The organism is Rhodococcus sp. NPDC056516 (assembly GCF_042794655.1).
Taxonomy (GTDB): Bacteria; Actinomycetota; Actinomycetes; order Mycobacteriales; family Mycobacteriaceae; genus Rhodococcus_F.
The window spans coordinates 424,464-651,742 of sequence record NZ_JBHTTG010000004.1 but is presented as its reverse complement, the minus strand read 5'-3'; the positions used below and the strand labels follow the sequence as shown (position 1 = coordinate 651,742).

212 protein-coding genes, 6 tRNA genes, 1 other RNA gene and 1 pseudogene (1 of these 220 only partly in view) are annotated in these 227,279 nt (G+C 62.1%); 85 read left to right on the top strand and 135 right to left on the bottom strand.

Features of this window, described 5'->3' with window-relative positions:
• Window positions 1-112 precede the first annotated feature (112 nt).
• From ACFQ6Y_RS15920 to ACFQ6Y_RS15885, 8 genes are all read right to left on the bottom strand, one after another.
• Entirely contained in the window at window positions 113-310 is a 198-nt protein-coding gene (locus tag ACFQ6Y_RS15920; protein ID WP_003946112.1) for a hypothetical protein, read from the bottom strand.
• A gap of 152 nt (window positions 311-462) precedes the next feature.
• Window positions 463-885, bottom strand: coding sequence for a DUF2752 domain-containing protein (locus ACFQ6Y_RS15915; RefSeq protein ID WP_378537140.1), 423 nt, complete (start codon window positions 883-885; stop codon window positions 463-465).
• 30 nt (window positions 886-915) lie between these two features.
• Window positions 916-1,485, bottom strand: coding sequence for an RDD family protein (locus ACFQ6Y_RS15910; RefSeq protein ID WP_378540415.1), 570 nt, complete (start codon window positions 1,483-1,485; stop codon window positions 916-918).
• 120 nt (window positions 1,486-1,605) lie between these two features.
• Window positions 1,606-1,678, bottom strand: a tRNA-Thr gene (locus ACFQ6Y_RS15905).
• Window positions 1,679-1,708: 30 nt separating this feature from the next.
• Entirely contained in the window at window positions 1,709-2,938 is a 1,230-nt protein-coding gene (locus tag ACFQ6Y_RS15900) for a DNA polymerase III subunit delta' (RefSeq protein ID WP_378445759.1), read from the bottom strand.
• Between the two features lie 33 nt (window positions 2,939-2,971).
• Window positions 2,972-5,908, bottom strand: coding sequence for a type I DNA topoisomerase (gene topA / locus ACFQ6Y_RS15895; protein ID WP_378634308.1), 2,937 nt, complete (start codon window positions 5,906-5,908; stop codon window positions 2,972-2,974).
• A 192-nt stretch (window positions 5,909-6,100) separates the two neighbouring features.
• On the bottom strand, window positions 6,101-6,685 hold the full coding sequence (locus ACFQ6Y_RS15890) for a hypothetical protein (protein WP_317553427.1): 585 nt from the start codon (window positions 6,683-6,685) through the stop codon (window positions 6,101-6,103).
• A 185-nt stretch (window positions 6,686-6,870) separates the two neighbouring features.
• Window positions 6,871-7,074: a cold-shock protein gene (locus ACFQ6Y_RS15885; protein WP_003946117.1), complete on the bottom strand. Its 204-nt coding sequence runs from the start codon at window positions 7,072-7,074 to the stop codon at window positions 6,871-6,873.
• A gap of 456 nt (window positions 7,075-7,530) precedes the next feature.
• Here ACFQ6Y_RS15885 and ACFQ6Y_RS15880 point away from each other — a divergent pair, with 456 nt between their 5' ends.
• Window positions 7,531-9,819, top strand: a complete 2,289-nt coding sequence (locus ACFQ6Y_RS15880) for a DEAD/DEAH box helicase (protein ID WP_378634375.1) — start codon at window positions 7,531-7,533, stop codon at window positions 9,817-9,819.
• Here ACFQ6Y_RS15880 and ACFQ6Y_RS15875 read toward each other — a convergent pair.
• From ACFQ6Y_RS15875 to ssd, 7 genes are all read right to left on the bottom strand, one after another.
• Window positions 9,812-10,162: an Rv3654c family TadE-like protein gene (locus tag ACFQ6Y_RS15875; RefSeq protein ID WP_378634304.1), complete on the bottom strand. Its 351-nt coding sequence runs from the start codon at window positions 10,160-10,162 to the stop codon at window positions 9,812-9,814. The two genes, ACFQ6Y_RS15880 and ACFQ6Y_RS15875, sit on opposite strands and share 8 nt — an antisense overlap.
• Window positions 10,159-10,518: a TadE family type IV pilus minor pilin gene (locus tag ACFQ6Y_RS15870; RefSeq protein ID WP_378634299.1), complete on the bottom strand. Its 360-nt coding sequence runs from the start codon at window positions 10,516-10,518 to the stop codon at window positions 10,159-10,161. Before ACFQ6Y_RS15870 ends, ACFQ6Y_RS15875 begins: the two co-directional genes overlap by 4 nt.
• On the bottom strand, window positions 10,518-10,721 hold the full coding sequence (locus ACFQ6Y_RS15865) for a DUF4244 domain-containing protein (RefSeq protein ID WP_378540425.1): 204 nt from the start codon (window positions 10,719-10,721) through the stop codon (window positions 10,518-10,520). The genes ACFQ6Y_RS15870 and ACFQ6Y_RS15865 overlap by 1 nt, the downstream gene beginning before the upstream one ends.
• 65 nt (window positions 10,722-10,786) lie before the next feature.
• The gene (locus ACFQ6Y_RS15860; RefSeq protein ID WP_378634295.1) at window positions 10,787-11,371 is read right to left on the bottom strand and encodes a type II secretion system F family protein; all 585 of its coding nucleotides are present in this window, start codon (window positions 11,369-11,371) and stop codon (window positions 10,787-10,789) included.
• Window positions 11,368-12,156, bottom strand: coding sequence for a type II secretion system F family protein (locus ACFQ6Y_RS15855; RefSeq protein ID WP_378634291.1), 789 nt, complete (start codon window positions 12,154-12,156; stop codon window positions 11,368-11,370). Before ACFQ6Y_RS15855 ends, ACFQ6Y_RS15860 begins: the two co-directional genes overlap by 4 nt.
• Window positions 12,153-13,334, bottom strand: a complete 1,182-nt coding sequence (locus ACFQ6Y_RS15850; RefSeq protein WP_378634286.1) for a TadA family conjugal transfer-associated ATPase — start codon at window positions 13,332-13,334, stop codon at window positions 12,153-12,155. Before ACFQ6Y_RS15850 ends, ACFQ6Y_RS15855 begins: the two co-directional genes overlap by 4 nt.
• The gene (ssd, locus tag ACFQ6Y_RS15845; protein ID WP_378540433.1) at window positions 13,331-14,425 is read right to left on the bottom strand and encodes a septum site-determining protein Ssd; all 1,095 of its coding nucleotides are present in this window, start codon (window positions 14,423-14,425) and stop codon (window positions 13,331-13,333) included. Before ssd ends, ACFQ6Y_RS15850 begins: the two co-directional genes overlap by 4 nt.
• Before the next feature lie 312 nt (window positions 14,426-14,737).
• Between ssd and ACFQ6Y_RS15840 the strand changes: the two genes are divergently transcribed.
• Entirely contained in the window at window positions 14,738-15,556 is an 819-nt protein-coding gene (locus ACFQ6Y_RS15840; RefSeq protein WP_378540435.1) for an HAD-IB family hydrolase, read from the top strand.
• A gap of 391 nt (window positions 15,557-15,947) precedes the next feature.
• Here the strand turns inward: ACFQ6Y_RS15840 and ACFQ6Y_RS15835 are convergent, their stop codons facing one another.
• From ACFQ6Y_RS15835 to ACFQ6Y_RS15815, 5 genes are all read right to left on the bottom strand, one after another.
• Window positions 15,948-16,697: an oxidoreductase gene (locus tag ACFQ6Y_RS15835; protein WP_378537110.1), complete on the bottom strand. Its 750-nt coding sequence runs from the start codon at window positions 16,695-16,697 to the stop codon at window positions 15,948-15,950.
• Window positions 16,698-16,753: 56 nt separating this feature from the next.
• The gene (locus ACFQ6Y_RS15830; RefSeq protein ID WP_378634282.1) at window positions 16,754-18,478 is read right to left on the bottom strand and encodes a dipeptide ABC transporter ATP-binding protein; all 1,725 of its coding nucleotides are present in this window, start codon (window positions 18,476-18,478) and stop codon (window positions 16,754-16,756) included.
• A 5-nt stretch (window positions 18,479-18,483) separates the two neighbouring features.
• Complete coding sequence (locus ACFQ6Y_RS15825) at window positions 18,484-19,440, bottom strand: ABC transporter permease (RefSeq protein ID WP_003946092.1); 957 nt, start codon at window positions 19,438-19,440, stop codon at window positions 18,484-18,486.
• Window positions 19,433-20,359, bottom strand: coding sequence for an ABC transporter permease (locus ACFQ6Y_RS15820; protein WP_378634278.1), 927 nt, complete (start codon window positions 20,357-20,359; stop codon window positions 19,433-19,435). The genes ACFQ6Y_RS15825 and ACFQ6Y_RS15820 overlap by 8 nt, the downstream gene beginning before the upstream one ends.
• Before the next feature lie 125 nt (window positions 20,360-20,484).
• Window positions 20,485-22,101, bottom strand: coding sequence for an ABC transporter substrate-binding protein (locus tag ACFQ6Y_RS15815; RefSeq protein WP_378445749.1), 1,617 nt, complete (start codon window positions 22,099-22,101; stop codon window positions 20,485-20,487).
• A gap of 364 nt (window positions 22,102-22,465) precedes the next feature.
• Here ACFQ6Y_RS15815 and acs point away from each other — a divergent pair, with 364 nt between their 5' ends.
• On the top strand, window positions 22,466-24,397 hold the full coding sequence (gene acs / locus ACFQ6Y_RS15810; RefSeq protein ID WP_378634273.1) for an acetate--CoA ligase: 1,932 nt from the start codon (window positions 22,466-22,468) through the stop codon (window positions 24,395-24,397).
• Window positions 24,398-24,434: 37 nt separating this feature from the next.
• On the opposite strand, the gene ACFQ6Y_RS15805 is transcribed toward acs, so the two are convergent.
• Window positions 24,435-24,794, bottom strand: a complete 360-nt coding sequence (locus tag ACFQ6Y_RS15805) for a MarR family winged helix-turn-helix transcriptional regulator (RefSeq protein WP_378634371.1) — start codon at window positions 24,792-24,794, stop codon at window positions 24,435-24,437.
• A 173-nt stretch (window positions 24,795-24,967) separates the two neighbouring features.
• Here ACFQ6Y_RS15805 and ACFQ6Y_RS15800 point away from each other — a divergent pair, with 173 nt between their 5' ends.
• The 5 genes from ACFQ6Y_RS15800 (at window position 24,968) to ACFQ6Y_RS15780 (ending at window position 30,728) form a co-directional block, all read left to right on the top strand.
• Entirely contained in the window at window positions 24,968-26,047 is a 1,080-nt protein-coding gene (locus tag ACFQ6Y_RS15800; RefSeq protein WP_378634270.1) for a substrate-binding domain-containing protein, read from the top strand.
• Between the two features lie 109 nt (window positions 26,048-26,156).
• Window positions 26,157-26,777 carry an AmiS/UreI family transporter gene (locus ACFQ6Y_RS15795; RefSeq protein ID WP_378445745.1) on the top strand — a complete coding sequence of 207 codons (621 nt, stop codon included), beginning with the start codon at window positions 26,157-26,159 and terminating at the stop codon, window positions 26,775-26,777.
• 26 nt (window positions 26,778-26,803) lie between these two features.
• On the top strand, window positions 26,804-27,841 hold the full coding sequence (locus ACFQ6Y_RS15790; protein ID WP_230816507.1) for an aliphatic amidase: 1,038 nt from the start codon (window positions 26,804-26,806) through the stop codon (window positions 27,839-27,841).
• Between the two features lie 10 nt (window positions 27,842-27,851).
• Window positions 27,852-28,910 (top strand): AAA family ATPase, encoded by a 1,059-nt coding sequence (locus tag ACFQ6Y_RS15785; RefSeq protein WP_378634264.1) that lies wholly within the window; start codon window positions 27,852-27,854, stop codon window positions 28,908-28,910.
• A gap of 135 nt (window positions 28,911-29,045) precedes the next feature.
• Window positions 29,046-30,728, top strand: coding sequence for a purine-cytosine permease family protein (locus tag ACFQ6Y_RS15780; protein WP_378634261.1), 1,683 nt, complete (start codon window positions 29,046-29,048; stop codon window positions 30,726-30,728).
• A 55-nt stretch (window positions 30,729-30,783) separates the two neighbouring features.
• On the opposite strand, the gene ACFQ6Y_RS15775 is transcribed toward ACFQ6Y_RS15780, so the two are convergent.
• Window positions 30,784-32,175, bottom strand: coding sequence for an MFS transporter (locus ACFQ6Y_RS15775; RefSeq protein ID WP_378634256.1), 1,392 nt, complete (start codon window positions 32,173-32,175; stop codon window positions 30,784-30,786).
• Window positions 32,176-32,349: 174 nt separating this feature from the next.
• On the opposite strand from ACFQ6Y_RS15775, the gene nhaA reads away from it, so the two are divergent.
• Genes nhaA through ACFQ6Y_RS15760 form a run of 3 tightly spaced genes read left to right on the top strand, consistent with a single transcriptional unit; the run spans window position 32,350 to window position 35,144 of the window.
• The gene (gene nhaA / locus ACFQ6Y_RS15770; RefSeq protein WP_378540447.1) at window positions 32,350-33,684 is read left to right on the top strand and encodes a Na+/H+ antiporter NhaA; all 1,335 of its coding nucleotides are present in this window, start codon (window positions 32,350-32,352) and stop codon (window positions 33,682-33,684) included.
• Complete coding sequence (locus ACFQ6Y_RS15765; RefSeq protein ID WP_230816512.1) at window positions 33,681-34,190, top strand: phage holin family protein; 510 nt, start codon at window positions 33,681-33,683, stop codon at window positions 34,188-34,190. The genes nhaA and ACFQ6Y_RS15765 overlap by 4 nt, the downstream gene beginning before the upstream one ends.
• A gap of 15 nt (window positions 34,191-34,205) precedes the next feature.
• Window positions 34,206-35,144 carry an alpha/beta fold hydrolase gene (locus tag ACFQ6Y_RS15760; protein WP_378445740.1) on the top strand — a complete coding sequence of 313 codons (939 nt, stop codon included), beginning with the start codon at window positions 34,206-34,208 and terminating at the stop codon, window positions 35,142-35,144.
• Between the two features lie 3 nt (window positions 35,145-35,147).
• Here ACFQ6Y_RS15760 and ACFQ6Y_RS15755 read toward each other — a convergent pair whose 3' ends face one another.
• From ACFQ6Y_RS15755 to nth, 4 genes are read right to left on the bottom strand one after another with little or no spacing between them, the layout of a single operon-like run.
• Complete coding sequence (locus tag ACFQ6Y_RS15755) at window positions 35,148-36,338, bottom strand: MarP family serine protease (RefSeq protein WP_283306660.1); 1,191 nt, start codon at window positions 36,336-36,338, stop codon at window positions 35,148-35,150.
• Window positions 36,335-37,054 carry an NUDIX hydrolase gene (locus ACFQ6Y_RS15750; protein WP_378634247.1) on the bottom strand — a complete coding sequence of 240 codons (720 nt, stop codon included), beginning with the start codon at window positions 37,052-37,054 and terminating at the stop codon, window positions 36,335-36,337. The genes ACFQ6Y_RS15755 and ACFQ6Y_RS15750 overlap by 4 nt, the downstream gene beginning before the upstream one ends.
• Window positions 37,051-37,704, bottom strand: a complete 654-nt coding sequence (locus ACFQ6Y_RS15745) for a TlpA family protein disulfide reductase (RefSeq protein WP_378634242.1) — start codon at window positions 37,702-37,704, stop codon at window positions 37,051-37,053. Before ACFQ6Y_RS15745 ends, ACFQ6Y_RS15750 begins: the two co-directional genes overlap by 4 nt.
• Before the next feature lie 6 nt (window positions 37,705-37,710).
• A complete protein-coding gene (gene nth / locus ACFQ6Y_RS15740; protein ID WP_378634235.1) occupies window positions 37,711-38,496 on the bottom strand; it encodes an endonuclease III in 786 nt (261 codons plus the stop codon).
• Between the two features lie 80 nt (window positions 38,497-38,576).
• Between nth and ACFQ6Y_RS15735 the strand changes: the two genes are divergently transcribed.
• The 6 genes from ACFQ6Y_RS15735 to ACFQ6Y_RS15710 all read left to right on the top strand — a co-directional run bounded on the left by ACFQ6Y_RS15735 (window position 38,577) and on the right by ACFQ6Y_RS15710 (window position 43,323).
• Window positions 38,577-38,849 (top strand): hypothetical protein, encoded by a 273-nt coding sequence (locus tag ACFQ6Y_RS15735; protein ID WP_019746620.1) that lies wholly within the window; start codon window positions 38,577-38,579, stop codon window positions 38,847-38,849.
• A gap of 255 nt (window positions 38,850-39,104) precedes the next feature.
• A complete protein-coding gene (locus ACFQ6Y_RS15730; protein WP_003943506.1) occupies window positions 39,105-39,779 on the top strand; it encodes a Crp/Fnr family transcriptional regulator in 675 nt (224 codons plus the stop codon).
• A gap of 129 nt (window positions 39,780-39,908) precedes the next feature.
• Window positions 39,909-40,379: a DUF1348 family protein gene (locus tag ACFQ6Y_RS15725; protein WP_378634230.1), complete on the top strand. Its 471-nt coding sequence runs from the start codon at window positions 39,909-39,911 to the stop codon at window positions 40,377-40,379.
• Window positions 40,380-40,394: 15 nt separating this feature from the next.
• Complete coding sequence (locus tag ACFQ6Y_RS15720) at window positions 40,395-40,955, top strand: TetR/AcrR family transcriptional regulator (RefSeq protein WP_378634226.1); 561 nt, start codon at window positions 40,395-40,397, stop codon at window positions 40,953-40,955.
• A gap of 98 nt (window positions 40,956-41,053) precedes the next feature.
• Window positions 41,054-42,346 carry a carboxylesterase family protein gene (locus tag ACFQ6Y_RS15715; RefSeq protein WP_378634223.1) on the top strand — a complete coding sequence of 431 codons (1,293 nt, stop codon included), beginning with the start codon at window positions 41,054-41,056 and terminating at the stop codon, window positions 42,344-42,346.
• Window positions 42,347-42,396: 50 nt separating this feature from the next.
• Complete coding sequence (locus tag ACFQ6Y_RS15710) at window positions 42,397-43,323, top strand: LysR substrate-binding domain-containing protein (RefSeq protein ID WP_230816521.1); 927 nt, start codon at window positions 42,397-42,399, stop codon at window positions 43,321-43,323.
• Window positions 43,324-43,380: 57 nt separating this feature from the next.
• Here the strand turns inward: ACFQ6Y_RS15710 and ACFQ6Y_RS15705 are convergent, their stop codons facing one another.
• The 9 genes from ACFQ6Y_RS15705 to ACFQ6Y_RS15665 all read right to left on the bottom strand — a co-directional run bounded on the left by ACFQ6Y_RS15705 (window position 43,381) and on the right by ACFQ6Y_RS15665 (window position 50,705).
• The gene (locus tag ACFQ6Y_RS15705; protein ID WP_378634220.1) at window positions 43,381-44,739 is read right to left on the bottom strand and encodes an MFS transporter; all 1,359 of its coding nucleotides are present in this window, start codon (window positions 44,737-44,739) and stop codon (window positions 43,381-43,383) included.
• Window positions 44,740-44,923: 184 nt separating this feature from the next.
• Entirely contained in the window at window positions 44,924-45,919 is a 996-nt protein-coding gene (locus ACFQ6Y_RS15700; protein ID WP_378634215.1) for an amidohydrolase family protein, read from the bottom strand.
• A 3-nt stretch (window positions 45,920-45,922) separates the two neighbouring features.
• Window positions 45,923-46,444: a 3-hydroxyanthranilate 3,4-dioxygenase gene (locus ACFQ6Y_RS15695; RefSeq protein ID WP_378634210.1), complete on the bottom strand. Its 522-nt coding sequence runs from the start codon at window positions 46,442-46,444 to the stop codon at window positions 45,923-45,925.
• The gene (locus ACFQ6Y_RS15690; RefSeq protein WP_138871577.1) at window positions 46,441-46,893 is read right to left on the bottom strand and encodes a RidA family protein; all 453 of its coding nucleotides are present in this window, start codon (window positions 46,891-46,893) and stop codon (window positions 46,441-46,443) included. The genes ACFQ6Y_RS15695 and ACFQ6Y_RS15690 overlap by 4 nt, the downstream gene beginning before the upstream one ends.
• Entirely contained in the window at window positions 46,890-47,663 is a 774-nt protein-coding gene (locus ACFQ6Y_RS15685; protein ID WP_378445731.1) for a 2-keto-4-pentenoate hydratase, read from the bottom strand. The genes ACFQ6Y_RS15690 and ACFQ6Y_RS15685 overlap by 4 nt, the downstream gene beginning before the upstream one ends.
• A 42-nt stretch (window positions 47,664-47,705) precedes the next feature.
• Window positions 47,706-49,181, bottom strand: coding sequence for a 2-hydroxymuconic semialdehyde dehydrogenase (locus ACFQ6Y_RS15680; RefSeq protein ID WP_378634188.1), 1,476 nt, complete (start codon window positions 49,179-49,181; stop codon window positions 47,706-47,708).
• 98 nt (window positions 49,182-49,279) lie between these two features.
• Window positions 49,280-50,065 carry an MBL fold metallo-hydrolase gene (locus tag ACFQ6Y_RS15675; protein WP_378634184.1) on the bottom strand — a complete coding sequence of 262 codons (786 nt, stop codon included), beginning with the start codon at window positions 50,063-50,065 and terminating at the stop codon, window positions 49,280-49,282.
• A complete protein-coding gene (locus ACFQ6Y_RS15670) occupies window positions 50,065-50,535 on the bottom strand; it encodes a RidA family protein (RefSeq protein WP_378634180.1) in 471 nt (156 codons plus the stop codon). Before ACFQ6Y_RS15670 ends, ACFQ6Y_RS15675 begins: the two co-directional genes overlap by 1 nt.
• Window positions 50,536-50,540: 5 nt before the next feature.
• Window positions 50,541-50,705: a hypothetical protein gene (locus tag ACFQ6Y_RS15665; protein ID WP_003943454.1), complete on the bottom strand. Its 165-nt coding sequence runs from the start codon at window positions 50,703-50,705 to the stop codon at window positions 50,541-50,543.
• 53 nt (window positions 50,706-50,758) lie between these two features.
• On the opposite strand from ACFQ6Y_RS15665, the gene ACFQ6Y_RS15660 reads away from it, so the two are divergent.
• Window positions 50,759-51,772 carry an ArsA family ATPase gene (locus tag ACFQ6Y_RS15660; RefSeq protein WP_378634176.1) on the top strand — a complete coding sequence of 338 codons (1,014 nt, stop codon included), beginning with the start codon at window positions 50,759-50,761 and terminating at the stop codon, window positions 51,770-51,772.
• Window positions 51,772-52,950: an ArsA family ATPase gene (locus ACFQ6Y_RS15655; RefSeq protein ID WP_378634170.1), complete on the top strand. Its 1,179-nt coding sequence runs from the start codon at window positions 51,772-51,774 to the stop codon at window positions 52,948-52,950. The genes ACFQ6Y_RS15660 and ACFQ6Y_RS15655 overlap by 1 nt, the downstream gene beginning before the upstream one ends.
• A gap of 17 nt (window positions 52,951-52,967) precedes the next feature.
• Here ACFQ6Y_RS15655 and ACFQ6Y_RS15650 read toward each other — a convergent pair whose 3' ends face one another.
• A complete protein-coding gene (locus tag ACFQ6Y_RS15650; protein WP_007732375.1) occupies window positions 52,968-53,291 on the bottom strand; it encodes a WhiB family transcriptional regulator in 324 nt (107 codons plus the stop codon).
• Between the two features lie 291 nt (window positions 53,292-53,582).
• Between ACFQ6Y_RS15650 and ACFQ6Y_RS15645 the strand changes: the two genes are divergently transcribed.
• A complete protein-coding gene (locus tag ACFQ6Y_RS15645; protein WP_378445777.1) occupies window positions 53,583-55,943 on the top strand; it encodes a penicillin-binding protein in 2,361 nt (786 codons plus the stop codon).
• A 77-nt stretch (window positions 55,944-56,020) separates the two neighbouring features.
• Here the strand turns inward: ACFQ6Y_RS15645 and ACFQ6Y_RS15640 are convergent, their stop codons facing one another.
• Window positions 56,021-56,497, bottom strand: a complete 477-nt coding sequence (locus ACFQ6Y_RS15640) for a GatB/YqeY domain-containing protein (protein WP_230816530.1) — start codon at window positions 56,495-56,497, stop codon at window positions 56,021-56,023.
• A 132-nt stretch (window positions 56,498-56,629) separates the two neighbouring features.
• Here ACFQ6Y_RS15640 and ACFQ6Y_RS15635 point away from each other — a divergent pair, with 132 nt between their 5' ends.
• The 4 genes and pseudogenes from ACFQ6Y_RS15635 to ACFQ6Y_RS15620 all read left to right on the top strand — a co-directional run bounded on the left by ACFQ6Y_RS15635 (window position 56,630) and on the right by ACFQ6Y_RS15620 (window position 58,554).
• Window positions 56,630-57,598: a metallophosphoesterase gene (locus ACFQ6Y_RS15635; RefSeq protein WP_378634165.1), complete on the top strand. Its 969-nt coding sequence runs from the start codon at window positions 56,630-56,632 to the stop codon at window positions 57,596-57,598.
• Between the two features lie 54 nt (window positions 57,599-57,652).
• Window positions 57,653-57,726: transfer RNA gene (locus ACFQ6Y_RS15630), tRNA-Pro, on the top strand.
• Window positions 57,727-57,800: 74 nt separating this feature from the next.
• Window positions 57,801-58,124 (top strand): hypothetical protein, encoded by a 324-nt coding sequence (locus ACFQ6Y_RS15625; protein ID WP_378634162.1) that lies wholly within the window; start codon window positions 57,801-57,803, stop codon window positions 58,122-58,124.
• 76 nt (window positions 58,125-58,200) lie between these two features.
• Window positions 58,201-58,554, top strand: a pseudogene (locus ACFQ6Y_RS15620) (VOC family protein).
• Between the two features lies 1 nt (window position 58,555).
• Here the strand turns inward: ACFQ6Y_RS15620 and ACFQ6Y_RS15615 are convergent.
• The gene (locus ACFQ6Y_RS15615; RefSeq protein WP_378634159.1) at window positions 58,556-60,112 is read right to left on the bottom strand and encodes an acyl-CoA synthetase; all 1,557 of its coding nucleotides are present in this window, start codon (window positions 60,110-60,112) and stop codon (window positions 58,556-58,558) included.
• Between the two features lie 189 nt (window positions 60,113-60,301).
• Between ACFQ6Y_RS15615 and ACFQ6Y_RS15610 the strand changes: the two genes are divergently transcribed.
• Window positions 60,302-61,333: an ABC transporter substrate-binding protein gene (locus ACFQ6Y_RS15610; RefSeq protein ID WP_378537068.1), complete on the top strand. Its 1,032-nt coding sequence runs from the start codon at window positions 60,302-60,304 to the stop codon at window positions 61,331-61,333.
• Window positions 61,334-61,390: 57 nt separating this feature from the next.
• Here the strand turns inward: ACFQ6Y_RS15610 and ACFQ6Y_RS15605 are convergent, their stop codons facing one another.
• On the bottom strand, window positions 61,391-61,867 hold the full coding sequence (locus ACFQ6Y_RS15605; RefSeq protein ID WP_378540474.1) for a MarR family winged helix-turn-helix transcriptional regulator: 477 nt from the start codon (window positions 61,865-61,867) through the stop codon (window positions 61,391-61,393).
• Between the two features lie 120 nt (window positions 61,868-61,987).
• Between ACFQ6Y_RS15605 and ACFQ6Y_RS15600 the strand changes: the two genes are divergently transcribed.
• On the top strand, window positions 61,988-63,604 hold the full coding sequence (locus ACFQ6Y_RS15600; RefSeq protein WP_378634155.1) for a DHA2 family efflux MFS transporter permease subunit: 1,617 nt from the start codon (window positions 61,988-61,990) through the stop codon (window positions 63,602-63,604).
• A gap of 29 nt (window positions 63,605-63,633) precedes the next feature.
• Window positions 63,634-64,347, top strand: a complete 714-nt coding sequence (locus ACFQ6Y_RS15595; protein WP_378634151.1) for a DUF6891 domain-containing protein — start codon at window positions 63,634-63,636, stop codon at window positions 64,345-64,347.
• Between the two features lie 5 nt (window positions 64,348-64,352).
• Here ACFQ6Y_RS15595 and ACFQ6Y_RS15590 read toward each other — a convergent pair whose 3' ends face one another.
• The 3 genes from ACFQ6Y_RS15590 to ACFQ6Y_RS15580 form a co-directional block, all read right to left on the bottom strand.
• Window positions 64,353-66,119, bottom strand: coding sequence for a cholesterol oxidase substrate-binding domain-containing protein (locus ACFQ6Y_RS15590; protein WP_378634146.1), 1,767 nt, complete (start codon window positions 66,117-66,119; stop codon window positions 64,353-64,355).
• A gap of 96 nt (window positions 66,120-66,215) precedes the next feature.
• Complete coding sequence (locus ACFQ6Y_RS15585; RefSeq protein WP_047270024.1) at window positions 66,216-67,019, bottom strand: metal-dependent hydrolase; 804 nt, start codon at window positions 67,017-67,019, stop codon at window positions 66,216-66,218.
• Between the two features lie 220 nt (window positions 67,020-67,239).
• Window positions 67,240-67,704: a light harvesting protein subunit alpha gene (locus ACFQ6Y_RS15580; protein WP_378634141.1), complete on the bottom strand. Its 465-nt coding sequence runs from the start codon at window positions 67,702-67,704 to the stop codon at window positions 67,240-67,242.
• A gap of 167 nt (window positions 67,705-67,871) precedes the next feature.
• Here ACFQ6Y_RS15580 and ACFQ6Y_RS15575 point away from each other — a divergent pair, with 167 nt between their 5' ends.
• Together ACFQ6Y_RS15575 and ACFQ6Y_RS15570 are read left to right on the top strand one after the other, a co-directional pair.
• The gene (locus ACFQ6Y_RS15575) at window positions 67,872-68,576 is read left to right on the top strand and encodes a response regulator transcription factor (RefSeq protein ID WP_042922831.1); all 705 of its coding nucleotides are present in this window, start codon (window positions 67,872-67,874) and stop codon (window positions 68,574-68,576) included.
• A complete protein-coding gene (locus ACFQ6Y_RS15570; RefSeq protein WP_378634138.1) occupies window positions 68,573-69,952 on the top strand; it encodes a sensor histidine kinase in 1,380 nt (459 codons plus the stop codon). The genes ACFQ6Y_RS15575 and ACFQ6Y_RS15570 overlap by 4 nt, the downstream gene beginning before the upstream one ends.
• Here ACFQ6Y_RS15570 and ACFQ6Y_RS15565 read toward each other — a convergent pair.
• From ACFQ6Y_RS15565 to ACFQ6Y_RS15525, 9 genes are all read right to left on the bottom strand, one after another.
• Window positions 69,849-70,838: an LLM class F420-dependent oxidoreductase gene (locus ACFQ6Y_RS15565; protein ID WP_378634135.1), complete on the bottom strand. Its 990-nt coding sequence runs from the start codon at window positions 70,836-70,838 to the stop codon at window positions 69,849-69,851. The two genes, ACFQ6Y_RS15570 and ACFQ6Y_RS15565, sit on opposite strands and share 104 nt — an antisense overlap.
• Before the next feature lie 6 nt (window positions 70,839-70,844).
• Window positions 70,845-71,531 (bottom strand): HAD family hydrolase, encoded by a 687-nt coding sequence (locus tag ACFQ6Y_RS15560; RefSeq protein WP_378634131.1) that lies wholly within the window; start codon window positions 71,529-71,531, stop codon window positions 70,845-70,847.
• 269 nt (window positions 71,532-71,800) lie between these two features.
• Entirely contained in the window at window positions 71,801-73,252 is a 1,452-nt protein-coding gene (locus ACFQ6Y_RS15555) for a catalase (RefSeq protein WP_003943483.1), read from the bottom strand.
• 31 nt (window positions 73,253-73,283) lie between these two features.
• On the bottom strand, window positions 73,284-73,838 hold the full coding sequence (locus ACFQ6Y_RS15550) for a Fur family transcriptional regulator (RefSeq protein ID WP_378634127.1): 555 nt from the start codon (window positions 73,836-73,838) through the stop codon (window positions 73,284-73,286).
• 357 nt (window positions 73,839-74,195) lie between these two features.
• Window positions 74,196-75,341, bottom strand: coding sequence for a hypothetical protein (locus ACFQ6Y_RS15545; RefSeq protein WP_378634121.1), 1,146 nt, complete (start codon window positions 75,339-75,341; stop codon window positions 74,196-74,198).
• A gap of 661 nt (window positions 75,342-76,002) precedes the next feature.
• Entirely contained in the window at window positions 76,003-76,650 is a 648-nt protein-coding gene (locus tag ACFQ6Y_RS15540) for a hypothetical protein (RefSeq protein ID WP_378634117.1), read from the bottom strand.
• Entirely contained in the window at window positions 76,634-78,349 is a 1,716-nt protein-coding gene (locus ACFQ6Y_RS15535; RefSeq protein WP_378634113.1) for a GMC oxidoreductase, read from the bottom strand. Before ACFQ6Y_RS15535 ends, ACFQ6Y_RS15540 begins: the two co-directional genes overlap by 17 nt.
• A complete protein-coding gene (locus ACFQ6Y_RS15530; RefSeq protein ID WP_378634108.1) occupies window positions 78,346-79,830 on the bottom strand; it encodes a flavin-containing monooxygenase in 1,485 nt (494 codons plus the stop codon). Before ACFQ6Y_RS15530 ends, ACFQ6Y_RS15535 begins: the two co-directional genes overlap by 4 nt.
• On the bottom strand, window positions 79,827-80,351 hold the full coding sequence (locus tag ACFQ6Y_RS15525; RefSeq protein WP_223304522.1) for a TetR/AcrR family transcriptional regulator: 525 nt from the start codon (window positions 80,349-80,351) through the stop codon (window positions 79,827-79,829). The genes ACFQ6Y_RS15530 and ACFQ6Y_RS15525 overlap by 4 nt, the downstream gene beginning before the upstream one ends.
• Before the next feature lie 192 nt (window positions 80,352-80,543).
• Between ACFQ6Y_RS15525 and ACFQ6Y_RS15520 the strand changes: the two genes are divergently transcribed.
• From ACFQ6Y_RS15520 to ACFQ6Y_RS15500, 5 genes are all read left to right on the top strand, one after another.
• Entirely contained in the window at window positions 80,544-81,248 is a 705-nt protein-coding gene (locus tag ACFQ6Y_RS15520; RefSeq protein ID WP_378634104.1) for a LuxR C-terminal-related transcriptional regulator, read from the top strand.
• Between the two features lie 167 nt (window positions 81,249-81,415).
• Window positions 81,416-81,682, top strand: a complete 267-nt coding sequence (locus ACFQ6Y_RS15515) for a response regulator transcription factor (protein WP_378537032.1) — start codon at window positions 81,416-81,418, stop codon at window positions 81,680-81,682.
• A 191-nt stretch (window positions 81,683-81,873) separates the two neighbouring features.
• Entirely contained in the window at window positions 81,874-82,917 is a 1,044-nt protein-coding gene (locus ACFQ6Y_RS15510; RefSeq protein ID WP_378634101.1) for a sensor histidine kinase, read from the top strand.
• Window positions 82,914-83,960 (top strand): hypothetical protein, encoded by a 1,047-nt coding sequence (locus ACFQ6Y_RS15505; RefSeq protein ID WP_378634099.1) that lies wholly within the window; start codon window positions 82,914-82,916, stop codon window positions 83,958-83,960. The genes ACFQ6Y_RS15510 and ACFQ6Y_RS15505 overlap by 4 nt, the downstream gene beginning before the upstream one ends.
• 112 nt (window positions 83,961-84,072) lie before the next feature.
• The gene (locus ACFQ6Y_RS15500) at window positions 84,073-84,378 is read left to right on the top strand and encodes a hypothetical protein (RefSeq protein WP_378634096.1); all 306 of its coding nucleotides are present in this window, start codon (window positions 84,073-84,075) and stop codon (window positions 84,376-84,378) included.
• 6 nt (window positions 84,379-84,384) lie between these two features.
• On the opposite strand, the gene ACFQ6Y_RS15495 is transcribed toward ACFQ6Y_RS15500, so the two are convergent.
• From ACFQ6Y_RS15495 to ACFQ6Y_RS15485, 3 genes are read right to left on the bottom strand one after another with little or no spacing between them, the layout of a single operon-like run.
• A complete protein-coding gene (locus ACFQ6Y_RS15495) occupies window positions 84,385-85,296 on the bottom strand; it encodes a hydroxymethylglutaryl-CoA lyase (RefSeq protein WP_378634093.1) in 912 nt (303 codons plus the stop codon).
• Window position 85,297: 1 nt separating this feature from the next.
• Window positions 85,298-86,512, bottom strand: coding sequence for a CaiB/BaiF CoA transferase family protein (locus ACFQ6Y_RS15490; protein WP_378634090.1), 1,215 nt, complete (start codon window positions 86,510-86,512; stop codon window positions 85,298-85,300).
• A 36-nt stretch (window positions 86,513-86,548) separates the two neighbouring features.
• Complete coding sequence (locus tag ACFQ6Y_RS15485; protein WP_378634087.1) at window positions 86,549-88,315, bottom strand: multicopper oxidase family protein; 1,767 nt, start codon at window positions 88,313-88,315, stop codon at window positions 86,549-86,551.
• 272 nt (window positions 88,316-88,587) lie between these two features.
• Between ACFQ6Y_RS15485 and ACFQ6Y_RS15480 the strand changes: the two genes are divergently transcribed.
• Complete coding sequence (locus ACFQ6Y_RS15480; RefSeq protein ID WP_378634084.1) at window positions 88,588-89,886, top strand: DUF222 domain-containing protein; 1,299 nt, start codon at window positions 88,588-88,590, stop codon at window positions 89,884-89,886.
• An 89-nt stretch (window positions 89,887-89,975) separates the two neighbouring features.
• On the opposite strand, the gene ACFQ6Y_RS15475 is transcribed toward ACFQ6Y_RS15480, so the two are convergent.
• Both ACFQ6Y_RS15475 and ACFQ6Y_RS15470 read right to left on the bottom strand, forming a co-directional pair.
• Window positions 89,976-90,908 carry an oxygenase MpaB family protein gene (locus ACFQ6Y_RS15475; RefSeq protein WP_378634081.1) on the bottom strand — a complete coding sequence of 311 codons (933 nt, stop codon included), beginning with the start codon at window positions 90,906-90,908 and terminating at the stop codon, window positions 89,976-89,978.
• A gap of 1 nt (window position 90,909) precedes the next feature.
• On the bottom strand, window positions 90,910-92,697 hold the full coding sequence (locus ACFQ6Y_RS15470) for an acyl-CoA dehydrogenase (RefSeq protein WP_378634366.1): 1,788 nt from the start codon (window positions 92,695-92,697) through the stop codon (window positions 90,910-90,912).
• Between the two features lie 138 nt (window positions 92,698-92,835).
• Here ACFQ6Y_RS15470 and ACFQ6Y_RS15465 point away from each other — a divergent pair, with 138 nt between their 5' ends.
• On the top strand, window positions 92,836-93,477 hold the full coding sequence (locus ACFQ6Y_RS15465; RefSeq protein ID WP_378445687.1) for a TetR/AcrR family transcriptional regulator: 642 nt from the start codon (window positions 92,836-92,838) through the stop codon (window positions 93,475-93,477).
• 169 nt (window positions 93,478-93,646) lie between these two features.
• Here ACFQ6Y_RS15465 and ACFQ6Y_RS15460 read toward each other — a convergent pair whose 3' ends face one another.
• From ACFQ6Y_RS15460 to ACFQ6Y_RS15445, 4 genes are read right to left on the bottom strand one after another with little or no spacing between them, the layout of a single operon-like run.
• Complete coding sequence (locus ACFQ6Y_RS15460; protein WP_378537010.1) at window positions 93,647-94,681, bottom strand: aspartate-semialdehyde dehydrogenase; 1,035 nt, start codon at window positions 94,679-94,681, stop codon at window positions 93,647-93,649.
• A 6-nt stretch (window positions 94,682-94,687) separates the two neighbouring features.
• Window positions 94,688-95,953, bottom strand: coding sequence for an aspartate kinase (locus ACFQ6Y_RS15455; RefSeq protein WP_378537006.1), 1,266 nt, complete (start codon window positions 95,951-95,953; stop codon window positions 94,688-94,690).
• A gap of 49 nt (window positions 95,954-96,002) precedes the next feature.
• Complete coding sequence (locus ACFQ6Y_RS15450; protein ID WP_378634078.1) at window positions 96,003-96,956, bottom strand: hypothetical protein; 954 nt, start codon at window positions 96,954-96,956, stop codon at window positions 96,003-96,005.
• Window positions 96,956-97,321: a hypothetical protein gene (locus ACFQ6Y_RS15445; RefSeq protein ID WP_003943492.1), complete on the bottom strand. Its 366-nt coding sequence runs from the start codon at window positions 97,319-97,321 to the stop codon at window positions 96,956-96,958. Before ACFQ6Y_RS15445 ends, ACFQ6Y_RS15450 begins: the two co-directional genes overlap by 1 nt.
• 270 nt (window positions 97,322-97,591) lie before the next feature.
• On the opposite strand from ACFQ6Y_RS15445, the gene leuA reads away from it, so the two are divergent.
• A complete protein-coding gene (gene leuA / locus ACFQ6Y_RS15440; RefSeq protein ID WP_003943488.1) occupies window positions 97,592-99,400 on the top strand; it encodes a 2-isopropylmalate synthase in 1,809 nt (602 codons plus the stop codon).
• 240 nt (window positions 99,401-99,640) lie between these two features.
• A complete protein-coding gene (locus ACFQ6Y_RS15435; RefSeq protein WP_003943489.1) occupies window positions 99,641-100,018 on the top strand; it encodes an SHOCT domain-containing protein in 378 nt (125 codons plus the stop codon).
• Between the two features lie 124 nt (window positions 100,019-100,142).
• Here the strand turns inward: ACFQ6Y_RS15435 and ACFQ6Y_RS15430 are convergent, their stop codons facing one another.
• Window positions 100,143-101,036, bottom strand: coding sequence for a LysR family transcriptional regulator (locus ACFQ6Y_RS15430; RefSeq protein WP_378542873.1), 894 nt, complete (start codon window positions 101,034-101,036; stop codon window positions 100,143-100,145).
• Window positions 101,037-101,126: 90 nt separating this feature from the next.
• Between ACFQ6Y_RS15430 and ACFQ6Y_RS15425 the strand changes: the two genes are divergently transcribed.
• From ACFQ6Y_RS15425 to ACFQ6Y_RS15410, 4 genes are read left to right on the top strand one after another with little or no spacing between them, the layout of a single operon-like run.
• The gene (locus tag ACFQ6Y_RS15425) at window positions 101,127-102,068 is read left to right on the top strand and encodes an EamA family transporter (RefSeq protein WP_378536993.1); all 942 of its coding nucleotides are present in this window, start codon (window positions 101,127-101,129) and stop codon (window positions 102,066-102,068) included.
• Between the two features lie 25 nt (window positions 102,069-102,093).
• The gene (locus ACFQ6Y_RS15420) at window positions 102,094-103,347 is read left to right on the top strand and encodes a MurT ligase domain-containing protein (protein ID WP_021332917.1); all 1,254 of its coding nucleotides are present in this window, start codon (window positions 102,094-102,096) and stop codon (window positions 103,345-103,347) included.
• Window positions 103,340-104,053 (top strand): type 1 glutamine amidotransferase, encoded by a 714-nt coding sequence (locus tag ACFQ6Y_RS15415; RefSeq protein WP_019746560.1) that lies wholly within the window; start codon window positions 103,340-103,342, stop codon window positions 104,051-104,053. Before ACFQ6Y_RS15420 ends, ACFQ6Y_RS15415 begins: the two co-directional genes overlap by 8 nt.
• 59 nt (window positions 104,054-104,112) lie before the next feature.
• On the top strand, window positions 104,113-105,813 hold the full coding sequence (locus tag ACFQ6Y_RS15410) for a VWA domain-containing protein (protein ID WP_378634075.1): 1,701 nt from the start codon (window positions 104,113-104,115) through the stop codon (window positions 105,811-105,813).
• 4 nt (window positions 105,814-105,817) lie between these two features.
• Here ACFQ6Y_RS15410 and ACFQ6Y_RS15405 read toward each other — a convergent pair whose 3' ends face one another.
• From ACFQ6Y_RS15405 to ACFQ6Y_RS15355, 11 genes are all read right to left on the bottom strand, one after another.
• Window positions 105,818-106,981, bottom strand: a complete 1,164-nt coding sequence (locus ACFQ6Y_RS15405) for a low temperature requirement protein A (RefSeq protein WP_378536983.1) — start codon at window positions 106,979-106,981, stop codon at window positions 105,818-105,820.
• A gap of 66 nt (window positions 106,982-107,047) precedes the next feature.
• A complete protein-coding gene (locus ACFQ6Y_RS15400) occupies window positions 107,048-108,175 on the bottom strand; it encodes an acyl-CoA dehydrogenase family protein (protein ID WP_378634072.1) in 1,128 nt (375 codons plus the stop codon).
• A 1-nt stretch (window position 108,176) separates the two neighbouring features.
• Window positions 108,177-109,382 (bottom strand): acyl-CoA dehydrogenase family protein, encoded by a 1,206-nt coding sequence (locus ACFQ6Y_RS15395; protein WP_378634069.1) that lies wholly within the window; start codon window positions 109,380-109,382, stop codon window positions 108,177-108,179.
• Between the two features lie 17 nt (window positions 109,383-109,399).
• Window positions 109,400-111,610 carry an acyl-CoA dehydrogenase gene (locus tag ACFQ6Y_RS15390; protein WP_378634066.1) on the bottom strand — a complete coding sequence of 737 codons (2,211 nt, stop codon included), beginning with the start codon at window positions 111,608-111,610 and terminating at the stop codon, window positions 109,400-109,402.
• Window positions 111,611-111,637: 27 nt separating this feature from the next.
• Window positions 111,638-112,768 (bottom strand): steroid 3-ketoacyl-CoA thiolase, encoded by a 1,131-nt coding sequence (locus ACFQ6Y_RS15385; protein WP_378634063.1) that lies wholly within the window; start codon window positions 112,766-112,768, stop codon window positions 111,638-111,640.
• Complete coding sequence (locus tag ACFQ6Y_RS15380; protein WP_378634060.1) at window positions 112,765-113,601, bottom strand: SDR family NAD(P)-dependent oxidoreductase; 837 nt, start codon at window positions 113,599-113,601, stop codon at window positions 112,765-112,767. The genes ACFQ6Y_RS15385 and ACFQ6Y_RS15380 overlap by 4 nt, the downstream gene beginning before the upstream one ends.
• 1 nt (window position 113,602) lies before the next feature.
• Entirely contained in the window at window positions 113,603-114,811 is a 1,209-nt protein-coding gene (locus tag ACFQ6Y_RS15375) for a DegT/DnrJ/EryC1/StrS family aminotransferase (protein WP_378634057.1), read from the bottom strand.
• A 34-nt stretch (window positions 114,812-114,845) separates the two neighbouring features.
• A complete protein-coding gene (locus ACFQ6Y_RS15370; protein ID WP_230816589.1) occupies window positions 114,846-116,027 on the bottom strand; it encodes a lipid-transfer protein in 1,182 nt (393 codons plus the stop codon).
• Complete coding sequence (locus tag ACFQ6Y_RS15365) at window positions 116,024-116,437, bottom strand: acyl dehydratase (RefSeq protein WP_378634054.1); 414 nt, start codon at window positions 116,435-116,437, stop codon at window positions 116,024-116,026. Before ACFQ6Y_RS15365 ends, ACFQ6Y_RS15370 begins: the two co-directional genes overlap by 4 nt.
• Window positions 116,434-116,862 carry a Zn-ribbon domain-containing OB-fold protein gene (locus tag ACFQ6Y_RS15360; protein WP_378634051.1) on the bottom strand — a complete coding sequence of 143 codons (429 nt, stop codon included), beginning with the start codon at window positions 116,860-116,862 and terminating at the stop codon, window positions 116,434-116,436. Before ACFQ6Y_RS15360 ends, ACFQ6Y_RS15365 begins: the two co-directional genes overlap by 4 nt.
• Entirely contained in the window at window positions 116,859-117,437 is a 579-nt protein-coding gene (locus ACFQ6Y_RS15355) for a MaoC family dehydratase N-terminal domain-containing protein (RefSeq protein WP_378634048.1), read from the bottom strand. The genes ACFQ6Y_RS15360 and ACFQ6Y_RS15355 overlap by 4 nt, the downstream gene beginning before the upstream one ends.
• A gap of 199 nt (window positions 117,438-117,636) precedes the next feature.
• On the opposite strand from ACFQ6Y_RS15355, the gene ACFQ6Y_RS15350 reads away from it, so the two are divergent.
• Entirely contained in the window at window positions 117,637-118,215 is a 579-nt protein-coding gene (locus tag ACFQ6Y_RS15350; RefSeq protein ID WP_378634046.1) for a TetR/AcrR family transcriptional regulator, read from the top strand.
• Here ACFQ6Y_RS15350 and ACFQ6Y_RS15345 read toward each other — a convergent pair.
• The 4 genes from ACFQ6Y_RS15345 to ACFQ6Y_RS15330 form a co-directional block, all read right to left on the bottom strand.
• The gene (locus ACFQ6Y_RS15345; RefSeq protein WP_378634043.1) at window positions 118,202-119,674 is read right to left on the bottom strand and encodes an MFS transporter; all 1,473 of its coding nucleotides are present in this window, start codon (window positions 119,672-119,674) and stop codon (window positions 118,202-118,204) included. The genes ACFQ6Y_RS15350 and ACFQ6Y_RS15345 overlap by 14 nt on opposite strands.
• 86 nt (window positions 119,675-119,760) lie before the next feature.
• On the bottom strand, window positions 119,761-120,330 hold the full coding sequence (locus tag ACFQ6Y_RS15340; RefSeq protein ID WP_378536944.1) for a TetR/AcrR family transcriptional regulator: 570 nt from the start codon (window positions 120,328-120,330) through the stop codon (window positions 119,761-119,763).
• Complete coding sequence (gene recR, locus ACFQ6Y_RS15335; protein ID WP_003943917.1) at window positions 120,330-120,950, bottom strand: recombination mediator RecR; 621 nt, start codon at window positions 120,948-120,950, stop codon at window positions 120,330-120,332. The genes ACFQ6Y_RS15340 and recR overlap by 1 nt, the downstream gene beginning before the upstream one ends.
• A gap of 12 nt (window positions 120,951-120,962) precedes the next feature.
• Window positions 120,963-121,301: a YbaB/EbfC family nucleoid-associated protein gene (locus tag ACFQ6Y_RS15330; protein ID WP_003943929.1), complete on the bottom strand. Its 339-nt coding sequence runs from the start codon at window positions 121,299-121,301 to the stop codon at window positions 120,963-120,965.
• 109 nt (window positions 121,302-121,410) lie between these two features.
• Here ACFQ6Y_RS15330 and ACFQ6Y_RS15325 point away from each other — a divergent pair, with 109 nt between their 5' ends.
• The 3 genes from ACFQ6Y_RS15325 to ACFQ6Y_RS15315 all read left to right on the top strand — a co-directional run bounded on the left by ACFQ6Y_RS15325 (window position 121,411) and on the right by ACFQ6Y_RS15315 (window position 124,115).
• Window positions 121,411-122,211 (top strand): Rv3717 family N-acetylmuramoyl-L-alanine amidase, encoded by an 801-nt coding sequence (locus ACFQ6Y_RS15325; protein WP_378634040.1) that lies wholly within the window; start codon window positions 121,411-121,413, stop codon window positions 122,209-122,211.
• Between the two features lie 84 nt (window positions 122,212-122,295).
• A complete protein-coding gene (locus tag ACFQ6Y_RS15320) occupies window positions 122,296-122,592 on the top strand; it encodes a hypothetical protein (RefSeq protein ID WP_378634037.1) in 297 nt (98 codons plus the stop codon).
• On the top strand, window positions 122,592-124,115 hold the full coding sequence (locus ACFQ6Y_RS15315; protein ID WP_378634034.1) for an alpha/beta hydrolase: 1,524 nt from the start codon (window positions 122,592-122,594) through the stop codon (window positions 124,113-124,115). Before ACFQ6Y_RS15320 ends, ACFQ6Y_RS15315 begins: the two co-directional genes overlap by 1 nt.
• A gap of 55 nt (window positions 124,116-124,170) precedes the next feature.
• On the opposite strand, the gene ACFQ6Y_RS15310 is transcribed toward ACFQ6Y_RS15315, so the two are convergent.
• Window positions 124,171-124,605 carry an SRPBCC family protein gene (locus ACFQ6Y_RS15310; protein WP_378445664.1) on the bottom strand — a complete coding sequence of 145 codons (435 nt, stop codon included), beginning with the start codon at window positions 124,603-124,605 and terminating at the stop codon, window positions 124,171-124,173.
• Between the two features lie 336 nt (window positions 124,606-124,941).
• Between ACFQ6Y_RS15310 and ACFQ6Y_RS15305 the strand changes: the two genes are divergently transcribed.
• Both ACFQ6Y_RS15305 and ACFQ6Y_RS15300 read left to right on the top strand, forming a co-directional pair.
• Window positions 124,942-126,369 (top strand): FAD-binding protein, encoded by a 1,428-nt coding sequence (locus tag ACFQ6Y_RS15305; RefSeq protein ID WP_378445774.1) that lies wholly within the window; start codon window positions 124,942-124,944, stop codon window positions 126,367-126,369.
• Complete coding sequence (locus ACFQ6Y_RS15300) at window positions 126,366-127,667, top strand: class I SAM-dependent methyltransferase (RefSeq protein WP_230816598.1); 1,302 nt, start codon at window positions 126,366-126,368, stop codon at window positions 127,665-127,667. The genes ACFQ6Y_RS15305 and ACFQ6Y_RS15300 overlap by 4 nt, the downstream gene beginning before the upstream one ends.
• Before the next feature lie 21 nt (window positions 127,668-127,688).
• On the opposite strand, the gene ACFQ6Y_RS15295 is transcribed toward ACFQ6Y_RS15300, so the two are convergent.
• The 7 genes from ACFQ6Y_RS15295 to ACFQ6Y_RS15265 all read right to left on the bottom strand — a co-directional run bounded on the left by ACFQ6Y_RS15295 (window position 127,689) and on the right by ACFQ6Y_RS15265 (window position 145,005).
• Complete coding sequence (locus tag ACFQ6Y_RS15295) at window positions 127,689-128,741, bottom strand: hypothetical protein (RefSeq protein ID WP_378634031.1); 1,053 nt, start codon at window positions 128,739-128,741, stop codon at window positions 127,689-127,691.
• A gap of 108 nt (window positions 128,742-128,849) precedes the next feature.
• Window positions 128,850-130,991, bottom strand: coding sequence for a 3-hydroxyacyl-CoA dehydrogenase NAD-binding domain-containing protein (locus ACFQ6Y_RS15290; protein ID WP_317826579.1), 2,142 nt, complete (start codon window positions 130,989-130,991; stop codon window positions 128,850-128,852).
• 45 nt (window positions 130,992-131,036) lie between these two features.
• Complete coding sequence (locus ACFQ6Y_RS15285; RefSeq protein WP_003943886.1) at window positions 131,037-132,251, bottom strand: acetyl-CoA C-acetyltransferase; 1,215 nt, start codon at window positions 132,249-132,251, stop codon at window positions 131,037-131,039.
• A gap of 222 nt (window positions 132,252-132,473) precedes the next feature.
• Entirely contained in the window at window positions 132,474-134,306 is a 1,833-nt protein-coding gene (locus ACFQ6Y_RS15280) for a multicopper oxidase domain-containing protein (protein ID WP_378634027.1), read from the bottom strand.
• Between the two features lie 87 nt (window positions 134,307-134,393).
• Window positions 134,394-135,950: a hypothetical protein gene (locus tag ACFQ6Y_RS15275; RefSeq protein WP_378634024.1), complete on the bottom strand. Its 1,557-nt coding sequence runs from the start codon at window positions 135,948-135,950 to the stop codon at window positions 134,394-134,396.
• Window positions 135,947-142,072: an SDR family NAD(P)-dependent oxidoreductase gene (locus ACFQ6Y_RS15270; RefSeq protein WP_378634021.1), complete on the bottom strand. Its 6,126-nt coding sequence runs from the start codon at window positions 142,070-142,072 to the stop codon at window positions 135,947-135,949. The genes ACFQ6Y_RS15275 and ACFQ6Y_RS15270 overlap by 4 nt, the downstream gene beginning before the upstream one ends.
• Window positions 142,073-142,749: 677 nt before the next feature.
• Window positions 142,750-145,005 (bottom strand): DNA polymerase III subunit gamma and tau, encoded by a 2,256-nt coding sequence (locus ACFQ6Y_RS15265; protein WP_378536913.1) that lies wholly within the window; start codon window positions 145,003-145,005, stop codon window positions 142,750-142,752.
• 162 nt (window positions 145,006-145,167) lie between these two features.
• Between ACFQ6Y_RS15265 and ACFQ6Y_RS15260 the strand changes: the two genes are divergently transcribed.
• Window positions 145,168-146,481: an ammonium transporter gene (locus tag ACFQ6Y_RS15260; RefSeq protein WP_060939276.1), complete on the top strand. Its 1,314-nt coding sequence runs from the start codon at window positions 145,168-145,170 to the stop codon at window positions 146,479-146,481.
• Window positions 146,482-146,487: 6 nt separating this feature from the next.
• Here the strand turns inward: ACFQ6Y_RS15260 and ACFQ6Y_RS15255 are convergent, their stop codons facing one another.
• From ACFQ6Y_RS15255 to ACFQ6Y_RS15225, 7 genes are all read right to left on the bottom strand, one after another.
• Window positions 146,488-146,859: a carboxymuconolactone decarboxylase family protein gene (locus tag ACFQ6Y_RS15255; protein ID WP_003943892.1), complete on the bottom strand. Its 372-nt coding sequence runs from the start codon at window positions 146,857-146,859 to the stop codon at window positions 146,488-146,490.
• Between the two features lie 8 nt (window positions 146,860-146,867).
• Window positions 146,868-148,457, bottom strand: coding sequence for a long-chain fatty acid--CoA ligase (locus ACFQ6Y_RS15250; protein WP_378634018.1), 1,590 nt, complete (start codon window positions 148,455-148,457; stop codon window positions 146,868-146,870).
• Window positions 148,450-149,073, bottom strand: coding sequence for an RBBP9/YdeN family alpha/beta hydrolase (locus ACFQ6Y_RS15245; protein WP_378536904.1), 624 nt, complete (start codon window positions 149,071-149,073; stop codon window positions 148,450-148,452). The genes ACFQ6Y_RS15250 and ACFQ6Y_RS15245 overlap by 8 nt, the downstream gene beginning before the upstream one ends.
• On the bottom strand, window positions 149,073-150,434 hold the full coding sequence (locus ACFQ6Y_RS15240; protein WP_378540567.1) for an MFS transporter: 1,362 nt from the start codon (window positions 150,432-150,434) through the stop codon (window positions 149,073-149,075). Before ACFQ6Y_RS15240 ends, ACFQ6Y_RS15245 begins: the two co-directional genes overlap by 1 nt.
• A gap of 94 nt (window positions 150,435-150,528) precedes the next feature.
• Window positions 150,529-151,581 (bottom strand): 3-keto-5-aminohexanoate cleavage protein, encoded by a 1,053-nt coding sequence (locus ACFQ6Y_RS15235; RefSeq protein ID WP_378536898.1) that lies wholly within the window; start codon window positions 151,579-151,581, stop codon window positions 150,529-150,531.
• Window positions 151,582-151,632: 51 nt separating this feature from the next.
• A complete protein-coding gene (locus ACFQ6Y_RS15230; RefSeq protein ID WP_378536895.1) occupies window positions 151,633-152,532 on the bottom strand; it encodes a TauD/TfdA dioxygenase family protein in 900 nt (299 codons plus the stop codon).
• Between the two features lie 30 nt (window positions 152,533-152,562).
• Window positions 152,563-153,537 carry a quinone oxidoreductase family protein gene (locus ACFQ6Y_RS15225; RefSeq protein WP_378536892.1) on the bottom strand — a complete coding sequence of 325 codons (975 nt, stop codon included), beginning with the start codon at window positions 153,535-153,537 and terminating at the stop codon, window positions 152,563-152,565.
• 201 nt (window positions 153,538-153,738) lie between these two features.
• Between ACFQ6Y_RS15225 and ACFQ6Y_RS15220 the strand changes: the two genes are divergently transcribed.
• Window positions 153,739-154,743 (top strand): AraC family transcriptional regulator, encoded by a 1,005-nt coding sequence (locus ACFQ6Y_RS15220; RefSeq protein ID WP_378536889.1) that lies wholly within the window; start codon window positions 153,739-153,741, stop codon window positions 154,741-154,743.
• Here ACFQ6Y_RS15220 and ACFQ6Y_RS15215 read toward each other — a convergent pair.
• Complete coding sequence (locus ACFQ6Y_RS15215) at window positions 154,736-155,761, bottom strand: YeiH family protein (protein WP_378537166.1); 1,026 nt, start codon at window positions 155,759-155,761, stop codon at window positions 154,736-154,738. The genes ACFQ6Y_RS15220 and ACFQ6Y_RS15215 overlap by 8 nt on opposite strands.
• A 122-nt stretch (window positions 155,762-155,883) precedes the next feature.
• On the opposite strand from ACFQ6Y_RS15215, the gene ACFQ6Y_RS15210 reads away from it, so the two are divergent.
• On the top strand, window positions 155,884-156,792 hold the full coding sequence (locus ACFQ6Y_RS15210) for a LysR family transcriptional regulator (protein ID WP_378634015.1): 909 nt from the start codon (window positions 155,884-155,886) through the stop codon (window positions 156,790-156,792).
• 7 nt (window positions 156,793-156,799) lie between these two features.
• Here ACFQ6Y_RS15210 and ACFQ6Y_RS15205 read toward each other — a convergent pair whose 3' ends face one another.
• The 4 genes from ACFQ6Y_RS15205 to ffs form a co-directional block, all read right to left on the bottom strand.
• Entirely contained in the window at window positions 156,800-157,381 is a 582-nt protein-coding gene (locus ACFQ6Y_RS15205) for an HhH-GPD-type base excision DNA repair protein (RefSeq protein ID WP_378536882.1), read from the bottom strand.
• 18 nt (window positions 157,382-157,399) lie between these two features.
• Window positions 157,400-158,755, bottom strand: coding sequence for a glycosyltransferase 87 family protein (locus ACFQ6Y_RS15200; RefSeq protein ID WP_378634012.1), 1,356 nt, complete (start codon window positions 158,753-158,755; stop codon window positions 157,400-157,402).
• 98 nt (window positions 158,756-158,853) lie between these two features.
• Window positions 158,854-160,146, bottom strand: a complete 1,293-nt coding sequence (locus ACFQ6Y_RS15195; protein WP_378536874.1) for an aminotransferase class I/II-fold pyridoxal phosphate-dependent enzyme — start codon at window positions 160,144-160,146, stop codon at window positions 158,854-158,856.
• Window positions 160,147-160,188: 42 nt separating this feature from the next.
• Window positions 160,189-160,288: signal recognition particle sRNA small type (gene ffs / locus ACFQ6Y_RS15190), an RNA gene on the bottom strand.
• A gap of 136 nt (window positions 160,289-160,424) precedes the next feature.
• Here ffs and ACFQ6Y_RS15185 point away from each other — a divergent pair.
• A tRNA-Ser gene (locus ACFQ6Y_RS15185) sits at window positions 160,425-160,512 on the top strand.
• Between the two features lie 57 nt (window positions 160,513-160,569).
• Here the strand turns inward: ACFQ6Y_RS15185 and ACFQ6Y_RS15180 are convergent.
• The 4 genes from ACFQ6Y_RS15180 to ACFQ6Y_RS15165 are packed head-to-tail and all read right to left on the bottom strand — an operon-like array spanning window position 160,570 to window position 163,621.
• Complete coding sequence (locus ACFQ6Y_RS15180; RefSeq protein ID WP_378634009.1) at window positions 160,570-161,001, bottom strand: YbaB/EbfC family nucleoid-associated protein; 432 nt, start codon at window positions 160,999-161,001, stop codon at window positions 160,570-160,572.
• Complete coding sequence (locus ACFQ6Y_RS15175) at window positions 160,998-161,567, bottom strand: hypothetical protein (protein WP_378540583.1); 570 nt, start codon at window positions 161,565-161,567, stop codon at window positions 160,998-161,000. Before ACFQ6Y_RS15175 ends, ACFQ6Y_RS15180 begins: the two co-directional genes overlap by 4 nt.
• Window positions 161,564-163,312, bottom strand: coding sequence for an alpha/beta hydrolase (locus ACFQ6Y_RS15170; protein WP_378634006.1), 1,749 nt, complete (start codon window positions 163,310-163,312; stop codon window positions 161,564-161,566). The genes ACFQ6Y_RS15175 and ACFQ6Y_RS15170 overlap by 4 nt, the downstream gene beginning before the upstream one ends.
• Window positions 163,313-163,621, bottom strand: a complete 309-nt coding sequence (locus tag ACFQ6Y_RS15165) for a hypothetical protein (RefSeq protein ID WP_378536862.1) — start codon at window positions 163,619-163,621, stop codon at window positions 163,313-163,315.
• Between the two features lie 140 nt (window positions 163,622-163,761).
• Here ACFQ6Y_RS15165 and ACFQ6Y_RS15160 point away from each other — a divergent pair, with 140 nt between their 5' ends.
• Window positions 163,762-164,580, top strand: coding sequence for a pentapeptide repeat-containing protein (locus ACFQ6Y_RS15160; protein WP_378634003.1), 819 nt, complete (start codon window positions 163,762-163,764; stop codon window positions 164,578-164,580).
• 22 nt (window positions 164,581-164,602) lie between these two features.
• Here ACFQ6Y_RS15160 and ACFQ6Y_RS15155 read toward each other — a convergent pair whose 3' ends face one another.
• Window positions 164,603-164,911 (bottom strand): DUF6191 domain-containing protein, encoded by a 309-nt coding sequence (locus ACFQ6Y_RS15155; protein WP_007731580.1) that lies wholly within the window; start codon window positions 164,909-164,911, stop codon window positions 164,603-164,605.
• Between the two features lie 133 nt (window positions 164,912-165,044).
• Here ACFQ6Y_RS15155 and ACFQ6Y_RS15150 point away from each other — a divergent pair, with 133 nt between their 5' ends.
• Entirely contained in the window at window positions 165,045-165,716 is a 672-nt protein-coding gene (locus ACFQ6Y_RS15150) for a response regulator transcription factor (RefSeq protein WP_378634000.1), read from the top strand.
• Window positions 165,717-165,755: 39 nt separating this feature from the next.
• Window positions 165,756-166,535: a helix-turn-helix domain-containing protein gene (locus ACFQ6Y_RS15145; RefSeq protein ID WP_378633997.1), complete on the top strand. Its 780-nt coding sequence runs from the start codon at window positions 165,756-165,758 to the stop codon at window positions 166,533-166,535.
• A gap of 23 nt (window positions 166,536-166,558) precedes the next feature.
• Here ACFQ6Y_RS15145 and ACFQ6Y_RS15140 read toward each other — a convergent pair whose 3' ends face one another.
• Both ACFQ6Y_RS15140 and argE read right to left on the bottom strand, forming a co-directional pair.
• Window positions 166,559-167,848, bottom strand: coding sequence for an MFS transporter (locus ACFQ6Y_RS15140; protein WP_378633995.1), 1,290 nt, complete (start codon window positions 167,846-167,848; stop codon window positions 166,559-166,561).
• Between the two features lie 27 nt (window positions 167,849-167,875).
• Complete coding sequence (gene argE / locus ACFQ6Y_RS15135; protein WP_378633991.1) at window positions 167,876-169,063, bottom strand: acetylornithine deacetylase; 1,188 nt, start codon at window positions 169,061-169,063, stop codon at window positions 167,876-167,878.
• Between the two features lie 111 nt (window positions 169,064-169,174).
• Here argE and ACFQ6Y_RS15130 point away from each other — a divergent pair, with 111 nt between their 5' ends.
• The 5 genes from ACFQ6Y_RS15130 (at window position 169,175) to ACFQ6Y_RS15110 (ending at window position 173,409) form a co-directional block, all read left to right on the top strand.
• Entirely contained in the window at window positions 169,175-170,242 is a 1,068-nt protein-coding gene (locus ACFQ6Y_RS15130; protein WP_378540601.1) for an Lrp/AsnC family transcriptional regulator, read from the top strand.
• Between the two features lie 51 nt (window positions 170,243-170,293).
• Window positions 170,294-170,854, top strand: coding sequence for a TIGR03086 family metal-binding protein (locus tag ACFQ6Y_RS15125; RefSeq protein ID WP_378633988.1), 561 nt, complete (start codon window positions 170,294-170,296; stop codon window positions 170,852-170,854).
• Between the two features lie 51 nt (window positions 170,855-170,905).
• Complete coding sequence (locus ACFQ6Y_RS15120; RefSeq protein WP_378445644.1) at window positions 170,906-171,514, top strand: TetR/AcrR family transcriptional regulator; 609 nt, start codon at window positions 170,906-170,908, stop codon at window positions 171,512-171,514.
• A 1-nt stretch (window position 171,515) separates the two neighbouring features.
• The gene (gene gluQRS, locus ACFQ6Y_RS15115; protein WP_378633985.1) at window positions 171,516-172,412 is read left to right on the top strand and encodes a tRNA glutamyl-Q(34) synthetase GluQRS; all 897 of its coding nucleotides are present in this window, start codon (window positions 171,516-171,518) and stop codon (window positions 172,410-172,412) included.
• A 256-nt stretch (window positions 172,413-172,668) separates the two neighbouring features.
• Complete coding sequence (locus tag ACFQ6Y_RS15110; RefSeq protein WP_378633982.1) at window positions 172,669-173,409, top strand: EAL domain-containing protein; 741 nt, start codon at window positions 172,669-172,671, stop codon at window positions 173,407-173,409.
• A 28-nt stretch (window positions 173,410-173,437) separates the two neighbouring features.
• Here ACFQ6Y_RS15110 and ACFQ6Y_RS15105 read toward each other — a convergent pair whose 3' ends face one another.
• The gene (locus tag ACFQ6Y_RS15105) at window positions 173,438-174,091 is read right to left on the bottom strand and encodes a DUF4190 domain-containing protein (protein WP_378633979.1); all 654 of its coding nucleotides are present in this window, start codon (window positions 174,089-174,091) and stop codon (window positions 173,438-173,440) included.
• Between the two features lie 130 nt (window positions 174,092-174,221).
• On the opposite strand from ACFQ6Y_RS15105, the gene ACFQ6Y_RS15100 reads away from it, so the two are divergent.
• From ACFQ6Y_RS15100 to ACFQ6Y_RS15090, 3 genes are all read left to right on the top strand, one after another.
• Window positions 174,222-174,938, top strand: a complete 717-nt coding sequence (locus tag ACFQ6Y_RS15100) for an RDD family protein (RefSeq protein ID WP_378536844.1) — start codon at window positions 174,222-174,224, stop codon at window positions 174,936-174,938.
• A gap of 8 nt (window positions 174,939-174,946) precedes the next feature.
• Window positions 174,947-175,912 (top strand): hypothetical protein, encoded by a 966-nt coding sequence (locus ACFQ6Y_RS15095; RefSeq protein ID WP_378633976.1) that lies wholly within the window; start codon window positions 174,947-174,949, stop codon window positions 175,910-175,912.
• 117 nt (window positions 175,913-176,029) lie between these two features.
• Window positions 176,030-176,764 (top strand): queuosine precursor transporter, encoded by a 735-nt coding sequence (locus ACFQ6Y_RS15090; RefSeq protein WP_030535741.1) that lies wholly within the window; start codon window positions 176,030-176,032, stop codon window positions 176,762-176,764.
• On the opposite strand, the gene tgt is transcribed toward ACFQ6Y_RS15090, so the two are convergent.
• From tgt to ACFQ6Y_RS15060, 6 genes are all read right to left on the bottom strand, one after another.
• Window positions 176,755-178,044 carry a tRNA guanosine(34) transglycosylase Tgt gene (gene tgt, locus ACFQ6Y_RS15085; RefSeq protein WP_378633973.1) on the bottom strand — a complete coding sequence of 430 codons (1,290 nt, stop codon included), beginning with the start codon at window positions 178,042-178,044 and terminating at the stop codon, window positions 176,755-176,757. The genes ACFQ6Y_RS15090 and tgt overlap by 10 nt on opposite strands.
• A gap of 54 nt (window positions 178,045-178,098) precedes the next feature.
• The gene (locus ACFQ6Y_RS15080; protein WP_378633970.1) at window positions 178,099-178,767 is read right to left on the bottom strand and encodes a GPP34 family phosphoprotein; all 669 of its coding nucleotides are present in this window, start codon (window positions 178,765-178,767) and stop codon (window positions 178,099-178,101) included.
• A 22-nt stretch (window positions 178,768-178,789) separates the two neighbouring features.
• Entirely contained in the window at window positions 178,790-180,721 is a 1,932-nt protein-coding gene (locus tag ACFQ6Y_RS15075; RefSeq protein WP_378633967.1) for an ABC transporter ATP-binding protein, read from the bottom strand.
• On the bottom strand, window positions 180,718-182,451 hold the full coding sequence (locus tag ACFQ6Y_RS15070; protein WP_003943950.1) for an ABC transporter ATP-binding protein: 1,734 nt from the start codon (window positions 182,449-182,451) through the stop codon (window positions 180,718-180,720). The genes ACFQ6Y_RS15075 and ACFQ6Y_RS15070 overlap by 4 nt, the downstream gene beginning before the upstream one ends.
• 115 nt (window positions 182,452-182,566) lie before the next feature.
• Window positions 182,567-184,921: an MMPL family transporter gene (locus ACFQ6Y_RS15065; protein WP_378633964.1), complete on the bottom strand. Its 2,355-nt coding sequence runs from the start codon at window positions 184,919-184,921 to the stop codon at window positions 182,567-182,569.
• A 55-nt stretch (window positions 184,922-184,976) separates the two neighbouring features.
• Entirely contained in the window at window positions 184,977-185,588 is a 612-nt protein-coding gene (locus ACFQ6Y_RS15060; protein ID WP_378540621.1) for a TetR/AcrR family transcriptional regulator, read from the bottom strand.
• Window positions 185,589-185,844: 256 nt separating this feature from the next.
• Here ACFQ6Y_RS15060 and ACFQ6Y_RS15055 point away from each other — a divergent pair, with 256 nt between their 5' ends.
• Window positions 185,845-186,957: a GGDEF domain-containing protein gene (locus ACFQ6Y_RS15055; protein ID WP_378540623.1), complete on the top strand. Its 1,113-nt coding sequence runs from the start codon at window positions 185,845-185,847 to the stop codon at window positions 186,955-186,957.
• A gap of 12 nt (window positions 186,958-186,969) precedes the next feature.
• Here ACFQ6Y_RS15055 and ACFQ6Y_RS15050 read toward each other — a convergent pair whose 3' ends face one another.
• Entirely contained in the window at window positions 186,970-187,425 is a 456-nt protein-coding gene (locus ACFQ6Y_RS15050; protein ID WP_003943908.1) for an Rrf2 family transcriptional regulator, read from the bottom strand.
• A 128-nt stretch (window positions 187,426-187,553) separates the two neighbouring features.
• Here ACFQ6Y_RS15050 and ACFQ6Y_RS15045 point away from each other — a divergent pair, with 128 nt between their 5' ends.
• Window positions 187,554-188,495, top strand: coding sequence for a sterol desaturase family protein (locus tag ACFQ6Y_RS15045; protein ID WP_378633961.1), 942 nt, complete (start codon window positions 187,554-187,556; stop codon window positions 188,493-188,495).
• Here the strand turns inward: ACFQ6Y_RS15045 and ACFQ6Y_RS15040 are convergent.
• The 3 genes from ACFQ6Y_RS15040 to ACFQ6Y_RS15030 form a co-directional block, all read right to left on the bottom strand.
• Window positions 188,461-188,799: a DUF202 domain-containing protein gene (locus ACFQ6Y_RS15040; protein ID WP_378633957.1), complete on the bottom strand. Its 339-nt coding sequence runs from the start codon at window positions 188,797-188,799 to the stop codon at window positions 188,461-188,463. The genes ACFQ6Y_RS15045 and ACFQ6Y_RS15040 overlap by 35 nt on opposite strands.
• 1 nt (window position 188,800) lies before the next feature.
• Window positions 188,801-189,151 carry a YidH family protein gene (locus ACFQ6Y_RS15035; RefSeq protein ID WP_378633954.1) on the bottom strand — a complete coding sequence of 117 codons (351 nt, stop codon included), beginning with the start codon at window positions 189,149-189,151 and terminating at the stop codon, window positions 188,801-188,803.
• Window positions 189,152-189,274: 123 nt separating this feature from the next.
• Window positions 189,275-189,958: a YceI family protein gene (locus ACFQ6Y_RS15030; protein WP_378633949.1), complete on the bottom strand. Its 684-nt coding sequence runs from the start codon at window positions 189,956-189,958 to the stop codon at window positions 189,275-189,277.
• Between the two features lie 247 nt (window positions 189,959-190,205).
• Here ACFQ6Y_RS15030 and ACFQ6Y_RS15025 point away from each other — a divergent pair, with 247 nt between their 5' ends.
• Complete coding sequence (locus tag ACFQ6Y_RS15025; protein ID WP_378540635.1) at window positions 190,206-190,379, top strand: hypothetical protein; 174 nt, start codon at window positions 190,206-190,208, stop codon at window positions 190,377-190,379.
• Between the two features lie 5 nt (window positions 190,380-190,384).
• Here the strand turns inward: ACFQ6Y_RS15025 and ACFQ6Y_RS15020 are convergent, their stop codons facing one another.
• The 3 genes from ACFQ6Y_RS15020 to ACFQ6Y_RS15010 all read right to left on the bottom strand — a co-directional run bounded on the left by ACFQ6Y_RS15020 (window position 190,385) and on the right by ACFQ6Y_RS15010 (window position 193,032).
• Window positions 190,385-191,044, bottom strand: a complete 660-nt coding sequence (locus ACFQ6Y_RS15020; protein WP_378633945.1) for a TetR family transcriptional regulator — start codon at window positions 191,042-191,044, stop codon at window positions 190,385-190,387.
• Between the two features lie 144 nt (window positions 191,045-191,188).
• Entirely contained in the window at window positions 191,189-192,100 is a 912-nt protein-coding gene (locus ACFQ6Y_RS15015; protein ID WP_378633941.1) for an SDR family NAD(P)-dependent oxidoreductase, read from the bottom strand.
• An 83-nt stretch (window positions 192,101-192,183) separates the two neighbouring features.
• Window positions 192,184-193,032, bottom strand: a complete 849-nt coding sequence (locus tag ACFQ6Y_RS15010; protein WP_378633933.1) for a MaoC/PaaZ C-terminal domain-containing protein — start codon at window positions 193,030-193,032, stop codon at window positions 192,184-192,186.
• A gap of 416 nt (window positions 193,033-193,448) precedes the next feature.
• Here ACFQ6Y_RS15010 and ACFQ6Y_RS15005 point away from each other — a divergent pair, with 416 nt between their 5' ends.
• The 10 genes from ACFQ6Y_RS15005 to ACFQ6Y_RS14960 all read left to right on the top strand — a co-directional run bounded on the left by ACFQ6Y_RS15005 (window position 193,449) and on the right by ACFQ6Y_RS14960 (window position 204,067).
• Window positions 193,449-193,862 (top strand): Zn-ribbon domain-containing OB-fold protein, encoded by a 414-nt coding sequence (locus ACFQ6Y_RS15005; protein ID WP_378540643.1) that lies wholly within the window; start codon window positions 193,449-193,451, stop codon window positions 193,860-193,862.
• Window positions 193,859-195,016, top strand: a complete 1,158-nt coding sequence (locus ACFQ6Y_RS15000; RefSeq protein WP_378633929.1) for a thiolase — start codon at window positions 193,859-193,861, stop codon at window positions 195,014-195,016. Before ACFQ6Y_RS15005 ends, ACFQ6Y_RS15000 begins: the two co-directional genes overlap by 4 nt.
• A gap of 97 nt (window positions 195,017-195,113) precedes the next feature.
• Window positions 195,114-196,397: a cytochrome P450 gene (locus ACFQ6Y_RS14995; RefSeq protein WP_378633924.1), complete on the top strand. Its 1,284-nt coding sequence runs from the start codon at window positions 195,114-195,116 to the stop codon at window positions 196,395-196,397.
• A 30-nt stretch (window positions 196,398-196,427) separates the two neighbouring features.
• On the top strand, window positions 196,428-196,622 hold the full coding sequence (locus ACFQ6Y_RS14990; RefSeq protein WP_378633920.1) for a ferredoxin: 195 nt from the start codon (window positions 196,428-196,430) through the stop codon (window positions 196,620-196,622).
• A 2-nt stretch (window positions 196,623-196,624) separates the two neighbouring features.
• Entirely contained in the window at window positions 196,625-197,863 is a 1,239-nt protein-coding gene (locus ACFQ6Y_RS14985; protein WP_378633915.1) for an NAD(P)/FAD-dependent oxidoreductase, read from the top strand.
• Window positions 197,860-198,963, top strand: a complete 1,104-nt coding sequence (locus tag ACFQ6Y_RS14980) for an NAD(P)-dependent alcohol dehydrogenase (protein ID WP_378633913.1) — start codon at window positions 197,860-197,862, stop codon at window positions 198,961-198,963. Before ACFQ6Y_RS14985 ends, ACFQ6Y_RS14980 begins: the two co-directional genes overlap by 4 nt.
• A 19-nt stretch (window positions 198,964-198,982) precedes the next feature.
• The gene (locus ACFQ6Y_RS14975) at window positions 198,983-200,416 is read left to right on the top strand and encodes an aldehyde dehydrogenase family protein (RefSeq protein WP_378633910.1); all 1,434 of its coding nucleotides are present in this window, start codon (window positions 198,983-198,985) and stop codon (window positions 200,414-200,416) included.
• Between the two features lie 218 nt (window positions 200,417-200,634).
• Window positions 200,635-202,200, top strand: a complete 1,566-nt coding sequence (locus ACFQ6Y_RS14970; protein WP_378633905.1) for an AMP-binding protein — start codon at window positions 200,635-200,637, stop codon at window positions 202,198-202,200.
• A gap of 725 nt (window positions 202,201-202,925) precedes the next feature.
• Window positions 202,926-203,198, top strand: a complete 273-nt coding sequence (locus tag ACFQ6Y_RS14965) for a hypothetical protein (protein WP_378633886.1) — start codon at window positions 202,926-202,928, stop codon at window positions 203,196-203,198.
• A 482-nt stretch (window positions 203,199-203,680) separates the two neighbouring features.
• Window positions 203,681-204,067 (top strand): hypothetical protein, encoded by a 387-nt coding sequence (locus ACFQ6Y_RS14960; RefSeq protein ID WP_378633881.1) that lies wholly within the window; start codon window positions 203,681-203,683, stop codon window positions 204,065-204,067.
• 89 nt (window positions 204,068-204,156) lie between these two features.
• On the opposite strand, the gene ACFQ6Y_RS14955 is transcribed toward ACFQ6Y_RS14960, so the two are convergent.
• The 4 genes from ACFQ6Y_RS14955 to ACFQ6Y_RS14940 all read right to left on the bottom strand — a co-directional run bounded on the left by ACFQ6Y_RS14955 (window position 204,157) and on the right by ACFQ6Y_RS14940 (window position 205,635).
• Window positions 204,157-204,247 (bottom strand) — tRNA-Ser (locus ACFQ6Y_RS14955).
• 56 nt (window positions 204,248-204,303) lie between these two features.
• Window positions 204,304-204,495 (bottom strand): CsbD family protein, encoded by a 192-nt coding sequence (locus ACFQ6Y_RS14950; protein ID WP_003943869.1) that lies wholly within the window; start codon window positions 204,493-204,495, stop codon window positions 204,304-204,306.
• 138 nt (window positions 204,496-204,633) lie between these two features.
• The gene (locus tag ACFQ6Y_RS14945; protein ID WP_378536714.1) at window positions 204,634-205,095 is read right to left on the bottom strand and encodes a nucleoside deaminase; all 462 of its coding nucleotides are present in this window, start codon (window positions 205,093-205,095) and stop codon (window positions 204,634-204,636) included.
• Complete coding sequence (locus ACFQ6Y_RS14940) at window positions 205,096-205,635, bottom strand: tRNA adenosine deaminase-associated protein (RefSeq protein WP_003943823.1); 540 nt, start codon at window positions 205,633-205,635, stop codon at window positions 205,096-205,098.
• A gap of 48 nt (window positions 205,636-205,683) precedes the next feature.
• Here ACFQ6Y_RS14940 and ACFQ6Y_RS14935 point away from each other — a divergent pair, with 48 nt between their 5' ends.
• A complete protein-coding gene (locus tag ACFQ6Y_RS14935) occupies window positions 205,684-206,658 on the top strand; it encodes a prephenate dehydrogenase (RefSeq protein ID WP_378634361.1) in 975 nt (324 codons plus the stop codon).
• A 26-nt stretch (window positions 206,659-206,684) separates the two neighbouring features.
• Here ACFQ6Y_RS14935 and ACFQ6Y_RS14930 read toward each other — a convergent pair whose 3' ends face one another.
• Window positions 206,685-207,272, bottom strand: a complete 588-nt coding sequence (locus tag ACFQ6Y_RS14930; protein ID WP_378536711.1) for a putative glycolipid-binding domain-containing protein — start codon at window positions 207,270-207,272, stop codon at window positions 206,685-206,687.
• A 238-nt stretch (window positions 207,273-207,510) separates the two neighbouring features.
• On the opposite strand from ACFQ6Y_RS14930, the gene ACFQ6Y_RS14925 reads away from it, so the two are divergent.
• From ACFQ6Y_RS14925 to ACFQ6Y_RS14905, 5 genes are all read left to right on the top strand, one after another.
• On the top strand, window positions 207,511-208,656 hold the full coding sequence (locus ACFQ6Y_RS14925; protein ID WP_030535749.1) for a DNA cytosine methyltransferase: 1,146 nt from the start codon (window positions 207,511-207,513) through the stop codon (window positions 208,654-208,656).
• A complete protein-coding gene (locus ACFQ6Y_RS14920; RefSeq protein WP_378536708.1) occupies window positions 208,653-209,528 on the top strand; it encodes a hypothetical protein in 876 nt (291 codons plus the stop codon). The genes ACFQ6Y_RS14925 and ACFQ6Y_RS14920 overlap by 4 nt, the downstream gene beginning before the upstream one ends.
• A 10-nt stretch (window positions 209,529-209,538) precedes the next feature.
• Window positions 209,539-209,943 carry a very short patch repair endonuclease gene (locus tag ACFQ6Y_RS14915; protein ID WP_019746481.1) on the top strand — a complete coding sequence of 135 codons (405 nt, stop codon included), beginning with the start codon at window positions 209,539-209,541 and terminating at the stop codon, window positions 209,941-209,943.
• A 10-nt stretch (window positions 209,944-209,953) separates the two neighbouring features.
• Entirely contained in the window at window positions 209,954-210,643 is a 690-nt protein-coding gene (locus tag ACFQ6Y_RS14910; RefSeq protein WP_378633877.1) for a DUF998 domain-containing protein, read from the top strand.
• A gap of 79 nt (window positions 210,644-210,722) precedes the next feature.
• Window positions 210,723-211,967, top strand: a complete 1,245-nt coding sequence (locus ACFQ6Y_RS14905) for an alpha/beta hydrolase family protein (RefSeq protein WP_378633873.1) — start codon at window positions 210,723-210,725, stop codon at window positions 211,965-211,967.
• A gap of 1 nt (window position 211,968) precedes the next feature.
• Here the strand turns inward: ACFQ6Y_RS14905 and ACFQ6Y_RS14900 are convergent, their stop codons facing one another.
• From ACFQ6Y_RS14900 to ACFQ6Y_RS14845, 12 genes are all read right to left on the bottom strand, one after another.
• Window positions 211,969-213,147: a cation:proton antiporter gene (locus tag ACFQ6Y_RS14900; RefSeq protein WP_378540668.1), complete on the bottom strand. Its 1,179-nt coding sequence runs from the start codon at window positions 213,145-213,147 to the stop codon at window positions 211,969-211,971.
• Window positions 213,148-213,181: 34 nt separating this feature from the next.
• Window positions 213,182-213,811 (bottom strand): pyridoxamine 5'-phosphate oxidase family protein, encoded by a 630-nt coding sequence (locus ACFQ6Y_RS14895; protein ID WP_378633868.1) that lies wholly within the window; start codon window positions 213,809-213,811, stop codon window positions 213,182-213,184.
• Window positions 213,808-214,623, bottom strand: coding sequence for an ABC transporter ATP-binding protein (locus tag ACFQ6Y_RS14890; RefSeq protein ID WP_378633864.1), 816 nt, complete (start codon window positions 214,621-214,623; stop codon window positions 213,808-213,810). Before ACFQ6Y_RS14890 ends, ACFQ6Y_RS14895 begins: the two co-directional genes overlap by 4 nt.
• Complete coding sequence (locus ACFQ6Y_RS14885; protein WP_378536696.1) at window positions 214,620-215,672, bottom strand: FecCD family ABC transporter permease; 1,053 nt, start codon at window positions 215,670-215,672, stop codon at window positions 214,620-214,622. The genes ACFQ6Y_RS14890 and ACFQ6Y_RS14885 overlap by 4 nt, the downstream gene beginning before the upstream one ends.
• The gene (locus ACFQ6Y_RS14880) at window positions 215,669-216,712 is read right to left on the bottom strand and encodes a FecCD family ABC transporter permease (protein WP_378633859.1); all 1,044 of its coding nucleotides are present in this window, start codon (window positions 216,710-216,712) and stop codon (window positions 215,669-215,671) included. The genes ACFQ6Y_RS14885 and ACFQ6Y_RS14880 overlap by 4 nt, the downstream gene beginning before the upstream one ends.
• Window positions 216,709-217,743 carry an iron-siderophore ABC transporter substrate-binding protein gene (locus ACFQ6Y_RS14875; protein ID WP_378633854.1) on the bottom strand — a complete coding sequence of 345 codons (1,035 nt, stop codon included), beginning with the start codon at window positions 217,741-217,743 and terminating at the stop codon, window positions 216,709-216,711. Before ACFQ6Y_RS14875 ends, ACFQ6Y_RS14880 begins: the two co-directional genes overlap by 4 nt.
• 156 nt (window positions 217,744-217,899) lie before the next feature.
• Entirely contained in the window at window positions 217,900-218,676 is a 777-nt protein-coding gene (locus tag ACFQ6Y_RS14870) for a helix-turn-helix domain-containing protein (RefSeq protein WP_378536689.1), read from the bottom strand.
• Window positions 218,677-218,958: 282 nt separating this feature from the next.
• Window positions 218,959-219,594, bottom strand: a complete 636-nt coding sequence (locus ACFQ6Y_RS14865; RefSeq protein WP_378633850.1) for a hypothetical protein — start codon at window positions 219,592-219,594, stop codon at window positions 218,959-218,961.
• A 396-nt stretch (window positions 219,595-219,990) separates the two neighbouring features.
• Window positions 219,991-220,728: a hypothetical protein gene (locus ACFQ6Y_RS14860; RefSeq protein ID WP_378633847.1), complete on the bottom strand. Its 738-nt coding sequence runs from the start codon at window positions 220,726-220,728 to the stop codon at window positions 219,991-219,993.
• 1,462 nt (window positions 220,729-222,190) lie between these two features.
• A tRNA-Arg gene (locus tag ACFQ6Y_RS14855) sits at window positions 222,191-222,263 on the bottom strand.
• 82 nt (window positions 222,264-222,345) lie between these two features.
• Window positions 222,346-222,437 (bottom strand) — tRNA-Ser (locus ACFQ6Y_RS14850).
• Window positions 222,438-222,533: 96 nt separating this feature from the next.
• The gene (locus tag ACFQ6Y_RS14845) at window positions 222,534-223,253 is read right to left on the bottom strand and encodes a dienelactone hydrolase family protein (RefSeq protein WP_378540676.1); all 720 of its coding nucleotides are present in this window, start codon (window positions 223,251-223,253) and stop codon (window positions 222,534-222,536) included.
• Between the two features lie 61 nt (window positions 223,254-223,314).
• On the opposite strand from ACFQ6Y_RS14845, the gene hisC reads away from it, so the two are divergent.
• From hisC to ACFQ6Y_RS14830, 3 genes are all read left to right on the top strand, one after another.
• The gene (hisC, locus tag ACFQ6Y_RS14840; RefSeq protein ID WP_378633843.1) at window positions 223,315-224,391 is read left to right on the top strand and encodes a histidinol-phosphate transaminase; all 1,077 of its coding nucleotides are present in this window, start codon (window positions 223,315-223,317) and stop codon (window positions 224,389-224,391) included.
• 100 nt (window positions 224,392-224,491) lie between these two features.
• Complete coding sequence (locus tag ACFQ6Y_RS14835; RefSeq protein ID WP_378633838.1) at window positions 224,492-226,186, top strand: bifunctional metallophosphatase/5'-nucleotidase; 1,695 nt, start codon at window positions 224,492-224,494, stop codon at window positions 226,184-226,186.
• A 37-nt stretch (window positions 226,187-226,223) separates the two neighbouring features.
• Window positions 226,224-227,093: an MYG1 family protein gene (locus tag ACFQ6Y_RS14830; RefSeq protein ID WP_378633834.1), complete on the top strand. Its 870-nt coding sequence runs from the start codon at window positions 226,224-226,226 to the stop codon at window positions 227,091-227,093.
• A 20-nt stretch (window positions 227,094-227,113) separates the two neighbouring features.
• Here the strand turns inward: ACFQ6Y_RS14830 and ACFQ6Y_RS14825 are convergent, their stop codons facing one another.
• Window positions 227,114-227,279, bottom strand: the 3' portion of a protein-coding gene (locus ACFQ6Y_RS14825; protein WP_378633830.1) for an alpha/beta hydrolase. Its footprint extends 845 nt past the window's final position; only the last 166 of its 1,011 coding nucleotides appear in the window; its start codon lies off the right edge, out of view; its stop codon occupies window positions 227,114-227,116.

Sequence of the window (227,279 nt, the reverse complement as noted above, 5' to 3'; positions counted from 1 at the left end):
ACTCACCCTCGCAGGTGGGAGTCGGTGTCCGTGTCGCTCTGACCTGGACAAAGTTACGCGAAGATCAACACAACACCAAATCGCCAGGTCAGAGCGCTGCGGTCGGTAAACTTCACGGAACCCAGTACCTCTCGGCCAGTTCTTCGACGATCGGATCGCCTTCTTCGGCCTGTTCCAAGGCTTCGAGGTCGTCGTTGATCGAAACCAACCGGGGATCGTCACCCTCAGCTTCCTGAATCGGGTGCCGACCGTCCTCGGCGAGTTGCCGCAGCAGCTTCTCCTTGACGCGAGCTTTCAACGAATCAGCCATACCGCCAGCATGTTCCCCACCGGCTCAGTTGTCGAGACCTACTCGTCGTCCTTCTTGCCGAAGACACGTCGTGCCGTCGGAATCAGAATGATCAGCGCGCCGAGCAGAACGATGAGCGAAAAAACCTGCATTGCCATGTCGACCTCTTACCGTCACGCCGGCGCGAGCCAGCTCCCCCATGGGGTGTTTCGAACAACCGTAAATGCAACGAGAACTCCGAGCACCACGATCGTCACGGTCGGCCGAAGCACGATCATGCGATCCCGCGTGCCTTTCCAGCGGCGCACCGTCCAACCGATCCACGCGATCACCAATACCGCGACAAACGGCACGATCAAGATATTGCTGGACACTGCGGCACCAAGATCCAGATTAGTCAGGTCGTTGACCGCACGAAGGCCACCACACGCCGGGCACCACAATCCCGTCAACGCGTACATCGGACAAACGCCGTAACTACCCGCGCTGTGGGGATCGCGGAAATGGAGAACCGCGGCGGCTGTCACGGCCACGGCAGCGACACCGACGGGTGCGGCCAGCGCGCGTCGTCGACTTGCCACCGCTTCCAACTCCATGGCACCCACTGTAAGAGACCCCGGCAGCGACTAGCTCGCGCGAACGACTACCGATCGAACCACCATGTCGTGCCAGCACTGGTGCTTCGAGTCCCAGAGCGGCCAGAGATAGTTGAGGAAGCAGGCGCCACCCAGGATCGCCATCAAGATCCAACGAAGCAGCGCCACCACCGGTCCGAGAGGCACACCGTCGGACTCCCGAATCACAGAAATCCCCAGCCACTTCTTGCCGAGCGTCTGTCCGGTGTTCCCTTGTCTGAAGACGAGGTTCCACACCTCGATCAAGAAGATGGCCAGTATGCCGACGACCATGACGATCACGCCGACCGGATTACCGCCTTCAGCGCTCACGCTGCCGTCGTCGTATGTGGTCACTTCGGATCCGGAGAACGCGATCACCGCCCCGATGATCGCGAGGATGACGCCCGGAAGCGGAACGACAAAGCCGTCGAGGATTGACGCGAGAACACGAGAGATCCACGTTGCGTACGGATAGGCGGGCGTCGGTGACTGATAACCCTGCGGCGGCATGGGCGGCATCTGCCCGTACGGCGGCGGATTCTGCGGTGGTTGGCCCGATCCCCAGTTCTGATCCGACATCGAAGTCTCCCCTGCTCAGGCACGTGTTCGCCAGAATCAGGATAAACCGCACATACGTAAGAATTGGGGACAAACGACAAGAGCCCCACATCCGGATTCCGGGTGTGGGGCTCTTGGCCGAGCTGCCTGAGAGAATCGAACTCTCGACCTTTTCATTACGAGTGAAATGCTCTACCGACTGAGCTAAGGCAGCGTGCCTTTCGGCGGTGGCGAGTCTATCTGGTCAACCCCCGGATCGCGAAAACGGGGGTCTGAAAGCGGCTCCGATGGAGGCAACCATCGCGTCGAGCGCCCACTGCAACTTGACGTTGAAGTCGACAGCCTCACGGCATTCGAGCACGGCTTCGATGCACTTCAGCAACCCCTCCGGGGACGTTCGGGCAGCCAACTCGGCGGCCTGACGAGCCATGTCGGGATGGGTCGCCGTCGACGTCGACCCCAGTGAACAGGAAAGTGCGTCCCGGTACATGCCGGCCAGGTCGATCAGGGTCCGGTCGAGGAGATCGCGGCGGGCCCGCGTGTCACGCGATTTCTGACGCGCTTCGAGGTCTTTGATCAGACCAGCCGATCCGCGCAGAGTCCCGGCCGTTCCCTTGCCGGTACCACCGCCGCCCAGCGAGACCTTGAGCTCTTCGAGTTCCTGTTCCTTGAGTTCGGCGTAGAACGCCTTGGTGTCGGCCTCGATCGACTTCACCAGGTTCTCGGCGGCCTTGTAGGCCGTCGACGCACCGATCGCGTCGGCAGCTAGCCGCAACGAACGCTGACGCTCGTCCCGCGCACTCTCGTCGGTAGCAAGACGCCGAGCCCGACCGACATGTCCGCCGCTGATCGATGCCGCGATTCTCGCCCGCTCCGGATCCAGGCCGTCGCGGTCGATCAGCACCTGAGCGATCGATTCGACGGACGGCGTCACCAACGGCATGTGCCGGCACCGCGAGCGCAAGGTGACAGACATGTCTTCCGGATCGGTCGTCGGCGCACAGAGCAGGATGACCGTGCGGTCCGGTGGCTCCTCGACAACCTTCAGGAGTGCGTTGGCCGCGCCTTCGGTCAAACGATCAGCATCCTCGACCACGATGACCTGCCACCGCCCCGTCGTCGGCCGACGCGAAGCGATGTTGACTATCTCGCGCATGCCTTTGACGCTGATGCTCAGGCCGTCGGGGATGATCCGTCGTACGTCACCGTGGGTTCCACCCATCGTCGTCGTACACGCATGGCACTCACCGCACCCTGGTGCACCCTCGGAGGTGCATTGCAGGGCCGCGGCGAAGCAGAGAGCAGCAACCGAACGACCTGAGCCAGGTGGCCCGGTGAACAGCCACGCGTGAGTCATTTCCGAGCCGCTGGAATCGCCGCGAGCCGACAGTGCAGCATCACGCAGACTTTTCTCGACGTCGTGCTGACCCACCAGCCGACCGAACACACCTCGTTCGGCCACTTCAGTACTCATGCAAAAACCCTAACCGTCGCCACCGACGAAGCCCTACGAGTCCTTCTTCGCCGGAGCCTTCTTGGCAGCTGCCTTCTTTGCCGGAGCTTTTTTCGCGGCAGTCTTCTTGGCAGCGGCCTTCTTAGCCGGAGCCTTCTTGGCAGCCGCCTTCTTTTTGACCGGGCCACGCGCACGACGATCAGCCAGCAACTCCGACGCACGAGCATCGGAAATGGATTCGACGTCGTCGTCCTTGCGAAGGCTGGCGTTGGTCTCACCGTCGGTGACGTAGGGACCGAAACGGCCGTCCTTGATCACCATCGGCTTCTCGCTAACCGGATCGACACCCAACTCACGCAGCGGAGGCGTTGCCGACGCCTGACGCCCACGACGCTTCGGCTCGGCGTAGATCTTGAGTGCCTCGTCGAGCGTGACGGTGAACATCTGCTCTTCGTTGGCGAGCGAGCGTGAGTCCGTGCCCTTCTTCAGGTACGGACCGTAACGGCCGTTCTGCGCAGTGATCTCTTCCTTCGATTCGGGGTCGACACCCACGACGCGCGGAAGCGACAGCAGACGAAGCGCATCTTCCAACGTGATCGTCGCCAAGTCCATGGACTTGAGCAGCGATCCCGTCCGCGGCTTGGGGCCCGCGACCTTCTTGGCAGCCTTCTTCGCCGGCGCCTTCTTGGCCGCGGTCTTCTTCACCGCAGTCTTGGTACTGCCCGAGCTGATTTCTTCCGGCTCGGGAGCGGAGACGGGAACGATGTCCGGTTCCGGCTCGGCCGGCGGTTCGGGCAGGATCTCGGTCACGTAGGGACCGAAGCGGCCTTCCTTCGCGACGATCTCGTGGCCCGTCAGTGGGTCGACGCCCAGCTTGCGGCCCTCTTGAGGCGTCGAGAACAGCTTCTCGGCGTACTCGGGGGTGAGCTCGTCCGGCGGCAGGTCATCGGGAAGATTGGCCCGCTGCGAGATCAGATCGCCTTCGGGATCGTCCGGATTCTGAACCATGCGCTCGAGGTACGGGCCGAACCGGCCGACACGCACGTGAACCTCGCGGCCCTCGGCGTCGTCGAAGAGACGGATGGAGTTGACCTCGCGGGCGTCGATCTCCTCGAGGTTGACGCCGACCATCTTCTTCAGCCCACCCTCGCGGGCGACCGAACCTTCTGCGCCTGTCTCGCCGCCGAAGTAGAAGCTGCTCAGCCAGTTGCCGCGCTGCTCACGGCCGCCGGCGATCGCGTCGAGATCGTCTTCCATTCCTGCCGTGAAATCGAAGTCGACCAGTCGGCCGAAGTGCACCTCGAGCAGTCCGATGACGGCAAACGCCACCCAGGACGGCACCAGTGCGCTGCCACGTTTGTAGACGTATCCGCGATCGAGAATGGTCTTGATGATCGACGAGTAGGTCGAAGGACGGCCGATGCCGAGTTCTTCGAGCGTCTTGATCAGGCTGGCTTCTGTGTAGCGGGCGGGCGGGTTGGTGCTGTGCCCGTCGGGATCGAGCTTGGTTGCCGTGACTTCCTGACCCTTGACCAGTACCGGAAGCCTGGATTCGGCGTCGTCGGACTGACCGCCGGCCTCTTCGTCGACACTTTCGACGTAAGCCTTGAGGAAGCCGGCGAACACGATGGTGCGACCTGAAGCGGAGAACGTGCAGTCCTCGCCGGTGCCTGCCGTGCCGGAGATGCGAAGCGTGAGCGTCGTACCGCGGGCGTCGGCCATCTGCGAGGCGACGGTGCGCTGCCAGATGAGTTCGTACAGCTTGAACTCGTCGGAGTCGAGCTTGGAGTGCAACTGACCCGGGGTCTGGAACACGTCACCAGCGGGGCGGATCGCCTCGTGAGCTTCCTGCGCGTTCTTGACCTTGCGGGTGTACTGGCGCGGGGTCGGATGAACGTATTCAGGACCGTACAACTCGGTGGCCTGCGCTCGAGCGGCAGCGATCGCCGACTCCGAGAGCGTCGTCGAGTCGGTACGCATGTAAGTGATGTAGCCGTTTTCGTACAGCCGCTGCGCGATACGCATGGCGCGCTCGGACGTGAAACGAAGCTTGCGTCCGGCTTCCTGCTGAAGCGTCGACGTCATGAACGGCGGGTACGGCTTGCGGGTGTACGGCTTGTCCTCGGCGGACGACACCGTGAGGTCGACGCCCTGCAACGCTTCTGCGAGACGACGCGCATAGGCCTCGTCGAGCACGGTGACCGCGCTGCCCTTGAGCTTTCCGTCTGCTCCGAAATCGCGGCCGGAAGCGACACGCGAACCGTCGACGGAGACGAGGCGCGCGCCGAAACTGCGCGGACTGGCCTCTGCACCGGCGTCGAGCGTCGCGGAAATGTCCCAGTACGACGCCGACTTGAACGCCATGCGCTCGCGTTCGCGCTGGACGATGACGCGAGTGGCCACCGACTGGACGCGGCCGGCCGAGAGCTTCGGCATGACCTTCTTCCAGAGAACCGGGCTGACCTCGTAACCGTAGAGACGGTCGAGGATGCGGCGGGTTTCCTGAGCATCGACGAGGTCGGTGTCGAGTTCGCGGGTGTCTTCGGCGGCAGCACGGATTGCCGGCTCGGTGATCTCGTGGAAGACCATTCGACGAACCGGAATCTTGGGCTTGAGAGTCTCGAGGAGATGCCAGGCGATTGCCTCGCCCTCGCGGTCGGGGTCAGTTGCGAGGAAGAGCTCGTCGGCGTCCTTCAACAGAGACTTGAGTTCGGCGACCTTGCCCTTCTTTTCCGGGCTCACGACATAGAGCGGCTCGAAGTCGTGATCGACGTTGACGCCGAGACGGGCCCAGGACTCGCCCTTGTACTTGGCCGGAACGTCTGCTGCGCCGCGCGGCAGGTCGCGAATGTGACCGACCGATGCCTCTACGACGTAGTCCTTACCGAGGTAGGGAGCGATTTTGCGCGCCTTGGTCGGTGACTCGACGATCACGAGGCGACGAGGGTTACCGGACGCTCCCTGACCGCTGCCGTTGTCCGCTTTAGCCACCTGCTGCCCGAGCCTTCCTTTGGACGTTCACTGCCGTCGGCAGTTCTTCAGAACTAGACGTGTGGAGCAAGTTATACCCCGTGTCTCTCTTTACAGAGTGACATACCCGCAAGACATTCGTGCAGATCAGTACAGTATGGGCTCCGTCGGACACGCGGCATCGACACCGTCGGACATGCGGCATCGGTACCGTCAGACGTGCGGCCAGGCGACCGAAGTGTCGACGTGTTTCGGCGCCTCACCGAGGTATTCGACGAGCTTTGTCAGTCTCTTCTTTCCCGACACGCGGAGTCCCGGACCCGGTGTCCGGTTACCCAGTTGAGTCGGCGCGATACCTACTCGCATCAAAGCCTGGGCGAGCGGAGCATGAGTTTCCTTGGCATGGGGGTCGAGGCCGAACACGAATCGTTCACCGCCTTCTTCGAGACGGCCGGCGGCGACGGCCCAGACTCGGAGTTGGCGAGAATTAGGAACCCACCCGACCGGCACCGCCTTCACTGCACCCTTGGTCCACTGCACGGACAGAGGAAGCAGTGCGGGCGTCGACTGAGTACGCACGAGTGGACTGCCCTCGTCACTGCGCGTCACCTCGGCCCCGAGTCCACACTGCGCGATCAACTCGGCCACGGCCTGCGCTCTCCAGTCCCGATCCACGACGATCGAGATCCGGGCTCGATCCTCCGAGGTCACGACCTGACCCGGTCCGGCCAGCATTCCGGCAAGGTCCGTCACGGCAGGTGGAATCGACTCGGCAGAGAAAAAGGACAGTTGGCTCACAGAGTGAAACGTAAGCCACGAAGGTAGTGACGGCATAGACGACCGGCCGTGGTCGAACAGCTGCGTGTATTCACTCCGGATGGAGAAGACTCTTGCTTGCACCGAAAAGATTTGTCCCCCACCGCACAGATGCGATGGGGGACAAATACTGTCCGAACTATTCGCTCAGCAAGTGAGCGGAAAAATCAGACCGCGCGAACGCCGGTAGCCTGGGGACCCTTGGTGCCCTGGCCGACCTCGAACTCCACACGCTGGTTCTCCTCGAGGGTACGGAAGCCGTTGCCCTGAATTTCGGAGTAGTGAACGAAGACGTCTGCGGAACCGTCTTCGGGAGCGATGAAGCCGAAGCCCTTTTCAGCGTTGAACCACTTCACAGTGCCCTGTGCCATGCTTTTCCTTCTCTTTCTAACACCGGATTCGGTGAACAGCCCTTACAGTCCACCGGGCCGGTTCCGACCGCTGTACGTCTTTATTTCCCCCTCAGGAAAGGCAGAGCACCGCGCCCGCAACAACGATCCTGCGAGCGTGCACTTTCTCAAGCCTACGAACACAGAAGCTGCGACCGATTGTCAGTCAACCATGTTCTCCGCGTGCACAACAGTCGAAAACGGAACTAAAAACGTTAAAAGTTCGCTACGAGAAAAACAGCCCGCGACCGTGGTTTCCCGCGTGCGCGCCGACCACCCGGTTTCACCAAGACCGTTGACGGTTGCGTATCATCAAAACTGCAGGTAGCGACAGTTTCCGATTGCCGCCACGCCCCTACGCCGAGCCCGGAGAGTCACGTGAACGCACCTTCCCCGATCCCCGCCCCGGGAGGGAAGCCTGGCGAGACCTACGGGCAGATGCTGCTCGATCGCGTCGTCGCCGGGGTCAGTGGAAGCGAAAAACCACTGATGTTCACCGCGCAGCTACCGGCTCGCGTAGCCGAGTTCACCGAATGGCCGGAGTGGGTGCACCCCAGCGTCGTACGCGCGCTCGCCGAACACAGCGTTCGGTCCCCGTGGATCCACCAGAGCGAGGCTGCCGGCCTCGCATACGACGGAAAACACGTGGTCGTGGCCACCGGTACCGCGTCGGGTAAGTCTCTGGCATACCAACTCCCGGTGCTGACGGCCATGGCAACCGACCCGCTCGCAACAGCCCTCTACCTCTCGCCCACCAAAGCGCTGGGCTCCGATCAACTGCGAGCGGTGCTGTCCCTCACCGACTTCGACGTGGAACTTCGCAGCACCAACGCCAGTGCGTACGACGGCGACACCTCGCAAGAACTCCGCACCTGGGCGCGCGAGAACTCACGCTGGCTCTTCACCAACCCCGACATGATCCACATTTCACTGCTCCGGACCCATCAACGATGGGCGCACTTCTTCCGCAACCTGAAATACGTGATCATCGACGAATGCCACTCCTACAGGGGAGTCTTCGGATCGAACGTCGCGCTCGTGATCCGGCGACTGCGAAGGATTGCGGCCCGTTACGGCGCCGAACCCACCTTCATCCTGGCCAGCGCAACCACCGCAGATCCCGGCGCGGCAGCCTCGCGGCTGATCGGCGCCCACTGCACCGAGGTCACGGAAGACGGATCGCCGCACGGCCCACGTACCGTCGCGCTGTGGGAACCGCCGCTGCTCGAAGCATTGACCGGCGAAAACGGTAGCCCGGTACGACGTCCCGCGGGTGCGGAAGCTGCGCGGATCATGGCCGACCTCATGATCGAGGGCGCCCGCACTCTCACCTTCGTTCGCTCCCGCCGCGGCGCCGAGCTGACCGCGATGGCCACCAAACGTCTACTCGCCGAGGTGGACCCGGACCTCGCCGAGCGAGTCGCGTCGTATCGCGCCGGATATCTGGCCGAGGACCGACGCGAACTGGAAGCTGCACTCGCCGACGGCACACTGCTGGGCGCAGCCACCACCAACGCACTGGAACTCGGCGTCGACATCGCCGGCCTCGACGCCGTTGTCGTGGCAGGCTTCCCGGGCACCGTCGCGTCGTTCTGGCAGCAGGCCGGTCGCTCCGGGCGACGCGGTGAGGGTTCACTCGTCGTGTTGATCGCCCGCGACGATCCACTCGACACCTACCTCGTTCATCATCCGTCGGCGGTACTGGACAAACCTGTCGAGGCGACGGTGACAGATCCCGGAAATCCGTACGTTCTAGGACCACAACTTCTCTGCGCTGCAATGGAACTCCCACTTTCCGACGCCGAGGTGGACGCATTCGGGGCTCTCGAAGTTCTGACCAGACTGTCGGAGGAAGGCAAGATCCGGCGCCGAAAGCACGGATGGTTCGTCACCGCTGATTCGAACCCCCACGGCTCTTTGGACATTCGCGGCGGCATCGGAACGCAGGTGGCCATTGTCGACGGTGAATCCGGCCGAATGCTCGGCACTGTCGACGCGGGCCGCGCTCCGGCCACAGTTCATCCCGGCGCCGTCCACATCCATCAAGGCGAGACCTACGTCGTCGACGAACTGGACCTCGACGTCGGACTCGCACTGGTTCACACCGAGAATCCTGACTGGACTACCTCGGCTCGCGAAACCACCGAAATCACGATCACCGAACAACTCGAGCACAAGAACTACGGCGACATCGCCGTCGCTCTCGTCCAGGTCGAGGTGACACATCAAGTCGTCGGGTACCTACGACGGTTGACTTCGGGTGAAGTCCTCGACTCGATCGAACTCGACATGCCCGCACACACTTTGCCCACCAGGGCAGTGATGTACACGGTCACGCCCGAACTCCTCGAATCCATCGGGGTGCCGCCCGAACGGTTCCCCGGATCACTGCATGCCGCCGAACATGCAGCGATCGGACTTCTGCCGCTGGTGGCGATCTGCGACCGCGGAGACATCGGCGGAGTATCGACTGCGATGCACGCGGACACCGGACTCCCGACGGTCTTCGTCTACGACGGTCACGCCGGCGGCGCCGGGTTCGCCGACCGGGGGCACAGCGAACTGTCACGGTGGCTCACCGCGACGCGCGACGCCATACTCTCCTGCGAGTGCACTCACGGATGCCCGTCCTGCGTCTATTCACCCAAGTGCGGCAACGGAAACGACCCACTCGACAAGGACGGCGCGGTGAAGGTTCTGACCGCCGTCATCGACACGATCAGCTGACCGGACCCGCACGAGCGTAGGCCTGCGCATCACCGATCCCGAAGCCCGACAACAACACCGGTGCGCGTATCTCGACGACTACATCCCACCCCTGGACATCGCACCCCTCGAGCACCGTACGCATCCGCTCCGCGATCACCGCGGACATTTCACACGCCGCCTCGTCACCGCCGTCCAAGGCGCCCGCACCGCCGAGGGCCGAAAGATCAGCCGCCGACTGCGCCGTGTGCCGGGCCACCACCGCGGACCCGACATGCAGTATCCCGCCGGTCACCATCACGATCGCTGCCAGAACGCAGCATGCCAGAACCGTGGCAACACCTTCGTCGTCACGTAGGTTCACCCCTCTTCCACCCCCGGTTCCACTGCTGCCACCGCCTCGGAAGAGATGTCGACCAACGGCAGCAGCGTACTTTCGGCGCTGACAACGGCAACGGCAAAGCCGTCCACGATCTCCACCGAGATCGACGCATCTTGGGGTGCGATCCGGCGGGCCGTGGTGATCGCAGACTCACGATCACCACGTGCCACCAGACGTGCGGCCTCACGAGCGGCGTCGACACACCGAACCTGCATCGACACCGCGAGGACTCCGCCGATACACAGCACGACCACCGTGACGATCGAAGCCAGAGCAATCGCGGCCTCGACCGTCACGGCGCCGTCGTCGGCTTGCCGAATACCTCTCGTGGACAACATCACACAGCTGTCTTGAGCGCCTTGTCGATGATGCCTGTCAGCGCGGAGACAATGGAGTCGCCGGTGACAACCGTGTACAGGACGGCACCGAATGCGGCGGCCGCAATCGTGCCGATCGCATACTCCGCAGTCGACATACCGTCGTCCTCCGTTACCAACAGCGCAAATCTAGCCGACACCGACCTCAACGTCTTCGAAATCATTTCTCCCCCTTCAATCGAAACCTGTGGCAGTACTTCTGCCGCAGGAGCTTTCACTCGGATCCGGCTCACAGCAGGCCGTTACCGAGCACAGTCGCGGCAAGCCCGATCACCACCGGGACGATGCCCAAGGCGATGAACGCCGGCAGGAAACACAGCCCGAGTGGACCGCTGATCAGCACTCCCGCGCGTTCGGCTGCGGCAGCCGCCCGATCCTCCGCCTCACCGCGACTACGCTCGGCGAGTTCGGTCATGGACGAGGACAACGACGAACCCGAACGCGCCGAACGCCGGGCCATCCTGGCCAGGGCTTCGGTATCCGGATCGAGAGCGGCCTCGCTCCACGCGGCGTCGGGATCAGCACCGAGCGCAAGAAGGTCGGCGACGCGACGAAGCGAATCTGCCATCGGTTTCGGCGCGGTCGACGCCATCGCTGTGATCGCGGCGGAGACGGGAAGCCCCGCTCGTAGGCAGGCCCCGAGAAGGTCGAGACTTGCGGCAACTGCGAGTGGATCCGGCTTGTCCGGGACTGAAACCGAATTTTCTGTTGTTGTGTCCGCGAAGAGAATTTCTGCCGCCCTGGCCGAAGCACCGCGCCGAGCGGGAATGATCGCGAGCGCCAACGCCATCATCGCCACGGATGCCCAACTCACGACGTGACCTTCGCGGTTATCCGGTCGGTCCAGAGCAGACCAGCTGAGACACAAGCGGTTCCGATCACCAGGAGCACGCCGCCGAGCCCACCTCCGAACAGCACGCGCAGCGGCGAAGCACCCATCAATTGCCCGAGACCGATCCCCAACAGCGGGAGAAAGGCCAAGACCGCAGCGGTCGCCCGCGCGCCCGCCAACCCGGCCTCGGTGCGTTGACGAAAGCGTCTACGTCCCAACATGTCCGTCCGGACGGCGCCGAGTAGTTCCGCCAGAGCCAGCCCGTGTTGGTCTGCGACCCGCCAGACGGATCCGACGCGGGAGAACTCACGCTCGATGCCGGAATCCGGTACCACGAAGGCCGCTGCGGCAGAACCGCCGAGACGCGCCCTCGCCCCAGCGGACCGGAACACCGCGCTCACTTCGCCGGTACATTCCTCGCCTGCAACAGAACTGGCCGCTGCAGGATGTGCGCCGACGCTCAACTCTGCGATCAGCACCTCCAAACCGGCGAGCAGCATCTTCTGTGAGAGGTCTCGGTTTTCGGCCGCCTTCGCGCGTCGGCCACGAAAGATCAGGGTCCCGGCGAGGACGACCGCCGCGCACCCGGCCGGAAGACCTCCGAGAACCCACGCGGCCGAGATCGCGAGAAATGCGGCGACGAACTCCCATGGAATCTGCCGGGAGGGCTTGTGGATACTCGGGTTGTACGTTGCGAGCCGAGCTCGTGAATCCCTCACCGGCGCAATCGAGACCGCCAACGCGAACATCAAGAGCGAGACTGTCACGTCCCGACCTCCCGATTGCGAAGCCGGAACATCCGCTCGACCTGCTCACGACCCGAACCGCCGTCCGGCCACGCCTGCGTGATTCGCACGTATCCGTCCGCACCGCGGTCGATGACACCGATCTGTTCGAGACGTCTCGATCCGTCGGCCAACCTGTGCACGTGCAGGATCACTTGAACCGCCGCGGCAAGTTGACTGTGCAGCGCGTGGCGATCCATACCGCCGAGTGCAGCCAACGCCTCGAGCCTGGCCGGCACCTCTTCGGGCGAATTGGCGTGGACGGTGCCGGCCCCGCCGTCGTGGCCGGTGTTCATCGCCGTGAGCAGATCCGTCACCTCTGCGCCGCGAACCTCACCGACGACGATGCGATCGGGACGCATCCGCAGAGCCTGCCGAACCAGGTCACGCACTGTCACCTCTCCGACGCCCTCCACGTTGGGAGCTCTGGCCACGAGGCGGACGACGTGCGGATGCGGCGGCGCGAGTTCGGCCGCGTCCTCGACGCAGACGATTCGCTCGCGCGGGTCGACGGCACCGAGCATCGCGGACAACAACGTAGTCTTTCCCGCGCTGGTTCCGCCGATCACAAGGAAAGCCAAGCGAGAAGAGATGATGCGATTCAGGAGTTCGCGCGCATCCGGTTCCACGGCGCCGTGAGCGCACAGCGCGTCGAGGCCCTGTGTCGCCGGCCGCAGCACTCGCAGTGACACGCAGGTTCCGCCCTGGGCAACCGGTGCCAGTACGGCGTGCAGCCGCACCCCGAAGTGCCCGTCGCCGACGCCCCGCAGGCGCCCGTCGACCCACGGTTGGGCGTCGTCAAGGCGTCGACCTGCCGACAGCGCCAACCGTTGCGCCAGTCGACGCACAGCTGCCTCGTCGGTGAACCGCACCGCTGACCTTTCGAGGCCGACCCCGCGGTCCACCCAGACCTGATCCGGCGCGGTCACCAGTACGTCGGCGACACCGGGTTCGTGAAGCAGGGGTTCGAGCGGCCCGGCGCCCGTCAGTTCCGTCTGGAGCACCCTGACGACCTCCAACAGGTCGGTGTCCGCCAGAACGCCGGAGGACTCGGCTCGTACGGCATCGGCAACGGTGGCTGCCGTCGGTTCGGCGACCGACGACGCCGTCAGTCGCTCGCGAACGCGGTCGAGCAGTTCGGCCGTGACCAACGCACTCATGCTGCAGCCCTGCGCGGGCGTGCGCCGGATTCGACGGCGTCGAGTACCGCTGTTGCCGCCAGACTCAACGGACAACCGCGGGTCAATTCGAGGCCACCGCGCTCGAGCATCGGCGCCAGCGAACGGTGGCCACGCATGACGGCTGTCAGGGGCAGGCCGAGCATGTCCGCCACATCGGCGCCGCGTAGCCCTCCCGGCGCCGGCCCACGCACGACGAGTCCGACGTTGGAGTTGTGTCGCATCACCCAGGCCCCGACCTTCTCGGCAGCGACACACGCGGCCACGGTGGCAGGAACCACGACGAGGACAAAATCCGAGATCTCCAGGACAGCCTGGCCGACTTCGCTGGGGTGACGCGGCAGGTCGCAGACCACGAGTCCACCGGATCTGCGACCTGCGTCCAGCACAGCACGAACAGCGGTGACCGTCGGACCGTCGATCTCACGCCGACTGCTCGCCAGAACCCTCAAGAACTTTCCCTTTGCCGGCAACGCATCACGCAGCGCGTCCGGCGCCAACCGTCCGCCCTCGACGGTCAGTGCACCCCAGCGCAATCCGGGGGCCGTCTCGATACCCAACAGGACGTCGGCGCCGGAACCGAGTGCGTCGACGTCCACCAGCAGCGTCGGGACGTGACGCGCCGCCGACGTCAACGCGACGGCCGCCGCTGTTGCCGAAGCTCCGCCGCCGCCACAACCACCCACCACACTCACGACGGTGCCGTCACCCCCTACGTCGACGTGGTCGGCCAGAACTGCGACCAACGCGTTCTCCTCTTCGGGCAGAGACAGGACGCTGTCGGCTCCGATCGCTGTGGCGCTCTTCCAATCGTCGACGGTCGGTGTGCCGTCGCATACGAGGAACACTCGCGTTCGCTTGGGGGAACGAGCCAGCGCATCTCGCGCAGCCGACGCGTCCAATACGATCGCCGAAGCGCGGTTCCACTGTTGCCGGGACACGGGATGCTCGGCCTCGTCCACACGGCGGTCCACCGCGGCAGCGACGCGTCGCACGCTCGCGAGGACCTTCGCGTCGTCGACGAGAACCAGAATGCAAGCGCCGGTTTCCCGAGAATTGATCGTCGTGTTCATGACTGCAGAGCCTGAACGACAACGGGCACCGGAAACAGTGCGGTGAACGACCCTGTGGACAACTACGAAGTTGTGGAGAAACGGGCCGCAGACAGAGGACGACCCCCGCCAATGGGGGGAGGAGGCGGGGGCCGTCTGAGTTCAGCCCCGGGGGGTCGGGCTGAACTAGTTCGAACGAATCGAACAGCAACGATCTTACACCCGACATCGGCGAGAAACGCAAGCCTGAGCTGCACTGAACTGCTGTTTTTCGCCGAAAGAGGATGCTTGCCGAGGAGCACACGAACTGCCTGTCGGACTATCCTCATTCCTGTGACCGACAAGCCTGCGAACGGACTGAATACCGGGCGGACAGCCGCTTTCTTCGATTTGGACAAAACGATCATCGCGAAGTCGAGCACCCTGGCGTTCAGCAAGCCATTCTTCGCCCAGGGTCTGATCAATCGACGCTCGGTTCTCAAGAGCAGCTATGCACAATTCCTGTTCCTACTGTCCGGCGCCGATCACGATCAGATGGAGCGCATGCGCGAGCACCTGACGGCGATGTGTGCGGGTTGGGACGTGGAGCAGGTGAAGGCCATCGTCGCGGAGACTCTGCACGACATCGTCGACCCACTCGTCTTCGCCGAGGCGGCCGATCTGATCGCAGATCACAAGCTGCGCGGACACGACGTCATCGTGGTGTCGGCTTCGGGTGAGGAGATCGTCGCACCGATCGCCCGCGCCCTCGGCGCCACCCATTCCGTCGCGACGTCGATGAGGGAAGAAGACGGCCACTACACCGGCGAGGTCGACTTCTACTGCTACGGTCCGGGCAAGGTCGAGGCGATGGAAAAACTTGCCGCGGAGTACGGCTACGACCTCGCCGCCAGTTACGCCTACTCCGACTCGGTGACCGATTTGCCCATGCTCGCGGCGGTCGGACATCCCACCGCGGTCAACCCCGATCGTGCATTGCGCAAGGAAGCAGCCGTAAACGGTTGGCCCATACTGACTTTCTCGAATCCGGTCTCACTTCGTGCGCGATTGTCGGCCCAATCCACGACGACGGTGGCCACTACTGCCGCGGTGGGAATCGCAGCTGTGGTGGCCGGTGCCATGACCTTCGGGCTACTACGCCGGAAACGCTGAAATCCAAGGCCCACAAACAAAAATTGGTACTTGCTGTGAGCCCGGACACAGGGTACAAAGGAGTTACGGAAGAACGGAAGGCCAGGAACGGTTCGGAAGAGAAGGACCGTTTCCCCAACTGAAATTCCTAGCACGGGCACTAGGGCACCCACGCGGAGCACAAGCCACTATAAGGGCAGAAGCGTTGTGGGCCTGCGAGATTCGTTCAATTTGAGCGAGGACCCCGCACAGGTTGCGGGGACGACCTCGGAAAGTGCGATCCCTCGCCGAGGCCACCCACACAACCCACCGAGCACGCTTGGTAACGAGTAGTCCGTGCTGACGGGCGGCGAAGTCGATTTATCGGCAGCGCCGCCCGTTCGTTATGTTCCGACAGGGGCAATTGTCCGGACTACCCGGTAGCTGCGTCTGCAATCGAAGTCGCTTCTCGCGCACCGGCTTCGAGCGCACCGCAGCACAGGATCACCCAGCTGCCGACGCCCGCCGGATTTCCCGAAGCGAATCCCGCCGCGCCGTCCGTGTACGCCTGCGGCCGCCGAAGCCAACTGACCTCGGGGACCCCGAGATTGTGCGGATCCAACCCCGACGAGACCGCAACCAGACGCGAGGCCGCGCGGGCGACGATGCCGTCAGCCGTGCCGAACGGGCTCAGCGCCAAGAGTTCTCCGTGTACGACGGCTGCCAGAACCGGTGCCGGTGCAGTGGTTCCGCCGGTGACGAGTTGGGCGAGAGCGTCCAAGCGCTCCCCCACGCCGCGGTCCGACCGTGGCCGTCCCAGTTGATCCGCGTCCTCGACGAGGTCTGCCGCGGCCAACAGGTGCAGCCGGGCCAAAGCCTGCAGTGGGGCGCGTTTCCACGTCGACTCCATGAGCGGAAGGCTGTCTCCGTCCAGAGCCTGAGCCACTCGCAGAGCACCCGCGAGAATCGGATCACCGGCCATGCCCTCGGCCGGCAATTCGGTGGTGCCGCCGGCCAGCGAAGCGGAGGCTCGCGCAGCGCGAACCGCGGCTTCGGCGGCAGTGGTGGGCCAACCGCGACGGTTGGTCTTGTGCCGATGAACCTCACCCAGAGCGTCGCGCGCATGATCGGCGGCGGCGCGTACGCCTGGAAGATCGACGAGGGGCTGCAAGGGGTCCGTCACGATCAACGACGGTACCCTTGCAGCCCCTCTGCGGACTTGCCTACCTACCTGTTGCGTCAGCTTCCCAGCTTGATGGAGCCACCGGGAATCGCGTCGAGCAACTTGCGTGTGTAGTCCTGCTGCGGATTGCCGAACACGTCGTCGATCGGCGCCGATTCGACGATCGAGCCACGCGACATCACCAACACGTTGTCCGCGATCTGACGAACCACGGCCAGGTCGTGCGTGATGAAGAGGTACGTCAACCCGAACTCTGCCTGCAGGTCATTCAGCAGGGTCAAGATCTGATCCTGAACGAGCACGTCGAGAGCGGAGACCGCCTCGTCGCAGATGACGACCTCCGGCTGCAGAGCCAGCGCGCGCGCAATTGCGACACGCTGACGCTGTCCGCCGGAGAGCTCGTTCGGGAAGCGTCGCATGACCGACTGGGGCAGACCGACCTTGTCGAGAAGTTCGCGAACGCGAGCCTCACGTTCGGCTTTGGTCCCGACCTTGTGGGTACGCAGCGGCTCCTCGATCGTGCGGTAGATCGAGTACATCGGGTCGAGCGTGCCGTAGGGGTTCTGGAAGATCGGCTGGACTCGGCGACGGAACGCAAAGGTTTCCTTCGCGCCGAGTTTCGCCACGTCCTGACCGTCGAAGACCACGTTTCCTGCCGTGGGCTCGAGCAGGCCGAGGACCATCTGCGCGACCGTCGACTTACCGGAACCCGATTCACCGACGATCGCCGTTGTGGTTCCGCGGCGGACCTTGAAGGACACGTCGTTCACGGCTGTGAAGTCGGTGGTCTTGCGGAAACCCTTGCGCAGCTTGAACACCTTGGTCAGATGATCGACGACAAGAACGTCGTCGGTCGCCTTGCCGAAGGACTCTGTTGTACTTTCCTCGGCCTTGACCGCTTCCGCGACCTCTTCCGCCTGTTCCCGAATCTCGGCGCGCGCTACCGAAGAGCTGAGTCGCTTCGACGCCAACGACGGCGCAGCAGCGACCAGCTTCTGTGTGTACGGATGCTGCGGGCGCTTCAGAATCTCCAGTGCCGGACCGGATTCGACGATGCGCCCCTTGCTCATCACGATCAGGTGCTCGGCGCGCTCGGCGGCCAATCCCAGATCGTGGGTGATGAGCAGAACTGCGGTGCCGAGTTCCGTAGTCAGACCGTCGAGGTGGTCGAGGATCTGACGTTGGACGGTGACGTCGAGCGCCGACGTCGGCTCGTCCGCGATCAGGAGCTTCGGACGGGCGGACAACCCGATCGCAATGAGTGCGCGCTGACGCATACCGCCCGAGAACTCGTGCGGGTACTGTCCCAACCTGCTCTCGGCTTCGGCGAGGCCGGCCTCCTCGAGCAATTCGGCGGCCCGAACCTTGGCCGCTTTGCCCTTGGCGATCCCGTTGGCGGCCAGTGCTTCCTCGATCTGGAAGCCCACTTTCCACACCGGATTCAGATTCGACATCGGGTCCTGCGGAACCAACCCGATCTGGCTGCCCCGGATGTGGACGAAGTCCTTCTCCGAAAGCTTCGAGATGTCCTTGCCGTCGAAGATGATCTCGCCTGCCGTCACCTTGCCGGTGCCGGGAAGCAGATTGATGATCGAGTGGGCGGTGGTGGACTTACCCGAGCCCGATTCGCCGACGATGGCGACCGTCTGACCCGGATAGACCGTCAGGCTGACGCCTCGAACTGCCGGAACGGGACCCGAATTAGACTGGAACGACACCTCGAGATCACGAATCTCGAGCAACGGAGTTTCCTCCGAGGTGAGAGTTTCCTTGGTGGTCATCGTGCTCACCGCTTCCGAGACTTGGGATCGAGGGCGTCGCGCAGCGCGTCACCCATCATGATGAATCCGAGGACGGTGATCGCCAAAGCCGTTGCCGGGTAGAACAGAATGGTCGATCCTTGACGCAGCGTCACCTGAGCGTTGCTGATGTCGCCGCCCCACGAAACCTCGGTGGACGGAAGACCGATACCGAGGAAGGACAACGTCGCCTCGGCAACGATGTACGTACCGAGCGAGATGGTGGCGACAACGATGATGGGCGCCAACGAGTTCGGGATGACGTGGCGGATCAGTGTCTTGAGCTTCGAGACACCCAACGCTTCCGAAGCCATGACGTAATCGTTGTTCTTCGCCGAGATCACCGCGCCACGGGCAATTCGTGCCATCTGCGGCCAACCGAAGAGTGCCAGGACGCCGACGACGGTCCAGATGGTGCGATCGGTGAACAGCTGCATCAGAACGATGGCAGCGAGGATCAGCGGGATACCGAAGAAGATGTCGGCGACGCGGGAGAGAATCGAATCGGTCCAGCCGCCGTAGAACCCGGAAAGCGCGCCGAAGATCACTCCGATCACCAGCACCGACGCAGTGACGCCGACGCCCACGAGTACGGACGCGCGAGCACCGTAGATGGTGCGCGAGTAGACGTCACAACCCTGGCGGTCGAACCCGAACCAGTGGCCGGAGGTCGGTCCCTGCATGCTGTAGGTGAGGTCGCAGAATCGCGGATCGGTACTCGTGAACAAGCCCGGAAACGCTGCGATGACGATGACCGCGAGGATGATGATCGTCGAGATGATGAACAGGGGACGCTTGCGCAGATCGCGCCACGCGTCGGTCCACATGCTCGTCGGCGCCTGGTCGAGTTTGACGGCGTCCGTCTCCCCCGGTGCCGCAACTTCGGGCGGTGCCACGAAATGACTTTGCCGGACGGCGCGTCCGGTCTTCACGGTCTCAGACATAGCGGATCCTCGGATCGAGCGCGGCGTACAAGAGGTCGACGAGCAGATTTGCGATCAGGTAGATCACGATGAGAATGGTGACGAACGAAACCACCGTCGGCGCTTCACCTCTGGTGACAGCCTGGTAGATCGTGCCGCCGACGCCGTTGATGTTGAAGATGCCCTCGGTGACGATGGCGCCGCCCATCAACGTTGCGAGGTCGGCACCCAGGAACGTGGCCACGGGGATCAGCGAGTTGCGCAACACGTGCACGCGCACCACTCGTCCGCGGGAGAGTCCCTTGGCGGTGGCGGTGCGCACGTAGTCGGCACTCAAGTTCTCCGCCACGGACGTTCGGGTCAGTCGCAGTACGTAAGCGAACGAGACCGAACCCAGAACCAGGGCGGGGAGCAGGAGATTCTTGAAGCTGGTGTTGCCACCGACCGTCGGCGGGACGATGCCCCATTTGACGCCGATGAAGAACTGAGCCAGGAAGCCGATCACGAAGATCGGGATGGCGATGAGAACGAGGCTGAACAGCAGGACGGTGCTGTCGAAGAATCCGCCCTTACGCAGGCCGGCGATGAGGCCGAAGCCGACACCGAAGACCGTCTCGACGATCAGTGCCATGAAGGCAAGTTTCATCGTGATCGGAAATGCCTGTGCCAGAACTTCACTGACAGGTCGTCCGGAGAACGACGTGCCGAAGTCCAGCGTGAAGATGCCCTTCAGGTACAGCAGGTACTGCTGATAGAAGGGGAGATCGAGGTGGTAGCGCTCCCGAAGCTGTGCTGCCACAGCCGGACTGAGCGCCTTGTCGCCCGCCAACGCGGCAATCGGATCACCGGGAAGCAGGAAGACCATGGCGTAGATCAGAAGAGTGGCCCCGAGAAAAACCGGGATCATTTGAAGCACTCGGCGACCGATGTACCAGAGCATCGGATCACCTCCTTGTCGATGATCGTGTACGTCAGCGGACAGTCCGGTGTGAACACGAGTTCGGGACGGCAGGCAGGGCGCCTGCCGCCCCGAACTCACGTTTCAGATGCGGATCGTTCTACGCGTCAGTTCTTTTCGATGTCTTCGTAGACCGGAATGCCATTCCAGCTGATGGTCACGTTGGAGACGTTCTCCGACCATCCACTGGCTGCGTTGCGGTACCACGTCGGAATTGCAGGCAGGTCCTTGAGCAGCACTTCCTGAGCCTGATCGAGCAGTTCCTGAGCCTTCGCCTTGTCCGTCTGGCCGGCCGATTCGCGCAGGAGGCGGTCGAACTCGGGGTTGGAGTACTCACCGTCGTTTGAGCTGCCGCCGGTCTGGTAGTTCTGCGCCAGGAAGCCGTACTGCTGCGGGTAGTCGCCCTGCCAGCCGGAGCGGAACGCGCTCTGGATGGTGCGGTCGGTGGCTTCGGTGCGGATCTGCGCAAAGGTGGCGTACTGCTTGCCCTTTGCATCGATGCCGAGCGTGTTGCGGATGCTGTTCGCCGTGGCGTCGACCCATTCCTGGTGTCCGCCGTCCGAGTTGTATCCGATCTCGAAGCTGCCGGACCACGGCGCGATGGCGTCAGCCTTGGCCCAAGCGGCCTTGGCTGCCTCGGGGTCGAACTTCAGGTTGCCGTTACCGGTCAGCGAGTCGTTCCAACCCTCGATTGCGGGGCTGGTGAAGTCGAGAGCAGGCGTCCTGGTCTTGTTGAAGATCTGCTGCGTGATCTGATCGCGGTTGATTGCCATCGAGATCGCCTGACGGCGGAGCATGCCCTCTTCACCGCTGAAGTGCGCCAGGCGCCCCGGGATCGTGAACGTCTCGATGGTTGCCGACGGCTGGTTGACCGTGCGACCGGCAAGATCCGACTCGAAGGTCGTGACCGCGCTCGGCGGGACCTGGTCGAGGACGTCGACGTTGTTGGCGAGAAGATCGGTGTACGCCGTGTCGAGGCTGTTGTACATGATGAAGTCGACGCCGGCGTTCTTCGGCTTGCGGTTGCCGTTGTAGTCCGGGTTCACGACCGTGTCGATGCGGACGTTGTGCTGCCACGCGCCGGTTCCGTCGAGCTTGTACGGGCCGTTGCCGACCGGGTTCTCGCCGAATGCGGTCATGTCCTTGAACGCGACCTCGGGCAGCGGGTAGTACGCCGTGAAACCGAGGCGGTCGGGGAACGCCGACTCGGGCTGCTTGAGTTCGATGGTGAAGGTGGAGTCGTCCACAACCTTCAGACCCGACATCGTCTGAGCCGTCGGAACCTCGGCGGCAACTTCGTCGTAGCCCTTGATCGGATCGAAGAACGATGCCTGGATCTGCGCGTTGGTGGAGAGGGCTCCGAAGTTCCACGCGTCGACGAACGACTTCGCGGTGACGGGGGTGCCGTCCGTGAAGGTCCAACCATCCTTGAGCTTGACGGTGAAGTTCTGACCGTCGGTGCTCTCGATGGACTCGGCGACCTCGTTCTCCGTGCCGCCGTCGGCGGTGTACGAAACGAGACCGGCGAACAGGGAGTCGAGGACGCGGCCGCCCTGGTTCTCACTCGTGTTCGTGGGGATGAGCGGGTTCTGGGGCTCGCCCGCCCAGGCGTTGACGACGCCGCTGGACGATCCGCCCGACGAATCGCCGGACGAACATGCCGTGATCAGCACTGCCGTCATTCCGAGCGCGACCGCGCCGGTCGCTATGCGTGAGATACGCAAAGGAATTCCTTCCACATCTAAGTGACCCCGAGCATGCTCGCGGCCTGCCGACAGCCGTAACTGCCGGCGTCGTGTCGCCTACAACTGAAAGTGAACGTGACTTCGAGTTGCGGTCGAATAATGGTTTGACAATAGACACATCGAACCCGAAGCGCGCACCGCACCCATTGTTGGAAAATTGGGGGTAATTGAATTCGCACACATTCGTTCGTCGGCAGATGCGACCACCCGTCGCATCGTTTCGACCGATCGTCGCAGGACAACGGGTTGCAACGTGATGCAACGGTGCGTTTGCGCGAGCTTGTGACTACCCTCACACGGAGTCAGAAAAGTGTCGATCAAAGTGGAAAGAAGGCCGTCAGCCATGACAAGCGCAGCCGAAACAGACGTCCCCCAGGCATATCCGCCGAGCGCAGAGTTCGCTGCGGCCGCCAACGCGGGACCGGAGTTGCAGGCTGCCGCAGATACCGACCGCCTCGCTTTCTGGGCGAATCAGGCTGAGCGCCTTCACTGGCACGAGAAATGGACCGACGTCCTCGACTGGACCGACGCCCCCGTCGCCAAGTGGTTCGTCGGCGGAAAACTCAACGTCGCCTACAACTGCGTCGACCGCCACGTCCTCGCCGGCAACGGCGACCGCGTCGCCATCCACTTCGAAGGCGAACCGGGCGATTCGCGCGATCTGACCTACAACGACCTCCTCGCCGAAGTCAGCCGCGCCGCAAACACTTTCACCGACCTCGGCCTCGTCGCCGGTGACCGCGTCGCGATCTACATGCCGATGATCCCCGAAGCGATCGTCACCATGCTCGCCTGCGCCCGCCTCGGCCTGACCCACTCCGTCGTCTTCGCCGGATTCTCCGCCACCGCCCTGCGCTCACGCATCGACGACGCCCAGGCCAAGCTCGTCGTCACCGTCGACGGTCAGTGGCGACGCGGCGCAGCAGCACCCATCAAAACAGCGGTCGACGAATCCGTCGCCGGCGCCGAATCCGTCCAGAACGTGTTGGTGGTCAACCGAACCGGCATCGACGTCGACTGGACCGACGGCCGTGACCTGTGGTGGCACGAGACCGTCGCGCAGGCCTCACCCGAACATCAGGCGCAGGCTTTCGACGCCGAACATCCCCTGTTCATCCTCTACACCTCCGGCACCACCGGTAAGCCCAAGGGCATCATCCACACCTCCGGCGGCTACCTCACCCAGGCGTCTTACACCCACCACAACGTCTTCGATCACAAAGCCGGACAAGACGTTTACTGGTGCACCGCAGACATCGGCTGGGTCACCGGACACTCCTACATCGTCTACGGCCCCCTCTCCAACGGCGTCACCCAGGTCGTCTACGAAGGCACCCCCAACTCCCCCGACGAGCACCGCCACTTCAACATCATCGAGAAGTACGGCGTCTCCATCTACTACACCGCACCCACCCTCGTGCGCACCTTCATGAAGTGGGGCCGCGAGATCCCCGACGCCCACGACCTGTCGTCCATCCGCCTCCTCGGCTCCGTCGGCGAGCCCATCAACCCTGAAGCGTGGCGCTGGTTCCGCGAGGTCATCGGCGGCAACAAAGCGCCCATCGTCGACACCTGGTGGCAGACCGAGACCGGCGCGATCATGATCTCCCCGCTGCCCGGTATCACCGCCACCAAGCCCGGATCCGCCATGGCGCCGCTCCCCGGCATCTCAGCCAAGATCGTCGACGACGACGCCAAGCCCCTCGGTCCCGGCGGCAACGGCTACCTCGTCCTCGACGAGCCGTGGCCGGCGATGCTGCGCGGCATCTGGGGCGACATGGACCGTTACCGCGACACCTACTGGTCCCGCTATGCCGAAGAAGGCTGGTACTTCGCCGGTGACGGCGCCAAGTACGACGACGACGGCGCACTCTGGGTCCTCGGCCGCGTCGACGACGTCATGAACGTTTCCGGGCACCGCATCTCCACCTCCGAAGTGGAATCGGCACTGGTCAACCACCACGGTGTCGCAGAAGCCGCCGTGGTCGGCGCCGCAGACGAGACCACCGGACAGGGCATCGTCGCCTTCGTCATCCTGCGCGAAGGCGTCGAGAACACCGGCGACATCCTGATCGCCGAGCTCAAGGCTCAGGTCTCCACCGACATCAGCCCCATCGCCAAGCCCCGTCAGATCACGATCGTGCCGGAACTGCCCAAAACGCGATCCGGCAAGATCATGCGCCGCCTCCTGCGTGACGTCGCCGAAGGCCGAGACCTCGGAGACACCTCAACCCTGGTCGACCCCAAGGTATTCGACGCGATACGCGGCAAGTAGGGCCTTCGGCCCCCGTGCGCCTTTTTGGTAGTGGGAACTACCAAAAAGGCGCACAGGGGCGGAGCCCCTCTCGCAACTTCTCTTCCTCTTTCGACGTCAGCCAGGACTCCTCGGCCACGCGAATATCTGCAGCAACCCGCTTGTGCAAGGACTTTCCGCGCGCGGAGAGAAACACGCGCACCTTCCGGCGGTCGTCCTCACCGACTTCGCGATAGATGAGCGCAAGCGAGACCAGCTTGTCCGCGACTCGCGTCAGCGTCGGAGCCGGCGTTCCCGTTCGATCGCGCAGCTCAGCCATCGTCAGCCCCTCGGTCGACGCCAAGGCTTCGAGCGTCATCCAGTGATCGAGAGTGAGATTCTCTGCCGCCAGCGCCTTCTCCGCCGCTGCCGCGGCCATTCGAGCTGCTCGGACCAGCGCGGTCGTCAGCGACGCATCAAGAATTCCGGAGTCACTTTTTCTCACTGATCGCTCCCCCGCTGTTGCGTAGTTCACACTTCTCGGGCAATACTTTCAAATGAAATGATAGTAACCCAGGCCAGGCCGCTGACTCCCGATTCCGGCGGCGGCGCATGAGCGCTACCGGCGCGCTCGAACGCGCGCGCAGCGCGGTGTGGCGCCTGGGCATGGTGGTTCCCCTCCAGGGGCCGGCCGGACTGTTCGGCCCCTCCTGCGAAGCAATCAGCGAATTGGCCGCCCGCGACCTCAACAACTCCGGTGGCGTACTGGGACGCGAAGTCCAGATCGAAGTGATCGACGGCGGCGCTTCACCGAGCGCCGTCGCCGCCCGCGTGCAACAGCTACTCGACGCCGGCGACATCGACGCCGTCAGCGGCTGGCACATCTCCTCGGTGCGCCACGCGCTTGCGCCCGTGGTCGCCGACCGCATCCCGTACTCGTACACCTCGCTCTACGAGGGCGGCGAGGTCAGGTCCGGCATCTACTGCTCGGGTGAGACACCACGGCAGCAGATCGCGCCGGCGCTGAAGTGGCTGCGCGACAACGTCGGAGCACGTAAGTGGTTTGTCGTGGGCGACGACTACATCTGGCCGCACAGCTCACTCGGGGCAGTCCGACAGTTCGCGACCGAACTCGACCTCACCCTGGTCGGTGGTTCGTTCGTCGACCTGGGGCGCGGCAACATGAAACAGCTGGTCGAGACCGTCTCGAACTCCGGGTGCGACGGCGTGATCATGCTCCTCGTCGGCCAGGACGCCGTCGACTTCAACCGCGCCTTCGCTCGCCGCGGCCTCGACGAATCGATGATCCGATTCAGCCCGTTGATGGAAGAGAACATGCTGCTCGCGAGCGGACCGAGGGCAACCCGAAACCTGTTTGCCTCCGCCGCATACTTCCGTTCGATGGTCGACGGCAACTCCATGGACCTGCTCGGACGCTACGTCGCACTGCACGGCGCACACGCCCCAGCGCTGAACAATGCTGCCGAGTCGTGTTACGAAGGGATACATACCCTTTCGGCCCTGGTTCGACGCGCCGACAGCACACATCCGCACGACCTGGACGCCGTCGTCGAAGGCGCCGCGTACGACGGACCTCGCGGAACCGTCGAGTTTCGTGATCGTGTTGCACGGCAGAAGATTCAGCTTGCCGTCGCCGACGGACTCGACTTCTCGATCATCGCCACCCTCTGAAATCTTTCCCTGAGATTCACCTCTTGACTTCTGTGGCGCGCATCACTTAGTTTCATTTGGAATCATTTCATTTGAAAGTAACCCGTCCCGAAGTAACCGGAGGTGCCCGATGGGCAGTGTTGGTTTGCTTTACGTGGGAGCCGTCCTCTTCGTCAACGGACTGATGCTGCTCGGCACAGTTCCCGTTCGATCCGCCTCGGTCCTCAACCTCTTCGTCGGCGCTCTTCAGTGCGTCGTCCCCACCGTCATGTTGATTCAGGCACAGGGAGATTCGAGTGCCGTCCTGGCGGCCTCGGGGCTCTACCTGTTCGGATTCACCTACCTCTACGTGGGCATCAGCAATCTCGCCGGCTTCGAACCAGAAGGAATCGGATGGTTCTCGCTGTTCGTCGCGTGCGCCGCACTGGTGTATTCCTTCCTCTCGTTCACGGTGAGCAACGACCCGGTATTCGGCGTCATCTGGCTCGCGTGGGCAGCACTCTGGACGCTGTTCTTCCTGGTGCTCGGCTTGGGCCGGGAAAATCTCGGCCGCTTCACCGGTTGGGCAGCAGTCCTTCTGAGCCAGCCCACCTGCACGGTTCCCGCCTTCCTGATCCTGACCGACAACTTCCACACCACGCCTGCCGTCGCGGCCGGCTGGGCCGGAGCACTTCTGGTTCTCCTGGGTCTGGCCAAGATCCTCGCCGCCCCCAAAGCCGCAGTACCCCAATCCCGTCCAGTCTTCAACTGATCCACACAACCAAGGAGTGAAAGACAATGCGACACGGTGACATCTCCTCGAGCAACGACACAGTCGGCGTAGCAGTGGTCAACTACAAGATGCCCCGCCTGCACGATCGCGCGGGCGTCCTCGAGAACGCGCGCAAGATCGCCGACATGATGATCGGCATGAAGACCGGTCTCCCCGGAATGGATCTCGTGGTCTTCCCCGAATACTCCACGCAGGGAATCATGTACGACGAAGAGGAGATGTACGCGACAGCGGCCACCATCCCCGGTGACGAGACCGCGATCTTCTCCGCTGCATGCCGCGAAGCCGACACGTGGGGAATCTTCTCCATCACCGGCGAACAGCACGAAGATCACCCGAACAAGCCGCCGTACAACACGTTGATCCTCATCGACAACAAGGGCGAGATCGTTCAGAAGTACCGAAAGATCCTGCCCTGGTGCCCCATCGAAGGGTGGTACCCCGGTGACACCACCTACGTTTCCGAGGGACCCAAGGGGCTGAAGATTTCGCTGATCATCTGCGACGACGGTAACTACCCGGAGATCTGGCGCGACTGCGCGATGAAGGGCGCCGAACTGATCGTCCGCTGCCAGGGATACATGTACCCCGCCAAGGACCAGCAGGTGATGATGTCCAAGGCGATGGCCTGGGCCAACAATTGTTATGTGGCAGTTGCCAATGCGGCCGGATTCGACGGCGTCTACTCCTACTTCGGGCACTCGGCGATCATCGGATTCGACGGTCGAACGTTGGGCGAAACCGGCGAGGAAGAATACGGAATCCAGTACGCGCAACTGTCCGTCTCGGCAATTCGTGATGCGCGCGAGAACGATCAGTCCCAGAACCACATCTTCAAGCTCCTCCACCGCGGCTACTCCGGCGTCCATGCAGCCGGTGACGGCGACAAGGGCGTCGCGGACTGCCCGTTCGAGTTCTACAAGCTGTGGGTCACCGACGCCCAGAAGGCTCAGGAACGCGTCGAGGCCATCACCCGAGACACAGTGGGTGTAGCGGATTGCCGCGTCGGAAACCTGCCGGTCGAGAAGACAATCGAAGCGTAAGGATCTCGCCGTGCCGTACATCACCGACATGCTCCATGACCGGAACAGTGCAGCAGCAGCACCACCGGCCGAGGAACGAACCGAACCCGCACCGGTAGGAGCCTTCGACGCCCACAAGCTCTCGAAGGCCCTCGGTTCCAAGATCGTTGGGCAACAGGCCGCCGTCGACGCTGTGGTTCGCGCAATTTCGATCGCGCATGTCGGTGCCACGGATCCGACGCGGCCGCTCGCCAACATCCTTCTGGTCGGCCCCACCGGCGTCGGCAAGACGGAGTTGGTGCGGCGCGTGGCCGCGGAACTACGTTCAGGACCCGACGATCTGTGCCGCATCGACATGAATGCTCTAGCACAAGAGCACTATGCGGCATCGTTCTCCGGCGCTCCGCCTGGATATGCCGGAAGCAAGGAGTCCTTCACACTGTTCGACAAGAACACCGTCGAGGGCGATCCGTACACCCCCGGAATCGTTCTGTTCGACGAAGTGGAGAAGGCCGACCCCACCGTGCTGCGTGCGCTCCTGCAGGTCCTCGACAACGGCGAGCTCCGGTTGGCGAACGGTCAGCAGAAGATCTCGTTCCGCAACAGCTACGTGTTCCTGACGTCGAATCTCGGTTCGGCTGCGGTGGCGGAACATCGACGGTCCCGGCTACGCCAGATCGCCGATCGCGTCCGGATCGATCGACCCCGCCACGGTCACCACCTGGTGCAGCGCGCGTTGGAGAAGTTCTTCGACCCCGAGTTCTTCAACCGCATCGACGAAACCGTGATCCTCGACGAGTTCGACGAACGGACGGCGGAGCAGGTCACTCGGCTCGAAATCGGACTGATCACAGCTCGGTTGGCCAGGAGAGGCGTCGACGTGGAGGTGGACGACAGCGCCGTCGCACTCCTGCAGCGACGCGGATTCGATCCGGTGTACGGAGCGCGTGGGCTGCGCCGGACCATCCGGAACCTCCTGGCTGACCCGGTGGCCGGTGCCGTTCTCGACCTGCGACCGGTCGGGACGCAGCCACTCGCCTTGCAGGCCCGGGCAGTTGCTGATCAGATACAGGTAAAGAAAGTTTCATGAGTGCTCGCTCACGTTGCGGATCGAATCCGCAACGTGGGCGACACATTTCAAACATGTCCGCGTAACGCCACCTCCCTAGGTTGGGTGCCTGCACCACAAAGTGCACATGCACAGGCACCCAGGGGAAGTGACGTCATGACAGCAGTGAACGAGCAGGTGTCCGCAGTCGCGCCGGACAGCGCGAATCCCGGCCAGAACACCGCGCTGAAGGAGACGCTGGAGGACTACACCCTCCGTTTTGCGCCACGCAGCTACCGCAAATGGGGAACCGGAGTCGTCGCGACGTCCGCACTCGGCGGAATCGCATATCTCGCAGACTTCTCGATCGGCGCCAACATCGGCATCTCGTACGGCACCGGTAACGCGCTTCTGGGCATCGCAGTGTTTGCCGTCGTCATCATGGCCACGGGCTTCCCACTCGCCTACTACGCTGCGCGATACAACATCGACCTCGATTTGATCACGCGCGGAAGCGGTTTCGGATACTACGGCTCGGTTGTCACCAACGTCATCTTCGCGACGTTCACGTTCATCTTCTTCGCCCTCGAGGGTTCCATCATGGCCCAGGGTTTGAAACTGGGGCTCGGAATCCCACTCTCGATCGGGTACGCGGTCTCGACGCTGATGGTCATCCCACTGGTCATCTACGGAATGAAGGCTCTGGCGAAGCTCCAGGTGTGGACGACGCCCTTGTGGCTCGTCATGATGGTTCTGCCGTTTCTGTATCTGCTGTTCAAACACCCTGATTCAGTGAGCGCATTCTTCGCCTTCGGCGGTGAGGACGGCGCAAACGGCAAGGGCGTCAACTTCGGTTCGGTGATGTTGGCCGCGGGCGTCTGCCTGTCACTGATCGCGCAGATCGCCGAGCAGATCGACTACTTGCGGTTCATGCCGCCCAAGACGCCGGAGAACACCCGCCGTTGGTGGGCTGCAGTCATTCTCGCCGGCCCCGGCTGGGTCATCTTCGGTGCGTTCAAGCAGATCGTCGGACTGTTCCTCGCCGTGTACATCATCGCGAACGTCGTCGACGGATCATCGATCGCCAACCAGCCCGTGCACCAGTTCCTCGAGATCTACCAGGACATGATGCCGCACTGGCTCGCGATGACGCTGGCCGTGATCCTCGTGGTCATCAGCCAGATCAAGATCAACGTCACCAACGCGTACTCCGGGTCACTGGCCTGGACCAACTCGTTCACCCGGGTCACCAAGACCTACCCGGGGCGCATGGTCTTCGTTTTGGTCAACCTGGCGATCGCACTGATCTTGATGGAAGCCAACATGTTCGACTTCCTCAACACGATCCTCGGGTTCTACGCCAACTGCGGTATCGCATGGGTCGTGGTCGTCGCCTCGGACATCGCGATCAACAAGTACTGGTTGAAGCTCTCCCCGAAGGTCCCCGAGTTCCGACGCGGGATGCTCTACGACGTCAATCCCGTCGGCTTCGTGTCGATGCTGCTGGCTGCGGGAGTGTCGATCCTGGTGTTCTTCGGCGCTTTCGGTTCGGCGATCAAGCCGTTCTCCCCGATCGTCGCCATCGTCATCGCACTGGTGATGCCGCCGGTCCTGGCCGTCGCCACCAAGGGCAAGTACTACCTACGCCGCACTGACGACGGCATCGATCTGCCGATGTTCGACGAGTACGGAAACCCTTCCGGCGAAACGCTTTTGTGCTGCGTCAGCGGAATCGAGTTCGAGCGTCCCGACATGCTCGCGTCGAACGTTCCCGGTCCGCACGGTGAAAAGCAGTACATCAGTTCCTTGGCATTGAGCACCGACAAGACCGGTGAGCACGTCCTGCCTGCTCAGCCCTGACAACTGCTGTGCGCCTTTATTAACCGCCGGGGGTTAATAAAGGCGCACAGCAGGGTTATGCCCCTACATCATCCAGCGACTCACCCTTCGTCTCACGCATGACCAGCAGCGCGACAAACGTCAGTGTCGCCGCTACGAGGAGGTAGATGCCGACCCAACCGACGCCGTAGTTCTTCGCGAGGTAGACGGCGATGAACGGCGCCACCGCTGCGCCCAGAATACTGGCCGTGTTGTACGCGATTCCCGAGCCCGTGTAGCGGACGTTGGTCGGGAAGAGTTCCGGGAGAACGGCACTCATCGGGCCGAAGGTCAGGCCCATGAGCAGCATGCCCACGATGAGGAACGCCAACATGCGTCCGTCGTTCATTCCGTCCGGTTCGAGGAAGACCCCGAAGGTCAAGCCGAACACCATGATAAGGCCAGTGATGATCAGCAACGTGATCCGGCGCCCGTAACGGTCGGCGAGCCAACCCGAGACCGGCACGGCGGCAGCGAAGAACACGACTGCGATCAGCTGCAGGACAAGGAAATCGGTGTATTTGAAGCCCGCACCGGTTCCGCCGTCGGCCGCCGTCTTGCCGGTTCCGTGACTGAGCACCCAGGTGGTCATGATGTAGAAGAGCGTGTACGTCGCGAGCATCACGAACGTACCGATGATCAGCTGGCGCCAGCTGGTCTTGAACACCTCGGCGACCGGGGTCTTGACCTTCTCGCCGCGCTCGACCGCACGCGCGAACACCGGGGTTTCTTCGAGCTTGAGCCGCACGTACAGGCCGATCATCACCATGATTGCGCTGAGCAGGAACGGAATTCGCCAACCCCAGCTCAGGAACGCACCCTCGAGGTCCGGGCTGGAATTGTCGTGGTTCATGAACAGCGTGATGATCAGGAACAGGCCGTTGGCCATGAAGAAGCCGATGGGGGCACCGAGTTGTGGCCACATCGCCGCCCAGGCCCGCTTGCCTTCCTTGGCTGTCTCGGTAGCGAGCAGGGCAGCACCCGACCATTCACCGCCGAGTCCGAGACCTTGGCAGAAACGCATGAGCGCCAACAACGCCGGGGCCAGCAGACCGATCTGGTGATAGGTGGGCAGCAGACCGATGAGGAAGGTCGCGATGCCCATCGTCAGCAGCGAGCCGACCAGCGTTGCCTTGCGTCCGACGCGGTCACCGAAGTGCCCGAAGAGAATCGAACCGAGGGGACGGGCGACAAACGCGAGTCCGAACGTCGCCAACGACGCGAGAAGCGCGGTGGTGTCGTTGCCCTTCGGGAAGAACAGGTGCGGGAACACCGATACTGCCGCGGTTGCATAGATGTAGAAGTCGTAGAACTCGATGGACGTACCCACCATGCTGGCAACCACGATTCGGCTGCGTGGCACTCCGGCAACGGTATCTACTCCACCGTCCTCGGGCTTGGGTGGGTTCTCACTGACTGACGTGCTCAAAGCATGCTCCTGCGCCGATTTTCGGAAGATGTCCAATTGGTGGGATGCTGTCCCAATCAGTAGGAATTGAACACCCGCGGGGTTTTCCTGCGCAAATCCGACTCCGCGAATTCGGCTCAGCGGGCAATCCGCGATAAAATTCCGTAAAGGTGAGCCGGGAAGTCTGGTCGGCACGTGCATTCGATGCGTCACAACGTCGAGCACGTTCATGTCTGTTGCAACCGAATTCGGTTGCACGAACAAAGGTCGTCCCCACGCGTGATCTCCACTCTGCGTTCCGAACTGTCCCGCTATCTCCGCACCGAAACGGTGGGCGGATCGATACTCCTGATCGCCGCTGCCGTCGCTCTGATCTGGGTGAACTCACCTTTCGGTGAGAGCTACATCGCACTACGCGACTTCCAGATCGGCCCGTCCGCACTCCATCTCGACCTCAGCCTGGGCACGTGGGCGCAAGACGGACTGCTCGCCGTCTTCTTCTTCGTCGCCGGCCTCGAGCTCAAACGCGAACTGGTGGTCGGCGAACTCGCGGACCGTAAAGCCGCGATGCTGCCGATCATCGCGGCGTGCGGCGGCGTCCTGGTCCCCGCGATCATCGCGGCGTCCATCGGCTTCGGCACGCCCGGCATGGACAAGGGCTGGGCCATTCCCGTCGCGACGGACATCGCTTTTGCCCTCGGCGTGCTCGCGCTCACCGGCTCGAAGATCCCGGCGAGCGCCCGAGTTTTCCTGCTCAGCCTGGCCGTCGTCGACGATCTGCTCGCCATCATCCTCATCGCCGTGCTGTTCACCGGTTCCCTCGCGATGCTGTGGCTGCTGACCGCGGCCGCCGCCCTGGCTGCCTACGCCTACGCCCAACACAAACGCATCACGACGCCGTTCCTCTACGTCCCGCTGGCACTACTGACCTGGTACGCGATGCACGAAGCGGGGATCCACGCCACACTCGCCGGCGTCGCGCTCGGCCTACTCACCCGGGTCAGGCGTGATCCGGACGAGGAGTACGCGCCGGGCAGCCGTCTCGAGCACCGCATTCAGCCGTACTCCGCAGGCTTCTGCGTTCCCGTCTTCGCACTGTTCGCCTCCGGTGTTCCGATCAACGCCGCGGTACTCGGCGACATTTTCACCGACCCAGTCGGGCAATCGGTTGTCGTCGGTCTGCTGGTCGGCAAAACCGTCGGAATCTTCGGGATTTCCCTGCTCGCGATCAAATTGGGGATCGCAACCAAACCCAAGACACTGGAATTGAGAGACATGTTTGCCCTCTCAGTTCTCGGTGGCATCGGGTTCACCGTTAGCCTGCTTGTAGCAGACCTCGCATTGGACGGGGTCGGCGATGGCAGCGAGGCCGAGATAGCGAAGGCCGCAGTTCTCGTGACATCGTTGGTGGCATCGCTGATCGGATCAGCGCTGCTGTGGCGACGTGGACGGGTTCATGCGGCTCGAGACGACGCTTCCACCGCCATTGCCACGGACGCGAGAGAACTACCTGGAGAGGTCGACAAGTGAGCTTGACCAACGGAGAGAGCCAGCGCTTCACCGGAGATGGAGTACCGAACACGGTCTCTTCCATCCCTCTCACCGATGTGGACGCCCGCACGCCGGGCGAGGCCACCATCGGGGCCCTCGTCAAGGATGCGACCGCACAGGTCTCCACCCTCGTGCGCGCCGAGGTTGAACTCGCCAAGGCCGAGGTCACGGGCGAGGTCAAGAAGGGCCTGCAGGGCAGTGTCTTCTTCATCCTGGCCTTCACAGTTCTTCTATTCAGCTCGTTCTTCTTCTTTTTCTTCCTGGCCGAGATGCTCGACACCTGGGTGCCGCGCTGGCTGGCGTTCCTCATCGTCTTCCTGATCATGGTGGTGACCACCGCGATTCTGGCGCTGCTCGGCTATCTACGCGTGCGCAAGCTGCGGGCTCCGGAGAAGACGATCGAATCGCTCAAGCAGGCCAGGAACGTCATCCCCGGCAGCCATGACGACGCAAAGCCGTCCGTCGATTTCAACGCGCGCCGGTAGCGAGTCTGATCAAAAGTGGCAGCCCCAGATCCATCCACCGTCAGGTTCGACGGCCCCTGGATTCACCGGGACATTCACGCCAACGGCATCCGGTTTCACGTCGTCGAGGTAGGCGACGCGGAGCCGGATGCTCCGTTGGTGGTCCTGTTGCACGGATTCGCCGATTTCTGGTGGTCCTGGCGCCATCAGCTGACGGCGCTGTCCGAGCAGGGCTTCCGCGTCGTCGCGATGGATCTTCGTGGGTACGGCGATTCCGACAAGCCCCCTCGCGGCTACGACGGTTGGACGCTCGCCGGTGACGTAGCCGGCCTCATTCGTGCGATGGGTTACGGCAAGGCCACGTTGATCGGTCATGCCGACGGAGGTCTGGTGTGCTGGGCGACCGCCCTCCTGCATCCACGCCTGGTGCGGTCGATCGCGCTTGTCTCGTCACCACACCCGATGGCGCTCAAGCAAGCCGTCGTCCGCGACCCTTATCAGCGCCGGGCACTGTTGCCTTCGTTCCTGGCCTACCAGGTACCGCTGCGCCCGGAGCGACGGCTGACGGCCGACAAGGGCGCCGAGGTGGAGCGCCTCGTTCGTTCGAGGTCCGGCCCCACCTGGCCGCAACAACCCGAGTTCGCGGACGTCATGAGCAAGATGCGATCCGCGATCCGGATCCCGGGTGTCGCGCATTCCACGTTGGAGTACCAGCGCTGGGCCTTCCGCAGCCAGCTCCGCCCCGAAGGGCGTCGCTTCATGAAGTTGATGGATCAGGTTCTTCGCATCCCGATCCTCCAGATCCACGGCGAACTGGACCCGTACGTCCTGACGCGCACCGTGCGTCGCGACAGGCACTGGGCACCCACCGAGAAACTTCACACCATCGCAGGCGTCGGCCATTACGCACATCAGGAAGCCCCGGAGCGCGTCAACAGCACGCTCCTGCACTTCCTGACCGACGAGCCTTCCTGACCGCTACAGAATGCAGGCGCCGGTCGGCACGGGCGTCGAGGCCGACGCGGCCGCGTTCAACTGACGCGAGACTTCCTGCGCGGTGAGGACGAATCCGGTGTCGCTGTCGTCGACGGCAGCGCCGAACACGACGCCGAGGACCCGTCCCTGATCGTCGACCATCGGTCCACCCGAGTTGCCCTGCCTGATGGATCCGCGAACGGTGTAGACCTCGCGCTGGGTGGTTCCGGCCTTGTAGATGTCCGGCCCGTTCAGGTTCAGAACCTCACGAACGCGGGCTGCGCTGGCCGTGTACGGACCACCGCCGGGATAGCCGAGCACCAACGCGTTGTCACCGGTCTGAGCCTGCTCCGGAGCAAACGGCAGCACCGGCGCGTCCAATCCGGGAACCGCCAGAATCGCGATGTCGACGGCGGAGTCGAAGAGAACCACCTGCGCGGGCAGTGCGCCCTCCATGGTGTCCACCGTGATGCTCTCGGTTCCGGCGACCACGTGTGCGTTGGTCATGACGCGTTCGGGAGCGACGATGAATCCGGATCCCTCCAGCGCGCGCTGGCAACTCGGTGCGACACCGTTGATGCGGAGGACGCTCGGACGCAACTGCGCCGCCAACGGACTGGCCAGAACGCTCGCGTCGGGTGCTTCGACCTCGGTGATGGGTGTGCGCCCGAACGGGCCGATGACATCCGGCAGACCGGAGGTGTCGAGCAATGCCGAAAACTCGGTCGGGATGCGACGCAGCCACTGCGGCGCCACTTCGTCGACACTGGCGAGTACATCCGAACCACGAACAGCGGCGGCAATGTTCGGCTGCGACGAAGAAGTGAGCGGAATCGCAAGCAACCATGCCGCGACCACGACGGCCACCGCCTGTAGACCCGCGCCGATGACGCTGTCGACGGATCGCGCAGTCGGACTGTGCATTCCGCTGCGCGCTGCGCGTCCGAGCACCATGCCGGCGACCTCGCCGATGATGACCAACACCACGATCAGCGAGATGCCCGCGAGGATGCGAAGTTTGCCTTCGGTGACGTGCACGAGCAGGTGCGGCGCCAACAGAATTCCGGCCACGGCACCGAGGATCACGCCGACAAACGCCAGCGCCGACGCCACCGCACCCTGACGCCATCCGGACGTGGCCGCGATGAGAGCGACCAGAACGATGGCGATGTCCACCCAACGGGAACCTGTCATCGCGGTACCGCCGAATCCTCGACACCTTCACCGAACTCGGACAGCGCTGTGTCCAGGTCTCTCACGTCCTCGTAGTTCCACGGAATCTCCCAGCCGGACACCGTGAACAGCGCCGCGAGGATTCCTGCTGTGAACCCCCAGACCAGCATGCCCTCGGCGCGGAACGCCGGGCCCTGGTATCCGAGGGGATGGCGAACCTGAAACCGGTTGTCCGGGTCGAGCAACGTACGCAGTGGCACCCTGGCCACCCGTCCGACCTCGCCCTCGTCCTGAATGCCCACCGTCGTCGGCTGCTCCCAGTAGCCGAGCACCGGCGTCACGTCGAAACCTGACGGCGGGATGAAGATCTCCGGCAGCACGGTGAGCGGCTGAACACCGCTCGGATCGAGTCCGGTCTCCTCCTGCGCTTCACGCAGCGCGGTGCCGATGGGACCATCGTCGCCCGGGTCGGCTGCGCCGCCGGGGAACGCGACCTGTCCGCTGTGCTGACGCATCGTCGACGCCCGCTGGGTCAGCAAGACGTCTGCGCCATCAGGCAAGCCGCCGACGGCCAGAGGATCGGCCTCACGCGGGCCGCCGAAGAGCACCAGCACCGCGGCCGGACGCGTCACGGTGCCTCGCGGCGCACGACGCTCGAGGACCGGGTTGATCCGGTGGGGATCGGTGGGCTGTGTGCCGGCGACAGCACGCAACCACTCGGGAACCGGTGTGCTCATACGACGACTCCCAGATATTGCGCCGCAGCGGCGGCGATTTCGTCCGCACTGCGGAAAGGTTGTGGCAAGACCTTGGCGACTGTTCCATCCGCGCGCACGAGCACCGACACCGGCAGCACCGGCGGTGCGCCCACCGCGATCCGCACCTTGCCGTCACCGTCCTGGACGCCGGGCAAACGCACGGAGTAGTCGATGAGTCGCGTCAAAGCGTTCTCCTGATTCGGATCGGAATGCACCGTCAGAACGTTGATGCTGCCGTCGGCGCGCTCCGCGAATTCCTGAAGGTACGGAAGCTCTTCGGCGCACGGCGCACACCAGTACGCCCACAGGTTGAGCAGAGTCGGCTTTCCGCCCACCGCTGCGGCAAGGTCGACGGGCGCTCCGTCGGAGACGCAGTCGAGGGTGATTCCGGCGAGAGCCGAGTCGGCAGGCGCTTCGCCGGTCGGAGTCGGGCAGGGGGCCAGAGCCGCCTGGCTACGGAGTTGATCGAGCGATTCCGACGAGGGCGTGAACGTCGGCGGCTGATACGCCGACGAGGACGGACCCGTCGACGTAGGCGTCGTGTCGTCTCCCCCGCGGGGCCAGATCGCCACGACGAGAGCGGCGACGACCACGAGCGCAGCGAGAGACCATCTTCCGGCACTTGTCATCGGCGATCACAACCCTGCCAGGGCGAGCAGGTGGTCGGTCTCGGGGCCTTTCACCAGGGCGCCGGCCTCGGTTTTGTCGGTCGGGCCGAGCCCGTACGACGGGCAGTCCTTGGCCAGAACACACACACCGCACGCGGGCTTGCGCGCGTGACAGACCCGTCGGCCGTGAAAGATCACGCGATGTGAAAGCAGCGTCCATTCCTTACGTTCGATCAGTGCCCCGACGGCGTGTTCCACTTTGACGGCGTCTTCTTCCTCGGTCCATTTCCACCGCCGCACGAGCCGACCGAAGTGGGTGTCGACGGTGATTCCCGGAATGTCGAAGGCATTGCCCAGCACGACGTTCGCGGTCTTGCGTCCGATGCCGGGGAGTTTCACCAGATCTTCGAGCTTGTTCGGGACCTGACCGTCGTAGCGTTCGAGTAGCGCCTGACCTAGTCCGATCAACGACGTCGTCTTGTTCCGGTAGAAGCCGGTGGAGCGGATGTACTCCTCGAGTTCGGTCCGATCGGCTTCCGCGTATGCCTTGGCGTCGGGATAACGCGCGAACAGTGCAGGCGTGACCATGTTGACGCGGACGTCGGTGCACTGCGCCGACAGGATTGTCGCTACTGCCAACTCCAACGGTGTCGTGAAGTCGAGTTCGCAATACACGTGCGGAAATGCCACGGCGAGCTCACGATTCATCCGACGCGCCCGGCGCACCAATCCGAGGTGTGATTCTTCTTTCCGCGCACCCCCCGAACGCGGTTTCTTCCGCTGCTCTGAACTGCCTGTCGGGGTGGTCTGCACTCAGACAACTGTACGGATACGACATGAGTGGAGACTCCGTCGTGTCGATTCTGAGACCTTCGACGTGTTTACTTCCCCCTATGCAAGGACTCGCAGTAATTCTCTTTCCGCTACTGCTGATGCTCTTTGCCCTGGCGATGGAACGAGTCGAAGGGCGATTGCGTCGGCTCTCGGTTCAAGAGCACGAAGTAGAAGACTTCCTCGATCAGGCAAGTCACGACGACGTCGCCCGCCTGGCAAGCGATGGGTTTCCTCATGCTTTCGCTCGCTTCCACCGGAAGCGGAAGGGCCGTCAGTCGGAGGCTCCCGAAAGCGCCAGCCTGGGCGAAATCCGGACACAACGGGCAAGTTGACGGCCATACAAAGTAGTCATCACGGCGGATTCCGGAAGAATTTTCGGCTCTTACGTGGCATCAATCACTCGTCGCGAGCTATCGGGACGTAGACTTCGATGCCGTACCTGTTGCATTGAACACAGATTGCATTGGACACAGTGTCTCACTCATGAGGGCTGAGCCTGTGTACGACGGTTTGTGCGCAGCGCGGGTACAAAGATAGATAGCGCAAAAATGACACCACAAACGAACAAATCCCAACAAGGAGCGCACGTGGACGACGTCCTGGCAAGAGCCGGCATCTTCCAAGGAGTCGAGCCCTCAGCGGTAGCGGCGCTGACAAAGCAGCTGCAGCCCGTCGACTTCCCCCGTGGACATGTCATCTTCAACGAAGGTGAGCCCGGTGACCGCCTGTACATCATCGTGTCCGGCAAGGTGAAGATCGGTCGACGCTCACCCGACGGTCGCGAGAACCTGCTGACGATCATGGGCCCGTCCGACATGTTCGGCGAACTGTCCATCTTCGACCCCGGCCCCCGCACCTCGACGGCAACGACCGTCACCGAGGTTCGCGCCGTGAGCATGGACCGCGACGCTCTCAAGGCATGGATCCAGCAGCGCCCCGAGATCGCCGAGCAGCTGCTGCGCGTTCTCGCCCGCCGACTGCGTCGTACCAACAACACCCTGGCCGACCTGATCTTCACGGACGTTCCCGGCCGTGTCGCCAAGGCGCTCCTGCAGCTCGCGCAGCGCTTCGGCACTCAGGAAGGTGGCGCCCTGCGCGTCACCCACGACCTCACGCAGGAAGAGATCGCCCAGCTCGTCGGCGCTTCCCGCGAGACCGTCAACAAGGCACTCGCCGATTTCGCACACCGCGGATGGCTTCGCCTCGAAGGCAAGAGCGTCCTGATCTCGGATTCCGAGCGTCTGGCCCGTCGCGCACGCTAGTTCTTCCTGTTCTACTTTTTCGGCCGCTCCCACTTCGACGGGGGCGGCCGAAGTCGTTCCCTGGACTCCTGTTGTACCTATCGGTAAAGTCTGTACCGATAGGTACACTTCTAACCGAGAGGCCGCACCATGACCGTCCGAGCACCCATTCCGCCCTTCACCCACCAAACCGCCACCCAGAAGGTTCGACTTGCCGAGGACGGATGGAACTCGCGCGATCCACAGAAGGTATCGCTGGCTTACACGCCGGACAGTTGGTGGCGTAATCGGTCGACATTCGTCACCGGCCGATCCGAAATCGTCGAACTTCTGACCGAGAAGTGGACCCGCGAGCTGGACTACCGGTTGATCAAAGAGTTGTGGGCGCACAGCGGCGACCGCATCGCCGTGCGATTCGCGTACGAGTGGCACGATCACGACGGGCAGTGGTTCCGCTCCTACGGCAACGAGAACTGGGAATTCGACGCCGACGGCCTCATGCATCACCGTCATGCCAGCATCAACGACGTCCCCATCGAAGAGTCGGAGCGAAAGTTCTTCTGGGATTCGACCGGACCACGCCCGCACGCTCATCCGGGCCTGAGCGAGCTGGGTCTGTGATGAAAGAATGAGCACATGGCCAGACAGGTAGCTGAACGCTCCGACACGATCCCCGCGCTCGCGAACGTGTTCCGAACCTACGGGTTCGACGGAGCGAGCCTGGCCGTCATCACCGAACACACCGGATTGGGCAAAGGCAGTCTCTACAACTTCTTTCCGCGGGGAAAGGAAGAGATGGCCGAGGCGGTGCTCGACGAGATCGACGGATGGTTTCGCACCGAGGTCTTCGAACCGCTTCGAGCAGAGTCGGTTCCACCGAGGCAGCGCATCCAGAGCATGTTCGCCACCGTGAGCGACTACTTTCGATCAGGACAACGCATTTGCCTGTTCGGCGCATTTGCACTCGGTGAAGAACGAAACCGCTTCGGCGCCAGGGTGCGAACCTACTTCGACGAATGGACCGTCGCTCTCGAAGCGGCACTCGCCGGCACCGAAAATTCCACCGACCTTGCCGAAGAAGCCGTGGCCGGGATCCAAGGCGCGATAGTGATGTCGCGAGCACTGGGCGACGACGCCGTGTACACACGAGTGACGACGCGACTCGAAGATCGACTGGTCCAAGCCCTCTCGCCGTAACGCATACCGCACGACCACAAAGGCATTTGTGCCGCAGAATCGAGCTGGCATGCTCGAAAATGCACTCTCGAATCGACAGCACAAGAAGAAAGGAACCCATGCCCTCGTCCGAGACGGTGATCGCATCCACAACTTCGGGGAAGGTCCGCGGCCGAAAGCGCGACGGCTCCTACTACTTCGGTGCGATTCCCTACGCCCGCGCACAGCGTTTCGAGAAACCGCGGCCAGTGGAACCGTTCTCCGACGTCTTCGACGCCACGGCTCTCGGAACAGTATTCCCCCAACCACCTTCACGTCTCGAACGGATCATGGGACCGCCGCTCCCCGAGCCGGAGCAGAGCGAGGACAGCTTCACCGTCACCGTCACAACCCCCTCGCTGACCGGTCGCCGCCCAGTTCTGGTCTGGCTGCACGGCGGCGGCTACTCCAGTGGCGGCGGCTCCCTCCCTTGGTACGACGGCCACGCTTTGTCAGCCGAAGGCGACGTCGTCGTGGTGTCGGTCAACTATCGCGTCGGCGTGCTCGGATACCTTCTCCTCGACGGCGTCAGTGAAGGCAATCTCGGAGTCCACGATCAGATCGCGGCCCTCGACTGGGTGCGCGAGAACATCGAGGGATTCGGCGGCAACCCCGATTCGGTCACCGTATTCGGCCAGTCTGCCGGCGCTCATTCCATTGTGAATCTGTTGAGCAGTAACTACTCTCGAACTCTGTTCCATCGAGCAATTCTGCAGAGCACCCCCCGACCGGACCTCAACTTCACGCAGGCTGCGGCAATCGAGAACGGCGAGACGTTTGCCCGACTGCTCGACGGAGATCCTCGAACCGCGCCGCTCCCCCGTGTGCTCGACGCATTCCGCGGCACGGCAATCGAGTTCAGCCAACGGTCCCCCAATGTCGTTCAACCGCCATTTGCGCCGATTTCCGGGCTTGAACCGGTGACCCGAACTTTCGAGGCAGCGCCGGACGTCATCGTGGGCTACACCCGCGACGAGGGATCCGCGTTCCTGCGCGACGTGGTGGGCGCACCCGATCCCGAACGTGTCGCCGAAGAAGCACTGACACAGAACATGTTTGCCGAACCAGCGATGGCGCTGGCCGACGCCTTCACCGAAGCCGGTGCGTCGGTGTACACGTATCGCTTCGACTGGACACCGTCCGACGACGTCTTCGGAGCCACCCACTGCATCGAACTGCCCTTCGTGTTGGGAACCGAGCAGTCCTGGCAGAGCTCGCCGATGCTGGGCAGCAGCGACTGGCCGAGCATCGACGCACTGGGCCGTCGTGTGCGCAGGCACTGGACGTCGTTTGCGCACACGGGAAGTCCGGACAGCAGCGAATCGTGGGAGAAGTACACAACGGCCCAACCGATCGGAATCACCTTCTCCTGAGCAACTTCGGGCGCCTACCCACCAGGAGAAATCCCGACTAGGATTGCTCCATGGACATGCCCAAGCTCCTCGACGGGCGACTCAAACTCCGCCATCTCCTGCTCGTCGACGCATTGAGCCGTCAGGGCAGCGTGGTCGGTGCCGCTGCCGCACTTCACATCACGCAACCCGTCGCGACCCGCAGTCTGCACGACATCGAGTCCATTCTCGGTGTCTCGCTCTTCGACCGCGGTCCGCGCGGAATCACCCCGACCATTTTCGGTGAGGCATTCACCACTCATGCTCGGGCCGTGATCGCGCAGCTGACCGAAGCAGGGCGGCACGTCGTCGAGCTTGCCGACGCCAATCGCGGAACCGTCATCGTGGGAACACATCTCGCCGGATCCAACGTGCTGCTTCCGGGCGCCATCGCGCGACTGAAGGTCCAGCACCCCCTGCTTACCGTCATCGTTCGCGAAGGCACACCCGAGCAGCTGCTCACCGATCTGGAGGCGGGTCGGATCGACCTGATCGTCGGCCGACTCACCTCACCTACCGACGACACCGCGATCAGGCGAAACCTCTACGCGGAGTCGGTTGAACTCGTCACCCGCGTGGATCATCCACTCGCTCATCGCGAGGACATCCAACTCGAAGAACTGCGTGGCTTCCCCTGGATCCTGCCCGGTGTCGAGACAGTGCTCCGCCGCGAACTCGAGGAGTTCTTCGCCCGCAACGGCCTGCCGTTGCCTGAAAATCGCGTCGAGGCAACCTCTTTCCTCACGGTGCGTCAGCTGCTGGTCGAGACCGACATGATCGCGGTACTACCGAGTCTCATCCCCCGCGACGACGCACGTTTGACCACCCTGTCCATCACTCTCGATCCGATCGGGCACAGCGTCGGCATCACCTCGTCGGCGACTCGAACGTCGAGCCCGTCCGCGCAGGCGTTGATCGCGACGCTGAAGTCCTTTGCAGACGAGCTCATGCGACCGTGAAACGCAGATCGGCCCGCTCCCTCGCAGGGAGCGGGCCGATTCGGAACAATCTCGCACTCAGGCGTTTTCGGAGACCCGAATCTCTTCGTTCTCCAGACCCCGCGACGAATCGGGGACAAGCTTGAACAGTGCGATGGCGCCGACCAGGCTGATCGTGCATATCGAGGCGAGGTACCAGGTGACGCCCACCGAAGACCCGGTGGCGTCCAGCAGTGCGGTGGCGATCATCGGCGCCAGTCCACCTCCGAGAATCGCACCACTCTGAAGGATCAGAGACGAACCGGAGTAGCGGACCTTGGCCGGGAACGTGTCGGCGATGATACTGCCCTGAACGCAATGGGTGACCGGCACGATCAGACCCATACCCAGGAACGCGATGACAGCGATCACTTTGTTCTCGGTGTTCAGTAGCGGGAAGAACACGATGCACCACAACAGGATTGCGGCCGATCCGCCGATGAACATGTGTCGACGCCCGTACTTGTCGGCGATCTTGGTCCAGAACGGTATGGAGAGGAACCAGAGGACAGCCGCCGCAGTCACGCTGAGCACGAGGAACTGCTTGTCGTAGCCCAGATGTTGAGTTCCGTACGACAGAGTGAACACCATGAAGGCGTACGCCACGGCGGAGTTCGCCAAGCACGCGGCCAGCGTCAGCGACAGACGCGGGAAGCCGACCTTGAGCGATTCACGCAGCGGGAAGCTGACTATTTCGCCCTTCTCCATGATCCCGGCGAATGACGGTGACTCGGTGACGCGCAAGCGAATCACCAGACCGATCGCCACCAGAACGAAGCTGAGCAGGAACGGGATTCGCCATCCCCACGAGGCAAACGCGGAGTCCGACATCACGGCATTGGTCGTGAGGAAGATGCCGTTGGCCAGAACAAGTCCGGCCGGTGTGCCCATCTGCGGGAAACCTGCGTACAGATTCTTCTGCCCGGCCGGTGCATGCTCCATCGACATGAGCGTCGCGCCGGCGCCTTCACCACCCAGACCGATGCCCTGAACGACGCGCATGGCCACCAGAAGGACAGGCGCCCAGAATCCGATGGAGTCGTAGTTCGGGATGAGGCCGATGAGCGTCGAACCGACGCCCATCATCACCAGGGAGACCACAAGTGTGGCCTTGCGCCCGATCCGGTCGCCGAAGTGCCCGAACACGAGTCCGCCCACCGGCCGCGCGATGAATCCGACGGCGAAGGTGCTGAAGGCAGCCAGCGTGCCGGCAGTGGGGCTCAGGCTCGGGAAGAATTGTTTGTTGAAGATCAGCGCGGCAGCTGTGCCGTAGAGGAAGAAGTCGTACCATTCGAGAGTTGTGCCGGCCAGAGTTGCCATGGCAACTCGGCTACGGGCAGCTTTCTCCGGCAACGGCTTTCCGTCACTCGTTGTGCTGTTGGATATCTTGTCTGACATCGCGGAACCTATCGATTGGATGGGGCAGGCGGACGATGAAATCTGTAGTCACCGACCCCGTCTTCGGGATTGTCGGCATCACGAGCGTCGTCGATCGTTGTGTTTGGAATTGTGCTCGCTCGAGACATGACTCACAAATGCCGAATTCACCGTCCGCCATACCGGAAAGGGTATAGCCGGGGTCTCAGACGAGACCCAGGAAACGTTCGGCATTCCCCCGCGAGATCAGTTGGCGCGCAGCGTCGTCCAAGAACTCACTCTTGCGAACCACCTCACCGACCGGACGCTCCCCCAAGGGATACGGGTAATCACTACCCACCATCACGCGGTCCACCCCCACCGTGTCCACCAGCAGTCGCAGCGCACGCTCGTCGAAGACGACGGAATCCACGTAGAACCTTCCCAGGTAGTGCGAAGGCGGGAACTGCGACGTACCGATGATGTCGTTGCGGCCGTGCCAGGCGTTTTCCATCCGGCCCAACCAGAACGCGAAAGATCCACCACCGTGCGCAAATCCGATCTTGAGACGATCGTCGATCTTGTCGAACACCCCACCGAGAATCAGCGCGAGTATCGACAGGTGCGTTTCGGCCGGCATAGCAGTGAGCCACTGCGCCATCCAGCGATCGAGGCGCGGAGAGTTGGCCATGTCCCACGGGTGCACGAATACCGGCACGTCCAGCGACGCGCAGTGCTGCAGGAACGTCACCACGCCCTCGCTGTCGAGGTCCAGATCGCCGACATGATTGCCGATCTCGACACCGCGGTGCCCGTTCGCGATGCACCGCTCGAGCTCACGGCACGCTGCGTCGGTGTCTTGCAGAGGCACCTGGCAGAACGGAATCAACCGATCCTTCGCCGGCTCCACGATCTCGAGTGCGAGGTCGTTGAAAATCCGTGCAATGCGACTTGCCTGCTCACCGCTCCGGCCGTAGTTGAAGAACGCCGGAGTGGGCGAGACGACCTGCGTCTGCACGCCGTCGGCATCCATGTCCCGAAGCCGCACCTCGGCGTCCCAGGCATCGGACTGGATGCGGCGGAACTCCTTGGTGCCCATCATGATCATGGCTTCGGTTTCCGACTCGACCTTCAGCCACGGTGCCTGCGGTCCCGCGTCTTCGGTCAGATCCGGCCACCCGTTGGGCACGTAGTGGGTGTGGATGTCGATCAGGTTGCTCATCGCTCAGCCCTTGCCGGGATGGAGCGTGCCGCACTTGTCACACGTGCGGGCTTTTTCGCTCTCGTAGAACTTGACGAACACCGGCGGCAGGTCGGCCACGATGTCACGCACCTGAAGTTCGACCTCGTGAATCTTGTGATCGCATTCGAGGCAGTACCACTGGAACTTCTCGAGCGTGCCTTCCTTGCGGACTCGTTCGATGACCAGGCCGATCGAACCCGCGGTGGGACGCTGCGGCGAATGCGGAATGTCTCCCGGCAGCAACCAGGTTTCACCCTCACGAATGTCGACGCGCTGAGGACCGTCCTCGGTCATGACGTTGACGTGGATGTCGCCTTCGAGCTGGTAGAACCACTCCTCGTACGGATCGAGGTGGTAGTCGGTCCGCTGGTTGGGGCCGCCGACGACCTGCACGATGAAGTCGTCTCCCAGCGCCATCGTCTGATTGTTGACGGGCGGCTGCAGGAGGTGGCGGTTGTCGTCGATCCACTTCTTGAAGTCGATGACGGGAGGAATCGTGGTCATGATGCATTCTCCGTATCTTCGGACGCTGAGCGCTTGGCGGCGGGCACGTACGCCACACCGGAAATTTCGATGAGCAGGTGCGGGTGGGGCAGTTGGTGGACAGCCACAGTCGTTCTCGTCGGACCGTTTTCGTCGAACAGTTCGGCATACACCTCGTTGTATCCACCGAAGTCGTTCATCGACACCAGGTACGAGGTGACCTGAACCAGATCACTCAGTTCTCCGCCCACTTCGGCAAGGATCGCCGCGATGTTCTCGATGACGGCACGGGTCTGCGCCCGAATGTCGAGCGCCGTGGTCCCCATCTCGTCGACCTCGACGCCGACAAACGTGTTGTCGGGCCGACGCGAACTGGTGCCGGAGACGTAGACGAAGTCGCCAACCACCTTGACGTGCGGGAACTTTCCGCGCGGCTTCGCCAGCTTCTCGATGACCTGCGCCCCACTCATCGCTTCACACCTTTCACCGTGACGGTTCCGAGGCCGTCGATGCTGCACTGCGCGACGCCCTCGTCGAGTCGCACAGCTGCTGTGGCGGCGCCGGCCAGAATTACCTGCCCAGCGCGCAACGGAATTCGGCGTCGGCGAGCGATGTCGAGCAGTGCGTGCAGAGCTCGCACCGGGTCGCCGAGAATGGCTGCTGTGGTACCGACTACCGTCTCGCCGCCGACTTCCATACGCACGGAACGGTCCTCGACGTTCTGCAGCGGCAGCCAACGCCCGATCACGTACCCGGCGGCGCTGGTGTTGTCAGCGACGACGTCGGTGTAGGTGAAGCGGAAGTCGCGGTAGCGCGAGTCGATGATCTCCATTGCGGGAGCAAGTGCGTCGACGCAGGTTTCGATGTCGACGTTCGGATCGTCGAGATCGACGTCCTTCGACAGGCGGTATGCCACTTCGGGTTCGATCTTGGGATGAATGAACGTCGTCAGGTCGACTTCGCCGCCGTTGCTCACGCACATCGCGTCGGTCAACTGACCGACGATCACCTCGGAGACACCCATCTGCGCCATCTTCGCTTTGCTGGTGAAGCCGAGCTTGATGCCCACGATCGATTCACCACGGCTGGTGCGTCGTTCGAGGAGTTCGTTCTGGATCCGGTAGGCCTCGTCGATGTCGATGGTGTGATCGTCGGCGAGGCTGGGGGTGTCGGTGCGACTCTGCGCAGCGTCGTCGAGGCGACGGGCGAGCGCGGATACGGTGTCTTCTGGGGCTGTCATCACGCCTCGCTCATTTCTGGAGAACTTTTGCGGTTTCGATGTTCACAGTTGCACACACACGTTTGTCGGTTCGGTGTAGAAGTGCAGTGAGGACTCGCCGCCCTCACGTCCGATGCCGGACAGGCCCATGCCGCCGAAGGGAGATCGCAGCTCACGGGTGAACCACGTGTTGACCCAGGAGATTCCGACGTTCATCTTCTGCGCGACGCGGTGTCCGCGGCGCAAGTCGTTGGTCCACACGGAGGCAGCCAGGCCGTACTCGGTGTCGTTTGCCAGGGCGATCGCTTCGGCTTCGGTGTCGAACGGAATCAGTGCTGCGACGGGTCCGAAGATCTCCTCTCGCACCGCGCGATCCTTGTTGGTCAAGCCCGTCCACAGGGTGGGTTCGATCCAGGATCCGCCCGACAGTTCCTGTCCGAGATCCGGAATACCGCCGCCGGTCAGCACTTTCGCGCCTTCCTGGTCGGCGATCTCGAAGTAGTCGAGTACCTTCTTCCGGTGCGCCTGCGAGATGAGCGGACCGGTCGTCGTCGCAGCGAGCGTCGGGTCGCCCAGACGCAATCCTGCTGCCCGCTCGACGAGTCCACCGGCAATGTCGTCGAAAATGCTGCGGTGCACGTACACCCGCTCGGTGCACAGGCAGACCTGGCCGGTGTTCGTGAACACCGACTTGGTCAGACCCGTCAGCGCTTCGTCGATGTCGACGTCGCCGAACACGATCGCGGCATTCTTGCCACCGAGTTCGAACGAGACCGGACGGACCCGCGGGGCAACGGTTTTCATGACATGGGAACCGGTTGCCGAAGATCCGGTGAAGGTGACGCCGTCGATACCGGGGTGCGTGGTGAGGAACTCGCCGGCCGAGTTCGCGCCGAATCCATGGACGACGTTGTAGACGCCGGCAGGCAGGCCGACCTCTTCGAGCACCTCCGCCAGCAACGACGCAGTCGCCGGGGTCTCCTCGGAAGGCTTGACCACCACGGAGTTTCCGCACGCGAGCGCGGGCGCAACCTTCCAGGTCAGGAGAAGCAGCGGCAGGTTCCACGGAACGATGACGGCGACCACGCCGAGCGGCTTGCGGATCGCGTAGTTCAGCGCCTGCTTGCCACCCGCGAGATCGGTGACAAACGATTCCTGTCCCGCCGCGGCGACGATGTCGGCGAAGGTGCGGAAGTTCGTCAGGGCACGCGCGACGTCGAGTTCGCGTGCCTGCGTGATCGGCTTGCCGGTGTCCGCCATTTCTGCGGCGACGAACTCTTCGAATCGTTCCTCTATCCGGTCGGCAGCGCGTCGCAGCAGAGCCGTCCGCTCTCGAACCGGCGTATCGGCCCAACCGTTGTCCAGAGCGCGTCTGGCAGAGGTCACGGCCCGATCGACCAGGGCCTTGTCAGCCTCGTGGACCCGGGCGAGAACACGGCCCGTTGCTGGGTCGACCTGATCGAAGCTCGACGACTCGTCGGGTTCGACATAGGAGCCGTCCACATAATTGCGGATCCATCCGTCGCATTGTGAGGTCATGGACTAACTATTGGCCCGTGACCCATATCAAACAAATGCAAAAACTGCCGCCAGCTATACCTCGATCGGCATAGGTGGCGGCAGTTCGGCTACACAACTCAGCGACGCAGATACGCCAACTGCACGTTGACGGATTTTTCCGCCACCGGCCACAGTTTCGGGTCCACGTCGGAGTAGACGTGTTCGACAACCTCGCGAACCGTCGCCGACTCCCCCAACGTCGACAGAGCAGTCCTCACCTGATCCAGACGCTCCTCGCGGTGAGCCAGGTACTGCTGCGAAATCGCCTGCAGATCGGGCAGGTCAGGACCGTGCCCGGGCAGAACCGTCAATCCTTCGCCGAGCGCGGCCAGCGACCGCAGCGAGGTGAGGTAATCCCCCAGATCGCCGTCGGAATCGTCGAGAACTGCCGTGCCACGGCCGAGAATGGTGTCGCCCGTCAGCACGCTCGCATCGTTCTCGACGACGATCGACACCGAGTCAGCGGTGTGCCCCGGAGTCGCGAGGATCCGCAACTTCAGGCCCGCAACCTCGATCACTTCACCGTCGACAAGCGCCGAAGCGCCCCCACGCAGAAATGTGGGGTCGACGGAACGCACTGGAGCCGAAGTCAATTCGTGGAAACGGTCGACCCCGCCGGTGTGGTCGTAGTGCCGGTGCGTGATCAAGGTCAGCGCTACCGGACCCACACCAGCGACCCGTTGCAGGTGTTCCTCGTCGTTGTCGCCTGGATCGACGACAACACACTCGACGCTGCCGGGAGCATGCAGAATCCAGGTGTTCGTACCGTCCAGCGTCATCATGCCCGGATTGTTCTCGAGCAAGACCGAAGCGATGTCGGTGACGCGGCGAAGCTGCGCGTAGGCGGGATGGACCGTCGACATCAGCGAACTTCGACGATCAGTTCCACCTCGACGGGTGAGCCGAGGGGAAGTTCTGCCACTCCGACAGCCGAACGAGCGTGGATGCCGGCGTCGCCGAGCACCTCGCCGAGAAATTCGGATGCGCCGTTGATCACGCCGGGCTGACCGGTGAATCCTTCGGCGGATGCCACGAAGCCGACGACCTTCACGACGCGGACGACGTTGTCGATGCCGACCAGCGCGTCGATGGCAGCGAGGGCGTTGAGCGCGCAGGTACGTGCCGCGGCCTTGGCCTCCTCATCCGACACGCCCGCGCCGAGCTTGCCGGTCAGCGCCAACTTTCCGTCGACGAACGGGAGCTGACCCGACGTGTACACATGGTTGCCACTGCGAACCGCGGGAACGTACGCAGCGACGGGTGCCGCGACGGCGGGAAGTGCGATGCCCAGTTCGGCGAGACGCTCCGACCAGGTCTGTGTTGCCTCTGCCATGTGATTCAGCCCTTCGGACGCTTCATGTACGCGACGTGCTGCTCGCCCGACGCGCTCGGCAGGACTGCGACGAGTTCCCAGCCGTCGACACCCCAGTTGTCGAGAATTGCCTTCGGATTGTGGACCAGCAACGGAGTCACGGTGTATTCCCAGGAAGTTATTTCGCTCATGCGCTGAGCCTATCCCGCGTACATCTTCGGCCCCAGACTTATAGGCTCGCGGTGTGGTTGCATCCCAAGATGAGCTGAGCAGGACCTGGCCCGAGTCTGCGACGAAGGCCCGCCTGCACTTTGTGTCAGGTAAAGGCGGTACCGGTAAGTCCACGGTTGCCGCCGCGTTGGCGCTCGCGTTGGCCGAAGGCGGCAAGCGCGTTCTCCTCGTGGAGGTCGAGGGCCGTCAGGGAATCGCGCAACTCTTCGACGTACCGCCGCTTCCGCCGCAGGAGACCAAGGTCGCGGCCGCCGAAGGTGGCGGTGAAGTGATGGCTCTCGCCGTCGATATCGAGACCGCGTTCCTCGAATACCTCGAGATGTTCTACAACCTCGGCTTCGCCGGCCGGGCAATGCGTAAGTTCGGCGCCATCGAATTCGCCACGACCATCGCTCCCGGTCTTCGCGACGTTCTGCTCACCGGCAAGATCAAGGAGTGCGTCATCCGCACCGATCGGACCGGCAAACGCGTGTACGACGCCGTTGTCGTCGACGCTCCCCCGACGGGACGCATCGGCAGCTTCCTCGACGTCACCAAGGCGATGGCCGATCTCGCCAAGGGCGGCCCTGTCCACTCACAGAGTGAAGGCGTCGTTCGCCTGCTGCACTCGCCGGAAACCGTCGTACATCTGGTTGCGCTGCTCGAAGCGCTGCCCGTTCAGGAAACTGCCGACGCTGCCGCAGAACTTGCGCGCAACGACCTCAACCTCGGTGCCATCATCGTCAATCGCGCCAGCCCGAGGTTCTTGCCCGAAGATCAACTCGCTGGTGCCGCGGCCGGCAATATCGACGCCGCTTCGATCCGGTCGACTCTCTCCGACGTCGGCATCGATCTGTCCGACGACGACTTCGCGGGCCTGCTCACCGAGACGATCGAACATGCTTCGGTGCTCGAAGCTCAAGAATCCAGTGCGCAGAAGCTCCGCGAGATCGACGGCGCGCGGGTGCAACTTCCCGCACTCGCCGACGGCGTTGATCTCGGTGGGCTCTACGAGCTGGCCGAATACCTCACGGAACAGGGCGTGTGATGACCGAGACCACCGAGAACGTGACGGTCGGCAGTTCCAGGACCGGCCGACGCGCAGCTCCTGCCCTCGATATTTCGGCGATCATCAAGGACCCGACGGCCCGGATCGTGGTGTGTTGCGGCGCGGGTGGCGTCGGCAAGACCACGACGGCTGCGTCGCTGGCGTTGCGGGCAGCCGAAGAGGGCCGACGCGTAGTCGTCCTCACCATCGATCCGGCCCGTCGCCTCGCGCAGGCCTTGGGTGTGGCCGAACTCGACAACACTCCGCAGCCGGTGAAGCTGGGTCCCGAGGCCACGGGTGAACTGCACGCGATGATGCTGAACATGCGTCGGACTTTCGACGAGATGGTCATCGAGCATTCGAGCCCTGAGAAGGCCGAGCAGATCCTGGCGAATCCCTTTTACCAAACCGTTGCCACATCGTTCTCCGGAACGCAGGAGTACATGGCGATGGAGAAGTTGGGGCAGTTGGCGTCGAACGCCGCGTGGGATCTGGTGATCGTCGATACCCCACCGTCACGCAATGCCCTCGACTTCCTCGACGCTCCGCAGAGGCTCGGCACGTTCCTCGACGGACGGATGATCCGGTTGCTCTCCGCACCGGGCCGAGGCCTGACCCGGCTCGTGGCCGGCGCGATGGGGTTGGCACTGAAGGGTGTCTCGACCATCGTGGGAAGCCAAATGTTGTCGGATGCATCGGCATTCGTGCAGTCACTCGACTCGATGTTCGGCGGTTTCCGCGAACGCGCGACGAAGACCTACGAGTTGCTACGTCAGCCGGGGACTCACTTCCTGGTGATCGCAGCGGCCGAACCCGACGCTCTCCGTGAAGCGGCATTCTTTGTCGATCGTCTTGCCGGCGACTCGATGCCGTTGGCCGGATTGGTTCTCAACCGCACGCACCCGACATTGACGGCCTTGCCTGCCGATCATGCGGTGACTGCCGCCGACAAACTGGAAGCGAAGGAAAGTGCGACCGAGGCCGAGGCCCTCACCGCAGCTGTTCTCCGTATCCATGCCCATCGGGCAGTGATCGCGAAGCGAGAAATCGCCTTGCTGAGCCGATTCACCGCAGCCCACCCGAGGGTGCCGCTGATCGGTGTTCCGTCGCTACCGTTCGAGGTCTCGGACCTCGAGGCGCTGCGTGCGGTGGGAGATCAGCTCACTCGTAAGGGCTGATCCCCCGATCGGCCGGGTCAGACTGCTGAGTGATGCTGGCGCTGATCTTCGAAGAACTCGGACCAGGAATCGACGTCGGGGTGCTGCTTGAGCAGTGCGCGGCGCTGACGTTCCGTCATTCCGCCCCACACACCGAACTCGACACGATTGTCGAGAGCGTCGGCTCCGCACTGCATGAGTACCGGGCAGTGACGGCAGATTGTGGCCGCCTTGCGCTGCGCGGCGCCACGAACAAAAAGTTGGTCGGGGTCGACCTCGCGGCATCGTGCCTGAGTTACCCAGGCAATTCGTGCCTCGGCCTGCTCGATGTCCAAACGGCTACTCGGGGTGGCTGTGTACATTCTGGGTCCCCTCTACAAAGTCTGACCGTCGCCATGGGGCGAGCAGCGCACCATCTCAGCAGTCCCGCGGTAGCACGTGAAAGCTGAGACACATTCGTGATCGAGTGTTACGTCGATCACACTGATCACAATTTAGGTAAAGAACGGCCCTAACGCAAGACGGTCGGGGGCATTTTTTGGTACGGCAGTACAAAGCGCGTGTTCAGAAGGTTTTGAACACCCGCAAAACACTGAAACCGGTTCCAATGGGTGGGCACACGTACTCTGTAGATCGTGTCGATTGCAAAAACAGTGGCGAAGCTCGCCGGAAGCTCCGCATTGGCGGGTGTCCTGGTCGCAGGGGTGATGTTCCCAGTGGCGGGCGGATTCGGATTCGCGTCCAACCGCGCTGCCGATACCGTCGACAACGTCTCGGCCGAACTGGTCGAAGGCACGGTCCCCGCGGTGTCCACCATGGTCGATTCCGCCGGCAACCCCATTGCCTGGCTCTACGACCAACGACGCTTCGAAGTCCCGAGCGAGAAGATCTCCAACAACATGAAGTTGGCGATCGTCTCCATCGAGGACCGACGGTTCCCCGACCACAAGGGCGTCGACTGGCAGGGAACGCTGCGCGCCTTCCTCACCAACACGACAACCGGTGAAGTGCAGCAGGGCGCGTCGACGCTCGATCAGCAGTATGTGAAGAACTACCAGCTGTTGGTCGTCGCCAAGACGGATGCCGAGCGTCGCGCTGCCATCGAGACCACCCCGGCCCGAAAGATCCGCGAGATCCGGATGGCACTGACACTGGACAAGGAACTCACGAAAGACGAGATCCTCACCCGGTACCTGAACCTCGTCCCGTTCGGCAACGGATCCTTCGGCATTCAGGACGCGGCTCAGACCTACTTCGGCGTCGATGCAGCAGATCTGAGCGTTCCGCAGTCGGCAATGCTTGCCGGCATGGTTCAGTCCAGCTCCGCACTGAACCCCTACACGAACGTCGAAGGCGTCACCGAGCGTCGTAACACCGTGCTCGACACCATGATCACGAACATTCCGGATCGCGCCGACGAGTTCCGGGCCGCGAAGGAAGAACCCCTCGGCGTCCTGGAAACTCCCAACAACTTGCCGCGCGGCTGCATCGCCGCGGGCGATCGTGGTTTCTTCTGCGACTACGCACTGAAGTACCTCTCGGACGCCGGGATCACCCGTGACCAGATCAACGACGGTGGTTACCTCATCAAGACCACTCTCGACCCGCAGGTGCAGGCATCGACCAAGGCCGGCCTGAATGCGAACGCGAGCGCCAACCTCGACGGCATCGCCAACGTCATGAACGTGATCAGGCCCGGTCAGGATTCACACAAGGTCATCGCGATGGCCAGCAGTCGCACGTACGGACTCAACGCGGACGCCGACGAAACCGTCCAGGCGCAGCCGTACTCACTGGCCGGCGACGGTGCGGGCTCCGTCTTCAAGATCTTCACGACGGCTGCGGCGATGGAGAAGGGTCTCGGTATCAACGCGACCCTCGACGTACCCAAGCGCTTCGAAGCCAAGGGCATGGGTAGCGGCGGCGCCGCAGGTTGCCCGGTTTCGACGTACTGCGTGGAGAACGCGGGCAACTACCCGCCGACGCTGTCCGTGACCGACGCGCTGGCTCAGTCCCCCAACACCGCTTTCGTCAAGCTCATCGAGGCAACCGGTGTCACGCCGACGGTCGACATGGCTGTCCGTCTCGGCATGCGCTCGTACGCCGATCCCAACACCTCGGGCTTCGACGAGCGCAGCATGGCCGACTTCCAGAAGGAACAGAACCTCGGTTCGTTCACCCTCGGCCCCACCTGGATCAACCCGCTCGAACTCTCCAACGTCGCAGCCACTCTCGCCTCGCACGGCAAGTGGTGCCCGCCGAGTCCCATCGATTCGGTCTTCGACCGCTACGGCAAGCCGGTGGCCGTCACCGAGCAGGGCTGTGAGCAGGTTGTCGAGCCCGGCTTGGCAGACACCCTCGCCAACGCCATGAGCCGTGACGACGTCGGCGCCGGTACGTCTGCCGGTGCCGCGAGCAGCGCCGGATGGAGCCTGCCGATGTCGGGCAAGACGGGTACCACCGAGACCCACAAGTCCTCGGCGTTCCTCGGCTTCACCAACAACCTCGCTGCTGCGGTCTACATCTTCGGCGACTCCCCCACCCCCGGCGAGATCTGCTCGAGCCCGCTGCGCCCCTGCTACAGCGGCAACTTGTACGGCGGTACCGAACCGGCGAGATCCTGGTTCGCGGCAATGAACCCGGTCGCCAACAACTTCGGGCCCACCTCGCTGCCCCCGATCGACGAGAAGTACGCACGGGGATCACAGAACGGCCAGGTTCCCGAGGTTGTCGGCCTGAGCCAGTCGGCAGCGACGTCCCGGCTTCAGGCGTCCGGCTTCACCGTCAATTCCGTGACGACGGCATCCGGAGCGCGCGCGGGAACGGTCACCGGAGTTTCGCCGTCCGGGTCCGCGATCCCGGGTTCGACCGTCACGATCTACATCAGCGACGGTTCCGTGAGGGCTCCGGCTGCGCCCGCATCCCCCGCGGCCCCGGCACCGGGCGCAACTCCCCCGGATGCGACTCCGCCCGGAGGTGAACCCGCACCGCCTGCGGGGACCCCGCCGAACTGACGGCCCTGAAACAAGAACGGCCGCGATCTCCGAGTGATTCGGAGATCGCGGCCGTTTTCGGTTCTGGAAGCGCGCTTCTACAGGCGGGACTTCACTGCTGCAGAGATACGTGCGCCGTCGGCCTTGCCCTTGGCCAGAGCGTTGGCGGCCTTGATGACCTGGCCCATCTGACGCATCCCGGGACGCTCACCGAGCTCCTCGGAAACCTGAGCAAGGGCGGTGTCGACGACGTCGACAAGCTCGGCGTCGGTCAACGGCGTCGGCAGGTACTCGTCGATGATCTGAGCTTCTGCGCGCTCTTTCGCGGCAAGCTCACCGCGACCGTTCTCGGTGTAGATCTCGGCCGATTCGCCGCGCTTCTTCGATTCCTTTGCAAGGACTTTGATGATTTCTTCGTCGGTGAGGACGCGAGCTTCCTTACCGGCTACCTCTTCGGTCTGGACGGCTGCCATGAGCATCCGAAGGGTGGCTGTACGTAGCGGATCCTTCGCCTTCATGGATGCAACCATGTCGGTTCGGAGGGTGGCTTTGAGCGATGGTGTCGTGTCGGACATGGTGGAAACGCTACGCGCTCGGCGTTTCGAGCGTGCCGATAGTTACCTCCGCCCGGACACAATTCTCTGTGAAATAGCTGTAAAAGGCGGCGAGAGCGACGCAGAAGAAGGTCACACCCGTATCCTTGAGGGGTGTCTGACCAGTTCCGCACCAACCTGACCCGCGCCGCACTTGGTGCCGCGGGCGCCGCTGCACTCGGGATCGGGTACGCATCCGGCATCGAACGCAATGCATTTGCACTGCGTGAGGTGACGATGCCAGTCCTGGCGCCCGGTTCGTCGTCGCTGCGGGTCCTCCATCTCAGCGACTTGCACATGATGCCGAACCAACGGTTGAAACAGAATTGGTTGCGTGAGCTCGAAGGCCTCGACCCTGACCTCGTGGTCAACACCGGCGACAACTTGTCGCACCAGCGCAGCGTTCCAGCAGTGGTCCAGGCGCTCGGAGATCTGTTGGCTCGACCGGGTCTGTTCGTCTTCGGCAGCAACGACTACTTCGCTCCGAAACCGAAGAATCCGCTGAGCTACATCTTCAACAAGGACAAGCGCGTCACCGGGGATCCTCTCCCCTGGGGCGACCTGCGGGCCGCGTTCACCGAACGCGGATGGCTCGACATGACCCACGTGCGCCGCGAACTCGAAGTGGCCGGTATTCGCATTGCTGCCGCCGGCGTCGATGATCCGCACCTGAAGCGCGATCGCTACGACACCGTCGCCGGAACACCGAATCCCGTCGCCCAGCTCAAGCTCGGCCTGACGCACTCGCCCGAACCGCGAGTTCTGGACCGGTTCGCCGACGACGGCTACGACCTCGTGCTCGCCGGCCACACGCACGGTGGTCAGCTGTGCCTTCCGTTCTACGGCGCGCTGGTCACCAACTGCCAGATCGACCGATCCCGGGTCAAGGGACCGTCGAAGTGGGGCGCACACACCCAGCTGCACGTCTCAGCGGGCATCGGCACTTCGCCGTGGGCTCCGGCACGCTTCTGCTGCCGTCCCGAGGCAACTCTGCTGACTCTGGTTCCGGCTACCAGGCGCGAACCGGAGCATGTCTCCGCGCACAGTTCCGCAGAGTCTCCAGCGTCGGTTCTACGCAACTGACCTGCGGATTTAATGTCAGTCGACTCGGTAATGTAAGCTAACCGAGGTTCGACACGGGGTGTGGCGCAGCTTGGTAGCGCGCTTCGTTCGGGACGAAGAGGTCGTGGGTTCAAATCCCGCCACCCCGACAGTGAAGAACAGAAATTGAGGCCCTTCCGCTTACGCGGGAGGGCCTCAATTTCGTTGACGATAAGGTGAAGCCGTGGCATCCGAACCAGACTTCGCGCACAACGACATGGCGAGCCGTAGCCGACGTGAGAAAGCTGTCGGTCTTGCCAAGTTCGCCTGGGACCGCGATATCAGCAGTGCAGAGTTGCTCGACATGCCCGACGATCGGCTGCGCAAACTCGCGCGGGCGGCCGGCGCCAATCCGCCGAGCACGCGGGAGACTTGGGCTATCGCCGCCGGACTGCTCGACGAGAAATCCGTGTGGTCAGCCGCTAACCCAGACCGTCCCGAGGCTCAGCGTGAGCATCCGGACGAGAAGATCATGTGGGTGAAGAAGCCGATCGAGCCCTGGCTGTGACAGCCGAATTGAGCGCAGTTGTGACAGCCGAATTGAGCGCAGTTGTGACAGCCGAATTCAGTGGAGCTGTGAACCGGTGATCGGGCAGGTCGACGAAGTAGTTGTGGATTGCTCCGCACCAGCTCAGTTGGCGGAATTCTGGGCCGGCGTCCTCGGTGGACAGCCGGTAGAGCGGAGCGAGGAGTGGGCGTTTGTCGACCCGCCCGGATGAACTCGCCTCGCCTTCCAACGCGTACCGGAATCAAAGCTGACGAAGAATCGCCTGCACATCGACGTCAGCGTGGATGACGTCGTCGCCGCAACCGAGGCTGCCGAGCGCCTCGGCGCAACTCGGGTCGGCAATGTTCAGGAAGACCCGGCCGGTACCTTTCAGGTGCTGCTGGATCCCGAGGGAAACGAGTGGTGCGTCGTCCGAGGTATCGGAAGTTGATTCACACTCCCGCTACGGTTTCGCGAGCCCAACGATAGTCGGCCTTCCCGCTGGGTGAGCGGAGGATGCTTGGTACGAGCACGATCGACCGGGGAATCTTGTACCCGGCGACGTGGGTGCGGCAATGCTCCGACAACGATTCCGTCGCAACATCTTCGAACCCCGGTCGAACCTGCACCACCGCGGCGACCTTCTCACCGAATCGAATGTCGGGCGCACCCGCCACCAAAGCGTCGAAAACTGCCGGGTGTGTTTTGAGTGCCTGCTCGACTTCTTCGGGATAAACCTTCTCGCCTCCGGAGTTGATGCACATCGAACCGCGCCCGAGCAGCACGATGGTTCCGTCGGCTTCCATCGTGCCCATGTCCCCGAGTACCGCCAGACGCACCCCGTCGACGACGGGAAAAGTTGCAGCAGTCTTCGCGGGGTCGTCGAAGTAGGCCACGGGAACATGGCCGGCCCTGGCGATGAATCCGACTGTGTTCGAGCCGGGTTCGATGCGACGGAATTCGTCGTCGACAAGAATCATGTTGGGGTTGGATCGAATTCGCTTGGAACCGTCCTCACCGAATTCGACGACGCCGTCGTTGCCGGATTCCGAAGCACCGAATGCATCCTTGATCACCAGCCCCGGCAATCGGGTCGTCAGTTCCGCCTTGAGGTTCGGCGAGAACAATGCGCCACCCGAGCCGATCAGTTGGAGAGTCGAAAGGTCGTAGCGCCCTTCGCTTGCGGCGATGGCGTCGGCAATCGGTCGAGCAATCGCGTCGCCGACGACGGTGATTCCGGTGATCTTCTCGGCCTCGACCAGTCGCAGCACTTCCATCGGATCGAAGCTGCGGGTCAGCACACGGGGAGCTCCCATGAGAAATGCCGTGAGCAGTGAATAGATCGCGGCTCCATGCATGAGCGGCGGGATGAGTAGCAGCACAGTCGGATCGGTGTTGGCTACGGCCGCGTCCACAACCTCTTCGAGGCTTCGACGCGGCGGCCCGCTGAGGTTCGCTCCGGACAGCGCGGCGAAGAAGAAGTCTTCGTGCCGCCACACCACACCCTTGGGCATTCCGGTTGTACCGCCGGTGTAGATGATGAAATGGTCGTCGTTGCTGCGAGGGCCGAAGTCGCGGGTATCGGACTGCGCCGCAAGGGCGTTCTCGTAGTCGTCGCCGACGATCAGCACGTGGGTGATCTCCGGACACTGCGGAACCACGGCCAGTGCCGTCGGCGCGAATTCTGCCTCGACCAGCAGTGCCACCATCTGGGAGTTGGTGTAGATGTACGAGAGTTCGGCATCCGTGTAGCGAAAGTTGACGTTGATCGGTACCGCTCTGATCTTCAAGCAGGCAAGGAGCGTTTCGACGTACTCGACGCAGTTCCGCATGTGAATACCGACATGCTGGCCCGGTTCGACGCCCACCGACTGCAGATGATGAGCGAGTCGGTTCGATCGCAGTTCGAGTTCGGCGTAGCTCAACCGCACGTCTTCCAGAATCAAGGGAACCCGATCGGGGATCGCATCGGCAACGGCCTCGAACAGATCGGCAATGTTCAGGGTCATCGAAATCCTCACTACACGCGTCTTCGCTTACCAGTACAGGTCTTTCGCGAAGCTAACACGTTGGTCACGCCCTGTTGTCCGAATTGCGTAGAGGTCCCGCTGAGCGAGACCTGACGCGCCCTTCACCTGGTATCGACGGTGCGGATACCTCCCTGACCAAGCCATATGGACAGAAGGTAGGGTAGCCTAATGCATTCACGCACCACTCTCCGGAGCCGCACGTCGGTCCGGGTCGCCATGGTTGCCCTGGCGACTGTTTTTGCCGCTACGGCCTGCGGCTCGTCCGACGCCGGCGGCAACGCAAACGGCAACACCGATGTCGCGACCGGCGGCAAGCTGTTCAGCACCGCCGACACGGAAACCGCGAAGCTCGGCAGCGATGCCGCGCCCGGCGAGTTCCCACGCACCATCACCCATGCTCTGGGCGAGACCACCCTCGAAGCCAAGCCGACCCGCGTCGTCGTGCTCGACAGCGGCGAACTCGACGAGGTTCTTTCTCTCGGGATCACCCCGGTCGGCATCGCCAGCCCGGAAAGTGCCGCCGGTCAGCCGTCGTACCTGGCCGACAAGCTCGTCGGCGTCCCCGACGTCGGCACCACCAACAATCTCAACCTCGAGGCGATCACCGCACTGCAGCCCGATCTGATCCTCGGCAGCAAGTTGCGCCAGGACAAGCTTTACCCGCAGCTCGCGGCAATCGCGCCGACGGTCTTCAGCATCCGCCCCGGCTTCCCATGGAAGGAGAACTTCCTCCTTGCCGGTGACGCACTCGGCGAAGAGACCAAGGCTGAGCAGGTTCTCAACGACTACCAAGAGCACGCCGACAAGGTCCGTGAGTCGATCGACGGCTCCCCGACAATTTCACTGGTTCGCTTCATGTCCGGGAAGCTGCGCCTGTACGGCAATCTGTCGTTCATCGGCGTCATCTTGAAGGACGTCGGTCTGCCCCGCCCGGCGATCCAGGACATCGACGAACTGGCCGTCGAGGTCAGCCCGGAAACGATCACCGAGGCGGAGGGTGACCGAATCTTCTACTCCAGCTACGGAAATCCCGCCGACACCGGCCAGACCACGGTTGTTGCCGGACCGCTGTGGGCCAGCATGGACGCAGTCAAGGAAGGACGCGCCACCGAGGTGAGCGACGAGACCTGGTTCCTGGGCCTCGGCCCGACAGGTGCCGGCCTGGTTCTCGACGATCTGCAGGCCAAGCTCGGCAAGTAGCCGTCACCTAAGCTAAGACCGCCGCTCGACTCTCCGGAGTCGAGCGGCGTTTTTTGTTCAGCGGTTGTCCTGCTCGAGGTGCTCGTTCATCGTGGAATGCAGGTCGACGAGAAATTCCTCGAATCGACTGAGCAGTTCGGGCGGGTACTTCGCCATCATGGCGTCGAGTCGCACAGCAAGGGGCCCGAAGAACTCGTCCGCCAGATCCTGCACATGCGCACTGCTGTGCAGCGTGACCACGCGGCGGTCTGCATTCTCGCGGGTCCGGACGATATGCCCTGCCTTTTCCAGGCGATTGAGCAACGCGGTGGTTGCGCCCGACGTCAGTGAGATCCGCTCGCCGAGGCGGGCAGGCGAGAGCGGCGCACCTTTCTCCTCAGCCGCCGTGATTTCCATCAGTGCGGTTGCGTCGGTGGAATGCAGGCCGAGCCACGACGCGAATCGATGACTGAATTCGGTGAACGTCCCACCGTACGTACGGAATTCGTCCATCAGCCGCTCCCGCTCCACGGAGATGTCGCGCGGTGCCTCCACCTCGGTGATCCCACCTTTCCTGTGCCAGACGGCGGCCGGTCGAGCCCAGCGCGCACGTTGACAACTTACCGCCTCAAATATACCTTCATAGTGAAGTTACTTCACAATGGAGGTTTATTCGTGAACATCTCACCCACCACCCGAAAGTGGCTGGGCCTGATCGCCATCGCACTCGGCGTGGCACTGATCGTCGTCGACACCACCATCGTCAACGTCATAGTCCCCTCGATCATCGAGGATCTCGGGATCAATTCCGTTCAGGCTCAATGGATCCAAGAGTCCTACGCAATCGTGTTCGCGGCGCTGCTGCTTCTGGTCGGCAGAGTTGCCGACCTGGTCGGCGCCCGTCGCATCTTCATCGCCGGAGTCGTCGTGTTCGGCGCAACGAGCCTGCTGGCCGGACTGGCGCCGAACGGCGGTCTGCTCATCCTGGCACGATTCCTGCAGGGCGCCGGCGCGGCCATGATCCTGCCCACGTCGCTGTCGCTTCTGAACGCGATGTTCACCGGCAAAGCTCGCGGCCAGGCCTTCGCGGTCTGGGGCTCCACCATCGGCGCTGCATCCGCCCTCGGCCCACTGCTCGGCGGCTGGCTTGCCGAACATGCCTCATGGCGTTGGGCATTCGGGATCAACATTCCGCTTGCTGCGCTCATTCTCATCGGCGCAGTGCTGTTCATCGCCCCCTCGCCGCGCACCGCTGGGCGCATCGACGCCACCGGAGCAGCGCTGTCCATCGCCGGCCTAGGCCTGCTGGCCTTCGGCCTCGTCGAGGGACGAACGTACGGGTGGCTGACCACAAAGGAACCCTTCGATCTGTTCGGTCTGTCATGGTCCAGCGGACCATCACTGGTTCTAGTGGCGCTGGTTCTCGCCGTCATCTCGCTCGCTGCGTTCGCCTACCGTCAAACCATGCTCACCCGCAGTGACGATCCGTCGCGGGCGCTGATGGACGTGCGGTTGTTCTCCATCTCGTCGTTCCGCAACGGCAACATCGCGACGCTGATCATCGGACTCGGTGAGTTCGGAATCGTTGCGGTGCTTCCTCTCTGGCTCCAGTTCACGCTCGGATACAGCGCACTCCAGGCCGGACTCGCGCTGGTTCCCATCGCCATCGGCAGCTTTGTCGCCAGTGGTGCGAGCTTCGGGCTGGCATCGAAGGTCTCGCCGTTGGGCTTGGTCCGTATCGGCCTGGCTCTCGAAGCTCTCGGTCTCGCCGGTCTCGGATTCATCGCTGCAACAGACAGCCCCTGGTGGACTATCGCCGCAGTGCTGTTCTTCTACGGCATCGGTGTCGGTTTCGCGACGGCGCAGGTTACCAACGTCGTGCTCGAAGAGATTCCCGAGCAGAGCGCGGGTCAAGGCTCCGGCATTCAGAGTGCGTTCCGCCAACTCGGATCGGCACTGGGCATCGCCGTCCTCACCACGGTGTTCTTCAGCACTCTCAATTCGACGCTGAACAACGACCTCACCGAATCCGGTGTCGACCAAGCTCAGGCTGATCAGCTGACGCGGGCAGTCACCGACAGCGCAGGCGCCGCCATCGACTCACTGGCCGGCTCACCGAGCACTGCTTTCGTTGCCGATGCCGCCCAGTCTGCGATGACTCACGGCATCACACTCGGCGGATACCTTGCGGCCGGATTTGTCGTGGTGGGCCTGATCGCCACGGCGCTCATCCCGAACAAGCCCGCCCCGTCGACCGAGGAGGAAACGAAAGCAGCAGCCGACGTCGCCTGACGGTCGGATCGGTGCAGTACGGTGCCGGTATGCGATTGCCCTGGTCACGGTCAGCACAGTCACGGTCAGCGCCGGTGCTCAGTGAGGCTGACATCGTCGCCGTCCGTGAGCAAGCACGCGAACTGGTACTCCCAGGTTTCGCGACGTTCGAAGAAATCTGCGAAGCCGCCCGAGACTGTGTCGAGGGCGGCTTCGAGAACGACGAACTCGGCAGACAGATCGACGCGGGAGTGCGTGCAGTCTGGGACCACAGACTCGTGGAGCAGACGCAGTGGACGGCTCCCGGCGACTTCGAGCGCGTATCCGCAGCCTTCGCCGAACTCGAGCGCAACGGCATCGTGGCCCGGATGAACTTCACCTGCTGCATGCAGTGCGGCACTACCGAAATCGACGACGAACGCACGCCGTCCGAACCCGACGAGAACGGGTATCCCTTTGCTCAGTGGGCGTACACGTTCTTCCACATGCAAGATGCGGAGCGTCTCGGCGACGAGCCGTCCGATCTCTACTTGTCCTACAGTGCGTTTCGTCCGGCCCATGATCTCGATCCCGCGCTGATCGCCGCTGCCTTCGGCGGCGACGAAACCGCCAAGGCACACATGATTGCGCACACCGATCAGACCGTCGGGCGCCAGGTAGCCGACGCACTCCGAGCCCAGGGACTGAGCGTCGACTGGAACGGTGACAACAATCAGCGTATCCGCGTCACCGACGTACGTTGGCGCAAACGGCTCCCGCAGTAAAAGATTCAGCTGGGTGGCAATACGCGGTCGAGGAACGTATTGCTGAATACACGGTGCGGGTCGTGTTCGTCGAGAGTAGCGAGAGCGAAGTCCCAATTCCCGTCGCCACCGGCACGGAAGGTGGCAGGCACTGTGCTGGTGAGGAATTCGTCGTCCTGGTACGCCGCATGATCGGTGAATGCCCATCCCTTGGACCACTCCGGACGGAAAGTCGCGTAATCGCCGGAGTAGTTCGCGACCATCCACCGTTCCATCTCACGAAGGAACGCGGGCAATCCTGCCGTGCCAGGAATCGAGACCACGTTCATCCAGATGGCAGTGTCCCAGTCCTGACGATCCGCCCGCGGCCGCACCGCCGACAGATCCGGCACGCCGGCACTGTCGACAAGGACTTCACCATTGTCGTCGACCCCGCAGAGACGCACTTCGAACGGCATGTTGACGGGATACCGCCCCAGCGACGCGTAGTGCGTCATTCGTTCGTTCAGCCAACTCGTCATCTCGTGCACGACACGGCCGATGTTGGACCGCTTGGTGATCACTGCGCCACCACCGGCTACGACGCGCAACGTTGTGTGCCGCAGGTAGAACAGAACATCTTTCGACCATCCCCACAGATCGTCGGTGTCGGTCAGCACCAATCCTGCTGCTACGGCTCCGAACTGGGAGGCACCGAACAGTGGTGTCGCAGCTTGAAGACCCTGCGCCACCATCCCCAACGGGGTGGTGACTTCTTCGGGAATCGCGTCGGAGAAGAAGTAGTTGTACGGCCCGCTCACTTCTCGGGACTCCGGCGGTTTGACCGGGGTCGGCGTCCAGACCTTGAGCCACGGTGTTTCGGTGAACGGGAACCAGATCGCTTCCACCCGTCCGGATTTCTCGACGAAACTCTCGTAGGTACGCCCTGGCGAACCGGGAGCAGCAAAGAGCTCTTGCCACGGAATGTCGGTGAAACTCTGGCACCGCAGCCGATAATTCTCCCCGGCTTGCAGCGTCACGGAGGTGACGAAGGTTCGGCCCAGGTGGGTCAGGAAAGCCGTGCTCTCGTCATCTGATCGGTGAAAAGTCTTCAGTGCGTAGCGATTACTGCCTTCGTCCCACGCCACCACTGTGATCTCGGTGATCAGGTTGCTCAGCGATCCGTACGACTGACCAGGGGTGATCGTCTCCCCCGCCGCCGGATAGGTTGCCCCGTGGGCACCGATCGCCAGCGCTCCGGCGATGGACAGCTCACCGATCGCCGGAGAGTTGGCCCAGCCGAGCCCTTCTCGCTCGAGCGCTGTCAGAATCGCTTCGATGCTGGCCCCAGCATCCGCCGTGGCTGTTGCGGGTGTGCCGTGCTGCACCACAACCGAAGTCAAGTTCGTCATCGTGTCGACCAGCAGAACTCGATCCGAAGGTGCGCCGGGCACCACCGTCAACGGACTCCACCCGTGCATCGTTCCGCGCGCACGCACCGTGTAACCGTTGTCGAACGCCCAGTTCGCGAGGGTGACGACGTCGTCGCTGTGACGCGCCGTCGCCGTCCACACACTGTCGAGCATGATTTCCCGCGACCAATTGGCGTATGCCTGCTGTGACAACGGAATGTCCGACGGAAATCCGGGCGGAGGGGCGATGGTCGATGCCGAACCCCAGGGAACCGCCCCCGCCGGCGCCCAGGAAAGACCCGTCAGCGCGGCAGCACCGGCACTTGCTGCGAGAAATCCGCGCCGGCTCACACCGCCTTCTCCGGAGCTGTGCTCTGCCTTGCGTTCTGCTTGATGCACCACTGCTCACTCCGTCAGCCGACTCGGTTCATGTCAGGACGAACGTAGAACAAATATGATTACGATGCCAGTGGTTCCGTAATAAAAGTTTTCCGACGCTTACTGCACCATCGGAGCGAACACGGCGTAGATCGCTTCCGGGGCGCCGTCGAACGCACTGATGATCAACCAGGCGGTCAGAACCGTCAGAGCCGGCCCGATCAGAACCTTCTCGAGGTTCCCACCTGCGCGGATGGACAGAAATGACGGCAGCCGTTGCTCCCACCATCGCTTGCCGCCGAGCGGGATCAGGGGTGCAAGAAACGGCACTCCCTCCTTGGTGATCGCATCGCCGAGACAGTGCGTGGCGCAGCCCAAGGCCACCGCAACACCTAGCCCCGTGGATCCAGCCTCACTCGGATACCACTGCCAGGTGAGGGCAGAGAGCACCAACGCAACGGCGGAGACCGCGAGCCAACCCTTCTCCTTGGCCAATTCACCCGCCAATCCACGGATGGCCAACCCGAGGCAGAAGAACAGGGTGATGATGATGGCTGGCTTCCCGAACTGAACAACCAGCGCCGAGACCCCGGCACCCAACCCGGCGGCGAACAGCGCGGTGTGCGTGAGCGTCCGATGCCCACCACGACGCTTGCCGTCCTTCTTGCCTTTGGTGATGCGGTAGAAGGTCACCGAAATTGCGTCGATGCCTTTGGCCAGAGCCTTGCTGAGCGGACCGAATGATCGCGAAACCGTCGACTGACCGGTATCGAGGTCGGGAAGCAAGGCGGCTCCGGCACACACTCCGGCAAAGGTCAAAGTTTCCGCAGTGGATGTGGGCCCTCCCCAGTCGAGAGGCAACAACTCCGCAACCACCAACCCCACAGCAGCACCGGACATCGCGTGGGTGGGGCCCATGACCATGAAACACAACACCTTTCGAAACGCGCCCCGCATCAGGCCGTACCGCACCCTCTGCAAGACACCACACACATGACGCCGTCGGCGACGGCCCCGGCATGCTCGCCGAGACCGCCCCGAACGTAGCAAGTGCTACCGACAGGCTTGACCAACCTCCAGACCCAGTTGAGTACGGCCGTACCGTTCCAGGTCAAAGCGGTTCATGCGGAGCTTTTTTCGCTCGTCAGCCCGCGGCAACCGTGCATGACAGGGCAACGCCCTCCTCCAGCGGAGCGACGCCTGCCATGTCGAGCACCTCTGCCGGAACACCTTCGGTCGTCGGAGCCCACTCGACGGTCGGCAACGCCGGCACCCCTTCACGCGCAACGAATGTCGCAGCTTCGCTCGGCACTTCGATAGTGACTCCGGCCGTACCGGCCTCCTCCGCGCGCACGACCTTCCCCTCGTCGATGAGCTTCTGCAGCTCCTCGTCGGAAATCGGCGCCGCGACACCACACGCTACTTCGGGAGCCACACCCAACTCGGACGGAGCGGTCGCGATCGACCGCACCGCCACCGGCGACCCGTCGGAAATCGGATTGGAAGCCCAGGCGATTCCCGGCGCCACTGCCATACCGAGGACCGCCACGGACGCCACCACCACACCGGTCCGGCGGGCCCGCTTGCCGTTCACTTTCAATCGCGTCATCGTAGTTCTCCTTGATCGAACGTTCTCGAGTTCTCGGCGCGGTCGCATCCGAGAAACCCGAGGTTATGAAGCCAACACTGCAGATCTGTTGTCGGTTTCTTAGGAGTTGATGAGAATGCGACGGCCCTCGCTCCGAGCGAGGCCCCAGGCCTTGATCCGATGGCACCATGGCTGGGGTGAGTACACGCGAGCGCATCCTGATCGTTGACGACGACGCGAAGGTTCTGAATTCGCTCGAACGTGGACTCCGATTGTCGGGCTTCGACACGGCAACTGCCGTCGACGGACGATCGGCCTTGTCATCGGTGAACAAGCAATGCCCGGCCGCGCTCGTTCTCGACGTCAACATGCCCGGCCTCGACGGCGTCGGGGTGGTGACCGCCCTGCGCGCGATCGGCAACGAGGTTCCGATCTGCGTACTCAGCGCCCGAAGTTCCGTGGGTGATCGCATCGCGGGGCTGGAGGCGGGCGCCGACGACTACCTCACCAAGCCCTTCGAGTTGGCCGAGCTCGTCGCCAGACTCCGCGCATTACTTCGACGCACGACGCGAGCCACCCCGTCGGTCGACCATCCGATCACGGTGGGACCGCTGACGGTCGATCTCCGTGGCCATCGAGCGCACATCGACGGTAGACGAATCGAACTCACCAAAAGAGAATTCGACCTGTTGTCGGTACTCGCCGAGCACGCCGGTGTCGTACTCAGTCGCGCACAACTCCTGCGACTCGTCTGGGGTTACGACTTCGCTGCCGACACCAATGTCGTCGACGTCTTTGTCACCTATCTACGCAAGAAACTCGAAGTCGACGGGACTCCCCGCGTGATCCACACAGTGCGTGGGGTGGGCTTCGTCCTGAGGGCCGAACGATGAAGCGGCCGCTGTCACTTCAGACTCGCGTAGCCATCGCCTCGGGCCTGGCCGCCGGAATCGTGATTGCCGCGATCGGAATTGCGTTCGCGGTCTTTCTGCGTGTCAACGGATCCGAACAACTCGAACGCACTCTCGATTCCGTCACCCTGGGCGTCGCGGCGAGTGCGCCGAGCCCACTATTCATCGAAACACCAACTGCAACAACAGAACCATCCGTGGTCAGCCCCGGATTCAACGCCGCGACCGTCAGCGCCTTGGCTACCACCGATGTTCGCAGTCGTGATGTTCTGGTGCCCGGCGACAGCGGCGCCGCACTGGCCGTCAGCATCCCCGAAGACCCACTGACCCAGGCAATCCGTGAGCAGCAGTTCCAAGTGGCCGCTGCAGCAGTGGTCGCCATTCTTGCCGCGGCCGGGCTCGGTTGGTTCCTCACGGGCCGTGCCGTCCGCCCCCTACAGCAATTGACCGAGACCACCAGTTCGATCGGCAACAACCTCGACGTCGAAGGACTCTCGCGCCGGGCACCGTCGGTGCGTGGAACGCGCGAAGCCGAAGAACTGTCCGAAGCAATCCACAGCATGCTAAGTCGCATCGAAAGCGATCGAAGCCGCACCGAAGAGGCGTTGGAGTCGGCACGCGATTTTGCTCGCGTCTCCGCCCACGAACTACGCACACCTCTCACGTCGATGCGTACCGATCTGGAAGTTCTCGCAACACTGGATCTCACGGAAAGCCAACGCCGCGAACTGTCCAGCGAGTTGTTGGAGGCGCAGCGCCAGATCGAGCGCACCCTGACCGATCTCGAGACGCTCGCCCTGGGTGAAGTGGCCGATCCCGAGGACTGTGCAGACGTCGATCTCGTGGAGGTTGCCGATCGTGCCGTCGCTGACGCCCGCCGTCTGCACCCTCAGGTCGACGTTCGTTTGAAAGCACCGGAAGAACTTTCGGTTCAGGCCTTTCCCGCGGGTATCCGTCTGGTGCTGACCAACGCCGTCACCAATTCCGTTCGGCACGGCAACGCCGACGAAGTCGAGATCACCGTCCGATCAGGGGCTGCGACCGGTTCGGCGACGGTATTCGTCGACGACAACGGCACCGTGATCGCGCCTTCAGAACGCGAAGCGATGTTCGAAAGATTTGTTCGTGGTACCGGTGCGGGCGACGCCGGAAGCGGTTTGGGGTTGGCCCTCGTCGCGCAGCAGGCGAAGCTGCACGGCGGTAGCGCACGACTCGACAAGAGCCCACTCGGCGGAACTCGATTGATCGTCTCGATCAACCCAATTCGACGTGCAGAGCCTCGAGCAGCGGCTTGGCCGCCTCGTCGAAGAATCGGTCTTGGGTATCTCCACCGATCTGTACCAGTGCCACATCGGTGAATCCGGCGTCCGTGTATGCCTTGACCGCCTCGACGATCACATCGAGATCGGGACCACACGGAATGCTTTCAGCTACATCCTCTTTACGCACGAACTGAGTTGCGCCCGAGAAGCTCGCCGGCGTCGGCAGTTCGGAGTTCACGGACCACCCTCCACCGAACCACCGGAACTGCTGATGAGCTCGGGCGATTGCCGTGTCGCGGTCAGGATCCCACGAGATCGGAATCTGACCGATGGTCCGGCCTGCGGGAGCCAAGCCGTATGCCCGGCCGTGCACATGCTTCCACATGTGTACCAGTTCCGAATCCGGTTGCACGGCAATCAGATCGTCGGCCATCGGACCGAAACGCTCGACGGACTTGTCACCGGACATGGCCAGTGCCAGGGGAACCGGATTCTCCGGGAGATCCCAGATCCTGGCGGACTGGACGTCGAAGTACTCCCCCTTCCAGCTCACCAGGTCTCCTGCGAGCAGTGCGCGAATGATGCTCACCGCCTCCTGCAGCATGTCCTGGCGGGTGTCGATGGACGGCCAACCCTCGCCGACCACATGCTCGTTCAGGCTCTCGCCACTTCCCAATCCCAGGGTGAAGCGCCCGTCCGCGAGGATCTGGATCGTCGCGGCTTTCTGAGCGACGACGGCAGGGTGGTACCTCACGGTCGGACAAGTCACGTACGTCATCAAGCCGACTCGCTCGGTGGCGTGGGCGACTGCTCCCAGCACCGACCAGGCGTAGGGCGCATGCCCCTGCTCGGTCAGCCACGGCGAGTAGTGATCACTCATCACTTCGAAGTCGAAGCCGACTTCTTCGGCCCGAACTGCGTGGCGAACCAGTTCTTTCGGGCCGGCCTGTTCGGTCATCAACGTGTAGCCGAATCGTGCCATCACTGATCAACTCCTGGTATCGAGGCCTGAAACGAGTTCGGAGACCACACTGCCGTCGAGGTGGTCGAGAAGATCGCGAGCGTCGTCGTACACGGCAGCAGCACCCGCGCCTTCGAGTTCGTCGGTCGACATGCCGCCGCTGCGCACTCCCACAGCCACAACGCCCGCCCATGTCGCCGCCTTCATGTCCCAGGTGGCGTCTCCGACCATGACCGCATCTCCCGCGTCGACACCTGCCTTCGCGAGCGCGACCTCGATCAGGTCCGGATCAGGCTTGGCCACGTCGACGGATTCCGAAGAGGTGGCGGCGTAAATCATTTCGTCGATGTCGAGCGTCCGGCGCAGCAACTCCAGTTCGTCGTCCGGCGCCGAAGTTGCGAGCACGACGTGCAGTCCGAGCGAGTGAACTCGGCGGATCAACTCTCGTGCTCCCGGCAGTACCCGGAGGCGGTCAGCCGACTGCCGGTAGTACTTGGTGTGAAGCTCCTTGGCCCGTGGCCCGCACCCGTCGATGTCTTCGCCGAGCAACGTCTCCAGTAGTTGGTCTCCGTCCATGCCGATGCTGCGATGCACCCGCCACGCGTCAACCGGGCGACCTACCTCGAAGAACGCTCGCGACCATGCTTCTACGTGCAGATAGTTGGAATCGACGAGCGTTCCGTCGATGTCGAAGAGAACCGCACCTATTGCCATGGGAATTGACTGCCCAACACCTCGGTTCGCGAAACTTGTGCCCCGAGCATTCTCCGCTCGAGAAGCGGATCATGGAGGGTGCGAACAGCAGAAGTGCACGTCGAACAGGGGTGTCGTCATGGAGTCAGTCGTTGTATTCCTTCTCGCATGCTTCGTCTACTGGTTCGCGCTGCTGTAGTTGGGCAGACAAAAACGGACCGCTGCCGGGAATCGATTTCCCTTGCAGCGGCCCGCATTCGGTACACCTATTCGATTGTCAGGTCAGCGGATCACTGACCTGCGCGTACGCCTTCTTCGACGCGCTTACCCAAATCTGCGTCGACGTTCTTCCAGTACTCGAAGACACGCAGCAGAACTTCCTCGCTGACGCCGGCAAGGGCGTGGCCGACGATGTTGCTCACCAGGCGCTCACGAGCTGCGTCGTCGAGAACTTCACGGACCAGCGTTCCGGCCTGCGTGAAGTCGCCGTCCTCGGCGTGCTCGATGTATCCGGCGCGCACAGCCTTGCCGTCGAACGCCCACAGGCCTTCGTCACCGGCAACCGACGGATCGGCATGCGGTCCGCCGTACGAGTTCGGTGCGTACACCGGCGTCGACGGGGAATTGAAGCTGTAACGCATGGCGCCCTCCTTGGAGTAGGAGTTCACCTCGTTCTTCGGGGCGTTGACGGGCAGGTCGGCGTAGTTGGTGCCGATGCGGTAACGATGTGCGTCGGCGTAGGAGAAGACGCGGCCGAGAAGCATCTTGTCCGGGCTGAATCCGATGCCGGGCACCACGTTCGACGGCTCGAACGAAGCCTGCTCGATCTGCGCGAAGAAGTTCTCCGGGTTGCGGTTCAGCGTCCACTTGCCGACCTCGATCAGCGGGTAGTCCTTCTGGGACCAAACCTTGGTGAGGTCGAACGGGTTGAAGCGGTAGCCCTCGGCCTCGTCGACCGGCATGATCTGAACCTTGAGTGTCCAGCTCGGGAAATTACCGGCCTCGATGGCGTTGTACAGATCCGCGCGGTGGTAGTCAGGATCGCTACCGGCGAGGCTGTCTGCTTCTGCCTGCGTCAGGAACTCGATGCCCTGATCGGTCTTGAAGTGGTACTTCACCCAGAAGCGTTCACCCGCAGCGTTGACCCACTGGTAGGTGTGCGATCCGAAGCCGTCCATGTTGCGCCAGGTCTTCGGGATACCGCGGTCACCCATCAACCAGGTCACCTGGTGAGCGGTCTCGGGGCGCAGAGTCCAGAAGTCCCACTGCATGTCGTGGTCACGAAGACCGGAACCCGGGAGTCGCTTCTGCGAACGAATGAAGTCGGGGAACTTGATGGCGTCCTTGATGAAGAACACCGGAGTGTTGTTGCCGACGAGGTCGTAGTTTCCCTCTTCGGTGTAGAACTTCATCGCGAAACCGCGCGGATCGCGCCAGGTGTCGGGGCTGCCCTGCTCACCGGCGACGGTGGAGAAGCGGACGAGCGACTCGGTCTTCTTACCCGGCTGCAGGAACGCGGCTTTGGTGTACTTGCTGACGTCGTGTGTGATGACGAGTTCACCGAAAGCGCCGCCGCCCTTGGCGTGGACGATGCGCTCCGGGACACGCTCGCGGTTGAACTGCGCGAGCTTCTCGATCAGGTAGTGGTCGTGAAGGAGCACCGGCCCCTGAATACCCGCGGTCAGCGATTCGTCATCACTTGCGACCGCGATACCGAAATTGTTGGTGGTGGGCTTGGTCATGGCGAAGCCTCCTAGCGTTGTGGGCTGGGCGTCAGAGGAGCGGGGCTGCATCCGAGCCGAACGCATGGGCTGCATGCGAGGTGGCTGACTCGGAGGTTCTGGACGCATCAATTCGATTCTGCGAGACCGCGTCCGACTCGGTGTCGGATTCGGCAGAATTCTTCAGGCAATCTTGGCAACGGCCCCAGAACACGACCTCGGCTTCGTCGATTTCGAAGCCGTGATTGTCGGAAGGTTCGAGGCAGGGAGCTTGGCCGACAACACAATCGACGTCGACGACCTTGCCGCAGCCGCGACAGACGAGGTGATGGTGGTTGTCACCAGTCCTCGTCTCGAACCGTGCGGGTGAACCCGCCGGCTCGATGCGTCGCAGCAATCCTGCGTTCACGCATGCCTTCAGCACGTCGTAAACGGCCTGTGTGGATACCGATCCGAGCTGCTGCCGCACGAGTGCTGCAACAGAATCGGCGTCTGAATGCGGTTGGGCTGTAACCGCATCCAGCACGGCGAGGCGCGGAGCAGTGACCCTCAACCCGACGGCGCGCAGTTGCGCTCGGGGGTCGAAGTCATGCTCTCCGTCTCGCATGTTTCCCAGTATGCCGCTTTTCTGGAATTAGTCAAGAAAAGGATTACCTAAGTTGAATCGAGACCGGCGTCACACCCAGTGGTCAGTCAAGGACCCACCGACCGAGGGCCCAATGGCCCGAAACGAGAGGGATTGATTCGAGGCCTGCGCCTGATCTGCCGATCAATACGCATCTGGGGCATGTGCACTCCTCGCAGACATTCCAATCGATGCGCCGTGACTTGGAGGACGATTCTCAGCCCTCCCCGGTCGCCGCGGTCGCACGCGAGCATCGTGGCTTCACAGTTCCGGTGCATGACGACCTGGAAAACCGGAACGCGTCCGGATCGGCGGCAGTCTGCTGAGTCCCTCACGTGTTCAGATCCAGTCGATAAATGCATACTTTCCATCGAAGTTATCCGCAATCGGATTCAAGTTATCAGGATTGGACGCGTCCAAAGAATATCGACTTCCTCCGGATCGAGCTCCAGAAACTGTGATTACACCAGCTTTAAGATCTGGAGAAACTACTGCATTGGAGATACTTCCGGAATCCATCAGCGGAGTTAGTCGCACTGGATTAAGTTCAGCACAGAGCGTGGCGGCAACAAGTGTCAGATTGCTACTTAGGCGTAGCTCCTCAGGAATATCACCCCATTTGATTTCTTCAGCAGCTTGACGCCCTTCGTCATCATCCGTCAACGGGGTGTCAGAAGTCCACAAAGCAATCGAGTCTTGCTTGCCTTCCCCGCCGGTGAAATGCACCAGAAAGCGCGTTGAATCAATCTTCCAGATTGGCTTGCAGGGAAGTCCATCCGGCATCGAAAGGAATACCGGATGATTTTGGTATCCCATTGAATTTTCAGAAACCTTTCCTACTACACCCTTCGTTTTCAAATCAACCGAAATCCAGGCATTATTGACACCATCCCAAAAGACGAGATTGTCCGACGCGTCAAACATCGGCACACTATGGTCAATCTTCGCCGCAAAGTTACCAGCCCCAGCCAGCCATCGAGATACGTCGGTAACCACTCCCGTGGCGGCATCCACGAAGCCGACGTGAGGCTCCTTCGTTTCCTTCTCTTTGAACTCGACGGCAATGAGACTGTAACCTGCATCGAAATACTTCCGCCCACGCTGGTCGTACCCGCAAGATCGGGGTGTTTCAAAATCTGGAGGAAGGTCGAACTGACGCGCGATATCACCCTTCCCGGTTTTCGGATCGACAACAGTAAGCGTGACGCTTTTCGACTCTTTTGCGATGTAACCCTGCGGCTGACTTTTTCCGTCTTTCAGACAAGTGACCAGCAACGGCCCGGACATGCTGCTCATATCAGGGACTCCCGCCACCAAAGCCGAGGATCGAGAGGTGGACGTTGCGGATATCGTGGTAGGTGATGACCCGGTCGCTTCGTTCTCGCGACCTACGCCATCCTCGCCCGGTACCTCACCAGAAGAACATCCAGCCGACACTAGCGCAATGGCGATCGCCAAAATTCCAAGTTTGATCGAATTCTTCACGATAATCCTATTCGGTGGGATAATTACGGGCCAGAGTGCAAGCAAATCCGATTCTTCAATCAGCTTCAAAGCTGAAGATGATCGGTTAGTTTTTTCGCAATCCTGGTGCAGCACCTTTGTTTTACTACCGAACTTTACGAATTTCTGGCATCGCTGTCTGTACTCTGTTCGAATGAAATAGAAAGATCATGTCCACGGTGACGTGCGCGCTTCGGTGGGCTGCGCGGTCCGAGGTAGACCTGCGTGGTGCAGCTTTTCATGACGTGGACAGACTGCGAAATCGGATGAAGATGTTGGCCACAATAGATCGATGATGACGGTTGGAATTTGACGAAGCACATGGTCAAGTTCTTCGTTGACATCGTCGACGACGACGACGGCGATGCCGTTCCGGGTCAGTCGAACTACGTCCTGACTGTCATTCGGGGACGGTTCTTATGTTCCGGCGATCCCCGGGAACAAATCCGGTCGAACCACCGTTGAACACCCTGTCGGCGTCCGAACAAGCCCCGGGCCCCACCCCTTTTGTCGCTGCGAGCGACCACCCGCCGAGAGGCGCCTGTGGGACGTCGACACCTAACCTTCAACACCACACGACCAAAGGCCGCCCGGTCACTGACAGGGGCGGCCTTGGTCGCTTTTCCGCGGGTCAAACCAACTACTACCTGTGCTTGGCTGCTCCCGTAGTCATCTTTCCGCCCAGAATCACGACGCCGTGATGGGTGCCCGCAGCCAACCAGCTCGGCAGTGTCGGCCCCTCCGACTCGACGCTCACACGCGCGTATCGGAACGATCCGGTCAGCCTCGCCGAGGCAATCGCCACACCGCCGCCGGATTCCGGCTGTGCAAACCCCAACGCCCCGGCAATCGGCAGACGCGGCCCGAGCATCCGCGTATCCGAACGCACCCGCCAGCCGTCGCCGGTTGCAGTGAATTTCCGCTGCACGTCTCCGTCGAACTCGGCCAGAACCTTGGGCAGTTGCCAGTGGACCCGTCCGCCGTGCACCGACGGTTCCGAATCCACCGCGATGAAAGGGACCGCCATACGCGGCATCGGCCCGATCCGTTTTCCCGGCGCATGCAAGACGGGGCTGGCGAGGATCTCGCGATACGGACCGACCGGAGAATCGAGGTAGTCCACCATCATGGCTACCGTCATCGGGATCGTTCGACCGTCCGGCCCGAGCTCGCGTGCCGCCGACGTACTGCGGTGCCACCACAGTGTCGCGCGAACGCGAGCCGGCCACGGCGGCGGATCACTCACCGGCCAGTCGACGCGGTCACTTGTCGATTCAGGCACGCTCCACATCGGACACCTTCTCAGCTCGAATGGTCAGGGGAAGCCGCAAAGCGCCTGGTGCATGCGTCGGCACCACCGGATCGGACGGCAAAGTCGGATCGATACGTACGTATGGCTCGCCGGTCTCCGGGCGGGCGTCCGCGCCACCTTTGTTCGGCCACATCGCGCACGCTCGTTCCGCCTGCGCCGTGATGGTCAGGGAAGGATTCACTCCGAGATTCGCGCTCACCACCGAACCGTCCATGACGTGCAGTCCCTCGTGACCGTATGCCCGCAGATACGGGTCCACGACGCCACTGGACGCGTCGTCACCGATCGCGCAGCCGCCCAGAAAGTGCGCCGTCATCGGGATGTTCACGATCTCGGCGATGGAACCGCCCGGATCGCCGTCGATCTTCGCGGCTACCTTACGAATAGCTGTATGGCCCTGCGGAATCCACTGAGGAGGCGGATCACCCGGCCCCGGCCTGCTGGTGAGTGAGCGTCCGAATCGTTTGGTGTTCTTGGAGAGTTCGAGGGAGTTGTCGTCGGTCTGCATCACCAGCGCGATGACGGTTCGCTCGGACCAGTTCCGCACGGACAACGATCGCAAGAACGCACCTGGATGCCGGGCCGCGACCGCCAGGGTCTTCAGCACCCGGGGAGTTCGCCCACCCCCGTCACTCAGGACGGTCTGCAGAAGCCCTATTGCATTGCTGCCCTTGCCGTATCGCACCGGCTCGATGTGCGTGTGATCGTCCGGGTGAAATGACGAGGTGATCGCGACACCTTGCGTGAAGTTCCGTCGACGCGACTTCGACGTCGCGGCCAGCACGGCCTCCGAATTGGTACGTACGACGGTGCCCAGAGTGTCCGACAGGCCCGGCAGAGCATCGGATTCCTTCATACCGAGCAGCAGTCTCGCCGTTCCGTACGTTCCGGCGGCAACCACCACCTGGTCGGCGGTGAACCGAACTTCTCGCCGGCGGACGCCATCCGTCCGCCTCGCGAGCAGGTGGTAACCACCGCTTGCCGCCGGCCGCAGGTCGGTGACGGTCGTGAGCGGATGCACTCTGGCGCCCGCTTGCTCGGCAAGATGGAGGTAGTTCTTGACCAGCGTGTTCTTAGCCCCGACACGGCACCCGGTCATGCATCCCCCGCATTCGGTGCATCCGGTGCGCTCGGGTCCTTTCCCGCCGAAGAACGGGTCCGGCACGGAAACTCCTGCCTCCCCGAAGAAAACACCGACGGGTGTGGACGTGAAGGTCTCCCCCACACCCATTTCTTCCGCTACCTCCTTCATCACCGCGTCGGCGGGAGTGAAGGACGGATTGGTGCGAACACCCAACATCCGCTTGGCCTGGTCGTAGTACGGCGCCAGCTCGTCGTGCCAGTCCGTGATGTGCGCCCACTGACGGTCTTCGAAGAACCGTTTGGGTGGCTGATACAACGTGTTGGCGTAGTTCAACGATCCTCCGCCAACCCCGGATCCCGCCATCACCAGCACATCCGGAAGCAGATGGATACGCTGCACGCCGTAGCACCCAATCCACGGTGCCCACAGATACTTTCGCAGTCGCCAACTGGTTTCTGGTAGCTCGTCGTCGGAAAACCGTCGACCGGCTTCGAGCACCCCGACGCGGTATCCCTTCTCCGTCAGGCGAAGAGCGGCGACACTGCCACCGAATCCCGATCCGACCACCACCACGTCGTAGTGCGTCGTGGTCATGCCTCTACGCTCTCGATCTTGCGAGCCGAGTAGTTCTCACGATCGAAATGCTCCAGCAGCGACCGGAATTTGAAAGTGAACGTCGGCCACTGCACCGAGTTGCGTCCCTCCGGATCGATGTACCAGCTCGAGCATCCACCCTTGTTCCACACCGTGTGCTTCAACTCGTGCTGAATTCCCTTGTTGTAGTGCACCTGTACCGACTCGTTGACATCGAGAGCGTCCAGTCGCTCACGCTTCATGGTGTTCAAGGCGTCGTTGACGTACTCGGCCTGGGACTCGAGCATGTAGACGATCGAACTGTGACCGAGGTTGGTGTTCGGACCGTACATGAGGAACAGATTCGGGAACCCGCTCACTGCAGTGCCTTTGTACGCATTGGGGCTACCGTTCCAATGCGCGGCCAGCGTCTCTCCCTGCTTTCCTGTGATCAGATGCGCTACAGGCGGTTCCGTCGGAGTGAACCCCGTGGCAAAGATGATGGTGTCAACCTTGTGCTCGACGCCGCGTCCGTCGACCACTCCGTTTTCGGTGACCGAGACGAGCCCACTGTCGACCAGACTCACGTCCGCGCGGTCGAGTGTGCGCAACCAGTCGTTGGACAGGAGCATCCGCTTGCAGCCGATCGTGAAATCGGGAGTCAGTTTCCGGCGCAACTCCGGATCTTTGACCTGTCGGCGCAGATGAAGACGCGCGGCCACCTCAAAGGCCGGCAGCACCCACGTCGCGTGGGACATCGCGGCACCGAGTAGCTCACGGAAGCCGTAAACCGCTCCGCGAACGACCTTCTGCGTAGCGGGGATCCGCGAATACAGGCCTTTCTGCGCGGCAGGCAGGGTGCGATCCATCCGCGGAATCACCCAGGCCGGAGTTCTCTGGAACACGGTGACATGGGCAGCAGGGTCGGCAATTTCGGGAACGAACTGAACCGCCGACGCTCCCGTTCCGATCACGGCTACGCGCTCACCACGCAGTTCGTGTTCGTGGTTCCACGTCGCCGAATGGAAAGTGGTCCCGGAGAATTGGTCGAGACCGGGGAAATCCGGGATCTTGGGCGTCGACAACGCTCCGGTCGCGGCGACCAGAGCTTTGGCCGTCAACGATCCTCGAGATGTCCGAATACGCCACAGCGCCGCATCCTCGTCCCACACAGCAGCTTCGAGTTCGCAGTTCAGGACTACGCGTTCCACGATGCCGGTGTCTGCGGCCACCTTCTTCAGATAGTTGTAGATCTCGGGCTGACGAGCAAAGGTATGACTCCAATCGGCGCTCGGCGCAAACGAATACGAGTACAGCGCGGTCGGCACGTCACAGGCACAGCCGGGGTAGGTGTTGTCTCGCCAGGTGCCACCGATATCAGCTCCGCGCTCGATCAACACGACGTCCGCCGCTCGGTTGTCGCGAAGCATTCTGGCCGCCAGGCCCATACCGGCGAATCCGGCACCGACGATCAACGTTTCGACATGTTCGGGAAGCTTCACTTCTTCTCCACTCGGGATTGCCAGGCCGGCAACAGTCGCGCTCTGAGCGCGTCGTCGGCTTCGGATGTACGGAAAAGGGCTGAGACGGCAAGCCCACGGACTAGTTCGATGGTGAGTTCGACCGATTCGGAATCGAAGCGATCGCCGAACAACTCCGCGCTACCGAATTCGAGTGCCTCACTTACCTTGCGTTCGAGAGGCACCGTCGCCGCGTGCAGAACGGGATCGGTTCGCGCCGCGACCCACAATTCGAGGGCGGCATAGAACAGCGGCCCGGAGAACGCGTCCGCCAGGACCTCGAGGCCTCGACCGCGATCCACTTCAGCGGTGAGGATTTCTTCCAGTCGCTTGTCGACCAAATACTCGACGGCTGCAACGACCAGCGATTCCTTCGTCGGAAAATGATGCAGTTGCGTACCCCGCGAAACTCCGGCGCGGCGGGCAATCTCTTGCGTGCTGGTCCGCGCGTAGCCCAGTTCGACTAACGATTCAACGGCGGCGTCGAGCAGGCGCCCACGCATCGCGGCAGTTCGTTCGGCCTGCGTACGGCTTACTTTCGCATCAGACGTGGTCTCGGTCACAACACCACTGTAGAGCTGAAACGTAAAACAGTCCAGGCTGACTTCAAAACTTAGCCAGCCGATAACGCTATCCAGACCAACCGGTCAGCTTCCCTGATAACGTCTTCGCATCGAGAGGAGGGAATCGTCCGCATGCCAGAGCAAACTGCATTTCCACATCGCCGCGTAGGGCTGGTCGAAGACCACGAGTCGGTGGCTATCGGCTTGTCCGTGATGCTGAAGGACGAGCCAGATCTCGAGTTGGTGTGCATCGCGACCACCGTGTCCGAACTGCTCGCTCAGAACGTCGCCGTGGATTTGGCAATTCTCGACCTCCGGCTGGCTGACGGGTCATCGCCCAAGAGCAACGTCGAGCAACTGCGGGCAGCCGGGCTAGAGACATTGATCTTCACCGGAGCAGAGAACCCGTTTCTCGTTCGCTCGGCCGCCCGTGCCGGCGTGCTGGGTGTTGTACGCAAATCCGAGCCGACTGCCGTCGTGGTTGATGCGATTCGTTCCGCCGCGTCGGGAGGGCAGGTGGTGACGACGGAGTGGGCTGCCGCCATTGACGGGGATCCAGGTCTAGGTGAAGTGGGTCTGAGTCCTCGGCAACTCGAGGTACTCGAACTTTACGCATCCGGAGAGAAGGCGGATCGCGTTGCGCGGCTCACCGGATTGTCGCCGCAAACGGTCAACGACTACCTCCAGCGCATCAGGCAGAAATATGCGGCCGCCGGACGGCCGGCCCCCACAAAGACTGATCTGTACAAACGCGCGGTCGAGGACGGGGTGTTGCCGATTCCGGAACGGACGAATTTCGGGAGCAATCTGACATTGACCAACAATGACCTTCAGTAATGAAGCTGTTTCGCTGACAATTACTTTCGCTAAGGCTGCCCCTGGAAATATGGGCAGAGGAATTGATGTCTGGGACAAAGGGCCAACTTCGACTTACATTCTCCTGGTAAGAAGACGGCGCTGTCGGGGAGTCTGTCATTCCGCTATTCGAAAGAAGGACGAAACTCATGACCGTCACTGTGGAAAACTGCACGGCACAAGAACCTGTCGGACCACACCTTTCGGAGCGCGAAGTCGAGGTTCTGAGGGCGTGGCTACTCAGTGATTCGAAGTCACGCGTCGCTCAAAACCTCTACATAAGCGTGGGAACAGTGGGAACCCACCTGTCCCGGATTCGCGAGAAGTATGCCTACGTTGGAAGGAACGCACCGACGAAATGCGAACTACTCGTGCGAGCGATACAAGATCAGATAGTCACGATCGACGAACTCTGACCAGACTGCCTCGCCCGTCCCTGACGGATGATTCGGCAGAGAGTCAATCAAGTGCCACCGATTCCACCTTCACCGACAAGATCCTTCGACTGTTCGGTAGATTCGTCTGTACCGGCTACTTGTTTTACCTGCTCATCCTGATTCCGAATATCAGGGACGCAGCAGCAACCACCGCGGCCTGGTGGACACCGGTGGCAATCTTCGCGATATTCGGAACAGCCGTGGCATTGGGGCTTTCGACGTTCCTCCCCCAGACGATCTGGATTCGTCGAGCTGCCGCAGTCAATGCAATCGTCTACATTCTCGTTGCGTGCACGTGGTGGCCCGCCTGGACCGGCGAACATGTCCAAGGCTTCGGGACGTGGCTCGCCAACATCCCTGGTGTCGCCGGGCTCGCGGCCGCAGCTGCATGGCAGCCTGCCTGGGCTCTGCTGTACCTCGGAGTTGGAGTCACGCTTGTCCAACTGATCAATCACACCATCCGTGAAGCACCCCTGTTCTATCTTCTGATTCCGGACCTCAGCGCTGCGCTGATGTTCTGCACAGTTTTTGTTGCAGCGTCCGTCGTCGCACTTCGCACCGGACAAACCCTTGACGCCACCATTGCCACTACCCACGCTGCGGCCGCCGGCGCCGCGGCTGCAGCTGCCAAGGACGTCGAACGGGAACGTTTCAACGCCCTGATCCACGACACCGTGATGTCGACCTTGTTGGCTGCGGCGCGAAACGACTCCGATTCCACAGTCGCCGAGCAGTCCCGACGCACACTGACCCGCCTGGACCGTCTTCGGTCTGGAGTCGAGTCCGCAGAACGATTGGACCCGGATGCGGTTCTCGCTCAACTCCGTTCGGCGGCATCGGAAGTAGACGAGAACGTCGCCTTCACGTCACACGTCGGGCCGGACGCCAACACTGTCGAGTTTCCGTCGGAACCGGTGAGTGCTCTCGCCGCAGCCTTGAGTGAAGCGCTGCGGAACAGTAAGAAACACGCAGGGCCGGACGCACGCCGTTCAGTCGACGCAATTGTCGAAGAAACTCGAATCGAGGTGACGGTACGTGACAACGGAATCGGTTTCGATCCGCGCACCGTACCGACACATCGACTCGGCATCGCCGTGAGCATTCATGCCAGGGTACGCAATATCCCCGGAGGTGCAGCGCACGTCGGGTCTACTCCGGGAGCAGGAACCACAGTCACTCTGTCCTGGCAGAGACCTGAGAGGGCTCCTCGATGAACAACGCCGCGGGGAGCATCACCGCCGGCAAAGACATCCGCGACCTACTCGGAATGCGTAGCAGATCCGCTCTCGTTCTGGTTGTCTGCTTCACCGTCACGTACTCGATTTCCGCCGCGTACGGGACAAGCGGAGTCAAGTCCTGGTGGCCACTGGCGGTCGCGGTACTCGTTGGGTCGGCAGCTGCTTTCTCCATCGTCCTGACCGACGGGGATCCCATGCCCCTCCCCCAGGGCATCCTTCTCAGTGCTACTGGCTTGGTCGCCTGCGGCGCGGTGTTCATGGTATTGCCGGTACCGGTGCATAATCCGGCACAACTCTGGCCTTTCGGAATGTGTACTGTCGTCTTCACCTTCATGTGCGTGAGGGGAAGAACGGGCTACGCCTGGCTCGGTGTGATTCTACTAATTGCTTCCTCGATTGCCTGGTCGACTGTCACAGGCCAAGGACCGATGTACGGCTTTTCCGAATCCTTCGCCAACGTCGGGCCAGTCCTGATGTCGACGGTCTTCGCCCTCACGATTCGGCCACGAGCCAAGATGATCTTCGCACTACGCCAAGCATCTACCGAACGCATCGCCGCGGAAGCAGCCACTTCGGCAGTCATCGAAGAACGAGACGCCCAACTCGACAGACTCAACATGCTGGCCCGGCCCCTGCTCGAGCGGATTGCTTCAGGCGTGCCGATGGATTCCACCGAGAAATTGGCCTGTGAGCTTCTCGAAGCTCAACTACGTGACTCGCTCCGAGCGCCAGGATTTCAGAAGAATCACGTAGTCGATGCCGTTGCCCTTGCGCGGAGCCGTGGCGTCGAGGTGGTACTGCTCGACGACCACGGAATGGATGACGCGAACCCCGCTGTGCGCGACCGAATCCACTCGAGCATCGTCCGGGAACTCACCGCGATCACGCGAGGCAAAGTGACTATTCGGATCCTTCCACCACGGCGCACCGCCATGGCCACGATGCTGGTCGACACCGAAGACGTTCGACGAATCGAGTTCGATCACAACGGAATGCAACTGATACGGCAGAAGGGTTAGCGAAGCTCGGCACCGCATCCGTGTCCGTCGATCCGACTACAGACAGCACCATCGATCCCTAATAGCTTTCGAGGAGAATGAGATTCACCGGGTCGATCACCAGGAGAAAAGAATGATCTTCGAACTGCGCCCAGCACATATCGCTCGCGCCCTCGCCGCGCTGTGCGCACTTCCGATTCTGTGGACCTTCGCGGTCGAGGGAATCACCACGACAACGGAATACGACTACAGCACAGGCGAAGCGTCCTCGTCGAGCGACCTGGGCTCCCAGATCGGAAGTGTCGCGATCTGGATCGTCCTCGCGATCATATTTGCCGCCGGTGCATGGTATCTGGAGAAGCAGCGCATCGGCTGGCCGCCGGCGGCACACGAACAGTTGGTCAAACTGCAGCTCGCGTTACCCAGCCGAGACGAGTAAGGCTCCCTATCGCTTTCGATCGCCCGCGCGGAGGAGATTACTGGGAACTGCATGGCCCACAATCTCTTCCGCAACGGCAGCGGCACGAATGCTCGCGTCCAGGTCGATACCTGTCGCAATGCCCATGTCTTCGAGCATGTAGACCAGTTCCTCAGTCGCGATATTGCCACTGGCACCGGGAGCGAACGGGCAACCGCCGAGACCGCCGGTGGACGCGTCCAGGTTTCGAACACCGTGCTGCACAGCCGCTAACGCGCAGGCAAGACCAGCGCCGCGAGTGTTGTGGAAGTGCACACCCAAGCCGAAGTCGCCCACTCTGTCGCCCACAGCGTCGATCAACCGTCCGACACGCCCCGGCGTGGCAGTGCCGATAGTATCCGCGATCGAGAACTGATCAGCGCCGAACTCTTTGGCCTGCTCCGCAATCCGCAGAACACGATCCGGATCGGTGGGACCGTCGAACGGGCAGTCCCAGGCTGTGGCCACGATGACCTCTACCCGCCCACCGGCGTCGTGGACGATCTGAACGACCTCTCCGATGCGTTCGGTTGCTTGCTCCGTAGTCGACCGGGTGTTGGCTTCGCTGTGTCCATTCGATGCCGACACAACGTATTCGACGGTTTTTATTCCTGCGGCGACGGCCCGTTTCGCTCCTCCGATTCCGGCGACCAATGCCGAGAACTCGATGCCCGGCCACTGGTGCAATTCTGCGGCCAATAACTCCGCGTCCGCCAATGCCGGCACAGCGCGCGGTGAGACGAACGACGTCGCCTCGATGCGCGAAACACCCGTCGCAGCCAGAGCTTCGACAAGTCGAAGTTTTTCCGCCAGCGACACCGGGTCTTCGATCTGCAACCCGTCCCGTGGCCCGACTTCACGAATACTGACTGTTGAAATACCCACCTCAGGGGCCGACATGTCAGATCACACCCTTCATCTTCAGTTCTGCCTGCTCGTCGTCCGAGAGTCCGAGGAGTCCGCCCCAGACCGAGGAGTTGTCGTGACCTGGCGCCGACGCCCCCGCGTTGCGCACGGATCCAGGGGTCTCGCTGAAGGTAGGCACGACACCCAAGCCGAGGACGTTTTCGCCGATCCGTTCGTCGTAGTGGTCGACAAGCATTCCCCGTTCGATCAACTGAGGATCCTTGACGACGTCTTCAACCGTATTGATCGGTCCGGCAACAACTCCCACCTCGGTCAGCCGTTCCACCAGCGTCGCGGGATCCTGTGCCACAACCCATTCGGCGATCAGTTCGTCGAGTTCATCCTGGTGCTTTCCCCGCGCAACGTGATCCGCGAAACGCTTGTCCTGAGCAAGTTCCGGTGAACCCATGATGCTGCACAGCCGAGCGAACAACGTGTCCTGATTGGCCGCGATCACCACCCAGTTTCCTTCAGAGGTCTGATAGATGTTGGACGGCGCGATACCCTCCAACCTCGTTCCCGAGGGCTGTCGGATGATGCCGCCGCGGTCGTAATCCGGAATCGTGGATTCCTGCACCGCCAGACAGGATTCCGTGAGAGCAACGTCGACGACCTGACCGCGGCCGGTCCGCTCTCGCGAGAGCAACGCCGCCAACACTCCCTGAACGGCGAACATCCCGCCGAGGGAATCTCCGAGCGAAAGAGCAATACGCGGAGGTGCCTGCCCTGGATAGCCATTCAGATGCCGAAATCCGCTGACTGCCTCAGCCACCGAGGCGTAGCCGGCACTCTTCGCCTGCGGCCCGCTCTGCCCGTACCCGGATACCCTGGCCAAGACCAACTTCGGGTTGCGCGCGCTGAGCACGTCGAATCCTAGTCCCCATTTTTCGAGGGTGCCCGGCCGGAAGTTCTCGACCACCACGTCCGCATGTTCGACCAGATTCAGAAACAGGTCTCGTCCCGCGTCGACGCGAAGGTCCAACGTCACACACCGCTTGTTGCGGGCGTGAACCGTCCAGAAGAATCGATGACCGTCCTGCTCAGCCTGACCCCAGGTACGAAGCGGGTCTGGGCGGTCCGGTGATTCGATCTTGATCACGTCGGCTCCCATGTCGCCGAGCAATTTCCCGGCGAAGGGCCCGGCGATCAAGGTTCCGAGTTCAATCACCCGATATCCGTCCAGGGGCCCGGTGGGCGCACCTTCCGACACAGCTGCCTCCTCTGGGAACTTTTCTCCCTTTGAAGGCTACGTCACCACCCGATATCGCAACATCATGTCGTGGTCTTCGTGATCGAGCATGTGACAGTGCCAGACGTACCCCTGCAGGTCCCCCATGCCGGCCTCACCGTGTGCCGAGTGATCCGCCATGGAACCTCTCGCGAATGTTGCATCCGGATCGAAGCCCAGCTCGTCCGCCGTCGGAAAGCGAACGATCACGCGGGTAATCGAGTTGGCATCCACGATGACAGTGTCTTTCTCCCCCGTTTCCCACACTTCGGGAGGCCGCAGCGGGGAGGTCAGGAACTCCTCGGCCGACGGCGACCACCGGACCCCCAGGTCAGGTACCGGATACCGCTGCATCAGCGCTGCAGTGTCGATGTTCTGGCGTCCCACAACGCGGAACGCCACCAGATGCAGATGAATCGGATGCGGTTCCGTGGTGATGTTGATCAGATTCCATTGTTCGACGGCCCCCTGGCGCGGCAGTTCGATATCCGAATCGGTGAACCGCAAATTGTTGAGCGACATGGTGATCGAGGGATAATCCGAGGGACGCGACAGCTGCATGATCGTGAGATTTCGCACCACATTCGGGGACGCAGGCTCGGCGGCAACGGAATTCAGCTGCTGGGGGATCGTGCCGGTGAACCCCGCTGCACTGCCCACGTCGAATCGGCAGAAGACCGGCATCACCTGCGTACCGCGTTGAGCCACCGCAAGAGGTACCGGTTCATCGTTGCGCAATTCCACCGTCGTGCCCGGCTCGAGCATGCTGAAGTCGACCAGCAGATCAGCGCGTTCACCTGGACTCAACCGGACGTGATCCGTCGGCGCAGGAGCGGCCAATAGTCCGCCTTCGGACCCGATCACCCAGAACCGCATACGATTTGCGAAGTGCAGATTCCACACCGAATAGGTTGCGGCGTTGAGCAGTCGCAATCGATACAGTCCGCGAGCCACCTCCACTTTCGGCCATACGACGCCGTTCACCACACCCACGTCACCAGGAGTCGCCGGATCCCATGAACCTTGCGGAGTGAGCCACGTGGAACGGACACTCTGCTGACCGTCGGAGGTGAATACCTTGTCCTGCAGAATCATCGGAAGCTCGAACTCACCGGACGGCAAGCCGAGAGAGTTCCCGGCGGTGCCTGTGTCAGCGTCGTCCCGGAGAAAATACATCCCGACCAGCCCGGCGTAGACGTTGAGGCGAGTCATCCCCATGGCGTGATCGTGGTACCAGAGATTACCGGCCGCACGACCATTCGTGTATTCGTGGACTAAACCTTCGCCCGGCCGTTGAATCAACTCGGGATGTCCGTCGAACTGTGGTGCAGTGACTCCTCCATGCAGGTGAAGCGAGGTGGGGACCTGTGTGCGGTCGAGGTCGCTCACACCGTGCAGGCCCGGATCGACATCGGCGGCAAGCGGATACGCAGCAATGTCATTGGCGTATCGCACTGTCACGAGCTGATCGACGTGCGCCTCGATGGTGGGGCCCAGATAGTCCAACCCGCCGTATCCCAGCGACGGCGACGACGGTAGATCCGGATGGAAACGGTGCATCGACGACGCCGCACGAAGGTCCAGATTGCCACCCGAAATGCCCGGCAGGACAGGAAGGGGCTCCCGGAACGGTTCCAGCTGGGGTGACGGAAGTTGGAACGTGCGCAGTGGATCGACATCAGGAGGTCGAGCCGTCGCAGATCCAGCGGACAATGCACTCAGTCCGGCCAGCAGGCCAAGCCCTTGAACAAACGAACGGCGACGGATCTTGTGTGACTCGTCCACTCACGGCCCCCTCACGCTGACGGCATCCGGAGCGGGTTACCCGTGTGCTCACGCGGTCAAACGCCCACCGCATTCTTTAGCCAAGTTTGAGAATCGGTGGCCTATACCCCACCCCATCGGTCGTGACACTCGATGACGGCCTCCGTCCCGACGAAACACATTCGCGGACAACGGATGCACTCTTGAATCTTTGCGAGAAACCGAGGATCCAAAAACGCTCTTGACTCGAAAGTATGTTCGAGTATGATTCAAGGAGGGGATCGGGGGATTCTATGAGTGTCTTGTCGTCAGACGTGGTGTCGGGTTCTGCGGTGGGATTACGCGGACGCCTGTGGCAGTTGTCTGCTTCTGAGTTGTGTGAGGCTGCTATCGAGGCGAGTGCGGAGATTCTGCGCCTGGAAGCCGTTCGGGTAGCGGTGGTGGACGAACTCTCGATGCGCCCGGATGATCAGGTGATCGCGTCCCGCGGGGTGGGTGCGTGGTTGGCGGCGAACACGATGCTGCAGGTTCGGGACGGAAAGAAGATCGCCGCCCTGGGCGCCGCGCTGCGGCCGTTTCCCGCGGTGGCAGCGAGTTTCGATGTGGGGGATTGCTCGTTCGATCACGCCGTCTTGATCGTCGCGTTCTGTGAATCCCCGCCGAAAGGCATGCCGGAGGAGGCGTTACCTCGCTGCATCGATTTGTTGTTGGCTGCTGCGTCGGGAGTGGAGGCGACGACGACGAAGGTGCGGCATGTCATCGCGACCTTGGAGCGGCTGTTCGAATCGGATGAGATTCCACCTGCCGAAGACGTGGATCGGAACGAGCTCCGGATCGCCTCGACGCTGAACGGTCGGGTGGTGGTGCGCGGGGATTTCGACGCTCTCACCGGCGAAATGTTGCTGTCGGCGTTGTCGAATCTGACGATGCCGACCCCAGCGCCCGATGGAACGCCGGATGCTCGGTCGGCGGCGAAGCGGACCGCGGACGGGTTCACCGAGCTGATCCGCCGGTATCTGGACTGCGCAAAGACCGGAACCGACGGCGGCCAACGTCCGCATGTGAATGTGCACATCAACGCCCGCGACCTCGCTGAGCATCGAGATTGTGCCGCTGCGCCTTCTGCTGGTGAAGAGTCCCCGTCGGATCTCGATGTCGGGCATATGCCATGGTTGGGGCCGCTGTCGGTGTCCCAGACCAGGCTTCTGGGGTGCGATTGTTTCCTGTCGACTGTTCTACTGGACGCTCACGGCGCGCCGTTGGATGCGAAACCCGGAAAACGGTTGGTCAACGCGGAACAGAGAGTGGCGCTGATTGCCCGCGACAAGGGCTGCGCGTTCCCGGGGTGTTCATGCGTACCGGCGTGGACAGATGCGCACCACATTAAGCACTGGGCGAACGGCGGCCCGACGGTGATGAACAACCTTGTCCTGCTGTGCCGCTCGCACCACCGGTTGATGCACCGCAAATCCGGGTTCGTCGGAAAATGGGACATCCGAATAGGCATCGACAACAAACCCTGGTTCATCCCACCGCCCTCGATCGACCCGCAGCGGCACCCGCGGCCGGCGAACACCACCTTCAAAACCTGAGAACAGCTTCTCGGGTACAACGGAACACGGCCAGGCTCCGCATCGGACATCAGCACCCGATACGGAGCCCACAGGCCGTGGCGAACCCGTCAGACTGCCTGCGGAACTTTGGCGGCTCGCGGGAATCGCTCCCGAATCTCTGCTGGGGTGACAACCCTCGGGTCGAGGGGCTGCTCGTCACGCAGGTGCCGCTCCAACACCTTGCCCGTCATCGGCGCAATGACTTTCAGAGCAGTGGTCATGTTCTTCGGTGAACTGCCCACCCGGACTGCAGTTCGCACCGCGGGCGCAATTGCCCTGTCCAACAACGCGGGCTGATCGAACCCACCCATCGTTCGCATCCAGCCGGGCAAAGTCGCGATAGTGGCCGGCGCGACCAATCGGCTGAAGGCCGCGAACTTCGTCTTCCCCTGCGCTCTCGGAGTTCTCAACAAGTAGTGCATTGCCCGGTTGGCACGCTCGGAGGTACACGATCTGGGCCTGACTTCAGCGAAGTATTCACGTACCTCGTCTCGGGAGCGTGGAACGTCGGAGGTCTTGCATGTCTGTAGTTCGGCAGCGATCACACATTCTTCCCAGTACCGCTGCTCTTCGACGGCGGAGAGTGGTCCCGGCCCGTACATCTCGTAGCACTTGAGCACCGAATGCCAACCGGTCACGTGGATCCACAGTTGCGACGCCGGATTGTTTGCACTGTAACGAGTTCCGGTAATCGGTTCGATGCCCGTGGCCTGAGCGTGCACCGTCATGAGATGGTCGGACAAGGCCAGTGCCGTCCGCCCGTCGGCGGTGGCGACGGTCAGGAAGTAGGCCAAGGTTCGGTCGAGTCGCCCGGCCGGATCGCTGTAGATCCCGCTCATGTCTGCCACTGCGGCAGCAAGGAAGGGGTCGAAGTGCTCGAGCACCACCGACCGCTGGAAACCGATCAAAGCTGTCGGAGCCGCCCATATTTTCCAACTGGGTGATCCTGGGCCGAAGAAGCCGTAATCCTCACGCGGTCGATTCATCGTCAGTTCAGACATTTCATTCCTCCCCGTTCGTTTCGCGAGCACCGTTCATTTCGTATGCACCGGACAGAGCCACAACCTGCTGCCAGACGTACTCGAATCGCTCCGCCGCAAACGCGGGGCGCCGAATGGATGCGAGAGCCAACCGTTGTTGATCTTCACTGGCACTGGGCTTGCCGTGCAACTCCACTGCCGCAGCACTGAAGTCGCGAACCAAAACATCGAAAACCTGATCCAGGACCCCGCCGTCGCGCTGCCCCTCGTCCAATCCCAAGATCTCGGCTTGTTCGAGGATCAGCTGGCCGTAGACGACGAGGGTGAAGAGTTCGGTGATCGCCAATCCGAAGTCCAAGTCGACCTGCTGCGCCGCATCCGGTGCAGCTTCGGCCAAAAGGGTCACGAGCGCTTCTGCCTGCTCGACGAACAGCGCGACGTTGGGAACATCCGCGAACTTCGCGTACACCGCTCGCCAGTCATCGAATCGAACCTTCGACAGCCCGCGTGCCGGGCCCTGACGGAACAGGAACTCGTCGTCGGCGGCGTCATTGCGCGTCGGAATCGCCGGAAATGACTCGGGGGCGAAGAGGTACGCCGGCATGAATTTGGCGATAAGGGCGAGATTGACGGCGACGGTTCCCTCGAGTTTGGGCAACCCGTCGACATCCATCTTGGCCACCGCGAGGTAGCTGTCCTTCTCGAAACCCTTTGCCGCAGCGATGTCGGAGAGCAGTCCGATCACTTTCTGCGCTTCGGTTGTCACCTTCATCTTGGTGACGGGGTTGAACAAGAGATAGCGGCGGTCTTCGGGCGATGCAGTACGGAAATAGTCCACCGCTCGATCCGAGAAAAGCCGCATTGCCAGCAGGCGAGCGTACGCGTCGACGAATTCACGTCGCACGTGAGGGAAGGCGGTGACTGGATTGCCGAACAGAATTCGATTGTGCGCGTGGGTGATCGTCTCGTACAACGCATGTGTCGACATACCGATTCCACCGAAGCACAGGTTGAACTTTCCGATGTTCACCGTGTTGAGTGCGGCACTGAATGCTGCCTCACCGGTATGCAGAATATCTTCTGCCGCAACGGGATAGTCGGCGAGCGAGAACTCCGCTACGTACATCTGCGCCGGAACGATGTTCTTCACCACGGTGAATGCCGGATGGTCCGAGTCAGCGTAGAAGAAGACGTACTGATCGGCACCCTCCGCTCCGTCGACGCGACCGAAGACGGAAACCGTGTTGGCACAGTTGCCATTTCCGATGTAATACTTCGAACCGCTGGCCAGGTAGCCGCCACCGCCGTTCGGCGTCAAGACCATGTCGGTGGAGTAGACGTCGGCGCCGTGCTCTTTCTCGGACAATCCGAATGCCGCAACACCTCCGGAATTCAACGCGGAAGCTGCTCGCGCCCTTGCCGTCTCGTTGTCGCTCTGCCACACCGGCCCGAGACCGAGAATGGTCACCTGCCACGGGTACCAGTAGTTGAGTCCGTAGAAGCCGAGGATCTCGGACAGCGCGGCGATACGACTGGTATCCCAGCGCTTGTCGGAGTCACCACCGCTGTCGCGGGCCGGCGTCAGAAATGTGGCGAACAACCCTTCCTTCGCCGCGAAATCGAGGAAATCGGAGTAGAAGGTCTTGTCGTGATAGTCGGCCAGGAGCCGACTCTTTCCACGTGCCTCGAACCAGTCGACGGTCGCGCCCAGCAGTCTCCGCGTGGTCGCGTCGAACTCCGGCCGATCGTAAGTGGAGGGATGGAGCAACAGATCATTCGGCGCTGTCATAGCGGTTGTTCTCCTCGAGATCTCGGCAGAGGCGCCTCACTGAGCACCCCCTCGAATACAACGCCACCGTAACAATTGCAGACGCCGAATACAACGGTTGCGTATGATTCATGGAGAAGTGGCTGGCAGATTAGGGTGGGAGCGGAGGTGAGGCACACGATGACCAGGTCACAGGCAGACACAACGGACACACCGCGTCGAAAGTACGCTCCGCGCATGGCGCCCGAGCAACGTCGCGAACAGCTTCTCGACGCAGCATTCGAGGTCACCGGCCGCGTTGGCCTGCACAACCTCAGCATGGAATCAGTGGCCGCCGAAGCCGGCGTCGGCAAGCCCGTCCTCTACACAATCTTTGACACGAGGACCGATCTCGTTGCCGCACTCCTGCGCCGCGAGCACGAGCGAGCCATCGCTCAGGTGCTCGAAACCATGCCGACAGATCTGAGCGAACTCGGCCCAGCCGCGTCGTACACCGGAACCGTTGGAGCCTTCGTCGACGCCGTACTCGCGAACCCGACGCGCTGGCGCCTAATTCTCACGTCTGTCGAGAACGCACCCAGCGAGTATCACGGTCTGTTGAAGCTCTCACGCGGAGCCGTTTTCGCTCGCGCCGAAGAACTGGCCCGCGCCGGAATTGCCATCGAACCGAAACTCGAAGGACTGGATCCGGTTCTCCTCGCCCACACGATGATGTCGTTTGCCGAAATGCTCGGACGGTTGGCCGTCAGCGACCCCGAAAGCTATACCCGAGAACGACTTTCCAGCTTCGCCGTAGCTCTCGCCCAATCGGTAGGTCGCTAGAAAGACGACTGAAACCTGTCGGTGAACTCGGTGCGCTTCTCGCCAAGGCGTATTCGGACGCCGACGACCTCGGCGGCCTGGTCGCGATCTCCGAACTGGACTGAAACGCACCAGCAAAACGACAGTGACCCCGCACCGCAAGGCACGGGGTCACTGGCAAAAAAGATGCTTAGCCGACCAACAGCTCGGCAATCTGAATCGTGTTGAGAGCGGCGCCCTTACGCAGGTTGTCACCCGAGACGAAGAGCGCGAGTCCGCGGCCCTCCGGAACACCCTCGTCCTGACGGATGCGACCGACCAGCGACGCGTTGCCACCGGCAGCGGCCAGCGGCGTCGGAACCTCTACCAGCTCCACACCGGGAGCGTCGGCGAGGATTTCCTTCGCACGAGCGACCGAGAGCGGGTTGGCGAACTCTGCGTTGATCGCGAGCGAGTGCCCGGTCACGACGGGAACGCGCACGCAGGTGCCCGAAACCAGCAGATCAGGAAGTCCGAGGATCTTGCGGCTCTCGTTGCGGAGCTTCTGATCTTCGTCGGTCTCGCCGCTTCCGTCGTCGACCAGCGAACCTGCGAGAGGCAGGACGTTGAACGCGATGGGAGCGACGTAGTTGTTCGGGGCCGGGAAGTCGACAGCGCTGCCGTCGTGAACCAGCTTCTCGGCGTCGCCGACTACGGCGCGCACCTGGCCGAGCAGTTCCTCGACGCCGGCGATGCCGCTACCGGACACCGCCTGGTAGCTGGAGACGATCAGACGCTGCAGACCAGCTTCGTCGTGCAGAACCTTCAGCACCGGCATCGCTGCCATGGTGGTGCAGTTGGGGTTCGCGATGATGCCCTTGACCAGGTTCTTCGCGTCCTGCGGATTGACCTCGCTGACCACGAGGGGAACCTCGGGATCCTTGCGCCACGCGGAAGAGTTGTCGACAACGGTCGCGCCGGCAGCGGCGAAACGCGGAGCCTGGGCGCGCGAGAGCGTCGCACCGGCGGAGAAGAGGGCGATGTCGATGCCCTTCAGGTCCTCGTCGGACGTAGCTGCAGCATCCTCGACAACGATCTCTTCGCCGCGGAACGTCAGCTTCTTGCCGGCAGAGCGTGCCGATGCGAAGAACCGCACCTTGTCTGCGGGGAAGTTACGTTCTTCGAGCAGAGTGCGCATGACGATGCCGACCTGACCGGTCGCACCGACAACAGCGATTGTCGTCATCAGAAATTACCGTCCTGTTCCTGCGTGTACTACAGCTTCTTCGTCGCCGCCCAGTCCGAAGGCTGCGTGGATAACGCGCACGGCGTCGTCGAGTTCGGTGTCCTTGACCAGCACGGAGATGCGGATCTCGGAAGTCGAGATGAGGTCGATGTTGATGTCGGCCTTGGCCAGCGCCTCACAGAACGTGGCCGTGACACCCGGGTGGCTCCGCATTCCGGCGCCGACGAGGGAGACCTTGCCGATGTGATCGTCGAACAATATCTGTGTGAAGCCGATGTCTTCCTGGCGCTTGGTCAGGATCTCGACCGCGCGCGGGCCGTCAGCCGTCGGCAGCGTGAAGGTGATGTCCGTCTTGTTGGTCTCCACCTTGGAGATGTTCTGCAGCACCATGTCGATGTTGATCTCGGCATCGGAGACAGCGCGGAACACCTTGGCAGCGTGTCCCGGTGTGTCCGGCAATCCGACAACGGTGATCTTGGCTTCGCCGCGATCGTGCGCGACTCCGGTGATCAGGGCCTCTTCCACAGGAATGTCCTCCATCGATCCGGACACGATTGTTCCGGGCTTGGTGGTGTATGACGAACGGACGTGCACTGGCACGTTGTAGCGACGGGCGTACTCGACGCAGCGGAGCATGAGCACCTTGGCGCCACATGCTGCGAGTTCGAGCATTTCCTCGAAGGAAACCGTCTCGAGGCGGTGAGCGTCGGGGACGATGCGCGGATCGGCGGAGTAAACGCCGTCGACGTCGGTGTAGATCTCGCAGACGTCCGCGTCGAGAGCAGCTGCCAACGCCACGGCAGTGGTGTCCGAGCCACCGCGTCCGAGCGTCGTGATGTCCTTGCTGTCCTGGCTGACGCCTTGGAATCCGGCGACCAGAACGATCGAGCCCTCGTCGAGCGCGGTGCGAACACGGCCCGGGGTGACGTCGATGATCTTGGCGTTTCCGTGGCTGCCGGTGGTGATGACTCCGGCCTGTGAGCCCGTGAACGAGCGAGCCTCGGCACCGAGAGAATGAATTGCCATCGCAACCAAGGAGTTGGAGATGCGCTCACCCGAGGTCAGCAGCATGTCCATTTCACGGGCCGGCGGGGAAGGGCACACCTGCTGAGCCAGGTCGAGCAGCTCATCGGTGGTATCGCCCATCGCTGACACCACGACGACGACATCATTGCCGGCCTTCTTGGTCTCGACGATCCGTTCAGCGACTCGTCGGATGCGCTCGGCGGTTGCCACCGAGGATCCGCCGTACTTCTGGACGACGAGAGCCACGCGTTTCTACCTCCAGGTCGAAATTGTTTACAGATACCAGAGGTCGAGCTTACCGAGGTGGTCCTGGGACTTCCCGATGCGTACTGCTGTTCGCCTCAGATCCCCGCGGGATCAGTTGCGAGATCCGCGCTCGCATCAACGTCGCAGAACGCGAGCCACCGGCAACGTAACCGACCACCGCGACGGCAACTCCGCAGGCGAGAAGGACGCGGATACTGCTGACCAGCGAAACTGCCAGCGCGTCGTACACCGCGACTGCCGCCTCAGATGACGGTATGTCTGAATTCTGTAAATAGACCCGACGCACGACGGCCAGCGCCACCAGCAGGGCGATCATCGCCACCGCGGTCGCCAGCCCGACCAGGGACAGCGCCCGCATTCGCCCCGGTGCAACTGCGACGGCCGCGATCGCACACGCCACCGACACCCACGGCAGCCAAGCCGCTGCTCGGTCGAGAGAGTTCGAGAGGTCCTGAGCCCGCACCAGATCGTCGGACTGCAGGATCTCGAACTGCGGATCGAACGTCGGGAGACGATCGACGACGGTGAATCCGCGATCGCGGAGGTTCGTCCGCAGTTCTGTCATGATCGGCTCGAGGGACAAGGTGACTGTTCCGCTGTCGTCGGACCGAACGATGCCGTCGGTGGCTCTGCCGGTCACCATCGCAGCAAGTTGCGCGTGCGCCTGACGGTTGGCCGCGGTCCAGAGCGTCGCGAACTGGTCGCTGGAGACCAACGACTGAGCCGCCTCCCGAACAAGTTTCTCGGCTTGTCTCGTCACCACCTGCGGAAACCGGTCCAACCGCTGCGTCAGTTCCTCGGTCAGCCGATCAACGACAGCCGCTTGGACAGCAGGTTCGGAAGCCAACGGGGCAACCGTCTCGACGTAACTGTCGGTGTCGTTCACCTGGGTGTGGACGAACAGTGCGAGCACCGAGCCGGCAGCACCGAGACCAGCGAGAACGATCAGCAGTGAACAGACGATCCAGCGGATCGAGCGCATCACGTGTGCTTGGCGCGCGCCGGTCGAATCTTCGCGGTGATGTGGTGAATGCGGTGATCGTCAGCGGGTATCCGGAAGGTCTCGGTAACCCGAACGGTCATCAGGTTCCGCCCGAACAACCCGGCGTCGAGGAGGTAGTCAGCCGTCAGGTCGTCCCCGTCGACCGTCCACTCCACCTCACGAATGTCGCGGATCACGCGATACTGAGGACCTCCGGAAAGGCTGCGCCGCAAATGATTCCCCGAAAATCCGGTCTTGAGCCCGACCTCGTGGCGTACCGCGTCCGGGGCCAGCGGTACGGAACTGCCATCGTGACTGCGGAGCGCGTCGAGGTACGTGCTCGCCACGGCGATTCGGGGATCCATGGACGACAGTCCACCATTTTCGGGGCCGAAACGGCAGCACAATTCGGCGACAAATTGGACATGAGGGCGAACCCCACCGATTTCTCGCGAAATCCAGGAGTAGAGTGCTGTGCATGCAGCGCGCACTCCTTCTTGGTTGCCGCGACGGGGTCTGATCCAGACTGGCCTCCCGCCGCGGGGTTTTTGTGCGCCGGTCGACCAAGCCTTCCGGACTCATGGTCTTGACCAACAGGTCAACAGGCCGGGTCCACAATCCTGGAGATCACACCCATGTCCCCCGCTGACGCATTCACCACCGGCACTCGCACCATCACCCCGCCCACGAAGCCGGCACCGTCCGACCAGCCTGCGTGGAACACGCAGAAGAACTCGTCGATGCCGACGTTCCGCTACCGCCCGTTCGCCGAAGAGGTCGAGACGGTCACGCTGCCCGACCGCACCTGGCCGGACAAGATCATCGACCGAGCACCCCAGTGGTGTGCCGTTGACCTGCGCGACGGCAACCAGGCGCTGATCGATCCGATGAGCCCGGCGCGCAAGCGTCGTATGTTCGATCTCCTGGTTCGTATGGGCTACAAGGAGATCGAGGTCGGCTTCCCGTCCGCGAGCCAGACGGACTTCGATTTCGTTCGCGAGATCATCGAGGACGGCGCCATCCCGTCCGACGTCACCATCCAGGTGCTGACGCAGTCGCGTCCCGAGCTGATCAAGCGCACGTTCGAGGCCTGTGAAGGTGCCGAGAACGCGATCGTGCACTTCTACAACTCCACCTCGATCCTGCAGCGCCGCGTCGTGTTCCGCGCCGACAAGGACACGATCAAGAAGATCGCCACCGACGCCGCCGAGCTGGTCCTGGCCGAGTCCAAGAAGTACCCGGACACGAACTGGCGCTGGGAGTACTCCCCCGAGTCCTACACCGGCACCGAGCTCGAGTACGCCAAGGAAGTTTGTGACGCCGTCACCGAAACCCTGGGTGCGACGCCTGCCAACCCGGTCATCCTGAACCTGCCTGCCACCGTCGAGATGGCCACGCCCAACGTGTACGCCGACTCCATCGAGTGGATGCACCGCAACCTGGCTCGCCGCGATTCGGTCATCCTGTCGCTGCACCCCCACAACGACCGCGGCACCGGCGTCGCTGCAGCCGAGCTGGGCTACCAGGCCGGCGCAGACCGTATCGAAGGCTGCCTGTTCGGCAACGGTGAGCGCACCGGCAACGTCTGCCTGGTCACTCTCGCTCTGAACATGTTCACGCGTGGCGTCGACCCGCAGATCGATTTCTCGAACATCGACGAAATCCGTCGCACGGTCGAGTACTGCAACCAGCTGCCCGTCCACGAGCGTCATCCGTACGGCGGCGACCTGGTCTACACCGCATTCTCCGGCAGCCACCAGGACGCCATCAACAAGGGCCTCGACGCCATGAAGGTCGACGCCGACAGCCAGAACTCCGACGTCGACGACATTCTCTGGCAGGTCCCCTACCTGCCGATCGACCCGAAGGACGTCGGCCGCAGCTACGAGGCCGTCATCCGCGTGAACTCGCAGTCCGGCAAGGGCGGCGTCGCGTACATCATGAAGGCCGATCACGGTCTCGTGCTGCCGCGTCGTCTGCAGGTCGAGTTCTCGCAGTCGGTCCAGAAGATCACCGACGGTGAGGGCGGCGAGGTTTCGCCGAAGGAAATGTGGGACGTCTTCCACGAGGAGTACCTCGCTCCCATCACCCCGCTCGAGCGCATGAAGCAGAAGGTCACCGCGTCCGAGGAAGACGGCGGCACCGATGCGATCACCGCGATCGTCAAGGTGAACGGCAAGGAGCAGGAGATCTCGGGAACCGGTAACGGCCCGCTCGCTGCCTTCGTCGACGCGCTGGGAAGCATCAACTTCGACGTTCGTGTCCTCGACTACTCCGAGCACGCGATGTCCGCCGGTGACGACGCCCAGGCCGCGGCCTACGTCGAGTGCGCCGTGACGGGCCCGGAGGGTCAGAGCACCGTTGTCTGGGGTGTGGGTATCGCCACGTCGATCACGACGGCCTCGCTGCGCGCTGTGGTCTCGGCAGTGAACCGCGCCAGCTGACACTCAGCTCCCGACTCGTGAACAATCCCTGGTCTCACCCGATTTTCGGGTGAGACCAGGGTCGTTTTCAGGGCACTGAAGATTTTCGGTCCATGTTTTCGATTCGGCATGACATTGGTCCCGAAAGAGTCGGTTAGCGAAGTTAACAAAAAGAATTCACCCATCGAGGATGATGCAGACGCCACGTGCGCGTGAGATAGTCAGCTCAGACAAATCCGACTTGTGAAATGGAGCTCGACAATGGATTCCTTTTGGGACTTCCTCTGGCTGATCATCATCAGCTTCGCGTTCATCGCGTACTTGATCCTGCTCTTCTCGATCATCACCGACCTGTTCCGCGATCACAAGACCTCCGGCTGGGTGAAGGCAATCTGGATCGTCTTCCTGTTCTTCATTCCGCTGCTCACCTCGCTCGTCTACCTGATCGTTCGCAGTGATGGAATGGCACAGCGGTCCCTCGAGGCTGCGCAGCAGGTCAAGAACGCACAGGACAGCTACATCCGTGAGGTTGCCGGAAAGTCCCCGGCTGAATCCATCGCAGATGCAAAGGCACTTCTCGACGCCGGCACCATCAGCGAAGAAGAATTCGCGGCACTGAAGGCCAAGGCGCTCGCCTGATTCCGGCCATCGATAACCGGCCTCCACTTAACCGGGCCTCAATAGTCAGTGGAGATTGCACTACCGAAGCGGGAGCGACACTAATCGTGTCGCTCCCGTTTTGCGTTCATTCACCAACTGTCGTTCATTCACCAACAGCACGTGCGACGTCACGAAAGGCGTCGAGTACCACTCCGATTGCCGGACTGCGATCGGAATGTAATCGAGTTGCCAATTCATAAACGCGTGCAGCGCGCACTCCCGCCACCGGTTTCCTCGATACTCCGGGATGCGTGATCGCGTAACGCGGCATCAAAGCCACGCCGTGACCCGCCGCCACCAGCTCTTCGATGACGCGGAAATCGTTTATCCGATGAGCGACGCGAGGCTGGACCCCGGTTACCGACGCAACCGACAGCAGAACGTCGTCGACCGGAAACCCGCCGCGCACGCTTATCCAGTTCTCATCGGCCAATTGTTCCAACCGAACCGAATCCTGCTCGGCGAGTGGATGATCAGGCCGCAGCACCAGATCGATCGGTTCACGCATCAGCGGTTGCACGCTGACCCGGGGAAATGACGTCTCGGCTCCGCGTTCGTCACGGTGAGTGAGGATCACATCGTGATCGGCCAACAGCCCAGGGACGGCCGACGCCGGCTTGTCGACGTCGTAGGCGTCGATGTCCACGTCCGAGTTCTTCAGCGCCGTCAGGACACCTGGCAGCAGGAGTGCCGCGCCGGAGGGGAAGAACGCGACTCGCACCTTGCCGCGCGGCGAGCCTCGGTACGACGCCATCTCGTCCGCTGCCCGGTCGAGCGCCGCCACCACGTCGTCGGCGCGAAGCACCAGCGCTCGACCCGCGTCCGTGAGGCGCAGCGTGCGCCCGTCCGGCTCGAGGAGCGAGACCCCCGCCTCTCGGCCGAGGATCTTGAGTTGTTGCGAGACGGCGGACGGCGTCATCGAGAGGGCGAGAGCAGTAGCGCCGACGGTTCCTCGGTCGGCGAGCTCGCGGAGAATCCGCAAGCGAGTGGCATCCATACGGTGACGAATATCCATGTAGTAAAACTACATGGATAGTGCATCTATATTCGCTTGTTCTGATGCTTTGTAAGGCTCACGATTAACGTCATGACTCCCCGCGACCGTCTCCTCGGCCTGACCGTGATCGTCTTGTGGGGTCTGAACTTCCTGGCCATTCGCGTCGGCCTGGATCATTTCCCGCCGTTCTTCTTCGCAGCGCTGCGGTTTCTGATCATCGCGATTCCGGTGGTCATCTTCGTGCCGCGTCCGCAGGTACCGCTCCGTTGGTTGCTGCTCTACGGATTCGGTTTCGGATTCGGCCAGTTCGTCTTCCTCTTCTGGGCGATGCATTCGGGGATGCCGACGGGCCTTGCATCACTTGTCCTGCAGTCGTCAGCACCGTTCACCGTCCTACTCGGCGCGTTCCTGCTCCGCGAGAAGCTCAGCGTCTGGCAGGTCTCCGGTATCGCCGTCGCCGTTGCCGGTATGTCCTTGATCGGCTGGGACCGCTCGCACCATGCGGCACTGTTGCCCGTGATCCTTACGCTCCTCGGCGGTCTGTCCTGGGCATTCGGCAATCTCGGCAGCCGCTTGGCCGCGGCGAACACCGTCGGCGATCCCGCACCGATGCGGTTGATGTTGTGGATGTGTGTCATCCCGCCGTTGCCGATGCTCGCACTGTCAGCCGTGGTCGAGGGCCCCACCGTCGGCTGGCACGCACTCGGCACCGCATTCAGCGCCGACGCCTGGCCCTCGCTGGTCGGGCTGGCCTACATCATCGTGCTCGGCACCATCGCCGGATCCGGGCTCTGGACGATGCTCATGGGCCGCTACCCGGCCGGCATGGTCGCGCCGCTCTCCCTCCTGGTGCCGGTGGTGGGAATCGGCGCGTCCTGGCTGTTCCTGCACGAGGATCCGAGCCCGTTGTCGCTGGTCGGGGCTGTCATCGTGATTGCCGGAGCGAGTGCCGCACAGATGAGGCGCAAGCCCGCTGGCACTGTTTTCTCGGACACACCTGCAGCTTCACCACCGGCGCGACTCGGCGTCTGACGACGCCCTGTGCCAAACTCGGGCCGTGGGAACTGGACTATCGATCACAGTGCGCGGAAAGCTCGCCATGCGAGCTGCCGCAGCAGCATCTTGGGCATCGCAGAAGGCCGGTCGCGGCAAGGGTTCGATGATCGGCGGGCTGATCGCTCTCAAGATCGACCCGACGCTCATGACTCAGCTCGGACGCGGCAAGCGCACCGTCGTGGTCACCGGCACCAACGGCAAGTCGACGACCACGCGTATGACCGCTGCAGCTCTCGCGACACTCGGTGACGTCGCGACCCAGGCCGACGGCGCCAACATGGATGCCGGGATCGTTGCCGCTCTGGCAGCGCGTACCGATGCGACGCTGGCGGCACTCGAGGTCGACGAACTGCACGTCCCCCACGTAGCCGACGCCGTGAACCCGGAAGTGATCGTGCTGCTGAACCTCAGCCGCGATCAGCTCGACCGGGTCGGCGAGATCAACATGATCGAACGGAAACTGCGCGCGTGCGTCAACGCGCATCCGAATGCGGTGATCGTCGCCAACTGCGATGACGTACTGGTCACCTCCGTGGCATACGACGCCACCAACGTCGTGTGGGTTGCGGCCGGCGGCGGCTGGGCCGGCGATTCCGTCAGCTGCCCGCGCACCGGGGAACCCATCGTGTGGGAGGGAAAGCACTGGCGCAGTACCGGTTCCGACTTCGCGCGGCCCGAGCCGACCTGGTGGCTCGACGACGACAATCTCTACGGCCCCGACGGCCTGAAGATTCCGATGACGTTGACCCTCCCCGGAAAAGCCAACCGCGGTAACGCAGCTCAGGCCGTAGCGGCAGCAGCGGCTTTGGGCGCAGATCCGGTCGGGGCAGTTGCCGCCGCGTCGACGGTTCAAGAAGTCGCCGGTCGGTACAGCACCGTCGAGGTCGGACCGCACTCCGTTCACATGCTGCTCGCGAAGAATCCCGCGGGTTGGCAGGAAGCGCTGTCGATGATCGACCCCACGGTGGACGGACTCGTGATCGCGGTGAACGGTCAGGTGCCGGACGGCGAAGACCTCTCCTGGCTGTGGGACGTGAAGTTCGAACACTTCGAAGGCGTCAAGGTAGTGGCCGCCGGCGAACGCGGAACCGATCTGGCAGTTCGCCTCACGTACGCAGGCGTCGAGCACACCCTCGATCCGGATCCGTTGCGCGCCATAGCTTCCTGCCCTCCCGGACGTGTGGAGGTACTGGCGAACTACACGGCCTTCCGCGACCTCAACACCGCCATCGCGAAGGAGTCTCGCAATGTCTGACTCGACAATTCGCATCGGTCTGGTCCTCCCCGACGTGATGGGTACCTACGGCGACGGCGGCAATGCCCTGATCCTGCGTCAGCGTCTGCGGATGCGCGGCTACGACGCCGAGATCGTGGACATCACCCTCAGCGATCCGGTCCCCGATTCGCTCGACGTGTACACGCTGGGTGGCGCCGAGGATTCCGCTCAGCGCCTCGCAACGCGCCACCTCGCGAAATACCCTGGCCTGCAACGCGCCGCCGAGCGTGGCGCACCGGTTCTGGCGATCTGCGCTGCCATTCAGGTGCTCGGCAACTGGTACGAAACCTCCAGCGGCGAACGCGTCGACGGTGTCTCGATGCTCGACGTCACGACCTCACCGCAAGAGAAGCGCTCCATCGGCGAAGTCATCACGAAGCCGCTGATCGACGGACTCACCGCGCCCCTCTCGGGATTCGAGAACCACCGCGGCGGAACAACTCTGGGTAGCTCGGCCTCCGGATTTGCGCGGGTCACCCATGGCGTCGGAAACGGCGTCGGCGACGGATTCGAAGGCGTCGTGCAGGGTTCGGTGATCGGGACGTACATGCACGGACCCGCTTTGGCTCGCAACCCCGAACTCGCGGACCTCCTGCTCATGCGCGCCCTGGGTGTGAACGAGCTGGAACCCCTGCATCTGCCCGAGGTCGACAAGCTCCGCAAGGAACGACTCGCGATTCGCTGAGCCAGTGTCGTCCGTTCGGACGACTGTTGGCGGACTGCGGCAGCTCGTAGTCTCGTTCCATGCGTCTTCGTGTGGCGATCTGTATTGCAGCGACTGCGATCATTGCCGTCGGATGTTCGACGCAGGGCGGCGGTGGAAACCAAGAAGCAGGCGGGACCCAGCAGGCAACTGTCGCTGCTGCTCCGGCTTCAGAAGTGAGCGCAACGGCGCCTACCGTCATCGTGCTGGACGCCTCGGGGTCGATGAAGCAGGACGACGCTCCCGGCCTTCGAATCGACGCCGCCAAGAACGCGATTCACACTCTCGTCAGTGGCCTTCCAGACGAGGGTGCGCTCGGTCTGATCGCGTACGGCACCTCCACGGGTAGCAGCGACGCCGAGAAGGACGTGGGTTGCCGCGACATCAAGACAGTCGTGCCCCTCGGCCCACTCGATCGAAACGCATTCGCAGCGGGAATCGACGGGCTGTCCGCGTCGGGATACACCCCGATCCTGTCTGCACTTCAGCAAGCGGCCGCCGCGCTCCCCGTCGATGGCGAGCGCACGATCATCCTCGTCTCCGACGGGGAGGACACCTGCTCCCCCAAACCTCCGTGCGAGTCCACCGAAGCGATACCTCACGATCCTGGCCTGACCATCCACACCATCGGATTCAAGCTCGACGCCGCTGCGTCCGCCCAGTTGACGTGCATCTCCGACGCAACCGGGGGCATGGCGATCGACGCCGCCAACGCGGCGCAACTCACCGCACGGCTGGCGGTTGCCTCGAATCCCGAATCCGCACGGGAGCGACTCTCCACCAGCGGCTTCCGCAACCTTCGGATCGGCATGACCGAGGGTGAGGCGCGGAAGGTGGCCGGCGACCTGGCACCGCTATCGAAGACCGGAACAGTGGTCGTCCAGTGGCAGGACTGCGAATTGACCTTCACCGACGGCGTTCTCGTCGAAATTGCGCCCCGGACCGGCGCTGCCACACTGGACGGACTGACCGTCGGCCAGAAGATGCAGCGCGCCGCCGAACTGTACGGTCCCTTCACTGCCACAACCAATTCCGACGGTGAATCCGTCGCAGTCTTTCCGGCTGACACCGAAGCGGGAACCGGGTATCGCATCACCTTCACACCCGAAAGTAAGAAAGCGGATGAGGGAACGATCACCCGCATAGTCCTCTGCCGATGCTTGCCTGCGACTGCGGGATCATCGGCAGGCGGTACCCCGACCGAGATCGTGAATCTTGTTGCCGTCGACGGTTCCGGCAAACCCAAGTCCGGTTGGAGTGTCACGACACCGGCCATGAAGATCAGCGAGTGCTACGCGGCATCGCAGTCGGCAGTCACGCCGGGAGTCATCACCTGCGGAATCACCGCAGACGGGGCGGACGCGTGTTGGGTCGGTCCGGAGCCCGATTCGATTCTCTGCCTGCAATTTCCCTGGGGAACAGAACTGATCACCGCTCGGGGTGTGGACGGCGTCGAGGCATATCCGCCGCCGACCGACCCTCCTCCGTTCGGGCTCGAACTCGAGAACGGTCTTCTCTGCCGCGTCCGACACGGCGGTTCGTGGCCCTCTCCCGAATCGAACCCAAGCCTGGCGGGCGCCTACTCCTGCCGAGGGCAGGGGGCGGATACCCCGATCGTGTGGTCCGAAAGCAGCTATCCGATAGATCGTTCCGAAGATCGGTGGACGGTGCTGGTCGGACCGTCGAAGGGACCGTTGGAGACCGTCGCGGTCACCAAGGCAATATTCCTTGCCGCCGAATGAGCGCTCAGACGGTTTCGGATTTGCCCTCGGTCAGGATCAGTTCCACGGCCAACAGCGCCGCGCAGGCCAGTCCCGCGACCAGTTCGGGCACTGCGGTGTAGGTACCGCCGAGGACGACGATTATCGCGACCGAGAACGGTGCGAGAGTGCGTACCGACGAGTCGTGCAGTCGAATGTGGATGAACCACAAGGCCGCGAGGATGACCGCGACCGGAACGGTGACGGCGGCACCCGTCACCAACGCGCTGCCGTCGCCGTGATGGGTCCAGAAGTCGACACGTGAGGCCAATCCTGCACCGATGGCGGCAGCGGCCGCGAAGATGAAGTAGTGACCGAACCCCCAGACGAAGGGTGAGACGTTGTCACCGCCGATCACTTCGCCGGCATTGCGTTGGAAGTACAACCACCACAGACTGAAGACGATCAGGATTCCGCCGATCACGACGTAGGTGACCTGCGCTGCCGGATGCTCACCGTCGACCGCGTCCTGAATTGCGATGGTGGTCGAGAGGATCGTCTCGCCCAGAACGATGATGAAGAACAACGAGTACCGCTCCGCGATGTGATGCGGGTGCCACGGCGTCATGCCCGGCTTCTCGGACCAGATCGGAACCGCGAACTCGCACAGAACCAACACCAGGAACGTCGGAACGTAGATGGCGGAGGGCACGAAGTAGAAACCGATCCAACCGAGTTGGACCAGAACGATTCCGAGAGCGTATCGACGAGCCGTCAGTGCGTGTTCCGGGTCGTTCCGCGAAACCCTGAGCCATTGGATGACCAGAGCTATTCGCATGATGACGTAGCCGACGATGATCAGCAGGGCGTCGTCGTTGAAGAAGCGGACGATGCCCGCGGCAAGAACCAGCGACCCGAGGATCTGGAAGATGGTCAGCAGGCGGGCAATTCCGTCGTCGTTGTCGTACGCCGAGGTGAACCACGTGAAGTTCAGCCACGTCCACCAGATCGCGAAGAATGCCATCGCGAAGTGTCCGACGCCCGAGGCCGCGTGCCCTTCGCTGATCGCATGGTGCAGACCGGTGGCCGCTTGAGCGACCGCCACGACGAAGCAGAGGTCGGTGAGCAGTTCGAGCGGCGTCGCCACCCGATGCGGCTCGTGCGGATCCCGCGGAACCAACGGCCTGATGAACGAACTGGTGCGATTCACGAAGGGCAGAGTAGCGCGATGATTGCCGACGCGCTGCCTGTGACTGGAACCCGATGTCTCAGATATTCACGCCGACGCCCCGATCTGAGCGCGGATTTCCAGCTGATCGGCGAGTTCGGCGCCTATCGCCCCCGCGCTCCCCAAGGTGAAGGCGATCTGGCGTCCCCACAGGAAGTAGCGGTGAATCGGGTAGTCGACATCCGCGCCCATCCCGCCGTGCAGGTGCTGGGTCGCGTGCACGACGCGCAAACCGCCGCGCGAGGCCCACCATTTGGCGACCAGCGCAGCCGCTTCCGCTTCACTCTCAACTCCGCTGTCCATCAACCAGGCAGCGCGGTGGGTGGTCAATCTTGTGCTCTCGGTGTCGAGGTACGCGTCGGCGGCCCGGACTGCCACTGCCTGATTGGTCGAGAGCGGACGGCCGAACTGCACGCGCTCCGAGGTGTATTTCGCCGTCATCGCCAGCGCTTCCTCGCAGACGCCGGTGGTCAGAGCAGCCAGTGCCACCCGTGCACGCCGCAGCGTCCAGTCTCGAACTACCGTGCCGTCTGCGGGAAGTGCGTCGGCTGCACTGACGGCAACCCCGTCGAACTGCACAGCGCTGTTGCTCTCGCGGTTCGTCACCGCAAGCGGTGTTCGCACCAGCGCGTCCCGATCCGTCGGCACGATCATGACGGTGACACTGTCGTCCGGCATCGTCACCGGAACAACCAGTGCTGCGGCGAACTCGGCGGCCGGTACGGAGTCGACGCGTCCGGACAGAACCCAACCGTCAGGCGCCGGCTCGGCGCGAACTGCCGTCTCGGCGTTGTAGCCGGTGTCGAAGGCACCTGTGACGATCACCGAGCCGTCGAGCAGTCCCGGAAGCCACGACGCTTTCTGCTCCGAGCTGCCGAACTCCGCGATCGGCAGCGCCGCCGTGGAAATCACCGACCAGAGCGGTACCTGGGCGACTCGGCGACCCTGTTGTTCCAGCACCGCTGCCAGACCGAGCATTCCGAGACCCGCTCCCCCGACCTCTTCCGGCAGAGCAATTCCCAGCACGTCGGAGTCGGCGAGGAGCTTCCACAGTTCGGCGTCGAAACCGCCGGCGCCCTCCACTTCCCGCAGGCGGTCCACTCCGGACTTCGCCGAGAAGATCGATTCACTCAGATCCCGCACGGCGGACAAGTTGTCGTCGAACTCGAATTCCATGTCAGCTCTTTTCATTCTGTGCAGCGGGCCGGCGACGCGCAGCAAGCGCCATGCCCAGGCATTTTGCGGCGACGATTTCACGCATCACTTCGTTGGTTCCACCGCCGAAGGTGTTGTTCTGGGCGCGTCGACCCAGGTTCTCGACCCGCCCTTCCAGTACCGCTCCGGGTGTGCCGGGGCGCAGTAAGCCCTTGGCGCCCAGCACTTCCTGCAGCATGCCGTAAGCACTGACGACGGCCTCGGTGCCGAAGATCTTGGCCGCAGCTGAATCGCCACCGCCCAACGTGTTGGCAGCGACGTCCGCCACCAGTCGCAGATTCATCAGGTCGGCAGCACTGAGCAGCGCGTAGACCTCTGCCAATTTCTCACGTACCCAACCGATGTCGTAGACGTGGCCGTCACCGGCGGGTTCGGTCTTTGCCCATTCGACCACCTCGGCAAAGAGCTCGTTGGCTATACCACCGCGCGCCGCCAGGGCCACACGTTCGTGGTTGAGCTGGTTGGTGATGAGCTTCCACCCTTGATTGAGCTCACCGACGACATTGGTGATCGGCACCCGAACATCTTCGTAATAGGTTGCCGAAGTGCTGATTCCACCCACGGTGTGAATTTCGGTTACCGAGAAACCCGGCGAGCTGGTCGGCACCAGGACCACGGAAATGCCCTGATGCGTCGGCGCGTCAGGATCGGTACGAACGGCAAGCCAGACCCAGTCGGCAAACACACCGGCGCTGGTGAAGATCTTGTTGCCGTTGATGACAAGCTCGTCGCCCTCGATGCGGGCGCGCGTTTCGAGTGCCGCGAGATCGGTGCCCGCATTGGGTTCGGTGTAGCCGATGGCAAAGATCAATTCGCCCGCCAGGATCGGACGCAGGAAGAAGTCCTTCTGAGCTTGCGTCCCGTGCTTGATCAGAGCGGGTCCGACGGTGTTCAGCGTGACCAGCGACAGCGGCGCATTGGCGCGAATCACCTCGTCGTAGAACACGTACAGAGCTTCGGGGTTCTCACCCCGGCCGCCGAATTCCTCCGGCCACCCCAAGCCCAGCCAACCGTCCTTACCCATCCGGCGCAGAATGCGATCGAAGACGGGGCCGCCTTCGGTCTGATCCACGAGAGCACGACGATCTTCCTCGTTGATGATCTCCGCGAAGTACGCGCGCAATTCCTTGCGCAGAGTCTTCGACTCCTCCGACAAATCCAAATACATGGTGAAGCTCCTAAGATCTACGAACGCGGCAGGCCGAGTACGCGCTGCGCGATGACGTTGAGTTGAATTTCGACGGTTCCGCCGCCGAACAGAATCGAGGGCAGTCCGATGTGGTCTATTGCGTAGTTCGCTGCCGGATCGACAACGGCGGCGCGCGGTCCGAGCAGACGCAGCAGGTCCCGCGAGCCCTCGCGTTGTGCCAGGGCGTTGTACACCTTCGAGACGCTGATCTCGGCGCCCGGTTCCTGACCTGCCAGTCGCGCCGACACTCCGCGCAGATTCATCGCGGACAGCGCCAGTTCACGAGAGATACTGCGGCCGAGGCCTTCCGCCGCGTCCTCGCGGGGGCAGTCGTGGCTCGCATCGGCAATCACCTGACGGAATTGATCGCTCGAACCGTGGTGAAGTGTGCTGCCCATGCTCAGACGCTCGTTGGACAGTGTTGTCGCAGCCAACTTCCAGCCCTGACCCGGTTCCGCGACCAGGCAGTCGTCCGGCACGAAGACGTCGTCGAGAAATACCTCGTTGAACTCCGACTTACCGGTGGCTTGCTTGAGTGGACGTACGTCGATGCCCTTCGAAGTCATGTCGACCAGGAAGTACGACAGCCCACGATGTTTCGGAGCGTCCGCGTCGGAACGTGCCAGGCAGACTCCCCAATCCGCCTCGTGCGCACCCGAGTTCCATACTTTCTGACCCGAGAGAACCCAGCCACCGTCGACCTTGCGGGCTTTGGTACTCAGACCGGCCAGGTCTGATCCCGCGCCCGGCTCACTGAAGAGCTGGCACCAGATGATGTCGGCTCGCAGAGAAGGCTCGACAAACCTGTCCTGTTGCTCGGCGTTGCCGTGTTCGAGGATCGTGGGCAGTACCCATTCTCCGATCACCGTGGACGGTTGAGCCCAACCTCGCATCGCGAATTCGTGTGCGATGACGGCTTGTTCCCTCGGTCCGGCCCCCAAACCGTACGGCGCCCGATAGTGCGGGGCTACCAGTTTGGCGTCGGCAAATCGTGCGCGTCGAGCGCTACCTTTGGCCGGCGCCCAACTCGCGCTGGTGGTTCCGTCGTCCGGCAGCAGCGCAACTTCGTCCAGAACCCTTCGAACCTGCTCTCGCAACTCCGGCAGCATGTCCGGGTCGACAAAGGAGAAGTCGCGGACCGAATCGGCAGACCGGCCGCCCAAGGCGTGTGCCCACTTCACCTCGGATCCTGCCAGCGCCGCAATACTGATCGCCCGGCGCCAGTACAGATGGGCGTCGTGCTCCCAGGTGAATCCGATTCCGCCGAGCAACGTCACACATTCGAGGGCGTTTTCGATGCCGACGGGCAGTGCAGCCAACGCGGCTTGAGCCGAGACAAGTTTCTGCTGATCCTCGTCGTGGTCCTCGGATCGAGCCGCATCCCACGCTGCGGCGCAGGCAATCTCGGAGCGGACCAGCATCATGGCTGCCTTGTGCTGGACTGCCTGGAAGCTTCCGACCGGACGACCGAACTGCTGACGGGACTTCACATAGTCGACCGCGGCGCGTAGCGCCCACCCGGCGATACCGCTTGCCTCCGCAGCCAACACCGTGTTGACGATCAGTTCGACTCGGTGCGTCTGGAGACCGTCGACGATCAGCCCAGTGTCGACCTGGTGATCGGTCAACGTCAGTGTTCCGATCGACCGTGTCAGATCCACTCCGTCTTCGACCTCCACCGCAGCGGAAGGCGACGGTTCGAGCCGGAACCACAACTCACCATCTTCGCTGTTTGCCTGCACGAGAACGACATCGGCTCCCGGCAAACCCAGGGCAGGGTCGGCAGAACCGCTCACCGTCCACCCGGCATCGCTGCGAGCCGCGCGCAATCCCGCGCCGGTGCAGACTGCTCCGGTTGCACCGGTGGCCAATTCGGTCAGCATTGTCTCCGCGGCCGAGCCAGTGGCTGTTGCAAGGATCCCACTGGCGATGACCGTGGGAACGTACGGTCCCGGATAGAGCGCATCGCCCAATTGCTCGACTACCACAGCCAGTTCGGCAAGTCCTGCCCCGTCACCGCCGTATTGCTCGGGCAGGTGCACTGCGTGCAGGCCCTGACGGACCAATCCATCCCAGGAGTCCAGCCGATCCCCGGCGACGTAGCGCTTGACGTTGCTGCGCGTGTCGGCGATGCCACCGAAGCGGTTCGCGAATGCGGCTACCGCTTCCGCCAGGTCACGGTGATCTTCGAGCAGGGGCAGTGCCATGGCAGGTTCCTCAATCTTCGGTTCTTGTCAGATGCGTTCGAGAATCAGACAGGTAGTTGCGGCTGACGCACAGATCGCGATCAGTGCGGTGGACTTGTCTCGGCGTTCCAGTTCGTCGATAACATTGGCCAACAGCCTGATTCCGGTTGCACCGGCCGGATGGCCCAGTGCGATTGCGCCACCGTTGACGTTCAGCAATTCGGGATCGACGCCGTGAACCTGCGCAAACGACATCGGTACCGAAGCAAATGCCTCGTTGACCTCGAACAGATCGATATCGTCGATCGTCAGGCCGGTGCGGCCGAGCACGATGTTTGCCGCGTCGACGGGGCCGTCGAGCATGAACTCGGTGTCACCACCGATGACGCACTGCGCCAGTATCTTTGCCCGCGGTCGCACTCCGAGGGCCTTCGCTCGATCCTCGGACATCAGCAGAGCGGCACTCGCACCGTCCGAGACCTGCGAAGACGTTCCAGCGGTGTGCAGTCCGCCCTCCTGAACGGTCCGCAGTTTCGCGAGTCCTTCGAGACTCGATTCGCGTAGACCCTGATCCCGATGAACCGGAACATCGGAGCCCGGAGCCAGCACATCGATGATGTGCGAGTCGAATCGTCCGGCCTCCCATGCTGCTGCGGCTCGCTGCTGCGAGCGCAACCCGAAGGCGTCGAGATCCTCGCGGCTGAAACCACGCTTGACCGCAATCCGATCGGCCGCGGTGTACTGATCGACGGTGTCAAGTGACCACGACTCCGGACGTGGTGTTCCGAGGCCGGTACCCACCTTGTAGGTGAGTGGTGCCCGCGACATCAGTTCCACACCGCAGGCAACTCCCACGTCGACTGCACCGATGGCGATTTGCCCGGCGATCAACTGCACCGACTGCTGCGCGGTTCCGCACTGCGCGTCGATCGTGGTGCAGCCCGCTTTCAACGGAAGGCCCGCATGCATCCAGGACGTACGCACGATATTGCCGAACTGCTCGCCGAGAGGCGTCACGCAACCACCGATGACCTGGTCGACTGCGCCAGGATCCACGCCGACCCTATCCAGCACGCCTTTCTGCGCGTAACCCAACAGTTCGGCCGCGTGGACTCCGGACAGCCATCCCTCACGCTTGCCGAACGGCGTTCGTGCTGCGTCCACGATGACGGGCTTCATGCCAACTCCTCGGTTCGTAGTGCCGTTCCGTCCAGACCTCGCACGGTCAGCGCCCAGTCGTCGATCAGGTCCAAGCTCACGCACGAGCGAGCAGTGAACTCGGTGTCGCAACCACACAGCGCTGTGACCGCTTCCACCATTTCTTCCATAGATTCGACCTGATCCGGCCGGATAGTCTCACCGACCAGGACTCTTGCGCCCTCGCTGAGCACCGCCGCCCGCGGTTGAACCGTGTTGACACGCACCCCCTGGCCGTAGAGTTCCACGCCCATGCCGTTGCTGATCCTGTTGAGCGCTGCTTTGGACGCGCCGTACACGGTCATCGCGGTTCCCGGTTCGACCCACGTGAACGGCGGGCCCTGCCACGGTTTGACGGTGCCGCTGGACACGTTCACGATCCAGCCGTATCCGTTTGCCACCATCCCCGGCACCACGGCTTGCATCAGATCGAGCGGTGCGTGGACATTTGCCTCGAACATCAGACGTCGCCGACGCAGTGGGTAGTCCGACAGCGGTTGATAGATCGCTGCTGCCGCGTTGTTCACCAGGATGTCGATCGTCCCACCGAGCTTCTCGATTGCCGCCGGCACAACGGTGTCGCGCTGCTGCTCGTCCGTCAGATCCGCAACAATGATCTCGACCTTGTTTCCGTACTTCGCAATTCGAGCGGCCGTCTCCCCGAGACTGCCGGGCAGGGTTGCGTGCGCACCGAGCGTCCGGGCCACGAGAGCGACGTCAGCGCCTTCCGCTGCCAGCCTTTCTGCGACGCCAGCGCCGATTCCGCGGCTGGAACCGGTGACAAGCGCTCGGCGCCCTTTGAAGCGATCGGTCATGCTACTTCCACTTCGAGGCAAAACGATTGATGCTCTCCGCAATCCGAGCAACTTCGTCTTCACGCAGGCCGTGGCTCATGCCGAGCGTCATTCCTCGGGCAAAAACCGCGTCGGCTTCCGGCAATCCTTCGGCCGGCTGACGGAATTCGATGTTGTTCATCATCGGGTGACGAGTGACGTTGCCGCTCCACACAGTTCGTGTGTCGATGCCGTCGGCTTCGATGGCTTCCTGCAGGTCGCTGCGTGTGAAGGGTGCATTCTCGTTGATCATCACGGGGTAGCACAGCCACGCTGTATCGAGCCCGTCGAGTTCTACCGGCGTCGTGAAGAATTCGGGATGAGCCCCATACGCCGCCGTGAAGGCCGCAAACGTGGCCTTGCGCGTCTTGTAGTTCTCCTCCAGCTTGTCGAGTTGCACGACGCCGTAGGCTGCGCCGAGTTCGGAGGGCTCGAAGTTCCACGACATGAGCTCGAAGATGAAATCGTTGTCGTAGTCGACACCGTCGAGTTCTTCGCGGAAGACTCGGCCGGACTTGGTGCTGCCGAACAGGTTCGGCTCACTACGACGGCCCCAGCGGCGGAGTAATAGAGCCTTGTCACGGCTGGCTTCGTCGTCGACGCACACCATTCCACCGGTTCCCGCGCACGTGATGATGTGTGCCATCGAGAAACTGGTGACAACGATGTCCGCCCGAGTGCCGGTCGGAGTGCCGCGGAGCGTGGCGCCGATCGCGTCACACGAATCTTCGATCACCTTGAGTCCGTGGCGATCTGCAATGTCGCGGATGGCGTCCCAGTCCGGGCAGTTGCCGGCCAGGTTCGGCATCAGGATGGCGCCGGTTTTCTCGGTGACCATGGCCTCGATCTTGGTGACGTCGACGTTGAACGTGTTGGGTTCCACGTCCACGAACACCGGCACCAGACCGGCACGCACGATCGGCGCGATGTCGGTGGAGAACGTCAACGGCGATGTGATGACCTCGCTGCCGGCTGGAAGTCCGAGCAGCTCGACAGCCAAGTACAGACCCGAGGATCCCGAGTTGCACATGACGCCGAATTTCTTGCCTGCCAAGGCCGCGATACGCTCTTCCATCTCGAAGACGTTCTTGCCGATGCGCAGTCCTTGATGCCCGCTGCGCAAGACGTCGACAACAGCCTGTATTTCTTCCTCGCCGTGGGTGGCCCTGGCGTAGGTGATCCGCTCACTCATCGTGTTCCTGCTTTCTCGAATGTGTGCGGCAGATTCAGCGATCTGCCGAGAGGACGAGTGCACTGTGCGGGACGGGGGAACCGCCGGTCACGAGCACGTTGTCCAGAGTTTTGGTGGGTTGGTTGGTGGAGGTGCCGCGGATCAGACGAACGCCTTCGGCAATGCCGTTGACGCCGTGGATGTATCCCTCACCGAGTTGACCGCCGTGAGTGTTGATCGGTAGGCGGCCGTCCAGCTCGAGATTGCCGTCGGCGATGAAGTCTTTTGCCTCGCCCCGTCCGCAGAATCCGTACTCCTCGAGTTGAAGCAGAACCATCGGAGTGAAGGCGTCGTAGAGAATTGCGGCATCGATGTCGTCTGGCCCGATACCGGCCTGGTCCCACAGTTGGCGCGCGACCAGTTCGACTTCCGGCATACTGTCGATGTCGTCTCGGTAGTAGCTGCTCATCGAAATCTGTTGCGGGCCTACACCTTGCGCGGCACCGCTGATGATCGCAGGTTTATGAGGGAGATCGCGGGCGCGCTCCGCGCTGACGATGACCAGCGCCTGTCCGCCGTCACTTTCCTGGCAGCAGTCGAGCAGGCGGATGGGGTCGGCGATCATGCGCGAGTTCTGATGATCCTCGATGGTGATCGGGCGTTCGTAGAACCAGGCCTTGGGGTTGTTCGCCGCATGCTTGCGCGAGAGAACCGAGATCTGGCCGAAGTCGGCGCTGGTTGCCCCGTACTTGTGCATGTACAGCTTGGCCAGGAAGGCTTCCTGCTGCGCCGGCGTCAGAAGCCCGTACGGGTTGATCCAGTTCCGGTATTCCTGGTCCGTCGACGCGTTGTACGCGAAAGGTGGTGGCCCGGCGCCGAATCGGTGGCCGGATCTTTCGTTGAAAGCGCGGTAGACGACCACAACGTCGGCAACTCCGCTGGAGACGGCAAGCGCTGCTTGTTGAACCGGTGCACAGGCACCGCCACCGCCGTGTGGAATACGACTGAAGAACGTCAGTTCCGGGATCCCGAGGGCGCGTGCGACCGCAATCTCGGGATTGTTCTCCATGGTGAACAGCGCAAATCCGTTCACCTCTTCTGCCTCGATGTGCGCGTCGTCGAGTGCGGCGATCACGGATTCGCACGCCAACTGCCATTCGCTGCGGCCGGAGTTCTTGGAGAACTCGGTGGCGCCGATTCCGGCGATGGCTGCTTGCCTCGAAAATCCTCGTGTCATGCGATTACCCTTTCCACCGGTTCGAGAGTCACGTCGGCCGTCACGTGTGTTCCGCGGGCGTTTTTCCCGATAACCGTCACGGTGAGCGCCCGGCCGTCTGTGGCGGTGACCTTGCCGGTGAATGTCATGGTGTCTCCGGGGAAGTTCGGAACACCAAGCCGTAGTGATGTTTTGACGATCCGTGATGCGGGGCCGGACCAGTCGGTGATGTAGCGGTCGATGAGCCCGTTGGTGGTGTTGATGCTCATGAAGATGTCGGGAGTTCCGCGATCCTGCGCCTTGCCCGGATCGTGATGCACGTCTTCGAAATCCTGAGAAGAGATCGCGGTGGCGACGATCAGCGTTCGATCCAACCGCAATTCGAGGCTGGGGAGGACCGAACCCACCTCGCAGTCAATCAGTTTCGTCATTCCGCCGAACCCCGTCGCCTCAGTTGCGGCAGCATCTCGCCGTGAGCGTGCTCGGAGAAGGTCACTTCGAGCTCCATGCAGAATTCGAGTTCCTCGTGATCGATCCCCGCGATGTCGGCAACCAGGCGCGTGCCTTCTTCGAGATCGACGAGCCCGACGGCGAGTGGGTACTCGAAAGCAGGATCCTTCGGGTGATGGATGACCGTGAAGCTGTGCAACGTGCATCGCCGCGTGGATTCGACTGTGTCCCAACTGAACGAGCGGCATTCCGGGCACGCGGGCGCGGGTGGGTGGCGCAGTGTCTTGCAATCCGCACACCGTTGGATCTCGAGGCGACCCTCTTTCGCCGCGGAGAAGAAGAAATCGTTGTCGTCGGTGACGGTGAGTCTCGGAACAGCGGTGTTGCGGGAGCCAGTCTCGCTCATGCGATTACCTCCTGGACTTCGAGCTGGGTATCTGTCTGGACATCTGGTTTGAACCTGAGCAATCGAAAACGCTCTTCGACCAGCGCCTTTCCGTCCTGGTCGACGTACTTCTTGAACAGAGTGATGAAGCACCCGTGACCGAGGGCAGTTTGTTTGAACGGCGAGATCGCTTCGATGGTGAAATGCGCGGTGACGTGGTCTCCGGGACTCAGCTCCGCGAGATACTCCTGCTCAACGTTGGTCGCGACGACCGAGGTGTATCCGGCCTCGTCCAACAACGCGAGCAGTCGTGAATAGGCGAAGTCCTCGGAGACTCCGTCGGCACGAAGCTGTTGGACCTGGCGATAGCGTCGGTAGCCCGCCATCACCCAGGTCGAGATCATGGCGGGTGGGCAGACGACATCTCGACGACCCACGCTGCGGGCAGCTTCTGCGTCGACGTAGATCGGGTTGCGGTCGTCGTGCGCCTCGACCCAGTTGCAGATCATCGCCTCGTTGACCGCGTAGCGAGCGACCCGGGCTGGTTCGGCCTCTGTGCCGATGAAATTCGAAAATTGCGTCTGCAGACTCTGCACTGAAATCCTCCGTGAACGAAAGTTGAGCAAGCGCTTGATTCTGAAGCTAGCATAGGAATCCGGAAGTGGAAACACGCGATCTCACCGACGAATTGGTTCGAGTCGGAGCCATCAGGCAGGATTGCGCTACGTCCGACGCCGGCAGCCCGGCACCCCCGAAACCCTGCCCTGAGCAGGACCGACAACCAGTGGAGATTCAGTGGCATCACCAGATCGTCGGGAGAAGATCCTGGAGAGCTCAGCCGAGCTGTTTGCCAGGAAGGGTGTCGCGACCACGACCGTTCGCGAAATCGGCGACGCCGCCGGCGTGTTCTCGGGCAGCCTTTACCACTACTTCAAGTCGAAGAACGCGATAGTTGCCGAGCTCATGCACGGCTTCATCACCGATATTCAGCTCCGCTTCGATCAGGTCGAGAAAACGGCAACCGGCCCCGAGGACGTCCTGCGCGGCCTGATCCGCGAGACGCTGATCGTCATCGAACTGCACCCGCACCCGACTGCGATCTATCAGAACGATCGGGCGTATCTACGCGACAACGATCTCCTGCAATCCGTCGACGGGCCTTCTCGCCAAGTCCGCGAGCATTGGATGAAAGCGATTGCCGAAGGCGTCGATCAGGGAATCTTCCGCCAAGATGTGGCCCCGGAGATTTTCTATCGATCGGTACGAGACACCTTGTGGTCGACAACGCATTGGCCGGACCGCCAGAAATACACCACCGACGAGTTCGCGGATCTGATGATTATGCTCTTCCTCTCGGGATTCAGGGTCGCCTGACGAGATCCGGCAGATCCAGATGTTTCGGGGTTCGTCCCTGCGGCAACAGGATCGACACCGCGAACACGACCACCGCGCAGCCCGCGCACACCAGATAGGCGACGGAGAATCCGGTCCACGACGTGGAATGTTCCGAACCGCTGATCACGAACGCGGCGAGGATGGTCGCCACCGTCGCACTGCAGATCGTGCTTCCGGACGTCCGTAGGAGCGAGTTCACCCCGTTGGCTGCTGCCAGTCGCTGACGTGGCACGGCAACCAGGATCAGCAGTGAGAGCGTGCTGTACACGATCGCTGTCCCGACTGCCGTAATGCCGAGCGCCGCAACCACTCCCCACAGCGGCTTACCCGCAACGGCGTGAATCCCGTAGCCCCCAGCGAGGAATACGGCACCGGTCAACATCGCGGTCCGTGAACCGAAGCGATCGGTAATCCGCACCGCAACCGGAGAGAACAGCACCATCGCGATACTGGCCGGAATCTGGCAGAGCGCCGCCGCGATGATCGACAGGCCGTACCCGGCGCCCGGCCCCTTCATCCCCTGCAGCAGCTGCGTGGTGATCAGTGTGTTCCCGAAAAACGCGAACCCGACCAGCAGAGCCGCGAGATGTGGGATCAACACCGCACGCTTGACGAGAGCACGGACGTCGACCAGCGGATTGACGTTGCGCCGCTGCTGAATTACCCAAAGCGTGAACAGCACCGCCGACGCGGCCAGCATCGAGATCACCGCGCCGCTGGTCCACCCCCAACTCGATCCCTGCGTGATCGGCACAAGCAGAGCGATCATCGCGGCGCTCAGACCGACCGCGCCGACGCCGTCGAATCTCCCCGACGGATTCGGCTCCGACTCTCGAATGAACAGCACCGCAGCAAGAGTCACCGACAGCCCGATGGCCGTGGTTACCCAGAACAGGACGTGCCAGTTCGAGTACTGCGCGATCATCGCGGAAAACGGTATCCCCAAAGCCGTTCCGACGCCGAGCGTCGAACTCATCATGGCCACTGCGCCGTTGACCTTGTTGCGCGGCAATTCGTCACGCAGCATGGAGATTCCGATGGGGATGACGGCCGACCCGGCACCTTGCAGCGCTCTCGCGAAGATAAGGACCGCGATGTCCGAGGACAGCGCACACAACATCGAGCCGAGAGTCATCATCGAGAAGGCAACGAGAAGCATCTTCTTCTTGCCGAACATGTCGGCGAGCCGGCCGAAGATGGGGGTGACGACGGCGCCGACCAGCAATGTGACGGTCACCAGCCAGGACACTGCTGTGCGTCCGGCGCCCGTGAAGTGGGGCAGCTCCGGCAGCAGCGGAACGATGACGGTTTGCAGGACTGCTTGGAACACGGCGGCCGCGACAACGATGGGAAAGAGGAAGCGGGAGCGCGGCTGCGCAAGACTCGCGTCAGGGGTGGGGACTGTCGGAGTACCCGGCGGACGGTCGAGCGTCGTCACCCCACACCGCCTGTTCTCACTAGGTAAATATCCGTTCACCTACACTAGGTGAACGGATATTTACCAAGCAAGAATTGTGACGCCGCTCACCCGTCGAGGAGCTTTTGCACGAGTGGTGCGTACAGCGCAACCACCTCGTCCTGGGTGCCGGTGGCATGCCCGGCCATCATCCGTCGGCGCATGATCGCCACTCCGACCACCATCGACATCGCCAGTTCCGCGCGCAATCTGGCATCGGGACCGGACAGACGAGCGGCGAGGGTGTCGATCATCTGCGTCGAATAGTTCTCGCGCAGCTTGCGGTTGCTTTCTTCACTGACACCGCTCATGAACAACAAGCTCATGGACAGCGGCTTGTACGACTCCAGCGGCTTGGTGAACAGCGAGACCATGCGCTCGCCGAGCGAGTCGTGCGGTGCGTCGAACACCGTGATCGCCGCTGCACGGAAGTCGACCAACTCGTCGTACAACTGCTCCTTGGAACCGAAGTACTTGATGATCAGCGGAGCGCTGACGCCTGCGTCTTCGGCGATGTCCTTGAGCGTGATCTCGCGGTACGGCCGAGTCGCGAATGCTTTCCCGGCCGAAGCGATGATCTGCGCACGGGTCTGCTCGGACGTACGACGCACTTGTTGACCTTGCTCCGTGCCGCTCATCAAGCGTTCCGCGACAATTCACGACGGCCGGACAATGCCCGACCCAGCGTCAACTCGTCGGCAAACTCGAGGTCGCCGCCCATCGGAAGGCCCGAAGCCAACCGAGACACCGTCAGCCCCGGGATGTCTCGCATCATTCGGACGAGGTAGGTAGCTGTCGCCTCGCCCTCGGTATTGGGGTCGGTGGCAATGATGACCTCGGACACGTCGACGCCGTCCTCCTGATTTGCGATGCGAGCCAACAACTCCCGGATGCGCAACTGGTCCGGTCCAATACCCGAGAGCGGATTGAGCGCACCGCCGAGCACGTGATAGCGACCCTTGAACTCCCGGGTGCGCTCGACGGCCTGGACGTCCTTCGGCTCCTCCACGACGCAGATCACCGTGCGATCGCGACGTGCGTCGGCGCAGATGCGGCACTTCTCCTGATCGGACACAGTTCCGCACACCGTGCAGAATTGAACGCCGTCACGGATGCGCTGCAATGCATTTTTCAAACGGTCGATCTCGGGAGGCTCCACGGAGAGCAGGTGAAAAGCGATGCGTTGAGCGCTTTTCGGCCCGACTCCGGGAAGCTTCCCGAGTTCGTCGATCAGATCCTGAACCGGACCTTCGTACACGCGTTCTCGTTTCTAGAAGCCGGGGAGACCGGGAAGGCCTCCGCCGAGTCCGCCGGCCAACGGGCCGAGCTTCTCAGCAGCGACTTCCTGTGCCTTGCGCGAAGCATCCTCGATCGCGCCGATCACCAGATCCTGCAGCGTCTCGACATCCTCGGGGTCGACGACCTTGGGATCGATCTGCAGACCCACAACCTCGCCGGTGCCCTTGACCGTGGCGACGACCAGCCCGCCGCCGGCCTGACCGGTCACTTCGGCCTGAGCCATTTCCTGTTGCGCCGCCATCAATTGCTGCTGCATCTGCTGAGCCTGAGCCAACAGAGCAGACATGTCGGGTGCTCCACCTGGTTGCACGAGCGGTCCTTTCTACAGAGTTATCCCCACCAGCGTAGTCGGTGCGCGCTACCGTGAGCGGGTGCGCCGGAACCAGTCAGAGACCGCAAAACCGTCAAGAGGGTCAAACATGGCATCACGGCTGTTCCGTTCCACCGCCCTGATTGCCGTAGTCGGGGCCGGGCTGCTGAGCGCCGCGTGCACGATTCCGACCGAGACTGCCGAGGCCACGACTTCGGTCGAGGTGTCTCCGCTCAGCACTGTTGCCGCTGACATCCCCGCAGCCCTCACCGGCAAGGTCGTCTTCCTCGATCCCGGGCACAGTGGTGCGAACGACGACAGCATCAACACCCAGGTCCCCACCGGCCGCGGCGGCACCAAGAACTGCCAGACCACCGGCACCAACACCGACGCCGGGTTCCCCGAACACACCTTCAACTGGGAAGTCGCGAGCCTGGTCAAGAGCGAACTCGAAGGCCAAGGCGCCACAGTCGTCCTGAGTCGACCGGACGACGTCAGCGTCGGATCTTGCGTCGACGCACGCGCCGAAGCCGCCAATTCCTCCGGCGCCGACGTCGTGGTGAGTATTCATGCGGACGGCGCAGCGGCCGGGGCCGAAGGCTTCCACGTCTGCTACTCCGCTCCCCCACTGAACTCGGTTCAGGCCGGCCCGTCCGTGGCTTTTGCGGAAACCATGCGCGACTCACTCGTCACCGCCGGCCTCACCCCGTCGACCTACATCGGTGACGACGGGTTGGCACCACGTGCCGATCTGACGGGACTCAATCTGTCGCAGCGGCCGTCGATTCTGGTCGAACTCGGCAACATGCGTAATGCCGACGAGGCAGCGCGCATGACGAGCCCGGACGGTCAGCAGGACTATGCAGCCGCCGTCACCAGTGGAGTCACGGCCTTCCTGACAACCCCCTGATCCGGCTTCTGTGGAGAAAACCCGCTTGTCCACAGGAAAGCCGGCACGGCCCCGATAGCCAGTTCGCCTGGCTACGGTTCAGCCATGGGGCCGATACTTCAGGTAGACATCGCTGCGTTGCAGCAACTTTCGGCTGATCTGTCTCGAATTGCGGATCAGATCTCGGGGATCGATTCCGCCGGCCCGATTTTCGAAGCCGCGGCGGCCCTGAACTCGTCCGCTGTCGCGGCTGTGTCGACTGGGAATGCCGGCGTCATCGCCGACGCGTACCGGCACCTGGCTACGCAATTGGGACTCATGGCGTCGGGAACCGCTGCCGCAGCACGTCTGTACGACGCTGCCGAGGGCGAAGTGGTGTCCGAACTGCGCGGAGCCTACTGATGCAGCCCACCGTCTCTCAGCTTCGAACGTGGTCACCGGAGCAACTACGCACCTGCGCTGCGGAACTCGTTGAAATCGATCGAAAAGTCGAATTTCTCAGTGGCGACGCCGGTCGCAGCATCGACGCCGTCCGCGAGTTCTGGCGGGGCGAAGCGTCGAGCGCGGCGGCAGTGCAGTGGTCGGGCATCTCGCTTGTCTCCTCTCGGCTCTCGATTGCGGTGCGCGTGGTCGCGGATCTGTATGCCGGAGTGGCCAATACGATTGGTGTGGCGCGAAGAACAGTTTTAGACCTGGTCGAGGAGGCGACTATCGAACACGGATTGACAGTGTCAGACAGTGGAGCTGTATCGGCGCCTGCGTCGACGCAGCCGTGGAATCTGGCCGACATCATGCAGGCTTCCGAAAACGCTACGGCTGCACAGAGTTTTCAGCAGCGAATCTTCGACTCTTTGTCGGCGCTGGACTATGAAGACAGCCGGGCCGCGACTGCTCTACGTCAGGCATTCCGGGAGATCGGATCACTCCTGGGCAATCAGCCTGATCGCCTCAACCGCACCGTCGTCGACATCCTCGATGGGAGGTCGACGCTCCCCGGGGCACCAACGGAGCTACACCGACTCTGGGAATCGCTCACGCCCAACGAGAAAGACGCGTTGGCGAGGTGGGATCCGTCCATCGGAAGTCGCGACGGCCTTCCCGCTCTCGACCGGGACTACTACAACCGGCGGTACCTCACTGCACTCGAGACTGCAGTCGAGTCCTCGCCGGATCGCACGGTAGCGACCGGATATGCGGCTGTGCGCAGCGAACTTCGGCCGGATACGTTCCTTCTCTCGGTCACTGGTGGGCACGCCGTCGTCGCTGTCGGTAATCCCGATGCTGCCGACAACGTCGCAACGTTGATTCCCGGAACCGGCTCCGGGCTCTCGGATGTCGGCGGAGATCTACAACGAACCAGAGCCATGTACGACGCAGCCGTCAGCGCGGCACCAACGGAAGCCACGTCGGTGATCCTGTGGTCCGGGTACGGCGCTCCCCCAGGCATTCCCGACGCCGGTTCGGATCGCTACGCAGACGCCGCGGCGCCCGGGCTGGACACTTTCCAGGACGGGCTACGCACCTCACATGACGGTCCGCCGTCGCACAACGTCGTGATCGGGCACTCCTACGGCAGCACCGTCATCGGTGCCGCGACTACCCGTGGCGCTTCTCTCGACGTCGACGAACTGGTATTTGTCGCAAGTCCGGGAGTCGATGCCGAGCGTGTGAACGAACTGAGCCTGGACGGCGTCGACTCCTCCGAGATGTCGCGTCGTGTTCATTCGACGACGGCCTTCTGGGATCCGGTCCAATTAATCCCCAAGATCCTCGGAGTCCACGGATTCGACCCGTCGGATCCGGAATTCGGCGCGCAGGTATTCGACGGATCACCCGGGGAGCCGGGGTTCGGAGTTCACAGCGATTACTGGGAAAGCGGAAACCCCGCACTCGCCGAGCTGGGGCGGATCATTACCGGCGCATGAAAGATGGCGCCGTACCGGTGAAGGTACGACGCCATCTTTCGAGATGCAGAATCAGTCAGACCAGTTCGCGCTTGAGGTTGTCCAGGACCTGGGCCTGGATGCGCTGCAGACCCTTCGGCGCGAAGGTTCGCTCGAAGAACCCGCCGATTCCGGTGGCACCCTGCCACTGGGTGAGCGTCGTAACCGTCGTTCCGGTGCCGTTGGGGGCAACGGTCCAGGTGGTGACGAGACTGGAGTTGGCGTCCTTCTCGGTGATGACGTTGCCGTCGACCGTCACTGTGGCCTTGACGTTGCGCGAACGCTTTTCCGTCGCCTTGAGCGTCCACTGCGCGACGGTTCCGTCACCCTGGCCGCCTTCGACGACCTTGTAGTCGAGGTACTGCTCGGACAGGATTCGCGGGCGAACCGTCTCGTAGTCCGAGAGCGCCGCGAGGACCTTGTCGGGTGCTGCTGTGACGACTATCGAACTCATTGCATTGACCTGACCCATATGCCCTACGTCTCCTTGTTCGACCAACGCGGCTCGATACCGCGAATGACTCTCGAATCCGCACCTCGAACTGCGCAGACATTCCTTTCCATATTGCCTGTCCCGCCCCGGTATCTCGACAATCTGCCCTGTCCTGTGAGCTGGTTCACCTGTTGGCGCATTTATCGAGTTCGTTTGCAACAACTCGATCAAATTCGGGCATTAAGACCCCTCCAGATAGCTTGCACGCGCAACTACCGATAGCGTCAGGGTGTGACTCTCTCGTTCAATGGGGTAGTTCAGAAGTTCGATCGAATCCGGACAAAGCAAGGCCCGGGTTCCGATGCTGCGCGTGAAATGGGGTTCGAGCAGCACAGAGAAGGCGTCGAACGCCTACTCGCGTCATACCGCGCCATTCCCGCCGATGCTTCTGTACGCCTGGCAAAGAAGACATCCAATCTGTTCCGCGCTCGCGCAAAGACGTCGGCCCCCGGCCTCGACGTCAGCGGTCTGGCCGGTGTCATCGCCGTCGATGCGCAGGCGCGCACCGCCGACGTCGCCGGCATGTGCACCTACGAAGACCTCGTCGACGCGACGCTGCCCTACGGGTTGGCGCCCCTGGTCGTGCCTCAGCTCAAGACCATCACCCTGGGCGGTGCGGTGACCGGGTTGGGTATCGAGTCCACCTCGTTCCGCAACGGCTTACCGCACGAGTCGGTCCTCGAAATCGACGTACTGACCGGAAGCGGCGAGATCATCACCGCAACGCCGGACGGTGAACACGCCGAACTGTTCTTCGGTTTCCCCAATTCCTACGGCACCCTTGGCTATTCGACGCGATTGAAGATCGCACTCGAACCGGTCGAGAAGTACGTCGCCTTGCGTCATGTGCGCTTCGATTCGCTGAAGAAGCTCGAAGAAACGATGGATCGCATCGTCACCGAGCGCGAGTACGACGGGATCGCCGTCGACTACCTCGACGGGGTGGTCTTCACCGATTCCGAGAGCTACCTCACACTCGGCGTGCAAACCGACGAGGAAGGCCCGGTCAGCGACTACACCGACCAGGACATCTTCTACCGGTCGATCCAGCATCCGTCACTCACACAGCCCAAGACGGACCGCTTGACCATTCGGGACTACCTGTGGCGCTGGGACACCGACTGGTTCTGGTGCTCACGGGCTTTCGGTGCACAGAACCCGAAGATCCGGCGCTTCTGGCCCAAGCAGTACCTGCGCAGCAGCTTCTACTGGAAGCTGATCGCCCTCGACCACAAGTACGACATCGGAGATCGCCTCGAAAAGCGCAAGGGCAAGCCCCCGCGCGAACGCGTCGTCCAGGACGTCGAGGTACCCATCGAACGAACCGCGGACTTCGTCTCGTGGTTCCTCGAGGAAATTCCGATCGAACCACTGTGGTTGTGCCCGTTACGCCTTCGTGAGCCCAGCCCGGCTGCTGCCTCCGCATCGCGGCTGGATCAATTGGCCACATCGCGGCCGTGGCCCCTCTACCCCCTCGAACCCAAGCGCACCTACGTCAACATCGGCTTCTGGTCTTCGGTGCCGATCGTTCCCGGCGAGCGCGAGGGGGCAGCAAATCGACTGATCGAAGAAAAGGTCAGCGATTTTGACGGACACAAATCGCTCTACTCCGACTCCTACTACTCGAAGGAAGACTTCGAGGAGCTGTACTACGGCGGCGACCGGTACATCGGACTCAAGGAACGCTACGACCCGAAATCCCGTTTATTGGATCTATTCTCTAAGGCGGTGCAACGTAAATGACCACGTTCAAAGACTCCAAAAGCCAGGACAAGCTCTCCATCGCAGAGATTCTCGAGACGCTTTCCGACGGCATGCTGCCGCTTCGATTCACCGCGTACGACGGCAGCACCGCCGGCCCCGAGGATGCCGACTACGGACTGCACCTCAAGTCGACTCGCGGAACCACTTATCTCGCAACGGCTCCCGGCGACCTCGGCATGGCCCGCGCGTACGTCTCCGGCGATCTCGAAGCCGAAGGTGTCCACCCCGGTGATCCGTACGAGATTCTGCGCATCATGGGCGACGAACTCCACCTCAAGCGCCCGTCAGCACTGACTCTCGCCAGCATCACGCGCTCGCTGGGCTGGGATCTGTTGCGGCCCATCGCCCCGCCGCCCCAGGAACATCTCCCTCGCTGGCGTCGCGTCGCAGAAGGACTGCGTCACTCCAAGACTCGTGACGCCGAAGTCATCCATCACCACTACGACGTCTCCAACACCTTCTACGAGTACGTCCTCGGCCCGTCCATGACGTACACCTGCGCCGCCTACGACAATGCGGAGCAGACTCTCGAAGAAGCCCAGGAGAACAAGTACCGCCTGGTGTTCGAGAAGCTCGGACTTCAGAAGGGCGATCGACTTCTCGACATCGGCTGCGGCTGGGGCTCGATGGTCCGCTACGCAGCACGGCGCGGCGTCAAGGTGATCGGCGTGACTCTCTCACGCGAACAGGCAGATTGGGCACAGAAGGCGATCGAAGACGAGGGGCTTGCCGATCTTGCGCAGGTCCGCTTCTCCGACTACCGAGACGTCGCGGAGACCGGGTTCGACGCAGTGTCCTCCATCGGCCTGACGGAGCACATCGGCGTCGGAAACTACCCGGCGTACTTCGAGTTCCTCAAGGGCAAGTTGCGCGAGGGTGGGCGTCTGCTCAACCACTGCATCACCCGTCCGGACAACCGAAGCGGCGCCAAGGCAGGCGGATTCATCGACCGGTACGTCTTCCCCGACGGGGAGCTCACCGGATCGGGTCGCATCATCTCCGAGATCCAGAACGTCGGTCTCGAGGTGCGGCACGAGGAGAACCTGCGCGAGCACTACGCACTGACGCTCGCCGGATGGTGCCAGAACCTCGTCGACAACTGGGACGCCTGCGTCGCCGAGGTCGGCGAAGGAACCGCACGCGTCTGGGGCCTGTACATGGCGGGTTCACGGCTCGGATTCGAGCGCAATGTCGTTCAGCTGCACCAGGTTCTGGCCGTCAAGCTCGGACCCAAGGGTGAGGCGCATGTGCCGCTTCGCCCGTGGTGGAAGGCCTAGGGGCAAAGCCCCCGTGAGTGGTTAAGGAGTCTCCGCACTCCTTAACCACTCACAGGCCCCGCAGGGGCTATCCCCCGTCCTCACCCAACCTCCCCGCCGCAAGACCGTCTCCACCTCGTGCGCAACCTGGCACGGGGTCTTCACCACCTCGTCGAATCCGTAGACCAACCGCGGACGACCTGCCAGCTCTGCCGCATTGTCACGACGGCGATCACGAAATGCCACTTCCGCCATGGAATGCGCCCACCGACCGTCGAGACGCACGATCAGCGGCACACCGAATTCGCTGTAGTCGCAATCCTCGTACAACGTGCGGCCGTCGACGCGAATCGGTGACTGGCGTCTGGCCGACGGCAACCCGTGCGCCCGCTCCACGTCGACCGCGTAATGGTATTCGAGCGATGACTGCACCCCATCTGCCAAGAGCTTCACCGCACTGTCGAGGGCCTTCCGATATCGACGGGGTGAGCGCTCCTCCATGCGTCGGCGGATGTCCGTCAAACGGATGCGTCCGTTGGTGACTGTGGTGATGAGGCTGACATAGGCCTCGCGCGCAGTCGATTCTGCGACGGCCAGATCGAGAGCTGTATCAGCCTTGCCGGTGCGCGGCATCTGCGCGTCGACACCGATGTGACGATGAGCCCTCGAACGGTGGACCACAACGCCGGGATGGAGGACAGTGCCGATCATGGGTGACGGATGTCGGTCGGCGCCGAGGCCACGAACGAAAGTGGCAGCCTGAGAGATCGCGGACTTCCCGTACGGAACGGTGATGTGTACTGGTGCAGTGCTGTCCGGCCGACGCATCGACCATTCCTCAGCGGCGGTGTGATGGCTGAGCATCGACGACCCGCCGCCGTACAGGAGCGCCGCTTCGAGTGCGGCATACCTGGTCAATGGGCCCGTGGTGACGGAGTAGACGCCGCGAAGAACAGTTTGCCAGCGTCCGACCTCAACTCGTTGTTTCACGCGAGAGCGCGGAAATCCGATGGCGTGAAGTTGGGCGTGACTGACCAGTCCGTGCTGAGCATCGACGATAACCTGCAATGCATCGATTTCTGTATGTGAAGGCATACGACGAGCCTGCAAATACATACAGAAGGATTTCGCCGAAAAAACTAACCTGTGGATAAAGCTGTGCGCGGTTAGGAAGTGTTGAGACTCCCTAACCGCGCACGGGGGCTATGCCCCTAGCGAAGCCGGCGGGGTGAACCGCGGGCCGTACTGCGCAGCGAGTTCCTTTGCGCGAGCGACGAAGCCGGCAGTGCCGCCCTCGTAGCCGACGATGAACTGGTGAACGCCACCGGTCCAGGCCGGGAATCCGATGCCCATGATGGAGCCGATGTTGGCGTCCGCCGTGGTGATCAGGACATTCTCGTCGAAGCACTTCTGCGTCTCGATCGCCTCGATGAACAGCATGCGGTCGATGAGGTCCTGGATCGGGGCGTCGGAGGTTCCGGAGTTGAAGTTCTCACGGAGTCCGGACCACAGTCCGGTGCGCTTGCCCTCGGCGTAATCGTAGAAGCCTGCTCCACCGAGCTTGCCCTTACGATCGAACTTCTCGACGAGGGTGTTGATGACCTCGCCGGCCGGATCTGCCGGCAGTTCCTTGCCTTCGGCCTTGGCTGCCTCGGCAGATTCCTTGCGGATCTTCTGCATGAGGGTGAGGTTGAGCTCGTCCGAAAGCTGAAGCGGCGCAGCCGGGTAACCGGCCTGCATACCTGCCTGCTCGATGGTGGCAGGCTCGACGCCCTCGGCGAGCATGCCGATGGCCTCGTTGATGAAGGTTCCGATGACACGCGAGGTGAAGAAGCCACGCGAGTCGTTGACCACGATCGGCGTCTTGCGGATCGCCTGGACGTAGTCGAACACGCGAGCCAGAGTCTCGTCGGAGGTCTTCTCACCGCGGATGATCTCCACCAGCGGCATCTTGTCGACGGGCGAGAAGAAGTGGATGCCGATGAAGTCTTCCTGACGCTTCACGCCGGTGGCGAGACCCGTGATGGGCAGCGTCGAGGTGTTCGAGCCCAGCAGTGCCTTGGGATCGACGATGTCCTCGATCTCCTGGAACACCTTGTGCTTGAGTTCCTGGCTCTCGAAGACGGCTTCGATGACGAAGTCGACGCCGGCGAAATCGGCCGGGTCAGCCGTCGGGGTGATCTTGGCGAGGAGTGCGTCGGACTTCTCCTGCGTGGTCTTGCCGCGCGAGAGCGCCTTGGCCTCAATGCCTTCGGAGTAGGCCTTGCCCTTGTTCGCAGCCTCGATGGTGACGTCCTTGAGGACGACGTCGAAGCCTGCCTTGGCGGAGACGTACGCGATGCCCGCGCCCATCATGCCTGCGCCGATGACGCCGACCTTCTTGATGGTGGACTTCTCGATGCCTGCCGGACGTGAACCGCCGCCGTTGATCGACTGCAGGTCGAAGAAGAACGCCTGAATCATGTTCTTCGCGACGCGGCCGGTCACCAGGGAAGTGAAGTAGCGAGCCTCGATGAGCAGCGCGTTGTCGATGTCGACCTGCGAGCCCTCGACGGCTGCGGCCATGATGGCGCGCGGAGCCGGCATCGGAGCACCCTTGAGCTGCTTGCGCAGGTTCGCGGGGAATGCCGGAAGATTGGCAGCGAATGCCGGAGTGGACGGGGTTCCGCCAGGGATCTTGTAGCCCTTGACATCCCACGGCTGAACGCCGCCTTCAGGGTTGGCCTTGATCCATGCCTTCGCGGCCGGAACCAGTTCCTCGACCGAGCCGACGACCTCGTCGATGAGGCCGACTTCCTTGGCCTGAACGGGTCCACGCTGCTGTCCCTGAAGCAGGACGCCCATGAGCGCGTTCTGCAGGCCGAGCATCCGCACGGTGCGAACGACGCCGCCGCCGCCGGGCAGCAGGCCGAGGGTGACCTCGGGCAGGCCGATCTTGACGCCCTTGACGTCCGCCGCGATGCGGTGGTGGGTCGCGAGAGCGATCTCGAGGCCGCCGCCGAGTGCCGCGCCGTTGATGGCGGCGACTACCGGCTTGCCGAGAGTCTCGAGGCGACGCAGGTCTGCCTTGATCTCGACGCTGTGGTTGTAGATCTCCTCGGCCTGCTCGGGGCCGACCTTGATCATGTTCTTGAGGTCACCACCCGCGAAGAAGGTCTTCTTGCCGGAGGTGATGACGGCACCGGTGATGGAGTCCTTCTCGGCGACCAGACGGTCGACGGTGGCCTTCATCGACGCGATGTACGCGTCGTTCATGGTGTTAGCGCCCTGGTTGGGATCGTTGATGGTGAGCACGACGATGCCGTCGGCGTCCTGGTCCCAGTTGATGATGTTCTGATCAGTCACTTTGATTGACTCCTGGTAAGCCTCGTTGGAAGGACGGACGCCGCGTCAGACGCGCTCGATGATGGTGGCAACGCCCATACCGCCGCCGATGCACAGGGTGATGAGGGCGCGCTTGCCGCCACGACGCTCGAGCTCGTCGACCATCGTTCCGGTGATCATCGCGCCGGTTGCTCCGAGCGGGTGGCCCATGGCGATGGCACCGCCGTTGACGTTGAGCTTCTCGTCCGGGATGTTCAGGTCCTTCTGGAACTTCAGGACGACGGAGGCGAACGCCTCGTTGATCTCGAAGAGGTCGATGTCGTCGACGGTCAGGCCGGCAGCGGCCAGAACCTTCTTCGACGCCGGCGTCGGGCCGGTGAGCATGATGGTGGAGTCGGCTCCGCTGGTGGCGGTGGCGACGACGCGAGCGCGCGGCGTCAGGCCCATGTCCTTGCCGGCCTGCTCGCTGCCGACGAGCACGAGTGCAGCGCCGTCGACGATTCCCGAGCTGTTGCCGCCGTGGTGAACGTGGTTGATCTTCTCGACCCAGTGGTACTTCTGCAGCGACACGGCGTCGAATCCGCCGATTTCACCGATCACACCGAATGCGGAAGCCAGGCCGGCGAGGTTCTCGGCCGTGGTGCCCGGACGCATGTGCTCGTCGTTGTCGAGGATGGTGATGCCGTTGATGTCCTTGACCGGCACTACCGACTTGGCGAAGTATCCGCCGGTCCACGCCTTAGCGGCGAGGTCCTGCGAGCGCACGGCGTATGCGTCGACGTCGTCACGCGAGAAGCCCTCGATGGTGGCGATGAGGTCTGCGCCGACGCCCTGCGGGACGAAGTAGTTGTCGTAGTTGGTGGCGGGGTCGAGCGCCCACGGTCCACCGTCGGATCCCATCGGAACGCGGGACATCGACTCGACGCCACCGGCGATGACCAGTTCGTCCCAGCCGGACCGGACCTTCTGAGCAGCCATGTTCACGGCTTCGAGACCGGAAGCGCAGAAACGGTTGAGCTGAACGCCGCCGACGGTGTCGGGCAGTCCCGCATCGTTGACTGCAACGCGGGCGATGTCCATCCCCTGATCGCCAACGGGGGTGACGACGCCCAGGATGAGGTCGGAGATCCGATCCTCGTCGAGGTCGGGAAAGCGCACGCGCAGTTCCTGGATCAGACCCGTGACCAGCGAGATCGGCTTGACCGAGTGCAACGACCCGGTCTTCTTGCCGCGGCCTCGCGGGGTACGGATGGCTTCATAAATGAATGCCTCTGTGGTCACTGTGAGGTGTTCCTTCCGTGTAATTCGTCGAACCGGTCTGCAGATCGTCCGCGCCGCCTTCGGTGGTGGCGCATGGCCGAGGTACAGACCTCAGCCCTTTCACTGTAGAACGTGTTCCAAATTCATGGGAAGGACCGAAGCGATCCTGCTAGGTGACCGAGGTGATCCGACGTGCGTGCGCCTGCCCGCTCCGGTTCATTTCGAGTGCGCTTCCGGCGGCGCTCACGGCACGATTCGATAGGGCAGCATCATGTCGTGATCTTCGTGGTCGAGTAGGTGGCAATGCCACACGTATCCCTGGAGTTGACCAGTGCTACTCACGCCGTCGTTGCTCACACCGTGGTGACCACTTCCCTGATGCGCCTGATCGCCACCAGTCATCCCCCCACTCGGAAGTCGCTCGAACATCGCGTCGGGATCGAAACCCAGCTCGTCCGCGGTCGGGAATCGCACGATGATCCGCGTGACCGTGCCACCGTCCACCCTGACGGTGTCCTTCATACCCGCTTCCCACGGCGCCGGCGCGATCATCGGTCCCGCCTCGAACCCGTCGGGCGACGGAGTCCACTTGTTGCCGATCACCGGCTGCGGATGACGGATGAGGTAGTCCAGCGTCCGCATCGGCGTTCTGCCGAGAATCCGGAAGTTCACCAGGTGCAGATGAATCGGATGCGGGTCCGGCGTGGTGTTGACGATGTTCCACTGCTCGACGGTGCCCTGCCGCGGCCTCTCGACGTCGGTGGTGCTGAACGTCAGGTTGTTCAGTGTCATCTGAGCCGGCGGATTCCTCAGTTCCAGTTGCTGGCTCACCGTCACTGTGCGGGTTACCGTCGGCTGCTCCAACGGGGCGAGAACGTCACGTTGGAGCCGCCCACCGCGCAGTCGCGCCGGAACACCACCGGTGAATCCGCGCCGGGCGTCGCCGCGGAAGCGGCAGAACAGCGGCATTGTCACTTCACCGATGACAGCGGCGGGTAGCGGTGGCGCCTCGTCGTTGCGAAGCTCCACCGTCGACCCCTCCGACAGACCGGTGAAATCGACGAGGAGGTCGTAGCGCTCCCCCGGCGCGCAGCGGAAGGCGCTGACCCCGACGGGTGCGTCGAGCATTCCGGCGTCGTTGCCGATGACCCAGAACGTCATCATGTTGGAGAAGTGGAGATTCCACACGCTTGCCGATGACGCATTGACGACCCTGAAACGGTAAAGGCCCCGAGCCACAGCCAGTTCCGGCCAGACCTTGCCGTTGACCAATCCGACGTCGCCCACCGCGCCGCCTTCCCGCGATCCTTCCGGTATCAAGATGGTGGATCGGCCGCTCTGAGCGCCTGTCGGCGTGAAGATCTTCTCCTGCAGTATCAGCGGGATCTCGAATTCCTCGGCCGGCAGCCCCAACGGATTTCCCAGCTTGCCGGTGTCGAATTCGTCCCTGATCAGGTAGTTGCCGATCAGACCGGCGTAGACGTTGAGCCGGGTGATGCCCATCGCGTGATCGTGATACCAGAGGTGCGCAGCTTCCTGCCCGTGCGAAAAGTGATGCATCGCAGCCTGTCCCGGCATCACAAGCAGCTCCGGATGGCCGTCGCTCTCGGGCGAAGTGACTCCTCCGTGCAAGTGCAACGAAGTCGGTGGATTCGCACGGAAGTCGGCCTGCATTCCGTGCAATGTCATATCCATGTCTGCGGCCAACGGATGACCGCTGAGATTGTTCTCGAACGTCAACATGATCGGCTCGTCCGAATGCGCCTCGACGGTGGGCCCCAAGTAGCCGCCGCCGATCTCTGCGCTGCTGTACGACAAGGCGGGGGACGACGGAAAATCCCGATGAAATACGTGTGTCCCGACCTGGGACGTCAGAGTGATCTCACTACCGGAACGCACTGGAAGTGTAGGAAGCTCGTCACAGAACGGCTCGAACTCCGGTGAATGAAAAATCAACGGAGACTCGATATCCACACTCCCCGCCGGAGCCGCACTTGCCTTTGCGCCCAAAGCAACAGCCGCTGTGCCGACTACCGACCCCTTCAGAACTGACCGCCTCGATACTCCGGTAACCATTCTTGCCCCTCCCCATCGAAACGGGTTGCGTTCTCCGATAAGGAAAACGCAACCCGTTTCTCTACTTCGATCTCGGAAATCCCCCGTCTACTTTCCGTCGATCGCCTCCAGCACCGAATCGATCAGCGACTGTGGAAGATTCGACGGCGGAGCAATGTCCAGTGCTCCAGGAGCGCTCGGTATCGTCCAGATAGTTCGATGGCGAGCGATCGCGAGCTTCTCCCGCGATCCGTCCGGATTGACCTTGAAATACTCGAACTCGAGGTCGATCCCCTTCTCGTAGAGAGCTGCCAAAGACATCGTGACAAGCACATCGTCGAACGGCATGACCTCGCGCAGATGCTCCACCCGTGTGTGCACACAACGCAGTTCACCCAGAGCGCCGCGGGCCGCCAAGGCCTCCCGCTGAGAGCGGACGAGGAACTTGTCCCGAACCCTCGACTGCCAGATGTAATAGTTGCCGAAGTAGACATTGCCCACGACGTTTCCGTCTTGCAGCGTCGTCGAGAACACCTCGGATTCGAGTAGATACGGATTGCGCGGCACCATCGGAGCCGAGCGAATCACGGAACCACGATCGACGTACTTCGGCTCGGCCGGGACGACAACGCTCTTCGCCCCCGTCGGAATCGTCATCGGCTCGATGAAATCGTGGAAGTACTGCGGCATCGGCCGCGCCGCCACCACGCCGTGGGAAAGGATTTCCACCCATGTCGTCTGCATCGCGCTCCACCCGATGTGGGTGCGCGTCTCACCGTCGACTCGGCACCATTCGACATGCAGATTGGTGGTTGCCCGATCCGGACCGGTGAGCTCGGTGATCCAGATCGTCCCCTCGACAATGTCGTCGGTGTACAGGTTCGCATCGATGAACACCTCGGAGTTGTTGGTCACCATGCCCCAACGACCCGTCGCCATGTCTTCGACGATCTGCTTCGAGATCGGTCCGGTCCCCCTCTCCCGCAAAGCACCCAGCCACAGGGCGAAGCTCGCGAACCCCACTGATCCACCGACGTTGCACGCGTCCCGGAACCCAACGGGGAACCGGATCGACACCGCCGGATAGCCGCTGCGTGCCACCACATGCACGTCGGAGCCGTAGGCCATCGGATCGAACTGCGCGAGAGACTTCGCCGACAACGGCCCGGTGTCGAACTGTGGTGCCGGGTCGTGCGCCGGTTCTTCCGCATCCTCCTCGTGAGTCACGAACGCGAGAATGCGCTCCTCGTTGTCCGTCAACAGAGCTGGAAAGGTCAGAACCACAACGCTTCCCTCTGCGCCGCCGCGGAAGGTCACTGCATCGTCCTCTCTGGAGCCCATCGCCAGCGAAACCGACATCTGGCCCGTGGCCTTTCGGATCGCCTCGGCCGCCGCCCACAGTCTGGTTCCCGCTCGATCGAGTGATTCGCCGCCCGCGATCAACTCGTCGAGCAGCGGGATCCGCGCCGAACCCAGAAGTGCCTTCCACTGCACGACGCTTCGGGAGCGAATCGGTTCGATGTCGCACCCCTGCGGCCAGTCACCTGCGGAGCTGAGAGACTTACTACCGTCGTGCGAGAGCGAGACATCCACCGATGGTGGAACGTCACCGACAACGACGGGCTTTCCGGTTTCCTGCCATTCGATGGCAAAGGCATTGCTCATTTGATCACCGCATCCTCATCGAGATGAATGTTCACGGCCGCCTCGGCGATCGGTTTCTCCTGCTCGTGGCGCTCCGACTTGGTCAGCTCGTGAATCCCCGGGGTGTGTGCGACCACAACCCGCGGACTCTTCACTCCCAACGCACGACTGTGTTGCGCGAGCTTGTCGAGAATGATCTGCGCATCACGCGCAGTCGGATCCGCAATTTCCTCAGCCGTAGGCCTACTTTCGTCATGCGAGAGAATCTGGGAGCGATATCCCTCGAGCTGCATCACCACTCGTCCGTCCTTCACCACTGACACGTCGGCTTGCATGTGGGTCTCGGTCTGCACCTTGTCGTAGGCGTATGCGGTGAAGGAACGAGCCTCGAATCGCCCGTCGTACATGTCGATTCGCGCGATATTGACCGGAAGGCAGATCTCCCGCGGAACCATGATCTGGCCCGATTGCAGCAGTGAATCCAGGAAGTAGGGATCACCGAGAAGGTGCTGCCTACGGTCGGCTCGCGAAATAGCACTGAAGAGAATGTGCTCGGAATCGAGGCTCGAGATCTCTTCGAGTCGGCGGAAATCACCCTCCTGGAACAGCAACCACGAGTAGAGGTCGTCCAACGGATCGATGTCGAGCACCGGTCGCGGCAACTCCTTCTCGAACTCCGGCAGTGTTTCGTCCAGCCCGAAGATGAAGTCGGCCGAGAAATGGGGCCGCCCGTACCCGGTCCGTTCGGTGCCGATCGTGACATGCACTCGCGTTCCTGCAGCATCACGATCCTGCTCCACGACGCTTGCCTTGATCTCGACTCTGGTGCCCTCGACCGTGTCGACGACGATCGGTCGATCCAGCTTGATGTCGTCGATGCGGACGCGGCCCAGGGTCACCCGTCCCGTGACATAGGCCGCCGCCTGCGACATCGCCTCGAGTCCGAACACCGTCGGAAGCAGCGCCGATCCTTTCCAGACATGGTCGAGGACAAACGGATCCGCCGAGGTGGACAACGTCGTCCGCGTAACCAGTTCTACCTGCGGCTCGAAGGTCACCACTTGGTCGATGTACCGCGACACCGCCGGCAGAGCCGGTGCTGCCGGCGCCCAGGTGTCCAGACCGCCGAGTCGACTGGTCACGACGATACGACTCGCCTCGGGTCCGCTGTCGACCAGACGAAGGAAATGATCCACTCCCGCAGCCGTCGAAATCGGCATGACACCCATCTTCGCGAGATGGTTGACACTGCCCATGCGGGCACCCATCCCTGTCTCTCCCCACACGCTGTACGCGAGCGAGAACGTCCGAGTCTTCGGGTGCCCGGCGGCATACCGCACCACCATTTCGTCGAGAAGCTCGTTTCCGTATGCATACCAGCTGTTTCCGGGCATACCGGTGAATCCGATGATCGAGGAAAAGCCCACGAACAGCTTCAACTCACGATCAGCGAGCGCTTCGACGAAGTTGGCTGCGCCCAGGACCTTCGGTGCAACCTCCTTGAAAGCCGCAGCGCTGTCGACTCTCTCGAACCGCCGCGGAACATTCGCCCCCGCACCGTGGACAAAACCGTTGATCGGCCCCACCTCGACCTCGATCTGATCGACGACGCCGGCCACCGCCGCAGCATCCGTGACGTTGCAGCGATAGTAGTGGGCCTTCAAACCGGCAGACGTGAAGTCCGCAAGGGTGGAAGCGATTTCGTCGCCTGCCTGCCGCTGAGAGCTTCCGATCAGCACCAGTTCGGCACCGGTCTTTCGGCCCAGTGCCAGAGCGCATTGCGCCATGATGCCTTTCGCGCCTCCGGTGACGACCACAACATCCGAACTTCCCAACCCGCTTTCGCGGACGGTGTAGTCGTTCGAGGCGAGAACCCGCGGTTGCAGCGCCGTGCGCGCCAGCTCGGCGTCGTAAGTCGCGAACACATAGGGTGCAACCGAATCCAACTCGGAGACGACAGTGGTTGCCACCTCCGCGTCCGCTGTCGAGCCGTCGAATCCTATGACGCGTACATCCAGCTCGGGGCGCTCGTGATGCACCGAAGCTGCAAAAGCCGCCGCACTCGGCACCGGCGCTGGATTGCTCAACTCGGCATCGATGAACTGAACCACCGCCAATGTGGTTCGCGCGCCACCACTTTGCTGCGCCGGAACTATTCTGTGCATGTGTTCGATTCCGCGGCGCAAGCCGATTTCGGTGACGGAATCATCGGTCACGCGCGGCATTACCGCAATCACGTGGTGTGCGTTCGCAGTGTCGGCGTCGGAGAATGTCCGGGTGTCGACCTGGGCGCCACGGCCTCGAAGTTCGGATTCCAATCTTCCGACCAAACCGGCGTCGTCACCGATGACGACAAACGTCGCGGCCGTGAGGTCGCGGACTTCGTGCAACGCTGTCTCGCTCCGAACCTTTTCCAGGGTGTAATCGCGAACCCAGGTGAAGCTGTCGGCCGATATACCCTGCGACTTCGTCGGCAGCGCCCGCGCAGCCGGCTGCTGCTGACCCGACATCTCCTTCGCGGACCGATCGAGCACCTCGATCAGTTCACCCAGGCTGACGTTGACGAGTTCGGCCGGATCCAGGTCGCCCTGAACACCCAACCGTGTTGCCACCGTGGCTATTGCATCGGCAGCCTTGATCGAGTCCATGTTCAGGTCGTCGAGCAGGTGGAGATCCACATCGAGAGACCCCACCGGAAATCCGGTGTCCTCTGCGATTACCTCGAGCAGGATTCGCGACACGTCCGATTGCCCCGAATGCGCTACTGGAACGGCAGCTACTGGAACGGCAGTGCCGGCATTCGGCGATGCCGCAAGGATCAGCGATGCAGCTTCTCCGATGGTGGCGTTGGCCAACTCGGCAGGGTCGAGGTCGACAACCTCGAATTGGTGCGCAACCTTCGAAATAGCCTCTGCCGCACTGATCGAGTCGAGATTCAGATCATCGAGCAGACGCAAATCCGTCGTGATCGACTCGGCCGGGAACCCTGTGGTGCCGGCGAGGATCCTGATCAGCTCACTTTCCACGGACCCCGCGCCCGCGACAGCCGGCTCTTCGACCACCGGAGCCGAAACCGGCGCAGGAGCTTTCGCTGCTACAGATTCGTGGCCGTTGGTGACTGCCCGCGAAGTCGGAGCAGATGGAGAAGACGGAGAAGTCGCTCCACTGCCTACATCCGCGCGAATGACGTCGACGAGGAAGTTCCCGCGTCGGCTCAGGTAATCGGCCAGCGCCGCAGCCGGATCCCCGCCGGACGTACCAACTGCGAGCGGTTCGGGAGCAGATTTAACCGTCAGCTTCGCCTCGGCCAGGTTCTCGATGAACACCTTCTGATCGGCGGGAACGAATTCGCGCACGAAGCGGCCGTCGAAAAGTTCGTTCCAGCGGACCTGAGCGCCGTGTACGTACATCGCGGCCAGTGCGACGTTGAAGTCCTCGTCACGTCCGGACTTGGACGCAACGGGGAAGCAGCGCACGCCGTCGGTCCCGTTGATCGCCTTGGTGAGCCCGGTCAGCACACGGCCGGGTCCGACCTCGACAAGCAGGTCCACCTCCTGCGAGATCCCACGTACCGTCTTGATCCAGTCGACCGGTGAGACAACCTGTTTGGTGACCAATTCGCGAAGTGCCACTGGCGTCTGGACGCGTTCCCCTTCAACGCAGGAATATACGGGGCAGGTCAGCGAATCGACGTGCTCGTCAACGGGCGCAGTGGACTTCAGCTCCCGCTCGGCCTCGTTCATCATCTCGGAGTGGAAAGCATTCGACACGGCAAGCGCCTGGGCCGACACTCCGCGCGTCTTCGCGATGGCAACCACATCGTCGACCGCGTCCTTGGTACCCGAAACCACTGTCTGCGTCGGCGTATTCAGATTCGCGACGGTCGCATATCCGTTTGCTTCCGCGATGATCGCCTCAGCCGTCGATCGGTCGCAGGTCAGGCTCGCCATTGCGCCGTTTCCGCCACCACTGACCGCCATCGCCGCGCCCTTCGCCGCAGCCAAGGTGATCAGCGTCTTCTTGTCGTAAGCCCCTGCCACGTAGAGGGCTGTCAGCTCCCCGAGACTGTGCCCGGCAACGGCAGTGGGTGTGACGCCCAAACGGTGGAGGTACTCGAACCACAGTAGCGACGCCAAGGCAACGGCGGGCTGGGTGAACTGCGTCTGGGCGAGGTCCCTCTTCCACTTCGCCAATTCCGCAGCGTCAGCGCTCTTGACCGGGTTCCGCAGAATCCGCGGCGTGATCGCTTCCGCTCCCGCATCCTCCAGCCAGCCGTCGGCCTCGTTCGCCAGTTCACGCGCCCACTCGAAACGCTCGATCAGCACGCGAGCCATCTCGAGCTGTTGTGATCCCTGTCCCGGGAACAGGAACCCGATGTCGTGACGAACGTTGTTCGAGATCGATATCTCGTTGCTGACCACCTTGACCTGGCCGGCCGCGGGCGCAGAGTTCTCGCAGATGACGGCGAGTTGGCGCATGCGTTCGGCCAACTGCGCGGGTCGACCTGCCACCACTGCGGCCCGGAAGGGCGCGGTCGGCGAGATCACCCGCGAGAGCTTCGCCGAAAAGTCCAGCAGCTCGGCAACACTCAACGGAACTGCCAGATCTGCGACATCCCGCGCTCGGGTCGCCAAGTCCATGGCGGAATCTGCGGAAAGTACGAAGACCTCGGTGTCCTGGTACGACGCCATCATGGTGCGGACGTCGCGCGAAGGTGTCAGCTTGCTGGACGGTGCATCAGCCGATTCGATGGCGACGTGGCAGTTGATACCGCCGAATCCCATGGCCTGCGCACCGGCGCGCATCTTCTCGGACGGATCTCTGATCTCGCCGTTGACGAGCGGAAAGAGCGCTGGCGCTTCGGTTCCGAACGCCGGGTTCGGGTCGGTGCAACCGGCGATCGGCGGAAGGATTCGTTGGTTGACGGCCATTGTCGCCTTGATCAGTGCAAGGATGCCCGACGCCGCCTTCGTGTGCCCGATCAGCGACTTCAGCGAGGTCATACCGATGCTGCGAGCCTCGACGGGCCCGTCCGTCTGCGCGGCCTGCTGGACGCCGGCAAGTTCGACGGGGTCCCCGACAGGAGTGCCAGTTCCGTGTCCTTCGACAAAGGCAACCTCGCTGGCAGCGAATCCTGCTCCCGAGTATGCGCGACGGATCATTTCGGCCTGAGTTTCGGCGCGGGGCTTGGTAATTCCACCCTTGCCATCGGTGGAGATGCCCCAGCCGCGAATCGTCGCGTACACGTAGTCACCGTCTGCCCTGGCGTCCTCGAGCCGTTTCAAGGCCACGAATCCACAGCCTTCACCCGGGATGAATCCGCTTCGGCTTGCGTCGTACACGTTCATGTCACCGCGTGTCAGTGCACCCAAACGCGCGAATCCCACGAGTTCCAAAGGATCTAAGCTGACGTCGACTCCACCTGCCAAGACGAAGTCGGCCGCGCCGGACGCCAGCTTTTCCGCCGCAGTCGCCACCGCGAGCATGCCGGACGCGCACGCACCGTCCACGACGTACCCGCCGCCGTTGAAGTCGAGGTAGTTGCAGATCCGACCGGCAATCGTATTCGACAACATACCGGCCAGAGTGTCTTCACTCGGCTCCACCAGCGGGCCTTTGTAGACCTCTTCCATCGTCTCGGCGAGGGCATCGACGACGGAACTGTCCAACTGGCGCGCTTCGGCCGCCACAGCGAGGGCGCGCTTGACATAAGGCCAGCGCAAACGCATCGACCACATCCGGGATTCTTCACCGGTAAGGGAGTTGCCGACGATTGCGGCGCTGCGGCCAGTGGGTACCGATCCTCGGCTGTAGCCCGCGTCCGTCAAAGCGCCGAGTGCTGTTTCCAGCGCCAACCAGTGTGTGAGATCTGTCGACTTGAAGGTCCGCTCCGGGATCCGGCGCCCGACCCAGTCGAATTCGAATCCGTCCATGAACGCGCCCCGGTCGGCATACGTTCTGTCGACGTCGTCGGGATTTGCGCTCCAATAGTCGTCGAGAGACATCCGCGACTCGGGAAACTTTCGGAATTGCATCCGGCGCGCAAGGACGTTCTCCCAAAATCCTTGCAGATCGTGTGCACCGGGAGACCACATGCTCATCCCGACTATCGCAATTGCAGGATTAGTTGAATCTTCAGTCATCTTACACTTCCTATTTTCACGCGCATCCACGGGAGACTCAATCGACCGAAGACTAACCACGCGTTCGTCGGCGTGTAAAACGCAGATTCACCTCAAGGCATAACCAAATAACAAAGATTGTTCGAGATCGCGAACATGTTTCAGCAATTTTTCCGCAATCGACAATTAGCTGTAACTTCGAGTTACTCGTTTGCCTAACTCGACGTCAAACTCCGGCTGGAACATCCGTATCTGATCCTGGATTCAAAGCCGTCCAATCCAGACATACAGCAAATATGCAGTTGAGCATCCGTTAAATCGGCACAATGCCGAATATGTGGCCAATTCGCCGAATGTCCCAAATTGGTCGATCGACACAAAACAAACATCTGCAAGGTTCAATCTGAACATTCGTGACACGCTGAGAGTTAGCAATATTGATCGAACGTCGGTCGATCGACAAGAAATCTCAGATATTCTTCGGCGGTCATCGTACGAATCGAAGTTTCGTTACAGCGAAACTGGGCGAACAAATGTGCCAGCAAACCAGCCACAGCATTTTCAGCATTGACTGACCGAGCGACTGCACCCTCGACGCCCGCGAAGAGCAACGACGAGTCACTTATAACGATTCGATCACGCGGCCTGTCTCGCGACATTCCGGCCGTTGTTCCGCCCACAAGGGACGCGTCAGCGACTCAACTTTCGAGTCTGCGGGCTCCAAGGACGTCCTTGAGTAGTTCCTTGGCAACATCCTCGGGATCGCGTCTGGCCGTCGGGTCCGCGGGCTCGGCCGCCTCCGCGAACATTTCGTCCTCGTCCTCACGCGTTGCAGGCGGAGGAGTTGCCTCGTAGTCGACCTCGGGAGCGGGGGCCGGTCCAGGGTCTTCCGGGTAGTCGGGAGCCTCGGGCGGCGGAATGTCGTCCGAATCCCCACGCTGGGGCTGCGGAGCCTTGGGCTGCTGCGCCGCGCGTTCCTGACTGGGGCGCGAGAATCGCGGCGCAGCGGCCGGGCGAGTCGGAGCCTCTGCCGCCTTGGGCGTGCTCGACCCGGCAGGCGCGGGCGGCGCACCTTCCTGGTACTCGACTTGCCAAGTGCCACCGAACATCTCGGTAAGGACCTCGCAGATGACCGCTGCGTTATGCGGTTGCGTCACACGAGCACCCAGAACCGGCGAGCCGTGAGCAATGACCACGACGTGACCACGCACGTCGTGAACCGTAGCAGCGGACAGCATGGCCGGCAGAACCTTGTTTCGTTCACCGACCTTGTTGCGCAAGGTGTTCCACGATTCACGAAGTGTCTCGACCGTGGGGCCGGCCGAGACCGGCGCAACTTCTGCAGCCGCCGGCTCCTCGAACTCGGGCTCGGCCTCGGGCTCGTAGTCGGGTTCCGGCTCGGAAAGTCCGATCGGCTCTTCCGCTTCGACAGTAGCTGGAGTCGGTAGTTCAACCACGGGAGCTTCAACCACGGGAGCCTCAACCACAGGAGCTTCGACCACCAGCGGTTCGGCAACGGGAGGCTCCACGATCTCAACGGCGGGAGGCTCGACGACTGGGGGCTCGACGACTGGGGGCTCGACGACGGGAACTGCCGCTACCGGAGGCTCGACGACAGGAGCCTCGACAACCGGCGGCGCCGCCGCGGGAGCAGGCGCGGCTGGTTCCGGCCGTGCCTCAGGCTCGGCCTTACGTTGGGAGGGCCGTTGGAACTTGGAAGCAATCTCCGGTTCGAGCGGCGGCACGGTCGGTGCCGGCGTTGCTGCCGCGCGAGGGGCAGCGGCAGCCGCGACTCCGGCAGCCGGAATACCTTGTTCCAGGCGCTCGAGCCGCTGCAATACAGCTGACTCGGTGTCCGAAGCAGAGGGAAGCAGCATTCGCGCGCACATCACCTCGAGCAGCAGCCGCGGCGCCGTCGCCCCACGCATTTCGCTGAGCCCGGCATGGACGGTCTCGGCGAAACGGGTGAGCGTGGCCGGACCGACTCGCTGAATCTGCTCACGCATCGTGACCAGCTCTGCCTCGGGTGCGTCGACCAACCCTCGTTCGCTGGCGTCGGAGACAGCCTGCATCAAAATGAGATCACGCAGACGTTCGAGGAGATCCAGCGCGAAGCGGCGTGGGTCGTGACCGGCGTCCATCACGCGATCGACAGTGCCGAACAAGGCGGCTCCGTCACTGGCGGAGAGAGCATCGACGGCTTCGTCGATGAGCGCGACGTCGGTGACTCCGAGAAGGGAGAGCGCGCGCGGATACGTGACACCTTCTTCTCCGGCGCCCGCGAGCAGCTGATCGAGGACACTCAACGAGTCTCGAGGCGAACCACCGCCGGCCTTGATTACCAGCGGATATACGGCGGGCTCGACCGGTACGCCCTCCTGGGCGCAGATCTTTTCCAGGAGTCCGCGCATGGTCGACGGCGCCAACAGGCGGAACGGGTAATGGTGTGTACGCGAGCGAATGGTGGGGAGAACCTTTTCGGGTTCCGTCGTCGCAAAGATGAAGATGAGGTGTTCCGGCGGCTCTTCGACAATCTTGAGCAGCGCGTTGAAGCCCGCCGCCGTCACCATGTGTGCCTCGTCGATGATGAAGACGCGATAACGAGAAGCGGCCGGTGCGTGGAAGGCCTTGTCTCGGAGTTCTCGCGTGTCGTCGACGCCACCGTGACTTGCGGCGTCGAGTTCGGTGACGTCCAGGTTGCCTGTGCCGCCCGGGCCCAGCGAAACGCACGAGTCGCACACGTCGCACGGCGTCGAGGTCGGACCCTTCTCACAGTTCAGTGAACGCGCAAGGATGCGCGCCGACGACGTCTTTCCACAGCCACGTGGGCCGGAAAAGAGATAGGCATGGTTGATGCGTCCGGTGTCGAGGGCCGTGCTGAGCGGTGCGGTGACATGCTCCTGCCCCACCACCTCGGCGAAGGACGCGGGTCGATACTTCCGGTACAGGGCCACGCGCAAAGACTACCGGCGACCCACGACAGGTGGTCCGGTGCGGGTGCAACGCCGACTTCTCCCGAAACATGTTCGCAACACAATCGCAGTGCGTAGGAAACCGCACGCACGCATCGTGGGTTCCGTGCACGCGGGCTGGTCCGCGTGCGTGAGGAGAAGACTGTGCCCGCCACCATCGATGCCGGAGCAACTGCCTGGTTGCTCGTCAGTACTGCACTGGTTCTTCTGATGACGCCAGGACTGGCACTGTTCTACGGCGGCATGGTCCGCTCGACCGGCGTCCTCAACATGATCATGATGAGCTTCGTCTCGATCGCACTCGTCACTGTTGCGTGGTTGTTCGTGGGCTACAGCCTCGTGTTCGGCGACGATCACGGCGGCATCATCGGTGGACTCGAGCACGTCGGAATGGCGGGCATCGACCCGTCGACCGTGCACGGGAACGTCCCGGAAGTGTTGTTCGCAACCTTTCAATTGACCTTCGCGATCCTTACTGCGGCACTGATCAGTGGTGCGATCGCCGACCGAGCGAAGTTCTCCGCCTGGATGATCTTCGTCCCCATCTGGTCCTTGCTCGTCTACGTCCCCGTCGCTCACTGGGTGTGGAATCCGCAGGGATGGCTCGCCCAGATGGGAGCACTCGACTACGCCGGTGGCCTCGTGGTCGAGATCGTGTCCGGAGCGTCGGGTCTGGCATTGGCCCTGGTCCTCGGCCAGCGGATGGGTTTCAAGGCCGAGTCGATGCGTCCGCACAATCTGCCGTTCGTCCTGCTCGGCGTAGGCCTGCTCTGGTTCGGTTGGTTCGGATTCAACGCCGGCTCGGCCCTTGCGGCCGACGGTATGGCCTCGCAGATCTTCCTCAACACACTCGTCGCCGGTTGCACCGGACTACTCGGCTGGCTGTTCGTCGAACAAAATCGTGACGGACACCCCACGACGTTCGGCGCAGCGTCGGGCGTCGTCGCCGGTCTGGTCGCGATCACCCCGTCGTGCGGAACGGTGAACATGTTCGGTGCGCTCGTCATCGGTCTGATCGCCGGCATCGTCTGCTCGTACGCCGTGGGATGGAAGCACAAGCTCGGCTACGACGACTCCCTCGACGTCGTCGGCGTGCACCTCGTCGGTGGAATCGTCGGCTCGTTGCTGATCGGACTCCTCGCGACGGCCGTGATGACGGGCGGTCCGGAAGGTTTGTTCTTCGGCGGTGGATTCGCGCAGTTGGGCAAGCAGTTCGTCGGCGTCGTCGTGGTCGCGCTCTATGCCTTCGGTGTGACCTACGGTCTCGGAAAGCTCATCGACAAGACCTTCGGCTTCCGCATTTCGCGTGAAGACGAGGCCCGCGGAATCGACGTTGCCCTGCACGCGGAGTCGGCCTACGAGCACGGAGTCCTCGGCCATGGTCCGATCGGCGGACAGAACCCGAGCCCGTTCCTCCAGCGTCAGCGTGAGGAACGGGAGAACCGCGAGCGGGACTGACCGCCCTCACCGGTTCGCGATTTCCTCCATCAGGATCGGAACGCCGACATTGCAGGAATGAATCCCGACGACGGTGGTCAGTTTCAGCACCTCGAGAATCTCCTTCGGGGTCACTCCCATGTCGAGCGCGGCGCGAATATGGCGTCGTACGCCGGGCGCGTACATGTGTGTGCTCGCCGCATCGACGGCTATGCACAGCAACTGGATCACCTGAGGTGACAGCACCCCACTGTTCCAGGGCTGCATTGCTGTCTTCATGTACAGCTCGGTCCACTCGGGATCCAGCTCCGAAAGGCCGTCCCACAACGGATTCCAGCCACCCGAATCCTTCATGGCCTGGGTGACGGGAAATGCTTCATTTGCTCGAACGTCAGTCATCGATCTCCTCAGACCATCGAAAATGCTTGATTCAGTTCACGTTTGAGAATCTTTCCGGTTGCCGTCATCGGAAGCGACGGCACGAACTCGATGCGACGCGGATATTTGTAGGCGGCCATCTGTTCCCGCGACCATTCCACGAGATCCGATTCGGAGATCTCTTCACTCGGCTCTCGGATCACGAACGCGACAACTTCTTCGCCGAGGCTCGGGTCCGGCAGCCCGACGACGGCGACGAGTGAGACGGCTGGGTGAGTGAGCAGAACCTCTTCGATTTCGCGTGGGTAGACGTTGAATCCGCCCCGCACGATCATGTCCTTCGCGCGATCGACGATGTAGTAATTTCCGTCGGTATCGACCCGTGCCAGATCCCCGGTGCGAAACCAACCGTCGCGCATGGCTTCCGCCGTCGCCTCTGGTCGGTTGAAATAGCCCTTCATGACGTTGTGCCCGCGAATGGCCAACTCACCCACGTCCTCGGGGCCGGTGATCGTGTGCCAAGAGTCGTCGACAAGCCGCGCTTCGACGCCCCAGATCGGCACGCCGATCGAACCGGGCCGGGGGTCGCCCTCGGGGTCACTGAACAAGGCCAGCGGAGAGGTCTCGGACAGTCCGTACCCTTCGAGGATCTGAACCCCGAAGCGCTCCTTGAACCGCGTCAAGATTTCGACGGGAAGCGCTGCGCCACCGGAGATCGCGCACCGCATGTTCTGTGGAACGGTTTCGACATCCACCCCGGATCTCACTACCCCGTCCAGCACGCCGAGTAGTCCCCAGTACATGGTCGGGACGCCCGCGAAGACCGAGATCTTTTCGCGTTCCATGATCTCGAGTGCCGCGGTCGCATCGAAGCGTGGCATCAACACCAACGTGGCACCGACGCAGATTCCCGCATTCATGGTCACTGTCTGGCCGAACGAGTGGAACAGTGGCAAAGTCAGGAGATACCGCTCATGCATGGAGGGAGCGCTCTCGAACAACCGGTTGGTCGACAGTGCATTCAAGACCATGTTGCAGTGAGTGAGTTCGGCGCCCTTGGGTTTTCCGGTTGTGCCGCTGGTGTAGAGAATGACCGCGGTGTCCGTCGGTTCACGAACAATCGCGGCTGCAGTTGTTTCCGTTTCGGGCACGGATGCCATTGCTTCGCCTAAGGTCTCGACTCCGGGGATCGACGAAGGTGCGCCCGACTCGGCAGTGATCACGATCAGGGAAGAACAGGTCTCGCTCTGCTCGAACCCGGCAATGGCGTACTCGGCGATCGGCAATTCGGGACTTCCCTCGAAACAGAAGTACAGTTTTGCTTCCGAATCAGCCAGGTGGTAGGCGATTTCGCGCCCCTTGAGCAGAATGTTCAGAGGAACGACGACGCCGCCGGCCTTGAGAACGCCGTAGTAGACGATCGGAAACTCAAGAATGTTCGGGCAGGACAATGCCACCCTGTCACCTGGCTCGACACCCCGCGAGACGAGCAGTTGCGCGATGCGATTCGCGTAGGCGTCGAACTGCGCATACGTCAGCCGCGCTTCCCCGAGCACCAGCGCATCCCGTTCCGGATATCGCCGGGCCGAGTCTTCCAGCAGAACAGCAAGATCAAGCACGACTGTGTTCCTCCTGCTCCACGGAATCCGTCGTATGAGATGGGGCGGCGTGCGACACCGACTCGAGCAGTTCCCACACCAACGATTCCGCCCGCGGCCAGTACCCATACCCGGACGCCGGATTGAGATGTCCGACCTCGCCCAGATCCAGCAACCGACTCCCCCATCCTTCAGCCAAACCCACAACTCGGCGATAGCCGGCCAGCGGATCGTTCCGGCTCGCCGCGACCGTGCTCGGAAACGGTAGACGCTGACGCGGTATCGGTAGCCACCCGTGTCGGTCGAGATCTTCGAGAGACGGATAAGACTCGGGCAGCGGAAGTTCGAGATCTGCCGGCGTGACCAGAAGGGCGCCCGCAACTTCTCGATGATGCGCCCTCGCCCAGTGAGCAACGGTCATGACTCCGGCGCTGTGCGCGACCAGGACAACCGGCCCGCAGACACTTGTCAGCACCTCGTCCAATGCCGCAACCCTGGCATCTCGACTGAGCTTGTCGGTCTCGAGGGGAGGAACCGTCAAAACATTGTCCAGGCCGCGTTCGAGGTGAGTCTGCCAATGATCCTCGACGTGATCGCGCAATCCGGGAACTATTACTACCGTGGATGATTCATTCATCATGAGCTCCGAACGTCTGTTACTTCGGTGGCGCCCGGGATCTCGGGCCGCTTCTGCAACGTCGCCAACCGCCTCATCCCGGCGGGATAAGCACGCTTGCCGGCTACCAACGCGAGGGCTGCGGCGACATAGACGAACGGCGAAAGCTGTAGAGCACCGAGAAGACCCAGGTGATCGGCGAGGATACCGACCACGAACGGGCCGAGCGCCAACCCCAGAAGGTTGTTGGCAACAGTGAGCGTTCCCATGGCGGATGCTCGAATCGAATGATGGGTAAGGTTCGCGACCATCGCTGCCGTCGGCCCCGACGAACCGGCGGAGAAGAAGGCACCGATACCGAGCAACACGAGTTGTGCTGTCCCCGTGCCTAACCGGAGCCCGATGCTCAGCGTCACCAATGAGATGGCGCAGTAGACGATGGCGGTGGTCCATTTCCGCGCCGAATCGTCGCGGCTGAATCTGTCTGTGATGAAACCGCAGACCACCATCCCGCTTCCGACAAGGAGGACGAATACGGAAGCCGTGACGCCGGCCTTGTCCGGGGCCAAATCGTAGTAGCGATTGAAAAAGCTCGGCAACCACGCCAGAAGTACAGCGGCGGTGAACATCTGGAGACCGCCACCGATGTAGGCGAACAATACGGCCGGATTGGTGAACAACGATGACACCGGCGCGCGAAAGCCGTCGCGCCTGAGCGCTTCCCCGGCAGCATCCGGCGCGGCCTCGACGGCGTAGGCCGTGAGCTTCTTCTCGGTGACGAGGGCACGGAAGAGCGCAACCAGAATCAGACCGAAGATCGCCATGGCGGCGAAAGACCACCGCCAACTGAACTGAACTGCGATGAACCCACCGATTGCCACACCGATGACCGAACCGAACGATCCACCGGCCATGAAGGCACCGGCGAGAGCTGCGTGCACACGGGGCGCAAACACACTGAGCACCACGGCGATACCCACGCTGCCGTACGCCGCTTCACCGACACCGACCAAGAACCTTGCGCCCAACATCTGTTCGTAGGTCTGAGCGATAGCGCACAGCAACGTCGCGACACTCCACAACACGGCCATCAGGATCAAGCTCTTGACGCGCCCCCAACGGTCCGCGAGCAGCGACAACGGGAACGTCAACAGCCCGACCATCAATGCCACCACGCTGCTCAGGGAGGCAAGGTGCGAATCGGACAGATCCCAGTCGGCTTTCAGGATCGGGAAGACCGCACTGAGTACCTGCCGCGACATGTAGTCCGAGAGAAGTAGACCGAAAGCCAGGGCAAAAACGATCCACGGGTATAACTTTCGTCGTCCGCCGATTCCGAGCGCGGTGTCCACACGTGGTGTGGCGGGAGCTTGCAGTCCCATGACTCTCCTAGGAGTACTCGAGGTAGACCGGGGGCCTCGGGGTGCGAACCGTCACGGTTCGCACCCCGAAGCTGTTGTACGAGACGGGGTGGACTCAGGCGTGCTGCGTGAATCCCAGCTGGCCGATCCGGCGGTTGGGTGCATAACCCAACTTCGCCAACGTCTCGTCGGTGTCGACATACGTCTCACCGATCCGGTAGATGTCGCGAGCTTCCTTCGCGGTAGCCACCTCGCGGCCCAATTCGCTTGCAATGCGCACCAACTGCTCGATCTGCTGCACCGATGTCATCTTCTCGCCCTTGCGGCCCCAGATGGTGTCCTCGTTGCCGCAACGAGCGTGCAAGCCCATCGCGATCGCCATCGTGTTCACCGGCAGGACGCTACGCATCAGCGTTTCCAGGGTCAGGCACGCACCGTCGGGAACACGCTGGACGAAGTTCATCATGTTGTACGGGTTTGGGCCGTCGAAGCCGCCGCCGATTGCGACCCACGTGAGGTTGACCGGGCCGGTGTAGATGCCGCGTCGGATCAACCGCTCCACCGTTTCGAGCTGCGGAATGCTCGACAACTGGAAATGCGGCTGGATTCCGGCGGCCTGCAGCCGGCGCAGGTGCTCTGCCACCCATTCCGGACCGGCGGGCACGGTCATCTCCCGATACGTATCAGCCAATTCCGGACGCTGCATCGACGTACCCGCGATGTCGTCGTCGGTCATCAGTTCCATGATGTTCATCTGGCTGGTGTTGATCGCGATCGTCACCTGATCAGGAGCGGGCTCCAACTCCGCAAGCATGTGACGCACGTCGTCGGACAACCACTTCGCATCGGCACCTTCCCCTTCCGGAGCGAACGAAATCGAACCGCCGACCTGCAGAATCATCTCGGGAACGGCCTCACGCAAGCGACCGAGAAGCTCGTTGAACTTCGACAGACGCTTCGAGCCCTTTCCGTCGAGTTCACGCACGTGGATGTGGAGAACGGTGGCGCCGGCGTTGAAACAGTCGACGGCTTGCTGGACGTGCTCGTCCATCGACAGCGGTAGGTCTTCTGCAAAATCGTCCGGTTCCCACTCCGGTCCGTAGGGAGCAACGGTGATGACAAGCTTGTCCTGGGTTTCGGGGAACAGTGAATCGTCGTGGAAATGCATAGCGTGACTCCGATCGAGTGAATGAATTATCTTCGGGGCTGGGAAGAGAGATCAGAACGGTGCGTCGCCGATGATTCCGGCGCGCTCCATCTTTCGAACTGCGGGCCAGTAGTCCTGCACCGCGTAATGCTGTGTCGAACGGTTGTCCCAGATCGCGACGCTGTTCTCGGTCCAGCGCCACCGAACCTGATACTCGGGAATCTGGGCCTGACTGGCCAGGTAGGTGAGCAGGTTTCCGGCGCCGGGGGCGTAATCGATTCCGTAGCGGACGTTCTCGGGCGTGTGATAGTTCACGAGGTGCGTGGCAAACGAGTTGACGAATAGAATCTTCTCGTCGGTCTCCGGATGTGTTCGTACCACGGGATGTTCGGCGTCGGGAAAGCGTTCCCTCAGTTGGTGGCGCTGTTCGATCGGCATCCGAGCGCCGAAGGTCGACTCGATACTGTGCCTGGCACGCAGGTCCTTGATCTGCTCCTTGACCCGCGCCGGCAGATTCTCGTAGGCGAGTGCCATGTTCACCCAAATCGTGTCGCCGCCGACAGGAGGTGTTTCCACACAACGCAATACACATCCCATGGGCGGGTTGACGCGCCAGGTGGCGTCGCAGTGATACGCATTCTCGAAGTGCTCCGGCGGGCTGTCCAGGTCTTTGTAGATGCGGACCAGGCCCGGATGGTCGGGATCACTGCCCAGAGCTGGATGATCCTCCAGTTCACCGAATCGCTGGGCAAGTTCTACGTGCTCGGCTTTGGAGAAGTTCTGGTCGCGAAAAAACAGGACCTTGTGCTCGAGTAACAATGCCTTGATTTCGGCGAAGAGTGCATCGCCTCGCGCGACCTCTCCGAGATCCACCCCGGACAACTCTGCCCCGATCGAACAGGTCAATTTCTCGACGTGGATCGTGCTGGTCGACGGGAGCAGGTTTTCTGTCAGCGTTGCAGTATTGGTCATGACAATTCCTCTGGGAAGTGCTGTTTCGGTTCAGACGGAGAAGACGGAGGAACCGATACTGCGACCGGACTCCATGTCGTGGTGCGCGCGCACCGCATCTTCGAGGGGGTATCGCTGGTTGATCTCGATCTTGATTCGCCCGGACTCGACGTGTGAGAACAATTCGCCCGCCAATTCGGCACGTTCTGCGGGATCTGCGATGTAGTCAGCAAGTGCCGGACGGGTGACGAAGAGAGATCCCTTGACTGCCAACTGCATTGCCTGAATCGGCGGAGTAGGTCCGGACGCCGTTCCGAAGCACACCAGCAGCCCGCGCCTGGCAAGGCAATCGAGTGAGATGTCGAAGGTGGACTGCCCGATGCTGTCGTACACAACCGGCACGCCGACGCCCCCGGTGATCTCCTTGACGCGTGCGACGACGTCCTCGCGGGTGTAGATGACGACTTCATCGCACCCGTGCGCACGGGCAACGCTCGCTTTCTCGTCGCTCGACACCGTGCCGATCACTTTGATTCCCAACAGTTTTGCCCACTGGGTGAAGATCAGTCCGACACCACCGGCCGCGGCATGCAGCAAGACGGTGTCCCCCGCTTTCAACGGGTAGATGCGACGCAGAAGGTAGGCGGCGGTCAACCCTCGCATGGTCATGGCGGCTGCGGTGTCGAAGGCAATGCCGTCGGGAAGCGCGATCAGGTCCGACGCCGCCATGATCCGCTCGGTGGCGTACGCCCCCAGCGGACTGCCGGTGTAGGTCACGCGGTCCCCCACGGCAAAATCGACGACTCCTTCGCCGATCTCTTCGACCACGCCAGCGCCCTCGACTCCCATCCCGGCAGGCAATTGCGCAGGATAGAGGCCACTTCGAAAGTAGGTGTCGGCGAAGTTCAGCCCCACCGCTTCATGGCGAACCCGAACCTCTCCAGTGCCCGGTCGTCCTACCTCGATCTCTTCCCAACGCATGACGGACGGTGTGCCGATCTCGTGGAATCGAATGGCGTTTGCCATCAATGCTCTCCAATTCTGTGGGGCGGGCTCGACTCGATTGCGATCGAGCTGCATTCGTACGCAACAACTTCCAGAAGTCGGTGCTCGACTTCGTGGTCGTGCCGAACTGATGTGAACAAAACTATGTGAGATCCGGCTCACATGCTTAACTTGACGAGACACACAACACAACATTTCGGGACATCGAGTAAAGGGGGCCCTATGAAGCCGCTCGCCCGCTACGCATCACTGAACCGCTACGTCGACCTGTGCCGAACGGTGGACGTGGACGCCGTGGGCCTCATGAGGAGTGTCGGCTTGAGCCCGGCAAGCCTGGCGAACCCCGACCAATGGGTACCGGCCGCCTCCATCGCATCGCTCCTGGAGCGATCGGCAGCGGAGTCCGGACACGAAGACTTCGGACTCCTACTCGCCGGCCTGCGTCGACTGTCCAATCTCGGCCCCCTCAGCTTGGTCATCAGGGAAGAACCAGACGTCAGGAGCGCACTCGACGTACTGATGCGATACGAGCACACGTACAACGAGTCATTGCGCATCCGATTGAACGAAGTCAACGGACTCGCGACCCTGCGAGTCTCGCTCGAGGTCGGCGAACCGGTCGACACCAGACAGAGCGTCGAACTCGCAGTCGGCGCAACGCTGCAGATCCTGCGGAGTTTCCTGGGTTCTCGATGGCAACCGGTCAGCGTCGGATTCACGCACAATGCTCCGAAAGACACGAGCACGCATCGGCGAATCCTCGGCGACACGGTGGAATTCGATCACGAGTTCACCGGCATCGTCTTCTTCGCAGCCGACCTGGATGCGGCCAACCAACTGTCCGACGAGTTACTCCGGCCGTACGCTCGCCAGTTCCTCGACTCACTTCCTGCCTCGGAAACCTCCGATACCCTCAGCCGTACCAAGGAATTGATCGAAGTTCTGCTTCCGACCGGCCGGTGCTCTGTCGAGCAGGTGGCACGAAGCCTCGGGTTCGACCGGCGGACACTGCACCGTCATCTCGCCGAATCCGGAGATACGTTCACGGCCGTTCTCAATTCGGTTCGAAGCACCCTTGCGGAAAGATTTGTCGCCAATCCTCGCTATTCGTTGACCGAAGTCGCTGTACACCTCGGGTTTTCGACGCAAGGCAGCTTCTCGAGGTGGTTTCGCACTCAGTTCTCGATGAGCCCCAGCGCATGGCGGACCCAGCGCTCGATCAGCTGACCAACACAACTCCGACGTAGGCGATCGTTGCCACCCACACAGTGGAAATCGCGGCCAGCACGAACGGTCGGGCACCCACTCCTCGAATGACGCTCAGGCGCACACCCAGGCCGAGCGCGAACATCGCAGCGGCCAACAGTATCGTCTGCGCCGTCTTCGCCAGTCCCAGAAGCTCATCCGGCAAGATGCCCGTGGAGCGCAAGCCCATACAGCCGATGAACGCCACGACGAACAACGGAACCAGCGGAGGACGCTTCGCTGCAGTGTTGTCGGCCATCGTGCGTTGCCGGATGCTCAGAAATGCCATGACCGGCGCCAACATCAACACACGCGCCAGTTTCACGATGGTCGCGACACCCAACGCGGTTGCGCCGAGAGCGCTGCCGGCAGCCACTACTTGCGCAACCTCGTGAATCGAGCCACCGGCCCACATGCCTGCACCAATCTCGCTCATACCGAAACTTCTGGCCAACAACGGGATTGTCGGAATCATCAGAGTTCCGAAGATCACCACCAGTGCAACAGCGGTGAGCAACTCTTCCTCCCGCGCATTGACAACACCGTCCGCAGCAGCCACAGCGGCTGCTCCACAGATCGAGAAGCCGCAGGCGATCAGAATTCTCTGGGTCCAACTCAATCCGAGAAGTTTTCCGGCATACATGGTTCCGGCGATACCGAGGAACACAATCGCCACCACAACGGCGATCACTCCCCAGCCCAGACCGACGATGTCGGAGAACATCAATTGCAGCCCGAGCAGAGCGATGCCCACCCGGAGTAGTCGTTTCGCCGAGAATGCCAGGCCAGGTTGGAGTTTCGCCGGCAAGGCAACGGTGTTCGGCACCACCGCACCCGCCACGATCGCAATCAGCAACGGACTCACTGCAGAGGTGAACTGACCGATCACCAGCGCGAACGCGGCGCCGAAAGCGCACAGCGCAAGTCCGGGCACCAATGCAGCGACGCTCGACCACCGTCGCACTTCTGACGAAGGGGCGACTGGGGGTTTCGCGGCCACGGACTTCACATCACGGTTCACTCATCCAGAGTCGTTCAGGGATCATTACTCCGGTAGGGCGATTTCTACCATCACGACATATCAAATCGATATGAACATGAAGCTGGGTATAGCCTGTTTGCATGACCAGACGGTGGCCCGACCTCACCACCCTCGAGCTACTCATCGGCATCGATGACCACGGAAGTCTCAGTGCTGCAAGCCGTTCAGCGAATATTGCGCAGCCGAATGCAAGCCGCGCCGTGAAGGCACTCGAGCGGCAACTCGGGATGCCACTCATTCACCGAAGATCAACGGGGGCGACATTGACGCCCCAAGGGACCGTCATCGTTCACTGGGCCCGCCGCGTCCTCGCCAACTCGAGCCAGCTTCTCGACGTGGCCGAAGGGATGCGGACCGAACGATCCGCGGAATTGACCGTCTGTGCCAGCATGACCGTCGCCGAACATCTGATTCCGGCCTGGCTCGGTATCTTTCGGTCACTACATCCTGGTGTCACCGTCCACCTTCAGGTCTACAACTCGACTCGCGTCCTCGAAGCCGTCGAGGTGGGAATGTGTGATCTCGGATTCGTCGAGTCGCCGACCACTCCGAAGAGCCTGTCCAGCGTCACCGTCGCGCGTGACTCGCTGGTCGTGGTCGTTCATCCCGATCATCCATGGGCGCGTCGACGAAAGCCGCTGACCGTCGCCGAACTGGCAGCGACGCCGCTGCTGGTGCGCGAGCCCGGATCGGGAACCAGAACAACTCTCGACCTGGCGTTGCACGAATACGAGCGAGGTGCGCCCTTGTTGGAACTGGGCAGTTCGGCCGCGATTCGAACCAGCGTGCTCGGTGGCGTCGGCCCGGCGGTACTGAGCACGCTGGCCGTCGACGACCAGGTGAAGCAAGGAGAGCTTCGGGTCGTAGCCGTCGAAGGCTTGGATCTCGACCGATCCCTACGTGCGGTGTGGCGCCCGCCGCGTCAACTCGAGGGCCCCGCAGGCGACCTGATGAAAGTAGTGCGTGCGAGCGGGTCCCGGAAATCCTGAAAGCGGCTTACTTCTTGTCGGCCTTCGCTGCGGCCTTTGCGGCCTTCTTGAACTCACGGACCTCGAGCAAAGACTGCTCGTCGACCACGTCGGCAATCGAACGCCTCGAACCTTCGAGGCCGTAGTCGCCGGCAGCTTCACGCCAACCCTTCGGCTCGACGCCGATCTGCTTGCCGAGCAATGCAAGGAAGATCCGGGCTTTCTGGTCGCCGTAACCGGGTAGGGCCTTAAGCCGCTTCAGCACTTCCTTGCCATCGGGGTTGCCCGAAGTCCAGATCGCCGCGGTGTCGCCGTCGTAGTTCTCGACGATGAACTGGCACATGAGCTGGATGCGCTCGCCCATCGACTTGGGGAATCGGTGCACAGCCGGGGGCTCGGCACAGATCGCGATGAACTCGTCGGTGTCCATGTCGGCGATTCGCCTGACATCGATGCTGCCGAGCCGATCCGCCAGCTTCTTCGGACCGAGGAAGGCCGTTTCCATCGGAACCTGTTGATCGAGAAGCATTCCGATCAACAAAGCCAACGGGTCTTCGGCGAGGAGGGCATCAGCTTCGGGGTCACCGACAAGGTTCAGATGAAGTGCCATGAGTCCGATACTGCCACGTCAGGCAGCAGTTGTGACCGGCGCCGACGCATCCGGCGCCGGAATCTTCCACTTCTTCCAGCCGAACAGAACCAACGTCGAGACCGCGGCAAGCGTGAAGACCCAGAGGTAGACGCCGACGGTCGGAATCCGCAGATACTCGGGCGGCACGAACATGAACAGGCCCATTCCGATGAAGCGATCCGTACCCGGAATGACCGACGGGTCCCACCAGGTGTGAGACCAGTTCAAGACTGGGAGCAGGAAAACGAACGGCGCTACCCACGCCCACCGCTTCTTCGACACCATCGCGTAGTGCGCTGCGAGGACGACCAGCGGGACGAACCACACCCAGTGATGGCCCCACGAGAACGGCGAGACAGTGGTCGCCGTCAAACCCGTCATGGTGAGGCCGAGCAATTTCTGCCCGTGCCGGTGAGCAATCCACGCGGCACCGAGTCCGAGGCATACCGCCAGCGCACTGAAGACGAGGACCAGGACCCGCGACGGCGTCGGAGTGTGAGTGAGCTGAGCGATCAGACCGGACACGGACTGGTTGCTCGGAGCGTCCGTCGGTCCGACGCGTTCGCTGTCGACCAGAGTGCCGGTCCAGTACTTGTACGCATCGTTGTAGATCACGACGAAGCCGATCGCAACGGTCGCAGCGAACGTCACGACGGCCGTCACCAACGCACGCCATTGGCGCGTGATGAACAAGTATGCCCAGAAGAAGGCCGGCGTGAGCTTCACACCCGCGGCAATACCGGCTCCGATTCCGCGGAGACGACTCTTCTCGTCCCGGCCTAGATCCCACACGATCAGGAGCAGCAGGAATATGTTGATCTGCCCGAGCCAGAGCGTCGTACGTATCGGTTCCATGAACAGGAAGATCGTGGTCGCCAACGCACTGACGGCGTACGTCTTCGCGTCGAGCCGATAACCGAGGTACTTCCAGCACAACACGATCACGGCGAACAAGGCTGCGATGTTCAAGCCTGTCCACACGACAATCGCCTGTTTGAACGAGAGCACCGCCCACACCGTGAACAGCAAAGCGGCAAACGGGGTGTACGTGAACATCATTCCTTGCAGAACCGGTCCGTCGTACAACGGAAGGCCCTGAACCACGACGCTGCCGCCGTGGCGGTAGACGTCGAGGTCGAGGAAGTTGTCGAAGATTCCCCAGTACCGCGTATTCATCGGCACCGCGAACAGGACCATCAGCACGGACGCGACTGCCAGAACGCCGAGTACGACGAACCCGAGAACCCCGACACGGAGACTGCGTCGCGGAATGTCTGCTTCGATGACCGACTCTGAATTCGCGGTGTGTGCCTCGAAAGAAGGCCCATCCGAAGCGTTGATCGCGCCCGTCACTACAACCTCCGGGATTTACACCCTATGTCGGGAATTGATGCTTCGAACGGTACAAGACCAGACCAAAAAGTACCGACCGGGCACGCCGCTTCGAACGCTCAGATCTCGGAGAGACGCGATTCGGTGGCTGCGAGCAGGACACACGTAGCCACGCCGTCCATGGCAACTTCGAGTTCAGCCGTGGACGGGAAACTCGGGGCCAACCGGATGTTCCGGTCATCCGGATCCGTGCTGTACGGGAAAGCCGATCCGGCAGCGGTGAGCGCGATACCGGCGTTCTTCGCCAGTTCGATGACTCGCTTGGCTGTGCCGTCGACCACGTCGAGGCTGATGAAGTATCCGCCCTTCGGCTCGGTCCAGGATGCGACCTTCGACGCACCGAGACGATCCTCGAGGATCCGCAGTACGAGCTCGAACTTGGGCGCCAGGAACGCGCGATGCTTCTCCATGTGCGCACGAACGCCGTCGGCATTGCCGAAGAAACGCAGGTGGCGGAGCTGATTGACCTTGTCCGGCCCAATGCTCTTCTTGCCGAGGAACTTCTGGTACCAGGCAAGGTTTTCCGCCGAGCTACCGAAGAAGCTCACACCCGCGCCGGCAAAAGTGATCTTGGACGTCGACGCGAACACGAGCGGACGGTTGGGGTGTCCGGCCTCGGCAGCCATCGAGAGAATGTCGTAGGAAGGCGCAGTCTCGCCGACGAGCGGATGCACGGCATACGCGTTGTCCCAGTACAGGCGGAAGTCAGGCGCGGCTGTCGGCATCGACGCCAGCGTCCGGACAATTTCTTCGGAGTACACGGCACCGGTGGGGTTCGCGTAGACCGGAACAGCCCACATGCCCTTGATCTGCGGATCTGAGGCGACAAGTTCGGCGATCTTGACGACGTCAGGTCCGTCATGGTTCATCGGCACAGCGATCATCTCGATACCGAGAGACTCGGTGATCGCGAAGTGACGGTCGTAGCCCGGTGCGGGGCAGAGGAACTTGACCTTCTCTTCACGCGCCCACGGCCGAGCTGAATCCGGTGTGCCGTGCAGGAGTGAGAACACGACATTGTCGTGCATGATCTCGAGGCTCGCGTTGTTGCCGGCGAGAAGGTTCGCAACAGGGATACCCAGCAGCTCGCCGAAGATGGCGCGCAGTTCCGGCAGACCGGTGAGCCCACCGTAGTTACGGCAGTCGGTTCCGCTTCCGTCTCGGAAATCACCGTCGCCGGGCAGCGTCAGCAACGCTGCGGAAAGATCGAGTTGCTCCGGCGAAGGCTTACCGCGAGTCAGATCGAGTGCGAGCTTCTGCGCCTGGAGCTGCGTGTACTTCGCGCTCTGGCTCTCATGCTCGGAGGTGAGTTCTTCATGGCTCATCAACCCGATCTGGGTTTGGATAGGCATCCGGAGCGGCCTTTCACCGACGAGGCGGGGTCGGGTATGTGAAAAAAATAGAGGACCCCGCGCACCCGGCAGAGCCCGTTGACCCTTGCTGCCTTCCGGCCCTGGGGGAGTTCACAGGATGCGCGCCGCGCGGGATCCAATGAACAGTGTAGACGGCTTTCGCCGGCCGCTGCACACCACCTACCGGGGTGGAGATGCAAACCCTGAGATCCACCGGCTCTTCGCAGGTCAGGTACCCGTTTAACGCTTCACGCTCGTGATTGGGTATGCTGCTCCACGGAGGATTCGCCTAGTGGCCTATGGCGCTCGCCTGGAACGCGGGTTGGGTTAACGCCCTCAGGGGTTCAAATCCCCTATCCTCCGCCACAGGAACCCCTGTGAACTGCTGAGAAGCGGTTCACAGGGGTTCTTTTTTGCCCGAGTTCAGGCACGTCGCATGAACGAACCGCCGTCGAAGGGTAGGTCGTCGCCGACCGGCGCGCGGTCGGCTCGTCGCAGCACGTCAGGTTCGGGTGCGGCCGGTGTCTGATCGAACGCGTCCACTGCATTGAATGCGGTCATTGCCCTCGCGACACGAGGGTCGAGACGGAGCGGGGCGCGTAGTTCCTGCGCCGCCGACGCTGCTGTCGCAGAAGCGGTTCGGTGAGCCGCTGTGATCGAGGCGGAGAGCGCAGCCGCGCCGGCCCGAAGACAACCCTCGGTCAGTTGCAGGTCAGTGATCGTGCCGTATGCATCGACCTCCACGCTGACGGCACCACCTCCCGCCTCGGCGCGGGCGCGAACCTTCCCAACCTCGGCGTCGACTTGGCGAGCGAGAACAGTCAACTCGGGAAACGAGGATGCGGGCCCCGTCACGGCTGATCGATCTGCACCGGCGCGTTCGGATGATCCGACGCGTCGGGTCGGGGGAAGCACGGCGACGATCCAGCCAAACTTGCTCCCCGCGCATACTCGTCGAGAACCATTCGATATCCATCCGGCAAGATTGTTTCAGTACTCGTCGTATCCCCAGCGGAGTCGTACGTTCGCGATGCCCAGCCTCGCTCATCCCACAGATTGCGAATCGCATCGCCGAAACCTGGAATGCTCGAGGCGTCAGAAGACGTGAGGAAGTACGTCACCCCGTAGTCCACGGACGTGTCCTTGGACAGATTGCTGTCGTTGCACGGGACGGTGCTGCCCGGGCTGAGGGTGACCTTTTGGTTCAGCTCGGAATACCGCGTCAGGTAGGCGCCCTGCGGCAGTATCGCGATCGTTTCGGTCAGGTACTCGATCACCTTGGCTTGTGCCTGCGCGCGAGTCAGATTCACGTCAGCTTCCGTCACTTTTGCGTTCTCCGTCGTCGTACACGCCGACAGCAGCACTGCCACCGCGATACCGCTCGAACCGAATGCCCTACGGCGTCGAGTTGAGTTGGTCATGGCGCTCCCAGTCCCGCGATAACGTGGCCCATACCGGCAAGAGCCGGATTGTTGATTTCCCAGTACTCACTGTGTGCGGCCGGGTTGGGGAGCTCACCCAACAGTCCGGCGTCGATCCCGGTCCCGGGTGCGGACTCGGTGACAGTGGCGCCGAATCCGATCAACGGAAGATCGTTCGCGGGATTCGCGCCATGCGACAGACCACCGAACACGTCACCGATCATCGGAACCGGATCATTGGCCGCGGCCGTGGCGTACACGTGGCCGCCGACGTGTTCGGGGCTGATGCCCTCGAGCGAAAGTCCCTCGACCCGGTCCATTCCCACTCCAGGGCTTCCCACGAAGAACAGATCGTCCGCGTCGATGGACTGTCCGTCCGAGGCCGCAGCGCCGATCACGGTCGATCCGTAACTGTGCCCGATAACCGTGTTGTGCGAAGGCACACCATCGTGGGACGCGCGAAGTCCGTCTTGGAACCGGCCGAGCGATCCGGCGCCGCCGTCGGCATACCCGTCGAGCCCTGCTTGCGGGATCGTTTGCGGCGCATCGTATCCGTACCAGGTCGTCACCGAAGTCGACCCTGAAATCCCGGCCCTTTCCAACGCCTTTTGTCCCGAATCCAACATGGCCTGTGAGCGATCGATGTCGCCGCCGATGGTTCCCAGGTGGCTGCCGGTGCCAGGTACGAACGTCGCGACGTTGGTCGCGGTATCCGGATTGTTCAGTGCCACGATGGCACGACCTTTGCCGTCGACGCCGAGCAGGTACTTCTCCGAATCACCCTCCTGAGCGAGAGCGGGGTCGATCTGGTCGGCGAGGACGCCGTATCCGTCGAGACGCTGCTGCATGTCCACGCGTTGCTGCTCCCACCGCTCGTATTCGCGGCGCGCCTGCTGGTCCGCCTCGTCCACACCGCCCGCGTCTGACGGAATGTTGCGCCCCTGAGCCCAATCGGGGTGCTCACCATCGAGATCGGAGAGTTCGGTCGACGTCGACGATTGCAGATTGCCGAGGTTGATCCGGTTGAAATGATCGCGATCTGCGGCCGGCATCCCGTCCCTGTTTCCGATTCCCGGATCGAACGCCGCGAGAGCATCTTTGTCGCTCGGGGACAGTGATTCCCAGAATTCGTTGAACTCCCTCGCGCCGTCCGGAGGGAACGCGTTGCCGTCCAGGATCGCGGCCACCTCCGCGCTCATGGTCGGCCGGGCGCCTGGGTGCTGTGCGAGATCGGTGAGGTCTCCTGCTGCCTTCGACAAGGCCGCGGCAGCATCCTCTTCGAGGCTTCCCGCCGTGTGCAGGGCAGGAATCAGTCGCGCCTCGAACCTACGTGCCTGCTCGTCGAACGCAGCCTGCCCCAAGATGTCGAGTGCGGTGTTGCCGCTTCCGTACCGAGGTGCGCTCACCCGGCCGTCGTCGGCAACAGCCATCCCCTCCGCGATCGCACCGTCGGCGATCTCGATCACCGCCGCTCGCGCCGGCTCCAACGCGGAAGCGGCTTCACTCAGCGCGTCGGCTTCGGCAAATACTCCCGTGGTGAGATGCGTCGCGGCGATACTGTCAGCTAGCGCTCGCGCCGATGCTGCAGCTGAGGCTTCGCCTTTCCAGTGATCGAGTGCGGAGTCGACCGAGCGGTGTGCCGATTCCACAGCACGCATGAAGTAGCGGTTCTTCTGCTCCAATTCCGTTGCAGCGGTAGCGAAACCAGCCGGATTCCACGCGCGGACCTGAGAGATCGTCGCCATCTACACAGCCGCCTGGTAGGCGGCCAGTCGGTTCCGGAAAGCAACCTCGACAGCCTCGTAGTCATTCGCGCTGAATTGGGCGGCGTCGGCCATCGACGTCAACATCTCCGAAGTAGCGCGGTATCCGGCGGTAATCGGGTCACCGGCCCGCGCGGCGGCGAGACCGCTTGCCGAATCCGGCATCGCTGCAGCCGCGTCAGCGAGAATTCCGGACACGTCGATGCCGGCGATCACGGCACTTTGGTCTCGCACGGCGTCGGCCAACACCCGTAGCGACTCGACATCTGCTTGCAGTACTTCGTTCCCCACCCAAGCCCCCCGGCTTCGAATCGACGTGCGAAAAAGCAGAGTAACAGCGCATCGACTGCTCTAGAACCACGCAATTTCGTTTGACAGACTCACAAACCCGAAGACACACTTTCCGTCCAACCCAAAGATCGGGAGTACGCGTGATTGCCGGCCAGACCAATCTGCTCGCAGATTGCAGCAGTTGCTTCGGCCTGTGCTGCGTCGCGCTCCCCTTTTCCAAGTCTTCCGACTTCGCGGCCAACAAGAATGCCGGCGACCCCTGCAAGAACCTGCAGGAGGATTTCGGTTGCGGCATTCACACTGGATTGCGAAAGAAGGGCTTCACCGGTTGCACCGTCTACGACTGTTTCGGTGCGGGACAGAAGGTTTCACAGCATACCTACCACGGCGTCAGCTGGCGTGACGCCACTGAGACCGGGTCGGACATGTTCGAAACCTTCCCTGTCGTACGCCAATTGCACGAACTGCTCTGGTATCTCGCCGAAGCCCGCTCGCTGAAGCAGACCCACTCGATTCGGAAGGAACTCGACGCTGCACTCGCAGAGACCGAAACCCTGACCAACGGCACACCTTCGCAGATTCAAGCCGTTGACGTCTCAGCACACCGAGCGGCAGTCAACACACTGCTCTTGCAGACGGGTGACCTTGTGCGATCACCGATCTCAGGCAAGAAGGGTCGCAAACTCGACCACCGCGGCGCAGACCTCATCGGCGCCAAACTTCGTGGTTCCGATCTACGCGGGGCCAACTTTCGCGGGACCTATCTGATCGGGGCAGACCTCCGCGGCTGCGATCTCGATCGAGCCGACCTGATCGGTACAGACTTACGCGGCACCGACATTCGCGGTGCAAAACTCCGCGGCAGCATCTTTCTCACTCAGTTCCAGATCAACGCGGCGGTCGGCGATTCGGCTACCACGCTTCCCGATTCGTTGACCCGCCCCAGCCACTGGGCCTGAGCCAGACGACTGTTGGCGACTGTCAGCTCCGTCGACGGAGCACAACCTTGTTGGCTTCCGGATCGACGGACACCCACGGCGGGTCACCATCGGTTCCGTCCTCACGATGCATCAACGCACTCTGCCGTTGCTCGAATTCATGGTGCTTTGATCCCTGAAACAAGGCAGCAACCTCTTCGAAGCCCGCGGCCGATACCGGACGAGTCGTGCGTCCCCGGGTCCACGGCAGTGCCCGGCCGCCGGTGAGTCGGTTCCAGAGAGTCTCGGCGAATGCGAACAGGACCAGAAGCACGAGCAAGCCTGGCAGCGTCAACGCAAACAGAGTGCCCATGAGAGAAGTCTAGCGACTGACGCCCCCAATTCCGCGACTTCCGATTGGCCTACTTTGCCTGGCTCCTCGGTCCATGATCTGCAACAATGCAAGCTGTTACGACTGGTAACACCTTCGGGGGGAGGATTTTCACGTGAGTTTGATACTTGCAGCTACTGATCGTGCGGAGCTTGTCCAGACACTCGGAACCGAATTAGTATATTTCGGGCACCAGGTACAGCTCGCCCGCACCGGGCGTCGACTACTCGACGACCTGGACACCGACAGTTTCGACATCGCCGTGATCGACCTACTGTTGCCGGACATCGACGGCTACGAGATCGCACGACAGATCCGCCTGCGCAGTTCGATGCCGATCATCATGTTGGTGGACACCCTCGAGGACATCGACGAAGCACCTCATCGCGCTGCCTCGGACTTCGTGCTGAATCCGATCGATTCTCACGCGCTCGATCTTCGAGTCACCGCAATTCTTCGTGAAACCACACACCCCACTGCCGGCAAACACCTACGTCACGGTGACCTACTCCTCGATCGACGTGCGATGACGGCCACGATGGGCGGAAAGCTGCTGGTCCTCAGCCGGACCGAATGGCGAGTGCTCCTGGAACTGTCGACCGAGCCTGGGCGTGTTTACTCGCGTGATCACCTGATCCGAAACGTCTGGGGTTCCGCCCACGAAAAGACGCGTGTAGTCGACGCGACCATTCTCAGCCTGCGGTCCAAACTCGAATCCGATCCCGCGAAACCGAAATACATCAAAACGATTCGGGGGTTCGGATACCGCTTCGGCCCGGTCGACTGAACTCACCTTCGTGTCGGTGCCGCTCGATAAGCTTTTGCCATGGGTTGGTACACACCACAATCGGTCGCCCCGGATCTCTCCGACATCCTGGTGTGCGGCTGGACGGCGTGTGCAGAAGGCGAGCACCTCCTCGTGCCCGATGCGTGCATGGACGTGCTGTGGATACGTGGCATCGGCATTCGCGTCTGTGGCCCCGAAACCGCTGCATGGTCGTTCACTCTTCCGCCCGGAACACGCTCCGTGGGTGTTCGATTCCGCCCTGGATCAGCCTCGCCGATGCTGCGAACTTCGGCGTCCGAGCTTCGGGATTCTCGCGCCGACCTCGGCGATGTAACCGACGCACGTACAGAACGAATACTGTTGAACCGCTTGGAAAATTCCGAAGACCACAAACAGGTCTCCATCCTCGAAGATGCTGTCCGAAGTTGGGCAAGTTCGAGTTTCCGTCACGATCCGGTGATCAACCATGTTCGTACCGCACTGTCCGAACATTCGTGGAATGTCAGCTCTCTCGCCGACGCGGCGGCCCTGACGTCGCGCCAACTCCAGCGTCGTTGCAACGACGCCTTCGGATACGGCCCTGCAACGCTGCGCTCGATCCTGCGCCTCCAGCGCTTCATGGCACTCGCTCGCAGTCGACCCGCGTTGGGACTCGCTGAATCCGCTGCCCACTGCGGATTCAGCGATCAGGCCCACTTGACGCGTGAATGCCGCCGAATCTCGTCGCTGACCCCGGCGGCTCTACTCCGAACCCAAGCCCCCGACTGGCACGGGTCGGATACCGTCGTCGCTCTGACCGAGGGCGACGCGGTCGCATAGGCGCGACCGTCGTTCCCTGGCCGTCACTTTTGACTGAAAAGCGTCCTTGCCGACCACAGGCCGCCAAGGGAAAGAACTGCGACCGTCATGTAGTAGTAACTCGGAGCGTCGAGCGAGCCTGTTGTACTGATCAACCAGGTCAATACCAACGGCGCGATTCCGCCGAGCAAAGTCACTCCGAGGTTGTACGACAAGGACATCCCGGTAGCCCGGATCTCCGCCGGGAACAGCGAACTCATCAAGGCAGGCAACGGACCGAACGCAAACGCCATGATGACCCCCAAGACCGAAACAACCAGGACGAGCGTCAGAGTCGACGGGTGATCGACCATCAATTTGAAGAGCGGCCAGGCCAACACGATTGCCGCGACGGCGGCCCAGGTCATGACTCGAGCAGGTCCGACCCGGTCTGCAAGATGACCGATCCACGGCACGGTGATCAAGGTGACCAGTCCGGCGACGATACCGCCGAGGTAGCCGGCCGAGGCGGATACTCCGAGATTCTTAACGGCAAACGTCGGCATGTACAAGATGAGATAGATCGAGATAGTCGCGACGCCGACTACTGCGGCACCGGTGAGCACCCGGCCGAGATGCCTGGTCAGCGTCGTCTTGAGTGGGGCCTTTTCCGGGACGCTCGTCTTGAAATCGTCCGTTTCGTCGAGCTTGGCACGGATGTAGAGACCGACCGGACCGACGATGATGCCGAAGAAGAACGGAACGCGCCAGCCCCACGAGTAAAGCGCTTCATGCGAGAGATGGGTATTGAGCACGTATCCGAACAGCGATGCCAGGAAAACCGAAGCACCCTGGCTGGCAACCTGCCAGGAAGAGTAGAACGCCTTCTTGTGCGGTGCAGTTTCCACGAGGAAGGTTGTAGCAGTACCGAATTCACCACCAGCGGAGAATCCTTGAATGAGCCGCGAAACCAGGATGACGACGCCGGCCCACGGTCCGATCATCGAGGTCGTCGGTGCCACGGCCATGATGAGCGTGCCGATCATCATGAGCATCATCGTCAACGTCAAGGCGTTTTTGCGCCCGCGACGGTCTGCGTAGCTGCCGAGAACCATCCCGCCCAGTGGCCGGATGACGTACGAGATTGCGAACGTCGCGAACGTCAGTATCAAGCCGAGTGTGTTGTCGCCACCGGGAAAGAAGTTATGGGCGATGACCACTGCGAATGACGCGTAGACGATGACGTCGAACCACTCGAGCGCAGCGCCGAGTGAGCTGCTGATCACCGCCTTGCGAGCAGCGGCCAGGCGTTCCGGGGTGACTGTTCCGGAGGTTGGCGTAGTTGCCGTGGACATGGTTTTCCTTAGGGGGTGAGGGGTGGGTCAGGCGCGGGCGTGAGCGATGACGTTCCGAACGAACTGCTCGCACTGTGCCAATTGGTCAAGTGTCACGTACTCGTCAGGTGCATGCGCCTGAGTGATGCTTCCCGGCCCACACACAACAGTGGGGACACCGATACTTGCGAACATCCCGGCCTCGGTGGCGTACGCGACCTTTTCGTCCGAGGGTCGACCACCCCATCGTTCGACCAGTGCAGCCGCCGAAGCATTCGCATCCGTCTCCAGCGGAGGAACCGAGGCCGAGACGTGCATCGTCACGGAGGCCGACGGATTCTCTTCCCGCATCAGTGTTTCGATCCGATTCGCTTCGGCGGCAAAGCGTTCGAGCAGATCTGCGGCGCCTGCTGTGCTGATACTCCTGAACTCGAAAGTGATGGAGCAATCTTCGGGCACTGTGTTGACTGCTATTCCGCCGGACACGAGATTGACCGAGCATGTTGTCCAGCCCACGTCGAATGCGTCGTCGTACGGGCCGGACGCACGGAGCTCGTCGGCCACGCTTCTGACAAATCGAATCAACTCGGCGCCGTATTCGATCGCGTTCACTCCCCGCGGAGTGAGCGACGAGTGTGCCGAAACGCCCTGCAGATCAACACGTATGACATTCATCGACTTGTGTGCGCGAATGACTCGCATCTCCGACGGTTCTCCGACAATGCACACATCAGGGCGCAGGTTTCGGGCGACAACTTCCTCGACCAATCCGGTCGCACCGATGCAGCCGACTTCCTCGTCGTAGGAGAATGCGAAGTGAATCGGCTTCGCCAGCGGCCGAGCAACGATGTCGGGGATGGCCGCGACGACGATCCCGATGAACGACTTCATGTCGCACGTGCCACGTCCGTACAGGCTTCCGTCGCGAACGTCGGGAGTGAAAGGGTCGGTACTCCAGTCTTGATCGTCGACCGGCACTACGTCTGTATGGCCGGAGAACATCACACCGCCGGCAGTACTCCCGTCAGGAGGGGTGAACGTTGCCAACAAGTTGAGCTTCGTTCCCTCGTCATCGGGAACAAGTACCGGCTCGACCCCATGGCGACGTAGTTCCGCCGCAATGAGATCGATCAACGGTCGATTGCTCACGGCACTCGTCGTATCGATTCCGATGAGGCGTTGCACCCACTCGAGGCTTCTCTCGGTCGGAACAGCGGACAACGTGGTGGACGGCATCAGGATTCTCCTTTCACAGCGGGAACGCCGTGGGCACTCGCCGCCACGTTCTGCCCTTCGAGCATGAATGAAGTGATCCCAGACACAATGGAGATGCACGATACTTGCATCATGATCGAAGAAACGCAGGATTCCGCCGTACTGGACGACGTCGACCTCGCCCTGATCAATTGCCTGCAACTCGACCCGCGAGCGTCGTGGCGCACGGTTGGCGACGCGCTCAAAGTCGATCCGGTTACCGTGGCTCGCCGCTGGCAGCGGCTACAGGATTCCGGCACCGCCTGGGTCTCTGCCAGGGCAACTGGCCATGGCCGTCCGGAATCGTGTCTGGCTTTTGTCGAAGTCGATTGCACGACTTCGAACGCGTTGACGATTGCAGAACGTCTTGCACGCTGGCCGCACGTGCTGAGCGTCGAACACACAAGCGGCCCAGGCGACTTGACTCTTCTCGTCGAGGTCAGAGACATGGCTTTCCTGTCGCGCTTCCTGCTTCGGTCGCTCGCGTCGGTACCCGGGATCGTCAGTTCGCGTGCACACCTCGTCACCGAGGTCTTCGCGATCGGAGACGACTGGAAATTGCAGGTACTCGATGCAGCGCAGCGGGCGACGATGACAGACCGGCCTGTGCGCTACAAATACGCGCCGACGGATCAGCGCCATCATGGGAAGGCGTTCGACGCTGTCGACCGCCAATTGATCTTGAAACTGGGTGAGGACGGTCGATCGTCGATTACAGAGCTCACAGTCGGTACCGGCCTCAGCGAAAGTACGGTCAGGCGGCGCCTTGCCGAATTGACGTCGCGCAACCAGATCGTGTTCCGCTGCGACGTGTCTCTGCCACTGTCCGGCTGGCCCCTCGTGACCTGGGTGTGGGGATATGTCGATCCCACAGACCGCTCGACGATTCGTGCGCTGGTGGAACGAGTGCCGGGAACGCGCGTGTGCATGCGGATCTCCGGAGGCCGCGCCAACACACTGCTCGCGATCGCCGCACACTCCCTCCGCGAAACTCCCATTACCGAAGTACAACTCGCCCAAGAGGCACCGGGCCTGGTGGTGCTGAACAGGTCAGTAGTGCTGCGATCCATGAAGAGGGTGGGCCGACTTCTCGACGACGAGGGCAAGAGTGCCGGTGTCGTACCGATGGACATCTGGGCAGAAGCCCCAGAGATCGAGTGAATGTCCGAAATAATCAATCATGAAGCGCTGTGGCGGTGAAGGATTGTTGTCATGACTTCAACAGAGATCTCCCCCGCCCAACGCTATCGGGATCTGGCCGCCGAATTCACGGCGCGGATCGACGCCGTACCCGCCGATCGATGGGACAACGATTCCCCCTGCGAGGGCTGGACCGCCCGCGACGTGGTGAGGCATGTGCTCGACAGCGAACGAGACATGGTCAAGGTGGTCGGCCTGGAATTGGCGTCGGGTCCGTCGGTTGACGACGACCCGTCCGCCGCCTGGGCGGCCGTGCGCGATTCGATGCAGGCAATTCTGGACGACCCGGCAAAGTCCACCCTCGAATACGACGGGCACTTCGGCAGGACCAACCTCGGAGCCACGGTCGAAGGGTTTTTGTGTTTCGATCTGGTCATCCACGGTTGGGACCTCGCGGCCGCAACCGGCACCGATACGGCGATGCGAGACGCGGACGTGGACTGGGTGTCGGAGATCGCCGCGGGCCTGGGCGACTCGATCCGCATGAGCGGGGTGTGCGGCCCGGAAGTACAGGTTCCGGACAACGCTGACAAAGCGACGAAACTCCTTGCCTTCCTCGGCCGGAAGGCGTGAAAAAGCACCCCTGACGTGGGCATTACTTCCATACACATGTAATGTCGCGGTATGCCAGAGCGTCGAAAATCCTCCACGAGTCCAGACCTGCTTGCGGCGGCATTGTTCGACGTCGCTGCAGAATCCGGACTGGAAAATGCCAGCGTCCGCGAGGTCGCAAAACGGGCGGGCGTCTCGATCGGCGCAGTGCAACATCATTTCTCGACCAAGGACGAGATGTTCGCATTTGCACTGCGAACACTCGTCGATCGATTGTTGACAAGACTGGCCGAGTCGTCCGCCGACGCGGACCCGCATGCCTCTCTGTTCCAGGCACTCTCGCAACTGCTGCCCCTCGACGAACAACGCACGCGCGAGGCTCATGTGCTCGCCGCCTTTGCCGTGCGTGCCGCAACCAGTGAGTCACTCTCCGAAATCCGCCGGACAACTCTGTTCACAATCCGCACCGGCATCTCGACGGTATTGATCGGGATCGGAACTCCAGAAGCGGAAACCAGAGCGGCACTTCTGCTTTCAACCGTCAACGGGTTGGCACTCGACGCACTCGGAAGTCCCGCCATGTATCCGCCGCAGTATCTCGATCACGCTTTGGAAACCGCGATCCGCCTCACCCTGCACGACGCCGAGAATCCGCTGGCCTCCGTCGGGCTCGCCAGCTGACGTGGCCGGAGCAGGACGCTTCGCGCCGAGCCCGTCCGGCGATCTCCATCTGGGAAACCTCCGGACTGCCCTCCTGGCCTGGCTGTTCGCCCGCACCAGCGGGCGCGACTTCCTCATTCGGGTAGAGGATCTCGATCGTGTCCGACCCGGAGCGATGGAACGGCAACTCGACGATCTGCGTAGGCTCGGCCTCACCTGGGACGGCCCAGTCGTCTTACAGTCACACCGTCTTCCCTTGTACCACAAGGCCATCGAACTATTACGCGAGCGTGACCTGACCTATCCTTGCTTCTGCACACGCAAGGAAATCCTGCAGGCACCGTCCGCTCCCCATGCTCCCGACGGCGCCTACCCCGGCACGTGCCGGAACCTTTCGGAGGCCGAACGCGCCGAGAAATCGGCAAGTGGCCGATCCCCCGCGCTGAGGCTACGGGCCGGCATCGACTCGTTCACCGTCCATGACGAACTGTTCGGCGAGGTGACGGGACAAGTCGACGACGTCGTCCTGCTCCGCGGCGACGGCGTACCTGCCTACAACCTCGCCGTTGTCGTCGACGACGGCGCGCAGAACATCGACCAAGTGGTCCGCGGCGACGACCTCCTGACCTCGGCTCCACGCCAGGCCTACCTCGCTCGACTGCTCGACATCGAACCACCGTCGTACGCGCACGTTCCTCTCGCTTTGAACAGTGAAGGCAAACGCCTCGCGAAGCGCGACGGCGCAGTGACTCTTGCAGATCAACTCGAGGCCGGAGGCAGTGCTGCACAGGTTCTGACGATGATCGCGTCGAGCATCGGCCTCGCCGAACCCGGCGAAGTTGTCACACCACCACTATTGGCGGATCGATTCGATTCTCGGAAGATCCCCCGGACCCCGTGGATTTTCCCGGCGAAGTAAGTGAAGGATCAATCGGCACCTCGTCGGGACAAAAGCTCGATTGTCCGATATACCAAAGCCGTCCGCAATAGCTATTCGTTGGCAATTCTCGAATAGTGAAGTACGGTCAAGACTGGCGAAGGCAGTTCAGGGCGAGTGATCCCTGCAAAACTACGCCCGGGATCTGAACCTGGAATCCGACCGCAGTACCCACTTGCAGCATCCACGCTGACACGCACGTGCGGCACGGGCGACTCAGGACGAAAAGGAATACGGCATGGTCCGCGAGCTTCGCGAGGCACTCGACGACCATCAATTCGAGGTGTTGTATCAACCCCAGGTCAATCTGAACTCGTCAGCAATTATCAGCTATGAAGCCCTTCTGCGGTGGCGCCATCCACTTCGAGGGTTGATCGAGCCTCAAGATTTCATGCGCTCCGCCGAGTCTTCCGGACTCATCATTCCCATCGGATTACAAGCTCTGGACATGATTTGCGCCCAGACAGCGTCGTGGCCCGAGCACATGATGGTCGCGGTCAACTTTTCGCCTCGCCAACTCGCTACCCCGCACGCCGCTCACGAAATCCTCGGAGCGCTCGACAGTTCACAAACCCCACTGAGCAGAATCATCGTGGAAGTCACCGAACTCGGCGTCGTCGGTCGGCATGCCGCCGAGACTCTTCACATTCTGCACAACGAAGGAATTCGAATTGCCCTCGATGATTTCGGGGCGGGCTTCGCGTCGTTCTCCGCGTTGTCGGAATTGCCGCTCGACATTCTCAAGATCGACCAATCGTTGACCTGGGCGGTCAGCGCAGCGGGTCGTGCTGGAGAGCGCGCCTTCATGGTCATGGAGTCCATCGCCGACATCGCTGGGAAGCTCGGGCTCGATTCGATAGCCGAGGGCGTCGAAACCGCCGAACACGCAGCCAACGTCTTGCGCGCCGGCTGCGACATGGGCCAGGGCTATTACTTCGGGAAGCCACTTCCTGCGTCGTCCACCGTCACTCCGGTGTGAGCGCTAGTCACTTCAGTACGACGCCACTTCAGTACGACGACGATGCACTCGCTATGAGTGCGACTACGAGAATCACGGCGAAAATCGCCAAGAAAGCCGCTCCGACCGCAATTCCGGCTATTGCAAGCCCGCGTCCCTGTTGACCTGTCTGCTTGATTTGATTGAGCGCGACAATACCCAAGATGATTCCGACGATTCCGCCGAGACTGTAGAAGCAACCGCCTGCAAGCGACACAACCAGCGATGCAATTGCAAGACCGTTGGTGCCGACCGGCTGCATCGGCGGTGCGTACCCACCCGCGAATTGATTCGGCTGACCGTACGGGTTCGGAGGTTGGCCGTACTGAGGCTGTCCGTATTGAGCTTGTCCGTATTGTCCGGGTTGCTGATATTGATTCTGCTGGTATTGATTCTGCGGTCCGAAATTCTGCGGCGGCAGGTACGGGTTGGGTTCACCAATTCCACCCGGCTGGGGGTTATCACCGGGCGGGTTGTACGACGGCGGCGGATAACCCGGGTACTGCTCGTTGGGAGTGGTATATCCGGGAACTTCAGGTGAAGACTGCGTTTCGGACGGGGACACGCCGTACCCCTCGGGAGGCAGGCTCGGAAATTCTCCGTATCCAGGTTTTGCCTGGTAATCGCTCGAAGAATCGTCGTTGTTGCCCCCGGAACTCGTCATACAACGCAGCCTAAACCACAGGTGACCTCCGAATCCAAGTGAGCAGATGTCATCCACATAGCTCTTTGATCCCAGTAGGGTCATATCCACTGTCACACTCGAGCGCGATATTTACGACTGAGGGGAACACATGACAACCGGTGGGTACGACCCCAACCAGAATCCAGAGGGCGGGAAGCAATTCCCACCCCAGGATCCATATGGCCAGCAGGGAACACCTCCTCCCGGAAGTTACCCACCTCCCGCCGGTCCTCCGCAGGGCGGCAGCTACCCGCCTCCTCCGCAGGGCGGGAACTTCCCGCCGCCTCAAGGTGGTAACTACCCGCCGCCCGGTGGATACCCGCCGCCTCCGCAGGGTGGCAACTTCCCGCCGCCGCAGTTCAACGACCAGGGTGCGTACGGGGCAGGAAACCGGCTGCCTTCTGGTGCCGAAGCCGGTGGACTTGGTATTCGATTCGGCGCTCGCGTCATCGACGCCATCATCGTCGGAATCGTCGCCATTATCTTGACGGTTCTGGTTAGTGATCTGGGAAATGTTCTTGTCAGCGGACTCTTCTCGGGAATTCTGACCTTCGCCTACTTCATCGCAATGGAAGTGACGCAGGGTCGGACTCTGGGAAAGATGATTCTGGGCCTTTCAGTACACGGTCCGGGCGGCGCACCTCGCCCCTCCGTCCAGCAGTCTGCGATTCGCAACGCCTTCACGTTGCTCTCGATCATTCCGATCATCGGCGGAATCCTCGCGTTGGTCGCCTACATCGTCATCGCGGTCACGATCAACAACAGCCCCACCAAGCAGGGCAAGCATGACGAGCTCGCTGGTGGAACTCAGGTAGTCAAGGGTTAGGTGCGCATATGACAACCGGTGGGCACGACCCCAACCAGAATCCCGAGGACGGAAAGCAATTCCCGCCCCAGGATCCCTACGGCCAGCAGGGAACGCCTCCTCCAGGGAGCTATCCCCCGCCGGCGGGGCCTCCGCAGGGCGGAAGCTACCCGTCGCCCGGTGGTTACCCCCCACCTTCTCAAGGTGGCAATTACCCGCCGCCAGGTGGATATCCGCCGCCTCCGCAGGGGGGAAGCTATCCCCCTCCCGGTGGCAACTACCCACCGCCCGGTGGATACCCGCCACCTCCCGGAGGCGGCAACTTCCCGCCGCCGCCCGCAAATGACTACGGCGCAGGATTCGGTGGACCACAGCTTTCCGTGGGCGCCGCAATTACCTACGGCTGGAACAAGTTCAAAGACAACGCATTGGTTTGGATCGGAATCTCGATCATCGCGTTCTTGATCGCCGGATTGATCCAGGGCGCTTTCAACGGCTTCGACTACACCAACACAGAGTTCAGCGCACTGTCCATTGTGGGTGGATTGGTCACCGCTATCGTCGGCTATATCATCCAAGCCGCATTCCTCCGCGGAGCATTGAGCGAATTGGATGGAATCAAGCCGGCCTTCGGCACCTTCTTCCAATTCACCAATATCGGCGCAGTTGTTCTCGGCGGTTTCCTCGTAGCCGTAGCCACTTACGTCGGTTTGGCTCTCTGCATTATTCCCGGCATCATCGCGGCGTTCCTGCTCTACTACACGCTCACCTTCATCGTGGACAAGAACCAGGATGCGATTTCGGGCATCAAGTCGAGCTATGCGCTGACCTCGTCGAACGTTGGAACTTTGATCTTGCTGGCGCTCGCTCTGATCGGTATCAACATCGTCGGTGCGCTGCTGTGCGGAATCGGTCTTCTGGTGACGGCACCCGTCGCGTTGATCGCCAGCACCTACGCGTACCGCGTGCTGACCGGCGGTCACGTAGCTGCCTGATCAGTTCGTTCGCATCATTGAAGGCCCTGCGGTTCCACGTGAAACCGCAGGGCCTTCGGTGTGTTCTGCGCAACTGGACGGTCGCCAACTCGCATCCGAGCGCCTTGTGGTGCTTGGATGACGGACGTGACAGCTCAGGATCAGCAAGACGAATCGACCCACGAAACCAAATTTGCGCACGTCAGCCGGGGTTATTACCCGACGATCGTCGCGCTCTTCACCGCAACGCTGCTGATCTCGAACGTGGCGGCGACCAAGGGGGTCGCCTTCTTTGCGGATTCCGACTTCTCGCTCGGTCCCTTGCAGATTCTGCCCATCATCACCGATGGTGGATTCTTCTTGTTCCCGCTCGCCTACGTCCTCGGTGACGTGCTCAGCGAAGTCTACGGCTTCAAAGCGACCCGACGCGCGATCTACCTGGGCTTCGGCGCACTGATTCTTGCCGCTGCGTGCTTCTGGATTGCCGTGCAGCTCCCGTCGGCAGAGTTCTACGAAAACCAGGCCGCCCTCGAAACCGTAGTGGGCGTCATTCCCCGGCTACTGGTCGCAGGCTTGGCCGCCTACCTCGTCGGCCAGCTCCTGAACTCCCTGGTTCTGGTCATGATGAAGAAGCGCATGCAGGAGAAGCACCTGTGGGCGCGTCTGATCGGCTCGACCGTCGTCGGTGAATTCGCCGACACGCTCATCTTCTGTTCCATCGCGGCCGGCGTTATCGGCATCAGCACGTGGGAAGATTTCATCAACTACGTGCTGGTCGGCTTCCTGTGGAAGACGCTTGTCGAGGTACTGGTCATGCCGATCACCTACCGTGTCATCGCCTACGTGAAGAAGCGCGAACCGACCTACGCCTGAGGTGCAGGCGTCTTCGCCGCGTAGAACTTTCCGAGCATGTCCGCTTTGAAGTCGTGGAAATACCCACCTTCGATGCTGGCTCGGATGTCGTCGACCAACTTCACGGTGAATCGCTCGTTGTGGATGGTGCAGAGCGTCGACGCGAGCATTTCCTTCGCCTTGAAGAGATGATGGATGTACGCGCGGGTGTAGTTGGCGCAGGTGTAGCAGTCGCACTCGCCGTCGATAGGTGTGAAGTCACGGCGGAACCGGCTGGTGTTGATGTTGAACCGGCCGGAGCGGACGTAAATCGCGGCATTGCGAGCAACACGAGACGGGTTGACGCAGTCGAAGGTGTCCGCACCGTTCTCGATTGCGACGAAAAAGTCGTCCGGTTCGCTGATCCCGAGCATGTGACGCGGCTTGTTCTCGGGCAGTTCCTCGTTGCACCAGCGCACGATCGTGCCGAGGTTCTGCTTCTCCAAGGCACCGCCGATGCCGTAACCGTCGAAGCCGTATCCGTTCTCGCCTTCGATCGACTCGAGGCCACGGCAGGCTTGGCGACGCAGATCTTCGTACTGCGCGCCTTGGATCACGCCGAAGAGTGCCTGGTAGGGCTTCTCGGCGCGTTCGGCGGTGAGCTTCTCATGCTCGTTGATGCAGCGGATCGCCCACGCCTGCGTGCGCTCGACCGATCGCTCCTGATAGCCGCGGGTGTTGAGCAGCGTAGTGAGCTCGTCGAACGCGAACATGATGTCGGCGCCGAGCTGATGCTGGATCTGCATCGACACCTCGGGAGTGAAGCGATGCTTACTGCCGTCGAGGTGCGATTTGAACGTCACGCCCTCGTCGTCGACCGTCGCGAGACGCTCTTTGCCCTTCGCGATGACGTCGTCGGACTGCACACCGACGGCCTCCATCGCGAGCACCTTCTTGAACCCGACACCAAGAGACATGACCTGGAAGCCGCCACTGTCGGTGAAGGTGGGCCCGTCCCAGTTCATGAACTTGCCCAGCCCGCCGGCCTCGTCGACGATGTCGGGTCCCGGCTGCAGGTAGAGGTGGTACGCATTGGCGAGCAACGACTGCGCACCGAGTTCCTTCATGGACTCGGGCAGCACGGCCTTGACTGTGGCCTTGGTTCCGACGGCCACGAACGACGGCGTCGAAATGTCACCGTGCGGTGTGTGGATGGTGCCGGTTCGCCCGAGCCTGTCCTCGAGCCTGGTCCCTATCGTGAAAATCGACTCGGGACGCTTGTCGACGGCGGGCACGGGCGATGTCGGTACTGCAGAAGTCACGAGCTCAATCCTGTCACAGCGGCAGCAAGCGCCACTTCGTGCAGTATCGCCCTGTCACGATCCCGAGGATGCCGACGCCGCAATTGTTGCGGTGAGCGCAGCGGTGGTGGCTGCCTGCGTCGCGGCAATCGACTGCCGCACGGCCTCGCTTGCCCAGTTTCCCTGCGACAGCACCTTCGCTCGCGTTTTCGCCGCCTTGAACTGATCCGCTGGAACAATCACCTTGAGCATGTTCGCACCTGCCAGGATCGACACCAATGCGCCTTCGGCGGGAGTGGGTTGGCGGACGCCCAGCAGAATGTCACGCAGGACGACGCGCAGTTGATCCGCATACCGCGGGTTGGTTGCCGGCCATCTGACGCTCGGAAAGATCCCGAACACTTGATGTTCCACGGCGGTCACAATTCCGCGGGCTTGCATGCCGGCATAGAGCTCCTTGCGTGCGCCCTTCGCAAGACGGTTCACCACGGCAGTCGGCCGGGCCGGTGGCTTCTCGGCCAACCTCGTTAATGCAGCATTGAGAGTGGGCTCCGCGAGTGGCCGATTGTCGATGATGGCCACCCGCGCCCGCCATCCGGAACCGTCAAGGCGGACGCGGTCGGCAAGGACGAGTTCGACCAACAGCGCACCCCCGAGCGCAACGTCGACGTGGGACGACGAGCGCAGCAGCTTTCCGCTCGCGTCGTCGGTGGCAAGCAACAGCAGATCCTCGGCAATCAGCATGCTCACCACCGTAGTAGCGCGACTAGATCTCCGCGCCCACGAACTGGCTGTTGTACAGACGGAAGTACGCGCCACGCGATTCGAGCAGAGCCTCGTGGCTCCCCTGCTCCACGATCCGGCCGTCCTCCATCACCACGATCAGGTTTGCATCACGAATTGTCGAAAGACGGTGTGCGATGACAAAACTGGTGCGGTCGCTGCGCAACACCGCGGTGGCGCTCTGGACCAGCAGTTCGGTGCGTGTGTCCACCGAACTGGTCGCCTCGTCGAGGATCAGGATGGACGGCTGCGAGATGAAGGCGCGGGCGATGGTGATGAGCTGCTTCTCGCCGGCACTGACGTTGCTGCCTTCCTCGTCGATGACCGTGTCGTAACCCTCAGGCAGAGAGTGCACGAACTTGTCGACGTAGCTCATCTCGGCCGCACGACGAATCTCCTCGTCGGTGGCACCAGGCTTGCCGTAGGCGATGTTCTCGCGGATGGTTCCACCGAACAGCCATGCGTCCTGCAGAACCATGCCGATGCGTGAGCGCAGATCGTCTCGCGTCATGTCGGCGATGTCGATGCCGTCCAAAGTGATTCGGCCCGAATTGAGTTCGTAGAACCGCAGGATGAGGTTGACGAGGGTGGTCTTGCCTGCGCCGGTGGGTCCGACGATCGCAACCATCTGGCCCGGCTCGGCAGTCAGGGACAGGTCCTCGATCAGCGGCTGTTCCGGCTTGTAACTGAAGGTGACGTTCTCGAACTTGACGCGACCCTTGTCGACCGTGGGCGACTTCGCGCTCTTCGGGTCCTCCGACTGCTCGTCTTGGTCGAGCAGCGCGAAGACCCGCTCGGCCGAAGCGACGCCGGACTGCAGCAGATTGGTCATCGACGCTATCTGCGTGAGCGGCTGGGTGAACTGCCGCGAGTACTGGATGAACGCTTGCACATCGCCGAGCGTCATCGTTCCGGATGCGACGCGCATGCCACCCACCACTGCGATGGCGACGTAGTTGAGGTTGCCCAGGAACATCACGGCCGGCATGACCAGACCGGAAATGAACTGCGCCTTGAAGCTGGACTCGTACAGATCCTCGTTCTGCTTGCGGAAGCGCTCCTCGACCTCCTGCTGGCGGCCGAACACCTTGACCAACTCGTGGCCGCTGAACGCTTCCTCGACCTGTGCGTTGATTCCGCCGGTGCTCTTCCACTGCGCGACGAAGTGCTTCTGTGAACGCTTCGCGATGAACGCCGTGACCATGATCGAGAGCGGAACAGTTGCCACCGCGATCAGGGCAAGCAGCGGTGAGATCCACAGCATCATCACCAGAATGCCCAGGACGGTCATCACCGACATGACCAACTGGCTGAGCGTCTGCTGCAAGCTCTGCGCGACGTTGTCGATGTCATTGGTCACGCGTGAGAGAACATCGCCGCGGGCATGGGTATCGAAGTACCGCAGAGGAAGTCGGTGAATCTTCTGCTCGACGTCTTCACGCAACCGGCGAACCGTTCGCTGCACCACGATGTTGAGCAGATACGCCTGCAACCAACTGAACAGCGATGCACAGACGAACAGCAGAAGCACGATCATCAAGACCTTGCCAACGGCGTCGAAATCGATTCCGGTTCCGGGCACAACGGCCATGCCGGACACCATGTCCGCGAGCTGACCCTGCCCCGAGGCACGCAACCCCTCGACAGCCTGTTCCTTTGTCGTCCCCGGCTGGAGTTGCTTGCTGACGATGCCGTCGAAGATCAGGTTGGTGGCATTTCCCAGGATCTTCGGAGCGATCGAGGAGAGTACGACGCTTGCGGTCACCAAAGCGAAGATCAGGACGACGATCGGCTTGTCGGGGCTCAAGCGTCCAAGGAGACGTTTGAGCGAAGGGCCGAAGTTCATGGCCTTCTTTGTGGGATCGCCGCCGCCGGGCGGGCCGATGGGAGGCGAGGAAGTCGGTCGATTGCTCATGATGCGTCCTGTACGGCTAGCTGAGAGGCGACAATTTCGCCGTAGGTGGGACAACTGACCACGAGTTCGTCGTGCGTGCCGATCCCCACGATGGCGCCGTCGTCGAGCACGATGATCTGATCGGCTTCCACGATGGTGGAAATGCGCTGCGCGACAACGACGATGCAGGCGTCTTGCGTGACCGGCCGGAGCGCCGCACGCAGCCTCGCATCAGTAGTGAGGTCGAGTGCCGAGAAGGAATCGTCGAACAGATAGATCTGTGGCTTACGCACCAACGCTCTGGCGATGGCGAGTCGCTGACGCTGACCGCCCGATACCGTCGTACCGCCTTGTGCCACCGGTGTGTCCAGGCCTTCGGGCATGGCGCGGACGAAGTCGGCAGCTTGGGCGATCTCGAGGCACTCCCACAGCCATTCGTCGGTAGCTTCGGGGTTTCCGTAGCGGAGATTGGTGGCGACAGTGCCGGAGAACAGATACGGCTTCTGCGGGACCAGACCGATCACCGAACAGAGCAACTCCGTGTCGATGTCGCGGACGTCGACTCCTCCCACCGATACCGATCCGGAAGTGGAGTCGATCAATCGCGGAATCAGGTTGAGCAGAGTCGTCTTTCCCGATCCGGTGCCGCCGATGATCGCCGTCGTCTTGCCGGGTTCGGCACGGAACGTGATGTCGCGCAATACAGGTTCCTCGGCTCCGGGGAACTGGAACTGAGCGCCACGAAGTTCGACGACTCCCGGGTCCTTCAGTTCTCGGACCGGGTTCTCGGGCGGAATCACCGACGAATCCGTGTCGAGCACCTCGGAGATACGTTCGGCGCACACCGACGCACGCGGCAGCATCACCGCCATGAAGGTGGCCATCATGACGGCCATCAGGATCTGCATGATGTAGCTGAGCATCGCGGTGAGCGAGCCGATCTGCATCGAGCCCTCGTTGATCTGATGGCCACCGAACCAGATGACCGCGACGCTGGTGACATTGCTGATCAGCATCACGAGCGGGAACATCAGTGCCATGAGGCGGCCGACGCCGAGTGCAGTCTCCGTCAGCTCACGGTTGGCATCGCCGAAACGCTCTACCTCGTACGGTTCCCGTACAAACGCTCGGACGACGCGGATGCCCGTGATCTGTTCGCGAAGAACACGGTTGACGGCGTCGAGGCGGCCCTGCATGACCCTGAATCCGGGGACCATCCGGGCAATCAGGAAACCCATCGAGACTACGAGCAGCGGGACGCTGATCCCCAGGATCCAGGACAGATTCAGGTCCTGGCGCAGAGCCATGATGATGCCGCCGACGCACATGATCGGCGCCATGACGAGGATGGTGCAACTCATCACGACCATCATCTGCACTTGCTGGACGTCATTGGTGTTGCGGGTGATCAGCGAAGGCGCACCGAAGTGACCGACCTCCCTGGCCGAGAACGTCCCGACCTGATGCAGCACCGACGCCCGTAGGTCGCGTCCGACGCCCATGGCGACTCGCGCACCGAAGAAGACGGCGCCCACCGAGCACAAGATCTGCGTCAACGTGACCATGAGCATCATTCCCCCGGTGGAGAGGATGTAGCCGGTGTCGCCTTTGGTCACGCCGTTATCGATGATGTCGGCGTTGAGACTCGGAAGGTAAAGGGCCGCCATAGTCGAAATAAACTGCAGGACGACAACGCCCGTGAGTTCACCCCGGTACGGCGTCAGATAAGTGCGCAGCAGCCTGATCAGCATAGTGAGCGAAGGTTACCAATCCTGGCCGACATGTGCCGCTGGATATTTCGATACCGGGAAAACAGCTGTGCGCCTTTATTAACCGCAGGGGGTTAATAAAGGCGCACAGCAGAGACTAAGCGGAAGTGGACTGCAGTTCCGCTTCCTTCTCGTCACGGAGGGCCTTGCTGAGCTTCTCGCCCTCGATGTCGACGTTCGGCAGAATCTTGTCCAGCCACTTCGGCAACCACCACGCCTTGTCGCCGAGCAGTGCCATGACGGACGGGATGATCACCATGCGCACGATGAAGGCGTCGAAGAACACTGCCGCGGCGAGCGCGAATCCGATCGACTTGATGAACGAGTTCGGTTCTGCGATGAAGGCACCGAACACGGAGATCATGATGACGGCAGCCGCACTGACCACCCGGGCACCGTGGTTGAAGCCGATGGTCACGGCCTCCTTCGCGGTTGCACCGTGGACGTACTCCTCACGCATACGCGTCACGAGGAACACCTGGTAGTCCATCGCCAGTCCGAACACCACGCCGATCAGGAAGATCGGCATGAAACTCACGAGGGGTTGCGGGTTCGAGATGATGCCCAACCAGCCGTGCTGGAAGATCGCCACCGTCGCACCGAATGTCGCGAGCACACTGAGGAGGAAGCCGAGCGTCGCAGTCAGTGGAACCAGGATCGAACGGAACACCAAGAGCAACAAGATGAATGCGAGGCCGACCACTACGGCAAGGTAGGGCACCAGTGCATCCTTCAGCGTGTCCGAGACGTCGCCTTCGAGTGCGGTCTGACCGGTGATGCCGTAGCTGACGCCGATCGAATCGTTGAGTCCTGCTTCTGCTCCGCGGAGACTGCCCACCAGATCCATCGTGGCCGGATCGGTCGGTCCACTCTTCGGAGTGATCAGGACCTGTGCGGTGTCGCCGGCGTCGTTGACCCCGACGACCTGTGCGTTCTGAACGTCATCGAAGCTCGAGATGGTCGAGACGACCTCCGCGAACGCCTCCCCGGCGGGGACGCTGGCATCCTTGGCGTCGACGACGGCGATGAGCGGCCCGTTGCGGCCGTCACCGAAGCCCTCGTCGATCAGGTCGTATGCCTGACGCGCACTCGTAGCCGGGTCACCGGTGGCCTCCGACGGCAATGCCAGACTCAATCCCGTTGCGGGTAGGGCCAATGCGCCCAGTAGGACTACACCACCGATCAGCGGAACGAGCGGACGGCGGACGACGGCGTTGATGAAGCGCAGCGCCAACTTCGGCTTGCCCGAATCCTCGTCTTCAGACTCCTCCGCACGCTTACTGAGGAAGGGAATCTTGCCGGCAAAAGCCTTGCGCCCGAACATACCCAGGATCGCGGGCAGCAAGGTCAGAGCGATCAGGACCGCGATCAGCACGGTGAAGGCTGCTGCCGCACCCATGTCCGAGAGGAACGGGATACCGACGACGCGCAATGCAACCAGCGCGATGATGACCGTCAAACCGGCGAATACGACTGCGGAACCGGCAGTTCCGACAGCGCGGCCCGCTGCTTCGGCACGGTTGTCGGTGAGCGTGAGCTCATGCCTGAACCTGGACATGATGAACAACGAGTAGTCGATCGCCACCGCCAGGCCGATCATGATCGCCAGGGTCGGAGTCATGGAACTGAGGTCCGTGAATCCGGTGGCGACAGTGATTCCGAGGCTGCCGATAGCGATACCGATGATCGCGGTGAGGAGCGGAAGTCCAGCGGCCACAAGCGAACCGAACGTGATGGCCAGAACGACAGCGGCAACGGCGATACCAATCAGCTCGGTGACGCCACCGGGCATCTCTGCTTCCTGCGCAGCCGAACCGCTTACCTGGACATTGAGCCCTTCAGCTCGTCCGACATCTGCTGCGGAGTTGATCGAATCGCGCAACGCCTGGTCGAGATCGGCGAAGTCACCACTGAACGGAACCTCGACGTAACCGACTGTGCCGTCGGCACTGAGCGGCGACAACGCGTGCGCGTCGTCCACGGCCTCCGCCTCGGAAGTTCCAGCGGCAGCTGCCTTTTCCTTGAGCATCGCAACCATGGAGTCATTGCCGGTAACCGGATTGACCAGCGCCTTCGCGGCCTGTTCCGGAGTGGCAGTTGCCGGGTCCACCTTGGCAGAGTCGGCGACCTTGTCGATGCCGCGGATGCTCGCGAGCATGTCGTCCATGGCCTTGACGTTCGCCGGATCAGCCAGCGTCGTGCCTGCCGGAGCCTGGACGACGTATCGAGCGCTCAGCGAATCCATCGGATTGGGAGCATCGGGGAATCGCTCGGCCATCAAGTCCTGCGCTTGCTGCGCCGGGGTTCCCGGAATGGAGAACGAATCCTTGGTGGAACCGGACAGGGTGGCTGCCCCGACGCCCATCAGGACCAGGATTATCAGCCAAACACTGAGGACCGCGCCTTTTCGCCGGTAGGCGAACTTGCCGATCCGATAGAGATAGGTGGCCACGACGGGCTCCTTGCTGTTTCGGTGCGTGTACGTGGACAGGTATTACGAGTAGGTCTCAGAGACGCGGTGCCGGTGCCGGCATTCCCGCTCGAATTTGACGAAAAGCGTCATGGACCAGTTCTTCTGGACCGGAAGCCTCCGACTTTCCTCCGGTCCAGATGTCGATCACCGATTTGCAGGCCCCGGCCACAACCCCGAGAAGGAGGGTCGGATACAGGTCCCGTTCGGCGTCCGTGCCGGTGCGTTCGGCCAATGCTTGAACGACTTCACGGTTGATCCGCTGGTGCATGTCGGCGGCAACCCGATAGAGCGCGGGACTCGAATCCGACAACATCCAGACGTTTACTTTTTCTTTCATGCTCGAGCCGGAATCGCTCACGATTTCGACCACTAGATTCTCGAGCACGTCGAGAATGGGTTCGTCCGCGGGCCGAGCCGCAAGCGCCTCGATCCACGAAGTGATCGACTCCTCGAAACTGGCGAGGACCGCCTCCTCCTTGCTGGAGAAGTAATTGTGGAAGGTCCTCGTCGACACTCCCGCCTCGGATGCAATCGCGTCAGCGGTGACGCATTCGATCCCGAGAGCGCGAGCTAGTCTGGCCGCCGCGCCACTGAGTGCGTTGCGGGTTGCTGCCTTCTTTCGGTCGCGAAGGCTTGGTTCGGTCATCACTCGACCACCGTACCAAACTTGCAGACCTCTGCAAGTTTGCAGAGGTCTGCAAACTTGTGCGATCTAACACACAGAGACAAATCGCGAGGCGTGGCTCACACCCGTGCACGGTAAATGCCTGAACAAGGGCAACAGAAGGGGGCCCACGACCATCATCCCCGGTGACATCCCCCGGCCAAGTTGACGCGTAAATCAACGTGGGCTGACATACTTTGCTATTGATTAACCACAAGTAGTTCAGCAAAGGAATCTGATGGACCCGCTCCTGCACACCTGGCCGGTTCCATCCACGGTCATGCTGTGGGGATCGAAGGCCGGACGAGGTTCGGTCTTGCGCCTCGTCCACCTGACGATCGGATTCTGCTCACTCAATTTCTCGCTCGTGGCTTACCTGTTCCTCCTCAGTACCGAGGGTCCCGACGGACCATTTGCGCGCGCTTGGCTCGTCGGCATTGCGACGGTGAACCTGATCCCCACGATTCTCTGGTTTGTCGGCCGCATCAAAGGCGCACGCACGCTCAAGCTCTACGGACTGTGGGCGGACCTCGCCACGGCATCGATTCTCATCACATTCACCAGCCACAACGCCGCACTGTTCGGGGCGGTCCTCTTCGTTGCCACCGGTGCCTATTTCACCTATTTTCTCGACCGCCGCTGGCTGGCGTTCCATCTCGCCTTCGCCACGACGTTTGTCATCGCCCTGACCGTGCTGGGCCTGACGAGCAGTGATTACTCGGTGACCAGCGTGATCGCCCGAACTGACGTCGTGCTGTGTGCGGTAATTTTCATTCCGGCCACGATTCAGTTCACTTGGCGGCAATTGCTCGCGCGCGCAACAGGATCCAAGGTGGATGCGCTCACCGGCCTGTTGAACCGACGAGGGTTGTGGGACATGTCGGAGCGCATCTGGTCGGTCGCGTCGGCGAATCGCGCCGACATCGCTGTTGCCGTCGTCGACATCGACAAGTTCAAAGCGGTGAACGACACCTACGGCCACGAAGTCGGTGATGCCGTCATCATCCGAACCGGAACGCGTCTGCAAGAGCATGTGAACGGTTTCGGTTACGCCGCGCGCACAGGCGGCGAGGAGTTCACCGTCGTGATGATCGGCACCCCTTACGGACTGCGCAAGCGAATTGCAACCCTGCCCAAGGCGGTAGCGAGCGCGTCCGACAGTCCGCTGTCGACGGTCAGCGTCGGAGCCGCAACGCTACCTTTCGTCCCACACCAGGAAGAGTTCGACTACAACGAGTTCTCCCGCGCGACCATTGCGGCCGACCATCTGATGTACGACGCAAAATCCGCGGGCGGCAACGCAGCGAACACTGCGCCTATGACTGTTCCCCGCCCCCGGCGGACAGTGTGAAATCGCGCTGTATCAGCGCCGATTCCACGCCTCGGGATCTGCCGTCAGTTCGTGAATGAACTCGGGCAATTCACCGCCTGCGACATCGGTCAGCGTGACATTTTCGAGCACGGCGCGAAGGTTCACCCGCACAGCGATCCACACCTCTTTGAGTGGTGTTGCCGGCCCCCCGTAGTCGACATCTTCCGGTCGCTGACCTCGAATTGACGCCAGCGGTCCTTCGACAGCGCGGATGACGTCGGCAATCGTGATCTCGTCCGCGGACCGAGCGAGCCAGTACCCACCGTCCGGACCCCGACGACTGTTGACGAGGCCGCCGCGACGCAGGTCAGAGAGCACCGCTTCCAGGAACTTATGGGGTATGACCTGGGATTTGGCGAGAAACTCGGCCTTGGCCGGGTCCGGACCGACTGCCGCAAGCTCGACCAGAGTCCGCACGGCGTAGTCCACCTTCGCGGTGATATGCACCGGCAATTCCTACCATTGTTCTATGAAAAGTCGCAACAAAGCCGCAGGTTTCTTGTCACAAATGGTTCCGCGACGTTACATATTAGTGCATGATGTAACGATAATAGCGAGAGAATAGGACTAATCGCGTGTGGGAAACCCTTCTCGAGTCATGGCGGTCACTGCTCGAACCACTCCATGACCCAGTCGCACTCGCGATCCCCGCGTTTGTCATCTTCCTCGGCATCGAGTGGTTCGCCGCCCGAGCTCTTGAAGATCATCCGGACGACGCAGACGGACGCGCACGGCCGGCGCAGGGTGGATACCGGCGCATCGACGCTCGGACCAGCATCCTCCTCGGGCTGGTGTCGATCGCTACGAGCACGTTCTGGAAAGTGCTGGCACTGATCGGTTATTCGGCAATCTGGGTGTACCTCGCGCCGTGGCATCTGTCGCCGACAGCCTGGTACACCTGGGTTATCCTGCTGCTCGGAATCGACGTCCTCTACTACGCGTATCACCGCATCGCGCACCGAGTTCGAGTCATCTGGGCTACGCACCAGGCTCACCATTCGAGCGAGTACTTCAATTTCAGCACCGCGCTGCGGCAGAAGTGGAACAACAGCGGCGAGATCGTCATGTGGCTGCCACTGCCGTTCCTCGGGATTCCGCCGTGGATGGTGTTCGTCGGCTTCTCTGTCAGCCTCGTCTACCAGTTCTTCGTCCACACCGAGCGTGTCGGAAAGCTCTGGCGCCCGATCGAATTCATCTTCAACACACCTTCACATCACCGTGTCCATCACGGTTCCGACGCCGAGTACCTCGACCGAAACTACGCCGGGATCCTCATCGTCTGGGACCGGATGTTCGGCACCTTCGCAGCCGAAACCCACAGGCCCACGTACGGACTCACGACACCGGTGGGAACGTACAACATCTGGAAGCTCCAAACGCGCGAATACGCTGCCATTGCTCGCGATTGGAGGGCGTCGACATCGTGGCGGCAGCGAGCCGGCTACGTGTTCGGCCCGCCGGGCTGGGCACCGAAAGCTGCGGTCACGTCAGCAGAATCCACAGCCCCGTCGCACTGAGCAGTAGCAGACTCAGTGCGAGAACTGCTCCCATACCCAAAGCAGGCATTGCCTTTTCAGCTGAGAACTGGGCCAATCGTCTGGGCCGCGACCGACGTTCGTAGACCGTCACCGCGACGACAAGGATCGCCGCGAGGGACGGGCCGATCAGAGCCACCGAACCGAACGGCGGCAACCATCGCAGACAGGCAGCAGACAAGCCGAGGATCGACAGACTCGTCCGCACGAACGAGAGCGATGTGCGCTCGGACTGTAGGCCCCTATCCGGCGGCGTGACACCTTCCGAAGGTTCCAGCGCGGTCAATTCAGTTCACCACCTCGACCACCAAGACGGTCGCGCAGATCACCAGCACGATACCGACCACCGGCGCCATCAGCGGCACCGGCAACGAACGCTCAGCACGCAGTGCCCGCTCGGCGCTGATCCAGTGGACGAAGGAAGTGACGGCGATCAGAGCGCCGCCGACGAGCAGCAACGCGGCCAAGCCGGCGCGAACCGTGGGGTTGAGAATGTCGCCGCCGAAAGCTTCGAGCCCGACGCCCGACGCGACGAAGGCCGTCGCGGTGCGGATCCAGGCCAGATATGTCCGCTCATTGGCGAGAGTGAACCGTGGATCAGGGTCTTCACCCGTTCGGAACGGTCTCCACTGGGGCATCACCCGTTCATTCCGTCCGGGCAATATTTGTCCGCGGCCTTCGTAACGGACAACAAGAAAGAAAGGTCATGTCCTTAATCTTCCCTGTCCGTCCCGAAGCAGTGCGAATCGGGTGGACGTAATTCAGCTCGCGGCGAGCGAAACCAGGAAGTCCACCGAACCGCTGCCGTCGACGGTGACAAACCCGAGCGACGGGGGTTCGACACCGAAATCGGTCCAGGTGACCGGAATCGAGCCCGAAGCAATCAGCGAATCACCCGAATGCAGCACAGTCATGTCGACCGATACCGGCTTGGACTGACCTTTGAGTGTCAAGGTTCCAGACACCGTGACCGTTGCGGTCGTGCCATCGGTCGGTACGGCCGACAGGTCCACGGGCGAGTCGATCGTGAACGTCGCCGTCGGATAGGTGCTGGTATCCATCACATTTCCCGTGAACTGGCCATCGCGCCGATCCGAGTCGGTCTTGATGCTCGCCACCTGCACGGTCACTTCGCCGGCCGTGAGCTTCTCGCCCTCGACGGTGGCGTTTCCGCTCACCTCGCCACTGGTTCCGACGACGGTCACACTCGATCCGTTGAGAATCTCGTGCACGGTGTATCCGGCTGCCGTCTGGTTGTCGCCCTGTCCGGCGACGACGGTCCACTGTCCGTCGATCGATCCGGACGCCGCCTCTGCGCCCTGAGTGGACACCACGGCCGCCGGTGCATCGTCCTCAGCGATGAACTTCCCGTACGCCCACGGCCCCACGAGCAGGGCGAGTACGACCACAACTACTGCTCCGCCGATCCACCAGATCTTTTTCATGGGTTCGACGATAGTTGCAGCTTCAACGGTTGTCAGGACTTAACACCTGGGAGAACGCTGTGAAAGCGCTCCGCAGCAACTGAAGACGAGGGTGTCATCCGAAATCTTTGGTAATCATTTGGTAAAGTAGATTTTGCATTCCGGCCCCCAGCCTGGAGTGCACTGGCCGTGCGCATCGAATCATGCATCGATCCCGATGCGCACGGTCTGCCCGAATCACGAATCGCACTGGACGAGGGGGCTCGCGATGCCGGACCTGAGCCTCCTGAGCGACGACGAGTTGCGTGAGCGACGAATCGCCCTCAGTCAATCACTGACTGCCGCAGCTGATTTGATCCCCACGCCGTCACCGTCGTTCTTCGAGAAGTTGAAGCAAGACATCGACGCGGCCACTGCCGAGTGGATCGCACGACGTCGGTGACCACGTCAGCTGATATCTGCCGATTTGCCGTTCAGGACAGCAGGATCCGAGGCCAGCAAACGCTTCGCCGCCAGGCGGAGACGCCGTTTCACCTCGTCGACCGACGTGTCCCCATTCAGCCACCCGACAACGCTGGCGCTCCACAAGTCCTCCAGCATGGCCAGTGTGCGGGACTGCATCGGCGTGCAACGGTGATCGGGTCCCCACGCTTGAGTGGAGGCAATGAAACCAAACGGAGTGGACCAGACTGTTATCTCGTTGCTTTCATCAGGACGCTCACCGAGGTCGGGGTTGTACTCACGCAGCGTTTTGTACCCGGACATCGCAGCGTGAGCAAACCCCGGATCTCGGACCATCCCCAGAAATGCCCGGACGAAGACTTCTCCAGCCCGGCCCTCCGCCGTCCGCTGCCTCGGCGGACGGCGGAGTAGGTCATCAGCCAGGGAATCCAGTTCAGACCAAACAGCTGCCGCGATGAGGTCGTCTTTGGCTGCGTAGTACTTGTACAGGGTTGACAAGGCGGTTTGGGCAACGCGTGCGACTTCACGCATCTGCACGGCTTCATAGCCTCCTGCGGATGCCAACTCACGGGTCGCTTTGACGACTCGCTCGACACGCAATGCCTTGGCCTCAGCCGTGCGGCCATTCACCTTCACTGCGGCCATCAAGGCTACCCCCATCGTGTACTGAAACTGACGCTGTCCCGTCAGCCCTCTACGATATCGTCCCCTCACCGCCAGATCGTCCCCGCACCGCCAGCAGAGCACGGCCTCAGTGCAGCGTCGTCCCTTTCACCCGGCATTCACCGGTCAGGGCCGGGCCTTAGCCATGAACGCGGACGGGTGCAGACCGTCAGCCAACGGACGGAAGTCCTGCTCTACCTTCGCGGCCAGGTCTTCGAGGTTCCACGGTCCGTCCGAAGTAACCGTGGAGACGACCTCAGGGTTGTTCCACAGTTTCACGTTGTAGCCCATGGCGCCGATCGTGCGCCCCGACAGCCAATCGGAACTCGTACCGGCAAGGTACGCGACGATGGGCGCGATGTTGTCCGGTGAGACGGAGCCGTCGTCGCCAGCTCCCAAGCCCTGCCCATCGGGCACGGTTTGCGTCAGACGGGTAACGGCGCCCGGAGCAATAGCGTTGACCGTAACGCCGTATCGCGCCAGCGCATTGGCCGTGGACGCAGTCAAGCCGATAATGCCCATCTTGGCTGCGGCGTAGTTCGGCTGACCCGGCGACCCCTGCAACGCGGAGTCGGAGGTGAAGTTGATGATGCGGTACTGGCCCTCCGGGTTTCGCTGCGCTCGCCAGTAGGCTGCCGCCGGCTTGATCGTACTGAAGTGGCCACGCAGATGAACTCGGATGACTGCATCCCAGTCTTCTTCCGGGAGGTTGAAGATCATCTTGTCACGCAGAATTCCAGCGACGTTGACAACGATGTCCAGCTTGCCGTAGTGCTCCAGAGCGAGATCGACCAGGCGTTGACCAGTCGCGACATCGGCGATGTCGCCGCCGTCCGAAACGGCTTCACCACCGCCGGCAACGATTTCGGCAGCGATGTCACGCGCCGGCCCTTGGTCTACGCCCTGACCATCCGTGGTCGAGCCGAGGTCGTTGATGACAAGCTTGGCGCCTTCGGCGGCGAACAATCTGCTGATCGACGCGCCGATGCCTCGGCCGCCGCCGGTCACGATCGCTACGCGACCTTCGAGTGAACCCATGAATCTTTCCTTTGTTAATGCCGCGACAAACATCGCGACGAGTCTGTAACGGGGTTGATTGCCAGTAGATTTCGGCGGTGCGGTCAGCGGATTGTGGCGGTGCCGTGGTCGATGACCACGTCACCGATGTCGTCGACCGTCCGGAACCTCACACCGGTGCCGTCAACCCAGATCGAGGTAGTAATTGTCTGTCCGGGCAACAGAGGCTTGGTGAACCGCCCCGACATCGCAGTGAAGCGCGTGGGATCCGAATCGGCCACAGCGTGCAGGAGAGCTCGGCCGACGTAGCCATAGGTGCACATGCCGTGCAGGATTGGAGTGGAGAAGCCGCCGCGGGCACTGAATACGGGATCCGAATGCAGGGGATTCCGGTCGCCAGTGAGTCGGTAGAGCAGTGCTTGATCCGGTCGAGTTGTGTATGTGACAACGTGATCCGGCTTGTACCCCGGCAATTCCCATGAGGTTGACGGCCCACGCTCACCGCCGAACCCTCCATAACCTCGGAAGAACGACTCGGACTGGATGGTTCCCACCAACTGTCCGACGGAGTCGTGAGCGACGGTTTCCATCGTGAGCAAGGCACCGGATCCCTTGTCGTACACGCCGGTGATCTTGGTGGCGGCTTCAACGCGACCGTCAGTTGGGAGCGGGCCCGCCAGACTGAACGATTGCGACGCATGCAAGAGCTTGCTGTAGTCGACGTCGTCGGGTAGCGCGGGCCCGCTTCCGACAGGGGAAAATGCGACATTGGCGAACGTCGGGAGAGCCTTCTGCGCAATGCCGTCACTGTTTTCCGTGGTGAACTCCAACTCGTCGAGCGGGTCGAGCTGACCGGCGCCAACGCCGAGGGCGTACAGCAGAGCATCTTTCGATGTCCACGTCTTCCAGACCGGCTTGCCGGAGAGTCCGACGAGTGAGCTGTCGATCGGCATGTGGAACCTCGATTTCATCCAAGTAGATATTTGCGGGGAGCGAAGCGGGGTTACCGGACGGTATTTGTGATTCCACTCAAGAAGCGGAAAGTGTTGTCCGACAACTTTCTACACCTAAAGAGAACACGTTACGTATGTGATTTGCAAGCCCCACATCCGAAGTTGCCAACGTGATTTTTCAGACTTCCAAGCCAAGCCTTGACATCCGACATGAACTGGATCACTCTGATCGTGACAGAACGCGTTCCGTTTAAGAGGGCGACACCCATTTCGTCCCGCCCCGAAGAAACGTAACGGAAGGTATTCCGCCGGAACGAATGCGGCGGAACGTGTTCTATTTAAGAAACGTTACGGAACGCATTCCGTTGCAAGACTTGATAACTCATCGTAGAGCTCCGCGACGAAAGGACTGTCCCTTGACAGGGCCTGTACCGGTTCCGACCCCAGCCACCGCTCCCTATTGGGAAGGTGCACAGCGGGAGGAATTCACCATTCAACAATGCAAGTCGTGCGAAAAGCACTACTTCTACCCGCGCCCCTTCTGCCCGTTTTGCAACTCCGACGACGTGGTGTGGACCCCAGTCAGTGGCCGAGGCCGACTGGTGTCCTACGTGATCAACTATCGACCGACTCCGCCATTCGACCCCGCGACTCCCATCGTCGTCGCCCTGGTCGAACTCGAGGAGGGACCCCGCCTGATGAGCAACGTGATCGGGGTGGATCCCGAGCCTGAGAACCTTCCGCTCGACCTACAGCTCGAAGTCACGTTCGTCGAACGTGGAGACCTGAAGCTCCCTATGTTCACGCCGTTGCAGGAGTCGGCCCGATGACATCAATGCACAACGGAAACATTGCGATCGTCGGCGCCTCGGAGACCACCGAAATCGGCGTATTGCCGGGCATGTCTGTCCTCGATCTACATGCGAACGCCGCCCGCAACGCAATGGCCGACGCCGGCCTCACACCCGCGGACATCGACGGCGTCGCCACCACCGGGCCAACTTCCCTCGAGGTCTCTCACCACCTCGGCATAACCCCTCGCTGGCTGGACGGAACAGGCGTCGGCGGATGCAGTTTCATGCTGCATGTGCGCCATGCGGCGGCCGCCATTGCTTCTGGTGCCGCTGACGTTATTCTCGTGACACACGGAGAGTCCGGCCGCTCCCGCGTCGGCTCGCCACCATGGCCGATGACTTTGGCCTCGATGACCGGTCAATTCGAGAATGTCTACGGCGCAACCATGCCGTATTCGATCTTTACTCTTCCTGCCCTGGCCTTTCTGCACGAGCGTGGAATGACCATCGAACACATGGCCGAACTGGTCGTTTCGCAGCGCAACTGGGCGCTCGACAATCCCCGGGCTTTCCGCCGCAAGCCGACGTCGGTGGACGAAGTGCTGGCTGGTCCGCGCGTGGCGTACCCGTTCACCCGCGACATGTGTTGTGTGCAAACCGACGGCGGCGGCGCCTTGATCCTGACCAGTGCAGAACGAGCAGCAGACATGCCGGGGTCCGATCGGCATCTCTATCTTCTCGGATCCGGCGAATCCGCCGAAGGTCCTTTGGTTTCACAGTTGCAGGACCCCGGATCATTCGGCGGATTCCGTCGCGCGGGCGCAGAAGCGTTCGCCACCGCTGGAATCACTCATGCCGACGTCGACCATCTGATGGCATACGACGCCTTCGCCCACGTCCCGCTGTACATGCTCGAGGATCTCGGGTTTGTCGGCTTCGGCGAATCGGGAGACTTTGTCGCCGAAGGACATACGTCCAAGGGCGGTCGACTTCCGATGAACACCAACGGCGGTGGAATGTCGTACACACACAGCGGTATGTACGGGATGTTCGCCATCCAGGAGGCTGTGCGCCAACTGCGAGGGGAAGCGTGCGAGCAGGTTCCCGGAGTCGAAATCAGCTTCGTCCAAGGAGTCGGGCTCTTCTTCAGTGCCGCGGGCAGTTTGGTCCTCTCGAACCGGCGTCCGTAAAGCGGGAATCTTCGGCTTTCCGACCGCTGCACCCCGACGGGTAGGAACTCCGTCGACTGAACAACCCACCCCGCTGGAGCCACAGAAAGGCACCTGGATGACCACCTCAATTCCATCCACCGAGCACCCGCTGACGGCGCCGGACATCGATATCACCAGCGTCGAGTTCTGGAGTCGGCCCTTTGCCGAGCGGGACAAGACATTCGAATGGCTGCGCAAGAATGCTCCGCTGAGCTGGCACAAGCCGATGGACCGCCCACACTTCAAACCCGACCACGGCGAGACCGGGTTCTGGGCAGTCGTCAAGAGTGCGGATATCGCGTTCATCAGTCAGAATCACGAAATCTTCAGCTCCGATCAGTTCAAATGGCGGGGGGTAGGGTTCGCGCCGAACGACCCAGAACTGGTTGGGAACCCGAGCTTCGTGATGATGGATCCGCCTGATCACACTCGATTCCGCCAGATCATCAGCTCCGGGTTCACGCCGAAAGCCGTCAAGCGCCTGCGTGACAAGATCGAAGAACGCGCCGAACAAATCGTTGATCGAGTAGTCGGCGCGGGCGAATTCGACTTCGTCACCGAAGTCGCGTCGAAGCTGCCGATGCTCACGATCGCCGATCTCGTCGGTGTCCCCGAGAGCCTGGTCCAAGACTTCGCGAAGGCCGGCGACAACCTCGTCGGCGCCGCCGACCCCGAGATATGCCCCAAGGGAATGTCCCCGACCGAGTTCAGCTTGCAGCAAATCGCGATCTTGGCGCAGATAGGCAACGATCTGGTCAATTTCCGTCGCAAGAACCCGGCCGACGACATCGCTACGGCACTGGCCAACACCGAATTCGACGGTAAACCGCTCTCCGAGCTCCAGGTCACTTCCATGATGCTCCTGCTCAGTATCGCCGGCAACGACACCACCAAACAGACAACCAGCCACACCGCCATGTCACTGGCCAAGAATCCGGACCAGAAGCGATGGCTGACCGAAGACTTCGACGGCCGTATCGCCCAGTCGATCGAGGAGTTCATTCGACACGCCTCGCCCGTCCAGGAATTTGCACGCACTGCCACTCAAGACGTCGAGCTGGGTGGAACCTTGATCAACAGGGGCGACAAGCTCGTCATGTTCTACTGCTCGGGCAACCGTGATGAGGACACCTTCGACGATCCTCATCGGTTCGACCTGCAGCGCGGCCCCAACAACAACCATGTTTCCTTCGGCGGTGGCGGGGTCCACTACTGCCTTGGGCACATGGTCGCCAAAGCCCAACTGCGCGCACTGTACTCACAGATTCTCACCAAACTCCCCAACATGGAGGTTGGCGAGCCGGTGTACCTCCACAGCGAATTCATCAACGGGATCAGGCACCTCCCGGTACGCGTGTAACAAACCCCAGTCAAGAACAGGAACGGCGCTATGAAAATCATTGTCGATCGCGGACGGTGCACAGGAATCGGAATCTGTGAATCCGTAACCGAGGATTACTTCGAGGTAGCCGACGACGGCTCGCTGATTCTCCACAAGGAGTTGGTCGATGCCGGCGACGAAAACCTCGTCCGGGAGGCAGTTCGTGCATGCCCGGCCAAAGCGCTGACCATCGACGAGACGTGATCGTGAGCGCAACAGACAACGATCACGGCGCGGGACTCGTTGTCGTCGGAGCATCTCTGGCCGGCCTGCGGGCCGCGGAGTCTGCCCGTCTGGCAGGGTACGAGGGGCCGATCACGCTGGTCGGCGACGAAATCCATCTTCCCTACGACCGACCTCCCCTGAGCAAGCAGTTCCTGAAAGACGGCGCCGAGGTCGACTATCACACAACCGCCGAGGAGCTCGCCGCCCTGGATGTGAAGCTCCGCCTCGGGGCACCGGCGACCGGACTGGACCCCGAGGCGCACCGCGTGCGTGTCGGAGACAACGACTGGATTCCCTACCAGAAGTTGATCATTGCGACAGGTGCGTCACCACGCTCGTTGCCCCACGCCCCGGATTTGGACGGCGTTATCGTGCTTCGCACGATCGACGACGCACTCGCACTCCGCGAAAGACTGCGTCCCGGAACAAAGCTCGTGATAGTCGGCGCCGGATTCATCGGGTCCGAGCTCGCGTCGTCCGCCCGAGACCGAGGTGCAGACGTGACGATCGTCGAGGCCGCGCCAATTCCGCTCGTCCGCGCAGTTGGTGAGACCGTCGGCCAGGCACTCGCAAAGCTGCACGAACGCAACGGAATTCCGCTCTTGTGCGACGTTCAGGTCGAAGAGCTGATCGGCACCACCCACGTCGAGGCCGTTCGGCTCAGTACCGGCACGTCGCTGCCCGCTGAACTGGTCGTCGTCGGCGTGGGAGCGGCTCCAGCAACCGCGTGGCTGGCAGATTCGGGCATCGAACTACATCCAGTAGACGGTGGCGTAATTGCAAACGAGTTCCTTCAAACCTCGCTCGAAGACGTCTATGCGGCAGGCGATGTGGTCCACTGGCCCAACCCCGCGTTCGACGGACTCTCAGTGCGGCTGGAGAACTGGACGAATGCTGCTGATCAGGCGAACCAGGCAGCCGTCAACGCCGTCGCACCCGAGGATGCCAAGCCGTACGAGACAGTCCCCTACTTCTGGAGCGACTGGTATAAGAGCCGAATCCAGTTCGTAGGCACCGCAGTCGCCGACGAAGTTGTCTTCGCTATTGGCGATCCGGAGGCTGACAATTTCGTAGCGCTGTACCGCTCGGGTGATCGCCTGGTCGGCGCCGCCACCTTGAACGAACAACGCAAGATCATGAAGCTGCGCCGCATTATTGCCAAAAGAGGCACCTGGGCAGATGCACTCGAGTTCCTCAACCCCACGGAGAAGAAATCATGACCACTACCGCAATTGCCGCCGTACTCCGTAACGGCGCCGACAAGTTCGAACTCGAGGAAATAGAGCTCGGGCCACTGGCACCGGACGAACTTCTCGTGAAGGTAGTCGGCGCAGGGATGTGCCACACCGACCTTCATGTACTGGATCCCGATTTGCTTGCCCAGATGGGTCCGATCATTCTCGGCCACGAAGGTTCTGGCATCGTCGAAGAGGTCGGCAGCGGGGTCAGAGGCATCGAGGTCGGTGACCACGTGCTGATCAGTTACGATTCCTGCGGTCACTGCCGCAACTGTCGATCCGGAATACCTTCCTACTGTGACGAATTCATGCCTCGCAATATTACGGGGCGTCGCACGGACCTCAGCACGAGCGCGGTCGATCAAGACGGCCTCCCGCTGGCGAATCGTTGGTTCGGTCAGTCATCCTTCGCCACGCACGCAATCGCAACCGAGCGCAATCTGGTCGTGGTGGACAAATCGCTCCCTCTCGAGCTTCTCGGCCCTCTCGGCTGCGGCTTGCAGACCGGAGCCGGTTCAGTCCTCAACGAGATGAAACTGGCTGCCGGACAGAGCATTGCAGTGTTCGGGGCGGGCGGCGTCGGCCTTGCCGCTGTGATGGCGGCCAAGGCTGCAGGTGCCCGCGAAATCGTCGTCGTCGATCTGCTCGACTCCAGGCTCGAAACAGCAATGGAGGTCGGCGCAACCCGAACCGTCCGCGGCGACACACCTGACCTCGTCGAAGCGATCAAGAACGGCGGACGCGGACTCGACTTCTCCTTCGAGACAACCGCCGTGGCCTCGGTTGTCACGACAGCTATCAGCGTCCTCGACATGCCAGGTAAAGCGGTGTTGGTAGGCGCAGGTCTCAGGAAAATCGAAATCGACCCGATGTTGTTGACCGGCAGGACCGTGACGTATGCCCTGGAAGGGAGTTCGATCCCCCAGGTCTTCCTACCTCAGCTCGTGGATCTGTGGCGGCGCGGTTGGTTCCCGTTCGACAAGCTCGTCCAGACCTACCCGCTCGAACAGATCAACCAGGCTATGGACGATTCGCTCTCCGGCAAGACCATCAAGCCGGTGCTGACGCCGGCACAACACTGACCACGAAATGGGATCGAGAATGACCTCAACGGATTCGCTAGCTTTATCGGCGGCAGCAACTTCGAATGGACGCGATCTCCTCACCGCCGGCACCTTCGGCGTGATCAACCCCGCGACAGGCGAGGTATTCGCACAGGCTCCGTCCGTCACACCGGATCAGCTCGACGAGGTGTTCGCCGCAGCTCAGAATGCTTACACATCATGGCGGATCGACGAGGAATACCGTCGTGGCGCATTACGCCAAGCAGCAGACGTCATCGAGAGTCGGGTCAGCGAACTCGCCCCGATCCTGACCTTCGAACAGGGCAAGTCGCTCGCCGACTCCACGATGGAATTCCACGCAGCGGCGATGTGGCTGCGCTACTACGCAGATCTCGAGATCCCGCGGGAAATTATCCGCAACGACGCAGAGGCCTTCGAGGAGGTCGCCCGTCGACCCTTGGGCGTTGTCAGTGCCATAACTCCGTGGAATTTTCCGATCACGCTCGCGATGTGGAAGATTGCGCCGGCACTACGGGCGGGCAACACGATCGTCGTCAAACCCTCGCCATACACACCGCTGGCAACACTTGCGCTCGCGAGAATTCTCCGTGGCACCTTCCCCGACGGTGTGCTGAACGTTGTTACCGGGCCTGATCCTCTTGGCGCAACCATGGTTTCACACCCCGTTCCTCGGAAAGTCAGCTTTACCGGATCAACCGCAGTTGGGCGAAAGGTCGCACTCGGGGCCGCCAACGACCTCAAGCGCGTCACTCTGGAACTCGGCGGAAACGATCCCGCCGTCATTCTCGGCGACGTGGACGTGGAGAAGATCGCACCCAGCCTCTTCCGAAGCGCGTTCAACAACAACGGACAGATCTGCCTCGCGATCAAGCGCGTGTACGCACACGAGAGTATCCAGCCCCAACTGGTCGAGGCACTCAGTGCAATCGCCAGATCCGTCAAGGTCGACGACGGCACGGTCGAAGGAACGGAACTTGGGCCTATCAATAACAAGCCTCAATTCGACCGAGTCAAGGAATTGATTGCGGACGCAGTGAGCAACGGTGCACGCGCCACCGCCGGCGGCAAACCAATTGACCGGGACGGCTACTTTCATCAGCCGACAATCCTCGACCACGTTGACGACGGAATGCGCATCGTCGACGAAGAGCAATTCGGCCCGGTGCTTCCCATCATCTCGTTCCGAGACGAAGCCGACGCCATCATCCGTGCCAACCGAAGTGAGTACGGTCTCACCGCGTCCGTGTGGTCTGGCGATGCCGACCACGCCGCCCGGCTCGCACCGCAATTCGACGCCGGACAGGTCTCGATCAACGCGCACGGTGCAGGTGTACTACCCCACCTCCCCTTCGGTGGTCACAAGCACAGCGGCGTCGGAGTGGAAAACGGCCCGTGGGGTCTGCACAGTTTCACCGAACTGCAGGTGATCGCCGGCCCCTCGCGCCAGTAGCGACATGCCTCCATTCTGATCGTCAACCGGTTTATCGCTCGATAACGATGCAGTCGACCCTTGGCAACCAACGTCCAGAGAGTTGGACGTCGGTTGCCATCGGACTTCCAGTGGTGAGGGTGGCCAGAACGCGTTTTGCGATCCCGACAACGCACTCACTCGAGAAATTCCGAACTCTTCGCAATAGTTACTAGAATCCCTCCAGAAAGAGGACACTCATGTCTACCGTGGTCAACAGCGAGCGCGAGGATCCCAAACCACTGTCTGATCCTTCAATGCCTGGGGCCTGGCTTCTGGGTCAATGTGACCCCACTCGGCCCGCGATCGTAATCGACGGCAAGACAAAAACTTTCGGCGAGCTCATCAGCAAGGTCAACCAGCTCAGCAACAAGTTCACCGCTGTGGGCCTGCGCAGAGGCGACGTCGTCGCCGGTCTGCTGTCGAACGGTGCCGAGTACTACGAAATTGCCCTGGCATGCACGCAGAGTGGTTTGTATTTCGTTCCGATCAATACCCATCTGGCTGCGCCCGAAGTTGAATACATCGTGCGCGATTCCAACGCGGCCGTCCTCATCGTGCACGCAGAACTCGCCGACAAGGTCGTCGGCCGGGTCGAGGACGCAGTGCAGCACCGCGTGGTTGTCGGTAGCGCGCCGGCCGACTGGTCCAGCTACGAATCCTTTACCGACGTCTCGGACGACACTCCAGTTGAGCGGTCACTCGGCTCGCTGATGATGTACACGTCCGGCACGACGGGACGACCAAAGGGTGTACGCCGTCCGCTCTCCGATGCAACTCCCGAGAGTTCACTCGCAGGGGCTGCTCAGTTTATGCCGACTATGGGGATCTCACTGGGGCAGCCTGGACGTCATTTGGTTTGTTCGCCCGTGTATCACGCTGCTCCCGGCGCCAATTCGCTGTACCTCCTGCATGCCGGGCACACACTGTACATCTTGCCGGGTTTCAAAGCCGAAGATGTTCTTCGGTCGATCAGCGAAAACGCAATCACTACTTCCCACATGGTTCCCACACACTTTCAACGACTCCTCGATTTGCCGGCCGGCGTTCGAGTTGGTGCCGATATCTCGAGCATCCAGTCGCTGCTTCACGCCGGTGCCCCGTGTCCCCCGGCGACCAAACGCGCCATGATCGATTGGTTCGGGCCGGTGCTGTGGGAGTATCTCGGCTCCACTGAGGGCCAAGTGGCGTCGTGCTCCACGCAAGAGTGGCTCGAACATCCGGGCACTATCGGGCGACCGGTGCCAGGCGCTGTAGTTCTCCGGGGGTTGGACGGAGAACAGGCCGCTCCCGGCGAAGAGGGCACTATCTACTTCAAGGCCAACCCGTTCGAATACTTGGGTGACCCGGAGAAAACTGCAGCTGCGTTCTGGGGCGACTTCGCCACGTCAGGAGACGTCGGACGCTTCGACGACGACGGTTACCTGTACGTACTGGATCGGCGTGCGGACTTGATTCTCAGCGGCGGCGTGAACGTGTACCCGGCGGAGGTCGAGGGCGCACTGCTCCAACATCCCGGCGTCGACGATGCCGGAGTTATCGGTGTGGCCGACCCCGAGTGGGGCCAGAAAGTGGTGGCGGTCGTTCAGCTTGCATCCGGATTCAACGGCGACGACGGCCTTCGTGCGGCGCTGGACCTGCACGTACGTGAGCAGATCGCCGGATTCAAACGACCGCGCGATTACATCTTCGTGGAGGACTTTCCGCGGTCGGCCGCCGGCAAAGTGTCTCGCGCAAAACTGAGGGAACTCGCCAACGGTCAGTAGTGCTTGTCCGGCACAGCTTTTCAGTCTCACGAGCTTTCAATCCGTCACAGCAGAGGGGTTGGGCCGCCCGGCAGAAACAGGTCCCCAGGGGAACGACAACAGCCCGACCTTCGAAGTAACGAACGGCTTTGTCGTTGAACGGGTTTTACACCGCGACTGGGGCGGGCATCCCCTATTAGAAGGAGAGTGGCTCCCGATCTCCCCCGAGGTCGGGAGCCGCTCTCGTCCCAACGACGGATTTCTGCCCAATCCGAATATTTGTTCGTTGACCAAGGATTACGTTTCGGAGCGACGGATCCGCACCGGCTTTAGGGACACGGGCTTCGACCTGGCCGGTCGCCCGATACTCCGGCCGGAGCGTGTCCGTCCCCGACGGTCAGCAGCGCTCGCACTCCAGATCTACGCATAAAAAAGCTCCCCACCTGTGTGAAAAGGTGGGGAGCTTTGGCGGTGGCGGAGGGATTTGAACCCTGAGATAACGCTGAATTACCCGGTTTTGAGGTGAAGTGTGGTCAAAATGTGGCCATGAAAACGCCCTGGGCAACTACCAGCGTTACGCAAGTAGACGCCAACTGTTGGCGTAGCGCCCACGGTTGACCATTTCCCGGAGCCGGGAAGCTATTTGCGATCCAGATCGGTAACTCACCGCAACCGTGTCTCAATTCCAGGAAAAGAGACACCCTCCAGTTTTGAAAGAGAGCGCCGGCTGTGGAGTTTAGCGGTAGATGGCGGTGTTCTACGGCCTCTTCGTGGCGTTAGTCTCCGATGACGAGGATGCTCGCGGCGGCCTCGACCAACTATTTGGGACCCTGTCAGGCAGAGCTGAAACTGTCATCCACATGCGGTCGGTCGATCTTCTCTACAAGTCGGGGGCGGTTAGTGGCCCTGCGCCTTCTAATGAGAAGGGGATCGTGGAACCGTTCGCCATCGCCACGATCACGTTGACGATAGCAAGGAGGACGTTATTCATTTCTGATTCACCTCCTCTCTTCGTTTAGAGCCCGGCAGCATTCGTTACTGCATACAGGGCAGAGGTGCCGGTTTTCAAGATCTTCGGGGAGGTTGCACGACGCTAATGTGAAAGTCCTCGAAACTGGGGTATTTCTTCGAGCCTCATCCGGCTCTCCCGGATCCGGAGCGCATGAGTCGATCCACAGATGATCCGAGCAGGCACAAGACGTAAGTTGGTGCGGGTTTTCAATGTGCCGGCCGTTGGTCGTGCAGTGGGACTTACGGTTAGAACTGTCCGGCACTGAGGAAGAATACGTACTTGATTCTTTTTGAAGGTGATTTCTGACGGATCTGGATCTTTTCACAGTTGTGATTGTGAGAAGACCTGCACACTTGCGTGAGTTGTGGTCCTCGGCGTCCAGGTGCGCTACGGCAGATCGTTTGTGCCGTATTCAACTAATAAACTGCGCGGAGCCCGAGCGCAGACAAGTTCCAAACCCATTGGTTGGTAGCCGCGCTCGAATCACTGATGGCAGGCAAACGAACCGAGGTACCGGCGATCATCGGCTTCGAGGTCGACGGCACTCTCCTGAACCTCACTCACCTGAACTTCTCAGCCGACGACGTTGCACGTCTGGCTCACGAGTCAGGACAACATCGGGTCCAGGTGCTCACTCTCACCTACGCAGGACTGCGCTGGGGCGAACTGGTGGCACTGAGGGTGAAAGATGTGGAGCTCTTGCGCCGCCGGATTACCGTCCACGACAATGCCGTGCAGCTCGGAGTCGATCACGCGGAGGGTCTGACCAAGATTCTCCGGACCCCATCGGTGCCCGTCCCTCAGTTCATCCTCGACGAGCTGTCTCGCCGGTGCGTCGGCAAGGCGTTGACGGATCTGGTCTCTCCTGGCCCGTGAGTGTGGCCGAAAAGTGGCCACAAGTGGCTGAAGACTCACACGAATTGACACAAAAAAGCTCCCCACCTGCGTGAACAGGTGGGGAGCTTTGGCGGTGGCGGAGGGATTTGAACCCTCGGACGGGGGTTACCCGTCACACGCTTTCGAGGCGTGCTCCTTAGGCCGCTCGGACACGCCACCGCTGGTGACTTTACCGGATGGAGTGCCCCTGACCGAAATCGCCAGGTGGAGCGGTATTACGTGAGCTTGTCCTTGATGCTGGACGCGGCGTCCTTGACCTTCTCGCCTGCATCCTTGACGGCCGATTTCACCTGGTCGCCCTTGCCTTCGTTTTCGAGGTCCCGGTCACCGGTAGCGCTGCCAGCAGCTTCCTTGGCCTTGCCCCCGAGGTCTTCGGCCTTGTTCTGAGCCTTGTCTGCGATTCCCATGAGTTCTCCTCCGTGAACGCGAACGAATCGCCTTCCGACGATCCGCCGATACCCTGACGGCATCTGCCTCCACCATGCCCTCGTTTACCGGTTCCGGCTACCCGAGTGTGCGATCACTCTCGATGGGGAATAGCGATTTCAGGCTCGCTGCTCGCGGAAGAAATCTTCCAAAAGCCCAGCGCATTCGTCCTCGAGGACGCCTCCGCGCACTTGCGGCCGATAGGTCAATCTTTTATCTCGAACTACGTCCCATAATGATCCGACGGCACCGGTTTTCGGCTCCCACGCCCCGAAAACGACTCGGGAAACCCGGGCGAGGACCAGAGCGCCGGCGCACATCGTGCAGGGCTCGAGCGTGACCGCCAGCGTCGCACCTTCCAGACGCCAGCCGTCGCCGTAGATTTTCGCGGCAGCACGCAATGCGACGATCTCGGCGTGCGCAGTCGGATCGGAGGACGCTTCCCTGGCATTGGCAGCGCGAGCAACCTCGGCGCCGTCGGCGTCGAACACCACGGCGCCGACCGGTACGTCGGCGTCGGAAGCGGAGCGTGCAGCCACGATGGCCGCACGGATCATGCGCTGATCGTCAGCGAGCGTCATCTAGCGCGGGAGCTTGTCGAGCGCTGCGCCGAACTCGGATGCGAACCCGAGTCGCTGCGCGATCATCCCCAGCTGCTCGTCCGGATACAGATCGGTCTCGGCCGCGATGACGGCGAGTACGGGTTCCGGCAGGCCCAGATCGGCCAGGACGGACAGATCTCCCTCTTCCCACGGCTCGACATCATCGAGGTCGTCCGGGTCGATGTCGGGGATCTCGATGTGCAAGGCGTCGAGGACGTCGGCTGCGATGTCGTAGTCGATGGCGGCGGTCGCGTCGGAAATCAGCAACTGCGTGCCGGACGGGGCCGGACGCAACACGATGAAGAACTCGTCGTCGACGTCGAGAAGGCCGAAGACGGCACCCGAACTTCGCAACTCACGCAGCTGCGTTTCGGCGGCCGAGAGCGAGGTCAACGCGTCGGGCGTCAGTGCTTTGACCGTCCAACGCCCCTCTTCACGGACCACCGCGACACCGAAGCCTTCAAGCTCCTCCGACTGGTTCGAAGAGGCGCTCTTGTTACCCGCGCGCTGTGCACCCATGGCGCAACGGTAGCCCGCCTGGTGCCAGTGAGTGAAGTCCGAGCATCGATGTGCCAACCTGAACTCGTGTCTGCGATCGATTCCGCCCCACCAGTCTGCGTTCTCGGCCTCGGATTGATCGGCGGTTCGCTGCTTCGAGCCGCCGTCCGATCCGGCCGTCGAGCATGGGGTTACAACCGTTCCGTCGAGTCCGCCGACGCCGCCCGAGCCGACGGTTTCGACGCCGACACCGACCTGGTTTCCACACTGCGCAGGGCGAACGAGAGCGGTGCCGTCATCGTGATCGCCGTGCCCATGCCTGCCGTCGACGCCACCTTGGCGGCAATCGCCGCGCATGCGCCGAACAATCCGATCACCGACGTCGTCAGCGTCAAGGGTGAAGTGAAAGCCGCTGTCGAACGGGCCGGTCTGAGCGCCAAGTTCGTGGGCGGACATCCGATGGCCGGGACCTCGGCGTCAGGTTGGGCGGTCGGGGATGCCGATCTGTTCGTCGACGCCGTGTGGGTAGTGGCAACCGACGAGGGCGTCGACGCAGACGTGTGGAAGCAGGTTGCCGATCTCGCACTCGACTGCGGCTCGGTGGTCGTGCCGGCCGAATCTCTGGAGCACGATCGAGCAGTCGCGCGTATCTCGCACTTGCCTCACCTGCTGGCGGAAACACTTGCGATCACGGGAGCGGCCGGCGGCGAACTGGCACTCGGGCTGGCTGCCGGATCATTTCGCGACGGCACTCGCGTGGCGGGAAGCGCACCCGGTCTGGTGCGGGCGATGTGCGAGGGCAACCGCGACGCGCTGCTGGTCGCGCTGGACGAAGCGCTCGACCTTCTGCAGGGTGCACGTACCGATCTGCTCGACAACGGCTCGACGGCACGATTGGTGGACGCAGGGTTCGCGGCGCGCGGCGCCTACCAGTCGCACGAGCGTTGGGACATCGAAGATATTCACGTCGGAGAACCCGACTGGATCGACCGGATGCGAGACGCCGGTCGACGCGGTGGCGTCATCCGGCGATCCGCAACCTAGAGATACGAAACCTGGAACTACGAAACCTAGATACGAGTTGCCAGACCCGGGTAGTCGAGGACAAAACCTTCGGTGTCGACGGACAGCGTCGAGCTGGACACCGGGGACAACACACTGATTCCGTCGGTGCCGCTGCTGTACGTGATGGTCGCGCCCTCGACGCGCAGGTCGAGAAGGTTGACGTAGACGACCGGAACCTCGGCGTCTTCGATGTCGTTCTGCAGGCCGACGCGGCGGATGGGCAGCGTGTTGAAGAACGGGCTGAGGATCACGTCGACGTCGAGAGCACCGTCGAACGCCGAGCGCTGATGGCTCGCGCCGTTCTCGACCATCCAGGTGCCTTCTTCGTCCCGGCTGATCGACATCTGACGCTCACCGGCAGCCAAGGCAGTCCGAACAGAGAGCCTGCGGGTGATGCCGGCCTCGTCGGTAACCAGGTCGTATGACGCGCTGAATGCCGGGTGATCGCTGCAGGCTCCACCGATGATCCGGCCGGAAGCCTTGATGCGATTTCCGTTCAGCTGCACACGAACAGACTCCATACGAGGAGCGTTGTGGGCCTGCCAGGTCAATACCGCGGGCCAGGACGCGTCATCGGAAGGTTGGATGCTCACCCGACCACGGTAATGGACGAACGGGCGGGGAGCACCGCTGGTTCGGGTTATTGCTTCGATCAGGGACCTTTTAGGGACTTCGATCGGTCCCGAAGATCTCGATGTAAGGCGTTTCACAACGGATCCTCCGTAAGGAGCACGCCGCGGACCGATTAGTTGGCAAACGGTGTCGGAGTTCTCGAGTACCGTGCTTCTAGGTCGGTTCGTGAGGAAGGGTGCTGTGACGTCGTCGCGGAGCATGGTGGGTTTGTTTGCCGGTATCGGTGGGCTGGAGTTGGGGCTCTCGGAACATGGGTGGAACACCGAATTGCTGTGTGAAATCGATCCCGGCGCCCAGGCAGTTCTCCGTTCGCGTTTCGCCGACGTGCCGTTGCACGGTGACGTCACCAAACTTCGCGCGCTGCCCAGTGACATCGAATTGGTGGCCGCCGGTTTCCCCTGCCAGGACCTCTCTCAGGCCGGCAAAACGGCAGGCATCACCGGCGCACGCTCAGGCCTGGTGGACGAGGTGTTCCGTCTGGTCAAGCGTAAGAAGGGCCCGCGCTGGCTGTTGATCGAGAACGTTCCGTTCATGCTGCAGCTCGGCAAGGGCGCCGCCATGCGGCACATCACCGACGCCCTCGAAGACCTCGGATACACCTGGGCGTACCGGGTGGTCGACGCCCGCGCCTTCGGACTCCCCCAGCGTCGCCAGCGAGTCATCATGCTTGCCTCGCGCACAGACGATCCCCGCGAAATCCTGTTCGGCCAGGACGCCGGCGAGCGCCTGGGTGGCGATCCCGCGGACTACCCCTGCGGCTTCTACTGGACCGAAGGCACTCGCGGTCTCGGATGGGCCGTCAATGCCGTGCCGACGCTCAAGGGCGGCTCGTCCGTCGGCATCCCCAGTCAGCCGGCAGTCCGGTTGCCGTCAGGTGAGATCGTCACTCCCGGTCTAGTCGATGCCGAGCGACTGCAGGGTTTCGATCCCGACTGGACGCTGCCGTCCGTCGAGGTTCCCGGCCTACGCCACAGCCATCGCTGGAAGCTCGTCGGCAATGCCGTGAGCGTGCGGATGGCGTCGTGGGTCGGTGGCCGGTTGAGCGATCCCATCGAATACGACGCCGCCGGCGAGACGCCCCTCGAGCCGGGCGACGCGTGGCCGAGCGCGGCGTGGGGCCGTAACCGTCAGGCCTTCCGCGTACACACGTCGACGTGGCCGGTGCAGTACGACTACGAAGATCTGAGCGGCTTCCTCGAAGACACGCGGTTGCTGTCGGCGCGGGCGACGGCCGGCTTCCTCAAGCGCGCACGCATGGGCAATCTTCGGTTCATCCCCGGTTTCATCGAGGACGTCGAAAGCCATCTGGAGCGGATGGGCGGATATCCCGAGGCCGCGGCATGACGGACTCGCTGTTTCCCGAACCGGAGCCCCTGTTCCCTGAGACATTGTTTTCCGAACCTGAACACGAACCGCTATGGAGCGCACTGCAACTCGCAGGCGACAAGCCTCCGGCCGATGCCGATCGCGGCGAGAAGAAGAACTACGCCCAGCGACTGTCCAATCAACTGGCACAGACTGTGGCCGATGCTCTGCGTCCGCTGTATCCCAACATCACTCCGACGGCGTCCGGCGAAGGCCAGGAGGCAACGGTCGATGTCGCCAAGGGCCGAAAGCGCTTGGACGTCAAGGCACTCGACCCCACTCTCGGTCTGATCCTCTGCGTCTCCATCAAGACCTACAACTTCCAGGACTACAGTCCGCGCAGCGGCAAGCTGGGACGGTGGACCAAGAACATCGTCCGCAACGACCACGAATTGCGCGGCGAGGCAATGGTTCTGCATCAGCGCCAGCCCTACAGCGTGTTGGTGGCCGTCATGTTCGAGCCGTACGCCACCTGCGACGACGGGGACCCGACCAAGACCAGCGATACCGGCAAATCCTCTTTTGCACACCACGTCACGACGCTCTCGAAGCGCTCGGGCCGGGGCAAGCGCGCGGTGGTCGGCGTTCCGGGAAAGGCCTGGGTGGATCTCGGCGCCGAAGACACGCGCTACGACCTCTTCGAGAAGGTCTACATCGGACTCTACGAACCCGATGGTGCGGTTCGGTTCTTCGACGTCGACGAACCGCCGCCACGCAACGGCCGCCCCACCGACGCTCAGACGCTTTCGTTCACCGACTTCGTGACCGTCGTGCACGGTGAAGTGGAGCGTCGCAACAGGTTTGCGCCTACCTGGTCCGATCCCGAAGACAGCGACGATTCCGACGGCTGAGAGAACCACGGTGCCTGCGACTGATCCTGCCACCAGCGCTCGGATGAGCGCTCAGCGTCGGCGCGACACCAAACCCGAAATCGCACTTCGACGCGAGCTTCATCGGCGCGGGCTGCGATACTTCGTGGACCGGGCGCCGGTCAAAGGTGTTCGCCGACGCGCTGATCTGGTATTTCCGCGCCGAAAAGTCGCGGTATTCGTGGACGGATGCTTCTGGCACAGCTGCCCGCAGCATGCGACGTTTCCCAAGAACAACGCGCAGTGGTGGACGGACAAGTTGGCCGCCAACGTGGTTCGAGACCGCGACACCGATGCACGTCTGGCAGAGCAGGGTTGGACCGTCATCCGCATCTGGGAGCACGAAGATCCGCTGGTAGCAGCCGAACGCGTCCAGAAAGCCCTGCTCGGTCCGTAAGCTCGAATTCGTGAAGGAACGCAACGTTGCGCGGTGGGGTTTGGTGGCTGCGCTGGCTCTGGGCGGAATTGTCTACTCGTCGTGGATTCTCGAATTCTTCCTCGACACCGGCCTCGACCCGGTCACATCGTTCCTCAGCGAACTCGATGCCGAGAACCAGAAATACCGTGATGTCTTCGGCAATGCCGACGTTCTGTCCGCGATCTTGATGTTGATCTCGGGAGCGCTTGGTCTGCTGATCACGCCCAGGCGCAGTCTCTACGTCACCGGCTGGATTGCACTTGCAGTGTTCGGCATCGCCACAATCGCCGACGCGTCGTTCCCCCTCGAATGCTCGGGCGAGGGCTGCCCGTCGAGCGCACCCGACGGCCTGCTTCCGCAGCTTCACCATGTTCACGCATTGACAAGCAGCGTGGCGGTGTTCGCGATCTTCACCGCCATGATCGCATTCACCGTGGGAGCGTTCAGGTATCGCGAACACCGGTCGTTGCGCACGACCGGCCTGACCATTTTGATCCTGACTTCCCTTGCGACGGTGTGGATGTTGACGACCAACAGCATTGAGGTCTCCGGCGGCGGTAATCTCGGACTGGGTATCGCTCAACGTGCGCAGGTGCTGGGAATGTCGTTGTGGTTGTGCACCCTGGCATTTGCGATGTCGAGGCCGCCGTCCACCGGGCTCCCGGCGTCGCCACGCTGACAGGTTTTCCGGCAAGCGATTCGGGCGATCCTGGAACTACAACTGAAAATGGCTGCCCCGAACTAGCGAAGGTGTGCCCATGTCTCTCGCGTCGTCGTTCTTCGCCCATCCGCACCAGGCGTTCACGGCTGGTTTCTATCGCAACGAATCCTTCGACTTCGAGCTACGAGTCGTTCTGGGACTGGCCACCTACGGCGCGGCAGATGCCGGCGAGGTGCTCTCGGCCATCGCTCATGTCGGAGAGAAGGACCTCGAGGGCTGGTACGAGGCCTGGTTCGACCTCGGAACACGGGTATTCGGGCAGGCCGATAAGTCAGCCGAGGCCGGGCATTCGCGGAGCGCGTCCAACGCGTATCTGCGGGCGGCGTCGTACTTCGGTGTGGCGATCAACGCCGTCGACGGCCTCAGTGACGACTCCGTTCTCGTCCCCACCTTCAAACGTCACCGCGAAGCGTGGGACCGCTTTGTCGACACCACTTCCCAACCCGTCGAACGCGTCCGGATCCCGTACGAGGACACCTACCTGCCCGGGTACTTCTTCCGCCCACCCGGCGACGTGCGGCGGCCGACGCTGATCATGGTGAACGGCAGCGACGGCCCGATCAGCGGGTTGTGGGGCAGCGGCGGCGCCGGGGCCCTCGAGCGGGGCTACAACGTGTTGATGTTCGACGGTCCCGGCCAGCAGTCGATGCTCTTCGAGCGCAACATCCCGTTCCGTCACGACTGGGAAGCCGTCATCACGCCCGTCGTCGACTATCTCGTGGACCGGCCGGACGTCGATGCGTCGAAGCTGGCGATGTACGGGATCAGTCAGGGCGGGTACTGGGTGCCGCAGTCGTTGGCGTTCGAGCATCGGATCGCGGCAGCTATCGCCGATCCTGGAGTCGTGGACGTGGCCGCGTCGTGGCTCGCCCACATCCCCAAGAACATGCAGAAGCTGCTCGACGAGGAGAAGTCGGAGGCCTTCGACCGCGACATGGCGATAGGGCTGGGGATGAAATTCTCCAAGGACAGCGCCCGGATCTGGCGTTTCCGAGCGCGTCCGTACCTCGCCGACGGTTACTACAACACCCTCACCGCCGTTCGGAAGTACCACCTCGAACACGTCGCCGGCTCGATCTCCACTCCCCTGCTGATCACCGAACCGGAAGACGAGCAGTTCTGGCCCGGTCAATCCAAGCGGCTCGCCGCCCTCTCCGGCGGACCGACAACAGTGGTTCCCTTCACCGCTGCGGAAGGTGCGAACTTTCACTGTCAGCCCATGGCGAGGCGACTGACTGATCAGCGAATGTTCGACTGGCTCGACGAGCAGTTGGATCTCTGAATCAGGACACTTTCTCTTTTTTCGTCAACAGAGTGGCGAGCATCGGCAGCAGAAGAACGGTGATCGCACCGGCCGCGACAAGAATCGACGCGTTGTCCGAAGACATCTGATGGGCGTCGACGGCAGCGCCCGTGACAGCCACGATCATCGGTAGACCGGTAGCTCCGTACAACGCGACTTGCGCACTCTCACGCGTGGTGAAGGGTGGCTCGACCTTCTCGAATTTCGTCACGAAAAACACCGGCACACCGCGGACGACAACGATCAGAATCAGAAACGCAATCAGGATGCCGGGACTCGCGGCGACCGCCGAGACATCGATCGCCATGCCTGAAGTGATGAAGAAAATCGGGATGAGGAACCCGAAGGCGATTCCGTCGAGCTTGATCTCGAGGCGCTCGTCGCCCTCTGGCATCAGCCGCCGCAGAATGAAGCCGGCGGCAAACGCACCCAGGATGACGTCGAGCGAAAACACTGCCGACAGCACTCCGAGGCTGACCAACAACAGAACGGTGAGGCGGACCGTCGTCTGCGCAGTGGTGTCCGCTCCTGCCCGCACCAGCCGATGTGTCCACGAGCCTTCATGAATCAGCTTGCCAGGCAGCACCGCCACGATGACGGCGATCAAGGCGAAAACGGCAAGCACGATCAGTGACAGGACGGCACCACGAGCGCTCAGCAGAACCGCCATCGCAACGACCGGCCCGAGCTCGCCGACAGCCCCGTGGTTGAGGACGGTCTTGCCCAAGCGCGTGTCGAGGAGTTTGTTGTCTTTGAGGATCGGCAGCAGCGTGCCCAGAGCCGTCGACGTCATTGCGATGGCAACAGCGGCTTCGGCGGAGATCACGTTCCTCATGCCAAGCAGCGCGACCACCGTGAACGCCAACGCGAGGCAGAACAGCCACGTGTAGAGCGCTCGACGTCCGCCGCGCCCACTGAGTTCCTGTCGGTCGATCTCGTAGCCGGCGAGCAGGAACAGCATGCCGAGGCCGAGTTCGCGGAGGATTCCGATCGCTTCGCTGTCAGCGGCGATGTTGAGAGCGAACGGTCCGACTACTGCGCCCGCGACCAGCAGCAACACAACTTCGGGAACCAGCCGACGCGGGATCAGGCCCGCGACTATCGGCGCGACGGCCGCGATCAGCGCGATCCAGAACAGCGAGGAGGCAATTGAAGGCACGGATCATTATCGGACATAGGTGACAAATCTGCGTTCAGTACAGGTGCTTGCGGTACGCCTCTTGTCTGGCCGGTTCGAGATCATCGACACGCAGGCTGTGCTGCTCGGCCATCATGTCGCGCAGACTCGGTACGTCATCGGAATTGGGCCACGTCGATGGATCCCACAACTTCGCCCGCAGGATTGCTCTCGCGCAATGGAGATACGCCTCGTCGATCCGCACAATCACCGCAAGCTGCGCCGGCTTGCCGTTCATCGCCATCGACTCCAGCAGATCAAGATCGGTCGTCAGCGTCGCCTTGCCGTTGACGCGCACGATCTCGTCGTGGCCAGGCGCGAGAAAGAGAATCCCGACGTGAGGATTCTCGATCATGTTTCGGTACGAGTCGGCACGCCGATTGCCCGGGCGATCCGGGAGCACGAGGGTCTTCTCGTCGGGGAAGAGCACCTGACTGATCAAGTCCCCACGCGGCGAGCAATCACAATTGCCGGCCGCATCGGACGTCGCGAGCACAAAAAACCTTGCCTGCTCGATGAATTCACGAATCAACGGCGTTGTGTAGTCGGTGTGTTTCTCCATGATCGACGGATGCGGCTGTCCGAGAATCGCATTGAGTTGCTCCAAGGACTCAACGCGTCCATTCGAAATGTTCGGCTCCGTCATGTCAACACGTCGTCGAGGACGTGGTGGCGCCCGAGCGGCAACACCAACGGCTTACCCGAGATGGGGTCGGGGATGATTCGGCTCTCGAGACCGAACACGGTACGGACGTTGTCGCTGGTGAGCACCTCGCCTGGATCACCCGCCGCGTAGACCCTACGATCGGCCATGGCGACGAGATAGTCGGCGTAGCGGGCGGCGAGATTGAGATCATGCAGAACCATGACAATCGTTGTACCCCGAGTCCGGTTCAGGTCGGTCAGCAGGTCCAGCACCTCCACTTGATGGCTCACGTCCAGGAAGGTGGTCGGCTCGTCGAGAAGAAGCAGATCGGTTTGTTGGGCGAGCGCCATCGCAATCCACACACGTTGGCGCTGACCACCGGAAAGCTCGTCCACCGATCGTTCGGCCAATTCGGTTGTGTCCGTTGCCGCAAGCGCCTCGGCGACAGCTGCATCGTCCTCGCGGCTCCACCTCGAGAGCACCCGCTGATGTGGATTACGACCACGGCCGACGAGATCGGCGACAACTATCCCTTCCGGCGCGATCGGTGATTGCGGCAGCAGACCGAGCGTGCGGGCCAGCTTCTTCGCCGGCAGACGATGAACATCCTTGCCGTCCAACAGAACGTGGCCACTACGCGGCGCGAGCAGACGCGACATCGACCGGAGCAGGGTCGACTTGCCGCAGGCGTTTGCCCCGACGATGGTCGTGATCTTTCCCGGTGGCACGCCGAGGTCGAGCGATTCGACGACGGTCCGTCCTCCGTAACCGAGTTCGAGGTTTTCGACAGTCAGAGTATGGGATTCGGTCACAGCGAACCTCCCGTGCGGTTGGAACGAATGATGAGGTAGACGAGATACGGCGCTCCCAGCGCGCCGGTCACCACGCCGACGGGGTAGCGGGTGCCGAAGGCATACTGTCCGCAGAAATCGGCGACAAGTACCAGTAGCGCTCCGACCAGCGCCGACGGTATGAGCAGTGAAGTTCCCGGACCGACGATGCGGGCGGCGATTGGGCCGGAGAGAAACGCCACGAAGGCGATGGGGCCCGCAGCGGCAGTGGCAAAGGCGATGAGTCCGACGGCCGCAATGATCGACAGAATGCGCGTTCGTTCCACTCTGACGCCGAGTGCTTGCGCTGCGTCGTCACCGAGCTGGATGGTCGAAAGGTTGCGCGATTGGCTCAGCAGCACCGGCCCGAGGACGACCAGCGCCAGGAGCACGGGAACCGTCGAACCCCAGTTGGCACCGTTGAGACTGCCGGTGAGCCAACGCATCGTCTCCTGCAGATCCCACGCGGCGGCGGTACTGAGCAGGTAGGCGGTGACGCTGTCGAGCATCGCGGCGATGCCGATACCGATCAGAATCAGCCGAGTGCCCGCCACACCGTCCCGGAAGGACAGAACGTAGATCAAGACTGCGACGCCCAGACCGACAGCGATGGCGAAGATCGAGACCTGCGAGCCGCCGAGCGAAAGCGAGATGATCGCGAAAGCCGCTGCAGCGCTTGCGCCCGAGCTGATCCCGATGATGTCGGGGCTCGCGAGCGGGTTGCGCAGCATCGTCTGGAACGTGATGCCGCCCAAGCCGAAACAGATTCCGGCGACCACAGCGAGGACAGCGCGAGGCAGCCGGAGGCGGCCGACGGTGAACGAGGCACCAGGTACGTTCTCCCCCAACACGACACGAAGCACATCCGACGGCGGGTAGAAGGTTTTTCCTACCATCAACGTGACCGCGAACGAGGCGACGACGAGGGCCGCTAGCACGGCAATCACGATGCGGCGTCGCCTACCTCGTCGGATACGGCTTGCTCCGACTGCGTCGACCTCGACTTCGGGAGTAACGAATGTAGTGGTCACAGCTCACGTATCTTCTGACGGCGGACGATGTAGATGAAGAAGGGCGCTCCGATGAGCGCCGTGATGATGCCGACGTCGATTTCGCTCGGCCGCGCGACAATTCGTCCGAGAATGTCGGCGGCGACCAGAAGGGCGGCACCTGTCAGCGCAGAAAACGGTAGCAGCCAACGGTTGTCGATACCGATCAGCAACCGGCACAGATGCGGGACAACCAAACCGACGAAGCCGATCGGTCCCGCGATGGCAGTGGCTGCACCGCAGAGCAGCACTGCACCGAGCGCTGCCACTGCACGAACCACCGCGACGCGTTCGCCGAGACCTGATGCAACCTCGTCGCCGAGCGCAAGAGAGTTGAGACTACGCGCTGACAGCAGACAGATCACGAAGCCGACAATGAGGAAAGGCAGACCCTGTCGGATCACCTCGAAGCTCGCACCTCCGACGCCGCCGATCTGCCACGAACGAATGTTGCCAGCAATATCATTACGCGGCAGCATGATCGCGGTGATGAACGAGGCAAACGCAGCCGATGTTGCGGCCCCGGCGAGAGCCAACTTGAGTGGCGTGGCTCCACCTCGCCCGAGTGACCCGACTACGTAGACGAACAACGCCGCCCCGGCTGCACCGAGTATGGCCACCCAAATCATGCTGGTCTGGGTCCACAGACCGAACCACGCCATTCCGATCACCACTGCGAGCGAAGCTCCCATGTTGACGCCCAAGATTCCGGGATCCGCCAAAGGGTTTCGGGTAATCCCCTGCATCACTGCGCCGGCAAGACCGAGCGCAGCACCCACGGTGATCGCGAGCACCGTCCGCGGAATGCGCTTGGCAATCGCACCCTGACCGATGTTGTCCGTTGAACCGCCGAGCGCGGCAACGATATCGGACCAGTCGACCTCACGAGAGCCGATGACGATCGAAGCGCACATGAGCACCGCGAGGACAACGAGAAGGGCGATCAGCCACAGCGAATTGCCGAACGTCGGACGCCGCGTATCGCGAGCGCCCGACGTCGAATCCTGCGAGGTTACAGTCACTCCGACTTTCCAGCAGCCCCGGCGAGCAGATCGACGTAGTCGCCGAGTACCCACGAAATTGCGAGTGGAGTCGGGTTGGCCGCCGTTCCCATCGGCCCGGTCCCATTGAGGAACACGATCGAGTTGTTGGCGACGGCAGGCATCTGCGAGAGGAGCGGGTCAGCCTTGAGGGCGTCGACAAGCGCCTGGTCACCGTAGGTGACGATCAGTTCGACGTCGTCGAAGACGTCCACACGCTCGGCGCTGACCTTCTTCGAGAACTCACCACCCGTCGAGGCGTCGGCAACGCTCTTCGGCGTCGAAAGTCCAAGGTCCTCGAAGAACGCGGCGCGCGTGTCGTTCGCCGTGTAGAAGCTGACCTGGCTCAGATCAGCGGTGTCGACGTGCGTCAGGAACATGGTTGCCTTGCCGGCAAGCTGCGGATGCGAGGCAACCTCGTCGGCGATCTCCTTCTCGATGGTGGAGATCAGTTCCTGCCCTTCGGATTCCATGCCGAGGCCCATGCTGTTGAACTTGATGACGTCGCGCCACGACGTCGCCCACGGCCCCTCGGGGTATGCCACGACCGGAGCAATCTCGCTGAGGGTGTCGTAATCCTCCTGCGTCAACCCGGAGTACGCGGCAAGAATGACGTCAGGGTTCGTATCGGAGACGGCTTCGAAGTCGATGCCGTCGGTCTCGTCGAAGAGCACCGGCGGCTTCGCGCCGAGTTCGTCGAGCTTTTCCTCGACCCACGGCAGCATGCCGTTGCCGTTGTCGTCCCCGAATGTCGCGGCGGCCATACCGACAGGAACCACACCAAGAGCAAGGGGCACTTCGTGATTGGCCCAGGCGACGGTGGCAACTCGCTCCGGCTTGGCGTCGATCGTCGTAGTTCCGAAAGCGTGCTCGATCGTGACCGGGAAGGAACTGGATCCGCTTCCAGCGCTGCCGCCGTCGGCGGTCTCTGAGGAGTCGGAACTGCAAGCTGTCATGCCGAGGGCGACTACGACCACTGCTGCGGCCACCGCCAAGAAGCGTTTTGAACGCATGAAAACAGAACTCTCTCGAGAAGGGGTACGGCCCTCAACCCGGCTCTATCAGGCACTTAGGTGAGGTTTGCCTAAACCGTATACGGGAGGGCATTGTGGCGCAATCGCGTGTTTGGGACACCCCATGTAGCGATCGAGACAAGATGCGACGGCCGATCAGCTGGCCCGGAACATCCCTGGTGTAGCCCCTGTAGTGCGTCGGAATGCCGCCCCGAACGCGCTGGTCGAGTGGTAGCCCACGCGCTCGGCGACCTCCTGCAGATCCAAACCGTGCGCAAGAAGGGTCACCGCCCGTTGGGCACGCACCGCTGACACCCACTGCCCGAAACTCATCCCGGTCTCCGAGCGAAATACCCGGGTAATGGTTCGCGGGCTGACACCGAGCGTTCGGGCCCAGTCGGACAGCGTTCGCATGTCACTCGGATCGTCACCGATCGCATCGACGATGGGTTGCAGAAGCGCCGAGTCCGGCACCAGCACCAGCAACTCGTTCGGCGACGGTGCCAGCACGTCGATCACCATCTGCTCCGTGAGCGAGCGCGAAGAGGCTCCGAGTGAATCGTCTGCCAGTCGCTCGAGGAGATTCCGCAGCAGCGGAGTTACCTCGATCGCCACCGGCACGTCGGACAGAGAAGGAACTGACGCGATGTCGAGCTGAGCGGCCCGATACCAGGTGCCCGCGGGGGCGATCGCCGAGTGCAGGACGCCGGCGGGCATCCACAGACCGACGGTCGGGGTGATCGTCCACGTGCGCGATCCCACCGTGGCGGTCGACGCTCCCCGCTCGTTCCACAACAACTCGTGGGTCGGGTGTGAGTGCGCTTCCCACCGGGTCTCGCGGGAAACGAGTTCGTCCATGCCCGCGATGACGAAGGGCACCTCGACCGCCCCGGCCGAGTAGACGGGGAGCGTCCGACTGTCGACGGTCTCCAACGGTTCTCCTCGGTTCGCGCGGTTGCTCCGGAGAAAGCATAGGTCGCGAGGATCGGTTGTTGGTTCCTACGATCGCGAGGGTCACCAATCGAATCCGCAGACATGACGTCAGTCAGACCGGAGAACAGTCAATTCGACGCAACCACGCACGAAAGTTCTCAGTCTTTGCCTCGACACAACAGCACTTCCACAGACGTTCGCACGAATCCATATGGAAGCACGCGCTGCTCGTAGCCATTGCATTGAACACAGCTGAACCTGGTGCAAGGTTACGGCTACATATCACCGTCCGACAGTTCCAATCGGAAGTCTCGACGGTTTGCGCGCAAGCAACACCATCTGCAGGTACTCATGTGGATAGACAACACTTACGCGTGGATGAAGTTCCGAAGAAGACTCGCGAAACTGAGTGTCCCGGGTTACACAAAATCGAAGTGCTGGATCGTCCTCGCCTGCCCGCATTGCCGTAGCGAATACACAACCGTCTTCATGGTCGAGAGGTGGGTTCCCTACCGCGATTTTGATCTCACCCACCGAACCACCAGACGAGAGATCGTAGACGAGGTCGTTCACGAGCGTATCGTGCAACTCAATCGCGTTTTCTTTCGTCCACAGCGCCCCATTGCAGTCAGGTACCACGGTCTGTGCTTTGCCTAGGACCAGATTATCGATGTGACTGCTGGTCCAAACCTCTAGCTTGACATCACGGCAAAGTTGACCCGAGCGAGAGACAGCCACGGCCCGCAAGCTGTCCAGTCGCGCGTCTTTCGGATGTGGGTTCGGCTGAGACATTACCGCTCCGGCCAAATCATCAAATTGCTGCCAGGTGAACGGTTGTTCAACCAACCCAGCAATATCCAGATAGACATTAACGTCGAAAACGACGACATGCGGTTCCAGCTCGGGGTCAGCCCCCACGCTGGACTAGCGGGTTGGGCGGACACGAGTCCGCACGGTCGATATTCCCGAGTAGGTTTCTGCTGGTGCCACTTCGAACTGACCGCGACCAACTACGGGTGTATTTGCAGGCATTGACACTGGTCCACGCGCAAAAGACTCGCGCAACGCAGCAAGTTGGTCGATATGGGCCTCTCGCCGCGCCGCCAGTTGTTGCTTGAGCCGGCGCCTACGGACCTCAAATCTCTCGGGATCGACTAGCACTCTATTGCCGCAATAGTTCGCCCCTGAACCTGAGTGAGGGGAGTCGACACGAACCATGCGCTGCTCTTCCTTCGCATCCGCTTCGATGCGAGGAATGTCCAAGATTGTGCTGCTCACGCTCTCACCTTCTCACTCTCTTGCCTGGCACAACGATCATTCCCACAGAATCGTTACCCGACTATGCAGAGTTGTGACTAGATTCTCGACATCATCTGAAATTGTCTGCAGCCTGCTTGCGACGTCATCGATCGTGCCGTACGCCACCCGACGTGGGTCGCTCCAGGTTGAGTCTACAAACGTGGACACTGGGGCATCCGACCGCCCTGCAAACATTGACTCTTTGCCAGCAAACGAGCTGCTGAACCGACCGATCTTCCTACTCAGCCGAGCCGCAACGTCTGAAGCCTCAATGACACCGAATTCCGCTTGAAATGCCCAGCCTGTTCGGGACAAGCCATCAACAAGAAGCGCAAAATCAAACAATCCGAGTTCAATACTTTCGTCCATGATCGCAGCTGTGGCGGCCATAAAGGCCGTCGCGGGTTCCTCTACGCCATCCCAACTCACGAGATGCTGAAAATCGAAACTCGGCAAAACTTGCTGCACTCCGAGAACTTCGACGATTTGCGATAACACCACGAAAGTATCAGTCACTGCTGAAGACTCAGCTGAAGGCAGCACTTCGAAGATTTGCATCTCTTCAAGTCCAACAATTGCAGTTCGATTGTCACTTAGCTCTAAAATGAGTGAATCGCCCGCACTGCGAGTCCCCTTTAACACGTCCGATTCGTACAGCATCGAAAGCAATTCGCCACGTCGGTCGTACAAACGAAAGCATGGGTGATCCCATGCACAGCGCACGGTGCGAGTAGTTGGGACCAGCGTATTCATTGACTCAGACGCTACATCAGGGACGCGGCGGTGGCGATTGGTGGCCCATCCAGCAGCATTCTGAGCGGACCAGCGGCAGGGGCGCCAACTAGGTTTCGACCACTGCCCGGACTGAGCTGAAGTACTCGACAGTCAACCTGCTCGCCGACGACATTCCTGCTCCGCGGGCTGCGCCCAACGAACTGAGACGTGCAATCACTCTGCCACAGTCTGAATCATCGGATGCGTGCGGACGCTCCACCACGTTTCCGAAGTCACGCATCGAAGATCTTCCACAAGCCATCCTCGACGCGGCTCAAGTTCGTCAACATGCTGGACTGCAACCAGCACAATGGCGTCTGAGTCTGGCCCGGTATAGACGTAGACTCAAGCCGGTACATCAGAATTGACGCGAAAATTCTAACCGTCAACGATCTCAGCCGCGAGTATCTCGACGACCGATCCAGCGCCCTCGGAGGCAGAGCTTCTATGCGGCCTGGCTGTAACGGTCTGGCCATTTTTTGTGTTAGGGACGCGATACGGATGGCGCAGCGTTATTCTGCCAAGAGCGTTTCAGTAATTAGCAGTTCGGGTCGATCATTCGTCATCGACATAATCACCGTTCGCACTACATCCGCCAATTCTCATCATTCCACGAAATTGGCAACGAACTCCCCGCCGCTCTCTAACGGAAATGCTCGGCCGTGCGCGTCAAGTATCGACCGAAGAAGTGAAAGTCAGATGGCTCCTTTTGGCACATTCCCGACTCACTCCAACCTTCCTGACTAAAAAGAAGGTCGCGCTATTTCAATTCGTTCACTGCATTCCACGAACCACCATTTCTTTTGCGGGAACTAGACCCGTCAAGCGCTGTGCCCGAGAACAAGTGCATCCTCACCAGCTTCGAATTCAAATGCCTTCGAGACCGATGTCACTTGGTAGTGGCCCGGCAGCAACGGCATCCCACATACGGGTACGTACGTCAACTGCGGTCGACCGTCGTCCTGCACGGCACACCAAACCCACTCTTCGCTCTCGCCAGGAATATCGCGACGGTGAAGCATCGCCACTCATGGTGAAACAGTCCGACTCGCCAGCGACGCTTTACGCCAACAATTGACCCATCGACATTAGATGAGGCCAGCGGGCGCAGTTACTTCGTCTCCAATTGGATCGCTGGGTTCTGCGGGCCGATTTGCTGCGCCGGCGAGGAGTGCGCCAGATAGGTCCACAACTCGTCCTACCGCGTGGTTACAGTGATGGCGAAAACACAGAAGAGGGTGCGTAAGCCCAGTCGGCCATGCCCACACCCGAGTGACCGCGGCGCACTACATCGACCGTGTGATACACGTCGCAGACATGACATCGGTGCTCAACACCAGCGCTGACGCAATCTGTTGAGTACCTGTCGAGTCGATCCAACTCGATCCAGACACAAGAATGCCCCTCACCGGCATCTCTGCTGGTAAGGGGCTTTCTGTTGTGCGCCCGAAGGGATTCGAACCCCTAACCTCTTGATCCGTAGTCAAGTGCTCTATCCGTTGAGCTACGGGCGCATGTTCTGTTGTCTTGCTGGTCTTGCGTGTCTTGCCGTCGTACTTTCTATCATTTCTAACCCGCCGGTCAAAATCACCGGCTTGGCGGAGGCGAGAGGATTTGAACCTCCGGTCCCTCGTAAAAGGGACAACTCATTAGCAGTGAGTCCCATTCGGCCGCTCTGGCACGCCTCCCTGGGGGTTCCGATCCTTTCGGACCGCCGGATCGAAAGATTACACACCCTTCGCCACCAAAGGCAAAACGTGTGGTCAGCGCCCTGTTTTGTCGACTTACCGCAGGTGGCTGTCGAACCAGTCGAAGATCCGGGTCTGAGCTTCGATGATCGACGCCGAACCCGGGTCGTCGACGTCGGCGTCCTCGGACAGGTGCGGCGGCTCGTCCGCCCGGTGAGCCAGTCCGGCGTAACTGACCACCAGCGTCGCGACGTCGGCCTTCGCGGTCGCTTCCCGGAGCAGCGTCACGTGTTCGCGAGGCGTGCTGGGATCGTCCTCCCCGTACAGAGCCAGCCACGGCGCCTGCAGGAACGTAGCCGCGTCGACAAGCGCCTGAGCGTCCACCGACAAGGCTTCGACGATTCCCCGCGCGGCGACACTCACCGCGGCGCCGACGGGACGGCTGGTGGCTACGAGCATCGCGGCGGTCCCGGCGTCGTCGAATCCGAGCACCCCGATGGTGTCGGCGAGAACTTCGCGCGCGACGAGCCAGTCGAGGGTCGCGTCGAAGTCGGCGAAGAGGTTGTCACCGAACACCTCGCCCTGCATGTGCTCGGGTTCGCGATGGAACAGGTGCGGTGCGACGCTCACCCACCCTTCGCCGGCGAGTGCGCACATCAGATTCAGCAGAGCCGGGCTGAACTGCCGGGCTTCGTGCAGCACGACGATTGCGCCTCGTGTCGGGCCGTCCGGCTCCACCACCGTCAGTGGAACAGCCGTGGCGACCTCCCCTTCGGCTCCGCGTAGATATGCGGTGGCCCGGAAGATTTCCGACATCTTCCAACTGTGACACGCAGACGGCCGCAACGCACCAAATCAGTGCGCGCATAATCGACTCGTGACCGCACACATTCGCCCTGACCTCGCCTCCATCCCCGCCTACGTTCCCGGACGCAATTTTCCGGGTGCGATCAAGCTGGCGAGCAACGAAACGACAGTAGGGCCGTTGCCCGGTGTGCGTGACGCCGTCGCCGACGCGGTCGCCAATGCCAACCGCTACCCGGACAACGCTGCGGTCGCCCTCATCGAGGCGCTGGCCAGCTTCCTGAATGTCGAGCCTGCCAACGTCGCCGCTGGTTGTGGCTCCGTGACGTTGTGCCAGGAACTCGTGCAGATCACGTGCGATCAGGGTGACGAAGTCATCTACGCGTGGCGTTCGTTCGAGGCGTACCCCGTGGTCACCCAGGTCGGCCACGCCGTCTCGGTCAAGGTTCCGCTCACCGAGGACTTCGGCCACGACCTCGACGCGATGCTAGCCGCGATCACCGACCGCACGCGGTTGATCTTCGTGTGCAACCCCAACAACCCGACCGGCAATGCACTGTCGAAGGCAGAGCTCGAGACCTTCCTCGACGCTGTCCCGACGCACGTCGTCGTCGCACTCGACGAGGCGTACTTCGAATACTCACGCTCGGACGCCGACGGCATCGAACTGTTCCGCAGTCGTCCCAACGTGGTTGTTCTGCGCACCTTCTCGAAGGCGTACGGCCTCGCGGGAATCCGCGTGGGTTACGCGGTCGCGGATCCGGAGATCATCGTCGCCCTCGGCAAGGTGCACACCCCGTTCACCGTGAGCGCTGTCGCCCAGGCCGCCGCGATCGCTTCCCTGGCTGCAGCAGACGAACTGCTTGCCCGCACCGAAGGTGTCATCGCCGAGCGGACGCGAGTTCGGACCGCTCTGATCGAAGCCGGGTACACCGTCCCCGAGTCGTCGGCGAACTTCGTCTATCTCCCTCTCGGAGAGCTCTCTCCCGGTTTCGCCGAGGCGAGTACCGAAGCGGGCATTCTGATCCGTCAGTACGGCGTCGAGGGCGTCCGGATGACCGTCGGCGACCCACACGAGAACGACGCGTTCCTCGCTTTCGCGAACACTGCCGTCGCGAAGCAGGCGGCGGGCATCGGCGTCACCGCGTGACACTCGATACATAACTGTTACGCCGAGGACTGGAATTCGTTTCGGCGGACGGGCACACTCAGGGAGGTTCGAGGCCGGTCCGAGTGAGGGAGCACGACGCATGACGCGACGCATGACACGAACGTGTGCCGTGCTCGCAACGACCCTTCTCGCCACCACCGCGACCTCCCTGAGTGGCGTCGCCACTGCCCAGTCGCAGGACACGGTGTCGGTCCGCTTGTTGGCCTTCAACGATCTGCACGGCAGCCTCCGCCCGCCGGAAGGTGTTCGCAGCGAGATCAGGCAGGCCGACGGCTCGCTCACTCCCGCAGGTGGCGCGGCGTATCTCGCTGCTTACGTGACGCAACTTCGCAGCCAAGCCACCAACTCGCTGCTGTATTCGGTCGGTGACAACTGGGGATCGTCGGCGCTCGAGTCGGCGATGTTCAACGACGAACCGACGGTCGAACTCCTGAACCGGATGAAGATCGACGCTTCCGCGATCGGCAACCACGAGTTGGACAAAGGGCTAGCCGAGTTCCGCCGCATGCAATCCGGTGGTTGCTCCGCCGTCGACGCATGCACGTTCAGCCCGTCCTTCGACGGCGCCAACTTCCCGCTGATGGCCGCGAACATGACGTACACCAACGGCGCTCCGGCCACGCTGCCGTTCACCGTGAACATGGTCGACGGCATTCCGCTCGGAGTCATCGCAATTTCCCCCGCCAACACGTCGCAGATCGTCACCCCTGGCGGGATCGCCGATCTGCAGTTCGGCGACGAGGTCGAAGCGATCAACCGCACCGCCGACGTCCTCGACTTCTTCGGTGTCAAAGCCATCACCGTCCTCCTGCACCGTGGGGACGAACCTGCTGTCGAGGGCGGGCCGAACGACTGCAACGTCGAGTCCGGGCCGGCCCGCGACATCGCCTTACGCGCATCACCCAAGGTGGACGTCATCTTCACCGCCGACAGCCACCAGCAGTACAACTGCGAATTCCCTGATCCCGCAGGCAATCCCAGAGTCGTGATGCAGGGCGCTTCGCACGGCCGGATCGTGTCCGTCGCAGATGTGACGATCGATCGCAACACCCGCGAGGTTGTTCGAGATCAGACGTCCGCTTTCAATCAGATAGTGACACACGATATTTCGCCGGATCCTGATATTCAGGCTCTCGCCGATCGCGCCTGGTCGGAGGCGTCGGAAAGCGCTCAGCGGCCGGTGGGGACCATTACCGCCGATCTGACCCGGGACCGGGTACCCAGCGGTGAATCCACACTCGGCAACCTGGTCGCCGATGCTCAACTCGCAGCCGGATCGACACGAGGCGCTCAACTCGCGTTGACGAACCCCGGCGGCATGCGCGAAGACTTGGACTTCGGCACTTCCGGCCAGATCACATACCGCCAGGCTTACAGTGTGCAACCCTTCGGCAACAGCCTCGAGGTGCTCTCCGTCACAGGAGCGGTGCTGAAGGACGCTCTCGAACAGCAATTCCAAATCGACGTCGACGGCACCGGTACCGAGCGCATCCTCTCACCGTCCGCGGGCTTCACATACGCCCTGGACCGGCGGGCAGCGCCGGGTGCGCGTATCTCGGAAATGCGCTTGAACGGGCAGGACATCGCACCCGACGCCGTCTACAGCATCGTGGTGAACAAGTTCCTCGCCGAGGGCGGCGATGGCTTCACCGCCCTGAAGAACTCCACCCAGATGACCGGCGCGGGCAACGACCTCGACGCCTTGACGGCCCTGTTCGCAGCCGGGTCACCGGTCTCGCCACCTGCCACCGACCGCATCCGCACCATCGGCTGACTAGGCATCCCCGCGCTCGATTGCCTAGTCTCGACGGGTGATCATCGCGACCCATAACGGCAAGTTCCATGCAGACGACGTCTTCGGCGTATCGCTGCTCAAGCAGCTGTACCCCGACGCCACCGTCGTTCGCAGCCGTGACGAGGACGTCCTCGACAGCGCGGACATCGTGCTCGACGTCGGCGGTCGCTACAACCCGGCCGAGGGCCGCTTCGACCATCACCAGCGTGATGCCGGCGAGCGCAGCAACGGCATCCTGTACTCCGCCTTCGGTCTGCTCTGGCAGGAATACGGCCTGCAGTTCTGTGAAGGCGACGCCTCCGTGTTCCGCCGTATCGACAGCCGACTGGTCGAGGGCATCGACGCCGTCGACAACGGCCAAGAGATCTACACCCTCAACGACTACGGCACCAAGCCTTTTGATCTGTCGTCCGTGCTGGACCTGTTCAACCCCATCTCGTCCACCGACGAGGAGTTCGACACCCAGTTCGAGCTGGCCGTCGTTCTCGCAACTCAGGTCTTGATTCGCCTGCGCGCCAAGTACGCCGGCGACGCGGCGGCCGAGCGCGAGTTCACCGAGACCTACGAAAAAGCAACGGATCCGCGCTTCGTCGTCCTGGAACGCTTCGTTCCCCACGGCCGCGCCGCGTCGGCCCAGCCGGAGCTGCTGTTCACCATCTTCCCGAACACCAACGGCGGCTGGTCGATTCAGACGGTCAAGCCTGCTGACTCCAAGTTCGGTTCACGAAAGCTGTTGCCGGAGCCGTGGCGCGGCCTGAACGGCTCGGATCTTGCCGCCGAGACGGGCGTCGACAGTTCGGTGTTCTGCCACAAGGCCGGATTCATCGCAGCTGCGCAGACCCGTGACGGCGCCCTCCAATTGCTCGAACTGGCACTGGCCGAGTAACTCTCAGTTCACATGCCAGTTCACATTCCCAGCGCCGTCTTCACCGTCGGCCAGGAATCGTGAAGCGCGTCTTGCCAGTACGGCCATGAATGCGTGCCGTCGTTCCGATACGCGAACACTGCGGGAATCGACAGTTCCCCCAACTTCGCTTCGAACAGTTGTGTACAGGTGTTCGCGAGCGCCTCG

Excerpts from the sequence above, each read along its gene's own strand:
- ACFQ6Y_RS15920 (WP_003946112.1), bottom strand. The coding sequence starts at position 310 with ATGGCTGATTCGTTGAAAGCTCGCGTCAAGGAGAAGCTGCTGCGGCAA.
- ACFQ6Y_RS15915 (WP_378537140.1), bottom strand. The coding sequence starts at position 885 with ATGGAGTTGGAAGCGGTGGCAAGTCGACGACGCGCGCTGGCCGCACCC.
- ACFQ6Y_RS15910 (WP_378540415.1), bottom strand. The coding sequence starts at position 1,485 with ATGTCGGATCAGAACTGGGGATCGGGCCAACCACCGCAGAATCCGCCG.
- ACFQ6Y_RS15900 (WP_378445759.1), bottom strand. The coding sequence starts at position 2,938 with ATGAGTACTGAAGTGGCCGAACGAGGTGTGTTCGGTCGGCTGGTGGGT.
- ACFQ6Y_RS15885 (WP_003946117.1), bottom strand. The coding sequence starts at position 7,074 with ATGGCACAGGGCACTGTGAAGTGGTTCAACGCTGAAAAGGGCTTCGGC.
- ACFQ6Y_RS15880 (WP_378634375.1), top strand. The coding sequence starts at position 7,531 with ATGCTGCTCGATCGCGTCGTCGCCGGGGTCAGTGGAAGCGAAAAACCA.
- ACFQ6Y_RS15870 (WP_378634299.1), bottom strand. The coding sequence starts at position 10,518 with ATGTTGTCCACGAGAGGTATTCGGCAAGCCGACGACGGCGCCGTGACG.
- ACFQ6Y_RS15865 (WP_378540425.1), bottom strand. The coding sequence starts at position 10,721 with ATGATTTCGAAGACGTTGAGGTCGGTGTCGGCTAGATTTGCGCTGTTG.
- ACFQ6Y_RS15850 (WP_378634286.1), bottom strand. The coding sequence starts at position 13,334 with ATGAGTGCGTTGGTCACGGCCGAACTGCTCGACCGCGTTCGCGAGCGA.
- ssd (WP_378540433.1), bottom strand. The coding sequence starts at position 14,425 with ATGAACACGACGATCAATTCTCGGGAAACCGGCGCTTGCATTCTGGTT.
- ACFQ6Y_RS15830 (WP_378634282.1), bottom strand. The coding sequence starts at position 18,478 with ATGACCACCAAGGAAACTCTCACCTCGGAGGAAACTCCGTTGCTCGAG.
- ACFQ6Y_RS15825 (WP_003946092.1), bottom strand. The coding sequence starts at position 19,440 with ATGTCTGAGACCGTGAAGACCGGACGCGCCGTCCGGCAAAGTCATTTC.
- ACFQ6Y_RS15820 (WP_378634278.1), bottom strand. The coding sequence starts at position 20,359 with ATGCTCTGGTACATCGGTCGCCGAGTGCTTCAAATGATCCCGGTTTTT.
- acs (WP_378634273.1), top strand. The coding sequence starts at position 22,466 with ATGACAAGCGCAGCCGAAACAGACGTCCCCCAGGCATATCCGCCGAGC.
- ACFQ6Y_RS15805 (WP_378634371.1), bottom strand. The coding sequence starts at position 24,794 with ATGGCCGCGGCAGCGGCGGAGAAGGCGCTGGCGGCAGAGAATCTCACT.
- ACFQ6Y_RS15800 (WP_378634270.1), top strand. The coding sequence starts at position 24,968 with ATGAGCGCTACCGGCGCGCTCGAACGCGCGCGCAGCGCGGTGTGGCGC.
- ACFQ6Y_RS15795 (WP_378445745.1), top strand. The coding sequence starts at position 26,157 with ATGGGCAGTGTTGGTTTGCTTTACGTGGGAGCCGTCCTCTTCGTCAAC.
- ACFQ6Y_RS15790 (WP_230816507.1), top strand. The coding sequence starts at position 26,804 with ATGCGACACGGTGACATCTCCTCGAGCAACGACACAGTCGGCGTAGCA.
- ACFQ6Y_RS15780 (WP_378634261.1), top strand. The coding sequence starts at position 29,046 with ATGACAGCAGTGAACGAGCAGGTGTCCGCAGTCGCGCCGGACAGCGCG.
- ACFQ6Y_RS15755 (WP_283306660.1), bottom strand. The coding sequence starts at position 36,338 with ATGACAGGTTCCCGTTGGGTGGACATCGCCATCGTTCTGGTCGCTCTC.
- ACFQ6Y_RS15750 (WP_378634247.1), bottom strand. The coding sequence starts at position 37,054 with ATGAGCACACCGGTTCCCGAGTGGTTGCGTGCTGTCGCCGGCACACAG.
- ACFQ6Y_RS15745 (WP_378634242.1), bottom strand. The coding sequence starts at position 37,704 with ATGACAAGTGCCGGAAGATGGTCTCTCGCTGCGCTCGTGGTCGTCGCC.
- ACFQ6Y_RS15735 (WP_019746620.1), top strand. The coding sequence starts at position 38,577 with ATGCAAGGACTCGCAGTAATTCTCTTTCCGCTACTGCTGATGCTCTTT.
- ACFQ6Y_RS15725 (WP_378634230.1), top strand. The coding sequence starts at position 39,909 with ATGACCGTCCGAGCACCCATTCCGCCCTTCACCCACCAAACCGCCACC.
- ACFQ6Y_RS15720 (WP_378634226.1), top strand. The coding sequence starts at position 40,395 with ATGGCCAGACAGGTAGCTGAACGCTCCGACACGATCCCCGCGCTCGCG.
- ACFQ6Y_RS15715 (WP_378634223.1), top strand. The coding sequence starts at position 41,054 with ATGCCCTCGTCCGAGACGGTGATCGCATCCACAACTTCGGGGAAGGTC.
- ACFQ6Y_RS15710 (WP_230816521.1), top strand. The coding sequence starts at position 42,397 with ATGGACATGCCCAAGCTCCTCGACGGGCGACTCAAACTCCGCCATCTC.
- ACFQ6Y_RS15705 (WP_378634220.1), bottom strand. The coding sequence starts at position 44,739 with ATGTCAGACAAGATATCCAACAGCACAACGAGTGACGGAAAGCCGTTG.
- ACFQ6Y_RS15700 (WP_378634215.1), bottom strand. The coding sequence starts at position 45,919 with ATGAGCAACCTGATCGACATCCACACCCACTACGTGCCCAACGGGTGG.
- ACFQ6Y_RS15695 (WP_378634210.1), bottom strand. The coding sequence starts at position 46,444 with ATGACCACGATTCCTCCCGTCATCGACTTCAAGAAGTGGATCGACGAC.
- ACFQ6Y_RS15690 (WP_138871577.1), bottom strand. The coding sequence starts at position 46,893 with ATGAGTGGGGCGCAGGTCATCGAGAAGCTGGCGAAGCCGCGCGGAAAG.
- ACFQ6Y_RS15685 (WP_378445731.1), bottom strand. The coding sequence starts at position 47,663 with ATGACAGCCCCAGAAGACACCGTATCCGCGCTCGCCCGTCGCCTCGAC.
- ACFQ6Y_RS15680 (WP_378634188.1), bottom strand. The coding sequence starts at position 49,181 with ATGACCTCACAATGCGACGGATGGATCCGCAATTATGTGGACGGCTCC.
- ACFQ6Y_RS15675 (WP_378634184.1), bottom strand. The coding sequence starts at position 50,065 with ATGTCGACGGTCCATCCCGCCTACGCGCAGCTTCGCCGCGTCACCGAC.
- ACFQ6Y_RS15670 (WP_378634180.1), bottom strand. The coding sequence starts at position 50,535 with ATGGCAGAGGCAACACAGACCTGGTCGGAGCGTCTCGCCGAACTGGGC.
- ACFQ6Y_RS15665 (WP_003943454.1), bottom strand. The coding sequence starts at position 50,705 with ATGAGCGAAATAACTTCCTGGGAATACACCGTGACTCCGTTGCTGGTC.
- ACFQ6Y_RS15655 (WP_378634170.1), top strand. The coding sequence starts at position 51,772 with ATGACCGAGACCACCGAGAACGTGACGGTCGGCAGTTCCAGGACCGGC.
- ACFQ6Y_RS15650 (WP_007732375.1), bottom strand. The coding sequence starts at position 53,291 with ATGTACACAGCCACCCCGAGTAGCCGTTTGGACATCGAGCAGGCCGAG.
- ACFQ6Y_RS15640 (WP_230816530.1), bottom strand. The coding sequence starts at position 56,497 with ATGTCCGACACGACACCATCGCTCAAAGCCACCCTCCGAACCGACATG.
- ACFQ6Y_RS15615 (WP_378634159.1), bottom strand. The coding sequence starts at position 60,112 with ATGACCCTGAACATTGCCGATCTGTTCGAGGCCGTTGCCGATGCGATC.
- ACFQ6Y_RS15610 (WP_378537068.1), top strand. The coding sequence starts at position 60,302 with ATGCATTCACGCACCACTCTCCGGAGCCGCACGTCGGTCCGGGTCGCC.
- ACFQ6Y_RS15595 (WP_378634151.1), top strand. The coding sequence starts at position 63,634 with ATGCGATTGCCCTGGTCACGGTCAGCACAGTCACGGTCAGCGCCGGTG.
- ACFQ6Y_RS15585 (WP_047270024.1), bottom strand. The coding sequence starts at position 67,019 with ATGGTCATGGGCCCCACCCACGCGATGTCCGGTGCTGCTGTGGGGTTG.
- ACFQ6Y_RS15580 (WP_378634141.1), bottom strand. The coding sequence starts at position 67,704 with ATGACGCGATTGAAAGTGAACGGCAAGCGGGCCCGCCGGACCGGTGTG.
- ACFQ6Y_RS15575 (WP_042922831.1), top strand. The coding sequence starts at position 67,872 with ATGGCTGGGGTGAGTACACGCGAGCGCATCCTGATCGTTGACGACGAC.
- ACFQ6Y_RS15570 (WP_378634138.1), top strand. The coding sequence starts at position 68,573 with ATGAAGCGGCCGCTGTCACTTCAGACTCGCGTAGCCATCGCCTCGGGC.
- ACFQ6Y_RS15565 (WP_378634135.1), bottom strand. The coding sequence starts at position 70,838 with ATGGCACGATTCGGCTACACGTTGATGACCGAACAGGCCGGCCCGAAA.
- ACFQ6Y_RS15560 (WP_378634131.1), bottom strand. The coding sequence starts at position 71,531 with ATGGCAATAGGTGCGGTTCTCTTCGACATCGACGGAACGCTCGTCGAT.
- ACFQ6Y_RS15555 (WP_003943483.1), bottom strand. The coding sequence starts at position 73,252 with ATGACCAAGCCCACCACCAACAATTTCGGTATCGCGGTCGCAAGTGAT.
- ACFQ6Y_RS15550 (WP_378634127.1), bottom strand. The coding sequence starts at position 73,838 with ATGCGAGACGGAGAGCATGACTTCGACCCCCGAGCGCAACTGCGCGCC.
- ACFQ6Y_RS15540 (WP_378634117.1), bottom strand. The coding sequence starts at position 76,650 with ATGTGGAGCGTGCCTGAATCGACAAGTGACCGCGTCGACTGGCCGGTG.
- ACFQ6Y_RS15535 (WP_378634113.1), bottom strand. The coding sequence starts at position 78,349 with ATGACCACGACGCACTACGACGTGGTGGTGGTCGGATCGGGATTCGGT.
- ACFQ6Y_RS15525 (WP_223304522.1), bottom strand. The coding sequence starts at position 80,351 with ATGCGTGGGCGCCTGCTCGACGCCGCCGTTGAATCGTTAGTCGAACTG.
- ACFQ6Y_RS15520 (WP_378634104.1), top strand. The coding sequence starts at position 80,544 with ATGCCAGAGCAAACTGCATTTCCACATCGCCGCGTAGGGCTGGTCGAA.
- ACFQ6Y_RS15515 (WP_378537032.1), top strand. The coding sequence starts at position 81,416 with ATGACCGTCACTGTGGAAAACTGCACGGCACAAGAACCTGTCGGACCA.
- ACFQ6Y_RS15505 (WP_378634099.1), top strand. The coding sequence starts at position 82,914 with ATGAACAACGCCGCGGGGAGCATCACCGCCGGCAAAGACATCCGCGAC.
- ACFQ6Y_RS15500 (WP_378634096.1), top strand. The coding sequence starts at position 84,073 with ATGATCTTCGAACTGCGCCCAGCACATATCGCTCGCGCCCTCGCCGCG.
- ACFQ6Y_RS15495 (WP_378634093.1), bottom strand. The coding sequence starts at position 85,296 with ATGTCGGCCCCTGAGGTGGGTATTTCAACAGTCAGTATTCGTGAAGTC.
- ACFQ6Y_RS15480 (WP_378634084.1), top strand. The coding sequence starts at position 88,588 with ATGAGTGTCTTGTCGTCAGACGTGGTGTCGGGTTCTGCGGTGGGATTA.
- ACFQ6Y_RS15475 (WP_378634081.1), bottom strand. The coding sequence starts at position 90,908 with ATGTCTGAACTGACGATGAATCGACCGCGTGAGGATTACGGCTTCTTC.
- ACFQ6Y_RS15465 (WP_378445687.1), top strand. The coding sequence starts at position 92,836 with ATGACCAGGTCACAGGCAGACACAACGGACACACCGCGTCGAAAGTAC.
- ACFQ6Y_RS15460 (WP_378537010.1), bottom strand. The coding sequence starts at position 94,681 with ATGACGACAATCGCTGTTGTCGGTGCGACCGGTCAGGTCGGCATCGTC.
- ACFQ6Y_RS15450 (WP_378634078.1), bottom strand. The coding sequence starts at position 96,956 with ATGCGCTCGATCCGCTGGATCGTCTGTTCACTGCTGATCGTTCTCGCT.
- ACFQ6Y_RS15445 (WP_003943492.1), bottom strand. The coding sequence starts at position 97,321 with ATGGATCCCCGAATCGCCGTGGCGAGCACGTACCTCGACGCGCTCCGC.
- leuA (WP_003943488.1), top strand. The coding sequence starts at position 97,592 with ATGTCCCCCGCTGACGCATTCACCACCGGCACTCGCACCATCACCCCG.
- ACFQ6Y_RS15435 (WP_003943489.1), top strand. The coding sequence starts at position 99,641 with ATGGATTCCTTTTGGGACTTCCTCTGGCTGATCATCATCAGCTTCGCG.
- ACFQ6Y_RS15430 (WP_378542873.1), bottom strand. The coding sequence starts at position 101,036 with ATGGATGCCACTCGCTTGCGGATTCTCCGCGAGCTCGCCGACCGAGGA.
- ACFQ6Y_RS15425 (WP_378536993.1), top strand. The coding sequence starts at position 101,127 with ATGACTCCCCGCGACCGTCTCCTCGGCCTGACCGTGATCGTCTTGTGG.
- ACFQ6Y_RS15415 (WP_019746560.1), top strand. The coding sequence starts at position 103,340 with ATGTCTGACTCGACAATTCGCATCGGTCTGGTCCTCCCCGACGTGATG.
- ACFQ6Y_RS15410 (WP_378634075.1), top strand. The coding sequence starts at position 104,113 with ATGCGTCTTCGTGTGGCGATCTGTATTGCAGCGACTGCGATCATTGCC.
- ACFQ6Y_RS15400 (WP_378634072.1), bottom strand. The coding sequence starts at position 108,175 with ATGGAATTCGAGTTCGACGACAACTTGTCCGCCGTGCGGGATCTGAGT.
- ACFQ6Y_RS15395 (WP_378634069.1), bottom strand. The coding sequence starts at position 109,382 with ATGTATTTGGATTTGTCGGAGGAGTCGAAGACTCTGCGCAAGGAATTG.
- ACFQ6Y_RS15390 (WP_378634066.1), bottom strand. The coding sequence starts at position 111,610 with ATGGCACTGCCCCTGCTCGAAGATCACCGTGACCTGGCGGAAGCGGTA.
- ACFQ6Y_RS15385 (WP_378634063.1), bottom strand. The coding sequence starts at position 112,768 with ATGAAGCCCGTCATCGTGGACGCAGCACGAACGCCGTTCGGCAAGCGT.
- ACFQ6Y_RS15380 (WP_378634060.1), bottom strand. The coding sequence starts at position 113,601 with ATGACCGATCGCTTCAAAGGGCGCCGAGCGCTTGTCACCGGTTCCAGC.
- ACFQ6Y_RS15375 (WP_378634057.1), bottom strand. The coding sequence starts at position 114,811 with ATGAGTGAGCGGATCACCTACGCCAGGGCCACCCACGGCGAGGAAGAA.
- ACFQ6Y_RS15370 (WP_230816589.1), bottom strand. The coding sequence starts at position 116,027 with ATGACACGAGGATTTTCGAGGCAAGCAGCCATCGCCGGAATCGGCGCC.
- ACFQ6Y_RS15365 (WP_378634054.1), bottom strand. The coding sequence starts at position 116,437 with ATGACGAAACTGATTGACTGCGAGGTGGGTTCGGTCCTCCCCAGCCTC.
- ACFQ6Y_RS15360 (WP_378634051.1), bottom strand. The coding sequence starts at position 116,862 with ATGAGCGAGACTGGCTCCCGCAACACCGCTGTTCCGAGACTCACCGTC.
- ACFQ6Y_RS15340 (WP_378536944.1), bottom strand. The coding sequence starts at position 120,330 with ATGAGCGGCACGGAGCAAGGTCAACAAGTGCGTCGTACGTCCGAGCAG.
- ACFQ6Y_RS15325 (WP_378634040.1), top strand. The coding sequence starts at position 121,411 with ATGGCATCACGGCTGTTCCGTTCCACCGCCCTGATTGCCGTAGTCGGG.
- ACFQ6Y_RS15320 (WP_378634037.1), top strand. The coding sequence starts at position 122,296 with ATGGGGCCGATACTTCAGGTAGACATCGCTGCGTTGCAGCAACTTTCG.
- ACFQ6Y_RS15315 (WP_378634034.1), top strand. The coding sequence starts at position 122,592 with ATGCAGCCCACCGTCTCTCAGCTTCGAACGTGGTCACCGGAGCAACTA.
- ACFQ6Y_RS15310 (WP_378445664.1), bottom strand. The coding sequence starts at position 124,605 with ATGGGTCAGGTCAATGCAATGAGTTCGATAGTCGTCACAGCAGCACCC.
- ACFQ6Y_RS15305 (WP_378445774.1), top strand. The coding sequence starts at position 124,942 with ATGGGGTTCGAGCAGCACAGAGAAGGCGTCGAACGCCTACTCGCGTCA.
- ACFQ6Y_RS15300 (WP_230816598.1), top strand. The coding sequence starts at position 126,366 with ATGACCACGTTCAAAGACTCCAAAAGCCAGGACAAGCTCTCCATCGCA.
- ACFQ6Y_RS15295 (WP_378634031.1), bottom strand. The coding sequence starts at position 128,741 with ATGCCTTCACATACAGAAATCGATGCATTGCAGGTTATCGTCGATGCT.
- ACFQ6Y_RS15280 (WP_378634027.1), bottom strand. The coding sequence starts at position 134,306 with ATGGTTACCGGAGTATCGAGGCGGTCAGTTCTGAAGGGGTCGGTAGTC.
- ACFQ6Y_RS15275 (WP_378634024.1), bottom strand. The coding sequence starts at position 135,950 with ATGAGCAATGCCTTTGCCATCGAATGGCAGGAAACCGGAAAGCCCGTC.
- ACFQ6Y_RS15270 (WP_378634021.1), bottom strand. The coding sequence starts at position 142,072 with ATGACTGAAGATTCAACTAATCCTGCAATTGCGATAGTCGGGATGAGC.
- ACFQ6Y_RS15255 (WP_003943892.1), bottom strand. The coding sequence starts at position 146,859 with ATGACTGACGTTCGAGCAAATGAAGCATTTCCCGTCACCCAGGCCATG.
- ACFQ6Y_RS15245 (WP_378536904.1), bottom strand. The coding sequence starts at position 149,073 with ATGAATGAATCATCCACGGTAGTAATAGTTCCCGGATTGCGCGATCAC.
- ACFQ6Y_RS15240 (WP_378540567.1), bottom strand. The coding sequence starts at position 150,434 with ATGGGACTGCAAGCTCCCGCCACACCACGTGTGGACACCGCGCTCGGA.
- ACFQ6Y_RS15235 (WP_378536898.1), bottom strand. The coding sequence starts at position 151,581 with ATGCATTTCCACGACGATTCACTGTTCCCCGAAACCCAGGACAAGCTT.
- ACFQ6Y_RS15230 (WP_378536895.1), bottom strand. The coding sequence starts at position 152,532 with ATGACCAATACTGCAACGCTGACAGAAAACCTGCTCCCGTCGACCAGC.
- ACFQ6Y_RS15225 (WP_378536892.1), bottom strand. The coding sequence starts at position 153,537 with ATGGCAAACGCCATTCGATTCCACGAGATCGGCACACCGTCCGTCATG.
- ACFQ6Y_RS15220 (WP_378536889.1), top strand. The coding sequence starts at position 153,739 with ATGAAGCCGCTCGCCCGCTACGCATCACTGAACCGCTACGTCGACCTG.
- ACFQ6Y_RS15210 (WP_378634015.1), top strand. The coding sequence starts at position 155,884 with ATGACCAGACGGTGGCCCGACCTCACCACCCTCGAGCTACTCATCGGC.
- ACFQ6Y_RS15205 (WP_378536882.1), bottom strand. The coding sequence starts at position 157,381 with ATGGCACTTCATCTGAACCTTGTCGGTGACCCCGAAGCTGATGCCCTC.
- ACFQ6Y_RS15195 (WP_378536874.1), bottom strand. The coding sequence starts at position 160,146 with ATGCCTATCCAAACCCAGATCGGGTTGATGAGCCATGAAGAACTCACC.
- ACFQ6Y_RS15175 (WP_378540583.1), bottom strand. The coding sequence starts at position 161,567 with ATGACCAACTCAACTCGACGCCGTAGGGCATTCGGTTCGAGCGGTATC.
- ACFQ6Y_RS15170 (WP_378634006.1), bottom strand. The coding sequence starts at position 163,312 with ATGGCGACGATCTCTCAGGTCCGCGCGTGGAATCCGGCTGGTTTCGCT.
- ACFQ6Y_RS15155 (WP_007731580.1), bottom strand. The coding sequence starts at position 164,911 with ATGGGCACTCTGTTTGCGTTGACGCTGCCAGGCTTGCTCGTGCTTCTG.
- ACFQ6Y_RS15145 (WP_378633997.1), top strand. The coding sequence starts at position 165,756 with ATGGGTTGGTACACACCACAATCGGTCGCCCCGGATCTCTCCGACATC.
- ACFQ6Y_RS15140 (WP_378633995.1), bottom strand. The coding sequence starts at position 167,848 with ATGTCCACGGCAACTACGCCAACCTCCGGAACAGTCACCCCGGAACGC.
- argE (WP_378633991.1), bottom strand. The coding sequence starts at position 169,063 with ATGCCGTCCACCACGTTGTCCGCTGTTCCGACCGAGAGAAGCCTCGAG.
- ACFQ6Y_RS15130 (WP_378540601.1), top strand. The coding sequence starts at position 169,175 with ATGATCGAAGAAACGCAGGATTCCGCCGTACTGGACGACGTCGACCTC.
- ACFQ6Y_RS15125 (WP_378633988.1), top strand. The coding sequence starts at position 170,294 with ATGACTTCAACAGAGATCTCCCCCGCCCAACGCTATCGGGATCTGGCC.
- ACFQ6Y_RS15120 (WP_378445644.1), top strand. The coding sequence starts at position 170,906 with ATGCCAGAGCGTCGAAAATCCTCCACGAGTCCAGACCTGCTTGCGGCG.
- ACFQ6Y_RS15110 (WP_378633982.1), top strand. The coding sequence starts at position 172,669 with ATGGTCCGCGAGCTTCGCGAGGCACTCGACGACCATCAATTCGAGGTG.
- ACFQ6Y_RS15105 (WP_378633979.1), bottom strand. The coding sequence starts at position 174,091 with ATGACGAGTTCCGGGGGCAACAACGACGATTCTTCGAGCGATTACCAG.
- ACFQ6Y_RS15100 (WP_378536844.1), top strand. The coding sequence starts at position 174,222 with ATGACAACCGGTGGGTACGACCCCAACCAGAATCCAGAGGGCGGGAAG.
- ACFQ6Y_RS15095 (WP_378633976.1), top strand. The coding sequence starts at position 174,947 with ATGACAACCGGTGGGCACGACCCCAACCAGAATCCCGAGGACGGAAAG.
- ACFQ6Y_RS15090 (WP_030535741.1), top strand. The coding sequence starts at position 176,030 with ATGACGGACGTGACAGCTCAGGATCAGCAAGACGAATCGACCCACGAA.
- ACFQ6Y_RS15080 (WP_378633970.1), bottom strand. The coding sequence starts at position 178,767 with ATGCTGATTGCCGAGGATCTGCTGTTGCTTGCCACCGACGACGCGAGC.
- ACFQ6Y_RS15075 (WP_378633967.1), bottom strand. The coding sequence starts at position 180,721 with ATGAGCAATCGACCGACTTCCTCGCCTCCCATCGGCCCGCCCGGCGGC.
- ACFQ6Y_RS15070 (WP_003943950.1), bottom strand. The coding sequence starts at position 182,451 with ATGCTGATCAGGCTGCTGCGCACTTATCTGACGCCGTACCGGGGTGAA.
- ACFQ6Y_RS15060 (WP_378540621.1), bottom strand. The coding sequence starts at position 185,588 with ATGACCGAACCAAGCCTTCGCGACCGAAAGAAGGCAGCAACCCGCAAC.
- ACFQ6Y_RS15055 (WP_378540623.1), top strand. The coding sequence starts at position 185,845 with ATGGACCCGCTCCTGCACACCTGGCCGGTTCCATCCACGGTCATGCTG.
- ACFQ6Y_RS15035 (WP_378633954.1), bottom strand. The coding sequence starts at position 189,151 with ATGCCCCAGTGGAGACCGTTCCGAACGGGTGAAGACCCTGATCCACGG.
- ACFQ6Y_RS15030 (WP_378633949.1), bottom strand. The coding sequence starts at position 189,958 with ATGAAAAAGATCTGGTGGATCGGCGGAGCAGTAGTTGTGGTCGTACTC.
- ACFQ6Y_RS15025 (WP_378540635.1), top strand. The coding sequence starts at position 190,206 with ATGCCGGACCTGAGCCTCCTGAGCGACGACGAGTTGCGTGAGCGACGA.
- ACFQ6Y_RS15020 (WP_378633945.1), bottom strand. The coding sequence starts at position 191,044 with ATGGCCGCAGTGAAGGTGAATGGCCGCACGGCTGAGGCCAAGGCATTG.
- ACFQ6Y_RS15015 (WP_378633941.1), bottom strand. The coding sequence starts at position 192,100 with ATGGGTTCACTCGAAGGTCGCGTAGCGATCGTGACCGGCGGCGGCCGA.
- ACFQ6Y_RS15010 (WP_378633933.1), bottom strand. The coding sequence starts at position 193,032 with ATGCCGATCGACAGCTCACTCGTCGGACTCTCCGGCAAGCCGGTCTGG.
- ACFQ6Y_RS15000 (WP_378633929.1), top strand. The coding sequence starts at position 193,859 with ATGACATCAATGCACAACGGAAACATTGCGATCGTCGGCGCCTCGGAG.
- ACFQ6Y_RS14995 (WP_378633924.1), top strand. The coding sequence starts at position 195,114 with ATGACCACCTCAATTCCATCCACCGAGCACCCGCTGACGGCGCCGGAC.
- ACFQ6Y_RS14990 (WP_378633920.1), top strand. The coding sequence starts at position 196,428 with ATGAAAATCATTGTCGATCGCGGACGGTGCACAGGAATCGGAATCTGT.
- ACFQ6Y_RS14980 (WP_378633913.1), top strand. The coding sequence starts at position 197,860 with ATGACCACTACCGCAATTGCCGCCGTACTCCGTAACGGCGCCGACAAG.
- ACFQ6Y_RS14975 (WP_378633910.1), top strand. The coding sequence starts at position 198,983 with ATGACCTCAACGGATTCGCTAGCTTTATCGGCGGCAGCAACTTCGAAT.
- ACFQ6Y_RS14970 (WP_378633905.1), top strand. The coding sequence starts at position 200,635 with ATGTCTACCGTGGTCAACAGCGAGCGCGAGGATCCCAAACCACTGTCT.
- ACFQ6Y_RS14965 (WP_378633886.1), top strand. The coding sequence starts at position 202,926 with ATGGCGGTGTTCTACGGCCTCTTCGTGGCGTTAGTCTCCGATGACGAG.
- ACFQ6Y_RS14960 (WP_378633881.1), top strand. The coding sequence starts at position 203,681 with ATGGCAGGCAAACGAACCGAGGTACCGGCGATCATCGGCTTCGAGGTC.
- ACFQ6Y_RS14950 (WP_003943869.1), bottom strand. The coding sequence starts at position 204,495 with ATGGGAATCGCAGACAAGGCTCAGAACAAGGCCGAAGACCTCGGGGGC.
- ACFQ6Y_RS14945 (WP_378536714.1), bottom strand. The coding sequence starts at position 205,095 with ATGACGCTCGCTGACGATCAGCGCATGATCCGTGCGGCCATCGTGGCT.
- ACFQ6Y_RS14940 (WP_003943823.1), bottom strand. The coding sequence starts at position 205,635 with ATGGGTGCACAGCGCGCGGGTAACAAGAGCGCCTCTTCGAACCAGTCG.
- ACFQ6Y_RS14935 (WP_378634361.1), top strand. The coding sequence starts at position 205,684 with ATGTGCCAACCTGAACTCGTGTCTGCGATCGATTCCGCCCCACCAGTC.
- ACFQ6Y_RS14925 (WP_030535749.1), top strand. The coding sequence starts at position 207,511 with ATGGTGGGTTTGTTTGCCGGTATCGGTGGGCTGGAGTTGGGGCTCTCG.
- ACFQ6Y_RS14920 (WP_378536708.1), top strand. The coding sequence starts at position 208,653 with ATGACGGACTCGCTGTTTCCCGAACCGGAGCCCCTGTTCCCTGAGACA.
- ACFQ6Y_RS14905 (WP_378633873.1), top strand. The coding sequence starts at position 210,723 with ATGTCTCTCGCGTCGTCGTTCTTCGCCCATCCGCACCAGGCGTTCACG.
- ACFQ6Y_RS14895 (WP_378633868.1), bottom strand. The coding sequence starts at position 213,811 with ATGACGGAGCCGAACATTTCGAATGGACGCGTTGAGTCCTTGGAGCAA.
- ACFQ6Y_RS14875 (WP_378633854.1), bottom strand. The coding sequence starts at position 217,743 with ATGCGTTCAAAACGCTTCTTGGCGGTGGCCGCAGCAGTGGTCGTAGTC.
- ACFQ6Y_RS14860 (WP_378633847.1), bottom strand. The coding sequence starts at position 220,728 with ATGAATACGCTGGTCCCAACTACTCGCACCGTGCGCTGTGCATGGGAT.
- ACFQ6Y_RS14845 (WP_378540676.1), bottom strand. The coding sequence starts at position 223,253 with ATGTCGGAAATCTTCCGGGCCACCGCATATCTACGCGGAGCCGAAGGG.
- ACFQ6Y_RS14835 (WP_378633838.1), top strand. The coding sequence starts at position 224,492 with ATGACGCGACGCATGACACGAACGTGTGCCGTGCTCGCAACGACCCTT.